This window comes from Methanobrevibacter thaueri, from assembly GCF_003111625.1.
Lineage (GTDB): Archaea > Methanobacteriota > Methanobacteria > Methanobacteriales > Methanobacteriaceae > Methanocatella > Methanocatella thaueri.
The window spans coordinates 57,672-228,585 of record NZ_MZGS01000016.1; the positions used below are offsets into that span (position 1 = coordinate 57,672).

The 170,914-nt window shown below is 36.3% G+C and carries 155 protein-coding genes, 1 tRNA gene and 2 pseudogenes; 43 read left to right on the forward strand and 115 right to left on the reverse strand.

What is annotated here, in order from left to right; translation table 11 throughout:
• Window positions 1-117 precede the first annotated feature (117 nt).
• The 3 genes from MBBTH_RS02275 to MBBTH_RS02285 form a co-directional block, all read right to left on the reverse strand.
• The gene (locus MBBTH_RS02275; protein WP_116591430.1) at window positions 118-3,408 is read right to left on the reverse strand and encodes an Ig-like domain-containing protein; all 3,291 of its coding nucleotides are present in this window, start codon (window positions 3,406-3,408) and stop codon (window positions 118-120) included.
• Window positions 3,409-3,701: 293 nt separating this feature from the next.
• Window positions 3,702-4,178, reverse strand: coding sequence for a hypothetical protein (locus MBBTH_RS02280; protein WP_116591431.1), 477 nt, complete (start codon window positions 4,176-4,178; stop codon window positions 3,702-3,704).
• A 5-nt stretch (window positions 4,179-4,183) separates the two neighbouring features.
• Complete coding sequence (locus MBBTH_RS02285) at window positions 4,184-4,780, reverse strand: zinc ribbon domain-containing protein (protein WP_116591432.1); 597 nt, start codon at window positions 4,778-4,780, stop codon at window positions 4,184-4,186.
• Window positions 4,781-4,887: 107 nt separating this feature from the next.
• Here MBBTH_RS02285 and MBBTH_RS02290 point away from each other — a divergent pair, with 107 nt between their 5' ends.
• On the forward strand, window positions 4,888-5,172 hold the full coding sequence (locus MBBTH_RS02290) for a MarR family transcriptional regulator (RefSeq protein ID WP_243409623.1): 285 nt from the start codon (window positions 4,888-4,890) through the stop codon (window positions 5,170-5,172).
• 12 nt (window positions 5,173-5,184) lie between these two features.
• Here the strand turns inward: MBBTH_RS02290 and MBBTH_RS02295 are convergent, their stop codons facing one another.
• The 15 genes from MBBTH_RS02295 to MBBTH_RS02355 form a co-directional block, all read right to left on the reverse strand.
• Window positions 5,185-5,787 (reverse strand): hypothetical protein, encoded by a 603-nt coding sequence (locus tag MBBTH_RS02295; RefSeq protein WP_133241929.1) that lies wholly within the window; start codon window positions 5,785-5,787, stop codon window positions 5,185-5,187.
• Between the two features lie 132 nt (window positions 5,788-5,919).
• On the reverse strand, window positions 5,920-6,546 hold the full coding sequence (locus MBBTH_RS02300) for a hypothetical protein (protein WP_116591434.1): 627 nt from the start codon (window positions 6,544-6,546) through the stop codon (window positions 5,920-5,922).
• A 55-nt stretch (window positions 6,547-6,601) separates the two neighbouring features.
• Window positions 6,602-6,817 (reverse strand): hypothetical protein, encoded by a 216-nt coding sequence (locus tag MBBTH_RS02305; RefSeq protein ID WP_116591435.1) that lies wholly within the window; start codon window positions 6,815-6,817, stop codon window positions 6,602-6,604.
• A 14-nt stretch (window positions 6,818-6,831) separates the two neighbouring features.
• Window positions 6,832-7,107 (reverse strand): hypothetical protein, encoded by a 276-nt coding sequence (locus tag MBBTH_RS02310; RefSeq protein WP_116591436.1) that lies wholly within the window; start codon window positions 7,105-7,107, stop codon window positions 6,832-6,834.
• A gap of 12 nt (window positions 7,108-7,119) precedes the next feature.
• Complete coding sequence (locus MBBTH_RS02315; protein WP_116591437.1) at window positions 7,120-7,323, reverse strand: hypothetical protein; 204 nt, start codon at window positions 7,321-7,323, stop codon at window positions 7,120-7,122.
• Window positions 7,320-7,568, reverse strand: a complete 249-nt coding sequence (locus MBBTH_RS02320) for a hypothetical protein (RefSeq protein WP_116591438.1) — start codon at window positions 7,566-7,568, stop codon at window positions 7,320-7,322. The genes MBBTH_RS02315 and MBBTH_RS02320 overlap by 4 nt, the downstream gene beginning before the upstream one ends.
• 62 nt (window positions 7,569-7,630) lie before the next feature.
• A complete protein-coding gene (locus tag MBBTH_RS02325) occupies window positions 7,631-8,065 on the reverse strand; it encodes a hypothetical protein (RefSeq protein WP_165814009.1) in 435 nt (144 codons plus the stop codon).
• A gap of 138 nt (window positions 8,066-8,203) precedes the next feature.
• On the reverse strand, window positions 8,204-8,404 hold the full coding sequence (locus tag MBBTH_RS02330) for a hypothetical protein (protein ID WP_116591440.1): 201 nt from the start codon (window positions 8,402-8,404) through the stop codon (window positions 8,204-8,206).
• 84 nt (window positions 8,405-8,488) lie between these two features.
• Complete coding sequence (locus MBBTH_RS02335) at window positions 8,489-9,304, reverse strand: zincin-like metallopeptidase domain-containing protein (protein WP_116591441.1); 816 nt, start codon at window positions 9,302-9,304, stop codon at window positions 8,489-8,491.
• Window positions 9,305-9,417: 113 nt separating this feature from the next.
• Complete coding sequence (locus MBBTH_RS11165) at window positions 9,418-9,552, reverse strand: hypothetical protein (RefSeq protein WP_279305931.1); 135 nt, start codon at window positions 9,550-9,552, stop codon at window positions 9,418-9,420.
• Window positions 9,549-10,103 (reverse strand): hypothetical protein, encoded by a 555-nt coding sequence (locus tag MBBTH_RS02340; RefSeq protein WP_116591442.1) that lies wholly within the window; start codon window positions 10,101-10,103, stop codon window positions 9,549-9,551. The genes MBBTH_RS11165 and MBBTH_RS02340 overlap by 4 nt, the downstream gene beginning before the upstream one ends.
• A 14-nt stretch (window positions 10,104-10,117) precedes the next feature.
• Window positions 10,118-10,492, reverse strand: a complete 375-nt coding sequence (locus tag MBBTH_RS02345; protein WP_116591443.1) for a hypothetical protein — start codon at window positions 10,490-10,492, stop codon at window positions 10,118-10,120.
• An 84-nt stretch (window positions 10,493-10,576) separates the two neighbouring features.
• Window positions 10,577-11,371, reverse strand: a complete 795-nt coding sequence (locus MBBTH_RS02350) for an HIRAN domain-containing protein (RefSeq protein WP_116591444.1) — start codon at window positions 11,369-11,371, stop codon at window positions 10,577-10,579.
• A 13-nt stretch (window positions 11,372-11,384) separates the two neighbouring features.
• The gene (locus MBBTH_RS11170; RefSeq protein ID WP_279305932.1) at window positions 11,385-11,513 is read right to left on the reverse strand and encodes a hypothetical protein; all 129 of its coding nucleotides are present in this window, start codon (window positions 11,511-11,513) and stop codon (window positions 11,385-11,387) included.
• A 33-nt stretch (window positions 11,514-11,546) separates the two neighbouring features.
• Window positions 11,547-11,951 carry a hypothetical protein gene (locus tag MBBTH_RS02355; RefSeq protein WP_116591445.1) on the reverse strand — a complete coding sequence of 135 codons (405 nt, stop codon included), beginning with the start codon at window positions 11,949-11,951 and terminating at the stop codon, window positions 11,547-11,549.
• Between the two features lie 234 nt (window positions 11,952-12,185).
• Between MBBTH_RS02355 and MBBTH_RS02360 the strand changes: the two genes are divergently transcribed.
• Window positions 12,186-12,407 carry a hypothetical protein gene (locus tag MBBTH_RS02360; RefSeq protein ID WP_116591446.1) on the forward strand — a complete coding sequence of 74 codons (222 nt, stop codon included), beginning with the start codon at window positions 12,186-12,188 and terminating at the stop codon, window positions 12,405-12,407.
• A 14-nt stretch (window positions 12,408-12,421) separates the two neighbouring features.
• Window positions 12,422-12,796 carry a hypothetical protein gene (locus tag MBBTH_RS02365; RefSeq protein ID WP_116591447.1) on the forward strand — a complete coding sequence of 125 codons (375 nt, stop codon included), beginning with the start codon at window positions 12,422-12,424 and terminating at the stop codon, window positions 12,794-12,796.
• A 63-nt stretch (window positions 12,797-12,859) separates the two neighbouring features.
• Here MBBTH_RS02365 and MBBTH_RS02370 read toward each other — a convergent pair whose 3' ends face one another.
• A complete protein-coding gene (locus MBBTH_RS02370; protein ID WP_133241931.1) occupies window positions 12,860-14,182 on the reverse strand; it encodes a hypothetical protein in 1,323 nt (440 codons plus the stop codon).
• 316 nt (window positions 14,183-14,498) lie between these two features.
• Between MBBTH_RS02370 and MBBTH_RS11175 the strand changes: the two genes are divergently transcribed.
• The 6 genes from MBBTH_RS11175 (at window position 14,499) to MBBTH_RS02400 (ending at window position 19,828) form a co-directional block, all read left to right on the forward strand.
• On the forward strand, window positions 14,499-14,627 hold the full coding sequence (locus MBBTH_RS11175) for a hypothetical protein (RefSeq protein WP_279305933.1): 129 nt from the start codon (window positions 14,499-14,501) through the stop codon (window positions 14,625-14,627).
• On the forward strand, window positions 14,611-15,036 hold the full coding sequence (locus tag MBBTH_RS02380; protein ID WP_116591450.1) for a hypothetical protein: 426 nt from the start codon (window positions 14,611-14,613) through the stop codon (window positions 15,034-15,036). The genes MBBTH_RS11175 and MBBTH_RS02380 overlap by 17 nt, the downstream gene beginning before the upstream one ends.
• A gap of 156 nt (window positions 15,037-15,192) precedes the next feature.
• Window positions 15,193-15,789 carry a hypothetical protein gene (locus MBBTH_RS02385; protein WP_116591451.1) on the forward strand — a complete coding sequence of 199 codons (597 nt, stop codon included), beginning with the start codon at window positions 15,193-15,195 and terminating at the stop codon, window positions 15,787-15,789.
• Window positions 15,782-16,114 carry a hypothetical protein gene (locus tag MBBTH_RS02390; protein ID WP_116591452.1) on the forward strand — a complete coding sequence of 111 codons (333 nt, stop codon included), beginning with the start codon at window positions 15,782-15,784 and terminating at the stop codon, window positions 16,112-16,114. The genes MBBTH_RS02385 and MBBTH_RS02390 overlap by 8 nt, the downstream gene beginning before the upstream one ends.
• A 3-nt stretch (window positions 16,115-16,117) precedes the next feature.
• Window positions 16,118-16,450 (forward strand): hypothetical protein, encoded by a 333-nt coding sequence (locus MBBTH_RS02395; RefSeq protein WP_116591453.1) that lies wholly within the window; start codon window positions 16,118-16,120, stop codon window positions 16,448-16,450.
• 126 nt (window positions 16,451-16,576) lie between these two features.
• Complete coding sequence (locus MBBTH_RS02400; RefSeq protein WP_116591454.1) at window positions 16,577-19,828, forward strand: hypothetical protein; 3,252 nt, start codon at window positions 16,577-16,579, stop codon at window positions 19,826-19,828.
• Window positions 19,829-20,909: 1,081 nt separating this feature from the next.
• On the opposite strand, the gene MBBTH_RS11180 is transcribed toward MBBTH_RS02400, so the two are convergent.
• From MBBTH_RS11180 to MBBTH_RS02475, 16 genes and pseudogenes are all read right to left on the reverse strand, one after another.
• Entirely contained in the window at window positions 20,910-21,032 is a 123-nt protein-coding gene (locus MBBTH_RS11180) for a hypothetical protein (protein WP_279305934.1), read from the reverse strand.
• Window positions 21,029-21,295 (reverse strand): annotated as a pseudogene (gene tfb, locus MBBTH_RS11065) (transcription initiation factor IIB); the annotation flags it as partial. The pseudogene tfb and the gene MBBTH_RS11180, both read right to left, overlap by 4 nt.
• Before the next feature lie 512 nt (window positions 21,296-21,807).
• Window positions 21,808-22,842, reverse strand: coding sequence for a zinc ribbon domain-containing protein (locus MBBTH_RS02410; protein WP_116591456.1), 1,035 nt, complete (start codon window positions 22,840-22,842; stop codon window positions 21,808-21,810).
• Window positions 22,843-23,005: 163 nt separating this feature from the next.
• Window positions 23,006-23,200, reverse strand: a complete 195-nt coding sequence (locus tag MBBTH_RS02415; protein ID WP_116591457.1) for a hypothetical protein — start codon at window positions 23,198-23,200, stop codon at window positions 23,006-23,008.
• Between the two features lie 6 nt (window positions 23,201-23,206).
• Window positions 23,207-23,932 carry an endonuclease/exonuclease/phosphatase family protein gene (locus MBBTH_RS02420; RefSeq protein WP_116591458.1) on the reverse strand — a complete coding sequence of 242 codons (726 nt, stop codon included), beginning with the start codon at window positions 23,930-23,932 and terminating at the stop codon, window positions 23,207-23,209.
• Window positions 23,933-23,934: 2 nt separating this feature from the next.
• Window positions 23,935-24,582 carry an SHOCT domain-containing protein gene (locus MBBTH_RS10975; RefSeq protein WP_207773308.1) on the reverse strand — a complete coding sequence of 216 codons (648 nt, stop codon included), beginning with the start codon at window positions 24,580-24,582 and terminating at the stop codon, window positions 23,935-23,937.
• A gap of 159 nt (window positions 24,583-24,741) precedes the next feature.
• Window positions 24,742-26,592: a tyrosine-type recombinase/integrase gene (locus MBBTH_RS02430; protein WP_116591459.1), complete on the reverse strand. Its 1,851-nt coding sequence runs from the start codon at window positions 26,590-26,592 to the stop codon at window positions 24,742-24,744.
• A gap of 68 nt (window positions 26,593-26,660) precedes the next feature.
• The gene (gene cfbC / locus MBBTH_RS02435; RefSeq protein WP_116591460.1) at window positions 26,661-27,449 is read right to left on the reverse strand and encodes a Ni-sirohydrochlorin a,c-diamide reductive cyclase ATP-dependent reductase subunit; all 789 of its coding nucleotides are present in this window, start codon (window positions 27,447-27,449) and stop codon (window positions 26,661-26,663) included.
• On the reverse strand, window positions 27,442-28,689 hold the full coding sequence (locus tag MBBTH_RS02440; protein ID WP_116591461.1) for a peptidase U32 family protein: 1,248 nt from the start codon (window positions 28,687-28,689) through the stop codon (window positions 27,442-27,444). The genes cfbC and MBBTH_RS02440 overlap by 8 nt, the downstream gene beginning before the upstream one ends.
• A gap of 6 nt (window positions 28,690-28,695) precedes the next feature.
• Window positions 28,696-30,117 (reverse strand): amidophosphoribosyltransferase, encoded by a 1,422-nt coding sequence (gene purF / locus MBBTH_RS02445; protein WP_207773310.1) that lies wholly within the window; start codon window positions 30,115-30,117, stop codon window positions 28,696-28,698.
• 65 nt (window positions 30,118-30,182) lie between these two features.
• On the reverse strand, window positions 30,183-31,076 hold the full coding sequence (locus MBBTH_RS02450; RefSeq protein ID WP_116591462.1) for a hypothetical protein: 894 nt from the start codon (window positions 31,074-31,076) through the stop codon (window positions 30,183-30,185).
• A gap of 9 nt (window positions 31,077-31,085) precedes the next feature.
• On the reverse strand, window positions 31,086-32,054 hold the full coding sequence (galE, locus tag MBBTH_RS02455) for a UDP-glucose 4-epimerase GalE (protein WP_116591463.1): 969 nt from the start codon (window positions 32,052-32,054) through the stop codon (window positions 31,086-31,088).
• A gap of 9 nt (window positions 32,055-32,063) precedes the next feature.
• A complete protein-coding gene (locus tag MBBTH_RS02460; protein ID WP_116591464.1) occupies window positions 32,064-33,242 on the reverse strand; it encodes an NAD(P)/FAD-dependent oxidoreductase in 1,179 nt (392 codons plus the stop codon).
• 5 nt (window positions 33,243-33,247) lie between these two features.
• Window positions 33,248-33,415 carry a 4Fe-4S binding protein gene (locus MBBTH_RS02465; protein WP_116591465.1) on the reverse strand — a complete coding sequence of 56 codons (168 nt, stop codon included), beginning with the start codon at window positions 33,413-33,415 and terminating at the stop codon, window positions 33,248-33,250.
• 122 nt (window positions 33,416-33,537) lie between these two features.
• Window positions 33,538-33,963, reverse strand: coding sequence for a universal stress protein (locus tag MBBTH_RS02470; protein WP_116591466.1), 426 nt, complete (start codon window positions 33,961-33,963; stop codon window positions 33,538-33,540).
• A 3-nt stretch (window positions 33,964-33,966) separates the two neighbouring features.
• On the reverse strand, window positions 33,967-35,673 hold the full coding sequence (locus MBBTH_RS02475) for an ATP-binding cassette domain-containing protein (protein ID WP_116591467.1): 1,707 nt from the start codon (window positions 35,671-35,673) through the stop codon (window positions 33,967-33,969).
• Between the two features lie 87 nt (window positions 35,674-35,760).
• On the opposite strand from MBBTH_RS02475, the gene MBBTH_RS02480 reads away from it, so the two are divergent.
• Entirely contained in the window at window positions 35,761-36,060 is a 300-nt protein-coding gene (locus MBBTH_RS02480) for a hypothetical protein (RefSeq protein ID WP_116591468.1), read from the forward strand.
• Here the strand turns inward: MBBTH_RS02480 and MBBTH_RS02485 are convergent.
• From MBBTH_RS02485 to MBBTH_RS02505, 6 genes and pseudogenes are all read right to left on the reverse strand, one after another.
• On the reverse strand, window positions 36,054-36,410 hold the full coding sequence (locus MBBTH_RS02485; RefSeq protein WP_243409625.1) for a hypothetical protein: 357 nt from the start codon (window positions 36,408-36,410) through the stop codon (window positions 36,054-36,056). The two genes, MBBTH_RS02480 and MBBTH_RS02485, sit on opposite strands and share 7 nt — an antisense overlap.
• 120 nt (window positions 36,411-36,530) lie before the next feature.
• Window positions 36,531-36,596, reverse strand: a pseudogene (locus MBBTH_RS11235) (zinc-ribbon domain-containing protein); the annotation flags it as partial.
• 100 nt (window positions 36,597-36,696) lie between these two features.
• Window positions 36,697-38,448 carry an excinuclease ABC subunit UvrC gene (gene uvrC / locus MBBTH_RS02490; RefSeq protein ID WP_116591470.1) on the reverse strand — a complete coding sequence of 584 codons (1,752 nt, stop codon included), beginning with the start codon at window positions 38,446-38,448 and terminating at the stop codon, window positions 36,697-36,699.
• 9 nt (window positions 38,449-38,457) lie between these two features.
• The gene (locus tag MBBTH_RS02495; protein WP_116591471.1) at window positions 38,458-45,672 is read right to left on the reverse strand and encodes a DUF3320 domain-containing protein; all 7,215 of its coding nucleotides are present in this window, start codon (window positions 45,670-45,672) and stop codon (window positions 38,458-38,460) included.
• Between the two features lie 159 nt (window positions 45,673-45,831).
• Window positions 45,832-46,653, reverse strand: a complete 822-nt coding sequence (locus tag MBBTH_RS02500) for a PfkB family carbohydrate kinase (RefSeq protein WP_116591472.1) — start codon at window positions 46,651-46,653, stop codon at window positions 45,832-45,834.
• Between the two features lie 18 nt (window positions 46,654-46,671).
• A complete protein-coding gene (locus MBBTH_RS02505; protein ID WP_116591473.1) occupies window positions 46,672-47,520 on the reverse strand; it encodes a cation diffusion facilitator family transporter in 849 nt (282 codons plus the stop codon).
• 111 nt (window positions 47,521-47,631) lie between these two features.
• On the opposite strand from MBBTH_RS02505, the gene MBBTH_RS02510 reads away from it, so the two are divergent.
• Window positions 47,632-47,811, forward strand: coding sequence for a hypothetical protein (locus tag MBBTH_RS02510; protein ID WP_116591474.1), 180 nt, complete (start codon window positions 47,632-47,634; stop codon window positions 47,809-47,811).
• Here MBBTH_RS02510 and MBBTH_RS02515 read toward each other — a convergent pair.
• The 18 genes from MBBTH_RS02515 to MBBTH_RS02600 form a co-directional block, all read right to left on the reverse strand.
• On the reverse strand, window positions 47,803-48,492 hold the full coding sequence (locus tag MBBTH_RS02515; RefSeq protein ID WP_116591475.1) for a HisA/HisF family protein: 690 nt from the start codon (window positions 48,490-48,492) through the stop codon (window positions 47,803-47,805). The two genes, MBBTH_RS02510 and MBBTH_RS02515, sit on opposite strands and share 9 nt — an antisense overlap.
• 576 nt (window positions 48,493-49,068) lie before the next feature.
• The gene (locus MBBTH_RS02520) at window positions 49,069-49,353 is read right to left on the reverse strand and encodes a DUF3194 domain-containing protein (protein WP_116591476.1); all 285 of its coding nucleotides are present in this window, start codon (window positions 49,351-49,353) and stop codon (window positions 49,069-49,071) included.
• 35 nt (window positions 49,354-49,388) lie between these two features.
• Entirely contained in the window at window positions 49,389-49,736 is a 348-nt protein-coding gene (locus MBBTH_RS02525; protein WP_116591477.1) for a prefoldin subunit beta, read from the reverse strand.
• A gap of 36 nt (window positions 49,737-49,772) precedes the next feature.
• A complete protein-coding gene (locus MBBTH_RS02530; protein ID WP_116591478.1) occupies window positions 49,773-50,039 on the reverse strand; it encodes a KEOPS complex subunit Pcc1 in 267 nt (88 codons plus the stop codon).
• Window positions 50,032-50,418 (reverse strand): ribonucleotide-diphosphate reductase subunit beta, encoded by a 387-nt coding sequence (locus MBBTH_RS02535; RefSeq protein ID WP_243409627.1) that lies wholly within the window; start codon window positions 50,416-50,418, stop codon window positions 50,032-50,034. The genes MBBTH_RS02530 and MBBTH_RS02535 overlap by 8 nt, the downstream gene beginning before the upstream one ends.
• 142 nt (window positions 50,419-50,560) lie before the next feature.
• Window positions 50,561-50,692, reverse strand: a complete 132-nt coding sequence (locus MBBTH_RS02540) for an Rpo12/RPC10 RNA polymerase subunit family protein (protein ID WP_116591480.1) — start codon at window positions 50,690-50,692, stop codon at window positions 50,561-50,563.
• A gap of 3 nt (window positions 50,693-50,695) precedes the next feature.
• Window positions 50,696-50,965, reverse strand: a complete 270-nt coding sequence (gene rpl37A / locus MBBTH_RS02545; RefSeq protein ID WP_116591481.1) for a 50S ribosomal protein L37Ae — start codon at window positions 50,963-50,965, stop codon at window positions 50,696-50,698.
• Between the two features lie 220 nt (window positions 50,966-51,185).
• A complete protein-coding gene (gene guaB / locus MBBTH_RS02550) occupies window positions 51,186-52,670 on the reverse strand; it encodes an IMP dehydrogenase (protein WP_116591482.1) in 1,485 nt (494 codons plus the stop codon).
• A gap of 13 nt (window positions 52,671-52,683) precedes the next feature.
• Complete coding sequence (locus MBBTH_RS02555) at window positions 52,684-53,397, reverse strand: (5-formylfuran-3-yl)methyl phosphate synthase (RefSeq protein WP_116591483.1); 714 nt, start codon at window positions 53,395-53,397, stop codon at window positions 52,684-52,686.
• 112 nt (window positions 53,398-53,509) lie between these two features.
• Complete coding sequence (locus tag MBBTH_RS02560; protein ID WP_116591484.1) at window positions 53,510-54,703, reverse strand: LUD domain-containing protein; 1,194 nt, start codon at window positions 54,701-54,703, stop codon at window positions 53,510-53,512.
• Window positions 54,690-55,361, reverse strand: a complete 672-nt coding sequence (locus tag MBBTH_RS02565) for a (Fe-S)-binding protein (protein WP_116591485.1) — start codon at window positions 55,359-55,361, stop codon at window positions 54,690-54,692. The genes MBBTH_RS02560 and MBBTH_RS02565 overlap by 14 nt, the downstream gene beginning before the upstream one ends.
• Window positions 55,361-55,711: a DUF2304 domain-containing protein gene (locus tag MBBTH_RS02570; RefSeq protein WP_116591486.1), complete on the reverse strand. Its 351-nt coding sequence runs from the start codon at window positions 55,709-55,711 to the stop codon at window positions 55,361-55,363. Before MBBTH_RS02570 ends, MBBTH_RS02565 begins: the two co-directional genes overlap by 1 nt.
• 8 nt (window positions 55,712-55,719) lie before the next feature.
• Window positions 55,720-56,424: a glycosyltransferase family 2 protein gene (locus MBBTH_RS02575; protein WP_116591487.1), complete on the reverse strand. Its 705-nt coding sequence runs from the start codon at window positions 56,422-56,424 to the stop codon at window positions 55,720-55,722.
• 10 nt (window positions 56,425-56,434) lie between these two features.
• Complete coding sequence (gene ribC / locus MBBTH_RS02580) at window positions 56,435-56,893, reverse strand: riboflavin synthase (RefSeq protein ID WP_116591488.1); 459 nt, start codon at window positions 56,891-56,893, stop codon at window positions 56,435-56,437.
• A gap of 135 nt (window positions 56,894-57,028) precedes the next feature.
• Window positions 57,029-57,862 carry an ATP-binding cassette domain-containing protein gene (locus MBBTH_RS02585; protein ID WP_116591576.1) on the reverse strand — a complete coding sequence of 278 codons (834 nt, stop codon included), beginning with the start codon at window positions 57,860-57,862 and terminating at the stop codon, window positions 57,029-57,031.
• Between the two features lies 1 nt (window position 57,863).
• Entirely contained in the window at window positions 57,864-58,559 is a 696-nt protein-coding gene (gene cbiQ, locus MBBTH_RS02590) for a cobalt ECF transporter T component CbiQ (RefSeq protein WP_116591489.1), read from the reverse strand.
• A 40-nt stretch (window positions 58,560-58,599) separates the two neighbouring features.
• Window positions 58,600-58,887, reverse strand: coding sequence for an energy-coupling factor ABC transporter substrate-binding protein (locus MBBTH_RS02595; RefSeq protein ID WP_116591490.1), 288 nt, complete (start codon window positions 58,885-58,887; stop codon window positions 58,600-58,602).
• Between the two features lie 9 nt (window positions 58,888-58,896).
• The gene (locus MBBTH_RS02600) at window positions 58,897-59,562 is read right to left on the reverse strand and encodes an energy-coupling factor ABC transporter permease (RefSeq protein WP_116591491.1); all 666 of its coding nucleotides are present in this window, start codon (window positions 59,560-59,562) and stop codon (window positions 58,897-58,899) included.
• A 198-nt stretch (window positions 59,563-59,760) separates the two neighbouring features.
• Here MBBTH_RS02600 and pyrF point away from each other — a divergent pair, with 198 nt between their 5' ends.
• Window positions 59,761-60,408 carry an orotidine-5'-phosphate decarboxylase gene (gene pyrF / locus MBBTH_RS02605; protein WP_116591492.1) on the forward strand — a complete coding sequence of 216 codons (648 nt, stop codon included), beginning with the start codon at window positions 59,761-59,763 and terminating at the stop codon, window positions 60,406-60,408.
• Window positions 60,409-60,493: 85 nt separating this feature from the next.
• Window positions 60,494-60,736, forward strand: coding sequence for a DUF5654 family protein (locus MBBTH_RS02610; RefSeq protein ID WP_243409629.1), 243 nt, complete (start codon window positions 60,494-60,496; stop codon window positions 60,734-60,736).
• 47 nt (window positions 60,737-60,783) lie between these two features.
• Here the strand turns inward: MBBTH_RS02610 and MBBTH_RS02615 are convergent, their stop codons facing one another.
• The 13 genes from MBBTH_RS02615 to MBBTH_RS02675 all read right to left on the reverse strand — a co-directional run bounded on the left by MBBTH_RS02615 (window position 60,784) and on the right by MBBTH_RS02675 (window position 72,916).
• Window positions 60,784-61,311 carry a hypothetical protein gene (locus tag MBBTH_RS02615; protein WP_116591493.1) on the reverse strand — a complete coding sequence of 176 codons (528 nt, stop codon included), beginning with the start codon at window positions 61,309-61,311 and terminating at the stop codon, window positions 60,784-60,786.
• Window positions 61,312-62,235, reverse strand: coding sequence for a deoxyhypusine synthase (locus MBBTH_RS02620; protein WP_116591494.1), 924 nt, complete (start codon window positions 62,233-62,235; stop codon window positions 61,312-61,314).
• Between the two features lie 15 nt (window positions 62,236-62,250).
• A complete protein-coding gene (locus tag MBBTH_RS02625; RefSeq protein WP_116591495.1) occupies window positions 62,251-63,153 on the reverse strand; it encodes a CBS domain-containing protein in 903 nt (300 codons plus the stop codon).
• A 113-nt stretch (window positions 63,154-63,266) separates the two neighbouring features.
• Window positions 63,267-64,256: an ATP phosphoribosyltransferase gene (hisG, locus tag MBBTH_RS02630; protein WP_116591496.1), complete on the reverse strand. Its 990-nt coding sequence runs from the start codon at window positions 64,254-64,256 to the stop codon at window positions 63,267-63,269.
• A gap of 65 nt (window positions 64,257-64,321) precedes the next feature.
• Window positions 64,322-66,370, reverse strand: coding sequence for a heavy metal translocating P-type ATPase (locus MBBTH_RS02635; protein ID WP_116591497.1), 2,049 nt, complete (start codon window positions 66,368-66,370; stop codon window positions 64,322-64,324).
• 294 nt (window positions 66,371-66,664) lie between these two features.
• Window positions 66,665-66,940: a hypothetical protein gene (locus tag MBBTH_RS02640; protein ID WP_116591498.1), complete on the reverse strand. Its 276-nt coding sequence runs from the start codon at window positions 66,938-66,940 to the stop codon at window positions 66,665-66,667.
• A gap of 9 nt (window positions 66,941-66,949) precedes the next feature.
• On the reverse strand, window positions 66,950-68,077 hold the full coding sequence (locus MBBTH_RS02645; RefSeq protein ID WP_116591499.1) for a TIGR04083 family peptide-modifying radical SAM enzyme: 1,128 nt from the start codon (window positions 68,075-68,077) through the stop codon (window positions 66,950-66,952).
• 2 nt (window positions 68,078-68,079) lie between these two features.
• Window positions 68,080-68,289, reverse strand: coding sequence for a TIGR04165 family Cys-rich peptide (locus MBBTH_RS02650; RefSeq protein ID WP_116591500.1), 210 nt, complete (start codon window positions 68,287-68,289; stop codon window positions 68,080-68,082).
• Between the two features lie 65 nt (window positions 68,290-68,354).
• Entirely contained in the window at window positions 68,355-69,578 is a 1,224-nt protein-coding gene (locus MBBTH_RS02655) for an aldo/keto reductase (RefSeq protein ID WP_116591501.1), read from the reverse strand.
• A gap of 54 nt (window positions 69,579-69,632) precedes the next feature.
• Entirely contained in the window at window positions 69,633-70,484 is an 852-nt protein-coding gene (gene galU / locus MBBTH_RS02660; RefSeq protein ID WP_116591502.1) for a UTP--glucose-1-phosphate uridylyltransferase GalU, read from the reverse strand.
• A gap of 86 nt (window positions 70,485-70,570) precedes the next feature.
• Window positions 70,571-72,298, reverse strand: coding sequence for a pectate lyase-like adhesive domain-containing protein (locus MBBTH_RS02665; RefSeq protein WP_133241933.1), 1,728 nt, complete (start codon window positions 72,296-72,298; stop codon window positions 70,571-70,573).
• A gap of 57 nt (window positions 72,299-72,355) precedes the next feature.
• Window positions 72,356-72,442: transfer RNA gene (locus MBBTH_RS02670), tRNA-Leu, on the reverse strand.
• A gap of 60 nt (window positions 72,443-72,502) precedes the next feature.
• Window positions 72,503-72,916, reverse strand: coding sequence for a DUF371 domain-containing protein (locus MBBTH_RS02675; RefSeq protein WP_116591504.1), 414 nt, complete (start codon window positions 72,914-72,916; stop codon window positions 72,503-72,505).
• Window positions 72,917-72,963: 47 nt separating this feature from the next.
• Between MBBTH_RS02675 and MBBTH_RS02680 the strand changes: the two genes are divergently transcribed.
• The gene (locus MBBTH_RS02680; RefSeq protein ID WP_116591505.1) at window positions 72,964-73,389 is read left to right on the forward strand and encodes a GIY-YIG nuclease family protein; all 426 of its coding nucleotides are present in this window, start codon (window positions 72,964-72,966) and stop codon (window positions 73,387-73,389) included.
• On the opposite strand, the gene MBBTH_RS02685 is transcribed toward MBBTH_RS02680, so the two are convergent.
• The 11 genes from MBBTH_RS02685 to MBBTH_RS02735 form a co-directional block, all read right to left on the reverse strand.
• Window positions 73,379-73,870 (reverse strand): hypothetical protein, encoded by a 492-nt coding sequence (locus tag MBBTH_RS02685; RefSeq protein ID WP_116591506.1) that lies wholly within the window; start codon window positions 73,868-73,870, stop codon window positions 73,379-73,381. The two genes, MBBTH_RS02680 and MBBTH_RS02685, sit on opposite strands and share 11 nt — an antisense overlap.
• A 9-nt stretch (window positions 73,871-73,879) precedes the next feature.
• Window positions 73,880-75,496: a helicase HerA-like domain-containing protein gene (locus MBBTH_RS02690; RefSeq protein ID WP_116591507.1), complete on the reverse strand. Its 1,617-nt coding sequence runs from the start codon at window positions 75,494-75,496 to the stop codon at window positions 73,880-73,882.
• 6 nt (window positions 75,497-75,502) lie between these two features.
• Window positions 75,503-78,091 (reverse strand): DUF5814 domain-containing protein, encoded by a 2,589-nt coding sequence (locus MBBTH_RS02695; RefSeq protein ID WP_116591508.1) that lies wholly within the window; start codon window positions 78,089-78,091, stop codon window positions 75,503-75,505.
• Between the two features lie 108 nt (window positions 78,092-78,199).
• A complete protein-coding gene (locus MBBTH_RS02700; RefSeq protein WP_116591578.1) occupies window positions 78,200-79,018 on the reverse strand; it encodes a DUF368 domain-containing protein in 819 nt (272 codons plus the stop codon).
• A gap of 140 nt (window positions 79,019-79,158) precedes the next feature.
• A complete protein-coding gene (locus MBBTH_RS02705; protein ID WP_116591509.1) occupies window positions 79,159-79,929 on the reverse strand; it encodes an MIP/aquaporin family protein in 771 nt (256 codons plus the stop codon).
• A 10-nt stretch (window positions 79,930-79,939) separates the two neighbouring features.
• On the reverse strand, window positions 79,940-81,439 hold the full coding sequence (locus MBBTH_RS02710) for a DUF2193 domain-containing protein (protein WP_116591510.1): 1,500 nt from the start codon (window positions 81,437-81,439) through the stop codon (window positions 79,940-79,942).
• Window positions 81,440-81,635: 196 nt separating this feature from the next.
• A complete protein-coding gene (locus MBBTH_RS02715) occupies window positions 81,636-81,974 on the reverse strand; it encodes a P-II family nitrogen regulator (protein WP_116591511.1) in 339 nt (112 codons plus the stop codon).
• A gap of 23 nt (window positions 81,975-81,997) precedes the next feature.
• On the reverse strand, window positions 81,998-84,883 hold the full coding sequence (gene uvrA, locus MBBTH_RS02720) for an excinuclease ABC subunit UvrA (RefSeq protein WP_394340194.1): 2,886 nt from the start codon (window positions 84,881-84,883) through the stop codon (window positions 81,998-82,000).
• A 137-nt stretch (window positions 84,884-85,020) separates the two neighbouring features.
• Complete coding sequence (gene uvrB / locus MBBTH_RS02725; protein WP_116591513.1) at window positions 85,021-86,985, reverse strand: excinuclease ABC subunit UvrB; 1,965 nt, start codon at window positions 86,983-86,985, stop codon at window positions 85,021-85,023.
• 5 nt (window positions 86,986-86,990) lie between these two features.
• Complete coding sequence (locus MBBTH_RS02730) at window positions 86,991-87,281, reverse strand: hypothetical protein (RefSeq protein ID WP_116591514.1); 291 nt, start codon at window positions 87,279-87,281, stop codon at window positions 86,991-86,993.
• A gap of 1 nt (window position 87,282) precedes the next feature.
• Window positions 87,283-88,200, reverse strand: a complete 918-nt coding sequence (locus tag MBBTH_RS02735; protein ID WP_116591515.1) for a ribose-phosphate diphosphokinase — start codon at window positions 88,198-88,200, stop codon at window positions 87,283-87,285.
• A gap of 90 nt (window positions 88,201-88,290) precedes the next feature.
• Between MBBTH_RS02735 and MBBTH_RS02740 the strand changes: the two genes are divergently transcribed.
• The gene (locus tag MBBTH_RS02740; RefSeq protein ID WP_116591516.1) at window positions 88,291-88,803 is read left to right on the forward strand and encodes a hypothetical protein; all 513 of its coding nucleotides are present in this window, start codon (window positions 88,291-88,293) and stop codon (window positions 88,801-88,803) included.
• A gap of 18 nt (window positions 88,804-88,821) precedes the next feature.
• Here the strand turns inward: MBBTH_RS02740 and MBBTH_RS02745 are convergent, their stop codons facing one another.
• Together MBBTH_RS02745 and MBBTH_RS02750 are read right to left on the reverse strand one after the other, a co-directional pair.
• Complete coding sequence (locus tag MBBTH_RS02745; protein ID WP_116591517.1) at window positions 88,822-89,190, reverse strand: zinc ribbon domain-containing protein; 369 nt, start codon at window positions 89,188-89,190, stop codon at window positions 88,822-88,824.
• Between the two features lie 30 nt (window positions 89,191-89,220).
• Window positions 89,221-89,718 (reverse strand): GNAT family N-acetyltransferase, encoded by a 498-nt coding sequence (locus MBBTH_RS02750; protein WP_116591518.1) that lies wholly within the window; start codon window positions 89,716-89,718, stop codon window positions 89,221-89,223.
• Between the two features lie 75 nt (window positions 89,719-89,793).
• Between MBBTH_RS02750 and MBBTH_RS02755 the strand changes: the two genes are divergently transcribed.
• Both MBBTH_RS02755 and MBBTH_RS02760 read left to right on the forward strand, forming a co-directional pair.
• Entirely contained in the window at window positions 89,794-90,705 is a 912-nt protein-coding gene (locus MBBTH_RS02755; protein WP_116591519.1) for an ADP-ribosylglycohydrolase family protein, read from the forward strand.
• Window positions 90,692-91,174 (forward strand): hypothetical protein, encoded by a 483-nt coding sequence (locus tag MBBTH_RS02760; protein WP_116591520.1) that lies wholly within the window; start codon window positions 90,692-90,694, stop codon window positions 91,172-91,174. The genes MBBTH_RS02755 and MBBTH_RS02760 overlap by 14 nt, the downstream gene beginning before the upstream one ends.
• Before the next feature lie 5 nt (window positions 91,175-91,179).
• On the opposite strand, the gene lonB is transcribed toward MBBTH_RS02760, so the two are convergent.
• Both lonB and MBBTH_RS02770 read right to left on the reverse strand, forming a co-directional pair.
• Window positions 91,180-93,060 (reverse strand): ATP-dependent protease LonB, encoded by a 1,881-nt coding sequence (lonB, locus tag MBBTH_RS02765; RefSeq protein ID WP_243409645.1) that lies wholly within the window; start codon window positions 93,058-93,060, stop codon window positions 91,180-91,182.
• Between the two features lie 316 nt (window positions 93,061-93,376).
• Window positions 93,377-94,453, reverse strand: coding sequence for a heparan-alpha-glucosaminide N-acetyltransferase domain-containing protein (locus MBBTH_RS02770; RefSeq protein ID WP_165814010.1), 1,077 nt, complete (start codon window positions 94,451-94,453; stop codon window positions 93,377-93,379).
• 401 nt (window positions 94,454-94,854) lie between these two features.
• Between MBBTH_RS02770 and cobQ the strand changes: the two genes are divergently transcribed.
• Window positions 94,855-96,384, forward strand: a complete 1,530-nt coding sequence (cobQ, locus tag MBBTH_RS02775) for a cobyric acid synthase CobQ (RefSeq protein ID WP_116591523.1) — start codon at window positions 94,855-94,857, stop codon at window positions 96,382-96,384.
• Window positions 96,385-96,389: 5 nt separating this feature from the next.
• Here cobQ and MBBTH_RS02780 read toward each other — a convergent pair whose 3' ends face one another.
• Complete coding sequence (locus MBBTH_RS02780) at window positions 96,390-97,430, reverse strand: aldo/keto reductase (protein ID WP_116591524.1); 1,041 nt, start codon at window positions 97,428-97,430, stop codon at window positions 96,390-96,392.
• Window positions 97,431-97,432: 2 nt separating this feature from the next.
• Entirely contained in the window at window positions 97,433-98,173 is a 741-nt protein-coding gene (locus tag MBBTH_RS02785; protein WP_243409632.1) for a class I SAM-dependent methyltransferase, read from the reverse strand.
• A 71-nt stretch (window positions 98,174-98,244) separates the two neighbouring features.
• Here MBBTH_RS02785 and MBBTH_RS02790 point away from each other — a divergent pair, with 71 nt between their 5' ends.
• Entirely contained in the window at window positions 98,245-98,487 is a 243-nt protein-coding gene (locus MBBTH_RS02790; protein WP_116591525.1) for a hypothetical protein, read from the forward strand.
• 165 nt (window positions 98,488-98,652) lie between these two features.
• On the opposite strand, the gene MBBTH_RS02795 is transcribed toward MBBTH_RS02790, so the two are convergent.
• The gene (locus tag MBBTH_RS02795) at window positions 98,653-100,272 is read right to left on the reverse strand and encodes an ABC1 kinase family protein (RefSeq protein ID WP_116591526.1); all 1,620 of its coding nucleotides are present in this window, start codon (window positions 100,270-100,272) and stop codon (window positions 98,653-98,655) included.
• 640 nt (window positions 100,273-100,912) lie between these two features.
• Between MBBTH_RS02795 and glnA the strand changes: the two genes are divergently transcribed.
• From glnA to MBBTH_RS02835, 8 genes are all read left to right on the forward strand, one after another.
• Window positions 100,913-102,250: a type I glutamate--ammonia ligase gene (gene glnA / locus MBBTH_RS02800; RefSeq protein WP_116591527.1), complete on the forward strand. Its 1,338-nt coding sequence runs from the start codon at window positions 100,913-100,915 to the stop codon at window positions 102,248-102,250.
• A gap of 360 nt (window positions 102,251-102,610) precedes the next feature.
• Entirely contained in the window at window positions 102,611-103,528 is a 918-nt protein-coding gene (locus MBBTH_RS02805; RefSeq protein WP_116591528.1) for a class II glutamine amidotransferase domain-containing protein, read from the forward strand.
• Window positions 103,529-103,542: 14 nt separating this feature from the next.
• On the forward strand, window positions 103,543-104,196 hold the full coding sequence (locus MBBTH_RS02810; RefSeq protein ID WP_116591529.1) for a GltB/FmdC/FwdC-like GXGXG domain-containing protein: 654 nt from the start codon (window positions 103,543-103,545) through the stop codon (window positions 104,194-104,196).
• A gap of 11 nt (window positions 104,197-104,207) precedes the next feature.
• Window positions 104,208-105,281: a Coenzyme F420 hydrogenase/dehydrogenase, beta subunit C-terminal domain gene (locus MBBTH_RS02815; protein ID WP_116591530.1), complete on the forward strand. Its 1,074-nt coding sequence runs from the start codon at window positions 104,208-104,210 to the stop codon at window positions 105,279-105,281.
• Window positions 105,282-106,763 carry a glutamate synthase-related protein gene (locus MBBTH_RS02820; protein ID WP_116591531.1) on the forward strand — a complete coding sequence of 494 codons (1,482 nt, stop codon included), beginning with the start codon at window positions 105,282-105,284 and terminating at the stop codon, window positions 106,761-106,763. It begins immediately after the preceding gene.
• 23 nt (window positions 106,764-106,786) lie between these two features.
• Window positions 106,787-109,432: a PEP/pyruvate-binding domain-containing protein gene (locus MBBTH_RS02825; protein WP_116591532.1), complete on the forward strand. Its 2,646-nt coding sequence runs from the start codon at window positions 106,787-106,789 to the stop codon at window positions 109,430-109,432.
• 584 nt (window positions 109,433-110,016) lie between these two features.
• Window positions 110,017-110,730, forward strand: a complete 714-nt coding sequence (locus MBBTH_RS02830; protein WP_116591533.1) for a DUF4013 domain-containing protein — start codon at window positions 110,017-110,019, stop codon at window positions 110,728-110,730.
• A 140-nt stretch (window positions 110,731-110,870) separates the two neighbouring features.
• On the forward strand, window positions 110,871-111,098 hold the full coding sequence (locus MBBTH_RS02835) for a DUF6677 family protein (RefSeq protein ID WP_116591534.1): 228 nt from the start codon (window positions 110,871-110,873) through the stop codon (window positions 111,096-111,098).
• Window positions 111,099-111,166: 68 nt separating this feature from the next.
• On the opposite strand, the gene MBBTH_RS02840 is transcribed toward MBBTH_RS02835, so the two are convergent.
• A complete protein-coding gene (locus MBBTH_RS02840) occupies window positions 111,167-112,210 on the reverse strand; it encodes an acyltransferase (RefSeq protein WP_116591535.1) in 1,044 nt (347 codons plus the stop codon).
• 209 nt (window positions 112,211-112,419) lie between these two features.
• Between MBBTH_RS02840 and MBBTH_RS02845 the strand changes: the two genes are divergently transcribed.
• The 6 genes from MBBTH_RS02845 (at window position 112,420) to MBBTH_RS02870 (ending at window position 119,275) form a co-directional block, all read left to right on the forward strand.
• On the forward strand, window positions 112,420-114,111 hold the full coding sequence (locus MBBTH_RS02845) for an ATP-grasp domain-containing protein (protein ID WP_165814011.1): 1,692 nt from the start codon (window positions 112,420-112,422) through the stop codon (window positions 114,109-114,111).
• Window positions 114,112-114,130: 19 nt separating this feature from the next.
• Window positions 114,131-115,858: an MATE family efflux transporter gene (locus MBBTH_RS02850; RefSeq protein WP_116591537.1), complete on the forward strand. Its 1,728-nt coding sequence runs from the start codon at window positions 114,131-114,133 to the stop codon at window positions 115,856-115,858.
• A gap of 95 nt (window positions 115,859-115,953) precedes the next feature.
• Window positions 115,954-116,442 carry a CDP-alcohol phosphatidyltransferase family protein gene (locus tag MBBTH_RS02855; protein ID WP_116591538.1) on the forward strand — a complete coding sequence of 163 codons (489 nt, stop codon included), beginning with the start codon at window positions 115,954-115,956 and terminating at the stop codon, window positions 116,440-116,442.
• Between the two features lie 30 nt (window positions 116,443-116,472).
• The gene (locus tag MBBTH_RS02860; RefSeq protein WP_116591539.1) at window positions 116,473-117,030 is read left to right on the forward strand and encodes a hypothetical protein; all 558 of its coding nucleotides are present in this window, start codon (window positions 116,473-116,475) and stop codon (window positions 117,028-117,030) included.
• Window positions 117,024-118,610: an FAD-binding protein gene (locus MBBTH_RS02865; protein WP_116591540.1), complete on the forward strand. Its 1,587-nt coding sequence runs from the start codon at window positions 117,024-117,026 to the stop codon at window positions 118,608-118,610. Before MBBTH_RS02860 ends, MBBTH_RS02865 begins: the two co-directional genes overlap by 7 nt.
• Entirely contained in the window at window positions 118,607-119,275 is a 669-nt protein-coding gene (locus tag MBBTH_RS02870) for a succinate dehydrogenase/fumarate reductase iron-sulfur subunit (RefSeq protein WP_116591541.1), read from the forward strand. Before MBBTH_RS02865 ends, MBBTH_RS02870 begins: the two co-directional genes overlap by 4 nt.
• A 31-nt stretch (window positions 119,276-119,306) precedes the next feature.
• Here MBBTH_RS02870 and MBBTH_RS02875 read toward each other — a convergent pair whose 3' ends face one another.
• Window positions 119,307-119,732, reverse strand: coding sequence for a hypothetical protein (locus MBBTH_RS02875; RefSeq protein ID WP_116591542.1), 426 nt, complete (start codon window positions 119,730-119,732; stop codon window positions 119,307-119,309).
• A 29-nt stretch (window positions 119,733-119,761) separates the two neighbouring features.
• Complete coding sequence (locus tag MBBTH_RS02880) at window positions 119,762-119,986, reverse strand: DUF6677 family protein (RefSeq protein WP_116591543.1); 225 nt, start codon at window positions 119,984-119,986, stop codon at window positions 119,762-119,764.
• 155 nt (window positions 119,987-120,141) lie between these two features.
• Between MBBTH_RS02880 and MBBTH_RS02885 the strand changes: the two genes are divergently transcribed.
• From MBBTH_RS02885 to MBBTH_RS02915, 7 genes are all read left to right on the forward strand, one after another.
• On the forward strand, window positions 120,142-120,363 hold the full coding sequence (locus MBBTH_RS02885; RefSeq protein WP_116591544.1) for a hypothetical protein: 222 nt from the start codon (window positions 120,142-120,144) through the stop codon (window positions 120,361-120,363).
• A 133-nt stretch (window positions 120,364-120,496) separates the two neighbouring features.
• Window positions 120,497-121,090, forward strand: coding sequence for a stage II sporulation protein M (locus MBBTH_RS02890; RefSeq protein WP_116591545.1), 594 nt, complete (start codon window positions 120,497-120,499; stop codon window positions 121,088-121,090).
• Window positions 121,091-121,412: 322 nt separating this feature from the next.
• A complete protein-coding gene (locus MBBTH_RS11220; RefSeq protein ID WP_116591546.1) occupies window positions 121,413-121,736 on the forward strand; it encodes a histone family protein in 324 nt (107 codons plus the stop codon).
• Window positions 121,737-122,209: 473 nt separating this feature from the next.
• Window positions 122,210-126,070 carry an SAP domain-containing protein gene (locus MBBTH_RS02900; protein ID WP_116591547.1) on the forward strand — a complete coding sequence of 1,287 codons (3,861 nt, stop codon included), beginning with the start codon at window positions 122,210-122,212 and terminating at the stop codon, window positions 126,068-126,070.
• A 127-nt stretch (window positions 126,071-126,197) separates the two neighbouring features.
• On the forward strand, window positions 126,198-128,189 hold the full coding sequence (locus MBBTH_RS02905) for a phage holin family protein (RefSeq protein WP_116591548.1): 1,992 nt from the start codon (window positions 126,198-126,200) through the stop codon (window positions 128,187-128,189).
• Between the two features lie 191 nt (window positions 128,190-128,380).
• Window positions 128,381-129,367 carry an alpha/beta hydrolase family protein gene (locus tag MBBTH_RS02910; protein ID WP_116591549.1) on the forward strand — a complete coding sequence of 329 codons (987 nt, stop codon included), beginning with the start codon at window positions 128,381-128,383 and terminating at the stop codon, window positions 129,365-129,367.
• Between the two features lie 518 nt (window positions 129,368-129,885).
• Window positions 129,886-131,073: an AAA family ATPase gene (locus MBBTH_RS02915; protein WP_116591550.1), complete on the forward strand. Its 1,188-nt coding sequence runs from the start codon at window positions 129,886-129,888 to the stop codon at window positions 131,071-131,073.
• Window positions 131,074-131,541: 468 nt separating this feature from the next.
• Here the strand turns inward: MBBTH_RS02915 and MBBTH_RS02920 are convergent, their stop codons facing one another.
• The 11 genes from MBBTH_RS02920 to MBBTH_RS10855 all read right to left on the reverse strand — a co-directional run bounded on the left by MBBTH_RS02920 (window position 131,542) and on the right by MBBTH_RS10855 (window position 156,730).
• On the reverse strand, window positions 131,542-131,733 hold the full coding sequence (locus MBBTH_RS02920; RefSeq protein WP_116591551.1) for a hypothetical protein: 192 nt from the start codon (window positions 131,731-131,733) through the stop codon (window positions 131,542-131,544).
• 50 nt (window positions 131,734-131,783) lie between these two features.
• Window positions 131,784-132,554 (reverse strand): hypothetical protein, encoded by a 771-nt coding sequence (locus MBBTH_RS02925; RefSeq protein WP_116591552.1) that lies wholly within the window; start codon window positions 132,552-132,554, stop codon window positions 131,784-131,786.
• Window positions 132,554-133,744, reverse strand: coding sequence for a hypothetical protein (locus MBBTH_RS10980; RefSeq protein WP_207773312.1), 1,191 nt, complete (start codon window positions 133,742-133,744; stop codon window positions 132,554-132,556). The genes MBBTH_RS02925 and MBBTH_RS10980 overlap by 1 nt, the downstream gene beginning before the upstream one ends.
• 109 nt (window positions 133,745-133,853) lie before the next feature.
• Window positions 133,854-138,956 (reverse strand): Ig-like domain repeat protein, encoded by a 5,103-nt coding sequence (locus tag MBBTH_RS02935; protein WP_165814012.1) that lies wholly within the window; start codon window positions 138,954-138,956, stop codon window positions 133,854-133,856.
• 107 nt (window positions 138,957-139,063) lie between these two features.
• A complete protein-coding gene (locus tag MBBTH_RS02940) occupies window positions 139,064-141,145 on the reverse strand; it encodes a right-handed parallel beta-helix repeat-containing protein (protein ID WP_116591554.1) in 2,082 nt (693 codons plus the stop codon).
• Between the two features lie 175 nt (window positions 141,146-141,320).
• On the reverse strand, window positions 141,321-142,367 hold the full coding sequence (locus tag MBBTH_RS02945) for a hypothetical protein (protein WP_116591555.1): 1,047 nt from the start codon (window positions 142,365-142,367) through the stop codon (window positions 141,321-141,323).
• A 253-nt stretch (window positions 142,368-142,620) separates the two neighbouring features.
• Entirely contained in the window at window positions 142,621-148,053 is a 5,433-nt protein-coding gene (locus MBBTH_RS02950; RefSeq protein WP_116591556.1) for an Ig-like domain repeat protein, read from the reverse strand.
• A 40-nt stretch (window positions 148,054-148,093) separates the two neighbouring features.
• Entirely contained in the window at window positions 148,094-151,099 is a 3,006-nt protein-coding gene (locus tag MBBTH_RS02955; protein WP_116591557.1) for an Ig-like domain-containing protein, read from the reverse strand.
• Between the two features lie 108 nt (window positions 151,100-151,207).
• Window positions 151,208-153,916, reverse strand: a complete 2,709-nt coding sequence (locus MBBTH_RS02960) for an Ig-like domain-containing protein (RefSeq protein WP_116591558.1) — start codon at window positions 153,914-153,916, stop codon at window positions 151,208-151,210.
• A gap of 18 nt (window positions 153,917-153,934) precedes the next feature.
• On the reverse strand, window positions 153,935-155,527 hold the full coding sequence (locus tag MBBTH_RS02965) for a hypothetical protein (RefSeq protein ID WP_116591559.1): 1,593 nt from the start codon (window positions 155,525-155,527) through the stop codon (window positions 153,935-153,937).
• 1,029 nt (window positions 155,528-156,556) lie between these two features.
• On the reverse strand, window positions 156,557-156,730 hold the full coding sequence (locus MBBTH_RS10855) for a hypothetical protein (RefSeq protein ID WP_165814013.1): 174 nt from the start codon (window positions 156,728-156,730) through the stop codon (window positions 156,557-156,559).
• Window positions 156,731-156,928: 198 nt separating this feature from the next.
• On the opposite strand from MBBTH_RS10855, the gene rhuM reads away from it, so the two are divergent.
• On the forward strand, window positions 156,929-157,960 hold the full coding sequence (rhuM, locus tag MBBTH_RS02970) for a RhuM family protein (RefSeq protein WP_116591560.1): 1,032 nt from the start codon (window positions 156,929-156,931) through the stop codon (window positions 157,958-157,960).
• A gap of 205 nt (window positions 157,961-158,165) precedes the next feature.
• On the forward strand, window positions 158,166-158,312 hold the full coding sequence (locus MBBTH_RS10860) for a hypothetical protein (protein ID WP_165814014.1): 147 nt from the start codon (window positions 158,166-158,168) through the stop codon (window positions 158,310-158,312).
• Between the two features lie 1,092 nt (window positions 158,313-159,404).
• Here the strand turns inward: MBBTH_RS10860 and MBBTH_RS02980 are convergent.
• A complete protein-coding gene (locus MBBTH_RS02980; RefSeq protein ID WP_116591562.1) occupies window positions 159,405-160,355 on the reverse strand; it encodes a CDK-activating kinase assembly factor MAT1 in 951 nt (316 codons plus the stop codon).
• A gap of 246 nt (window positions 160,356-160,601) precedes the next feature.
• Here MBBTH_RS02980 and MBBTH_RS02985 point away from each other — a divergent pair, with 246 nt between their 5' ends.
• Window positions 160,602-161,807, forward strand: a complete 1,206-nt coding sequence (locus tag MBBTH_RS02985) for a transposase (RefSeq protein WP_116591563.1) — start codon at window positions 160,602-160,604, stop codon at window positions 161,805-161,807.
• Between the two features lie 350 nt (window positions 161,808-162,157).
• On the opposite strand, the gene MBBTH_RS10865 is transcribed toward MBBTH_RS02985, so the two are convergent.
• The 10 genes from MBBTH_RS10865 to MBBTH_RS03030 all read right to left on the reverse strand — a co-directional run.
• Window positions 162,158-162,307: a hypothetical protein gene (locus MBBTH_RS10865; protein WP_165814015.1), complete on the reverse strand. Its 150-nt coding sequence runs from the start codon at window positions 162,305-162,307 to the stop codon at window positions 162,158-162,160.
• Between the two features lie 220 nt (window positions 162,308-162,527).
• Window positions 162,528-163,715 carry an AAA family ATPase gene (locus MBBTH_RS02990; protein WP_243409635.1) on the reverse strand — a complete coding sequence of 396 codons (1,188 nt, stop codon included), beginning with the start codon at window positions 163,713-163,715 and terminating at the stop codon, window positions 162,528-162,530.
• Window positions 163,716-163,909: 194 nt separating this feature from the next.
• Complete coding sequence (locus MBBTH_RS10870; protein ID WP_165814016.1) at window positions 163,910-164,068, reverse strand: hypothetical protein; 159 nt, start codon at window positions 164,066-164,068, stop codon at window positions 163,910-163,912.
• A 241-nt stretch (window positions 164,069-164,309) separates the two neighbouring features.
• On the reverse strand, window positions 164,310-165,209 hold the full coding sequence (locus MBBTH_RS02995; protein ID WP_116591564.1) for a tetratricopeptide repeat protein: 900 nt from the start codon (window positions 165,207-165,209) through the stop codon (window positions 164,310-164,312).
• A gap of 47 nt (window positions 165,210-165,256) precedes the next feature.
• Complete coding sequence (locus MBBTH_RS03000) at window positions 165,257-165,649, reverse strand: hypothetical protein (RefSeq protein WP_116591565.1); 393 nt, start codon at window positions 165,647-165,649, stop codon at window positions 165,257-165,259.
• A gap of 579 nt (window positions 165,650-166,228) precedes the next feature.
• On the reverse strand, window positions 166,229-166,987 hold the full coding sequence (locus MBBTH_RS03010) for a hypothetical protein (RefSeq protein WP_116591567.1): 759 nt from the start codon (window positions 166,985-166,987) through the stop codon (window positions 166,229-166,231).
• 209 nt (window positions 166,988-167,196) lie between these two features.
• On the reverse strand, window positions 167,197-167,826 hold the full coding sequence (locus MBBTH_RS03015) for a hypothetical protein (RefSeq protein ID WP_116591568.1): 630 nt from the start codon (window positions 167,824-167,826) through the stop codon (window positions 167,197-167,199).
• Window positions 167,827-167,853: 27 nt separating this feature from the next.
• On the reverse strand, window positions 167,854-169,053 hold the full coding sequence (locus MBBTH_RS03020; RefSeq protein ID WP_116591569.1) for a tetratricopeptide repeat protein: 1,200 nt from the start codon (window positions 169,051-169,053) through the stop codon (window positions 167,854-167,856).
• A 44-nt stretch (window positions 169,054-169,097) separates the two neighbouring features.
• Complete coding sequence (locus MBBTH_RS03025) at window positions 169,098-170,204, reverse strand: tetratricopeptide repeat protein (protein ID WP_116591570.1); 1,107 nt, start codon at window positions 170,202-170,204, stop codon at window positions 169,098-169,100.
• 18 nt (window positions 170,205-170,222) lie between these two features.
• Window positions 170,223-170,914, reverse strand: a 692-nt coding sequence (locus tag MBBTH_RS03030; protein WP_116591571.1) for a tetratricopeptide repeat protein, incomplete at its 5' end; no start/stop codon positions are given.

The following is a 170,914-nucleotide window of genomic DNA, read 5'->3' on the forward strand; positions in this document are numbered from 1 at the left end:
TTAAGAAAATGACATTGAAAGTTGTGAAGTATTATAAATATTAAGTGTTGAGTTGAGAATAATGATAGTTGTGTTGATAGTAAAAAAAATAAAAAAAGAAAGTAAGTGCCGAAGCAATTACTTTTTAACTTTCACAGTTACCTTTTTGGTCACTTTTCCGTACGTAGCAGTATATGTTACCTTTTTACCTTTTTTGAGTTTCTTAAGAACTGCTTTTTTAACAGTAATCTTAGCTACACCTTTGGCATTGGTTTTAGCCTTGTAAGTTTTCTTATTAAACTTGAATTTAATAATTTTTCCTTTAACTGCTTTACTATTAACTTTTAAAGTGGCCCGGATAACTAATTTCTTGGCAGATCTCTTAACAGTTACTTTTTTAAGTGTTAATGTTGTTTTAGCTACTGACTTAGATGGAGTTGTTTGTTTTTTAATAGTTACACTTCCAGTTTTTGTAAATGGAGAATATTTGCTATTACCAGAATAAGTTATAGAATACTTATAAACTCCATTAGCTAAATCTGGAATTTTGACATTAGCCACCCCTCCAACAACATTGAAATTATAATTCTTGCCACCAATATTTAAAGTTATAGTTCCTGTAGCATCACTTGGCAATTTTATACTTACTGAACTTCCCGGAGAACTAGGGAATGTTGGTATGTTTATGTCTTTTTCAGGAATGTCATAAGTGTATTTTCCATCAGGAGTTGTGACAAATATTTTATTTACTTTAATTTCATCAGTTAAAGTATTGATTGAAGTAATATCATAAATTCCAATGTTTAAATTTAATTTTAAACTTGCCATACCTTCCTCATCAGTAGTAACAACTTTCTCTTCATTATTGAATCTAAATAATATTGGGGTGTTAACTAATTTTTCGGCATTTTTGTCTAAAAACAAAGCTTTAAATTCATAATCAGTATTACAGATGATGGTGATATTTTCAGCTTGAATACTTGTAAAAATTAATAAATTATGATAAGCTTTCTCACTAACAACAGGATTAATAATAGTGATATTATAACTTCCAAGTCCTAAATGTTTTGGCAATATTGCAATTCCATTAGCATCTGTACGTGCAGAATAGTCATCACCATCAATATTGAAGATTACATATTTATAAGTTAATACATTGCCATACTCATCATAGAACTTAACCTTGAATTCATCACCACTACCATAAAGTATAGGCATTTCTGAAAACTCAATTGGATATACTTTATACACCATGAAAGATGTTGAATATTCTTTATTAGCATAATAAACATTATCAATATATTTGACTTTAACATCATGTTTACCTAACGAAGGTTTGGATATGGTATAACTATCTCCTTCATCAATGGTAGTTTCATAAACACCATCGACATAAATCTCAAATTCCCCAAATGAACCACTAACTAATGGAGTTAAAACAACATTTCTACCATACAGACAGTTATCTATGTTTAAATTAATATCCTGTGATTTAAGAATTACAATAACCGGTTCATTAATGATGTTGAAAGATTCATATTTAGAATCACCTTCATAATTAACAGATATATATTTCACACCACTTTTTAAATAAGTTGTAGTGAATGTAAAAAAACCATTAACCAATTTACCTTGGTAATTTCCACCATTGAAATTTACACTAATATTTCCAGTTGCATCCTCATTTAATACAAGAGTAATATTTGATGTTATTCCAGATTCAATTGTATAAAAATATCTGGTTGGATCAATTCTACTTACAAATACAGAATCAGTGAAGGTACTTGAATTATATATGTTATCTCCTAAATAAACTAAAGTAATATTACTATAAGGTCCACTAAGATTATTTAAAGTGTATGTGGAACCAACTGGCATTGTAGTTATATACTTACCATTAACATATACTTTTATTTGGCCAGTAGCTCCCTCAACCACATAAGGAGCTAAAACAAATTCATCACCCCAGTCAATACAATCTGGTTCAAAAGTAAGATTTGCAGGCAAACCAAATACTGAAAAATTGGAACTGAATGATTTTGTAGCATACATATTATCTCCAGAATATGTGGCATTTAGAACATAGTTTCCACGAGGTAAATTAGGGATTAATAAGTTAATAGATTCACCTTTACCAATGAGATTAATTTGAGAATTAAAGACTGATTCATTTAATTCATTATAGATATCTACATTAATTATACCATCATAACTTTCATGAAAATCAATTGTAACATTTAAAAGTTCGAATATTATAGTATTATTTACATTTACATTTAAATTAGAACTATATTTGTTAGGGATATATAAGAATCTATTATAATTAGTTTTTTCTCCATTAAATGTGAAATGGGCATCGGAATAACCATAATTGGAATTATAATAATTTGGATATTTACTTTTAAAGTAAATTGCATCCCCATATGTTGCAACATTATTGTTATGAAAATCAACATAATATAACATATTTATTGAATTAACATATATCGCACCACCATAAGTAGCAGCATTATTATAAAAATCAGCTCCTATGAATTTATATGCACTAGATATATAAATGCCTCCACCATATTTAGCATGATTACTATCAAAAATTAAATAATCATAAATAGATACATGATTTCCATTAACGTATGCCCCACCACCTGAAACAGAAGCAGTATTACTAATGAAAGTAGTATTTCTAAGTGTTCCATAATCTGAATCGTTAGGACAATTTAGATTTAGTCCCCCACCATAATCAGCGCGATTATTTGTAAAATTCGAATCATAAATAGATGCTGCATTTTGAGAATATACCGCACCTCCACGATATGCTACATTATTATCAAATCTTGAATTTGAAATAAAGAATACACTTTCAACAACTGAACAAATTGCGCCTCCAGATTTATTTGCAGCATTATTTAAAAAAGTACAATTTTCTATAGTGCCCCAAGTACCCGTCCAGTAAATGGCTCCCCCATTTTCTGAACTATAACCATTTTTAAAAATAATGTTCTTTAAAGTAACATCTTGTGAAGTAACTTTAAATATCCTACTTAATTGACTTCCATCAATACTATGGCCTTGACCATCAATAGTAAAACCTCTTGTTTTAATTGTAATACCATTTTTATAAGTCGAATCTTTAGCGGAATTATATTTATAATCTTTATCTAATACTAACTCCGTTCCTGTAATTTGTCCAGCCAAATCTGTAAAAGTTCCTGGTGTCGCACTTAATTCATCTTCTTCTGTTGCAGCAACATCATCTAATTGCTCTTCAACCGTAAAAATATTATTATTTTCATCATCTATTTCAATTAAATCTATATTTTGATTTTCATTTGCTCTCATAGTTTCATTTACATCAACTGCTACCACACTAGCAATGCTGAACAAACAAACCAGTAAACAAATGAATATAAAACTCTTTTTGTATCTCATAGTATTGCTCCCAATTTTTTATTAATTAGTATATATTTATGTTTAACTTGTATATTTAATAGTTTCCAAAAGAGTAAACATCAAAATACTGAAAGAAACACATTATAATTAGGATACTTGATGATAAAACTTATATAATTATGAATCAATACTGCAAGTAAAAAATAGTATCATATAAAAGTCCATATAATCAACATGTTACTGTACATGCACAAACTAAAAAAAAAGAAGAAATAAATGTAGACAAAATATCTACATTACTTTAAAATATTTTTACAAGTTTTAATTAATAACTACATCCTGTTTCTTAGCAATTTTGTATCCGTATCTATATGTCCAACTACTACACCATCTTGAGTTGTTGTATCAACTACAACATCTGCTTTAATATGATATGAATCAGTATTACGATTAATGTTGCCTATATTTGTATATTTAAAAAATAATTCATATTGATAATCCTTTAATAAAGAATTAGCTTGATCTAATACAATATTATCTGCATCACTATTATGATAAGCAAGATTTACCGTATCCCACTTATATGTTTGATCAGGATATTTAATTTCAACATTTTTTAAATATACATCATTAACGTGATCTATATCTGTGGTAGGGACCAAAACAATAGTAAATTTATCAAATTGTGGAAATTGTTCCAAACCAACTTCTTTAACATTCACATCATCTCCAAACCAACCAGCACTTACGCTTGCTACAGATAGTGAAGCAACAAGTGCAATAATTAATATTATAACTATTTTGCGCATGTTTATCATTCTCCTAAGTAGTTATTTATAATTCCTAAATGAATTTTATCTTTAAGATACGCATTACCAACGTACGCAATAACAACACCGATAACTATCAATATTAAAGCTTGATTACCTATAAAAGTATCAAACCAGAACGCAAACTGTCTACCCATAAACATGGATACAATACTTGATTCTAAAAGCCCAGTCAATAAACCAACAAATAAACCCATAATTATTGCTTCAGTTTTATCTTTCATGTGTGCTGACAATAATCCAACAGCAATAATAACCCCAATTATAAAGCTGAGCCAAGTTAAACCAGTATCAGTGTAGTATATAGATGTACTGATTGTTCCCCATGTTAAATTTAAGAATATGATTCCGATTATTAATGCAATGATTAATCCAACAACCCCAAACTTAAGAATATTTGCAAAGTTAAGATTGCTAAAATCAAATCCATTAGTTTTAGAATCATTTTTAGCTTTATCAACTTTAACAGTAGCAGTTTTATCATTACTTACCACATCATCAACTTTGGCACCACAAGATGCGCAAAATTTCGCAGAAACGTCCATTTCTGCACCGCATTGATCGCAAAACTTTTTTGACATTTTATTTTTTCACCTCTCTGATATTGTTCGTTCTTATTAAAATGATATTAAATCAATACTACATCGTTACTAATACACTATTTATTTATGCTGTAATATAAAGTTATATGAATACTGACAAGCATGACTTTATTCGAGCCCTTTCGTATGTGAAGCGAAGTAGTAACAGGCGAGATGTTGTAAATATTATTAATAAATCATTATTAATGCCTTCCGAGATTGCGAAGATAATGGATCTACGAGTAAATCAGATAAGTGCCATATTATCAGATTTAAAGAAAGAAAATATAGTAGTTTGCATAAATGAACATGAAAAAGTCGGGAGACTTTATGAACTCACACCATTGGGATTAGAAATCTATTACTACTTAAAAGAAATGGAGCAGGAATAAAACCTGCAATCCTTAATAATCATAGCCACATTTAGCACAACACTCCCTATACAATCGATTAAATTCCACTTCTCCCATTTCCTTTCTAGTATCGGCGTTCAACTTGACTTTATAATATTCAGCATAGCTAGTCATCTGCCAATCATTTTGGCGTAAAACAGGTTTTCCTGCAAGATAATCACCAAAAATTGTAGTTTTCACTATTTTATTGACTCTACGTTGATGTTCACCCTTAGGCATGCCCATCCAGTGCTCTACAACAAATATTCGTGTTTTTGAACTGCTAAGATAAGGTATCTCATTGTTCTTACGCTGTTTTAGATTTTTGTCATACATTTTAGAGTCATGACTACCTGTTTTGACCTTTTCATGCCTTGATTCTATCTGATTTGAAACAGTCTTACGCCAATTTTCTTTAAATTTACTTACATCACTAGGATTGTTAGCATACTTTTTAACATACTCGATAACCCTATGTGGCGGCTCAGAAAATGGAAGAATTCCTTTCTTATTGGGATAGATACCATGTCTTTTAGCTATACGTAAGATGTCTGTTGTATCAATACCATGATATGCTACTTTTTTGTCAAATTCTTCCTCTCCTTTAAAGCTCATACCGCCTTTTGCTACATGAGCACATTCAGCTATTCCTTTGGCTAATGCCATACCTATTAACAAACTTAAAACCATTTTAAATCACATCATTTTTATTTTAATTAATTTTGGTGATGGTAATGGTGCAATTACTTAATACATATCAATTCCACATTTCCTAGCGCAAGCTTTGTAAAGTTTTTCAGATTCAAAATGTCGAACACCATGTAACGCCCAAACATGTAATCTTCCAGATCTGTTATTTTCAATAACCGCTTTACCAGGCTTAGGTGCAATATCCTTCAAAACAGTCACTGAATATAACCTTTCGATTAATTCATCATGAGATATTGGAATGCCGATAACACGCTTTCTGAAAGTTATTAACTCGTCTGAAAGATTTAATGAATTAACAACTTCATGATATTCATTATTCCATATTTCTTTTTGTTTTGCAAGTTCCTGTTCTCTTACAGTATTATACACTTCACAAAATTTATCAAAATCAGAAATTTCTGTGAGCGGCTCCTGCATAATAAATTCATAAGCCCTGTCCATACCCTTTTCAGGTAAGACTTCTGTATCTTCACCACCTATGAGACTTGGATAAGATACACGTCTAATCCTGCAAATCAAGCATATTAAGTCAAAATCTCTTTCAACATCAAGTGGACCACGTTTCTTGAGTTCCTTCTCCAACATGAATGTCTTTGTGTCACTCGCAACAGCTTTTAAACCATAAGCAGACGCTAAACCTACTAATGCAAAACCTAATAACATATTTATCACTTTTCCTTTTATTATTAATCAAATAGGTGATGGTAAAATGGTTAATTCAGACCATAGTGAAATATGGCCTGTTATCAATAATGATTAAATCAAATACACCATTTGAGCATTGTTCGCGCTCCCATATCAAGCGGCTTGAAGCTTCTTGAGATGTAGTGTAGTAGTAATCAAAAATTTTCCAACTTTGATCTTCAAATTCTTCAATCATAAAGGATACTTCGTATCCAGTACGTGGATTTATTGTAATGCGGAATTTTTTCATTTAAATTACCTCCTTCATAATAAACGTTCTACCAAATCACGTTGGCACAGATAATAGAGTTCTGCAGCAGCACGATCTTGCAATTCATATTTGCAGTCATTCTCAAACTCTCTGAACTCTTCTAAATCGATAGAAAACGGGATTTGCAGTTCGCATGCGATTTCCATCATTTTAGAGAGGTATTCTCTGGAACTATCATCCCTATCAAATTCATCGAGCCAACGACCTACATGAACACCATAGGCGTTTTCAAGTTCAATTAACAATTTTAAAGCTTCTTTTCTTTGCATAATATCACCTCATTATTCAGTATAGTCCACAAACAAACCTGCGTCTTGTTCAGCTGGTTGTATGTAAAGACAAAAATTGTTTTGCCAAGCAAATTGCACAGCTTCTTCAAGAGTGCAATATTTGCATTTTCTGTCTTCTGGACGGCCTTCACCAGTCCACCATTCAAGTAGTCCACCGTCTTCGTACCAAGTAACGTCTGTTGTACTAAATCTCATCCTAATCTCTCCAAAATTTCATTCCTTCTTTCTAAAAACATCTCATTTGCTTTATTATGCCATTTAACGAATAAATCCATTTGTTCATCCACATATAACTCCTCAATATCTATATCTTCACAAATACCAAAGCCAAAATCACCATCCAGCTCAGCAAATTCATATAGATTTTCTTTTTCAGAGTAAGTCATTGCAGCGAGCAATGTAACAGCTACAAATTCATTTACTTGAGTTTCTGCGTCCATTTTTTTCACCTTTTAAAATAAATATAGATTTTTAAGACCCTCACAGGTCATTTCAACAACAATTATATTATCCAATTTTGCAGAGCACCAAGCTCAAATCTACGAGCTTCAATCATTCTCTGATGGACGGTTTCATCTGTTTTCTCAATTGGTGTTGGTCGGCTGAAGATATAATCAGTTATGCGATTTTTCTTTTGCTCGTACTCTTCAGTTGATTCGTAGTTCAACACGTTCTTTAATTTGGCGAACTCCCTCACTATTAAAAGCTTTTCCACATCTAAAAAATATCTCCAAGCCATATGATCATAAGGATAGTAATCTGCCTCAAAGATATGGCCTGCTCGAAGTTTGTATCCGTTCATCATACCATTCACTTTGCGCGGATTCAAAACAAGGATTACCATATGTTTTATCAAAGATACAACTTCAGTTATTGAAGCATCTTCAATATGGATTGATTCTATTACATCTGCTTGTTCATCCAGACAATACACCATGTGGTTTGTATTGTCAGATATAACCATGACACACATGGTGTCGTTTGGAAGTGGTATTCTTTCTAACCTCATAATATCACCTAAAAAATAATTACAGCAGTTTTTAAGGAGGATGCTTAGCCTCCATAGTTCAACAACTCATTCCCAAATCATGTCATCAAGTATTTGTGATTTAGGAAGTTCGGAAGGATTGAAAGCATACTGGCCAAATCTCATACATTTAACAGCAGGAATGAACCTTCTTGTTTCTGAAAATCCATGTCCTTTAATTAGGACAATGCTTTCATCTTCGATTAACATTTCACATTCAATACAATTGTTACAACAGTTTCTTTTCATGATAAAAACCTCCAAATATTTTAGTGGTGATATAGGTAAAGTAAAAATTAGAATAAGAAATAGTGAAGGTAATGTTAAACAACATCATCCTTCAAGTAAACCACATAGGTCAAGATCATCTATGATTTCCTGAGCAACTCGAATCAATTTAGAGCCCTTATTCTTGATGAGCTCGTGACTGTTGTTACCTGCCCAAGACCTGATGTATGCAGCAGACTCATCATTCTGAATACCAATGGCAGCCGAAATCATATAGGATATCGCTTCAGCTTCAAGTTCCTTTGTAGCACTTGTTAGTTCATTCCTGTCGGAATCAAAGTGCAATTTGTAATGGGCCATCTCATGGAACAGAACACAGATCTTCTGAGCGTCTGGAATGTACTGACTAACCCAGATTTTCTTTCCATCAGTATAACCACGAGTCAATTGTTTGTTGGATTCAATTACTGGAATGACACATCTAGCAACTACATCTGCAAAGGTAATGTCACCATCATACTTTACATAATTTGGTTCAAATTTTTCACCTTCAGTTTGGCTTAAATCAAAAACAGGGACTTTTTTGAACCACATTTTTCTTTCTAGAGTTCCGTCCTCTCGTTCTTTGTCGAAAAAGATAGGTGCTAAGATATATAAAGCTTTTTCATGACGGCGTACGTTTCTAGAAACTTTACCCCAACGTTTGTATGGTGCAAGCAATTCAGTGGTCTCACCAGTTCTTCTGTAAAGCTGTGCATCTGCCAATAAGATATTATTGATGCTGTAATTGTGGAATTCTCCATCAATCAGTTTTTGAGTATGTTTTCTCATGATTTCATCCATCTTGTCAGTGTCCAAAATTAATGAATCACAGAGTGCCATTTGTTCTTTTCTAAGTTCTTTAACAGTTATTTTTGCCATAATATCACCTAATTTAATTGTTTTTAAGCAGTTTTGAGACTTACTTAGGTCTTGTTCAACTATCAAATACACTTAACGCCGTTATATTAATGAGGTATAAAAAAACAATTACCTCATTGCAAATCTTCAACTATACAGTATCCTGCTTTCCAGCAAATGCCGTGAGCATAGGGACATTCTTCGCAATTTGATGTGTCTACATCATAGTCATCAAAATTTGGTAGCTCAAAGCGTCTATCAAAGCTCATTCTAATTCACCCCCTAGTTTTTCTTCGATTGCTCCTTCCATGATTGTCATTTCCTCATAGATGTCATCACCATTGTAGTAATATTCAGCATCAATTTGCTTGGCCAGTTTCTTCAGAGATTGCAAATAAATAATATCAAATTCTTTACTTGATCTTCTAAAACCCGCAGTCATTTTGTCATGATTTCTTTTCCAGTAACTGAATTTGTTAAAGACAGCAGTTTCAACAGTTCCAACACTCAACTGGACAATATGTTCCCACTCGTATCTATCATAGTTCACTTGTAGGGCAATGTCGGAATGGAACTCTTGAATCCTTACAGCAGGATATTCAAATCTTACAACTTGAAGGAAATCAATGTCTATAATTGAAAGGAAATCATCATATCCTTCATCGTTGCAGGGGCAGGTAAAGGCCAATTCAAGATACTGATTGTCAGCACTTTCAAGAGTTACACCAAAATGTGCCAAATGTTTTCTACTGCTGTTTTCAATGAAGCAACAAGCTTCTTTCCATAATTGATTTTGCAATTCTTTATTCATTTCTTGCATAATATCAACTCCAATTATTTTTTAACAGTTAAATTATCCTCTTCAAGATAATCCTGCATTCGTTCATCAACTAATTCTCTAATCTTTTCAAGTTCTGATTCAAAATAATCATTGACAAACTCACAAAGAAGTTCTTCATCATACACTTGACCAGCTCTTTGAGAAACAATATCAGCAACTATTTCATTTGCTACATAATTTCTCTTCAAAGTGTAATCGAGTTGGATTTCAACTTCGCGGTCATTTGTACCAAAGATTGTATCAAAACCTGATTCATCTGCACTTAAATGGAAAGTATCAATCACTGAAATCTCTCCATCAAAGTTGTTTTCATATAGATCTGCTGCTCCAAGAACAACAGAATTCTCATCGATTATTTTTACTATCATAGACTTTACCTCCAAAAAATCTTCGATTAAAAAAGGAGCAGTTTTAGGTCTTGCTCCAGGACCAAATTCAACAACAAGTTACAATTAGACAGATACAACAGCATACTCTCCATAGACAATCTTTTCAATCATTACAGTGCCATCAAAAGACCTACCTTTAAGGACTTTGCTGTCATAGTATGGAATGTCATTATCCAAACAGTACTGCTTCTTTTTATTTGATGGAAAAACACCAACCCTGTAGTCTCCAGATTTAAGATACAAAGCTGTACCTTTCGCACCCTCAAAAATAGGCTCCTCAGCAATTGATAAATCATAACCTAAGTGATCTTGACCATCAAAGTGGCTTAATCCTACCACAGAATAAAGAACTCTACCATTAGAAGTTGTAGATGGAGAAGAATCTTCCCCACCAACAGTTACAAACACTTTTAAACTATCCAGTTCATCTTGCAAATTTGAAACCAATACCTTAAGAGCATCAATCTCTGATTTTAAAGCTGCAACTTCACTAATTTCAGGAACTGATATTTCATCGGAGTTTAAATACTTAAACTTATTTTCATGAACTTCCAAGTACAGACAACTTGAATAAGCTCTCATAACTTCTGCATAGAATTCTTTATCAGTGAAATCAATTTCACCTTTGAGCTCAGAAGCACTGATGTTACCATTCCTCCTATTATTCGGGCTTAAAGTTCTTTCAGAGTTAGCTACATGGCCGACAATTTCATGATCTAAATTGTAGACAGCAACCGCATCTTTATCAAACTTGTTATCCATATCTGCTTTCAACACTACTTGTTCACCAGCTTTAACGTCACTTTGTGGATGATTAAAGCTTAATCCAACACATTTGACTTGATAGATTTTTTCCATTGAAATTACCTCCTTAAATACCTAATTCTTCAAAATCGATAGTTGAAACTTTCATTTCAACCTCGTTCAAAAACTCTTTGTGAGCAACATAAAATTCAACATCAAAAGACTCTAAACTTGAAATAAAGTTATTTCCTTCCATAATATCACCATTTAAAAATAGAAAGTGGAGTTTTTAGATTTTAGCCCCACAATTGCCACAATAATTGTGGCTTTCAGTTTTAACAAAGTATGCGCCGCATTCACAGGTGTAAGCACCTGTGATCCTGTAACCGAGAGTGTAGCTGCAATCGTAATAGCCATAATCAGTTCCGACGTAATCTTCGACATATAATATTTCGACGTTGACATTTTCAAGGACGTCTTCAATGTCTAAAATGTCGTCGATGAAGGTTTCAGCAATTTCGTCGAATGTTATTTCAGGATGAAGGTTCATTGCGGTGTCAATTTGTGGAAGAACTTCTTCCTTATACTCTTGGCTGTCGGTTAAGCCAAGCTCAATTAGAGCTTCGAAGAGCTCAGTTGCGTTCATCATACTAATTTCTTCATTTGGATTTACTTTTTTATGTTCAAAATACATTTATATCACCTATTTCGATTTAACGCTTGATATATAACGTAACAAACCTCACAAAAACTGAGAGATAAGCACGCAGCATATATACCAATCATCGCCTACAAACCAAGTGTTTCTAACGAAAGAGACCTCTAAAGAGTGTCCTACGAAAAAATAGAGAATATTATTCAAGTTTTACTGTCCTACGATGCTGGAAAAATTTAGTTCTTTATATAGTACAGAAAACTACGTAGTATTATGAAATTAAAAGAAAATAATGAAGATAAATCTTCAGTAAAAACAAGTAATACGCTTGATTACACAATCAAGCCAATGAGCGTAAAATTAACGCCAAAAGTAGAAGAAATGCTGAACTATATCGCCGACCAGACTCAGATGAGCAGATCCAACATAGTCCGATATAGCATCACAGAATTATACAGAAAACTAATAGCAGAAAAAGATAATGAAACTAAGTGAAGGAGGAAATAAAAATGGAATTAAGCAATTCATTAAACCAAAGAATTGATAACATGAGATCAGGTCAAAAGAAAGAATTATGGGAACAATTACGAGAAAGTGAAAGAGTATACACATATATTCCTCCAGTATATAAAATAAACGAACAATCAAGAGATTTTAAATCCTATATGAGTTTTAAATCCATAGAAGGTTTAGAGGGAATGTTACGATATTACAGACATGTACAAGGAATATATAATTATTATGATTTTATATTAACACCAATTTTCTTTGAGGACAATATTCATGTGAATGAAATAGATATCCTACACGTAAGCGATAAGTCCCGCAAACAAATTGATACTATGTGCAATAGGTTGTCAAAGAAGATAGAAAAGTCTCGGTAAGAATAATATGTTATGCTTAACAAAGTAAGAGGTTTATTTCGAGATTTTAAAAAAAAAGATTTACTAATAAAATTGATATGAAACATTTAAATCTGGAGTACCAGTTTCAAGCATAGTTACAAAACATATATCTAAAACAGCATCAGGAGTTATGAAACCTTGTGATCCATCAGATAATAAATAATCAATGTAATTTTTGATATTGGACTCCAATTTTAAAGAATCAAGAGAATAATATTCAATAATACCCCTATTAGAAAGAATAGAGATAATGTCCTCAACTTGTCTGCTTTCGGTTAACGGCATTATTTCTATGTTTTTATCCATACATGAGAGAATATCTTCCTTCAAATAACCTTTCATCATCAGGCAATCAAGATATCTTTCAGAATCCTTGAAATATCCCATAGAATTATCTTCATAAGCAAAATCTAACAGTTGACGCATATCAAATTCAGTAGTATTTGCACTATTCAATCTAGAACTGACATGAGAACTGACAATATTAGTTACATCAACATCTGTGTAATCTCTCTTAACATTATCTTTCATGCGCAGTTTTACACGTGCATCAAAGTCTTTCTCAAAAGATTTATCAATATCTTTTTCATCTGATGTACCATAATCAGTTTTACGCGCCCAACCTGGCACAATTGAATCGTAATTCTTGGCTATTACATGAGGAAGCACCCGACTATAATCCCATAATAAAGCATTCGGATTTGAGCGAAATTCTTTAAAATATGGTTCATCTTTAGGGATGCCTTTCCTGAATAGCTTTAATGTTTGAACCTTACGTTTGCTAAACTTTTGATGCTTATAAGTGTATGTTTTACCCCCATAATCAGGTAAGAAATCTATACACTGCTTTTCAAAGAAATTTTGTAGGTCTTTCGCACCGAAAGCATGTGACGCTGGCAATCTATGTGTAATATGGTTATATGATTCCATTTCTGTCAATTTTTTACTAATGTTAAAATTTTCAGATAAACTTGTTGTAGAGATTTTAAATAATTTGTCTGATGGCTCAATATATTCATCATCACATAATCTCTCTTTTAAATGTAGAAATGTATAAAATAAAGATTCTGGGCTGGAAAAATTAACCTGATATGTATCTTCGGTTACATCTTCCCATCTTGGAATTATATTATCAGGATTTCGACGTAACAACATGTCTAACATACCTCCACATTCATCTAAATTATCAATTGATGTAATGTTGCATGAAAGTAATAAATCATTGATGGTTAAATTTTCCACACGAGTTCTTGACATTCCCGATGATAAAATTAATGTCATACATGCTTTAGCTGCCATATTAGAGCACATTGTCAGCAATGAATAAATTTCTCTCAACTCTACGACTTGAATTTCTTCAATCATATTAAAAATTATGGCTCCCGATTATATTTAACATTTATGTCGGAAATCTCGGCAAAAATTTAAGAAAGTTCTATGACAAACAACAAAAATCTTAAAAATTTTAACGGTTAAAACGACAATTATTTACGAAAAAAAGAATTTATAATAAGTTATACAGCAAATAAAAAGATTTAAATACTCCAAGTATTATATAACTACTCATGAAGCTTACAAATAAGAAATAAGCTTCAAAATAATTGGAGAAATTTTTATGACCAACCCTAGCAATTATTCGAAAACGCCAATAACGGTGAAAAAGACGAAAGAGATGGATTATATGCTCAGGTATTTGGAAGACAAGCTTCTTCTAAATCCAACAGCAGTAATGCGATACTGCCTGGCCAGAGTATATGAGGAAGAACGCAAAAAAGACAAAGGAGGAAAAGAATATGGTAGAAAATCATAAAACAAAAAAAAGCCGAAATATCTTGAAAGAACTTGAAAATTCAATGGTTGGATTTATCGAAAACAACAGACACGTTAGAGTAATGGGAGGAAACATGGTATCTATATTTAATATACTATTAAAAAACATTATCCTCCCCAAATCAAAGAAAGGAACAAAACTAACAGAGTCTGAAATTAAAGAGATATATTTTAGATATATCTACTGTAAAACTGCATTGTTTACAATGTTGCAGATGAACGCCGAACTGCTGGAAGATGAAATGGAAAAGCTTGAAGAGGATATTAATAATCTAATTGATTTAAACGATATTAACATCACAAAAAAAGATGGTAAGAAATTTTGTGACACTCCTGCAGCGATCTCTTTAGATTTTGAAGCAGATTATAGTTATTTAGAGGGCAGGTGATATGAATGTTTAAGAAAAATAAAGAATGTCGTTTAAGAGACTTACTCAAGAACTCCCAATCTTACTATACACGACAATTTGTAAGAACTGGAGCGACAGACGAACGTATAAGAGTAGCAACATGGTTACAAGACTACAATATATGGAGGAATAATAATGGAAAGAATTGAGGGTAAATTATTAGATTTAGAAAGTAGGAGCAAATCTTTGGATTATACAAAATCAAAATATATGCTCATTGGAGATAATTTATTAGATAGTATCAGCAGACATGATGAAAATATGGATCCAGAACTTCAGGAATCCATGATGTTTGAAATAAATGAACTCATTAATCTAAAAGATGACCTAATATTGGATTTAATTGAATTTGCCAATCATGTTGCAAAATTAAATGTAGAATTAGAAAAAAATACTTCAGATGATCATTTGGATAATAAAAATTATTATGTTCTGCCATTACAGAACAGAACTCAACTTATAAATAAGTTAAATAGTGAGTACATTCTTTCAGCGAAAAGATACCTCTATTATAAGTGTTATTTAGATAATCCAAAGGAAATTCCTCTTCATGATGAAGCTATTAAAACAATTAAAAGCAATTATGAGCAATCTAAAAAATCATTAGTGAAAGAATTAAAATGTTACATCAGATACATTGAGTCCATTGATGCCGATTTAGCAGAATTTAACAAAGACAATGAGACTTCAAAACATATTAAGCCGAATAAAGGAGGTAGATACGATGGCTAGAGTAATGCTTAAACCTAAAAGTAAATATCAAAAATACTTCAATCCTAAACGAATAGGAGAAAATGTTCAAGGAAACATCATCAATCAGGTTGAAGATGAGTATGGTAACACCTGCTTAGTTTTAGATGTAGGAACTGATGAAAATGGAGATATAAAAACTACAACTCTCCCAGCACATCAATCACTAATGGACTACTATGACCAATTAGAAATGGGCGACTATATCTATGTCGAATTAGTAGACTTAGTTGAAAGAAAAGACAGGGAATATCCCATAAAGATATATGCTGTCGGAATAGAAGAAGATAAAAAGAAAGAGGTGTAAAATATGCAAGAAATCAATTTAGTAATGTTCCAATTTTCTGAGGATACTCCATTTCAGTTCTATTGGAACCCTATGATTATTGGAGAAACTATAACTGGCCACATATATATGATTAGCACTGATGAATATGGTGCAGAGATAATTATACTAAAAATTAAAGATCCTTACTATGATATAAAATATCTCGTTAGGATTCCGCCACATCCAAGCATTATGGAATGTTATTCTAACATTAACATTGGCGATTATCTGAAAATCCAGTATGTTAATAAGGTGCCTGGTGTTGATAGCTTTGATGAAAAAATTTTTAATATCAAGGTGAATTGTAATAAATAGAATATGAAAGTAGTTATAAGATAAGTGAGCTCCTTACAACTACTATAAGTTAATACCATATAATTATTAGTAGTTTCAAGTTAATATATTTATCTTATTTTCTTTATTTTTTTAAGAGAGGTTCAAATGAGCGATAATAATTTAAAAAGTATTACATTTGATGAACTTTTAAATAACATTAATCTTATTGTATTAAAAGATTCAGAATCCGTGAAAAAGAAAAAAGCAAAATCAGACGGTAAGGAACATTTTGGCAAAGAACCTTTAGCAAACTGGGAGTATTGCCCAGAGGATTACAAAGGATTTGAGGATACAAAATATGGAACTGCTTTTCAATGCTGTTATATTAAAAGTTTAAGCCTGTTTTTTATAGTCATTGACATCGATGTCCATAATCCTGACACTGATATTCCATTAAATAATATAGAGTCAGCAATCCCTGATAAATACAAAGACACATATATAGTGAACACCCCAAGTGGAGGTAGGCACTATTACTATTTATCAGAAAAACCACCAGAACTGAGCACAAACTCTATTAACATTGATTATAAGTCCATATTTAAAAGAGATGTTGAAAAACAACAGAATGGCACCTATATCAACAATGGAAATGGCGGTTATGTTGTAGCTTCCTTTAGATGGGACAAAGACGGCGATAAAAAAGAGCACTATGTACATAATTCTTCATCAAATGATGAAATTTTAATAGTCCATAACACTGATGATATTATTAGAAGCATTTATGAGTCATTATACCAAAGCGGAGATATAAATGACGATATTTATAATGCTTTTAATGGAATAAAAACTGAAAAGGTGCATAATATTGTTTTACATGAGATACAAGTATACTTGGACGATTTGGACAATATACCAAAGCTTAAAGGAATACAAAAAGATGGTGCTGCATATGAACAGAATGGTTTAAGGTATGATTCTAATGGAGTGATTCTTTTAAAAGAACATAATGGTCTTGAGCTCATCACACAAAAAGTTGCAGAAATAATCTCATCAACACATGGCAAACATAATGATGTACTTTTAGCACTTGAAGGCGGGCTAGATCATTATGGTTTTAACGAAGATCAAAGACGAAAAATTCTTTTTGATGCATTAATCCTTGCAGACGATTATAATTCAGGACATAGAGCTCAAATTGAAAGCAGCATAAATAAAGATAAAAATAATGTAAGAAAAAAAGGTTTTCAGCATTTGGAAAAGAATTATCCGCAATTAAAAGAGCAATTAAATGTTATTTATAACATCAAACATTTATTTTGGAGAATGCATGACTCTGTTGATTATAAACTTATGGAAATACCTTATCTGGAATTAGTTAACACATTATCCAAATATATTCAGGAACGAGAGGAGCAAAAGGAAAAAGAAATAGAAGAAAAAAAAGATATTCCTCTTATCCTGGATTCATATTTGAAAATGATGGGCGTAAATGTTCATGAAAGATATAAATTACTTAAAAAAATCAATGGAGTATTTTGCGGAAATATTCTAGTAAAGTTTATCCAAAATGAACTTGAATGTTCCAATAATCCTAAAAAAGAGCATGCTTTATTGACAAATAAAGGAATTAACTTAGGAAGTGCCAATAATATCATTAAACAACTAGACGGTGAAAAAAGACGCAAATTAACCAAACGGGCATACTCTTTAGAGATTCAATTATCTTTAATTGAATATGGTGGAAATTATCCTAAAATACAGCCATTAATCAATTTAGTTGAAAGGCCAGCAAGATTAGAGCCTTATAAACGCAGACAAATCGCAAATAGTTTTTTAAGACAGCACGACTATTTAAAAAAGACAAAAGATAATAGCTACATTTTTGATGATGTAGAAACCAATTCATATATTCAAGTTGACGCCAACAAGCTTGGAAATTACCTATCTCGCAAATATCCAATCCTACAATTAGGAATAGAAAGCTCCGAACTGGAAACAATCCTTACCACCTCAGCTGAATTCGACGAACTACACAACGAATATTACATGTTCAATAACGGCATTCTAAACCTGCACGAAAGGTCATTTACTGAAACCACAGATTTCTCCAATTATTTCACAACAAAAAAGATGGACTGTAATTATTTAAGCAATAAAATAACAATAGACCCAATCAGAAGCAACCCCGCATGTTTGGTTGATCGAGTATTGCGAGAAATATTTATTCCAAACTACAGACAAAACGGAAAAGATTTATTTACAGGATATTATACTGATTTTCTACAACGCTTAGGATCCGCTTTCAATACAAGAATTAAAGAAAAGAAATTTCCATGCTATTACGGTTCTGGAGACAACGGTAAAGACATTATTATTGAGATATTAAAAATGGCATTCAGCGACAGATGCTTACTTGTAACAATGGAAATTCTACAAGACGAAAAAGCCGATTTATCCGAGTATGACGTAGTAATTATTGATGAATTGGATAAAAAAACGTTCAAAGATGCCATTGCATTTATTAAAAGGATTACAGGCGGTGAAGAAGAAGGAACTGCAAAAAGAAAGCATTACTCACATGAAGTATTCCGACCCAAAAATCCATCAGCATTCTTTTTATTCACAAATACTATTCCAGAAGTGCCACTTAGTGACAAAGCTTTCTACAGACGTGAAGATGCACTTGAATTAAAGAATAGATTCGTGGATAATCCTAAAAAAGATAAACTTGGAGAATATCAAGCAGACAGCTCACTAAAAGACAAGATTAAAAATGAAAAAGAAGACAGTTTGGAATGGCTAATAAACGCAAGCTTACAAGCATACTACAACTGTTTTGACGATGATGGATTTTTTAAAGGATTTATGATGGCACAAACCGCCGAAGAAACAATGATGATTGTAAGCAATACAGACACACTGACCAAATTCTTAAGAGAAAACTACGTTGTAGACGAAGAAAAGGTAGACACTGTAAGCAATGCAGAGTTAAGAGACAACTATCAAAATTACTGCAACAGAAACAACATAAGCTGCGATACAACAAAATTAGCACAAAATATGGGTAATACCGTCAAAAAAATCTTTGGTGACGTCAAAAAGAAAGCTACAAATGCCACGAGATACTTCTTAAAACCAAAAGATGAAACAGATCTACTAACCACATACTACATAAACAGCACAAAGCAATGGTGGCAAGTACAAGACCAAATGCCCGAAGCGACATTCGAGACACACAATAATGTATACAATAGGCTTGTGGAACTTGAAAAATCAAGCACATACCCGACAAAAAAACAATTGCTGGAAGAATTCCCAGTATATGATATCGAAGAAATTTTAGAGAATTTAGAAAAAGCAAATTTGATATTTAAAGGCAAAAAGCTGGAAGTTGATGAAAATGTGGAGACCTGAATGGACACTATGGATACCCACTTTTCAAGGTGTCCATAATTTCAGCCATATTTTCATGATTTTTCAAAACATTCTAATTCTTCTTATTTTTAACTATAACCCCCTAAAACTGCTTATTTTGATAACATTATATTGACTAAATTTTATGCAATATGGAGACATGGAGACTATGGACACCTTTTCTAAAAAGTTACCAACGTAAAATGAAAAATCGATGAGAATAATGATATTGGCCGCAAGTTGCTGAGTATTGTTGGGAAAAAGTGTCCATAGTGTCCATCTGTCCATTTTCACACCATTACTTGAAAGGCAGATACGGTTTCGGCGGCCCAATATAATCCGATACTAAATGCTATATGATGATTAGTATATTGTTTTGTTCGCACCTTAAACACTTGAGAAAGTTATGCTCGATTGCATGCTTGTTTGCATGGTGTGGCGTGGAAACGGCGCTTTTGCTAAACGGCAGGATTGCCTGCGAAATCGCATGAATTGTTCTTTTTGAGGTGTGGAAAGTCCATCGGTACCGTTTTTTATTTTATTGTTTTTTATCTGGGCGGAGGTTTTTCATATTTTCTTGATGGATAGTTTTTATTTCAGAACTTCAGGAATAAAACGCTTAGAAATGCCTTTTTTATAGGTGTGTGTATATTGATATAATCATCTTCATTTCCTTTTTACAAGCTTGTAAACATGTGTCAAATATTATGTAACCTTATGCAACCATGCATTTTCCATGACCTCAAACCATCAAATTTTTAAGAGATTCGTGTCGCAGAAAAACTACATGTTTCATGCTTGTGGGACATCACCAAAGAAACGCACGTTATTGTCGGAAGTAGTATTCCGACTGTGAAAATGCAGATTTGTGAACTTGGCCGAAATAGTATTTTTTTGGCGAAAAATATGTTCTCGCAAAGAGATTAAAAAAATAACGTGATAGTTTGAACAAGATTAACTTTAATTGATACTGTGAATCTGTAAGAAAATGTAGAAATTAATAATAATCAGCTACTCCATATCTAGAATCCTCTTCCACAGTTTGTACAGTATTTTTCCATACATAACACCACTAATAATACTATTTTTCTTTATCTTTTTCAATAATCAAATAACATCCTCTGAAATATGCATTTTTCACTCTATAAACAACATATGTGCTTGATTTTCCTAAATATTCTTTTTCAAACATTGCACTTATCATAGTTGCACATTTATACTTGTTTCTAATAGTTCAGTTAATTCTTTGTAGCTGTTACGTATTGTAATTTCAGAAACCCCTGCAATTTCTGCAACATCCCTTTGTGTTTTTCTTTCACCGAGTAAAACAGATGCGATATATACTGCAGCTGCAGCTACACCAGCAGGATTTCTACCTGAAGTCAAACCGTTATTCGATGCTTCTTCAATAATTTTAACAGCTTTGAATTGTGCTTTCTCTGATAATCCCAATTCATGGGCAATTTTTCTGGACTTTACTTTATATCCCTCAATAGATCTTCTGTTGTCTATGATTGTTTGACCCATGACAATGCCATTCTCTATCGTTATATGGATTTCTTTTTCATATAGCGTTTCGAAACCCAGATGAACGTATTGGAGAACTTTTCCTTCAGGAACTTTCAGGACTCCGCTGAACCATGTCGCATGAACAGGTTCTTTTTTGGTCATCCTCATGCGTCCCTCTAGGTCTTTTAGGTAGAACTTACCATCCTTGATTTCCCAAGTGCCTATATAGTTTCTCCAACATGCTGTGGATCCGATAGGAGAAGGTATTGTTTGACTGCCTTTGCGAAGCTTCTTTTTGTATTCATCGTGAAGCTCCTTCTTGAATTCTTTGAATTCTTCGCGGGAAAGTACAGTGATGATGTTTGGATCATCTATGAGGGGAGGGCAGGATTGCATCAATCTCCTCTTGCCGTTGAGAATTAGTTTTTCGGGCGTTTGTGCTGTCATAATCTCCTCTTTTTTTCTTCTATTTATTCATTATAATTGGAGTCTGCTTTGCTTGCCATAATGGGCATTTCTACATTTCTCTTTTTTAATTCCCTTTTAATAGATTTAATATGTCGTACTGCATGTTCTTTTTCTAAAGTATCCTGATTTTCTACAGCAATATTTTTATTTTTAATATAATTATACAATAATGTTAGTAATTCCTCATTGGTTTTATCAGAGTAATCAATAAACTCATCTTCACCTATAATTATTGCTCCTCCTCTTGGATTATAAATACCCAATGGAATTTTACCTGATCCATTTATTAATCCACGAATAAAGTCTTCGTCGGATTCTGGTGGTTCTGGTTCACCACCTAGATTTCCAGTCGGCGGTTGAGGTGGTTCTGGTGGTTCTGGTGGTTCTGGTGGTTCTGGTTCACCACCTAGATTTCCAGTCGGCGGTTGAGGTGGTTCTGGTGGTTCTGGTGGTTCTGGTGGTTCTGGTTCACCACCTAGATTTCCAGTCGGCGGTTGAGGAGCTGGTTTGACAACTAATTTAGTTCCACATCGTGTACAAAATTTATTCGAAGTATTTGCAAATGTTTTTTCACATTCTGGACAGTAATTTACGATTTCAGGTAATTTAGTCCCACATTGACCACAGTAGTTGTCATCATCAGAATAATGTTTTTTCCCGCAGTTTCTACAAATTTTCATAAAATGTTCATCATATTGTATTTTTTCAGTGATTTTATTTATTATCTGCGAATATAAATCATTATCTATTACAGAAGGAGACAATTCTGCACTTAAAGTAAAATCTTCAGCAGCGGTCTTAAGAATCAATTTATAATATTTAATAATTCCTCCGTCATTATAACCATCCCAGTGGACGGTTTCAATACTTTTTTTTATGGTTACAATGTCCTTATAAAAGATAACTGTTTCACTGATAACATCCTCCAAAAGAATGTAAAGGTCATGTAAAGTTATTAATGTTGGTATTTGGTCACATCTCCATACAGAGTTTCTTATTTCATTTTCTTTACTAAAAACATTTCTTTCATAAGTCATATTTTCACCTTTTAATCATTTTTTCTTTCATCCACAAGCCGTAGCATATCACCAGTCTTATCCCCGTACTTTTTTAGTTCCATTCCATAATTAATGCATCTTGTTACATCGCCTTTTGTTTAGGTAGCTGCAGTAAACATTGTTTGGTCATTTAATCATTGTATTACCTTTTAATTTGCAATATCATCACATCATACTTCTTAATATAATCTAATAATTGATTTTCATCAATGTTTTCTTTTTCTATAATTGTTTTCATACCTCTAGTACTGATTGTTTCTATTGTTAGTTTTTTATTCCACATATCATAGGTGATTGCAGCTTGAATTTCTAAATCAATTTCTGGAGGCATAAACATTATTAATCACTCCAATTTGATTTCAAAAGTAAGAGGTATATGATCACTAAATTCTATCCATTTATTGGCATCCCCAATTTGAAAAGCAGTGACAACATCTTTACCCGTATAAACATAATCGATGTGATATGGTTTTTCTAAATCCCAAGATTGATGAAATGTTGGCTGTGTTTCTTCGCCTTGTTCTTCTCCAGTTAATTTATGATATGCGCTAAATAATCCTTTGTTATTTAGTTTTCTGTTTAAATTTGTTTGGTCTTTAGCATTGCCTTCGCTGTCTTTAGCTTTGTGTTGGTCGTTCCATATTGCATTGCTGTTGAAATCACCGCACATGACAAGGTTCTCATCAAATAGATTAATATTTGCATCAAAATAGTCATGAATCATTTCAACATATTTATTCAATCCTTTTTCTTTATCTTCATCCATTGCCCAAACGGCTAATAAATTAAAACTATCATTAACTCTTACAGCAATAAAGTTTTTAAACTTATCATTTAAGCCTTCAATCGATTCCAATTTAATATTATCTTTCGCAAATATTCCTAATCCTTTCCAATGAATGTCTCCTGTCCAAAAGTAGTTATCTCCAGCAAATTCAACATATTCTTCTACTTTAGCTCTTGCAGGATCTTCACATTCACATATAACATATATGTCTGCATCTTCTTCAATGATTGAAGTGTATTTTTCTCTAAATTTACTTGCACAGTTCCAAGAAACGATTTTCATATTTAATCACCATCAATTAATTTTTTCTTCATCGCTGCGAACTCCTCATCCGTCAGCAAGCCTTTCTCATATAAATTAGCTAAACGCTCCAGCTCATCCATCAAAGATTTGCTTTCCTGCTTTGTTTCCTGTGGTTTTGCTGTTGCGTGTTCAAGACCCCAACCTACTTCCTCGTATTGAGCACCACAAGCTCTTTGGTTGATAATGTCAATAACATGTTGAACAACAAATTTTCTATATCCAATTTTTTCAAACTTGAACAGAATAAATATTTCCTGATTTTCAAGTAAAGTAATCACCAAATCATCTTCTTTTACTCTTTCAGCACCAACAACATTATCATAAGGTATTCTTAAGTCTTTACCTTCAAGAGTGGCATTTTTAAATACTAATCCTTTTTCTACAATTTGAAATAATGTTCTTAACGTTCTAAATTCTTCTTTTTGTTTAACACCACTGGCGGCAGCTAAACCTATTAAACCAAAAGCTAAAGTTGCTACTCCTCTTGCGGCTCCACTATGAGTTCCGATCTTTAGTTGTTTATCTGGAAATGTTACTAAAGCAGAAATACCTTCAAAAATATTATATTCCATCAAAGCTTCTTCTTTAATTTCCTCATCCGATTTTTTAAAATTATCCAACAATCCCATAAAAATCAATTAGTATGTCTATTCAACAAAGATAATATAAGTTGTGGATTAAATGTGGTTTGATACATACCTGCTAATACATAACATCATTCTTGCTTACTTGCCTTCTCCATTTAGGCCGAAGGTGCTGTTATATGGAGGAGGTTTTGATTAAGTGGGCTAATCTACGGTCAGATATTCCATTAGCACATCTTGAACCATGTTATCTTTATCCTCATCAGTTAAATTATCAATATTGTCCTTATTCTTTTTGATAATATATAAAATGATATTGTTTAATGTTACTTCATCATCTTTAACCATATTCCAAAGGGTATCATTTGATTTTATTAACTCAAATAACTCAAATTGTAAAGTTAAATGTTTAGTTACAAATTCCACTTCATCTGGTGTTAATTCTTTTTTATCAAATAACTCAATTTCAGGATTTAAGGTATATTTTACTATAGATTTTTGGATTAATGAATTTAAATAAACATCATCATTTCTGAAGTTGGATTCATTTTCTATGGCAAATTCATATGCTAATTTACATAATATGCTACATTTTTTTCTTCCTATTGACACATCTTCTTCTTGATTTAGTATATTTTCTTTATAGTTATTATCAAAATATTCAAAGATAATTTTCTGAATATTACTTCTGTTCCTGTTAAATGATAGATTATCTACTTGTTCTTGTGTTTGATTAATTAATTTTGTAAGTTCTTCTATTTTTTTATCTTTTTCAGCATTCTGATTAGTTAAAGCTTCAATTTTTTTATCAGCTTCAGAAACTTTTTTATTCAATTCTTCTGTTTCTTTGTTTGTAACAATTTTTGTTTCTACATTATCTAATGACAGTGCATCATGAATATTATTAATATAAATTTCTTTTATTTCCTTTACTTTTTTCTTAACATAAGATTTATCATTAGGTAAACCATCTGAATGACCTTCTAACAAAGCACAAACTCTTATATCTCCACAATTTTTAGCTACAGTGCTAATAAAGTATTTTCTACAAGTGTGAGGGTGGAATCTAGGTATTTTTAATAGTTCATCAGTAAAATCTTCTTCACTGATTTTTCCATCTGCAATTTGTTGTTTAATTTGATTTTCTTTCCATAGATGAAATTTTTTATTTTTTTCACCCCATTGAGTTGCTACAGATGTAGGTTTCATAGGATTTACGTATTCTTCTCTTCTTGACCCAAACAAAGCCCATTTTTTACTAATTTTTAACTTTGAATCCTCATTCCTTTTTTTGTTTTTATTCGGAAGGTATTGATTTTTGATATGGCGCAAATATTGTAAAATTAAATTACTAGAATGAGTCGAATTGAATGTTATACACTTTACACCATGCCTTTCAGTTTTATGTGGTTCAAAAACCCATTGACCAATCATATCTTCAGGAGCATTATCAATAAAGTCCTCTACATCAACAAAATCATGATATTCCTCCGTTGCTTTCATAAAATCAGAAATGGACAAAGATAAAGCATCACCAATACGCATTCCTGTTGATGTTAGAAAATTTGCTAAAGAAATATGAACTAAAGACATATCTTGTAAAAGATAATTATAATCTTCTTTGGTCAATAAATACCAATCATCAGAATCATCTTCTAACTTTTTTATTTTAGGGATTAATACACCGAATTCTCGAAGAAAAGCAATTATCAAAGATCTTTGACCATTAATTGTAACATTTTTATTATTCCTTTGTCTACAATAATCAACAAATTGATTTAAATATTTATTTATCTTTGAATCTTTATTGTTTACATCAAATCTTATTTCCCTTATTCTCTCATTTCCATTTTCATCTGGAGGTAGTTTTTCTTTAGTTACAATATTTTGTTCATCAGTACAATCAGCAATAATTTCTCCAAGTGTTTTGTTAGTAGCTTCACAAAATTTAGTTAAAATATCAAAGTATTTTTCTGCAGTAGTTTCATTTCTTAAAGAATCAGAGATAAATAATTGATAATACTCATCATTTCTAACATCATATTCTTTATTCATGGAAGGTCCTCCTTTATCTAAAAATAATATTTATTTTAAAAGATATTTAAGATTTTCCTTCCTTCAAGTTAAGAATGGAAGAATTCCTCGAATTCCTCATCCTCCATAGGTTCCGGAGTTGATACGTTTTCATTATGCATAATGCTTGAAGCAAGGTCTCGGTATTCTTGCGCTTCTGCACTTTCAGGGTATTTTTCTACAACAGTCTTTGCATCTAATTCAGCATCTTGAATCAAATTACTTCTATGAATGGTGCCAATAACATGTGTTCCTATCTTTTCGGCAAAGTCGTTGACTATTTGCTCCTCATTATCCACATTCCTGCAGTTGCAGACAATACCGCTCAAGTTACCCTTAAGCTTCTTAACACCACGAACAATATTGTTTGCAGCATATAAAGCCATATATTCACCAGAAGTGACAATCAATACCTCATCAGCATATTTTTCACGCAAAGGCACTGAAAAACCGCCGCATACAACATCACCCAGCACGTCATATACTACAACATCCAAATCATCATCGAAAATGCCAAGCTGTTCAAGGTATTTCATGGCGACAATGACACCACGGCCGGCACATCCAACACCCGGCTCAGGTCCTCCGCTCTCTACGCATTGAATGTTCTTGAAACCTTGGAATACCAAATCTTCCTTTTCAGGGTTTCTATTGTCCCTTAATGTATTTACAACAGTTGGAATCCTCTTACCATATAATGTGCGTGTGGTGTCTGCCTTAGGATCGCATCCAATCACAAGACAGTTCAAATCGTCACTGCCCCATACGGCGGACAGGTTTGCCACAGTGGTACTCTTTCCAATTCCACCCTTTCCATAAATAGCTATTTTCTTAATCATCAATATTCCTCTCAACTAGTTTATAGACAAAATCATTTTCACGGACCTTTGTAGGCATTGCTATTGCAACGTTTGAGCCCTTTTCAACATAATCAACCGATTTTCCTTCAATCTGCATGGAATCGATTGTATGGGTGATTGAGCCTGTGGTTTGGCCCTGTATTATAATCTTATCGCCAATCCTCAAATCATCCCAAATCCTAAGTTCAGCAGCCTTGACCTTATTGTAATAGTTTACGACCTGGCCTATGTCCCTTTTGATGTATTTTGACTGGTTGTCCTCACTCCTCTCAAATGGAGTGTTGAAATAAAAGTTTGTGTCAAATCCACGGTTGAAGACGCTTGTCAGCTCTTCCATCCATTCCGGCTTTACATTATACTCATCGGGATTCTCGCTATAGCTGTCAATGGCCTCACGATAGATTCCTGTAACCATGGCACCATAATCGGCACTTCTGGCCCTTCCCTCAATCTTGAATGAGGCAACTCCACTTTTCATGAGCTCGGGAATGTGTTCAATCATGCACATGTCCTTTGGTGAGAAGAAGTTGGTTCTGTAGCTTGCGTCATCGCTTCCGGTGACTATGAATCTTTCATCCTCAACATCCGAAAAGTTAACTACGTTGTCCTCTCCCTCTTCATATGTCAATGTCCAGTTCTTGCGGCATGGCTGCAGGCAATCACCGCAATTGGCGCTTCTGCCGTACAATCCATAGCTTAAAAAGCAACGCCCTGAAATGGCCATGCAAATCGCTCCATGCACAAATATCTCAGTTTCGATTGGGGATTTGCTGGTGATTTCAGTGATTTCTGACAGGGACAGTTCCCTTGATAGTATTGCCCTTTTCGCCCCTAACTTCTTAAGGGTCTTAAGGGTGTAAGAATTAGTTACATTTTCCTGAACGCTGATATGGGCCTCAAGACCGTGGGAAACGGTATCCTCAATCAGTCCGATGTCTGATAAAATAAGTCCGTCGATTTCAGATGAGGCAATCATCTCCAGATTTGACTCCAGTTCACATGCAAGCTTTTCATTCAGGATAATGTTAGTGCCCAGATAGGTTTTAGCTCCATACTCCTTGGCTATTCTTGCCACTTCACCTAAATCATCCAAGGAAAAGTTTTTGGCATTGGCCCTCATGTTATAGTCTTCAAGGCCAAAGTAAACAGCATCCGCACCGTTCTCCAAAACGGCACGAAGTGAAATGAAATTTCCGGCTGGAGCTAACAGTTCAACCATAAGTATCTAAGGCTTGTAATAGGTTTCAGCTTCAAGACCTTCAGGAATCTCTGTAGGGTATTTCTCGTTTACGCAACCCAGACACAGGTTTTCCTCAGGCATTCCAATAGCCTTGACCAAAGCAGGCAATGTGATGTATCCTAAAGAGTCAACACCCAGCTGCTCTCTGATTTCCTCGGTTGAGTAATTGGCTGCAATCAGTTCCTTTTTGGTTGCCATTGCAACGCCGTAGTAACATGGTGAAATGACAGGAGGACAACCTACTAAAAAGTGGATTTCTGCCGGTTCTGCCTCTTTTACCAAATCAAGCAATTGCTTTGAAGTGGTTCCGCGAACAATACTGTCATCTATCAAAATAATCTTTTTGCCTTTGAGGACTTTCTTAATAGGATTTAACTTGAGCCTTACTGCAAGTTCCCTTTCTTCCTGGGTCGGCATGATGAATGTCCTTCCGACATACCTGTTCTTGATTAGACCTTCACCGTAAGGTATTCCGGAAGCCCTTGAGTATCCGATAGCGGCAGGAATTGAAGAGTCGGGAACTGGAATGACGACATCAGCGTCAATAGGGTAGAGCTCATGCAGCTGACGGCCAATGTTCATTCTGGTCTCATAAACGTTGACTCCGTCAATTGTACTGTCGGGTCTTGCGAAGTATACGTATTCGAACATACAATGTGAAAGTTTGCATTCGCCTGCACTTTCCAGCATATGGGATTTGATCTCATTGTCCTTAAAGTAAACGACTTCACCTGGTACAATGTCCCTAACGTATTCCGCATTGATTACGTCAAATGCAACGGTTTCGGATGCCAAAATAAATTCGTCATCTCTTTTAGCAACCGCAAGAGGTTTGATTCCCATAGGGTCCCTTACACCATAAAGGTCCCCATCGACAAGGATTGTCAATGCGTATGATCCCACAAGCTTATCGCATACTGCCTCGATAGCTGCCAGAACATCCTTATCGTTGTCATAATGCTCCTTTTTAAGCATGTAACAGATTACTTCTGAATCGGAATCGGACCTGAAATAGAATCCTTCATTGATAAGCTCCTCTTTTAACTCTCCGGAGTTAACGATATCTCCATTGTGAGCCATGGCAATGAATCCATCACCAAAATCAATTACGAAAGGTTGTGAGTTTTCTATTTTTGACTGGCCAGTGGTTGAATATCTTACATGACCAACCGCATTGTGTCCGGGCAAGCTTTGAATCTTCTCATTGCTGAAAACATCAGTGACTAAGCCCATTCCACAATGAAAACTTAAACCTGTATCTGTATTAAAAGTAGCTATTCCTGCTGATTCTTGACCTCTGTGCTGTAAAGCATACAAACTGTAATAAACTAATGATGCGACATCTTTGGATTGATCTTCTGAGTGAAATCCAATAATACCACACTTGTCTTCCATTTCTCCTTGCATGTGCAGACTCCCTATAAAATAGTATAATAATATCTTTGTTAAACTAGTATAAAATAATTAATGTTTTAGTCCCAGAAGTTTTCAAAAGTGTTCGGAATTTCATAATCGTCAATCACTTCAGGAGGTTTTGTTTCCTCATCATCGGACAGTTCCTTAGCCAATTCACTGGCATTCTCATCAACGAAGATTAATGCGGTTCTGACAATGTTAAGCCATTCAATAGCCTTTTGTCTGGATTCAGCCGCAATATATCCCTGTCCCACAATGATATTGTCGGGCCTGAACTTGTTTGTGGCGATTACAATCCTTTCCTCATCACTTAAATCCTGGTGAAAAATCTCCTGCCACAAATCGTTCAGATTGAAAATCTCCAGGATGTCCCTTGAGTAGATATCCTCATATCTCAATTTGAATGCGGAAAAATCTGATCTGATTGCATCAATGTCTTCACGCAGTTCCTTGTTTTCCTGAGTCAGGACGTCCTGTTCCTTGATGATCTGGTTGTAATCATCAAGCAGGCTGTTATAGTTATGAGTTACCTTCATCAATTTGTTTTCCAATGTATGGATATTGATTAAGTTTAAAGAATAAGACAATGTTGACTTGATTATTGAATTGAGAATCTCCTTTTCGGCCAACTTGAAGTCGATGGATTCGTCTTCAATAATTATGTTGTTGTAATCAAATAATCCAATATGGTTAAAATCAGTTTTTAATTCATTAAAAAGAATATTGAATGTTTCATCATGTCCATATCCACCTATTAGTAGAATATCGGCGCCGCTGGCCACCTTCTTAACTATATTGAGTTCCACTGTAGGTATGATTGATGAAACAATAATGTTATAGTCATTTTCAAGCTGAATATTGTTGACGGCCTTTGAGACAAGCTGCGCAATATCCAAACCGCCTACAATAATACGAACATCAATTTTTGAGTCGTGATTAACGTTTTCCATGAACATTACCTAAATTACATTCATTCTTTCATGCCATTTCCAGGCGGACTCTACAATCTGCTCCAGGTCATATTGTGGAACCCAACCCAGCTTTTCCCTGATTTTTGTTGAATCGGCAATCAATATTGCAGGGTCGCCTTCACGGCGGTCATCCATCTTGACTTCAAAATCACGACCTGTGACCTTTTTGCACATGTCAATCACTTCACGGACTGAATATCCTTCACCGTTTCCAAGGTTAAAGATATTTGACTCATTTTCCTTGCATAGATATTCATATGCCTTGACGTGTGCGTCCGCAAGGTCATTCACATGGATGTAGTCACGGATACAGGTACCGTCAGGAGTGTCGTAATCTGTTCCGAAAATGGATATGCTTTCCCTTTTTCCAATTGCCGCATCTAAAATTAAAGGAATCAAGTGAGTTTCAGGGTCATGCAATTCCCCAATCTCACCATCAAAATCACATCCTGCCGCATTGAAGTATCTTAAGGACACATAATTGAAATCACCCTTATCAGCTTCCCTCTGCAAAGCCTTTTCAGTGATGAACTTTGAATGTCCATAGGGATTGATAGGCTTCAAGTCCTGGTCTTCGGTAATCGGAACATGTTCAGGATTACCGTAAACTGCGGCAGTGGAGGATAAAATAAATTTATCTACTCCATATTCCCTCATGACTTGTAAAAGATTTAGTGTATTTTTATAATTGTTTTTAAAATATTTTTGAGGGAATTCCACTGATTCAGCTACTGATGAAAAGGCACCAAAGTGAATGACACCATCTATGTCATATTTTTCAAAAACTTCACTTACGTCCTTGCTTCCAAAGTCATAGTTTTCAAAGTTTCCCCATTTGACAAAGTTTTCATAGCCCTTGCATAGATTATCGACTACAACAGTGTCATAACCTGCATTATGCAGTGCCTTGTTGGTATGTGAACCGATATAACCTGCTCCACCAGTGATTAGAATCAATTTCAACACCTAAATAAATTTACCTAATTTGAGTAAAGCTTTTGGAGATACTTTAACTAATTTTTGAACGATTTCAGTGGTTGAAATCTTATCAAAACTTTCTCCTTGGAATGCATGTGCAATGCTGTCCAATTCATCATCAGATAATGTTAATAGGTATTCCTGTACTTTTTTGTATCTTTTGATTTCGTGATCGAGCTCGTCGTGAGCCATTTTGTCGTATTGTTTTAAGAATTTTTTGGAACAGTCTTCCTTGATTGCCTGTGCAGCGACTTGGCCTGCGCACATTCCACCGGTCATACCTGAGATGATTCCTCCACCGGTCAATGGGTTTACTTGGCCTGCCGCATCTCCGCAGACTAAAATGTTGTCATCGTAAAGTTTTTTGGTCATTCCGCCAACTGGGTCTCCACCAACGTTCATTTCAACAGCTTGAGCGTTTTTCAAGTAAGGGCAAGTTGCCACAAAGTCATCTAAGTATTCTTTAGCTGTCTTTTCAGCCTTGTGAGGTAAGATTGCAAGTCCAACGTTTGCAATGTCATCACCTTTAGGGAAAATCCACACATATCCTCCAGGTGCGCATGAACCTAGGTAGAATTCAATGACTCCAGGTCTTTCGAATTCGACATTACACATTTCGTATTGGATACCTGATTCCATTTCCTTAGGTTTTGCTGCAGGTCTTAATCCTGCCCATCTTGCCACATGTCCTTCAGGACCGTCAGCGGCGATTAGGATTTTACATTTGTAATCGATTTTTTCGCCCATGCATTCAGTGTAGACAATGTATCCGTCATCGATTTTGTCTATTCCGGTTACAAGAGTTTTGATTCTGATTTCAGCACCTGCTCTTGCAGCATCCATTGCCATATGCTTATCGAAGACTTTTCTCTCAAGAATGTAACCTGCTTCAGGTAATTTTACTTCATCCTTGGTTAACCATACGTCGGTTCCGTCAGGGGTTTGTATCCTTACACCTTGGATTTCCTGAGTTACCCAGCGAGGAGAAGGTTCGATTCCTAATTTTTCTAATCCTTGAATGGAAACTCCTTCCGCACATCTTTTAGGTGCACCAATTTCAGATTTTTTATCCATTAAAATAACTTTTGCTCCGCCTAATGCAGCGTGTTTAGCCGCACTGGATCCTGCAGGTCCTGAACCCACTACAATAACATCAGTTTCAATCATATTAATCAGTCCTCTTTTTCTAAAGCATCAATAGGACATGCTTTAATGCATGTATCACAGTCTTTACAATCCTCATCATTAAACACTAATGAGTACTCTCTTACTTGTATTAAATTTCTTGGGCAAACGCCCGCACATTCTCCACAGAATGAGCACCAATCTTTTACAATCATAAAAATATCTCCTTTAATATAAACAATTTATGTTATAAATACTTTGATGTTTATATTATTTAAAAGTTTACTTAAAAAAAGCCATATAACGAAATAAAAAAAGAAAAATGAGATTTAAGGAATTATTTTATTAGCAATACCGGCACATCAGAGGTTCTAAGTAGCCTTTCTGAAACTGAACCTATTTGAGTATCACTGACATTATTCTCATCAAATGAAACAAAACGGTTGTTGTTTGCCCCATGGGCATGGATGACAACCAAATCTGCACGGGTCTGGTCGATGATGAACTTCATGTCCCTCAAAGGATCTGCTGTGAGCAGGTGCTCCACAACTTCAACGCCAGCCTCATTTGCCTTGGATGTGATTTTGGCCAAAATGGCATCTCCGGAGTCCTCCTCATCATCATAGCTATTGAATGAGAATTCCTCCAGCACATGGACTGCAGCAATCTTGGAGCCAAACTTCTGAGCTATCTCAATGGCGACATCAGCCGCCTTGTATCCATAATCGGAACCGTCTACAGGAACTGTGATTACATCAAACATTGACTAATCCCCTTTCAAGTAATCAGCATGACAGAAGTCAATGAAATTGTCGACAATCTCGTCAATGTTTTCACTGTCATCGATTATCTTACCATCATCCATGAAGACTGCACGGTTGGACAATTCCTTGATGAAATCGGTGTTGTGGGAAATCATTACAATAGTAATTCCGTAGGTTTTTGCAATTGTTTTCAAGGCGTTGGTTACATCCCTCAGGGTAACAGGGTCCAAATCACCGAACGGCTCATCCAAAAGCAGATATTTAGGTCTGGAAATCAAAATCAAGGAAAGCATTACACGTACCTTTTGACCGCCAGACAATTCATAGGATTTCCTGTGCAGGATATCCATGTCCAGGTCCAGACTTTCAAAGATGTCCGCAACGGCTTCCTTGGTTGCTGTTTCCGGGAATTTAGGGAACAGGTCATCCAGAATGTCTGCGTCCAAACCAATTTGTTTTAAACGGTCCCTTGCCTCAACTTCAGGCAAGTCTGTGAGTAAATAAAATGAGTCTAATAATTCATCGCTTAGCCCTATCTTTCTGGCCCTTTCCTGTGCCTGCTTGACAATGTCATCATTCTTATAACCCAATCTTGTTGCCAATTGGCTCAGGACTGTAGCGTAATGGCTTAAGGCAAATTCCTGATGCATGAAACCTAGCTGTGACCTGATTTTCATACGGCCCATTCCAGGAATGTCGACATCTGCCCATTCATCATCCCCAATCTTGTAGAGCACCTCACCCTTGTCAGGATCCTCCAATCCGCCGAGCATCCTTAAAAGGACTGTCTTACCGGCTCCACTAGGTCCGATGATGCTTAGGATATTCTCCTTTTGAACTGTGAAGTTGACGTCTTCAATCTGAAGGACCTCTCCACCGGTCAGCAGGTAGAACCTCTTGTAGATGTCATTCACCTGAATTACGTCCTCATCGGTTGATATGTTGTCTATATCAACTATATCATCCATTCCGTCCATGAACTTGTCACAGATGTCATCTGCTGAGCCTTCATCAACGATTTCGCCGTCCTCAAGCAAGATTACCCTGTCAGCAAGGTACTTTTGGACATCAGGCAAGTGGGAAATGACAATCACGGTTATGTTAAGTTCCTTGTTGATCTTTTTAACCGCATCCAGAATTTCTTGTTTTGTTTTAGGGCATGCCATGGTTGCAGGTTCATCAAGAAGTAAAGCTTTAGGTTGCTTTGCAAGTTGCCTTGCCATAATAAGTCTTTGCTTTTCTCCACCACTTAAAACGGAGGCATAATGGTCTTTCTTGTGGGTGAGAGAAACCATTTCCAAAAGCTCATCGGCCTCTTCACCGAATTCACTTTCTGCAATTTCGAAATTGGTGTCACCCTCATCGAAGTATCTTCTTGCATACAATTTACGAAGCACATTTTCACGCACTGTATCCGGCCAGATACCGAATGACCTTTGAAGGTGTATCGCAGTCTCCTTTTTGAGTTCATTGTAATAGAATTGGGAGGATTCGGAAGTTACCTTTACATTTCCAACGCTAATTGAACCTTCATCAATGTGTTCAACACCTCTTATTGCCCTTAAGAGTGTAGTTTTTCCGGAACCACTTTTACCCATGATTCCAAGTATTTCACCTTCCTTAACTTCAAAACTGACATCCTTAAGTGCGGTGACTTTAGTTCCATCATCTAATTCATAAGCTTTACTTACATTTTCAACTTTTATCATTATTAATGCCCCTTTTAATACATAACAATTTTTATTCGTGAAACTATTTATATTTTAATTTTAATATTATAAAAATAAGTGATAACCATGGCTAGTGAAAACAAAATCCAGGAATATTTGAATATTTTAGAACAGGACAAAATAATGATTGAGACTCATTTCGCCAATATGGAAAAGATTTTAAGAAATGAACCAAAATTAGACCAGCAAAGAGCATTCGGACTACTGAATAACTACAACACACTAAGTATCCAATACGATCAGTTATGCAGTGACCTTATCAATTTCATCAAGATATTCAAGAGCAAAGATGAACAGGAAATCAGACTATACAAGACCGAAGAATTGGTCGAGCTATTGGAAGACAGACTAAGCCAAATTCAGTAATTATAATTAATCACCAAATGACCAGTCACGTTTGTAGATGATTTCTCTTCTACAACTTCACCATTTTTTACAAGCTGAACAGTTAATTCTCCGCTACCGTAATCCTGCTTTTGAACATCAATAGCTATCCTATCCCAGGCGGCACAATCTAGAACAAATGATTTGTTTCCGTAACCTGATTCTTTTACAAGGTAATTAGGATCCCCCATTTCAGCATACCAACTGCCTTCATAGATGATAACGGCTTTGTAGGGATAAGATGATGACTGAAGATTGCTTCCGTCATCGGTAATGACATTTAATGAATCTTGATAAGATGGCTGAGTATTATTATAAATAAATGAAAACAATAAAAAAGCTATAACAATAATCCCCAACACAATTACGATCTTTTTGCCTAGGCCCATATTCCAACTAGTTTCTCGGCGAGTATTTTTAATTCTATTTCCATCAGAGTCTGCAAGTAGATAGGCACAATTATCACAGTATACAGATGTAGGCGAATTTTCATACCCACACCTTGGACATCTAACCATAAATAATAATTCCTCTAAACTTATTATGAAAACTTTATAAAAATTCTTATATTTAAATGTAATTGAAAATTAGCCGTTTTTAGAAAAAAATACTAATTATTTAGTGGTAATAATCATAGACATTTTGAGCCGTTTTTAAATTCATGCCCTCGGTTTTGGCTAATTGCTCTACTGATGCTTTTTTGATGTTTTCCAAGGTTCCAAATTCTTTCAAAAGAGCTATTTTTCTTTTTTTACCGACGCCAACAATATCGTCGAGAGAAGAGGCTTGAATATCCTTACTGCGGAGTTTTCTATGATAGGTTATTGCAAATCTGTGTGATTCATCCCTCACTTGCTGAAGCAAATGCAGAGCTTTATTGTTTTTAGGAATTATAATCGGACGAGATGAATTTGGAATAAATATCTCCTCAAACTCCTTTGCAAGACCAATGATTGGAATATGAGTGAGATCCAATTTCTCCAAAACACCACATGCCATGCCCAGCTGTCCCTTACCTCCATCAATGACTATAAGGTCTGGTTCGGGATCCCTGTTGACCATTTTCAATCTGCGGGTCAAAAGTTCCTCCATCATGGCAAAATCGTTCGGTCCAGGGGTTTCCATACGGAAATGTTTATACATCTTTTTGTTGGGCTTTCCGTCCTTGAATGATACCTTCGAACCCACGGCAAACTTGCCTGAAATGTTACTGATATCGTATCCCTCAATCACACGAGGCATCTTTTCAAGCTTGAGGTATTTTTTGAGCTCTATCAATGCGTCTTCCATCTTTTTCTTCTGATGCTTGATGATTTCAGCATTCTTCTTGGCCATCTTGACAAGCCTTAGCTTAACACCCTTTTGAGGCACCTTGATTTTAACCTTGTTTCCTCTCAAATCGCTTAGCCAATCCTCAAGCAGCTCAACCTCATCAATCTCCTCATCCAAAAGAATCTGCTTCGGAATATGGCGATTGTAACCGTAATACTGCTGAATGAAAGCGAACATGATTTCGGACGGTGAGTCATACTGGGAAGCGCTCATCAGGAAGTCGTCACGCCCCACAATCTTTCCGTTCCGAATTGGCATTATGATGACCACAACCTCATTTTCACCGGGAGCAATTGCTATTACGTCCTGGTCCAAATCATCATCGACCAAGTCGACAAACTGCTTTTCCATTATCTCTTCAATTGATGCAATCTGGTCCCTTATGACGGCTGCCTTTTCAAATTCCTCATTTTCTGCAGCCTGCATCATCTCCTTTTTAAGGTTCCTGACGATTGTGGAGTACTTGCCCTGGAAGAACAAATCAATCTTGCTGATGATTTCAGAATATTCCTCCTTGCTGATTTTTCCATCACATGGAGCATAGCACAGGTCGATTTGGGAATTCAGGCATGGGCCGTTCATGTTGCGGCAGGTCCTTATCTTAAATAGGGACTTTAGAAACTTGACAGTCTGCTTGACCGAGCCCACATCTGTGAACGGTCCGAAATAGACTCCGTTTTTTGTCACGTTACGTGTAATGACAAGTCTCGGAAACTCCTCATCGGTGATTTTGACATATGGATATCTCTTATCATCCTTAAGTTGAACATTATATCTCGGGCGGTGTTTCTTTATCAATGTGGCCTCTAGAATCAACGCCTCCTTCTCGGAGTTGGTAACAATGTACTCCAGGCTGTCGAAATGGCTCATAAGTATTTGGGTTTTCGGCCTGTCGAGCTTTTCCCTAAAATAAGACTTTACCCTTTTAATGAGATTCTTTGCCTTTCCAATATAGATTATTGTGTCTGTCTCATCGCGCATGATGTATACGCCAGGCTTATTCGGCAAATTGTCAGGAGATTTAACTTTGGTTGACATGATACTAGATTATTTAAGTTCAACGAAATCATTCTCGATTTTAACTCTATTGTTAGCTATCATCAAGTCCAATACGCTGTTGATTCTTGAAGCGGTCTTTTTGGATGTTGACTTGAATCCAAAGTTGCGTGATGTTTCTTTTGGAATCTGTTTGGTGGTAATGTTTTGCTTATGAGTTAAAACCAATTCTATGCTTTTTGCTATTTCCTCATCGGAAATCAAATCAATATTAGGTTTATTTCTTCTTCTAATCAGAACATCATTGTTTGATGCGTCATATAAAAAGTCGCCAATCCTTATTATCTCACCATTGTTTTCGGCGTTGACAATGGCTGAGTTAACTGTCTTTTTGAGATTGGATCCTGCACGCTTTATATGACAGCTGTTCTTGATTCTGTTTATAACTTCATTAACGTGAATTGGCCCTTCAATATCAACAATCAGTTTAACTGAATCTGATACCTTGTTGATAGGCTGCTTGTATAAATCATCGGATGAATTCAATCCAATGTCATCTGATTCAACATAATCAACAATATTGTCCTCATAAGGCCTTTTTCCAGGCAGCTTGTGATCATCGAAGGATTTCAATGTATTGTTCCTTTGGAATCTTTCCTTTTCGATTTCCTTATAGTCCTCATCCGCTGACTGAATGATGTTCTCAAGCGCTTGGTCCCTCAACTCCTCTTTTTGGAATTGCTGATGGACAGGAATGATAACATCTTCATCACCGTTTATTTCATTGTTAAGAGCATCTCCATTCAGTTCCTTTTCAATTCTTTGCTCTTCTTTTTCAGCGAATGTCAACTCCTCTTCCCTTTGAATGATTAAATCGGAATCATCATCACTTGGCATGTTGAGATAGTCGGCAGGATTATATTCCTCTGTCCTGTCAACCACGGAAACGTAATCGATTTGTGTTGGGTTTTCAATTTCCTTAAGGGACTTGTTGATGTATCTCATGTCCTTTTTAATTCCCTGTATGGATTCCTTGACACTTCTTGGTCTTTCCTCCTCATAATAGAAATTGTTTTTTCTCAGCTTGCTTGTGACATCATTTGAACCCTGATAATATGTGACTCCATCGCCTGCTTCCTCTTGAGTGACTTGAGCCTCATTTTCATCAACTGGCTCTTCATTTTGAATTTCATCTTGAGGTTCCTCAATGTCTGGAACTTCCCTTTCCATTTGAATATCATTCTCTTGAGGCGCTTGACTGTCAGTTTCAGTCTTAATCTCTTCGCCGACAAAGATATCATCAAGATACTCCTTTTTCGCATTGTCGACAATGTGTAGAACATCATCATCAGAGCCCTTATCATTGTTCATATCAGGCAGCTCATCATTGAAGATATTCAATTCCTCATTTTCCTCATCAAAGTAAAATTCATCATCCTTATCTGAATCGGAGAAGTTATCATTAAAAATGTTTAGTTCCTCATCATCATCATCGACTATTTCAGCTTCAACCACATAATCATCACGAGGTGCTGGCTTGTGCAATGGCTCGTCATCCTCTTCAATGAACTCGCCTCTGACTGTCTTAACTTCTTCCGGCTTGAGTCTGGTTTCGCCCATCACAACATCTGAAATTCTTGATTTGACATGAAGGTTTCTTCTAGGTTTATGCCTGAGTTTTTCTCCAATTTCCTGTGAAGTGGTTTCGGACTCCTGATTATCAGTTGCTTCGTCCTCAACAGGTTCATCTTTTATTTCATCATCTTGGTAATCATTATCAAAGCCAAATTCGATTTTTTCCTCTTCAGGATAGACCCTTTCGTCATCATGGCTGTGGTCAACGTAAATGTAATTATCGTCTGGGCCCAAATCAACCTTATCTTCTGAAGCTTCACTGACAGGTTCCTCTTTAACAGGCTCATCAACAACCTCAGGCTCAACAAACTCCTCTTTAACAGGCTCACTAACAACCGCAGGCTCAACAAACTCCTCTTTAACAGGCTCATCAACAACCTCAGGCTCAACAAACTCCTCTTTAACAGGCTCATCAACAACCTCAGGCTCATCAACAACCTCAGGTTCAACAAACTCCTCTTTAACAGGTTTTTCAATTTTCTTGTCAAATTTAACCTTAGGAGTCTCTTTGACTTCCTCAGTCACTTCATCATCGCTATGATCAACAATGATATAATCGTCATCATCACCCAAGTCAACCTTCTCATCTTGACTTGAATCAACAATGTCTTCAGGCTCTTCTTTGACCTCTTCTGAGGACTCATCTGATTCTTGACTTTCCAAATCAGAATCGCCGTCTAAATCCTTTTTGAATTTAAGGGAACTGAAGAAAGATTCTTTTTCCCCATCTTTTTCCTCAACATTCTCCTCATCAACTATTGAATCATCAAGCAGTGAATGGCCAGGATTTAAAAATGATTTGACCTTATCCTTAAATGAAACGTGATGCTCTTCTTCAGGAATATCCTCTTCAGATGTTTCATCTTCAACATCAACACTAGGTGAAACATCTTCATCTAAATCATCCTCTTGAGATACCCCATCTTCAACATCAACACTTTGGGAAACATCCCCATCTAAATCATCCTCTTGAGATACCCCATCTTCAACATCAACACTTTGGGAAACATTATCATCAGAATAGTCCTTTTCATCTTCCCAAACTTCAGCATTGTCTTCAGGAGCCACTCCCTCATCAGATTCCCAGACCTCAGAATCAAAGTCCTTTTCATTAGATTCATCTTCTTTCACTTTAGGAGTTTCAGATATATTTAACTCATCAAAATCAGTGTTTTCGACTTCAACAAATTCTGATTTTGTTTCTTCAGCTTTAAAACCATCATCCTCATCATCAGCAACTTCAACAAACTCTGATCCGGATGATTGTGAAGGGTTATCATCATTAATAGCAGGTTCTACAGGAGTTTCCACCTCTTCTGCTGCAACTTCCTTGAAGAATTCCTCAGGGTCAAGTTCGCCCACATCAATAGGCCTTTCCAAAATGTCGTCTTCAGCCTTTTCAACTTCCACAAAGTCTTCAGGTCCGATATCTTCAGGAGGGATTTCTTCTGATTCTTCCTGTGCCTTTCTCTCGGCTTCTTCTTTTTCACGTGCTATGCGCAATTCTTCAGCTTTTTTCTCGGCTTCCCGTCTTCTCTGTTCAGCCAATTTTTTCTCTGCTTCAGATTTGCGTCTTTCCTCTTCACGTGCCTCCCTGATTGACTTTTCAACATTTTCCAGAAGTTTTTTACGTCCAAGATCTCTGTTTCTATACCAATCTGTGGACCATAAATGATATAATCTCCATCCAAGTCCTGTCAATACCTGTTCACGCAACCTGTCCCTGTCACGAGCTACCTTACTTGATGAGTACATTTTTCCGTCTGTTGTGATTCCTAAAATGTATTTTCCAGGATTCTCATCATCAACAATTGCAAGGTCCACTCTGAAACCTGCACAACCGATTTGCCTGTCAACTGTGTAGCCGTTCTCTTCCAAAAAGCTTGCAATTGCATCTTCAAATGGTTCTTTTGAGTATTCGCTTACGGTATTTGTACCTAATGTTAAGTTTTCAGCATATTCCAAAAATTCCTTAAGTGACTTTACACCATATGGAGGGTTCGCTGTCAGGTTCATGTCATATGCCTTGAAGTTTGAAAATACGACACATTTCTCTCTTGCACGTGTAATCAATACGTTTAGCCTTCTTTCCCCACCGTCCTGATTTAGAGGACCGAAGTTAAGGGACATCTTATGGTCCTGGTCATAACCGTAACCTATACTGATTAGGATAACGTCCCTTTCATCTCCCTGTATTGTCTCAAGGTTCTTAACGAAGAAACGCTCATCCCTGTTGTCTGAGAACAGAGGCTCGAATTCAGGGTGTTCCTTACGTTTCACCTCTAATTCCTCTAGAATTGCATTTTTCTGAGCGACGGAGAATGTTCCCACACCCAGACTTTTTGTGTCCCCATACTTTCTGAAATGATTGAAAATCTCCTCTACGACATCCTTTGCCTCAAGAGGGTTTTTGGATGAGGCTCCCCTCAAGTATTCTGTGTCCGGATTATAGCGGAATTTCAAACCGAGTTCAGGGTCTGAATGTGAAGGTGAAGGGTAAACCAATAGGTCATCATCATAAAATTCACGGTTTGACACTGTAATCAGTGACTCGTGACGTGAACGGTAGTGCCATTTAAGCATCTTAACCGGGAAGGACAGCTTACACAAGTGCAATATGCTTTCCATATCAAGAGAGGTCGCTTCTTCCTCATCGCTTTCCGCATCTGACATCTGGTCGAAAAATGATGTAGGAGGCAATTGCTGTGTGTCTCCCATTACGACTGCGGTTTTTCCTCTCATGAATGCTCCTAATGCATCCTCCGGCTTTACCTGACTTGCTTCGTCAAAGATAACCACGTCAAATTGCAATTCCTCATTTGTCGGGTCCAGGTATTGTGCAATGGACAATGGAGACATCATGAAACAAGGTTTAATCTGCTTAATCATTCCACCGGCCTTTTCCAATAGCTTTCTGACAGGCATGTGTCCGCTTTTACGTGTGAATTCCCCTGCCAGAATCTTTGCCTGTGGATTTTCAGTACCTCCAAATATCTTCGGAATGTTGCTGTTGAGCTTATGGTAAATCCTCTTTCTGTTCAATGTAAGAATTTTCTTGTCCAGATCCTTGAATTCACGGATTCTGTTCTCATGCAACTCTCCGACAAAGGTTGCCAATTCGTGGTTTTCTACAAATAAAATGTTTAATAATGAATCTGCAAAATTGCCCTCAACCAACGCCTCGATATCATATTTGTTGATGTTTCTTTTCTCGATTGAATCGACAAACATCTTTGCATTGGAGCTCTTAAGGGCGTTTTTGGTGTTAAGGTATTGTGACCATAAATGAAGGCTTGATAGTTGTCCTCTCCAATTATACAACTGTTCTCTCCATGCCTCAAACGGCACATCACCGGTTTCTCTTTTAAAGATTAGCTTGCTTCTAGGATTCAACTTGTCCTTAAGCCTTGACAGGACCCTTACAAATTCCTCACCTGAATCTATGTATTCCGCAAGGTCACGTTCCGGCTTGATGTCAAACATGTCCTTGCTCATCAGGTCTATGGTGTTCTGTGAGAATGTTCCCTCACGCACAAGGGCTGTGAACTCGTTCATCCAGCTTGCAATGGCCTTCAAGTCATTAGGGTTTGCATTCAAATGCCAGTATCCTCCGTAATACTTCCTGCCCAGCGCCTCATTGGCCTCAAGGTTCTTGCGGATTTTGATTACTGCCTTTGCCTGCTGGAGGTCCCTTATAATCTCATCGATGCTGTTAGGCACCGGCACTGCATAATACCTTTCAACCAGTTCAATGTGCTGCTTGTTGTTGAAGAAACGGAACTTCTTGGTTGAAAGTTGCTGCAATTCGTAAATAAGCATGTCAATGTTTGCCTGGAAGATGCTCTGATTGAACTTGGTTAGGGCTCCGGCGTATTTCTGATACTTCTGCAGCTCAATTATCAGTCTGAAAGCATCATCATTATTGTTGTTCCATGCGCCTGACTTGATTATGCTGCCGTCAATCAGTTCGGCATTCTGTGACTTGATTATTTCAAATGCTGAAAGTGAATTCTGGAACTCATTCAATGTGTCCGGCTTCTTGATTCCATAAATGTCATACACCCTTCCACGCTCAACAAGGAAATTGTCCAGTGCGTGCAGGGTATCATTGATGAGCATTTCTATTTCCCTTAAATCGGCAGGCAAAAGACTTTTCGGCGCGCATTTGCTCCAAGGGTTTTCCTTTGAGATGGTCTGATACAGCTCAGCCAGGTTTTCCAGGGAAATCTTCATGTCATCCAAATCTTTTAATGTAATGCTTTCCGGGTTTTCAAACCTGACCAATGGCATCAAGGTGCCTTTACGGGCAAAATGGTCATCTGCCCCTTCCTTCATTCCATACAATTGGAATGGGGATAGGTTGACTGCGAATGCAGGCATGTGAATGATTTGAGAGTAATCATCAAGCTGGCGACGTAGGGTTTCCAGTTTGCGGATGGTCTGATCTATGTTTAATGGCTCCTGAGCCCTTACATTTGTTGCCTTTTGCAGGTCCTTCAGGAACTTCTTACGCCTTGTCTTGTGTGAATGCAGTTCCAAAACGAATTTGCCAAGTCCCACTGCTGTAAGACGGTCCTTTACCACATCCAATGCAGCCATTTTCTCTGATACGAATAAAACTGATTTTCCTTCAGCCAAAAGCTCAGCTATAAGGTTAACAATTGTCTGTGACTTACCGGTTCCAGGAGGCCCTTCAACCACAAGGTTTCTTCCTGCCTTAACGTCCTGAATGGCCGCAATCTGTGATGAGTCGGCGTCCAAGACCTGATACATGTTCTGATATTCCAGCCTTGAGTCGATATCCTCTTCACGGAACGCTTCCTGGTCGTTTTTGGCCGGATTAAAAATCGCCTGAATCAATTCGTTTTTGGTCAAATCGACATTATCAGCCCATGCTTCCGGGTTTAAGTCATTGTACATGACAAATTTTGTAAAACTAAAGAATCCCAAAGCCACATTGTTGGTTACGTCCCATCCGTCCATACGGGAAACCGCCCTTTTCACGCTGGCGATGTAATGGTCAATCACTTCACCGTACCTCTTGAACTCAAAGTCAGGAAGCTCAATTCCAGCTTCCAGGAGCTTTGCCTTAAGTGAAATGTTTGTCTGGATGTCCTCTCCAGTCCATTCAAGATTGAATGACTCTCCAACCTTTCTTCTCTCAATGGCCACTGGAATCAGCACCAATGGCGCCTTGTTCTTTTGCCTTGGCTTTGACTTGTCCTTCCATTCCAGAAATCCGATGGCCAGATAGAGGATGTTATAACCTTGCTCCTGAAGCATTGTTTTGGCTTGGTTATTGATATAATATAATCTTTTCTGGAGCTCTTTTGGGGTCAAATCGGTTGCTAATTTCTTGTCTCCCTCTGAAAACTTTGAAAAGTCAAACGGAATATGGTCCCATACTGATGACTTATCTTCCTTCTTGTCCTTCTTGTTGGCCACAAAATACATCTTGTTTTCCTGCAGGACCAATGTCTGAAAAAGGTTTAAGGGAGATTGATTTACTATAGTGATAGTTTTAGCTCTTGATTTAAAGTTAAGAAGCTGATTTCTTAATGTTAAATCCAATAGCTCCTTACGTAAGTTTTTAAATTCTCTTTCGATTAGATTTGATGATTTGTTTAACATGATGACCCTTTGTAGTGTTTAAAAAAATTTAAAATGCATATATACATATAATTATATTACTTAATAAAGTTTTCTAAACTATGTAATTTTGTGTAAAATCAACTAAAAATAAGAAATACAAATTATTAAAAAGAATTGTTTTAAATTTGAAAAAATCAATTACCCATTAGGAGTATATGGGCCAAAATTTTCAATTTTTTCACTTGCAATCTTTGATGCGAAGTTACCGGCAATTTCAGATGATTTCAGCAATAACTTCTGTGTGATGTATGAGGCCATGAAGGTATCGCCGCAGCCTGTCGTATCCACAACATTCTCACACTTTACCGGATCGATTCTTATCTCCACATCCGAAATGATTCTGGAACCCATACTTCCATTTGTTATGACAATCTCATCTACATCATAGTCCACACCAATGATGTTTGCTTCCTCCTCATCAAGAAATATTGCATCGACACCTGATAAAATGGAGGCCAACTCTTCGAAGTTCTCTAATTTTATGGTGTAATTGTCATTTACATTAACATCCTGAAGCCTCAGAAATCCCTGGATTGAAATGAATATCGGAACGTTGAAACCCTTCAGGAAATCTATGGTTTCGGCGGGAAAATCATATCTGTTCAACGGATTGATTACAAAGGCATCAATCTCATCGGGAAGAATTTCCTCCAAGTCCTCCGGACAAATCGGAATGTCTGCAAAATTGCTCAACTGCTCCCGGACATCAGGATTGTCCTTTTGAGGATACCTGTTTATGAAGAAATGTGTGGTGTCCTTTTCGATTACCCTGACCTTATCCAAGTCGGGAAAACCATTAATCAGGGATTTGTCATCGCAGTTCACTATGGCCAGGTAATCATTGAAAAACTCCTCAAATACAAATGACTGATAGTAGGTGGCTCCGCCGACCTTATGGGATTTTTCCTCTCCAATAACAATCAGGTCCCTTGTAACAGGACCGATAACAACAAGTGTCATGATAATCCTCTATTCTAATCATTCCAGTTCTATAGTAATGTCCACAACATGATATTTCTTTGAAATGACATAAATCTCCTTCTTGATTTCACCGACATCCTTTCCGAAGTCCACATCCACCTTAAGAGTCATGACGGAATCTATGCCGTCAAGAGACCAGATATGGAAGTCATCTATCGCATTAACACCCTCGATGTCCTCAATGGATTGTCTGAACTCATCAACATCGAAGTAATCCGGTGTCTTTTGAAGCAGGACCTCGATTGACTTGTAGAGGTTTCTTCCAAGGTTGAATATCAGCCATAATGCAATTCCAATTGAAACGAAAGGATCAAGATACTGCGCACCCTCCCAAAACATCAATACAAGACTCAATATTAAGATGGCCACCCATTCAAATATGTCACCCAGCTGATGGAAGAAAATAGCCTTTTCGTTGTATGTCTCGCCCTTATGCAATCTGTAGACGGAAACGAACTTGAAGACTATTCCAACTATTGCCACAGCCAACATTCCCCCTGCATCCACACCTTCAGGTGCAAACAGCCTTGGAATGGCTTCTGACAAAATCACAAATGCCATTATTATGACAAAAATGGATATTATGACCGCTCCAAGAATTGAAAACCTCTGATATCCATAGGAGTACTTGTCTGTTGAGTCCCTTTGGGCAACGTGCTCCAGAAACCATGCCAGAGCTATGGAAATGGTGTCAGATGCGTCATGAATGAAATCCGCAAGTATCGCCATACTGTTTGTGGCAAGAGCGGCAGCTATGACCACTATGTTGAATGCCAGATTTATGAAAAACACAAAGGCCAGATTTTCGCCCGCCTTCTTGTGATGATGATGTGTATCTATTCTCATTGCTTTAATATTTCACATTCGAATAATAAAAAACTTATTATCCCTTTAATATATTAATTTTAAAGTTAATTTTATATAATTAAAAGAAGTAAATTATAGTAGTGATTAAAAATGGCAATAATGGGAACAACAATATTTTCACATATTTTACCTGTGATTTTCGGATTTTTTGCATTGATATTGGTAATTTCTGGATCTCTAGAAGATAACAATCCTAAATTAGGTTTAGGTATAGCATTGTTTGTTATAGCTTGTGTATTCCCATACTTAGTGTTAAGCGTCTTAATCTAGAAGTTTCACTTCGCCTGAATGCAGGCTGGTTCCTATCAATACTCTTTTTATGCCCAATGACTCCAACTCACCTAGAGAGTCCTTATTCAAACCACCAGCAATGATTAGCTTGTCCTTCAACTCTTCAAATTCGTTTAGAAGGTATTCATTGTAGCCCTTTCCTGTGCCGACACCTGTGATGTCGAGAAGGATGATGTCGTTCGGGTCAAGTTCAATCAGAACCTCCTTGAATTCGGACAGTGCCATGTCCATGTTCTTTGCGAGAAGCTCATTGTTTTTTGTATCCACACTAACAACAATTCTTTCTTTCGGATACTTTTCAAATATTTTGCGAAGCTCGTCAACACTTTCCAGTGTTTCTGTAGGCACTATAATCTTGTATGCATATTCCAGGAAGAATTCGAATGACTCAAGGTTTTTGACTCCACCGTCAAAGATCACCGGAATGATTGTATTAACCATCCTGACGTCATTGATGTTGTGTCCCTGGGATTCAATCAGGTCCAAATCGGCTATGTACATTTCATCCGCACCGTTCAGTTTCAACCCTTGGGCTATCTCAACCGGATTGGCAGATGGTGCAAAAACAGTGTTCAATGGTTTGTAGGTGTCCCTCATTCCTGATTTGCCGCTTACGGCCTGGTGCTGTTTTAAATCTATTACTGGAATTTTCTTAATCATAATAAATAGTTAGTGAAAAGTAGTATTAAAAACTTAAGGAGGGAGAAGAACTGTTCTGTTTTTCCAGCCCTTCCCGAGTATAAAAATAATGATCAATTCAATGGTAAATAACAAGCATGTTATGAACCTCTATTAATTAAGTTAACCTACATAGTATATAAATGTTACTATAATTTATAAAAATTAAAGTAAACTTGAATATATGATTTTTAATTTTTAATTCAATTTTTAAGAAAATATTCAATTATTAGAAAAATAACATTGACAAAAATATCAAATATTCAGAAAAACATAAAACATAAAATTTGAGGTAATCTTAAATTTACAAAAAATGATAAAACAACCTTGATAAAGTTAAATTGAAAAAAGTAAATAAGAGAGAAGTTTGAAGTAATTGAAAGAGGGAATTTGAAAGATAGTATTACGTGTTTGTCCTATTAATGCTAAGCTATTGAGATTACTTCAAACCTATATAATAGTTAGACTTACTAATATAAATACTTTTTTATAAAAAAGTATTACTTTAATTAATATAAAATACAATATAAGTATTACTTAAAATTTGAAAAAAAATAATTAAACTCTGAAATTCTCATCAATATAAGAATCAAAGCCTAAATAAGCCTCATCAATTGCTTGCATAATCTGATCTTGACTGATTTCAGACAGCTCATCAAAGCTAACTCCAACGTCAACGTCAACATCAAGCTGTTCGTTTTCATAGCTTAAAAGAATGTCCAAGTCCAAGTCTTCAATTTCCTTGCTTGGAAGGGCTTTTGAAACTTCATGTTCCAGGATTTCACCGAACTTATCGGAAATTTCGGCCAAATCATCTGAAGTTAATACCTTAAGTTTTGACATAAAAATCGAAAAAAAGAAAAATATAAGGTTTAAGCCTATTGGCCCATACCTTGCATAGCAGCTTGAATGGTAGCTTGCATTTCTTCAAGTTTTTTCATAACTCTGTCTTCTTGACGAGCCATGGTTTGTTTTCTTAACTGAAGGGTTTCTAATTTTTCTTCAGTGTCGGATAAAGCGTCAGCGTATTCTACTTTAATGAGTAAAGTACCTGCTTGTTTGAACACTTCAGTATTTTCATCGGTTTTTTTAAGTTCTTCTAATGCTTTTTCAGTTTCTTGAATTTGTACTTCAACATTTTGAATTTGCATGGTTACAGCTTGAGCTTGTTGTTGTAATTGTTGAAACTGATTTAATTGTTGTTGAATGTTTTCAGGAATCTCCATAATATCACCTATAAGTTTTGATTATTTATATAAACATTAAATTGTCAAGTTATTTATTTGTAATGCTAAGTTAATCCATTTGATTGCAGAGTTAACGGATGCACGAAAGGATGTTGAATCCTCAGCATCGATATTGATCATGATTTTGGAGTCATCGAGCTCGATGGTCATGGAAGACCTAAAGTCGGGAGCGGTTTCGAACTCCAGGATTATAGAATCATAAACGATTTTAGCCTGATCGGCATTTTCAAATTCAACGACTATATCACTTTTGACAGATTCAAGAGGGCTTTCTTCAATCATTTGAAACCTCTATAATCTTTTTAACATTGATTTGGAAGTTAAGCCTATCTCCAAATTTGTTAATGAAGTAAATTCTAGCAGGTGAATCGTCGCTTTTGGAAATTAAAATGTAATTATCTTCCGCCTTATCCACTAAATCGAAGTCGAATATCTCGCCCAATACGTTAAGCTCATCAACTTCAGAGACTATTTTCAATTGGGATGGAGCGATGTTCATCTTCTCATTTTCAATGGTTGCGCCAATGAGAAGGGTTAACAAAATCTCGCCTTTATTTGAATAGAATGAAATCCTGCTGGGATTTCCCTTGATTTCATTTACAATAGCTAAGTTGTACTCATCAACTTCCAAAGCCTTCAACAACAGCTCACGCATGTTCATTTTCCCTCTGTTTACAGAGGTGAAACCGGTTGCATGGGCTAAATTCTTACAAAATTTTCTAGTTTTTTGAGAAGGTTTCCTAGAAGTTGAAATTAACATTTAAATCAAAAATAGTAAAAAATTTAGTAAAAGAAGATAATAATTATCTTGCTTTTATGATTCTAGTTACTTCAGGGACTTTTTTAAATAAAATCCTATATCTACATTTAGGACATTTATTTTCCATGTAGCTTTTATGATCTACTTCTTCCCCGCAACTTGGACACCAGTACAAGGCCTATTCCTCCACTTTAATGTCTCTTATACTACGTGCTGCAGATTTTGCCATAGGGGTTTGTGGAATGTAAGCTCCACCGGTAAATACTGCACCACATTTTTTGCATTTCCAAATTCCAGCAGCTTCTCTTTTTACGTATGGTCTATCACATTTAGGACAAACATGATCTTTTTTCATGTTTTCTTCGATGTTTTTAACTACTCTTTTTGCTTTTCTTCCGTATCTTGCACCGAACCTTCCTGTAATACCCACTTTTTTAGTTCTTGCCATTTAAATTATCTCCTTAATAATAAAATTTAATATAAATTGATTATGTTAAATAATCATAAAATTATCTAATATTATAATATAAGATTAACTCATATTTAAAGCTTTGCTTAAAATTAGCATTTTAAGCAAAAAATAACATTTTGATGAGAAAAAAAGTTCCGCCTATAAATCGTATTGATAAAATCCTAATCCCATCAAAAAAATTTAATGTATTATCCAACTAGTCAAGAGTTGGATAATTAGGACTTTCGTTAGTGATCAACAAGTCATGAGGGTGGGATTCCTTGATTCCACTGCTTGTAATTCTAACGAAGTTTGCTTTCTCTTGCATTGCTTTGATGTCTTTAGCACCGCAATAGCCCATGGATGATTTTAAACCACCGACCAATTGGAATAAGATTTCGGCAACGGTACCCTTATACGGTACAGCACCTTCAATTCCTTCTGGAACGTACTTGGTGTGGTTCATCTTACTTTTTTGACCTTGGAAGTATCTGTCTGCTCCACCGTCATACTCACTGGTCATAGCACCCATAGATCCCATTCCACGGTATTTCTTATACTGTTTACCGTGCATGATGACAATATCACCAGGAGCCTCTAGGGATGCAGCAAGTAAGTTACCGAGCATTACGGCATCTGCACCTGCACCGATTGCTTTTGCAACGTCACCGGAGTATCTGATACCACCGTCGGCAATTACCGGAATGCCGGAATCGGCTGCAGCATCAGCAACATCGGAAATTGCGGTTAATTGCGGTACGCCAACACCTGCTACAATACGGGTGGTACACATTGAACCCGGACCGATACCCACTTTAAGTGCGTCAACACCCATGGATATTAAGTCTTCAGCTGCTTCAGCGGTAGCAATGTTACCTACACATAATTCCGCATCAATGTTGTCCTTAATGGTTTCAGTGAATTTGACAACGTTCATGTTGTGAGCGTGAGCGCAGTCGATTGAAATTATGTCCGCACCTGCTTGGTCAAGTGCCATAGCCCTATCCAAATCGAATGGACCGCATGCGGCTGCAACCAAAAAGTTGCCGTCCTTGTCTCTTGCGGCATTTGGATATTGTGATCTGTTTAGAATATCTTTAATAGTAATGATTCCGACTAATTTGCCATCGCGTACAACCGGAAGTCTTTCAACTTTATTATCATATGCAATATTCAATGCTTCTTCAGCGGAAACCCCCTCATCGACAGTTACCACATCAGAGGTCATTATATCCTTGATTTTTGTGGACATTTCAGATTTTAAAAATGGTCTGATATCCCTTTTTGAAATAATTCCGAGTATTTCATCGCCTTCAACAACAGGCAATCCGCTGATGAGCTCATCGCGCATTATGGCTTCTGCTTCAGCGACAGTGGAATCTTGAGAAATTGTTACAACATCACGAATTGTTAAGTCTTCAGCGTTTTTGACCTTTTTGACTTCTTCAACTTGCCTTTCAAGTGTGATGTTTCTGTGAATTACACCTACTCCCCCTTGTTGTGCCATGGCTATTGCAAGGTCTGCTTCTGTTACAGTGTCCATAGCAGCACTTAAGACAGGGATGTTTAATTTAATACCTTTTCCTAATTCAATTTTAGTATCAATGTCTTTTGGTTCTACATAACTTGCATTAGGAGTCAATAGAAAATCATCGAAAGTGTATGACATTCTTGCTTCTTGAACTTTTTTTGAAAATGACATAAATAACACCTAATTAAAATGAATCTAATAATTCTTTAAGCTCAGCTACTGCTGTATGGTGGATTTTACCAGTATTCCTGTCTCCACCTACACAAGCTGCTCCTCTAATACCGACCACATCACAACCGATATCATGTAAAGGTTTCAATTGGTCTTTTTTAACGGAACCTGCAAGTGCAGTCAACAAACCGTAACTGTGAGCTTCGTCAACGAATTCTTTCAATTTGTCTAAATCTAAATAATCGAATAATGTATGACCGTCTTTAACAGCAGTGTCAAGCATTGCAAGGTCGCATCCAGCATCCTTTGCCACTTTTGGTATTTCCATAGGATCGACCGCACCTACACGGTGAGCGTCAGCATAACCTGCTGCAACAATAATTGTATCTTCACTTACATCTTTTACAGTTTTTACAACGTTTTCCATGACTTCAACAGCTTCATCATGGTCTTTTGTTCCATATAATCCAACTTTAATGTAATCTGCTCCTGAAACATGTGCACCCATTGCTGCAAGTGAAACTGTACCTGGTTTGTATGGCACGTCACCTAAAGTAGCGCTGACAAGTTTGTCTTCAGGAGTTAGTTCTCTAATTTCTTTTATAACCCATGGGAAATTAGCTCCAAGGGAACCTTCCTTAGGATTTTTTACATCTACTATATCTGCTCCACCTTCAATTGATTCGAGAGCTTCTTCACGATTTATAGGACTTATTAATAGAAGCATATATTTCCTCCAATAAAATATAATTTTATAATATAATAATATTACTTCTTTATTATTTATAAGATTATTGTTTTTAAGAAAAATAAAATGAGAAATTTAAAAAAAAATAAAATTAATAAGGGGAATCATTTTTGGAAACGTTGTCCTTGATCTTGCCGTGGGCCCTCGGATAGAATCCAACATCAGTTGAGAGTTTCCTCATGTTCTCGAGTATTTCGTTGGTAGGGATGCTTAAGGGACAGTTGAGTGTGCACAATCCGCATAGCGTGCACATGTAAAGGCCTGAGTTGAAGCAGGTCTCGTCATCCTCGATGAACTTTGACATTGCAACCCCACGTCCTCCAAGGTAGTTGTTGAAGCCGAATTCGTTACCGACGGCATTGTAGACAGGACAGTGAACGATGCAGTTTCCACAGCCTATGCAGTACAGGCATTCCTCAATCGCCTCGCTTCTTCCATTGTCCAGAAGTATGACAACAACCCTTTCAGCACCATACATGTTCTTTATGAGTTTTTTCTCGATATCAGCTGTTTTTGACGGTCCGGATATCACATTCATATATGATGTGACATAGCTTCCTGTTGCAAATATGGTTTCCAGCTTAACAATAGAGATTGCGTCTTCCAATGTCGGCACTATTTTATCGATTCCGGCTACGATTATATGCAAATCCTTCAGTGAAACTATTGAAATATTGCCCTCATTGTGCACCATTACAAGGGATCCCTCTTCAGACGCTATTGCATTGGCTCCACTTATACCTACTCTTGCATTTTCAAGGCGTTTTAGCACATCAGCCCTTACCGCCCGCATGATTTCCTGAGCGTCAGGGTTGACATTGACGTCAAGTGACTCGTTGACAATGCCTGTGATGTCTTCAATATTTAAATGTGAAGCAGGACCTGTTGGATGAACCGGCTTGTTGTCAGTCTTTTTGAGCTGCAATATGCGGTCTCCCAAATCAGTTTCGACAACATCAATCTTTAAATGGTTTTTTAAATTAATCTCACCTAAGGTGTTGGATTTGGCCTTGGCTATGACCTCTGCATCATACTCATCAATCAATCCATCGATTATGTCCAACGCATCCTGTGATGTTTTGGCAAATTCAACCTCAATGCCATTGCGCTTAAACGAATCGATAACCTGATTGAACAGCTCATCCTTGTTTTCAAAGGAATATTTTTTGATTTCCTGAACCCTTTTGGTCAGTCTTTTGGTGGATTCGGAGTCCTTGATGCTGTTAGATCTGCTCTTGACAGTATCAAATGACTTTCTCATTGTTTCAAGTTCACTCTTCTTCATCCAAACCACCATATTTAACTAAAAATTCAGTCAGGTCAAGCACTTCAAGCTCATCATTGCTTAAGTTAAGCTTACAGAAGGGACATGCGGTTACAAGAGTCTTACATCCTGTATCCATAGCCTGGCCTATTCTTGTCTTCGCCATCTGTGTTGCTATTTCGGGATAGGCTGACTTCACACCGCCGCCAGCACCGCAGCACAGACTGTTCTCACGGTTGTTTTCCATTTCAACAATGTTGGCCAATGCCCCTATAACGTTTCTAGGCTCATCGAAAACCTCCATGTGGCGAGCCAAATGACAGGAATCATGATAGGTAACGTCCAGTTCACCTTTTTCAAGATTGAGCTTGCCGTCCCTAATCAGTTCATCAAGCAATTGGGATATGTGAATGACATCCAATCCTTCATAATCCTCTTTTAATGTCTTGTAGCATCCTGCACATGACGTGATGATTTTTTCACCATTTAAGATTTCTGTATTCTTTTCTATTTGTCTTTGGGCTTCATTAAAAAAGCCAGTCCTTAGTAGAACTGACCCACAACATTTCTCATCTTCCAAAATATGATAATCCACACCCGCAATGTCCAATAATTTTTCGGTTGCCTTCTGGATTGAAGTTTCCTTCTCTCTTGCGGTGCAGCCTCTAAAATAAAGCATTATTCATCCTCTTCATCATCAAGGGATATTTCATTGTTAATAGCCACTTCCTTGACTATCTTGTTGATTTCGTCCTGCAGCCTATCTACTCTATTGAACAACCCAAATATTATGTAAAACAGTACCACAAATACTGCTATGATAATAAAGTCCAAACCACGGGTTATACCGAAGAGTCTCGCAAATTGCTCACTGGCCCTTGGGAATATGGAGAACAAAATCACGAACAGCCACAATATTGTCCATAGGATAAGGGTAATCAGGGATTGTTTTTGCTTTAAATACCTATAAACAAACCATAATATGGCCAATATTGAGATTATTGGAAATAATATTGAATATAATAACATTTAATCACCTAAAACTGATGTTTAATCATTTGAATTAAAATTTTAAATGCCTCTTTTACATTTGTTCCTTTTGCCTGGGTTTCAGGAGTGTAGATAGTTTGAATCGGAACCTCAGCAAATGGAATGTTGTTATCGTTGACTTCACGTATGAATTCAGAGGAAATGAGATAACCCCTGGCATTGATATTGATCTTTTTTAAGGCATCCTTTGTAATTGCCCTGAAACCTGTCTGTGAATCGCTTACGTTAACCTTATAGAATATTCTTGTCAGAAGGTTCATGACCAAATTTGCAAAATTCCTGCTGAACGGCATGTCCTTAAGTGGTCTGACACCAATGACCGCCTGGGCCTCGCCTGTAACGAGAGGCCTTATCACATTATCCAAATCATCAGCGGAATGCTGGCCATCCGAATCCATGCTAACAACATATTTCGGGTTATACTTTAAAACAGCATCAAATCCTGTTTGTGTTGCAACGCCAACTCCACGATTGATTATCAATGAATAGACATGAATCTTATCTGGAAATTTCCTTTTGGATTCTAGGATAACATCCAAAGTATTGTCTGATGAGCCGTCATTTACCACAACCATGTTGTATCCCTTTTCGGCAATTGATTCTATGACAGGCTGTATTCTTGTCGCTTCATTATATGCTGGAAGAACCACATATGTCGCATTCTTATCTTCCAAGGTTAACTCGTATTCCATTTCACATCACTTATAATGGTCCTGCATCCTCTTTTCCTTCACGCATACCCATACCGGCTTCTTTTCTCATTGCCTTTCTGTGATACATCATCTTTATCAGGTTTTGGGCATGTTCACGTGCCCTGTTTTCCGCAAGTTTAGCAAGCTCAACAGGATCCTCTTCCTCATCCTCATGCACAAACACTTCCAATATGTGGGTGTTTGTCATGAGCTGTGCATTGATCAGTCCGGTTGATGCCTCATGAGCACACATCTTGTCCTTTTCCATTGGTCCTGGCATTCCAAGTGCCATTACAATATCACAGTTTTCCTCTTCAATGAGAATTTTGGCGGTTACAGGCAAATCTTTAACTCCAGGGACGGTTTCCCTGATTATCTTCAAGTCATAAGCGTTCTTTTTAAGCTCGTCTATGGCGGCTGCCGCCATGTCAAAACGTGCAAAAGTTGTATCGCAAATTCCAATTCTCATCTAAATTCACCTTATGAAAAAATATGTCTTTAATAATATAAATGTTTAGTTAAAAATAATAAAGTATTATGAATTAATACCGTGAGTAATACTTTGACTTCAAATTTTATGAAAAAAATATGTGTCAAAAAAAAATTAGTTTTTATTTAACAATTCTAAAAACTTATCCTTAGCTTCATCAATTGTTAGCGGATAATCCCCTTTCATGTCAAATCCTTCACTTTCAAGCTGTTGAAACAAGTCTGTGACAATAGGGACCTTTAGATTAGCCTGTTCCAATATTTCAGGTTTTGCAAAAATTTCCTTAGGAGTTCCTTCAGCAATCAATAAACCGTCAACTAAAACAAAAACCTTCTTAGCGTAATTTGGCACCAAATCAACTTCATGTGTTGAAATTACGATTGTAATTCCCTCATCATTAAGTTCATTCAACAAAATGGACAAATCAACTACCCCTTGAGGATCCAATCCTGCGGTAGGTTCATCCAATACCATGACTTCAGGTTTCATTGCAAGAATTCCTGCAATGGCAACTCTTTTCTTCTGACCTCCACTTAAATGATGCGGTGCGGTCTTTTCAAATCCTGACATTCCTACGCGTGACAAAGCCTCTTCAACCCTGTCCTGAACTTCCTCCATAGGCAAACCCAAATTGAGCGGTCCAAAAGCAACATCTTCCTCAACTGTTGGAGCGAAAATCTGATCATCCGGATTTTGGAAAACGATTCCCACCTTTTGCCTGAACTTGAGTAAGGACTTCTTATCATATTTCAATTCTTCACCATCAATGAACACCTGGCCTTCATCAGGCTGGTAGATACCGTTCAAATGAAGAAACAATGTGGATTTACCTGCGCCGTTTTTACCTAAAAGAGCAACCATATCGCCCTTTTCGACCTTTAAGCTAACTCCCTTAAGCGCCTGATAATCAGCATTATATGAATATTTGATATTTTTTACCTCTAACATTTTAATTCTCCTTTTTTCTTGGTTCATAAACTGGAAGTTCACCAGTGTAACCTCTTGAATCCAGTGCAAATTGCAATGTTTCACTTTTGTCAAGAGACCTTAAAAATATTGTACTTACAAGAGCGCCCAAAGACTTGAATGATGTCCAATATGAATGATAACCTAGTCTTGTATCCTGTGCCTTTTGCATGGTATCGATTTCATTCAAGAATATGAAAATTGCATTATACATCAGAAGAGCGATTTCAACCATGACTTTAGGAACTTTCAAAGTTCTTAAACAATTTAAAATCTTTGCAATAGGTGTTGTGAGGGCTAAAAAGCCTAAACATGGCAAACAGCCAAATACTCTCATAAATGTATAAACCGCATAATGGAAAGAGTCTGTAGTGACCACTATACCAAATATTCCGGTTTCATAAATGACTTCTCCTTTTCCAAAGAAGAACATCAAGAATAGACAGGTTATAACAAGAAATGCCATTGGAAGTGATAGGAATTTCAAATAGGATTTATAGTTGATTTTAGCAATGGCCAATATTACAATGGACATTACAATGAATATGAATATGTCAAAATATAGATTATCAAGTGCTAATGTTAAAATCAGTAAGAAAATTGTTAAAAACAATTTCAAATAAGGATTAGTTTCAGTTAATGCATTGTGATGCGCAATATAATCCATATCAAATTTCATAAAATCACTTAAAAAAAGAAAAAGTAATAAAGAAGATTAATTATTCTTCTTTACCTTGTCCTCTCCAGTAACCAAAGAAGTAACCAATAATGATTGCTCCGATAGCTGCTTGAAGAGCAAATAATAAACTTTCTATTTCACCACTAGGTGGTTCCCATATTGATGAAAACCAAGGTTCATAATGGGACGCTTCAATTTGTTCACTTGCTGCATCGTCAGATCCACCAAAGTATCCATCATCTTCGCCATGACCACTAAACATGATTAATGGTGCAATAAATATAATTATGCAAACAACTGCTAAAATTATTAATGTTGATGTTTTCATTTAATCACCTTATGCTTCATTAGGAGCTAAAGCGCCTAATTTATCTAATAATTTTGGTTTGTAAGCTTTTAATCTGTCCCAGATAATAACTGTTAAGATACCTTCACCAATTGCTAATGGCACTTGAGTAACTGCAAAGATTGTTAAGAAAGCAGTTAATGCTGCACCGAAAGTAGGAGCAGGGAATGCGAAAGCTAATTGGAATGAAGTAGCTACGTAAGTTAATAAGTCACCTAAGAATGCTGCAAAGAATATTGCAATTGTTGATGATATATTAGCTTTGGTTAATCCTTTGTATACAAGCCATGCAACTAATGGTCCAACAATACCCATAGAGAATATGTTTGCACCTAATGTAGTTAATCCACCGTGAGCAAGTAATAATGCTTGGAAAATAAGTACAATAGTAGCTAATACTGCAGTTACTGCAGGACCAAATAATGCTGCACCTAATCCGTTACCACAAGGGTGTGAACAGCTTCCAGTAACGGAAGGTAATTTCAAAGAAGATAAGACGAACATGAATGCTCCACTTACAGCAAGTAAAGCTTTGGATTCAGGAGTTTCGTCTACAATTTTTTTAATTTGATATAAACCAAATGCAACGACGATGATTGATATGACAAACCATATAATACACCAGTTCAATGGTAAATATCCTTCCATAATATGCATAAATTATTTCCTCCAAATTATATCAAAATGATTTGATAAATCTCTCAATAAAAATTTAAAATATATTTAAAAATTTATAAAGTTTTATTGATAATATTATTATATAACTTATTACATATAAATGTATAGGAAAAAGTAATACTTTTTAATTAGGCATACCTAAAAATTTATCAAATTATTTAGCTAAATAGGGATAAAATGAACATAAAAAACAATATTATCTTAGCACTTGACGTGATGAGTGAAAAGGAAGCAATTGAAATATGTGACTCCATAAAAGATTACATCGACACCATCAAAATAGGCTACCCTTTGGCACTTGCTGAAGGCCTTGAGATAATCAACAAGCTCAAGGACAAATTCGGATTTAAAGTGATATGTGACTTCAAGGTAGCCGATATCGATGCAACTAACGAGAAGATATGTGACGAAACATTCAAGGCAGGGGCAGATGCAATAATATGCCACGGATTTGTAGGATCAGACAGCGTCAAAGCATGCCTGGACATGGCAAACAAGCATGGAAAAGAATTATTCCTATTAACTGAAATGTCACATCCTGGAGCCAAAATGTTCCTGCAAAAGAATGCAGATGCAATAGCCGAAATGGGAGTTGACATGGGCATTACAAACTATGTCGCACCAGCCACAAGACTGGATCGCTTATCTGATATAAGAAAAATTGTTGGAAATGATGCATACATAATCTCCCCGGGAGTTGGAAAACAAGGCGGAGACGCTAAAAAAACCCTTGAATACTCAAATGCAATAATTGTGGGAAGAAGCATATACGAAGCGGACAATCCTAAAATTGCTTGCGAAAACATAATCAAATCAACAAAATAAGGTAAAATTATTTTAACTAATAAAAACAAATATATCATTGTTCTTAAGAACCTTAAATAAAAATAGTTAAATGGAGGTGAAAAATATGGCAAATGAAGTAACCAAAATGATTATGGAAACCATATTAGCATTAATCACCACAGCATTCGCATTCGTTGCTGGTGAAGCATGGAACAGTGCAATCCAAGCATTCATTGAATCATTCATCGGTGCTGGAGATGCTATTCCTAGTTTATTCATATACGCTATTATCGTAACCGTCATTGCAGTAATCGTAACTGTACTCATCGCTAGAGTAGCCGGTAAAATGGGCGTAGAAACAGAATAAACAAAAAACAATAAAGGAATTACTTAATTCCTTTTAATTTCTTTTTTTTAATTGACTTTTTCAAAAATCATTCCTGCAATTACATAGGATAATTCAAACAACAGGAAACAGACAAATATCCAAATGTTGAATACCCCACAGATTGCAAGAGCAAAAATTACAACTTTCATCACAAACCTATATTCAAAAAACAGATTTAAAAACTTATTATCAGTGATTTTGGATATCATTTCATGACCAATCTCATCAGACAAAGCAGCCAAAATACAAATTAGCAAAATCACCAGATTCAATTCTGGAATTCCTATTGCAATAGAAATGATTGCAAATACGATTAATGTGATTATATGATGAATTCCATCAACCTTCAGGGCCAGGAAATTGCCTATTAAAATTGCCAGGAAGATGTAAGCCGCTTCAGCATTATAAACTGTTGCAACAGCAGAGGTTATTGCACATAAAACTCCTACAACACTGGCAAGCTGTAAATTATTGTTAATATCCATCAGGTCATCGGAATACTTCATGAAAAATCCTGAAAATATGAATAATATCGCTAAAATAATGTAACTCAACTAATCACCACTTATCTTATCCAAAGCAGCTGCATAGATTAATGGGAAAATAACAGTTACGTCCCCAACGACACTTGCAAGACTGGATCCGCATTTAGCTTTTGCCCATGATTTGGCCTCTTCCAGAGGAGCGCCACCTAAACTGCCTGCCTCAGGCCTGTCCATGGTAATCTGAATGGCAGCATCCAATCCTCCCTTGATAACATTGGAAGCTAGAGTGTAATGTTTAGTCAGACCGCCTCCCAATAGCACTGCGCCAACCTTTTCAGATTCAAAGACAATGTCTGAGAGGTAATGCATATCCGCCACGGCGTCAACAACAAAATCATGATCCTGGCTAAAAATCCATAACTGAAGACCCATCATTGAATCAATTAGTCCAGGTGCGAATATTGGAATGTTGTTCCTTGCGGCTGTTGCCACGAATGAATTTTCATCATCCACCAAAAGGCCAATCTCATAAAGCAGTTCCTGAATGGAAACAACCTGCTTTTTGGATGAGATTTTTTCAAATATTTCGGTTATTTCACTTTCAAAGATTGTAAAATCATCAGACCCGACATTGATATCAGCAATTCTGCCTATTCCCTCTTCGTTTAGCTCTTCATCGTCTTTTCCTTCATGGCGATAATGAGCTCCGCCGAACGCCTCGACAAGGTCATGGGTAATGTTTGCACCACTGGAAATAATCAGGTCAACATGTCCCTCATTAATCATTTTGGTTACGATGTTTCTCATTCCGCCAGGTATCAACGGCCCTCCAAGACTCATGAAAACACTCATGTCCTCATCCTGAATCATCTCAGCCAGTATATTGCATGCTCTCGCTACTCTGCCCGCTCCTAAAACACCTGAATCGTCGAATTGATTTATCAAATCAATTATCTTCATACTGTTATCTACATCAATCTGATTTACTTTCATTAAATCACTTAAAAATTAATTGGTAATAATTGGGAATTCCTTTAGATTGGTAATGCTGTCAAGCAAATCTGTTCTTGTGACTATTCCAAGCAATGTTTGATTGTTGTCTGCAACTATCAGCCTTGAAATGGATTTCTTAAGCATTATATCGATTGCATTGGCAATTTTCAAATCCTCATTTACTATGACAACGTTTGTGGACATCAATTCACCAACTTTCTTATCCTCATTGTCATTAGCTATTGAATTTACAAGATCAGTCAGGGTGAATACTCCTATCACTTTTCCATCCTTTATTACAGGAGCCCCATCTATTTCATTATCGACCAGTTTCCTTGCTGCTTCCTTAACTGAACAGTCAACTTTAAATGACACAACATCACGGCTTGCAATGTCCCCAACAGTCTGTTTAGGAATGCTTCTAATGGTATGGGTGTCGACTAGCAGGATATTGTCCATGTCATCTCTACCTACAATTATTCCGGTCACTCCCAAATTGTTAACCGGAGTAGGACCTATCCTTATGGTATCTCCTAAATTCAAATCTTTAATGCTGCCCAATACCTTGATTGCAGCCTCACATTCACCAGGTTGTGGCACACTTGTAAACTCTATCTTTGCAACGGAAATGTCCTCTACCTTTTGGCCGTTCTTATAGATAGGCACAATTGAATCATTATCTGAAACATTGATGTTCAATGCGTGATACGCTTCAATTGTTGGTTTATATCCTCCCCTAGGCCCAGGCACTCCCTTAACCAAACCTAAGCTTCTTAAGGATTGCATCTGGTTACGTATTGTTCCAGGGTTCCTATTCATAACCTCAGCAATGTCCTCTCCCTTAATTGATTTGCCGTTAGAGGATTGATATAAATTAATCAATGTTTGTAAAATTTCCTTTTGAACAGATGTTAACATGTTATCCCCTTCGAATAATGTAATATTATTATCTTTGTCAAATATGATTTATAAAGATAATGATAAATAATGATAATTATAAAATTTTAAAAAAAAGAGAAAATGAAATGATTTTATTCAATGAGCTGTTTTAAATCATTTCTAATGATTGAAGTTGCGTCAAAGCCCTTGATTGCATCAACCATCTCAGGGAACTTTGCTTTAGGGATTAAAACGTTGATTTGTGAGAAATCAGACCCTGGAGTGATTGTAGGCTCGTCAGCACATAGCTTATTGTCAATCAGGTAATTGGAAACCTCTTCAATCTTGGTGTTTGCAATATTGAACTTGACGTCAAAGTATTTCTTGGCTGTGATTGCTCCCAACAGCTGCTCATAAATCATTTGAGCCTTGTCTAACTTTTCACCTGTACAGCTAACACCAGCATAAAGGCCCGCTGAAGAGTGAAGGATTGTTTCGATTTCCTTTAATCCTGCCTTTCTGAGGCTGCTTCCAGTTTGGGTATTGTCAACAATCAAATCCGCACCCTTTGCAATGTAAACCTCGGTTGCGCCGTCGGAGTTGATGACCTGAACCATCTCATTATCCCCATCGGTCAGACCTCTGACCTGGACAAAAGGAACTGCATCACCATAAATTTCCTGATAAGCTTCATTTTCCATGATGAATTTACGGGTTAGGTTAGGATACTCTGTGAAGCATAAGATTGGAGTTTTTCTATCCTTGTTTGCTCTGAATAAGTCTGATAAATTATTGTATGGAGAATCCTTAGGAACTGCAACTATCAAACGGGTCTTACCATAATCAAGATCACCAATTTTAACGGTGTTTGTTTCCCTCAATACAGATTCCTCTTTAATCCAATCCTCACCAACAATAGCGATGTCAATTATTCCCCTGTTCAATTCGACGGGAGTTGACTGTGGACGGGTTAAGAAAGCAATGATTTCCTCATCATTTAGGATTTCTATCTCATAGGATTCATCGCCAGGCTCATAGCCTTTAACCTCGTAACCGGCATCAACAAAGAGTTGGTAAGTGTTGCCTCTTTTTACGTTATTTAAACTTCCCTTTGGAAGTCCTAAAATTATTTTATCGTTCATATTACTACCTAAAATAAGATTATTCATTAAAATATATAATAGTTTTGATGAAAAAAAAGAAAAAATCAGTTGTGATATGGCTCACAACTTTGCCTATCCAATGCATGTTTGTGGACATGCATATGCTTTACCCCATTATCGGTTTGTATTTCATCAATGATTTTAACACCATCATGGGAATGTGAATGTTCTCCGTCATTGTGGAAATGATAATGTGAGTGTTCGACATTTTCGGAGTCAATCTTCTTGATTGAATCGTCAAAACGCCTGTCATACAGCAATGCCGCATTCAAAACGACAAGGCATGAGCCTGCATTGTGAACAATTGCTCCTGTAACAGGATTCAACAATCCTAAAACAGAACAGACAATGGCCACTGCATTGATAGTCATTGAAATGGCAATATTTGCCTTAATAGTAAATAATGTTGAATTTGAGAGTTTCTTGAGATATGGGATTTTGCCTATATCGTCACCCAAAAGCGCAATGTCAGCCGCCTCGATTGCAACGTCACTTCCAACGGATCCCATTGCAACACTTACATCAGCGGTCTTGAGTGCAGGCGCATCATTTACGCCGTCCCCTATCATACAAACTTTTTTGCCTTCGCTTTTAAGCTTTTCAATCCAGTCAAGCTTTTGTTGAGGAAGGAGGTTTCCATAAACCTTACCTATTCCCACCTGTGAAGCGAAGTAATTAGCAGTTTCTGTGTTATCTCCTGTGAGCAATATAGTCTCAGTTCCCAATTCATGCAAGTTTTCAATCATGCCTTTGGAATCTTCACGTATCACATCAGATAACCCAATCAATCCAACAACCTCGCCGTTTAATGCAACGAGTATTGAAGCTTTTCCTTCGTTTTTTAGCTGGTCTAAATAACTATCGACATTGACATCAATATCATTTTCGATTAAGAATTTGGAGTTTCCTGCATATATGGTACCATAAGAGTTATTGCATGTAACCCCTTTGCCGGGATACATTTCAAAATCTTTTGGCTCTTCAATGTCAATTTCAGCTTCTTTTGCATTATTAACAACAGCTTTAGCCAATGGATGTTCGCTTAACTTTTCACATGAGGCAGTGAGTTTAAGCAAATCCAAATCGGATAAATCCTCTTTCAAAGAGATAACATCAGAAACTTCTAGATTACCGTAAGTTAAAGTACCTGTCTTATCGAATACCAAAGTATTTAAAGCACCCAAGGTCTCCAGTGCCTCACCTGATTTAATCAATACACCATATTTTGTTGCCTGACCAATAGCAGCCATAATGGCTGTAGGAGTAGCAAGAATCAATGCACATGGACAGAACACAACCAAAACGGTTACTCCTCTTTCGATATTGCCTGTAACCAACCATGCCACGATAGCAATTATCAATGCAACAGGAACCAGCCATGTCGCCCATTTATCAGCGATTCTTTGAGTTGGAGCCTGCTTTTCATCAGCTGCCTTAACAAGATCAATCAGCTTTTGAAGTGATGAGTTCTCACCAAGACTTGTTGCCCTGATGTCAATTGCACCATACATGTTCATGGTTCCACAGAACACCTCATCTCCAACCCCCTTATCAATAGGAAGAGATTCACCAGTCATGATTGATTGGTCAAGTGATGAGGTACCGTTTATTATCTCACCGTCGACAGGTACGCTTTCACCAGGAAGTATCCTTAATGTATCACCAATCTTAATTTCATCGACAGGCACAACTTCCTCAACTCCATCAACAATTCTTCTTCCGGTTTGTGGAGTTAAATTGATGAGGTTTCTCAAACCTTTCTTAGCTCTTTCCACTGTCCAATCTTCTAAAAGAGCTCCTAACGCCATAATCCAAGCAACTTCACCTGCAGCAAATATCTCACCGATTAAAAGTGATGCAACCATAGCTATTGCAATCAATAATGCAGATGAAATCCATTTTTCACGTATCAATCTGGTCATCGCCAGGAGCAACATTGGAATACCACTGATTATTACTGTTCCCCAAGCGGGGTTCAAGTAAATCGGTGTGTCAATTCCAAAAATCATAAAAATAACTGCTATTAATAGGAATATTCCTGAAATAATGGTCATCTTTAGACCAAATAGGAAATCAGTTATTTCATCAATCACACAAAACACCTCTAAGTATTACTTTTTTTAAATTTATTTAAATACTCAGTATTACTCAAAAATTTTTTAAGGGCCTCTCCCAAAAATTTTAAAACCCATTAAAAAATTAATTCAGTAAGTACCAACAGCCAAAAAGTATTACTTTTTTTGAGTTCATTTAAATACTCAGTATTACTATTGATTATTTTAGACTACATAGTATATAAAATTATTACTTTTTTCGAGTTCATTTAAATACTCAGTATTACTTGAGAAAAAAATAGTGAAAATTATTTTACAAAAAATGTGAAAAAATCAGTCGGAAAGGATAGTCATGACCTTCCGGGCGTAAACCCTATCCTTTTCCTTTTCATCTTCAGGCAAGTCAGAAAATGGGATCATTAGCTTATCCCACTTATCCAGCCTATCTTTGACCCTTAAAACAACTTGCTGCTCCTCATCACTCAACTCAACATCTGATTTTTCAATGACTTTAAGCAATGAAGACAAATCATCAGATAACACATCCGCCCATTCGCACCATTGAACATGTTCCAATTCCGCCAATTTCTCCAATGTGTCATCATTCATAATAATCACTTATGGCTTCATTGCCAAATCCATTATGCTGAATGGATCTCCCTCTTTTCTAGGGGCAGGAGCACCCATTCCAAAAGCGGATTTGGCGAATTCCTTATTCATTCTCTTTGAAACTTCACCAAAAATCATCTTATATGCTGTGCATTGCGGATCTACAGCCTGTGGAGTCTGATATGCAACAATCGCATTGTAAGGACATCCACCCTCACAATATTTAACATATCTGCATTTCTTGCAGTTCTCATCCACATAATCCCTGAATTCCATAAGCTTTGCCCATGCATCGGATTGCTTCAAATCGTCAAAGCTTGGGTTTGTGGACACGTTGCCCAAAACATATTCAGGCATTCCGACAAAGCGGTAGCATGGATATATTGAGCCTTCCGAACCCACCGCCAAGGTGGTTCCAATGCAGTCCGCAAATGTGCATAGGGTTCCTCTTCTTCTAAGTGAGGACTTGCAGATATGGTCTAAATCCATAACAGTGAACTTATCCAAATCATATAGATACTTATCCAACCAATCGATGAGCAATTTACCGTGTTCCTCCTGGTCAAGCGCCCAAGGGTCTGCATTATCTCCTCTAAGTGACGGCAATGCAGCATGAATCTTAAGATTCATCTTTTCACTCTTAAAGAACTCATACAACTCATCTGAAAAATCCTTTGAATAATCGGTAACCGTTAAAACAAAATTAATAATCAGTCCCTTATCCTTGGCCAATCTGAACTTGGACATGGTCTTGTCAAAGTAGCCAACACCCCTCTGATAATCGTTTATTTCCTTTGGCCCATCAATGCTTGTACTTACAACCACATTGTATTCCAAAAACAGGTCTATCAACTCTTCGGTCAAAAGCCAGATGTTGCTTTGAAGTGAAAATCCTTCAAGATTGTCCAATGTGGACAGCTTCGCCAATGCTTCCTTATAGAAGTCATATCCTGCGAGCAGCGGCTCTCCACCATGGAATGTGAAATGAACCTTATCGTCCCTAAAGTCGCCTAGCCATTCAACAATCTGGTCGATTATTTCCAAATCCATCATTTCCCTTTTATTTTCAGAACCCCAACAGTATTTGCAGTTTGATGGACAGTTGAGTGTGGGGATAATCATTACATGAAATGTCATATTTAACCGTAAATTTTATTTAATTCGTTTAATAATTGTTTTTTCTCATCAGGATCCATATTTTCATTTACAAAGAATATGTAACCACAGTTTTCGCATTTTACAGTATCCATTTCTGCGTGGGACCTGTGATTGTCCAGCATTTTCCTGTGAGCTATCTTATCCTTTGAGCCACATTTCGGACATGGTGCTAATAATTCTTCAAGCTTCATTTTTTCACCTTGGTATTACTTTGGTTTTCAAAATATATAATCATATATATTCATTTTGATGACAATTAACGATTCAGGAACTTTACAATGTATTTATATGCCGGTATGCCAATGTTTTTTGCAATAGGCAATATATATTTAAGTCCTGGCAGTTCGAATTCCTTTTTGACCTTCTCAAGCTCGGAGATGATGTCAAGTTTTTGCGGACATTTCCTGAGGCATTTTCCACAGCCGTTGCACAATCCCGCATTGGCTGCACTGCCCATTATTCCTCCGACAAGCTGATAGTAATCAAGAAAAGACTGGTTTATGAAACCCTTATGGTCAAAGAGATACTTTTCATTGTATGTCTTGATGCATTCGGGAATGTTGACCCCCTGAGGGCAAGGCATGCAATATCCGCAGGTGGAACAGTTAATCCTTAATGAATTCTTCATTACTCTCTTGACGAGCTCCACGGTCTCCAGCTCCTCGAATGTCATGGACATTGGAGTTGTGGCATTGGCGATTGCAAGATTGTCATCAATCTGTTCCATTGAATTCATCCCTGAAAGGACACAGCTGACATTCCGGTTGTTTAGCACCCACTGCAGAGCCCATTGGGCAGTAGTCTTGTTGGGGTCCGCCTTTTTGAATATCTCTTCAGCTTCCTTAGGCATCTTCCCGGCAAGGATTCCTCCCTTCAACGGTTCCATCACAAAAACACCCATTCCTTTGGAGGCGGCGTATTCTATTCCCTCCACGCTGGCCTGAACATTCTCATCAAAGTAGTTGTACTGGACCATAACAACATCCCAGTCATAACCGTCGATTAGGATGTCGAATTCCTCCTTGACGCCATGATATGAAAAGCCGACATGCTTTATCTTGCCTTCTCTCTTGGCCTTGTTTAAAAAATCAATCAAGCCCCTTTTCAGCAATCTGTTGACGGTCTTCAGGTCCACTGAATGGATAAGATAATAATCAATGCAATCCCTTTGGAGGCGTTCCAGTTGCTCATCGAGGAAGTTTTCCATGTCCTCATACTTTCTGACATGAATGGAGGGAAGTTTGGTGCATATCTTTACCTTCTCCTTATATTCCCCCTGCAGAATCTCACCTAAAAACTTCTCGCTATCCCCATAAAGATAGGCTGTGTCAATGAAATTAACGCCATTATCGATTGCGTAATAGATTTGCTGTTTGGCTTTTTGTCTGTCTATCTTACCGTTTTTTAAAGGCAATCTCATTGCTCCAAAACCCAATGGAGAAACTTCATCGCCTGTCTTTTTGATTAATCTATTTTGCATAATATCAACAGCAAAAAAATAAAATAAGAAGTTGCAATGGCTTGCAACTTGAACTTAAGCTTCCCTAATCATTTCCTTCATGTATTTGATCAGGTCATCTTTTGATTCAGGGTCATCCATTGCAAATTCGATGGATGTCTTCAACCATTCGAACCTGTTACCTATGTCATAGGTTTTTCCCTCAAAAGTGACACCGTAAATGGCATCCAATTTTGACAGCGCATCGGTCAATTGGATTTCCCCTCCGACGCCAGGTTCGGTCTCATCAATCTTATCGAAAATGTCAGGTGTCAAGACATAACGACCCATTATGGCCAAATTGGAAGGTGCCTGATGAGCCAATGGCTTTTCCACCAATTTTTCAATGTTGTAAACGTTATTTTCAACTTCAGTACCCTTGATGATACCATATCTTTCCACCTTTTCCTTAGGCACAGCCTCAAGGGAAATCGCTGAAGCGCCATACTTGTCATGAACGTCAATCAGCTGCTTTGTGCATGGAACAGGACCCTTTGTGATTGAATCGCCCAAAAGCACTGCGAATGACTCGCCGCCAACATGCTTTTTGGCACAGTAAATAGCATCTCCAAGACCTCTCTGTTCCTTTTGCCTTACATAACAGATATCCGCCAAATCAGTGATTGCACGAACTTGCTTTAACCTGTCGTCCTTACCTGCACTTTGCAGGGTTTGCTCGAGTTCAAAGGATTTGTCGAAGTGGTCCTCAATGGATCTCTTATTCCTACCAGTTACAATCAGAATATCATCTATTCCTGAAGCAACTGCCTCTTCTATAACATATTGAATTGTTGGCTTGTCATAAACTGGCAACATTTCCTTAGGTTGCGCTTTAGTAGCAGGCAGGAATCTTGTACCGAAGCCTGCTGCAGGAATTACAGCTTTCATAAATTATCACCATAAACTTTTATTAATATACTTTTTAATTGAATTCTTATAAATAGATTAGTAATTTGAAAAAAAGGAAAATAGGGTTATTTTCTGACTGTAATCCTGTTTGAATTTGTTAATCCTTTGTAAGTTGTTTTAATCTTATATTTTCCCACTTTCAATTTTTTTGGGATTTTGAAAATAGCTATTCCCTTTTTGTTGGTTTTTAGTTTATATGTCTTGCCTTTGAATTTGACTTTAACCAATTGATTTTTATATGCCTTTCCCTTAGAGTTAAGGACTTTGATTTTGAATTTAGCTGATTTCTTAACTTTTTTAGATTTGTTTTTAGTTATCAAAGTTGTCTTGACGGTTATCTTATTCTTAACCTTCACATCTTCAAACTTGGTGATTACTGTGTATTTGCCGGGTTTCATGTTGATTTTTAAAGTGGCATATCCACTCTTGTCGGTTCTGACCTTGTATGTATTCTTGCCAATTGTGAAGTTGACGAATTTGCCGACAGCCGGTTTTCCATCGGCACCATAGACACGCACCTTGAATTGTTTGGATTGCTTATAATACTTGACAAGGTTTTTAGAAACTATTTTGGTTTTGGGAACTATTTTGACTTCCAGTTTCCCCTTGCTGAATGACAATTGGACAAAGCCGTCACGGTCCGCTGTCACGGTGACATTGCCTGGGATGTCCAATTCTGTGAACTCTGATAAGCTTCCATCATTTCCCAATAATAGGACATTGGATTTCACTACAATAATGTCCCCTTTCTTAACAAAGTCCTGATTATAAGAAGCATTCAAAACAATCCAGTTATGGAGATTGCTGATCTTATCTATTTTTGTATCAGGCAATATGTCTCCCCAGAAATTGTAGTCAGCAACAACATTTCCGGAATATGGATAAAGAGGACATCCCTCTGAACTTAGCAGGAATGAGTATTTAATAAGTCCGTTTTCACCAAACCACATTATGTCCCTTCCGAAAATACTTCCTGAATTGACGAATTTGGAGTAGAGTATTGTGCCGTTTTCACCAATCCAACAGATGGCGGCTCCTGCCCAGGCATCATTTTCATAGAATTCACTTTCCAGAACTTTACCTAATGAGCCTCTCCAACATATTGCTCCTCCGTAATTCGGATATCCCACACCGTTATTTTTAAATATGCACCTGAAAACGGTTCCGTTTGTAGCATTCCATACTATTGCTCCGCCTTCATTGACCTTGGCTCCCATCGGTCTGAGCCTATACGTATGGATTTCAATTCCATTCACATCAATCCAGACCTCTTCCTTGTCGAATGGGTCATCCTCTATTCCGCTGCCGTAATTATTTGTAAAATTGCAGTTTTCAACTGCTCCATTGGCCCCATTCCAGTAGATCGCACCACCTCCGGCACTATTTGAAAAATATCTTCCATAGGCATTTCCATTCACGAAATTGATATTCTTCAGTGTGACGTTATCTGCGGTGACATTAAACATTCTTGATGCCTTTTTTCCGTCCAGGGTATGGCCTGCCCCATCAATAGTGATTGATTTTGAAATCATGATTCCCTTATTTGAACCGTTTCTGTATTCATAGTCACAATCAAGGACCAATATTCCATTTTCAGGGGTTTCATTGATTTTTGCAGACAAATCATCGAAAGTGGAAACATTGCTTTGCACCACATCCTGCTCAGCAGGATATGTTGTGTTGGCGTCACTGGCAACATCTGATGCGTTGACTGTGGAGATGACTAAAAAGCCTAAAATCAATATTAAAATTCCCAAACAGATTTTAGATAAATTGCTTGATATCCGAAACATGTGTTAATATTAGTTAAGCAAATATTTTAAAAGTTTCTAAAAAAAGTTTTATATAAATGGTGCGGGGGACGGGACTTGAACCCGCGAAGGGACTGACCCACTAGGCCCTCAACCTAGCGCCTTTGACCGCTCGACCACCCCCGCATAATAACAAAAGTAGTTATAAAAAAATATATTTCTCAAGTTATATATAGTTAACTATTTTTAGCATAATTTTATAGTTACATCCATAACTTTTTCATTTTTTAAATCCTCAATCAGGTCACTGTCAAGATCCTTGGCTGCCTTGTCCGCATGAATCATCAGAGTGCGTGAGCATGTGTAGTCGCTGGTTCTGCACACAATGTCTGTCGGATGAGTCAGGGTCAGGTCCTCATGGCCAAAACCGTTGATTTCATCATGACCGTTCTCCGTATCAAGCATTACCTTAATTCTTGTGTTGGAATCGGCTATCTTGTCCTTAAACTCCTGTGGAAAGTTCAGCATTGACTTGTCTGCTGATGTTCCGACAATGCAATCTGCAGTCGGGCCGATTTCAACATCCTTTGTTATCTCAAATGTTGATTTGTGTAGGGAAGTCACATTCCTATGGCCCCTGCTTTTAAGTTTGAAAATCATAAATATAATTAGATTGAGAAAACTAATAAAATTTTTCATGTGAGAATATGAAGGGATGCTATTGCCTGGTAATATACATTAAGAAAAAATCCGAAATAGGAATTGGAAAAAAACTAGGAGTTCTTGAATTCAAAAAGGGAATCTATGTATATGTGGGTTCAGCAATGAATTCACTGGAAGCACGACTAAACAGACATTTAAGTGACAGCAAAAAACTACATTGGCATGTGGACTACCTTTTAAAAGAGGACAACTGTAAAATAATAGACATTATCTATAACATTGACAAGAAGGTGGAATGCGATATATCTCAACACCTTAAAACACATGCAGTTGGAATAAAAAATTTCGGATGTTCAGACTGCAACTGCGAAAGCCACCTTTATTTTTTCAAAAATAGAAGTGAAGCTATTGAACATGTGAAAAATGCATATGATTCAATAGCCATCGAATGCAATTTCCTTAAAATATGAAACCTTTCTTTTTCTTGTGCCTATATGAAATCTCAAATGAGTTGAGTGCAATCTCCTTCAGGACTTCAGCATCACTGTCGCTGATTCCGACAATGTCTTCCCATTTCCTTTCAAGATCGGATATTTCATCTAGAATTTTAATGCCTTCAGAAGTTAATGTGCAATCATATTCGAGCCCGTTGTTTGGTTGCTTATCAACCTCCACCAGACCCAATTTGGCAAGCTTCTCATATTTTTTCAAATACAGACCCAAATGAAGATTGAAAAGATCATCCTTTTTTGCCTTTTCAAATTGCTTTATTCTGATTTTTTTATGATGCGGCTTTTCATGCTTTTTGACCTGCTTTAGGAGCTTAATCTGACTTTCATGCAAAAATATGCTCAGGTTTTCCCTTACATAAGTCATTTTAGACTCTTCGATAACCCCTATCAAAGCTGAGGCAGGCATCTTAGCTATAGCATCTTTATGGGGATGTGCCATCCAGTCACCTCATTTCATATTTCCGAATATTCCCCTCATGATTCCTTTTGTAACCTCACGAGTAACTGTTGAGGCCGCTTGTGTAGCTGCCCTTTCAACAACCTTTTGAGTAGTGGTCTTTTTGGCCCTTCCACCTTTTGTTTGCTGTTGGCCTGCAAGGACAGTTCCTAAAATTCCACCGATAACATCAACAGCTCCAGGCTGTTGAGGTTGTTCCGGAGCAGCTTCAGATTCTACTGTTTCTACAGGTTCTGCAGGAGCAGGTGCCTGTTGGGCTTGAGCCTTTACCTCCTCAATTACTTCAGGTGCCACTTCACTTTCCATGTTCGGATTCTCATTAATCTTATTCAATAACAATTCATAAGCGGACTCAGCATCCAATGCCTGAGCGTATTTTCCTTTTAATGTGGAAATGTCAATCAGTTGCTGTCTCAATTCATCCTCAATGGCTCCAATGTGGCTTTGTGGAGGCACAATATCCACCTGTTCAACAACAGTAGGAACACCTTTCTCATCCAGTACGGACACAAGTGCCTGACCGATTCCCAAGTTGGAAATCACTTCGGCAGTATCGAAGTCAGGGTTTGCCCTGAATGTTTCTGCAGCCACCTTAACCGCCTTTTGGTCTTTTGGAGTGTATGCGTGAAGTGCGTGTTGAACACGATTACCCAATTGTGCCAATACATCATCAGGAATGTCTGCAGGAGATTGTGAGATGAAGTATACTCCAACTCCTTTTGACCTAATCAGCCTTACAATCTGTTCGATTTTTTTGGCGAATTCAGGAGACATGTCATCGAATAGCAAGTGGGCTTCATCAAAGAAGAATACGAATTTAGGCTTGTCCATGTCTCCCACTTCAGGCATTGTTTCAAATAATGTGGACAGCATCCAAAGCAGGAATGTTGAGTAGATTTCAGGTGATAGAGATAGCTTTTGAGCATCCAGAATGTTGATAATTCCCATACCATTGTCATCTAGCTGCATGAAGTCACCGAGTTCAAGCGCAGGTTCTCCGAAGAAATCGTTACCGCCTTGGTCTTCAAGTGTGATTAGGCTTCTGAGTATTGTGTTGGCTGACTTATCGGCAATGGCACCGTATTCACCTTCAAACTGTGCTTTGTTTTCAACGACATAATTAATCATTGATTTCAAGTCTTTAAGGTCGATTATTGGAAGGCAGTGCTCATCTGCCACTTTAAATACAATGTTCAATACTCCTGATTGAGCTTCTGACAAGTTTAATATTTTTGAAAGCAATACAGGACCCATTTCTGATAATGTTACTCTTATCGGAAGTCCTTTTTCACCGAAAAGATCCCAGAATTCAACAGGATATTCCTTGAACTTGAATCCCTTAGCGTCAAGACCGTATTTTTCCCTGTTTTTAGTGATGAAATCGTTTCCGGAACCTATTTTTGCAAGTCCGGAGATGTCCCCTTTCATGTCCGCTAAAAATACAGGAACCCCCAAATCAGAAAAGGATTCTGCAAGTACCTTTAAGGTAACGGTCTTACCAGTTCCTGTTGCTCCGGCTATTAAACCGTGACGGTTAGCCAGTTTCGGTAATAAAAACACGTCAGTATTTTCATTACAGCCTATTAATATTTTTTCTTCGGTATACATTGATGTTCACCCATTTTCTATTTTCTTAATTAAATAATTAGTTTTTTTAACTATATTATTCTTATTGTAAGCCTGAGCAATTCTCTTGATTGCATCCAGATTTTTCACAAAATTATCCAGCCATGAGAAAATGTCTCCAGGATAGATTTGAATCTGATATTTTCGAAACAGCTTGTTTGATATGTCCTGCGGATCCTTTCCCTTTAGCCTTTCATGGACAATTACCTCTGATATTCCCCTCTGCAGGCATTGGCAGAACGGCCTGTCCTGGCATCTGCACTGCATGAAGTCTGACTGTATCCTGATTAGCGCTTCCTGGAATTTCTTGTCCACCTTGTCTATTGCCTCACCACTTGATATGATATCCAATGTGGATTCCGCAAATAATCTTGTTGAAAACTTGATTTTTAAGGCATTGGATATCTGGTTGTGAATGACGCTTGAGAGATATGCATTTTCAAACATCTCCAAATCCATTGCCATTGCCAATATCAATACCTTCAGCTTGTCATACTTGTCCTTTTTCTTGTACATCGGAGAGTGTCCGACATAATGCTTCAGGTAATTTCTATCGTTTAATGTATTTTTGATGAATTCTGCATCGGCTATTGATAGGAATGAGACTGATGCTGCCCTTCCATATTTTGTAACTTCCAATCTGTTTGACATCCTGTTTATAAGCTCCAGGTTCTCCATCTCGTCAATGGCAATCTTGATGCTTATTGGAACATCGATATTCTCATAAAACCCGTTCAGCTCATCCATTGTCCTGATGGAAGTCGATGAGATGTCCGCCAGAATCTGCTCATATGCTGATTCCTCATCATATTCAATGTAGACGTCATCGCTGTTGCTCTCCAAAAGGTCCAGCGCCATTGCCTCTTCCGATTCGCCTGCAAAGTCATTTCCCACTTCAGGCAGAAGATAGACGATACCTCTATCGTGATATGAAGGCCTTCCGGCACGGCCAAGCATCTGTGCAAACTCATTCGGGTTGATCCACTTGTTTCCCATCACAAGTGAGTCGAATATTACCTGTGATGCGGGGAAATCCACACCTGCGGCAAGGGCAGCGGTCGTTACCACACATGAAATCTTTCCCTTGTCGAAGTCCTTTTCGATCTTTTCCTTCTTGTAGTATGACAGCCCCGCATGGTATGCCTGGGCATTGACATGCTTATTCATCAGGAAGTTGGCAATCTGATGGGTTTTTCGCCTTGAACTGGTAAATATGATAGTTTGTCCACGGTATCCCTTCTTGGATTTTGTGTTGAATTCCCTCTTTACGAGCTTCTGCATGATATGGCGCTTTTGGGCTTCATTTCTGACATACACTAGATGCCTTTCCAGAGGAACCGGCCTTTCGGAATACTCGACCAGCTTCATGTTGAACTCCTCTGCCAAAAATTCAGGGTTCTTTACAGTAGCTGAAAGCCCAATTACCTGAGTTTTGGGATACAGATGTTTGACACGTTTGATCAGACCGTTCAGGCGTGTTCCACGGTCCTCATCATCGATCATGTGAATCTCATCTATCAGAACGACACCCAAATTGGACAATGACTTGGAGTTGCCGTTTCTTAGAAGATAGTCAATCCCCTCATATGTTGCAACGACGATATCTGCCTTTGAGACATCGGAATCCGGAAGTTTAAGCTCCCCTTTTGCCTTTACACGGTTTCTTCCAACCTTGATTGCCACCTTCAATCCCAATTTTGAGTATTTCTTTTTGAAATCATGGTATTTCTGATTTGCCAAAGCCACCAACGGCGTTAGGAAAACGAATTTCCTGCCTTTTAAGGCCTGTGTGATACCTGCAAGCTCACCTACCAGTGTCTTTCCGGAACCGGTTGCACTTACAACAAGCAAATCCTCACCCTTCAAAAGACCTTCCTTAATGGCCAAATACTGAACGGGAAGCAAATTAGTGTTTCCGGAATCCAAAAGAATCTTTTTGAATTCCTTATCGATTTTCAATCGTTTCATGTCAATTGGGGGAATGATATGCTTGGACTTCTTGGTCTTGTCGAAGAGTGTCAGTTTCCTGTTCTTCAGCGGGTCAAAATGAGGGTCAAGAACGGACAATGTCTTTTCCAGACTGCCTGTCTTTTCCAATGTGGATTTTAGATTTCTGAAAATCTTTTTATCAAAGCCCTGAAGCTTGATTTCATGCTTTATTGTGTCAAATGCACAATCCTTACAGATCAGCTGATTGTGATATTTGTATGAGAAATCGGAGTTTACTATTGTGATGTTTCCCTCATAGGCACAATAGTCGCAGACTTGAGTGTGCCTGACCTTGATGTTGAGTGACTTCAGGAATCTTTCCACCTTCTCGTCCTTGGTTGCAAGGAAAACGGCCTGGCTTCTCAAAAGCTTTATCACCTCTCCCGGAGGCATCAATTTCTCATTTAAAGTGGAGTTGTCCTTGAAATTATAATCCGCCACAAATCTGGAAATGGATAATGTGTCGCCTTCATCACTGAACTTGATGTTTCCGACAAATTCGGGTTCCCTCTTATGATTCAGGGCATTTTTCGGAGAACCTATAGGATATAATCTCCACTGTTTTTTAATCTTTTTTAAAACTAGCATTGTATTTTAAATATATTCTTAATTGTTAATAAATCTTGAACCTCTCCGGCTTGTAGAAGCCGGAGAATTCTTGCACAATAAAGTTAAAAAAAAAGTAATTGAATTTGATTACTCCATGTAATCAAATCTGGTTTCCAATACAATAATCAATATGAATCCAATTACCGCAACGACAACACATGGCAACAGTGCAGACAGACCAGCGCCAACGGAACCTGCAATCTGTACGGCGGGAACCTTTAATGACCCGAGCATTACACCAATCAGAAATGCCATTGTGATTTCCTCATAATTCTTAAGCAGGTAATTGAGTATTTTTGAAAATCCGAGAATACCAATAACTGCACCAACGACAAAAACAATTAACTCCACAAAATGAAGCTCATGAAGTGCGGTCAACATGTATTGATACTGTCCAAGCAACAACAACAGGAATGATCCTGAAATACCCGGCAAAATCATTGCACAAATAGCTATCATTCCTGAAATGAAGAGCACTATCAGTGAATGGTCACCGGCTATCGGATTTAGGCTTACGAATATGTAAGTCAGGATTAATCCAACAATCGCTGCAATCACATGCTTGATGTTGATTTTCTCTATTTTCCTGAATAAAATGACCGCTGAAGCAATAATCAATCCTAAAAAGAATGAGAATGTCAATGCGGTGTGCACTTCCATACAGTATGTAACCACTTTTGCAAGGGTCAGGAATGCAACCCCAATACCCAAAATTAACGGGATGAAGAATTTGAAATCAATTTCATCAAGAAGACCATTCCAAAATCCTTTTAAATCCCCTTTAATTAACGGCTTTAGAAATCCGAATTTTATGTTACTTATTGCCTCAATCAAATGACCGTAAATTCCGGTAATCAGCGCAATTGTCCCACCTGAAACTCCCGGAACAATATCCGCCGAACCCATGAAAAGTCCACGAATGAATATTAAAAAAGCTTCCTTAATGTCAAAACTCAATTTATCACCTTATTAATGATAATTTGGTTAATCTATTTTAAATATGTTATTGAAAAAAAAAGAAAAAAAGTGAGAATAATTCCTTAGAATTATTCATCGTTGAAAAACGGTTGTGGGAGTTCGCAAACTCCACTGTCTTTTGCAAGATATGCATATGCGAATGCCGCACAGATTGCTCCTAAAATAGGTCCAACCAAGTATATTGGGAAGAATCCCCAGAGGTTGGCTCCTCCTAAAAGCATGTCCATCAGGTATGGTCCGAATGTACGTGCAGGGTTGATTGAAGCTCCGGTGAATGCACCTAAAACCACGATAACCGCTGCGACGGTCATACCGATTGATATGCCTGCAAAACCAGGTTCTGCTTTCTTGTCAACAGCAACACCCATGACTACCATCATGAGGAAGAATGTTCCAAGGAATTCCGCAAACATAGCCTGCATGTAACTTACGCCAAGTCCTGGTGCTGTTGCACCCAGTCCTCCAATAGTTACTGCTGGAGCGCCAAGGCATAAGAACAGACATAGGCTTCCTAAACATGCACCGATGACTTGTGCAACTATATAATAGATACTGTCAACCAATGCAATGTTTTTGGTTACTAAAAGCCCAATTGTTACAGCCGGATTCAGGTGTGCTCCTGATATCTTACCGAACACATAGATACATATCATTACAGTCAGACCGAATGCCAAAGCTATGGCAATCCAGTCGCCGAGTCCGCCTAAAGGCCCAATTCCTGTGGCACCTGCAGCCTCTGTAATCAGAAGTGTCACTACAGCTGAACCTGTACCGAAAAATACAAGGAAGAATGTTCCCAGAAGTTCTGCAAAGAATTTTTTCCTTATGTTACAAGTCATGTTAACTCACCTATACAGCTTCTCTCCATTGACAGTATTCGTGTTTGTTGTCCACAAGTGAAGCAGCAGCACAGTTTTTACATCCCCTTACAGGAGATCCAGGTGCTTCCTTGTTAAGTGCAATGATATTTGTCATCATGGTTGCTGTAATTGGTTCTGAAGTTAATAGACATGGGTAGTCTGCCAATCTCATGAGTGATGAGAATCTTACTGTAATAGCGCATGCAGGGTAAGTGTATCTTTGTGGATTCATTACGGTTTCACTAGCTAAAATAGGACTTAAGTCAACGTCAAATCCATTGATTTTAGGCACTAACTCTCCACCGGTACCTGCTCTGAATTTTCTGGCACCGCTAATTGCATTGAATCCTCTGTAAATCATGTCCATGAAGTCACAGTTATGTAACTCGGCAGCAGCACCTCTTGTTGGATATTGCTGTACAAAGTTGTGGAACCTTTTGGAGAACAAGTCAACTACCATAGGTGCATTGAATCCGTCTAATTCCAATATGAATTCAGTGGCACAAGCGGATGAACCTGTAGATAATTTGAGAACATCAAATGCGGTTTTATAATTATCTAAGTTTCCTCTTAATGTTGCATCAATTACTTCAGCAGTTGCTTGAACAATTGCCAAGGTCATGTCATCCTTACACATGTTGTAAGTGGATTGACCGATGTGGTGTCCTATATCTCCAACACAGTATGCAGGGACAGTTACAATGTTACCATAGTGCACTCCATCATCCATTGCTGCTTTAACGACTGGAGTCATTGCCTTTTTATATTTGTTCATGTAATCCCTTACATCAAAAGATGAATGGTCCGCATCATCCATTAATTTGCCTTGTCCTTCAATAGGTGTTTTGTAAATCATTTGAAGGGCGGCAATTTCCTTTTCAGTTGCTTCAGCTGCTGTTGCGCCCGCTTCAATTGCATTTGCAAATGCGTCACCAACACCATAGGAGGTATTCATACCCCATGACTTGGCTGAAAGGATAGCTTGCTTGTGAGCAACTGGAATGTCTGTTTTTTGCAATATTTGATTTACCACATTACTGGTACTTCCAGGCATCAATGCAAAGTCAACCACACAGGTTGGTCCATAAAATCCACCATATCTTCTAATGGACTCTTTAGAGATTAGTGCTTCGCTATCTGCAATAGCTTGGATGAACTTATCCAAACTGTCAGCGAACTCACCGTCTTCTTCACATAAAATCTCTAAAACAGGCGGGGTCTGGAAATGTTCAATGAATGGGTCATCTTCACATTTCAAGGTGTCTGTAATGGAAGATAAAATCTCAAAATGGTTTTTAACTGATTCTTTGTGTAAGTTAATTACTGATTCTGCTTGACCATCAATTGCTTTCATGCCAGCCACAGCATCAGCGTATGGTTTGGCATCAGTAATTTTAAAGTCATTATACCTATTTTCTGATATAACTGCAACGTCAGCCTTTTGAGCTGCCATTGACTCGTTAATCATCTTTTCATATAACTCTCTCATTTTTATCACCTAGGCAAAAAGAGTATAATGAGCATACTCTTCGATGATAATAGATTATTCACCATATTATTTAAATCTGTTTAAATAATTTTTAAAAACAAGAAAGTAGTTAATAGATGTTTAAATAATTAAAAAATTATTGAATGAAATTAAAAATTAAAAAGGAAGGGATATGAATTTGAAAAATATAATTAGGTTAAATTGCATCAGAACCCCTTTCGCCGGTTCTGATTCTTATTACCTCTTCCACATCGGAAACGAATATCTTGCCGTCCCCAACCTCTCCGGTTCTGGAATTTTCAACAATGACATCAACGAGCCTGTCCAAATCCTCCTCATTGACAATCAGTTCAAGTCTTGTTTTTGGAATCAGGTCTATGCAACGTTTGGAACCTCGATAGGATTGGCTAATGCCCAATTGCTTTCCCATGCCCTTAACGGTAGAGACATTCATTCCTTCACATCCTGCATCCAGAAGGGCCTCTTTAACATTTTCAAACATTTCCTCTCGAATAACCGCAACAATCCTTTTCATGATATCCTCCCACGTGTAGAAGGCTATTTTCCAATATCCTCAACTAATTCTTTTGCATAAGGAGTGATGTTCTCGTTAAGCATGCGCTCCAAGAACTCACCTGTATAGGTTCCCGCTTGAGCAATCTCCTCAGGTGTTCCGGTAGCGATAACCTCTCCACCGCCATCACCGCCTTCAGGACCAAGATCAATGATATGGTCCGCTGTCTTGATGACATCCAGGTTATGCTCAATGACAACAACTGAATTGCCTGCATCGGTTAACCTGTCAAGCACACCCAACAACCTTTTAATATCGGCGAAATGAAGACCTGTGGTCGGTTCATCAAGAATGTATAATGTCTTGCCTGTACTGGTTCTTGACAGCTCCTTGGCCAGCTTGATTCTTTGAGCTTCCCCACCGGACAGTGTTGTTGCAGGCTGACCGATTTTCATGTAGCCCAAACCGACATCATACAATGTCTGAAGCTTTTTGGTGATTTTAGGAATGTTTTCAAAGAACTCCAAAGCCTCTTCAACAGTCATTTCCAGGACTTCGTAGATATTCTTACCCTTATAACGGATGTCCAAGGTCTCCTCATTGTACCTTTTACCTCCGCAAACCTCACATGGAACATACACGTCCGCAAGGAAGTGCATTTCAATTTGAACGATACCGTCACCTGAACATGCCTCACATCTTCCGCCTTTCACGTTGAATGAGAATCTTCCAGGCTTGTAACCACGAGCCTTTGATTCAGGAGTGTTGGCGAACAATTCACGAATGTCTGTGAAGACTCCTGTGTATGTTGCAGGGTTGGATCTTGGTGTTCTTCCAATCGGCTTTTGGTCAATAGCAATGACCTTGTCAATGTTCTCCAAGCCTTCAATTTCCTTGTATTTGCCTGCGAACATGAATTTCTTGGATAACTTGCCGTGGGCTCCCTTGTAGAGTATCTCATTAATAAGACTGCTCTTACCTGAACCGCTGACACCTGTTACACATGTGAATTTGCCCAATGGGATTTCAACATCAATATTCTTAAGGTTATTCTGCTCTGCACCTATAATCTTAATGAACTTGCCGTTTCCAGGACGTCTCTCCTTTGGAATGTCAATCTTTTTAACCCTTGAGATATATTGGCCTGTCAGTGAGTCAGGGTTATTCATTATGTCCAATGGTGTTCCCTGTGCAACGATCTTACCCCCGTGCTCACCTGCTCCCGGGCCGATGTCGACAACGTGGTCCGCTGACAGGATAGTTTCCTCATCGTGCTCAACGACTACCAATGTATTTCCAAGGTCCTTAAGTCTTTTCAATGCTTCAATTAGCTTGATATTGTCTCTCTGGTGGAGTCCTATACTTGGTTCGTCGAGAATGTACAGTACACCGACAAGGCCTGAACCGATTTGGGTGGCCAATCTGATTCTTTGGGCTTCCCCACCGGACAATGTACCTGATGACCTTGACATTGAGAGATAATCAAGTCCCACTTCAACCAGGAAGCTTAAGCGTTCCTTGATTTCCTTCAGGACCTCTCTTGCAATGAAGTTTTCCCTTTCTGTCAATTCCAAATCCTGGAAGAACTGGTAGGAATCCTTAATCGCAAGGTCACAAACATCAATGATTGACTTTCCGCCGACAGTAACTGCCAGAATCTCCGGCCTTAAACGTTTACCGTCACAGACGTAACATTTCCTGTCGCTCATGAATTTTGAAAGGTATTTTCTTGAATAGCTTGATTTGGTCTCAAAGTACAGCCTTTGCATTCTTGGAACAACCCCTTCAAACTTACGGTTGACCATATATGACTTGTTCCTTCTCTTGAATGTGAACGGTATTTTCTCCTTGCAACCGAAGAGAATAATATCCTGGTTTTCCTTGCTCAATTCCTCGAATGGAGTGTCCATGCTGAATTTGAAGTGCTTTGACACGGCATCCAACATCTGGAAGTAATAGTTTTCCCTTTTGGCTGAACTTGCCCATGGCACGATGGCTCCCTCGTTCAGTGTCAATGACTTGTCGGGAACTACCAAATCAGGGTCGATTTCCATTTTTGAACCGATACCGTTACATTCAGGACATGCTCCCTGCGGTGCGTTGAATGAAAACATCCTCGGAGTCAGTTCCTCAAAGTTGATTCCACAGTCCACACATGCAAAGTGCTCTGAGTATTTTCTCTCATATTCCTCAGCGCCGTCATCAAATAGAACAGTGATCAGACCATCAGTGAACTCGGCTGCAGTTTCTAATGAGTCAACCAGCCTTCTTTTGAAATCAACGTCACGCCTTATCTTTAATCTGTCAACCACCACATCAATATTATGCCTGTAGGTTTTTGCAAGCTCGATGTCCTCATCAAGATTTCTTACTTCACCGTCTACGCGAACCCTTACGAATCCCTTGTTCCTAAGGTCTTCAAGGACATCCTTAAACTGGCCTTTCTTGTCACGGACTATCGGGGACAATATGTGTATCTTGACACCTTCCCCCTCCTCGATGATTGCATCACCAATTTGGCCGATAGTCTGCTGTGAGATTTCCTTTCCACAGTTCGGACAGTGAGGAATTCCTATTCTTGCAAACAATAATCTCAAATAATCATAAATTTCGGTTATGGTTCCAACAGTAGATCTTGGATTTTCCCTTGTTGTTTTCTGGTCGATTGAGATTGCCGGTGACAGACCTTCAATGGATTCCATTTCCGGCTTTTTCATTTGCCCCAGAAATTGCCTTGCATAAGCTGACAGTGATTCAACATATCTACGCTGTCCTTCAGCATAAATTGTATCAAAAGCCAATGAAGACTTTCCAGACCCACTGAGACCAGTAATTACAATGAATTCATCACGAGGGACGCTAACATCAATATCCTGTAAATTGTGCTCACGTGCACCCTTGATGACAATTTGCTTTTTATCTTCGCTCATAATAATCTCCTTAATAATATTAGATAATCCACTATATAAAATACTTTAGAGAGAGCATTTGGCAAGTAATTCAAAACTCTCTATCCCTAAAAAAATCAATGAAAATTTGGCATTTAATCCATTCCAAATAGATATGCCTATTTATCAAAAACCTTTAAGGCATATAATTTATTCCTTAAATCGGCAGCACGCTCAAAATCAAGCCTTGCAGCGGCATCCTTCATGTCCTTTTCAAGGTCCCTGATTAACAAACGAAGCTCATCCTTAGGCATCTTGCTGACATCCGCTCCAACAACCTTGTATTTCTCGTCCTCTTCTGCCAATTTCTCTTTCAATGTTCTTTGAGTTGATTTTGGTGTGATTCCATGAACTTCATTGTATTTCATCTGCAGCTTGCGCCTTTTGAGTGTTATGTCATATGCGTTCTTGACGGAATCTGTCATCTCATCCACATACATTATCACACGGCCGTTGACGTTCCTTGCGGCCCTACCAATGGTCTGTATCAATGATGTCTGATTTCTTAAGAACCCTTCCTTGTCCGCATCGAGAATTGCAACCAATGAAACCTCCGGCAGGTCAAGCCCTTCCCTCAGAAGGTTTACACCGACCAACACGTCAAACTTGCCTCTTCTCAGGTCATCGACAATGTCAATTCTCTCCAATGTGTCGATTTCGGAGTGCATGTACCTTACCTTGACGCCGATTCTTGCATAGTAGTCGGTCAGGTCCTCAGCCATCCTCTTTGTCAAAGTGGTGACCAATACCCTTTCGTCCTTTTCGGCAGTTTTCCTAACCTCTTTAAGCAAATCCTCAACCTGACCTGTAACCGGCCTTATCAATACTTCAGGATCAACGAGACCTGTTGGCCTGATGATTTGCTCAACCACATTGCTTGACTTTGCAAGCTCATACTGAGCAGGGGTTGCTGAAACATAAATCACCTGATTGACAGATGATTCGAACTCATCAAACCTCAACGGACGATTCTCCTTGGCGGAAGGCAATCTGAAACCGTATTCCACAAGTGTCTCCTTACGTGCACGGTCCCCATTGTACATTCCGCGAATCTGCGGCACTGTAACGTGGGACTCATCTATTATTGTAAGAAAATCATCAGGGAAATACTTTAAAAGTGAATAAGGCTTGTCTCCCCATTTACGCCCGGACAGGTGCATTGAGTAGTTTTCGACTCCAGGACAGTAGCCCATTTCACGAAGCATCTCAATGTCGAAACGGGTCCTCTGCTCAAGCCTTTGGGCTTCCAGAAGTTTTCCCATGGCGTTGAGTTCGGCCAATCTCTCTTCCAGTTCGTTGCTGATTTTTGATATTGCGGTGTCCATCTTGTCCTGGCCCACAACGAAGTGCTTTGCAGGGAAGATCATGTACCTTTGAAGAGCTTCCTTTTTCTTTCCTGTGACCTTGTCGATAATGCTTATGGCATCTATCTCATCGCCGAATAGCTCGATTCTTATAGGAGGGGTTCCATGAACGGGATTGATTTCAATTACATCCCCTCTGACACGGAATTGACCACGGGCAAACTCGATGTCATTGCGTTCATATTGCATGAACACAAGTCTTGAGAGGATTTCAGACCTGTCGTAAATGTCCCCAACAGCTATTCCAAAGGCGAATTCTCCATAGTCTTCAGGAGAACCTATACCATATATGCAGCTCACGCTGCTTACCACAATGACATCATCCCTTGAAAGCAATGACTGTGTGGCGGAGTGCCTCATTATGTCTATGTCGTCATTGATTGACGCTTCCTTATCGATGAATGTGTCAGTCCTCGGCACGTAGGCCTCAGGCTGATAATAATCGTAATAGCTGACAAAGTATTCCACCGCATTGTCAGGGAAGAACTCCTTGAATTCCTCATACAGCTGGGCGGCCAAGGTTTTATTGTGTGAAATGACAAGGGTTGGTTTTTGGACTTTTTCAATGACATTCGCCATTGTAAAAGTCTTTCCGGAACCGGTCACACCTAGAAGTGTCTGTTCCTTTAAACCATTCTTTATTCCTTCAGCTAAAGAGTTAATGGCTTTTGGTTGATCACCCAATGGTTTATAGGGTGATTTTAGCTTGAATTCCTTCATGGTATCTAGTTTAAGATTGTAACATTGAAACTAATGTGTGTATAGCTTGGTGAACAGCATGGGGTGACCTTCTGGTCCCTTACAACCAGTTCGCCATAACCCTTTAAGTCCTTTTCCAAGTCCCTTATTATGTTTGGAATGACTTCAGTGTTGTAAACCTTAAGGGAACCCAGAAATATGGTTTTTGCGGCCATGTTCATCACTGATACGCTTTCCACAACATCAGGTTCAGAGTATTTTTCTAGAATATTGTTTGATTTGTCTATAAGTTCCTTTTTGATGTTTTCCTTATCCATATTATTGCCTCAATGCATCTGCAATTGCCTTTGCAATAGATACACGTGAAGTGTCAGATGATAAACTGTTTGTTCCAATAATCTTGTTTGCACCGGCCTCATAGATTCTTGTAGCGCCGTTGTTGGTCAAGATTGGATGTACACAGCACACATCGACTGATGATGCTCCATACTGTTTTAGGATGTTTATCGCATTGACTATTGTTCCGCCTGTAGCTATAATGTCGTCAATGATTACCGCATGCATTCCTTTTACGGAATCCACATTTACGGTGTTTTCACTTTCACTATCGCATCTGACATCGACTATTTTTGTCTCTACCTTATCCGGCCCTAATCTGACTTTTGTAAGGTAAGTGCAGTCACAGCCGATTATTTCTGAAATTTCCTGTGCAAAGCCGTATGCTCCCTTATCAGGTGCGATGATCAATGGTTTTTCATTGGTTTTCTTGAAGAACTTCTTGTCCAGGTATTCTGCAATGGCAGGCATTGCTGATATGTTCCTTGCAGGAATATCAAAGAAATTCAATACGCATTCCTCATGAATGTTGAATGTGATGAACTCGTCGGCTCCTGCCGCCTGGATTAAGTTACAAACGATTTTAGCGGAAATTGTCTCGCCAGGGTTGAATCGTTTCTCCTGTCTTGCATAACCCATGTATGGAACGACAGCCTTAACCTTCTTTGCACCCAAATCCTTAAGATTTGAAATCATGAACAACAGTTCCATCAAATTTTCATCTTGAGGATACCCTGTTGACTGAATGACAGTAACTTCTTTGCCTTCAACATCTTTAGGAATCCTCAAATACCTTTCTCCATCTGGAAACTTCTTAGTTTCAACATAACATAATTCTTCTCCAAGTTCACGGGCAACATGAGCCGCTAAATCTTGTGAGGATGAACCGCCTATAATCACAATATCACCAAAATTTTTATGAGATTATATATGTTTTTGATTATTAAAAAGGTTAAGTATTAATATATAAAGTTTCATAAAAAACTAATTATGAATAAATTACATGCAATCCTATTAGCTATCGTTGCAATAGTGGTGATATTCCTAATTGCAACTATTGTTAGTCCGATTTTAATTGTTGCTGAGGATTCAACAGAGGATGCGAGTATTGATATGGCAGCAAAGTTTTCCCTAGGCGGCTTTGAATGGGTCTATCCCGGAAGCTCAATGAATGCTGAAGGCCAAACCCTGCACAATGTGCACATAAATCACCCTGAAGACCCGTATGGAGCAGCCCGTGATATCATTACCTATTCCTATGGATATACTCCTCACCTAATCGTTAGCGTGAACAATGATGCTGCTCAGGCCATTTTCGGATCCGGCATTGTTGATGACATTCGTGCAAATGACGGTTACTACGGATATGCCGGCAATGGTGGAGTTTCCGGTTCAATGTCCAGAGGGGACGCTGTGGATACAGCAATGGCTAACAACGGAGCAAACCTATTTGAAATTCCAATACAGATTTTAATGGGAAATGTAAGATTTATTCCAGTCTAATTTCCCATATTACTTTTTTTAATGTAACATCACGTAAAATGAGAGCGCCACACCAACCAATGAGATTAACAGCTGAATTATGCCGTGTTTTCTGATGGTCGGATGTCTTGACTGGACAAGATAGAAAGGCATGAAAAATCCGAAAAACGCGAAAGTAGCCATTTTGGTGTTCTTTGCCAAAACCCCTACAATGAAACCGCTCCATGAGAGAAAAATAGTGATTATATAAGATATGGCAATCGCTTTCTTGTTGATTTTGATGTCTTCAGGCTTTATGACCATGAAGTTTCTAGGCTGAACACCCTCAATCAACGGATTTCCGCATTTTGCGCAGAAATCATAATCGTCCTGATTAACAAATCCGCATTTTTCACATTGTCTTGTCATTATTTAAAATTAACATTTTCTTAATATAAATTATTTTTCCAATACCATGGCAATTTCCCTGAAAGGCTGGTTCAAATAGTCAATGTTTGACATTTCGGCGTGAAATTCAAATCCCAGTTTTTCCAATACCCTTCTGGAGGCCATATTTTCAATTTTAAAAGTGGCATAAATCCTTTCAATACCCAAATCATTGAAAGCCCTTTCTATCAATATTCGGGAAGCCTCGGTCGCATAGCCCCTTGATTGATATTCCTCAGCCACCCAATAGCCAAGCTCTGCCGAACCCTCACCCCACCAGTGATTGCCGTCGGGATGAATCAGAAGCTCGACACAGCCGATTGGAATGTCATCATTAACGATTGCATAGCATTCAGGCCTGCAGAATAGGGTTTTTATGATTGTTAGACTATTCTCCACACTTTCATGAGGTGGCCAGCCTGCAATCGGCCCAATATTGGGATTTTTAGCGAAATGATACAGGCATTTTGCATCCGATTCTCTCCAATGCCTCAATTCTATATCTGTCATTGGTTAAAATTTTGTTTTAGAATTTAATAAACCTAATCACACAATTTAATAACAATGAACGACATAAGTAATATCATGAAAGTTAAAGATGGAATTGTCGGTTTAATAGTTGGGGACGCTTTAGGCGTTCCTGTAGAGTTTAAATCAGGATATGATCTTAGCCAAAATCCTATCACAAAAATGGAAGGTTATGGAACTTATAACCAACCTGCAGGAACATGGTCTGACGATTCAGCCATGACCCTTGCCACAATGCACAGCATAGTCCAAAAGCAGGGCATCGATTATGAGGACATAATGGACAAATTTGTAGCCTGGTATAGTGAGGCAAAATACATGCAGGGCAACAGCACATTTGACTGTGGAGTTACCACATCAAGTGCAATATCCAGATATGTCGGTCAAAACACTCCTGCATTGGAATCAGGATGCAAAGGGGAAAGGGACAACGGTAACGGGTCTCTAATGAGAGTCCTGCCATTGGCTTACGTCAAGGACATTGACTATGAGACAATCGAAAACGTTTCAGGCCTGACCCATGCACATCCAAGGTCCAAAATCGCTTGCGTATTATATGTTGAGATGGCCAAATCAATGCTTGAAAATTCAGGATGGACAATGGAGGAACACATATTTTCAGCATGCGACAAGATCAAGGAATACTATAAGGATTCACCTGAACTTAAACACTTTGAAAGAATATTCAACAATGATTTGGAAATCGTAAGTGGAAAGGGATATGTAATCAGCACTTTTGAAGTTGTTGTCCGCTGTTTATTAATCACCGAAAATTATGCCGATGCAGTTCTTGAGGCAGTCAACATAGGCATAGATACCGACACCAATGCCGCAATTTGCGGAGGGTTGGCTGGAATCTATTACGGTTTTGACTCAATACCTGTAGATTGGGTGAATGAAATAGACAGAATTGATGAAGTGCTTTCATTATGTGAAAGATTCGAGGCATTTTGTGATGAATCTCAGTGAAACCATTAAAAATATCAGGGCTACATGCGATAATTATATAGACCCTGATTTGCTTTCTTTCATAATCGATGATGATGGCTACATGGGGACAAACAACATCCTTGAAATCAAGGGATACGGCATCACCCCCGACGACTCATATGAGGAAAGGCTTCTCAAGATTCATGAAAGCGAAAACGTATATCTGCCGTTGGGCATGATGACATTCATGCCTATAGTGAATGAATGCGACATCTTTTCCGTTGATGACTACTCCCTGCAATTGACAGAAGATGAATTCAAGCTCTACGGCGACGAAAAGGAAAGATTATTCGGAATTTTAATTAAAAAAGGCTCAAATGAATATTTGATTGGAAAATCAGATACATGCAGTTGCAGTGTTGACTCAAGCTTTGAGGAATTTGAAAAAACAGACTGCGAATTCTATAATATAATCGAAAAAATAGTAAAAGAAAAAATAATAGATTAATCCAACTAGTTTGTAGTTGGATTGTTAATACTTGTTTGTGGAACTTTTTCTGCAACTTTTGAACCGATATTTTTCATTTTTTCAATCAGTTTATCCTTGCTGGATCCGCTGATTAGAATGTTTTCCAAAACATCACTCAAAGTTTCGGTTGGAATGATTTCAATCATGTCTTCGTATTTCTTCTCAATCATCACATCTTTAAGGTTGGATTTTGGAATCAATACCTTTTTCATTCCAGCCTCTGCAGCCGCTTCGATTTTTGCGGTTGCTCCACCAATAGGCATTACATCACCACGTACGTTAAGTGAACCGGTCAATGCAACGGTCTGGTCAATTGGAATCTCTTCAATTGCAGATATTACAGCTGTTGCAATGCTCACACTTGCGGAGTCACCTTCCACACCGTCATAGGTCTGGATGAACTGAACGTGAATGTCATAGTTGGAAATGTCCTTGTTAGTGTATTTCTTGATTAATGCACTTACGTTTTGAACGGATTCCTGTGCGATTTCACCCAATTTACCGGTAGCGATTATTTGACCACCGCTTTTTGATTGTGTCGGTGCAGCTTCCGCTGCAATCGGTGAAACGATACCGCTTCTGTCACCTATAACTGCAAGACCATTTACAAGACCGATTCTGCCTCCTTCGGCAGATACCATACTGTAGTCTTTTCTTTGCATAATGGACCTGTCAGCTATTTGCTGTTCAAGGGTTCTTGCGAATCTTTTAGCCTCGACAACATGTTCTGCGGTTACGATTTCCGCTCCTTTTTCAATAGCCACATCTCCGGCGGACCTTACCAGTCCACCTAAATCCCTAAGCCTTAGGGTCAATGCATCCTGCTTTCCGGACCTTCTTTTTGCTTCCATGATGATTTCATCCAATGCATCCGGAGCAAAGTGAGGAATTCTTCCATCGTTTTTAACTTCCTGAGCTACGAATTGGACTAATTTTTCACGGTTTTCGGTTGTATCATCCATGTAATCCTTCATGAACACTTCATAACCATATCCTCTGATTCTGGACCTCATAGCAATGTGCATTCCTTCTAAAACTTGAAGGTTTCCTGATGCCACAAGCACAAAGTCACATGGTACAGCCTGGGATCTTACCATTGCACCACTTGAGTTCTCGCTTTGACCTGTGATTGCGTATTGCTTTTCCTGCATTGCAGACAATAATTCCTGTTGGGTTTTCATGCTCATTGTACCGATTTCGTCAATGTATAAAACCCCTTTATTTGCCTTGTGAATCATTCCCGCTTCAACACGTTCATGTGCAGGCGTGCCTAACCCACCGGATTGGTATGGGTCGTGACGTACATCCCCTAACAATGCTCCTGCGTGAGCCCCTGTAGCATCCATGAACGGTGCGAATCTGGACTCCTCATTATTTACCAATAATTTTGGAGACATGTTATTGGATTTCGGTTTTATTTGAATTGATATCAATAAGATTAACGCTGCCGCAATGATTGATTCGAGTAATCTTCCATACATGAATCCGATTACCAGTATTCCTCCGATTGCGAACATTGTAATTATGGTCTTTCTTTCTTCATGGCCTTTTGCTGAGCCTTTTGTTGCTCTAACTATTTTTTTACCTTCCCCTGCTGGGACAGATCTTACTAATGGGTGGTTGTTGTCTTCTATATTAGGGTATACTAATATATCTTGAAGAGTTTCATGTGGTAGAATTTGTGCCATACCTTTTGCAAGCATTGATTTTCCGACACCAGGATCACCAATTAACAAAACGTTCCTTCTCTGTTTTGCAGCTTTTTTAATTGTTTCAATTGATTCTTCGTGTCCAATCACTTGATCAATTAATAAAGGTGGGACTTCTATATCTTGTGAACTTTTGATATTATTATAATCTAACATAGGTTTGGTTTCTTCACTTTCACCGGTCTCTACGACTTCCGGCTCAAGGATTACTTCATTAGTAGAATCTTCGATTGATTCTTGTTCTTCAAATTTCATTAACAAACCTCACTTCTTATAAAATTCATCATTAAACAATTAAGTTTCCTATACTATATAAATATTTATTAAAGTCCGGACATATAAAAAGTTTTCTATTTTAGTAACTTTTATTTACTAAAAGATGTGCATCCTGAACAATCCAATTTGCTCCAGACCACATATTTCAGCCATTTGCATTAAAAAAAAAATAATAAAAAGAAATATGTTCAACGATTTAATGACTGCGCATTTTTGCAATCTTCCTATTTCCCATGGCCAACAAAGTGGACAGGATTAAAACAACTATTGAAACAATAGTAACGCTCAAATCATTGAAAACTATTCCTTTTACCAAATAAACAATCACAATAATAAATAGCGGAATAAGGAACCACTGGGCTATATAAATTTCATTAATATGCCTGCTTAAAGTAGCTGCAATATCCTTAACTTTCTGAGGCAACTTATCGCTAATGGTATAGAAGAATCCCATTGCCCCGTGAATATATATTAGACAAAAGAAAGCATCGATTGTGGTCATATAGTAATAATGAGCATCATCAACCAAGAAGGCTCCCGGTGCACTCATTGAGAAATAGAAATAGATCAACGGGATTATGAAGAATACCGGCCAATACTTAAAGAACTTGTCCTTATATGCTCTTATGAAATACTGTCCCCAAACATACCCAATCACAGGGAAAATAAACCAATTAAAGAACGGGAATGTTGTGAAATGAAGCTGAGTACCTACTAAATATCCAAACAGCAGATTATAAAGATTGCTGTCAAAAGACAACATTCTCACAAAACTTCCAATAACAGACAACACCAATGCGAACAAAATCATTTGCCTGTTGCTAATGTTAAATTTCTTGAAAATACCAAATACAATAAAGCTTAAAGCCGCAAATTCCAAAATATCCACTGTAAACATGACCAATCCCCCATATATTGGGAAAAGGGTCCAGTCATTCAATAGGTAGCCACATAAAAAATGAGCCATTACGAATTCTCCAAAATCCACAAGAATTCCTAAAAACAATAGGCTTATACCCCTTTTTATCATTATGTCACTTTGACTACGCCTTGAATATGCAATACCCACACCCATACAGAACATGAATAATGGGGCGCACATAGGTCCTCCAAGGAAATCGTTAATTGCATGATAATAAAGTGGGCTGTATGAAGCACTAAAAGTCTCCGCAAACAGGAGACAATGAACAAAAACCATGAATATGATGGAAAATCCTTTTGCTAAATCCAAATCAACTTGCCTTCCGACATTAATTTTTTCGGAACTAAACATTTTTTCTGAACAAAATTTTCCTATCATAATTAATCATTTGGTAATATACTATTTAAATATAATTACATGAAAAAAAAATGTCTAATCGATTATAATAATAAGTCATATCAAAAAAATAAAAATTATTAAAATTCAATTACATTAAAAAAATTAAAATTTAATAATTCTTATTGATAAAATAAAAGAATTATAATGAAAAATAGACAATAATATATATTATAAATTGATATATTAATTATTGTAAGGTAAATTTTCAATAATTTATTCTTGCTAATCGATTTTGAAGGTATGATTTCAAATCAGTTTTTATAAACCCCGGATATATTCAAATCATACCTCAAATGAGATTAATTTAATCTCATTTTTAAATTATTTATAGCATTAGCACAATAACTTTATACATGACACACTGTATCATGGTTCAAGGAACATCATCAAATGCCGGAAAAAGTATGCTAGTGGCTGCATTATGCAGAATTTACAAGACAAGGGGATATAAGGTAGCTCCATTCAAATCTCAGAACATGTCACTGAACTCATACACCACAAAGGAAAACGGTGAAATTGGAATAGCCCAAATGCTGCAGGCAGAAGCGGCGATGATTGAACCAAGCATACACATGAATCCAGTTTTGCTCAAACCAAAGGGAGATTTCACATCAAATGTAATCATCCAGGGAAAATCAATTGGAGACATGAACTTCTATGACTATCAGCACAAGTACCACGATACAGCATTCAACGCCATCAAAGAAAGCTTCAAGATACTGTCCGAAGAGTATGATGTCATTATCATTGAAGGGGCAGGATCTCCTGCCGAAATCAACATGCGTGACCAGGACATTGCAAACATGGAAATCGCACACCTTGCAGATGCGAATGTCATCCTAATAGCTGACATTGAAATGGGAGGGGTGTTTGCGGCAATAGCCGGAACATACGTATTGCTTGACGATTATGACCGTTCACGCCTGAAGGCAACAGTAATCAACAAGTTCAGGGGAAATCTCGATATCCTAAAACCTGGACTTGACAGAATTGAAGAGATTACCGGAGAACCAGTATTGGGAGTACTGCCTTATGACGAGACATTGAAGCTTCCGGAAGAGGATTCAGCATCACTGACCACACATGTCTTTGCAGAGGACAAGGACCTGACCATAGGAGTCATCAGATTGCCTAAAATAGCCAACTTCACAGACATCGACCCATTCGAATACGAAAGCGATGTTGCGCTTAAGATGATTGGCGTCAATGATGAGATAGGTGATGTCGATGCGATAATCATTCCGGGAACCCGTAACTCAACCGAAGACATGTTTGCATTGCGTGAAAGCGGTCTTGCAGAGAGAATCATTGAAAAATCAGCTGAAATTCCTATTGTCGGAATCTGCGGAGGACTGCAAATCCTCGGTAACGTGATTCATGATGAGGACAAGCGCGAATCCAAGCATGGTACAATTGAGGGATTGGGTCTTTTGGACATCGAATCCAGCTTTTCAAGGGAAGGCAAAATCGTGACACAATCTACAGCAACAGTTCCTGATGACTTGGACGGCATTGCAGGTGAAATCTTCAAAGACATCGTCGGAGAGGAAGTTACAGGTTATGAGATACACGAAGGAACCAGCGAGCTTCTAAACTCAACACCACTTCTGAATATCCTCAAGGGCCAGGGAAATAACGATGACGGCAAGATCGATGGTGCAAGCAATGGTAACGCATTTGCTACATACTTCCACGGAATTTTCCACAACTATAACTTCAGAAGGGAATTCCTAAACTATATCCGGGTTAAAAAGGGCCTTGATGCCAAATACGGTGAAGACCCATATGAAACCCAAAAGGATTACTCCCTAAACAGACTGGCTGAAATAGTCAAGGAGCATCTTGACATGGATGTCATCGACAAGCTCTTATTTGATGAATAATCAGTCTAAATCTTGTTTTTAGTGTGTTTCGCCCACACTTTTTCATTATCATTTGCTGAGGCCTTATTGTCGGCCATTACACCAACCAGGTCATGGGCAACATAGGGTTCCTCAAGATAGATGATGTCATCTGAGGACAGTTTCAATTCAACTGAGTTGACGGCACCTTCAACATGATGCATTTTAGTGGCTCCGACGATTGGGGATGTCACTTTTGTCAACAGCCATGCAAGGGACACTTCAGTCATTGAAACGCCGTAATTTTGTGCCAGTTCATCCACCCTTTTTATGATTTCCATATCCTGGGCCTCTGTTGACTGGTATTTCAGTTTTGCATAGAAATCTTCCTTCATCCTTTTGGAATCCTCACCCTGAAGTCTTGACAGCCTTCCTGATGCTAGGGCGCTGTATGGTGTTGTTGCAATATTGTCGGCAGCGCATAACGGAATCATCTCACGCTCCTCTTCCCTAAAAATCAGATTATAATGGCCTTGAATTGATACGAACTTTGCAAATCCCTCACTTTCGGCCATGGCATTAGCCTTTGCAAGCTGCCATGCAAAACAGTTGGATATGCCTATGTATTTTACCTTTCCTTCCTCAATTACCTCATTTAATCCTTCAAGAATGTCATATAATGGGGTGTTGTAGTCCCACATGTGATAGATATACAAATCGATGTAGTCCATGTCCAAATTCTCAAGGCTTTTGTTGACGAAGTTGTGGATATGCTCCTGTCCGGAGACATTGTTTGCGATTTCCTCCTCTGAACGTGGCAGGAACTTTGTCGCAACGACCACATCCTCCCTTGCGGCATTCTCACGGATTGCCTTTCCAACGTATTGCTCTGAGGTTCCGTTCTGATATCCTATGGCAGTATCGTAGAAGTTTATTCCATTCTCAAGTCCATTTTTAATTATCTCTATTGATTCCTTTTCAGGCAGTGTCCATGTATGCATTCCGTTCTGCGGATCTCCAAATCCCATACAGCCCATACATACACGACTTACATTCAAATTAGAGTTTCCAAGTTTTGTATATTTCATAATCAACACCATTTCATGACATAAAACACATAGCTATAATCATCGCTGTTTCTTCTGTAGGTTTCAATTTCCTTTTTAATCTGCTTTGAAAATGCCCCTGCTGACTTGTCGCTACTTAAGGAGTTCAAATTCCTTTCCAATTTCTTGTGATAGTCAATCCACTCCTCTTTAGGTACAACCACATAGTCAACGAATTCAAAACCCAATTTAGAAATTTGCGAAATCTTATTTTCAATGGTATCTATTTCAGAATAGATGTCTTTCCAGAACTTTCTGCTTTCGGAAGAAGGCCTTCCAATCCATGTGATGTCCGATACAACCATGTATCCGTTTGGCTTCAGCAATCTCCTCCACTGCGTTAAACCCTTTTTGAATCCGATAATGTCTATTGCCGCTTCACAAAACACGATGTCAAACTCCTCATTTGCAAAATCCGGGTCGTTCATGTCCATGGCATGACTGAAAACCCTGTCGGAAAGGTTGTTTTCAATGATCCTTTCATCCAATTTGTCCACATAATGTCTGAATAAGTCAAATCCCTCAACGGTTGAATTTTCAAAGTGATTTGCAAGCAGTATTGTTGATGTGCCAACTCCACAGGCAATATCTAAAATATTTAATTCAGATTGAGTGTCAAAATCAACTTTATCTAATGCCTTGAGAGTCGTTTCATCGCTGCCGGGAGATAACCTATCCAAATCCTTGTAGGCTAAATAGAAATATAATGGCACTTCCATATTCATTAGATTTAAACCGTATCATTTAAAAACTTTAATGAATATATTTATTATTATCAACACATGGAGATTGAAAAATGATAATTGATGTAAAAGCAACTAATAAAAATACTGGCGAAGTAATTTCATACAAATTAGAAGGTGAACAACATGCAGCTTTCACTTACGAAGGCACCCACATGCAAGAAGTGGCTGACAACAAAATCAGAGAAGTCAACAACATTTTAATTTTACGTGATTCACCTATCTACACCATGAGAGCAGGTGAAACTAAAACCGTTGAAAACATGACCTTCATTATTGAAGTTACAGCAGCTTAAGTCTGCTTTACTCTTTTTTTATTTTTTATATTTTTATCTAAAACATCACATCTGTTTTTTATTGATTAAACTCAGCAATGGAAAAAAACCGGTTTTGAAGCTGAACTCTGAAATAATTAAAAAAAAAATAGTGATTGAAGTTCATTTTGAACTTCATATCTGAAATTATCTGGAATATAAGTAATTAATTATGCCTATTACTCCCAAAATCAGTGTTATGATATAACCTACTACGGAAATCAACGGCATGTCAAACAGCATAGGTCCCCTTGTCACTGTCATGACCAATGAGGAGCTTATTAAAAGGGCAGCGATTATCACTACAAGCGAGAATTTGCTAACGATTCTATCGAGGCTGTCAAGCTCGAACCTTATGCTCATGTCACCGTTTTCAATCTTGTGAATGGAATTTGCAAGAAGAGGCAATAAGGACTTGAGCATGTTTTTATAGTATAATATGCTACCTTTCTTATCGCTGAGAAGGCTTTTGAGATCTGTTCTGTTTTTGACTTCTATTGTTGCAATCGGTTCGATGGATGCCATCATGTCGACATTTGGATCCAAATTGCTTGAAACGGATTCAATCATTGATAATGAACGGGCCATTGTAGCGAATTCATTAGGTAGAATTATTCCGTAATCTTGCATGAGTGAAAGCAATTTGTCAAATATGTCATTCAAACCACCTACATCATCATTAAGATACCTGAAGAATAGGTCACGAAGGTCACGTTTCAGGTCTGTAGTGTCCATGGTGTAATCCACAACGCCCATATAAATGAATTGGTTAATTACACCTTTGACGTCCTTGTCTCCAACAAGCATCAGCAGGTCGCAAAGTTCCTTTCTGAAGTCATCGTCAAGAATGCCGACTGTACCCAAATCGATGTAACATAAGACATTGTCGTCCAAAACAAACATGTTTCCCGCATGAGGGTCATCATGGAAAAATCCGTCAAGCAATAGCTGTTTCATGAAAGAGTCAAGCACACGTTTTGCTAGGAGCGGCTTGTCGAATTCATCACTGTCGCTTTCGATAACGTCCTGCATTTTTGTTCCTTCAACGAATTCCATTGTAAGGACCTTTGAGGTACAATATTCAGGATATGCAATTGGAATGTGGATTGTTTCGTCATCTGCAAAATTTCTCTCCAGTTGCTTCATATTGATCAATTCATTGATATAATCAATTTCGATGTGGATTGAATGGTCAAATGCGTCCATTATTCCAGGTAAATTGAATTTCCTGAGCTCATCGTTTTTGTGAAGTTTTCCCGCAAGGTTCTTCATGATGATTAAATCAGTGTCAATGGTATCTGCAATGCCAGCTTTTTGAATTTTAACTGCAACCTTTTCCCCTGTAGGCAATTTTGCCATATGCACTTGACCTATTGAAGCTGTTGCAAGGCTTTCCTCAGAAAATTCCGCGAACAAATCCTCAATGTTTCCATTAAGTTCACTTTCGATTGTGCTTTTGACTTCCTCATATGAGACAGGCGGATTGTCATCCTGCAGCTTTTCAAATTCTGTGGCTATCTTCTCCCCCACCATATCCGGTCTTGTGCTCAATAGCTGACCTAACTTAATGAAAGATGTTCCAAGCTCCTGAAACATTAGCCTTAAGTTTACAGGAAGCTCATCATCCAATAGGATGCTGTATTCCTCTTCCTCTTTGGAAGGAAAGATTTTGCTCTTTATGCTTCTATTGATGAACTTTCCAAATCCGTACTTGATTAACGCAGAATTTATCTCCTTTCCACGTTGTCTCTTTTTCTTATCTGCCATGTTTATCACGTTTAATAGTTTATTAAAAATAAATTAGTTATAAATAAACATATCAATATTCAACTTTTTAGGAGGATATTTCATTTTTGTTTATTACACCAATTTTTAATACCCATTTTTAATATAAATCATTATCTTTTTAGAATAATGTCTATTAATTATATTATAAAAAATTGCTATTTAAAAATTATGATTTATAATTCATTTTTTCATTTATTGTGCTTTAAACTTAACAGACAACAACATTTAATGAAAAAAAATAAAATTTGCAATATAAAATTAAACAATTAAAAAAATATTAAAAAAAATAAAAGAGATTATCGCAAAAAAAATATGAATAATAATTATATTCTTTAATTTTTGTTGATATTCACCACCATACCCAGACTGTGAAGGATTCTTGATGAGAAATAAATCAACACTGCAATAACTGAACGCATCTGTCTACACAACAAAAACTTCATTTTTAAGTTTAAATTTTTTGGCAAAACACAAACATTTATATATTATTTTATAAATATGTAGTATCGGAAGGAAACTTCCTTCCGACTATGATTTCATAAAATTCATTTAGTAAAAAATGGTTTTCCACCTTCCATTTTTCAAACTAAATGAGCAATATACAAAAAGATGTGAGAAAATGTCAGAAAAAGATAAAAAACTAGACCAAATCATAAAAACAATCGAAGCAAACGATATAAAATTTTTGAAATTAGAACTTGCAGATATACATGGATTGCCAAAAAGCATGGCCGTGCCACTTAAGAAGGCGGACGACGTTGAAGACATTGTAAACGACGGATTATTGTTTGACGGATCCTCAATTGCAGGATTAGCTTCAATCAATGACAGTGACCTTCTTGCAAAACCGGACATCGACACATTCTCAACAATTCCATGGAGGCCTGAAGTTAAAGGTACTAGTAGATTCATCTGTGATATTTTCACCACTGAAGGAAAACCATATGACGGTGACCCAAGGGGAGTGCTTAAAAAATCATTACAGTTAGCTGAAAAAAGAGGATACCAGTTCAATATGGGTCCTGAACCTGAATTCTTCATCATAACAAAAGACGAGAACGGAAACTACATCCCTGCGGATGAAGCTGAATACTTCGATGTCGAGCCTCTCGACCAAGGTACAGACATCAGAAGGGAAATCGTGTTAGGATTGGAGAAACTTGACTTCAATGTGGAAGTAAGCCACCACGAAGTGGCAGCAGGACAGCATGAGGTAGACTTTAAATATGCAGATGCTTTAAAAACAGCTGACGCTGTAATAACTTTCAAAGAAGCGGTCAAAGCATTAGTCAATAAATTAGGATTCAAAGCAACTTTCATGCCAAAACCTTTCCTAGGAATCAACGGAAGCGGTATGCACTGTAACCAAAGTCTCTTTAAAGATGGGAAAAACATTTTCTATGACCCGGATACCGAAACCCAAATATCCCAAGAAGCACTGTACTTCATCGGAGGGTTATTGAAACACGCTCCAGCTTTATCAGCAATACTATCCCCAACAGTTAACTCTTACAAACGTTTAGTGCCAGGTTACGAGGCACCATGTTACATAGCTTACGGATTCAAAAACAGATCAACACTCTTAAGAATCCCTGCATCCCGTGGATTAGGTACAAGAATCGAATGCAGATCAGCCGACCCATCATGTAACCCATATCTAGCATTTGCAGTGCTGCTCGAAGCAGGTTTGGATGGTATGGACAATAAGATTGACCCTGGTGAACCTACTGAGGATAACCTGTTCGCATATTCCGAAGAGGAAATTGCAGCAAAAGGAATCAACAATTTACCGACAAGCTTATGGGAAGCATACCATTCATTAGAAGAGGACGATGTAGTCAAAAATGCCCTTGGTGAAAAAGTATTCAATCAGTTCTACAACATCAAAAGGGCAGAATGGGACTCTTACAGGATACAGGTCTTCGATTATGAAAGGGATGAATACCTGAACGTGTAGAATCATTACTCTTATTGGCGGCCAAACTTGAAATCCCTTCTAAAATGGCTGCCAATCATTTTTAAATTTTTGGAGGTTTTAAAAATTAAAAGAAATGCAGAAGATCAATGAATACAAGTATATTAAAGTTAAATAGTTTTTGAAAATTTATACTTATTACTTAAAGGCATATGGTAATTTTAGGATATTATTCAAGGCATATGATAACTGAAATTTATGATTATTACTATTAAAGGCATATGGTAATTCTAAAAGATTATTAAAGGCATATGAAAATAAAACTAAATCTGATCCATTTACTGGAATTTATTTTAACTTGAGATACGTGTATTCACCGATTATTTTTTTGGAGGAAGACATATGTGTGGAATAGCAGGTGTAATATACAAAGATAAAAAATCCCACCCCGTGGGAAAAGCGCTGACATCAATGTTAGAGTCACTGCAACACAGGGGTCCGGATTCAGCAGGATATGCAATCTACGGCAGTTTGGATTATCCTGAAAACTATTATCAACTAAACATTGAAGTGCAAAGAAGAAAAGGTACCTTAGAGAACTTAAAATCACTCTTAACCCAATTCAGTCCAATTTTCGAAGAGCAACTAATCGAGTCTGTCGGCAGCTCAGACGTATACAAATGCAAAATAGCATTGGACGAGTATTCCCTCTTAAAACCTTGCATAAGGGAAATAGACGAACTGGAAAACGTTAGGGTCATCAACGGTTCACATTCATTTGAAATGATAAAGGATACCGGGAAAGTGAAGGAAATTGCGGAAAGGTTTGATGTACCAAGCAGGATGGGAACACATGGTATAGGACACACCCGTTTTGCAACAGAAAGCGGTGTGGACCGCTATCATGCACACCCTTATCAAAGCTACATCATACCTGACATTACCGTGGTGCACAATGGACAAATCACCAACTACTGGAAAATCAGAGACCCTCTCGAGAGAAAAGGACACACCTTCGAGTCATTCAACGATACCGAGTGCATCGTTCACTATATGGCAGACAAACTCAATCAGGGATATAAACTCGAAGAGGCATTGGATCAGGCCGTCATTGACCTTGACGGTCCGTTCTCAATATTGGTGGGAACACCAAACGGAATAGGCATTGCAAAGGACAAGCTCGGTCTCAGGCCGGGAGTGATGGCTGAAACCGATGAGATTTTCGCAATAGCTTCAGAGGAAATGGCATTGCATGATGTTATAGATTCCGACCAGATAGAACAGATCGCCCCAGGGGAAACAAGGGCTTACACCATTTAATAGGGGGTTTATCTATGAAAGAATATGTTATTGATGCAAAAAATATGGATGAAAAGGAATTGAACCGCACCATAAAGGAACAGGCGGTTTTACATGATAAACTCATTATCAACAACCCCGAATCCAAGCACAACATCTGTGCGGGCCTGACTGAAGATGTGGATATCCAAATCAACGGTTCTGCAGGATATTTTGTCGGAACAATGGTTAACGGACCAAGAATACACATCAACGGAAACGCAGGATGGTTCGCCGGAGACAACATGACAAAAGGAGAACTTGTCATTGAAGGAACTGCCGGCGACGGTGCAGGACAGGGAATCTACGGCGGAACTGTGATAGTAAAAGGAAGCACAGGCTCAAGAACTGGAGAAATCATGAAAGGCGGAACCGTGATAATCGGCGGAAACAGCGGATTCATGACAGGACTGCTCATGATGGGAGGCAAACTCATTATCCTGGGCGATGTGACCGATGATGTCGGCGAATCAATCATGAGAGGAACAATCTATGTTCTTGGAGATGTGAAAAGCCTTGGAAAGAACGCCGTTATGGAAAAGACCTCCCTTGAAGATCAAAAAGAGCTGAAGGAAATATTGAGCAAATACGATTTCGAACTAACTGATATAGACTATACCAACTTTAAAAAAATTGTTAATATACAATAGGAGCTAATAAAATGAGCGAACGTAGAATAGCCATGGTTGGAACACCATGCGAGATTATGGCAGCATCAAAACTGCAACATTATACAGATAGCCCTATTGATGTTAAACTGGGCTTATTTTGTATGGAAAACTTCTCATACAAATACTTTGTAAATCTCTTGAAGGAATATGACCTGAAAATGGATGATATCGAGAAATTCCAAATAGAGAAAGGATACGTATTCCTATTATTGAAAACCAAAGAAACAGTTAAAATTCCTTTATCCGTAGCTAAAAGGATTATCAGGAAAAACTGCAACATATGTGTTGAATTGACCTCAGAAACCTCCGACATTTCAATTGGTTCAATTGGATCTGAAGAGGGATGGTCAACATTGATAATCAGAACCGAAAAAGGTGAGGAAATAGTAAAAGGAGCGATAAAACAGAAATTTATCGAAGCCAAGGAACTTACAGAATCACAATTCAAATTACTGAATGGCATTGCACATGGAAAAATAAACAGGAATCTTGAAACAATCGAAAGAAGGGAATTTTTGGCAAGGCCTGTGCTATACCAGAGAAACAAGTCAGACGACTCAATCAACAAGGAGATTTCAGAGGCCAATTTCCTGGATTTAAAATCAAATGTTGTCGATATTGGAGCATGCGTGCTCTGTGGAGCTTGCGAGTACGTCTGTCCGGACAATCTGATAAAAATCGATGACACAAAACCTATAATGAAAGGAGAATGTCCTGAAGATTGCCATGCATGCTTTGCAGTCTGTCCTAGGACCTATTCACCTGAAGACTTACGAAATGACAATTCAAAAGCAATTGGTGACTTCATTAAAGTGTTAACCGTCAAATCACTGAAACATACTCAAGGTCAGGACGGTTCAATAGTCACAACATTGCTGGACTATCTATTGACCAATGATATTGTGACAGACGCACTTATTGTTGACAAGCAGGATCATCTGGCCTGGAAACCTTATGCAAAATTGACAAATGCAATTGACGAGGTTGTCAAATCCGGAGGGACAAAATATTCCGTCTGTCCTGTGTTCAAACCACTGAACGATGTGGAAGAGGAGGTGCATTAAATGTCATTCACTGTTGAGAGAAAAATAGAAATCTGTAAACAGAACAATAACAGGCCCGGCTGCTGCTGGTATCTGTGTGACAACCCTAAACAGTCCTCCTGTAAGAACTGTTACAGCTGCTATTCAAACTGCCCTCACGACGTATATGAGGTAATCAACGATGAGCCACTCCCAATCCATCAGGAAAACTGTGTAGGTTGTAAAATCTGTGAGGAAATGTGTCCTACACATGCAATATACGTCAGACCTCTTGCTGATGAGGGTAGGGGAATCTGGTCAAATTCAACAATGGTTGAAATCAAACGTAAAAGCCAGACCGGAGCATATAAGGTGCGAGGTTGCGGATTGACAAGAAGAATCCCTACATTTGATGACTTAAGCATATTGCCTGCACAGGTGTCAAGACCTCCAATAGACTCATACAGGGAATCATGCAAAACATCAGTTGTGCTTGGTGACAGGTTTGCGGAAAATCCGATTGAGATAGACACTCCTATCATGATTGGGGCAATGTCCTTTGGTGCATTGAGTAAGGAGGCAAAAATAGCTTTGGCCATAGGAAGCAGCAAAGTAGGCACCATAACCAATACCGGTGAAGGCGGAATGCTTCCTGAAGAAAGGCATTATGCCGACAAGTTAATCGCCCAATACGCATCTGGCCGTTTTGGAGTATCTGCCAGCTATTTAAACAATGCAGAAGCGGTCGAAATAAAAATAGGTCAGGGTGCTAAATCCGGTATGGGAGGGCATTTGCTTGCCCATAAGGTAACCGCTGAAGTGGCAAGGGTCCGTAACATTCCTGAAGGAACTTCTGCATTAAGTCCGGCAAGGCACATGGACATTGTAGGACCTGAGGATTTGGGTATGAAAATCAATCAACTGAGGGAAATCACCGACTGGAAGATACCGATTATTGTTAAATTCGCATCAGGTAGAGTTGAACAGGACGTCAAGATTGCCGCTAAGGCCGGTGCCGACATAATCGTGGTCGACGGTATGCAGGGAGGAACCGGTGCAGGACCTGAGGCCGTTACAGAGCATGCTGGAATTCCTACAATCGAGGCAATAGTGAAAGCTGACGACGCCCTGAAAGACATCAACCTAAGAAGTGAGGTCAGCCTTGTGGCCGCTGGAGGAATAAGATCCGGTGCGGATGTTGCAAAGGCAATAGCCTTAGGTGCAGATGCCGTATATATCGCCACATCAGCATTGATTTCCATTGGATGTAAAGTATGTCAAACCTGTTCTGAAGGCATCTGTCCAAAAGGAATCGCAACCCAGGAAAGAGTCCTCAGAAGAAGGCTCGACCCTATAAGAAAAGGCCAGCAAGTTGCAAACTACATAGAGGCAATGACTCAGGAAGTAACCGCATTAACACAGCAGGCGGGAAATACTGATGTGGAAAAACTTGAACGTCAAGATTTAGTTGCATTAACCATGGAGGCATCACAGCTAACCGGTGTGCCGATGGTAAGGAGTTAAAATAAATATTAGGAGACATTATTATGGCTGCATTCGAAAGAGCAAAATCCGGAATTCCAGGGCTTGACAAGGCTCTGGACAACATTCGTTTGGGGGACAATGTTGTATGGAACGTCACAAACCTGTATGAATTCTCTTATTTTGTCGAACCATATATAAAACAGGCCAAAGAGGACAACAGGAACCTGATATACATACGCTTTGCCAATCACCCTCCTTTGATAGACATGACAGAAGAGGATTTCAGATTGCTTGAGATTGAACAGGAAAATCCCGACACCGAGTTCGCGATGATAGAGCGTGACGGGATTAAGATATATCTTGTGAACCCGTACAACCAGTTTGAAACCTTCACCCTGGAAGTTCACAGGATTATAGAGAAGGAAGGATTTGACGCGTTCTATGTCTTTGACTGCCTAAGCGACCTTCAGGCTGTCTGGTCAACAGATTTGATGATGGGCAATTTCTTTAAGGTCACCTGTCCGTTTCTCTTTCAGCTGGACACCATAGCGTATTTCCCAATCATTCGCGGAAGACATTCATATGATGCAATAGCCAAGATTCGTGAAACAACACAGCTGTTCCTGAACGTTTACTCAAGTTCTCCAGAAGAGGTTTACGTCTCTCCATTGAAGGTGTGGAACAGGTATTCCCAAACAATGTTTTTGGGACATAAGTTCAACCCGATAACAGGCACCGTGAAAGTCCTTCAGGATGGCCAGGAGGTCAGCAAATACTACAAGACCATCAACGATTCCGACAAGCATCAGAGCGGACAAATTCTGGACAGCTGGGAAAGGTATATGCTTCAGGTCAGAATGAATTATAAAGAAGGCAAAAACGTCGATGACGAGTGCGACAAGATTTGTGAGCTTATGATGACAAAAGATGAAAGGATGCTTTCCAAGATTAAGGAATACTTCACTTTTGAAGATTATATCACAATCTATGATCGTCGTGTAGGAAGCGGACTGGTTGGTGGTAAGACATGCGGAATGTTGCTTGCAAGAAAGATTATTGAAAAGGAATGTCCCGACATTTACAATAACCTTTTTGAACCTGACGACTCATTCTATATCGGTTCCGATTTATTTTACACTTACATCGTTTCAAATGACCTATGGGACCTTAGAGTAAAGCAAAGAACTCCTGAAGGATATTACAAGTACGGCAAGGAGCTGGAGGAGGCACTTAAAACAGGTACCTTTTCGGATGAAATCAAAAAGGCATTCATTAACATCCTGGACTACTTCGGACAAAACCCAATCATTGTCAGGTCAAGTAGTTTTCTTGAGGACGGATATGGCAATGCGTTTGCAGGGAAATACGAATCAGTCTTCTGTGTGAACAGGGGAAGTCTCGAGGAACGTTTGGCCGCATTTGAGGAAGCCGTTAAGATAGTCTATTCAAGTACAATGAACATCTCAGCTTTGGAATACAGGAAACTGAACGGCTTGGATGACACCGATGAGCAGATGGCACTACTGGTTCAAAGGGTTTCAGGTTCCTATTATGGAGATTACCTCTTCCCGACCGCAGCGGGCGTGGGTTTCTCACACAGCCCATATTCACCGCTCCCCGATATGGACAACAGCAAGGGAATGTTAAGGCTTGTAATGGGCCTCGGTACAAAGGCCGTTGACAGGACCAAAAAGGATTATCCGAGAATCATCAACCTGGACAAGCCTGAAGTGACCCTGACAAAGAGTATAAAGGAAAAACACCGGTATTCCCAGCATTACCTTGACGTCATTGACCTTAAAAACATTAGTCTGCATGACGTTCCGGTCGATGAGGGGCTTGAGGTGATTCCTAGGTATGCGAAAAGGGTTCTTGTCGAGCATGACCGTGAAGCAGAAAGAATGTTTCGTGACCGTGGACAACGCCGTGAGATCGTGTTCGTGAACTGTGAAGGAATTGTTAAGAATCATGAATTCATTGAAACAATGAAAAATATCTTGAATACCTTGGAAACAGCATACGACTATCCTGTGGATATCGAATACACAGTCAATGTTGGAGAGGACAATTCGTTTAACATAAACCTCTTGCAATGCCGTCCTCTTCAGGTTTCAACAAATAACGAAGCCATTGAAATGCCTGAGGACAAAAACGTCTTCTTCCACATCAAAGAGTCCTCAATGGGAATGTCAAGAAAAATCAAGATAGACACAATCTGCTATGTTGACCCACACAAATACTATGAATATCCATATGCTAAAAAAAGCTCAATATCAAGGATAATCAGTGATGTGAACACCTACTGCAAGAACAATGACAAAACATCCATTCTAATTGTTCCGGGAAGGATAGGAACATCATCTCCTGAATTGGGAATTCCTGTCGTGTTTGCAGACATCAGCCATTTCTCCGCAATTCTTGAGGAAGCATATAGTGAAGTCGGATATATGCCCGAACTGTCCTTCGGAAGCCACATGTTCCAGGACCTTGTGGAAGCGGAAATATACTACGGGGCATTGTTTGAAAACGAGAAAAAGATAGAATTCAACAAGGACATGATTTTCGATTATCCGAATGCTCTGAAAGATATCAATCCTAACCTGGACGACGAGATATATAGAATGGTGCAGGTCATTGACTTTGATAAGGAAAAAGCGGAATTATATCATGACATGAATAAAGATGAAACAATGTGCATTTTCAAATAATTAGGCATTTAATTAGTTTAGGGCAGGCGGGTGGGACATATGCCTTTTTATTTGTAGAAATCTTTTAACACCAAAGATTTCGAAAAATGTATGACAAAATTGATGTGATCAATGACCCTATTCTAGCTCATTAAGAATAGGGTTGTTTTTCACATTCCTTTTTTTAAACATCCACTTTTTTAATTGCAAATAATTTTATCCAAACATTTTACTTATTGTTTAATTCAATAGAACCTTAATTATTTTACACATCATTAACATTACTACATAATCCGAAAGCATCTATTGCAAATACTTAAAGATCATATTAAATTCAATTACCTTCAACCTTTCCAGCTACATGAACTGCCATAAAAAGAGAATCCTCTTCAATTTCCTATTCAACATATGCAAATTATCATGTCTTATTCTAAGAGGGTTCCGAGGAATAATTAACCAATTGTTTTGAATTTGATGCCACTAATAATTCAATTGTCCAAAAATGAAAGCCACATTTTACTTAAAAACTTTAATATTTAAATATTAGTATTTATATAAAGTAACTTATCTTTAAAGATATAATTATTAAATTTAGAGGTGAAAAAATGGATATAGGAGAAATAATTTCAGACGCAATCGTCTATCCTTTTAATAACATTAAAGCTTTAATCATTTACATGATTATTGGAATTGTTTGTGGACTTTTAGGTGGAGCAAGCCTCATGGGTGTGCTTTTAGCAGCACAAGGAAATAACGTTCTTGCCGCTGGAGGATTAGGATTTATCGGAATATTAATCTTAATCATTGGTGGATTATTAATTTCCGGATACGGTTTAGACATTGTAAAATTCGGTATCGAAAGAAGGGACGACGCTCCTGGAATCGACATTGTAAGACAAGTTTTAAACGCAATTAAAGTATTTATTGTTGGCTTTGTTTACTACATTATCCCAGCAATTATTGGATGGTTATTATCTACATTATTAGGTAAAGGTATTTTAACCACTATCATTATTTTCATAATTACAGTCGTATTTGCATTTGCTGAATTCATGGCGATCTGTAGATTAGCTAAATATGACAGTTTAGGAGAAGCTTTAGCAATCGGCGAAGCTATTGGTGATGTATCAAAAGTAGGTATGTTAAAAGTTCTCGCTACCATTATTGCAGTGTTCATCATTGCATTAATCATTGCTATAGTTATAGGAGTTATTATGCAATATAATAATCTCATTGGTGGAGTATTATTTGGTGTATTTGGAGTCTACCTAGCATTCTTCTATAACAGAGCAGTTGGATTATTATACTCTCAAGTATAAATAATCCCATTTTTTCTTTTTTTATTTATTTTTTGTGAAAATTTTTTTACAATTGACAAACCTGATTAAATTTTTTTGACAATTTTTAAATAGCAAGTAGTTCATATATTAATTTAATCATATGTTGGAGGAAATTATTTATGGCAAACAAATATCTTGCAGCAATTCTATCTTTTTTAATTCCAGGATTAGGACAGGCCTATGTGGGAGATATTAAAAAGGGTATTGTTTATTTCATTATCGCTGTAGTTACCGTAGGAATCATAGGCATATTCTTTGTTGATTCTGTTTTGAATCATTTTTATTACATCATTAATGTCCTAATTGATATCTATGCAGCTTATGACGCTTATTTAATGGCCAAATAGATCCTTAAAACAATTAGGTTTTAATAATAATCTTTTTTTAAAAAATAAGAAATGAGATAAATGTATGATTATCTCATGTATAAAATAAATTTACCAAACCTTGGAATTCTATAAATAATTACTACAGCAATGTAACTGAATATTATTAATAAAATCCATAGGATTATAGCTTTAACAGGTTCTGTGAAAGGCAATTGAACGACAATTGGCAGTAACGGCAATCTGAATAGGTTATGCACTAAAAACACTGCAAATGAGTATTTAGCTAAAAATGACACAATCGGATATGCCCTAACCTTGCCCATTCTGGAACACAGCTCAAACAATGCGAATGATCCTGTTAAAACAAATGGGAATTCATACCATAACTGGAAGTTATATCCTTTTGTAAATGCATAATACTGGAAGAATAAACAAATCATGAATGAAATAAGGGCTATCAATCCCAATTTTATGCTATCATAATGTTTAAATTGGCCTTTTTTAACCAAATATCCGAGAATGATGTAAATACCGTAGACACCACCACTGAATCCGAGACAATATTGAACAGCCACGTTTGGAATGCCGTGCATATCAAACATCAAAGTGATGAATGGCAGCAGGAATGCCAAAAGCGAGAAAACGACTGTCGCCTGCCAGATAGTGTCAGAGTCGAATTTTTCAAGAGCCTCAGAAACAAAAGGCATTGAAAGGTACATTCCAATAATCATTGGCATATACCACATGTGACTGAAGAAGAGGGTTCCTGCCTCTCCAAAATTAACACTCACATATTTAACTGCGATAACTTGCAGACTGATTGCATAAATCACTGCCCACAATACAGTGACAATGATTAAACCCTTACAGTTCTTCTGCCAAAACTTCCGGACACGCTCATCATCATAGGACCTATCAAGCAACAGATAACCTGTAATCATTAAAAAGAATGGGACCCCAATACGGCCTATAAAGAGAGATGCGAAATTAAATACCCTTGAAAATACTGTATAATTCAATATCGCATCGGATGAAATAATATAGATTCCATCAGTTGCATGAATGTATAAAACAGTCAGGATTGCTATTGCCCGTACAAGATCAATCCACTCAACTCTATTTTTGCCCATTGATTATTTTCTCCGATAGTTTATGATTAAACTATATTTTTCATATATAATAATTTTTACTAATAAAAAAAGCATTATTTCTTGAACTTCAAAAACACGAATACTTTCTTGGTCTACCCTAAAAATTACTCTATAACAATAATTTAATTATGGTTGAAAAATTAAAATTACAATATAGTTTGATTCATAGTAGTTATTGGAGGACAAATATGAGAAACATTATAGTTGTGGAATGCATCTCAACTGGAAAGAACTTTATAGGGGACATAATTAACAGGGGGTATAACCCTGTTGTATTGGATTTGAAGAATTCTGACACAGAGGACGGAAGGAAATACGCAAAACACGTTGAGGAAGAGTATAAATTAATTCCTCATGAATTCGACATGATTTATGAAAAGGACACCTTTGAGGAAACCGTTGAAGAGGTTAAAAAGTTCAATCCTCTTCTGATTGTTCCTGGAAATGAACGGGGGGTTGTCTTGGCAACCAGACTGTCCAATGAATTAGGCCTTTTAGGCAATTCAGTTGAAAATCTCGATGCAATGACATTGAAAAATGAAATGCACAATAGATTAGCTGAAAGAGGACTTCGTTCAATAAGGGGAAAAGTTGTTCATTCCCTGGACGAGGCATTGGAATTTTATGACAGCGAAAACTTAAGCGAAGTTGTCTTAAAGCCAACATACAGCGCAGGTTCGGCGGGAGTGCGTATCTGCCTCAATCGGGAGGAAATGGCCAATTCCATTAAACAACTATTCGAGCATGTTAACTATTATGGCGATAAAATAGAGGAACTTCTGATTCAGGAACGTATAAACGGAATTGAATATATCGTCAATACCGTAAGCCATAAGGGCAAGCATAGGGTCACTTTAGTTTGGAAATACAACAAGATCAGAACATCAGAAGGGGCAATTGTTTATGATTCCTGTGAAACTGTGAATGAATTGGGCCTTGGTGAAGCGGAAATGATTGAATACGCTTATAAAGTTGCCGATGCATTGGAAATCCAATACGGTCCTGTTCATGGTGAATACATGCTTGATGAAAATGGTCCGGTTTTAATTGAAGTCAACTGCCGCCCATGTGGCGGAGGCATGCCATCAGAGTTTTTAGACAGAATTTCCGGCCAGCATGAAACAGACAGCATTCTGGATTCCTATTTGAAGCCGGAAGCCTTCCATGACAAATTATATGAAAAATATAAATTATACGCCCATGGTACATTAAAATTCTTCATCACACCAAAAAACATGATGGTCCGCTCATCGCCGATAGTCAACATTGACAAAAAGCTAAAGGCATTTTATAGCAGCAGCATGATTAATTCAACCTATCAGGACATGTTTTTCAAGAAAACCGAAGACCTGAACACCGCTGCGGGATATGTCTTTTTAGTTAATGAAGACAAGTCTGCCGTGGACCATGATTTAAACTTCTTAAGGTCTGTTGAAAGAAATGCATTTTCAATAATTCTGAGTGATGATGACGATTATCCTGAATTAAAAGATGATGATGAATATTTAAGTGACATACTGCCTATCATCAATGAAATTGAAAAACACGGAACAGGGCTTTTTGTAACCGACCAGCATGCAGACGGAATCGCCACGTTCCAAATCAGGCATGATGAAATCAATGATGTGAAAGGCAATTTTGATTTCATTATCATTAACTTAAACAGGAGTTTGATTGATAAAAACGAGGCCGAAAAGGTAAGGATAATTTTAGATGCCATTTTAAATGTTAAGAAGGGCGGTTTTATCTTTGTTCCGGAAAACACATATCAGCTAATGTCAAGTGGCCGAAAAGGTATTGAAGCTTTGATAAAAGTTCTAGACTACACAATAGAGCTTCCGCCATATACAGTCCGTGACATGATAATCGCCTCAAGATGAATGACAGACAGTGAGTGAAATGCCATACGAAAGAAGATATAACCTGTTAAACTCAAAGTTCAAGGAACTGTTCTTTCCGACATTGCTTGCTGCAATAGCCGGAAACTTTGCAATTCTAGCGGATGCATTCATAATAAGTATGCTTTTAGGCCCAATGAACCTATCGGTCATTCAGAGCATACAGCCATTGGCCCAATTTATCAATATGATCTACTGGCTGATTGGATTTGGGGGCACAATACTTGCAACCAGCTCGAAGGCAAACTTTGAAGATAAGAAGGCCAATTACATATTCACCCTTTCGATTGTTAGCATAATTGTGATATCCCTATTGATTATGGTGTTGGGACTATTGTTTCCGGATAGCTTACTTCAGGCGTTATGCAATTCCAATCAGTTAAAACCGTTGGTTTACGAGTATTTGAAATTCTATCTTTTGGCAATACCGTTCATCTGCTTTTTTGTCGTTCTGGCATACTTCATCAAAACAGACAATTTTGTTCAACTGCAATTTAGAGGATTTCTCATAGCCAATGTATTGAACGTGATATTAGATGTGCTCCTTATAAACTACTTCAACATGGGAATTGCCGGTGCCGCATTGGCCATGGCGTTTGGATATCTCATCGCATCAGTCTACATTTCCACATACTTCTTCAGCTCAAGACGCACATTAAAACTTATAAAGCTTGAATTTACCAAATCAATGCGATATCTGGTAGACATATGCAAAACAGGATTTTCTTCATCTTCAATAGCCCTTTACCAATCACTGAAACTGATTATAATTAATTTCATCATACTTGGAGTCTTGGCTAATGTGGGATTGGTTGCTTTCAATATGTGTTGCAATGCCCAACTATTGGTGAGCATATTCATTTTCGGTACCTCCCAATCACTCTTGCCTATCATAACCGTTTACTACCAGGAAAGTGACTATAACGGCGTGGAGTATGTTGCAAGAAGGTCCCTGAAGATTGCAATCGCCTTTGGAATATTTTTCACATTGCTATTTACACTATTCCCACAGACATTATTGTACCTATTCTCCGTAAGCGACCCGTCACATCTCCCTATTGTGATGAATGCAGTCAGGATTTTCTCATTGTCCATTCTGGCATATTCCATAAACTTCCTCTACATATTCTATCTTCAATCAATACAGGACAACAAATTGGCAAATGTCGTCACACTGCTGAACGGATTGATATTCCCTGTGGCATTCGTTTTCATATTTTCCATCATCTGGAATGAAAATGGAATCTGGTTCGGTTTTGTGGTCTCAGAAATAGCGACACTGGCATTCATTTACCTATACTCAAGATACGTCAACAAAAAGAGCAATGGGGAATGCACCGGATTATTCATGAAGAAGCATCACCCTGAAGATGAGAAGATACTTGAATATACTATAAAGGCAAATCAAAATGATGCGGTGAACCTTTCCAGAGAAGTTCAGGAATTCCTATCCGATGAGAACGGGTCAGTTTTCATTAGCCTGGCAATCGAGGAAATTCTCATCTATATCCTGGAGATAAACGACAAATTGGATTGGATTGATGTGATAATCAGGGACAACGATGAGTTTGCAGTCATTTCAATAAAGCATGCAGGAATCGGATATAATCCTGAGGAAAATCCGGATTTGGATTCCGACAACATCAATATGCTCCTTAGCATTTCAGACAACATTGAGCATTCCGAGATATTGGGTTTGAACAATACGGTGATTACGATTAAAAAGTAATGATGCGGCGTTTCTGCATCAGTTAAATTGAACTGCATTAAACGGTGAAATGAGAATATTGCATGATTTTTGAAAAAAAATATGATTCGATTTAAATGAACAAGCTTGTAATTAACTGCATAACATCATTAAGGATATTGCTTGGATTTTTGTTTCTATTATGTGTTCTGCTTGACTTAAACGTTGCTTATTTAGCCATAATATTCATATTGACTGCAATTACGGATGTGGGCGACGGATGGCTATCCAGAAAATACGGTCTTGCATCAGATGCCGGTGCAAGGTTTGACGTGATTTGCGATTTCATCTTCATAATGATTTCCACATTTGCACTTGTCCTAAGAGGCCTTATTCCCGCATGGTTCCTATTAATCATTATCCTGAAACTGGTCGAATTCTTTAAGACCAGTGACGAATCCCTTGTCTATGAAAAATTCGGCCATTTTGTTGCTTTGATGTTTTACGCATTCCCGATAGTCGCCGTCCTATTGAATGACCCTCTCATAGTTTTGATATTGGCCATTTTCATCACGATTTGTGCATTGATATCCTCATTGAGTAGAATTCATAGAAAATTTTATTAATTTTTCAGAATATACATATTCACTGATTATATGATATCCCTTAGAAAAATAAACACATTACTGATTATCGTCATTGCGGTGATGCTTTTAACCCATGCATTGCTATCCCTATTGTATTTGTACGGCGCCATAAGCTATTCCCCTGATTTTCAAATAACAGGAAGGCACCTGTTTTATCCTGTGGTTGCCCATATAATCATAAGCATGTACCTTTACTTCAAGGACAAGTCCAGAGGCGTGAACAGGTATCCTAAGTTGAACTCCGACACAAGGCAGCAGATGATTTCAGGAATCATGATAGTGATTTTCGCAAGCCTGCACATATTGGGATACTCATTCAATCCGCTGGGCGAGCCAAGCACTTTCAATATTAGCCTATATCATTTTATAGTGGACACCATGCTGTTTGTTTCAATAGCTCTGCATCTGAGGGTTTCAATTCCTAAATTCATGATATCCTTCGGATTTCTTGAGGAAAAGGATGCACATCTGAATTTTAAACGAAAGGTGAATTGGGCAGTTGCAATCATTTTGATTATTCTGATTCTCGGTGAGGTGGTGTATTACGTTGGAGGTGCACTATGGTAGAAATCATCGTTGTTGGAGCGGGCCTTGCAGGATTGGCCGCATCAATAAGGGCATGTGACAATGGAGCAAATGTTTCAATGATATCCCCTGATTATTCCGAACGCTCACAGTCTGTAATGGCTATGGGCGGAATAAATGCAGCATTGAATACAAAAGGGGAGGACGACTCGCCAAGCCAGCATTTCACAGATACCATGAATGGAGGATGTGAAATAAATAACGAAAAGGCCGTGAAAAGGCTGACGGATGACGCTCCTCAAATCATCAATTGGCTTGAAAGGATGGGAACAAGCTTTTCCCGTGACGCCAACGGAAATGTCGACATGAGAAACTTCGGAGGCCAAAAGAAAAAACGAACGGTCTATGCCGAATCCAAAACTGGCAAGCAGATTGTCTCAGCCCTAGTAAGCGCATGCCGCAAAAGAGAATCCAAAGGCAAAATCAAGCGTTTTGTAGGGTACAGATTCCTGTCATTGATTTTTACCGATGAGGACGAATGCTGCGGCGTTAACTGCATACATGAGGACACAGAGGAAATCAAATCATTCATTGGCGATGCCGTTATCATAGCTACCGGAGGATACAATTCAGTCTTTGGAAAGATACTCGGATCCACACAGAACGACGGATTCACCACCGCAAAACTCTTCACACAGGGAGTCAGGCTGGCGAACCTTGAAATGGTCCAGTATCACCCGACATCAGTCAACACCCCTCAAAAGAGAATGCTGATAACTGAAGCTGCACGTGGCGAAGGGGGAAGGCTGTTTGTAATGAAAGACGGCAAGCCATGGTATTTCATGAAGGACTTCTATCCGGAGCTTGCAGACCTGATGCCGAGGGATGTCGTTTCAAGAAGCATATTTAAAGTCTCAGACGGCGGCAAAAAGGACGTTTTCCTTGACCTGACCCCTTTGGATGAGCATACAGTCAAGGTCAAGCTGGATGAGGTGTATGAAATCTGTCAGAGCTATCTGAACATTAATCCTATGGAAACTCCTATTCCGATATTTCCTGCAGTCCATTACTTCATGGGAGGAATCCAGACCGATGAAAACCATAAGACAAACATAAAGGGACTATATGCAGCGGGAGAATGCTCATGCCAGTATCACGGCGCAAACAGGCTGGGCGGAAATTCCCTGTTGGGAGCTGTCCATGGAGGATGGATTTCCGCAGAGAATGCCGTTTTGGAAAAGCCAACAGGAAATGTCCTCAATAATATCAACGATGAGTTGGAATCATTCAAATCCCATAATCCAAAGGACAAGCCATTATCTGACACATTAAGCGAAATTTCACAAATCATGAATGAGGCAATGGGAATCTACAGGAATGAGGACGGCTTGAGGGCCGCACTGGACAGGCTGGAGAATCTGGATACAGAGGTAAATGCAAAATATTATGATTATCTTAAAGTCAAACTGCTTGTTGTGCTTTCAAAGGCCAGCATCTTATCGGCACTGGCCAGAAAGGAATCAAGGGGAGCCCATCAGAGGCTTGATTATCCCGAAAGCGACGACAACTATAAAAAATCAATCTGCGCAATGTATGAGGATGGGGAGATAGTGATCAAATGAAGGTAATGATTAAAATTGACGGAGAGCTTCAGACATTCGACTACGACGGCGACATAAACATATCCGTCATCACCCTGCTTGAAAGGTGGGGCCGTCCAATCGAATATTCCTGCAGCTGCCTTCAGGGAATCTGCGGTGCATGTGCAATGGTCATCAATTCAGAGCCTAAACTCGCATGCAAAACATTTCTAAATGAGGAAAAGACAGTCATTGAAAACAGCGAGATTACCATCGAGCCCCTTTCCAAGTTTCCGCTAATCAAAGACTTGAAAGTCGACAGGTCAATCCTTTTTGATGCGATGGAGGACTGCGAGCTATGGCTGGAAAGCGATTCAACATACCATCCGAAGGATTTGGATTTTGAATATGAAATGTCATTGTGCCTGATGTGCGGATGCTGCACAGAGGTTTGTCCAAATTACAAACTGGGAGATTTCGTAGGGGCCCCGGTTGCGGTTTCTGCATCCAAACTGGTCAATCAGGAAAGTGACAAGGATCACTTGAAAAGCCTGAAAAAGAACTATAAAAAAAGGTTTTTCTCACATTGCGTCAAGTCGACTTCCTGTGAGGACGTCTGTCCGATGGGAATACCAACCCAAAGGGCGATTTCAAAAATGAACAGGAAATCCGTATGGAGAATTTGGCAATTGTTGAATCGTGATTAAAAAAAATAGTTAAACAGCATTTGAAATGCTGTTAGGAAGCCTTATCAATCTTTATTGGCTTGAACTTGTTTACATCGTTGAACTCCTCGAGATATTTGAGACAGTCTTTGGTTTTGCTTTTGTCGTCATCATCAAATGAAGAGTCAATGATATACTGGTCACCATCTATTTTGATAATCTCCAAGGCGCCTGCTTTTTCCTTGAATGTGTCCACATATTCAGCATATGTGCCGTTAATGATTTTCACTTGACGGTCATCGCTATTCTCGAAATAGTCATCATGATCGATGAATGCACTGTAGCTGTGCATATCCATTTCAAAATCCCCCTTGGTAAATGTTACGGGATTCCTTTCAAAGCCGATAGGCGCATTATGGTCGGTTATGATATCCGCTGAGACAGCACCCATGAAAAATATCAGAAATATCAATGATACGAAGATGATTTTAAATTTCATGGTTTCACCTCATAATTGAAAAGTTTTAGTTATCCCTGAGCCAATTTGTAGGCCTCATAAGCCACGGCCAGGGAATAGACTGTATCCACCACAAGAGATATAATCAGATAGATTCCATCTGAAAAATAACCTATGGAATAGAATACTGCAGTAACTATAAGGAACATTATTCCTCTTGGTATGGCTCCCGCATAGATCTGCCCCAATCCCGGAAGCAGAAATGAAGCTATTGCCGCAATAATTGGATTTGCCATTTTTTTCCTCCTCAAAAATTTTTCAAATATATTTCTGTAAAAAATATTTTATATATTTATCACCCATATTTCAACGGAAAATGGAATGTTTTTTGCACAAAGTATAAATTTAGGTATAACTAAATATTATATAAAAACATATTGAGGTGATTAATTTGGTAGATAGCGATGCAGTAACCAATGGAATTTTTTCATTTTTCATTCCTGGATTAGGTCAGGCAATTGAAGGATATAAAGTCAGAGGAGTTATTCTGTTCATAATTGCTGTTGCAATATCCGCAACATTCATCTATTTCCACTTGAATCAAACAATGCATTATATTGTATCTATAGTCTACGGCCTTATTGCAGGATATGACGCATATAGATTATATTAATTTGAGTATTCAATACTCAAAACTTTTTTTTTGATCAAACATAACCTACAAAATGAAGAAAAATCACACAATTTTTTGAAATATCCAAAATCAAGGTAAAAAAATTTTTACTTGATGAAACATAATTAACAATATGAACTTAATTGACAAAGAATTTTTAAATAGAAATAAAAAATTGCTATTAATAGCATTCATAATTGTATTCGGATCATTAATCGTAGGGAGCATTGTGGGATATTTTGAAGCTGGAGACAGCTACGGCGAGATGAGTGAAATGATTGCATTTAGCCATGAACACAATATCAAAACAAATATGAGCATTAGCGAAAATGCCACAAGCGCTTCTGAATATTTTGTCCATAATTTCATGGTAGACATCATTACAATGATTGGAGGAATATTATTTTCAATATTCTCTGTTTGGAATGTATTGTCAAGCAGTTTCATTGCAGGCCATTATATAGGACAGGACTTTGTATTCGGCCTTGTTTCAACACTTCCACATGGAATTATTGAGTATATTGCCACAGTATTTGCCTTAACCATAGCGTTCATCATAACACGCAGAGAAATAAACATCATCAAAACCAGAAGCTTTGACGGTATAAAAACCGATTTGAAAGACATAGTGATTCTATTGGTATTGGACATAATATTTCTGGCAATTGCCGCTTTCATAGAGGCTCATGTTACTCCAGGGATAGTCTCATCAGTGTTTGGAATTTAACTTTATTGTGCAAGAATTCTCCGGCTTCTACAAGCCGGAGAGGTTCAAGATAAGGATTCCGCCCTGATGAAATGACTTTGCAATTAGATTAATGGAAAAAATTGAAAGAAATTTCAATCAACTAACTTTTTGACAGATCAATTTCTTACATATTAATCAGTTACAAATCATTTTGCAAATAAACATTACATGTATTTTCCTAAGTTTATCTGAATATCTTTTTACATCTTTTTTTATTATATGAATAGTTAATTAGGGCAAAGCTTAAATAGTAACATTCTTGATACAATAATATAAAGCTATCATAACGGAGGTGAAAAATATGGCAATTCCTAAGGCTCCTGTTAAAAGGATTATTCAAAATGCTGGTGCTGAAAGAGTAAGTTCTGATGCAGTAGACGCATTAGCTGAATACTTAGAAGAATACGCAGAAGAAGTATCTAAAGATGCAGTTACATATGCAAAATATGCAAAAAGAAAAACTGTAAAAGAAGAAGACGTTTCTTTAGCAGTTAACAGTTCAAAATCTTCTGAATCTCCTGAAGAGGGCAAACATAATATTGTAGATGTGATTAAAGGAGTATTTGATGCCGTTTCAGAAGGACAAGGCATTGAAGACGTCATTAAATCATTTATGAAAAAATAATGACAAGCCAATATGATGATTTTACACGAAATATTAAAACTATACTGATTTAATTTTAAATCATATAGTTTTTATTTCAAATTTTTTTTATTTTTTTATACTGGAATTGGAAAATATCAATGAAATGTTAAAGTTAATGTACATAAAAAGATATATTTATTAAACTGTACAATAATTTTTAAATTTTATAGATTTTAAAAATTTTTTATTAAATATTTTTTTCAATTCAATAATTTTATAAGGTATTACCTATAGATTTGGTCTTTTCTAATAAATTTTTTAATATAATTCCTCAAATTTAAAATCTAAAAATTTTTTCTGAATATTTTTGATAATTTTTAAATAATTTATCAAATTTATAGTAATTTGATTAAATTTTTTAGTAATAAATTAAATTATATTTAAAAAAAATGAAAATATATAAATATAATACATTATATAGTATATCTCATGTATACAATTAGAGGTGAATTATGACTAAAAAAGATAAAACTTCAAAAGTCGATGAAAAACAAACTAATAAAGCATTAACCGCTGAAGAAGTATCTGAAAAATACACCGTTCCAGAATTAAAATCCATTTTAAAAGAAAACGGTTTGAAAGTTTCAGGCAAAAAAGAGGACCTCGTTGAAAGAGTTTTACCTATCTTAAATGAAGATTCAAGTGAAACATCTACCGTCCAAGTTGATGACTTGACCTCTCAAGAAAATGATGACTTATTAAGTCCTGCACTAAGTATGTTTGGAATAGATTATGAGGAATTACCTGTTAAAGACAAAACCATTATGGGAGATAATACTACATTAAAGATTTACGGATTTACTCAAAATGGTTTAAGCATGTCCGATTTTACTATGTCAATGGTAGCTTCTCCAGACATTGATTTGAAAATGAATCTTCCTGAAGTTTCCTATAGTAACTTTGAAGACACCATCTTTACATTCAAAGATCTTGATTTATCTATTTTGATTAAAACAGATTCACAAAGCCTTGAGTTTTCAGCGATTATGGATAGTTTAGATATAATAACTGAATCTTATTATGTTAATTTAAAAGGCCTTAATTTGGGCTTCAAATCCTTACCTGATAACAGCATATGTTTAGATATTGATATAGACAGCTTCATATATCCTGATATTGATGGCACATATATTAACTTCGAGAATCTCAGTCTTAACATATCAATCGGATTGGATGGAGAAATTCTCGGCATAACAACAAATTTACCTAAATTAAATCTTTTAAACAAAAACTATAGGGTAGACCTATCTGATTTAAATCTAAATATCACACTGCCTGATTTAGAATTATCAAATCTTGACTTATCCATATTAATGTCAGATTTCCGTTACACAAACTTTGATGACGTTCATGTAAATATGGATAATGTAAATGTATCAATTGAACCTATAATATCAGATAAGGTAACCGTAATTACCCGTATGGATGCTTTGGATGCAGCGGGCCTAAATTCATTCGATGAATTGTTCCCAATGTTAGATATTAATGAAGTGAACTTTAAAACTCCTACCAATGATTTGGAATCCCCCGTTACCATAACATCCCTTATGCCACTTTTAGATATTTCCAAACTAGGTATGTCCACAATTGCCACTCTTTTAAGTTCAGGATTTGACCTTGACACTTACATGAGCAATCTGCCAGGCCAATTTACTGGCCCTTCATACGGAGGCGCTTTTGATGACCCTAATGCAGAGGCCTCAGGCTTTGACTTAGTCGGCATGTTTGAAAAATGTGATTATTCAGGTTTAGATGCAATTAAGTTTAATTTAACCGGATTGCTTGATTCTGCAGATATTGATTTATCTGACTTCGGCATTGATGCATCAGACTATGACTTCTCTAACATTAGCTTGTCCGAACTTATTGATGGATTAAAAGATTCTGAATTTGTCATGACCGCTATGGGCATACTCGGAAAATTATCCACCATTGACTTTGAAAATCTTGATTTCAATGGTTTAATAAGTGATTTTGATGCAGAAAGCTTTGACATATCCAGTCTATTAGAAAGCCTTAACATATCTAGCTCTGATCTTGCCACTCTTATAGATACATTCAGTAATTTTGGTGACGTATTTAAAAACCTCGATTTATCATGTTTAGGAGCAATCGAACTCAATTTAACAGGATTACTTGATTCACTAGGAATTGACTTATCTGACTTCGGCATTGACACATCAGGATATGACCTATCTGCAATCAGCCTCGCAGAACTCATAGGTCTCTTAAGCAATCTTGAAATTGACATGAACACTATCACAACCCTGTTAAAATTATTCGGTATTGAATTAGATGGCATTGATTTGGATGGATTAATAAGCAGCTTTGATGCAGAAAACTTTGATATATCCAGCTTATTAGAAAGCCTTAACTTATCCAGTTCCGATCTCGCCGATATCATAGAAATGTTCACCAATTCAGACATCGACTTTGCAGGCATGATGGAAAACCTCGATTTATCCTGTTTAGGCGCAATCGAACTCAACTTAACCGGATTAATTATTTCACTAGGAATTGACATATCTGAGCTTGGCATTGACCTATCAGACTATGACCTATCCGCAATCAGCCTCGCAGAACTCATAGGTCTCTTAAGCAATCTTGAAATTGACATGAACCTAATTACATCCCTGTTAAGATTATTAGGCATTGAATTGGACGACCTTGATTTCGATGGCTTAATAAACAGTTTTGATGAAGAAAACTTTGACATGTCCAGCTTATTAGGTAGCCTTAACTTAACTGACTCCGATATTGATGCTATGGTAGACATGTTCACCAAATCAGACATTGACTTTGAGGCTATATTTAAAAACTGCGATTATTCAACTTTAGACGGCATGGTGCTCGATTTAACCGGAGTAGCTGAATCACTAGAGATTGACGTTTCTGAATTTGACGTTGACTTATCTGCAATCACCATCGCAGAACTTGCAGGTATCTTAAGCGATCCTGATTTCGACATGACCGCTATTACATCCAAGTTTGACGCATCCACCTTAGGCAATCTTAAATTGGATGGCCTAGTAAGCAGCTTTGATGAAGAAAACTTTGACATTTCCGGTCTATTAGAAAGCCTTAACCTATCTGGTGTAGACATGTCCGCTATGGTAGACATGTTCAGCAACTCAGACATCGACTTTGCAGGCATATTTGAAAACATCGATTTATCCTGTTTAGGCGCAATCGAACTCAATTTAGGTGGATTAATCGTTTCACTAGGAATTGACATAACTGACCTCGGCATTGACCTGTCAGACTACGACTTAACCGCAATCAGCCTCGCAGAACTCATAGGTATCTTTAGCAATCTTGAAATTGACATGAACCTCATTGCAGCCGTATTAAAATTATTCGGCCTTGAATTGGACGACCTTGATTTCGATGGCTTAATAAGCAGCTTTGATGCAGAAAACTTTGACTTATCCAGCCTATTAGAAAGCATAGACCTTGGTGACCTGGACATTTCCGCTATTGTAGACATGTTCACCAACTCAGACATCGACTTTGCAGGCATATTTGAAAACATCGATTTATCCTGTTTAGGCGCAATCGAACTCAACTTAACCGGATTGATTGAATCAATAGACATGGACTTATCTGAATTAGGCATTGACCTGTCAGACTATGATTTATCTGCAATCAGCCTCGCAGAACTTATAGGTGTCTTTAGTAATCTTGACTTTGACATGAACACTATCTTTATAATGTTAAAGTTATTCGGCATTGAATTAGATGGTCTTGATTTGGATGGCCTAATAAACAGTTTTGACGAAGAAAACTTTGACCTAAACAGTCTATTAGGAAGCATAAACATAGGTGACCTGGACATTTCCGCTATGGTAGACATGTTCACCAACCCTGATATGGACTTTAAAGAGATGTTTGAAAACATCGATTTATCATCTTTAGGTGCAATCGAACTCAACTTAACCAGATTACTTGATTCAGCAGATATTGATTTAGCTGACTTCGGCATTGACACATCAGACTATGATCTATCTGCAATCAGCCTCGCAGAACTTATTGATGCATTAAGCACATCCGAATTTGTCATGACCGTCGATGCAATTATCTCAAAATTAATGGATATGGACTATGATAATCTTGATTTCGATGGCTTAATAAGTAGCTTTGATGCAGAAAACTTTGACATATCCGGCCTATTAGAAAGCCTTAACCTATCCAATTTCGATATTTCTGCTATCTTTGGTAATTTCGATATGAATGGTTTTGATATAGCAGAGATCTTGAACAGCACACTAAGCATGTTCCTTGAGAAAAGTATTCCAGAATCTTCAAATGCTTAGGATAGTGAATTAAACTATAGTCTAATGAATGTTTAGGCATTCAAGGAAAATCAAACAACTAAAAAAAATAATAGTGGAATAATTTTCACTATTATTCTATTATTTTTTAAAGAATAGGGGAAACAGTATGAGAGATGTTGATGAACTTAAAAAAACCCCTGGACTTTCATTGAAAAGATATCTGATTTTGTTCATTGCAAATTTAATCGGATTGTATTTAATTAGTTTTGGATTGGATTTTACCGTTACCAACTTAAACCGTGTTGTTGTATTCATATTTTTCATCAGTATTTTCAATGCAGTATTATGGCCACTTATAACAAGGATATATATGCCATTTATGGTTTGGACTTTTGGAATTGGTAGTCTGATTTTAAATGGAGGAATATTCGCTTTTTTCGGACCATATTTTGGTTTAAATATTAACGGATTGGGAATAATTCTCGCACCATTGACCATAGCCCTTATTACAATCATCCTCTCCACCATATTGGGACTCGATGACGATGGAGCATTTTACCAGGCAACGCTGAGAGAGGCTCAAAGGAAAAGAAAAGAGGACATTAAGGATTATCCTGGCGTGATAATCGTGGAGATTGATGGACTTGCCTATGACGTCTTATGTGAAGCTATCGACAGGGGAGTAATGCCGACCGTCAAGCAAATGTTAGACAGCAAAACCCATACCCTTAAGAAATGGGAAACAGATTTGTCTTCACAGACAGGAGCAAGCCAAGCTGGAATCCTACATGGGAACAATGAAAACATCACCGCTTTTAGATGGATTGAAAAAGAAAATGATAATCAGGTAATGCAGTGTTCAGGAGTTTCAAAAGTCAAAATCCTTGAAGAAAGAATATCAAATGGAAATGGATTGCTTGTTGAAAATGGAGCGAGCAGATCCAACCTATTTTCAGGAGATACAGACAATGTGATTTTCACCTTCAGCAAAATAACAGATTTGAGAAAACTGTATAACGGAGCATGGTATTCAATCTTTTCAAATCCAAGCGATTTCGCACGTATAGTGGTACTGCTTATTGAAGACATGATTCATGAAATATATTCCCAGTTGAAACACAGGCTATTAAACATCCAACCAAGGATTTCACGAGGAATCGCATATATTCCAACAAGAGCCGGAACCAATGTATTCATGAGGGAAATCAACACCAAAACACTGATTGGAGATATGATGATTGGAGAAATTGATGTTGCATATTCCACCTATTTGGGTTATGATGAGATTGCTCACCATTCAGGAGTTAGGGATGAGGATGTATGGTTTGCCCTTAAAGGAATGGATAAACAGATAAAACATTTAGTTGATGGAAACAAATACTCTCCAAGAGAATATCAATTCGTGATACAGTCAGACCATGGCCAAACCAATGGGGCTACATTCAAACAGAGATACGGCGAGTCATTCGAAGACTTTGTCAAATCACTGCTTCCTATGGACATTAACATGTATGCCAAAATGTCTTCAAACGAGGACCATTTTGCGGAAGTCTACATACCGTTTTCCGACAAGGTCAATTTCATTAAAAATAGAAACAAAGAAGAAGATGAAGAAAAACTGATGTCAGACTCCGAAGTTATAGTTCTCGGATCTGGAAATCTTGCATTGGTCTATCTAACCAAATGGAGCCACAGACTGACATATGAGGAAATCAATGAAATGTTTCCAGAGCTGATTGATGAAATCGTAAATAATGAATATGTAGGATTCATTTTAGTTCACTCCTCACAAAAAGGTGACATGGCAATTGGTAAAAATGGAACATATTACTTAGATAATGATGAAATAGAAGGGGAAGATCCTCTTGAAGGATTCGGAGACAACATTGCTCAACATTTAAAAAGAAGCAGCTCATTTAAATACACTCCAGATATTCTAGTCAACAGCTTTTATGATGCCGAAAAGGATGAGGTCTGTGCCTTTGAAGAGCTGGTCGGAAGCCACGGTGGAGCTGGAGGAAGTCAATCAGAACCGTTTATATTATATCCTTCAGACTGGAATGTTCCGGATGAGGAAATTGTAGGTGCGGAGAACATCTACAAGATTCTGAAATCAAATTTAAACAATATTAAAGAAAGCAGCAAAATTGATAAGTGATAATTGAAAATGATTTTTCTCACTGAAAATTAGGAAATACTATCCTTATCAATTTTCCAATTTTTTAATCATCATCATAATTTTGAAAAAAATATAATTGAAAAATTATTGAACAAACATATAAAATATATTCTTAATATGAATAATTACATAATTATTTAAATATTAATATCAAATATATTAATGAGAACATGATTATTGAGGATTCAAAGTTAGGATATAGAAAACATGTTTTGGACGAGTTTGAATTTGAAAACGGTCAGACTCTTCAAGATGTTGAGGTGGAATATACAACCCGAGGAACACCAAAATATGATGAAGAAGGCAATATTGTCAATGCAATTGTCTATTGCCATAGATTCAATGGAAATTGCTTATCAATTGAAGATTTGAATCAACTACTTGGCCCTAGAAGCATGTTAGCAGATTTTAACTTTTTTTACATATCAATCACTTCATTAGGATATCCTGAATCATGTTCACCTTCTAAAACTAATTTAAAATTTGATTTTCCAAAATACACAATTAGGGATTGCGTGAATTTTAAAAGAAAATTTCTATCTGACGTATTTAATATAAGCAAGGTCCTTGGCATTTTGGGTGTTGGAGTGGGAGGTTATGAAGCCTTTACCTGGGGATGTGAATATCCTGATGAAATGGAATTTTTAATTATAGGCAGCAGTTCTTTTAAAACGGATGGTTATCGCTACATTTTTTCCAAAGCCCTAAGCAATTTAATTGAGTCATCCGATGCATATCTGGATACTGTTTATAGTGAACATTTATCTAGAATGATGTTTTCAATCAATTCATTAATTTATACCCAATATTTTTCCAAAAGAGCATTTCAAAAGTTTACTCGAGAAGAACTTGAAATGCTTATGGATGCTTTTATTGAGGAAGGCTTCAATGAAGACATCTATGATTTCAAATTTAGAAATGACGCCACATTAAATTATGATATTGAGGATAAATTATCCAATATTAAAGCGAAAACATTGATTGTCAGCGCTTCTGAAGATATTTATTATTCTCCCGAATTTGACGTAGAACCTCTCAAAGGCAAGATTGAAAACCTAGAAATATTTATTTTTGATGCCCAGGAATTTGTTTACAAGTATGACAATTCACTATTTGTAGATCTGTTTAGAGAATTTTTAGAAGAATTTAAAAAATAGACTGATCTTGAACCTCTCCGACCTAAAAGAGGTCGGAGTATTCTTTCACTTATTTGATAAAAATCTAAAAGGAAATTAGTTATCCTCTATTGATTACATATTCTATATTATAAACCTACATATTATATGGCATTTATCCGAGAGCATTTGAAAATTAATCGCATCACCCCCCACATAAAAAAAAATATAGACACTAACCCACTAAAATGTGCAATTCATCCCCCGGCTTAAAGAAGCCGGAGAATTCTTGCACAATAAAGTTAAATGAAAATTAGAAATAAATTTCAAACCAATACAATTCAAAATATAAAGTAAGTGTTTTAAAAGTCATTACCCCCCCCAATCAAATTGTATCAAAAATATATTCACTTCATCCATTTGAAGTTGAAATTTATTCTTCATTTTTTTATAGTACTTCATTTATTTGAAGTAATATTTTTAACTATATCTAAATGAAGTACTTCAAATTGTTAAAGTATATATTTTATAAAATATATAATTAATATCAGGTGTTTAAAATGAGTATTGTACCTTTACATATTCCAATAAACGAAATTGATAAATATTTTTACAACAGAAAAGAAGACATTAAAAAAATTGAATACTACTTAAACTCTTTAGAATTGGGAATTTCTCAATCATTACTTATCAAAGGCGTAAGAGGAGTAGGAAAAACTTTTTTACTTCAAAAAATAAAACAGGACTCTAAAGAAAATTTCATAGTTTCTTATGTTGATGTTTCAAGAATTGTTGGAAAGGACGATACCCAGCTAAAAGCACAATCCGTTTTATTGGAACTCTTGGACGAAATGAACAATTCAATCTACGAAAAATTAAATGACAATAACAAAATAACTTTCCTTTTAAAAAATTTAATTGACAAATTAAAACTTAAAGACTACAGTTTTTCAAAAGGAACACATATCTCAGAAATACCAATACCTGCAACAGATGACAACTATAAAAAAATAAGCAAATTCGTAATGGAATATCCTCAAAAAGTTGTAGAAAGCATTGATAGTATCGATGGATTTATAATAATCCTTGATGAATTTCAAATGCTTAAAAAATTAAGAAAACCTGAAGATTTCTTCTGGATGCTAAGAAGTTACAGTCAATTTCAATCAAATGTAAGTTATGTAATGACCGGATCAATTTCCCAAACATCAGACATGATAGAAATGTTAAACGGTGCAACCGGTGCATTTGGAGGAAGAATGATACAAATAAATATTGACCCATTTACAAAACAAGAAACAGAATCCTATTTTGAAGAAAGATTTCCTGAAATAGAATTCACACAAGAAGGATTTGACCGCTTTTACGAATACACAAAAGGAATTCCAATGTACATTAACAGTTTTTACAATGCATTATCATCCCATGAAACATATGATGAAAACTCAATCGATTACATATTCCTCAATAATATGGATCAGATTCTTGTAATGTGGATTAGAATATGGGGTACATTAAACAATTACGAAAAAAATATAATCTGTACAATGTTAAATCAGGTACACATTACTTGGTCAGAGTTGGAAAAGAATTTGGACATGGCTCCAGCCACTTTAAATAAATACATTAAAACATTACAAGATAAAGGAATAATAAACTATTATGACGGAAAATATTCTCTTGAAGATTTAATGCTTGAAACCTGGTTAAATCATGAAAAAGAGCGTACAGGAGTTTATCCCTATTAAATAAGTGATTAAATAATTATTCATCATTAAAACATTAATTTAAAATTCATGTAAATTTAAAATAGTTTTTGTTGCATATCAATATAGCTAGGCTCGTTAACCTCTTTTATAACATCACCTTCATTAACATGACCAATCAGCAAGGGTGAATCCGGATTATGCAACTTTTGGTTCCTTTTGACCAGCTTCATGTTGCTGTTGGCGTAACGCACTTTAAATTATCTACTACTTTTAGTGAAATTTGTTCTATACTATACGAACAAAATGATTAAAAAGTAAATGAATTATCTACTACTTTTTAGCGAGATCTGTTGTAATGTAACTAACAAATATTTGTAATTAAATGCTCTCGCTACAATCCAATATAATGAAAAAAAATATAAAAGTAATAATAATTTTTTGTATTACATTTACAATCAAAAATAGTTTATCTTAAGAGTTATTACCTGAGATTTTTGTTTTGAAGTTTTATTCATCCATTTTGTCAAGTTCTTTTTGTAAGTCATGGATTTGCATTTCTTTGTACAACCTTTCAAACTTTCCTACTTCAATGAGATAAGCTGAAACTTCAAGAGCATCCCTATAGGTATAATTAGACTCTTTAATAATTTGCTTTTTGTCTTCATCCATGTATGATGAAGTATTATTAACATTAGCCATAGCTATTACAACCCATATATAATAATTAATATAATATTTTATTATTTCTTTTATATAAAATATACTTTTTCATCCTCACTGCAACCATCCCATTCCATGTAGAGCTTGTTGTCCTCCCACACAAATCTGACATCATTGACAATGGCCACGTCAGGAAGCTCACAATAAGTGACACCGTCATTGTCCTTGACATAATTGGCCTGCGCCATGATGTTTGACTCCGTCGGCACGATCATGTTGACGACATGAGTTATCTCATCCTGCTCGAAGGAACAGTCAGCAAGATCAATGCAGTTCTGAGATTCAGGATACATTTCGATTTCAGACATCTGCCGATAGACTCTGATGTATTCAACATCCTCATTTTCCGTTAAGTTAACGATTGATAACAGTCTTAGGTCATGACCTTCAACGGGATTGCACTCACCATCCTTGTCAATGTAGATTCTGGTGTTTGGAAGAATTTCCTTTGGCGCCGGCCTTTTCAGTTTCAGCCTGAAAACATCACCAAGAACAGCAACGGTGACAAGTATTAATCCGGATGTTTTTACCTGAACCTTGCCCAAAAGATATCCGAAAGCCAGTTCACCTTCCTTGGCTTTTCTGACTATCGTATGCTGCATTGTTGAGGATTCATCAAGCGTTACCATTTCACCGACTGCACATCTATTGGCTGAAATCCATGCCGTATGTTCATCATTGACATAGGTCCTTTCGCCTTCATCCAGAAGGCAGGCAACAACATCCATTTTCTCTGTGTGTTCAAGGCCTGTCGGATGTCCACGGCCATGAGCGACTGTTTCATCATAATCGATTATCATTAGAACACCCAATCCCAATCTCTGTTGATTATTTTATCCGGAATGTGAAGTCCCGTATCTTCCATGTTCTCGTCATTGGCATCCCACAGTAACGTGCCGCCTTTGTAGGCCTTTGGATATTCGTGACTTCCCTTGTATAATCGGATTCCAGTTTTTGATTTCTTTTCCGTTACTGTTATCTGCGGAATTGCATTAGCTCCAAGTATCGGTGATGGAAATATCAAAAGCCACTTCAGGTCAACGTAGTTGTATTCCTCGAATTCATCTGTCAAAAACCATTGGGGTGCAATTTCCACTTCATGGTAGCTATTGTCATAGATTTTGGTCGGATTGTTCCTGTCAAATCCTTCCAGATAATCTGAGTCACTGCTGAAACCTTTTGATATTCTTCCATGGAAATGGTATTGCTTATAATTGCCTTGACTATCCACATCAGAAGCATAGGCATCATTTGAATTAACCTGCACTAAAGTTTCCGTACCTTTAAACATCAGGTAGGATTTCTGGCCGTCCCAGTTGAGTGATGTGACTTTTCTGTCAATCTGATAAGTTGTGAGATTATAGTCCATCTGCATCATGCTTGTTCCGCCTGTTGATCCATGATATGTGGCATTGTCATTGGTGGTGATACAGCCGCCGATTCTTTTGAATCTCGCTACAGTGACACGATTGTTTGATAAACTGCTTCCTGAAGCTATTTTGGTAAATAGTGAGGTTGGAGAACTTCCATCGATGCTTGGAACGTATCTTGCCCTTAGGAATTTTCCGCCATCTGTTGAGTCATTGTTGATGCTTAATCCTGAGTAGCTCATGAAAAAGTCTGAGTATAAATCATGGTTTGCATCAAACATCAGCACCTCACCGCCTATTGTTAAAGTGCTTGAAAATACAGTTGACTTGTCATGGACTTCCAACAATAGCCTGGTTGATGCTGAGACTTTGGAAACGGGAATTCTTACAAGTATTGCTGCACTTTGAGATTCATAGCCGGGAAGGTAGAGTGCCTTGCATTCTGTTCTGTCCCATGTTTTGATCTTTAGGTTTTTCAGGTCATTTCTGAATAAAGCTGAATAGGAACTGTCATCCAGTGAATCCAAAAGGATATAATCATAGCTGGATGAATAGCTGCCGCTTCTTTGAGTGTAATTGTTAATTGTAACATTAATTTGTAATTCTTCCTGCAATGTCATATACAATAATTTATTATTTATTTTATATAAATAATATAATAAAAAAAGTAATAAAATTAAAAGGGGCAATGCAGGAATTGCAGAAAAAATAGTGAAAGGTCAAATAATATTATTTAACCCTTATAGTCTTTTTCACACTGTCTTTAAGATATGTAACCCTGTAAGTGTATTTCTTGCCTTTCTTGAGCTTTTTCAGGACATTCTTCTTGATTGTGAATGTTGCAACGCCCTTCTTGTTGGTTTTTGCTTTGTATTTTTTACCCTTGAACTTCAAGGTAATCTTCTTTCCTTTAAGGTACTTGCCGTTGACCTTCTTAAGAGTGACCCTGATTTTAAGTTTTTTGGCGGTCTTTTTGACCTTCATGTTTTTAGCTTTAACGATGCTTTTGACAGTGATCTTATTGGTTTTGGTAACTCCGCCATAGCTTGTGCTCACCTTATAGGTTCCAGGCTTGAGATTAACCCTGAATGAGGCATATCCTTTAGCGTCTGTAACTCCTGTGTAGGTCTTGCCGTTCACCTTGAAGGTGACCTTTTCTCCTGCACCGGTGATGTTTCCGTCAGCAGTGTATGCCCTCACCTTAAACAGCTTATTTTGTGTGTATGATTGTGTAAGGTCTTTATTTTCCATAATGCGGTCATAAACAAATATGGAGTTGATTGCATACTCGCCTGTAACCGGATTTATTGCCATTATAAGATAATAGCCCGGATTCAGGTTGATGTTCACCCTAGAAATACCGTTAGGCAATGTGGATGCAGTAAATGACTGATCACCGATAATGTATGTTACCAGAGCGTTTGAAAGCGCACGCCCCTTGGAGTCCAGGAATATCGCAAAGTACTGTGAAGATGTACCGAACTGCTTTACGACATCAATACCATTGACAGTTGACATTACAGTCACCGAAACGGTGGCGTTTGAAGAGATATACTTCTGTGAGCCGGCATATGAAACGGATATGGTATGGTTTCCGACATTATAATCGGCATCAACATAGACCTTACCCTCATCGTCTGTTGTGAGATTTATCCTGCCGTTTACTGTGATTACCTGATTTGCCAACGGATTAAGGTTGGAATCAGTCAATGTGACTTCCAATTTGGATGCATCACCATAGTACTTGGTCATGTTTTTGACCTTCAGGATTACGTCAAGATGTTCAGCGACCTTAAATTTGCCATCATACGTTGCAGGATTGTATGTAAAGTTACCTTCATACCTTGCCTGGAAATCATAGTCGCCGACTGCCATCCTTCCCACATACAGTGTTCCGGTACCGTTTCTGACATTGACAGTGTATGTCCTTGAGTTGATTGTGACTGTGACAGTGTCGGTCAAGCCCTCACCTGCAGCGGTTGTGAGCCTCACATTTACCGCAACCCTCTCGGAGGATATCACATCAGGTATCCTGACCACCAGCCTGGTTTTCACCTGTGAAATGTTGAAGTCATAGCTTGCACTTACCGGATTGTAATTGTTGTCCCCACGATACTCAGCCTTTATTGTATAAGAACCTGTACCTAAAGGTGAGATGTACCATAATGCAATGGCATCATCAATCTCCTTGTTTCTTGAAGTGTAATAGCCAGGCATGCTGAATGACACATAACCAGTTGCATTAGGACTCAGATAAGCGTAAATCAGAATGTTTTCGTCAAGAATAGGAGTGGTGACTATCCTCAATTCACAGTCAGCCTTGAAGACCCTGATGTATGTTGAACCGGCTGATGAGATATAGCGGGCGTCACCTCCATATGATGCGGTGACATTGTACGCTCCGGCATCAAGACCTGTGATGTTGATTTCACCGACACCGTTTTCAAGACTTAATGTCTTTGTGATCTTTCCGACAGTAACTGTGACATTTCCTGTTGCGTTTTCACTAACGGTTACTTTGACATGCAGTGCATTGCCATATATTATGTTGGAAGTTGATATTTTAACGTCAGTTCTCAAGTCCTTGATGTAGAATGTATCGTTCAGTGATTTCCCATTGTAGTTGCCGTCACCGCCGTAGATGATTTTAATCTCATGCCCCGCTCCTGAAATGTTTAAAACCTCAAGAACTGCAGTGCTGTTGATTACCTGTTTTGCCGTTTCATTTCCATCAAGAATGAATGTGACCTCACCTGTTGCATTAGGGGAGAGATGAACAGTGATGATTGCGTCCTCACCTGCAATCACATTGCTTATGTCAAAACTCAAAGCGGAGTCGGCCCTGCTGACGGTGAAGCTTGAGGATTTGGCAGCTGAGCTGAAATGCTCATTTGTATAGAATGCCCTTAAAGTGTAGCTTCCCGCATTCAATGAATCTGTAGTAAATATTGCCTCGCCGTCAGTGATATTTACAACAACAGACAATTTTCCGTCAATAGTGAAGTTGACACAACCTGTGACGTTCCTGTCAAAGACTGCCTTAAATGTAGTGTTTTCACCATAAACCACATCAGAAGCAGTCACATTGAAATCTATTCTTTTTACTGTGACATTGTTTGTTACTGTCTCATTCTTATATGATGCGCTTATGGAGTAGTTTCCAGGAGCCAGATTAAGATTGAAGAATGCATAACCGTTGTCGTTGGTTGTGACATTGTAATCATTTCCGTTGAAGCTTACTGTGACTGTCCTTAAAGGAAGCGGAACGCCATTTATTTCAATCAAACGGACTGAATAATTGAAATCATTGTGCTCGTATCCCTCAACATCTCCGCTCATCATTATGAACTCATCGGCAACACCAATGGTAGTGTTCCAGTCAGACTCTGCCCAGTATCCGTCTCCAGGATAGTAGACATATATGTAGTTGGTTCCCTTGTCAAATGCCACATGGAAGTTGGCCTCGCCGTTGTTAAGCGGCAGATGATATTTCTTGTAGTTGATGTAGACCTCAATTTCGCCTGTGCAGTTTCTTGCATTGGTCTTAACATTGATGTTACCTGTCAAGGTATTTTCATCATAATCCACCTTCACAGTAAGGCTTGAAGGGGTCTTGAGGACACTGAAGCTGCCTGTAGCGGTTGCAGGAGCGTACTTGTCGTCACCCCTATATGTCAGCTTAAGATTGTACTTTCCTGCCTGGAGGTTAGGTATTGTGATGTCTGTTGTTTTGTTTTCAAGGAATATCTCATAGTCGTTTCCGTTGATGTTCAATATCGCATAACCGGAAAAGCCGTCCGGGGAGATTGCAATTGAGATTGTCTGAGTCTGTCCCAATTTGATGTCCGGAGAGGTAATGTTGAATGCGGTCTCATACCTTTTGACCTTCAAAACCTCAGTGACGCTTCCCGCCTTGAAGTAAAGGTTTTCCATATAGTCCACAGTAACGTTGTACTCGCCCTCAGCGAAGTATCCCAAATCGATTGTGACCGGTCTTGAGGCGTAGAGATATATTATCTTGCGCTTGCCGTTGAATGAGATTGTTGCTGTCGAATCTGAGCCTTCAGGGGAGAGGGAAATTGTTGCCCTTCCCTGCTGGTCGAAGTAAACCTCAGGAATTGTCAGATTGATGGACACCATGCGCTTGCTTACTGTCACCTTTGAGGCATAGTATGACCTGAAGTAATTCTCAGAGCCGTTATACATCACCATGACGTCATAGGTTCCAGGAGTCAAGTCGTTTATATTGAAATTCCCGTGGCCGTTTACAAGAGTGATATTGTAGGTCCTCTCGCCTATGCTTATGAAGACAGGCGCATCATCGCCGACAACCTCAATCTCGAATTTCAAATCATCCATATATGTGATGTTTTTCTCAAATTCGACACTCATTATTGACTTCATCTTGCCCACATCGACATCAACGATTCTTGTGAAATCATAAAAAGTCACGTTGACCCTGTAAAGGCCCTTGGAGCTAGTGTCTGCATAGGTGTATGTGATGTCATCCCTGAAATCGAATGGTGTTTCATTTATCTTTAGTGCTGCACTTGGAATCAGTGCCGGATTGAAGCCTATGACTGATGCCCAATTGACTTTGATGTCAACGCTTTGATTTATTTCCAAAGGGGCATATTCAGGTGTGATGTTGAGAATCAGCCATGAGTGGATTTCATCCCTGATGTTGAATGATGATGTGGAATAGGGATCATCGTTTGAGCCCCACCAGTTGTTGTCTAAGTGAATGTCTCCGACGCTGTTTAGGTAGACATCCTTGTAGATTCCCTCAAAAGGCTTGTTGTCCAGAAACAGGTTATGTGTCAGGTTCAAATCACCGACACTGTATATTGTCGGTGAACCACGGCTCGGAACGGTATATAATCCTGTGTTGTTTCTGAAGATGTTGGAGTGACCGTTCAAGCGTCCGCTGTTATATACTGCACCGTAGACATACTGGAAGCTTGCCTTGGCGATTGTGTTGTTTTCAACGATTGAATTGATTAAGGTCAAGTCCCCTGCATTGTATATGGCAGAGCCTCTTGACTCACCTGCTGATTTTGAATTGGCTATTGTTGTGCCTGTGATTTCGGCGCTTCCATAGTTTGCAATGAATCCGCCGAATGAGAAATCGTCATTATCGGATTTTAGAAACTCAGAATCGGTGATAGACATTGTTCCGTTGTTGTAGATTGCACCACCATATGAGAAGAGCCCTGATGTGGAATGTGCGATGTTGGATATGAATCTGGAATCTGTAATGGTCAAATCGCCATTGTTTGATATTGCACCGCCGTAGGTATACTTGTTGTTGGTGCTGTAGGTTAACTGGTTATTTTCAAAGGCACAGTTATCAATCAACACCTGTGCGTTTCTTATTTCTACAGCTGAACCGTAGACAGGGTCGGGGTAGTTTATCGCATATGATTCTGGAGACTTGTAGGCGTTGATGAATCTGATGTTTTTGAATGTGACCTTGGCGTTTCCTGTGACTGTGAAGAGGTAATTTGTGTTTTCACCGTCAATTACTGTATCACTGGAACCTATGATATCAATTGACTTGTCTATTGTGATTCTGGTGTTTTTGGAGCCTGAATACACGCCGTCGCTCAAATGTATTTCGGTGCCGTTATCAGACATCTCAACCGCCTTTCCAATTGACTTTACCGGAACACCCTCAATGTTTGCATCGTCACCGTTTACTGTATCGACATCTATCACACTTGGATTGTCGGCAAGTAAAGTTTCGTTTTCGTTTGCGCTGACCGCTGAAAGCAAAATCAGACTTGCAAAAGCCAATATGATTATTACCAATATCTTATTGTTTAAGTTCACATTATTACCTCTAAAACAGAAATTCATCAATTATGTTTTAATATATGTAATTGGTAATTATATAAAAATATCGAAAAAAAGAAGTTTTTAATCCCAAAGGATTGGGATTAGTTTGAATTTGAATTTTTACGCCTATACCCGATTATCAAAAGAATCAATGTTGCGATAACATAGAATATTGAAGGTATAAACTCGTTTTTGTTAATGTCTTCGATTTCAAATGCCTTTTTGGCCACACTTGAAGATCCGCCGCTTGAAACGGCTTCACCGGCCAATGAATTCAGACCAGTATCTGACGGGGTTGCATCAGTGCTGTTGGACCTTGCATAGGAGCTTGCACCATTGACATTGTTGGTGTTCGCATTCGAGTCGCTTCCAGGAACGTTTGAGTTCTGGTTTCCGTTGAAAGACCTTTCACCGGTATTTTGAGAATTGCTCCTCTCCTGAGGATTGGTGCTTACCGGAAGCAGCTCCCCTTCGCTGTATGTTCCATGATGTTCACTTGAGCCCGGTATGAGCGGATTATAGGTGCGTCTCTCATTGCTTATCGGATTGATGGATCTTCCGTCAATCACATTGGAGACGTGACGATTATTAGTAGGGTTTGTGTAAGTGTACCTGCCGTTTTCCTCATTGACATTATTGTTGTAGATGTTTGCATAATAGTCAAACGCCCTTATGACCTGATTGTTCTGGAAGTTGACTCCATTGTGATTGGCAATGTTGCCGTATCCGAAACCGTCATAGCCGTTTTTTGCATTCTGGTTATATGAAACCAGGAGATTGTTTGAAACGGTTGAGTCATTAGAGCTCAACAGGTAAACGGACTTGAAACCGTCACTGAAAACGGTGTTGTTCTGGATTGAATACCTGTGCTCGCCGTCTGTTGACTGGCGATAGCTTACACCATATATGTTGTCGTCAGCGCCCACTGCACCTACACTGTGAACCTCTATAATATTGTTTTCAACGACTGAATTTGAATCCTGAGTCTCAACACCTGCAACCAGTGCCCATTCATGAGTTCCCGCAAGCCCTGTGACGTTTATGCGGTTGTATGTAATGGACAGTTCGGTTCCGCCGTAATAGTTCTGGGAATAAACCCCGATGTTCGGTCCGTTGGAGAATGAATACAGGCTGTTGCGTGTAATGTTGACTCCACTGATCGGACCTGAAATCTGAATCGGATAAGCGGTACCTGCAGACAATCTTCCGCCGGTGGTGATTATGCTTATGTCATTTCCCCGTACAGTCAGATTATTCAAATTATAGATATCGATACCGTATAAATAATTGTCAAGACCAGGATATGTGACAAAATCGCTCATCATTATATTGTTGTTTTCAATGAGGGAATTGTTACATTTGCTGATCAGCAAACCATCCAAAGTAGGGTGAGGGGAATCCTGACGGAAGTTCACCTCTGAAATGACAGTGTTGTTGATGAATTTTAGATAATTGCAGTTCTCAACACCAACGCTCAGGACAAAATCGGAATCGAGGGTTGTCCCGTGAGCGCCGTGGTTCACGTCCTTTAAAGGAAGTGATGTAACAATCGTGTTGTTCTCCATGACCGCATAATCATAGTTTATAACCTTGATTGCGCAGTTGTAGACGTTTCGATTGTTGTTGTGGCCTTCAAAGTTTATCCTTGAATTTGTGATTCTCAGGTTTCTTGAATGCTCGGCATTGCCGATACCGTAAAAGGCATATGCCTCACGGTTGAGCTCGGCAACATAATCGATGTCAAGATTGTCAAAAACCAGACCGTCACCGTCAAATATTATAGCCGCCCCATCATTATAGCTTAAATCAGAATCTAAATCAAACTTGAGATTGGCCAACGTTACATTATCTCCGGAAACGTCAAAGACAGTGTTTTTCAAAACAGCACCGTCACCCTTTATGGTGACATTGCTTGCCTTTATTGACAGTTTGGCCAGATTGTTGAAATCCCCTTCAAAGACAAAGATCTTGTCGTTGAATTCAGTTCCCAGGACGTTGTCCTTGAAATACTCGTCAATGTTGTACTCCTCGACGTAAATCGTATCATTGACAACCAGGTCCGGCTTGTCGGGAGCTGAAGGAATGGCTGGTGCTTCCAGAACGCTTGTATCATTATGCGTTTCCAAGATGTCACTGGCATTAGTATCGCTTGCATGAACAAAAGACAATGTAAACATTAACAAAATTAATCCGAAGATTAATTTATATCTGATTCCTATCACCTCCCAAATTAATAATTGAATAAGATTTAATTTCACATAAATCAATGAAAATTAAAAATCTATAAGATTAATTTTATATCTTTTAATATATATTACTTTTTGGAAAATCATATGGTTTATACAATCAAAAGGTTTTTTAAAGAGGCCTCGATACTATCCTAACCTTTCCATTGATCACCTTCCAGTCATATCTGTGGTAAAGGGATATGTTGTTCATTGCCCTAATGTATTCAAGCTTTAAAAACTCGGGATTGTCCTTGTAATAGCTTTCCCTGGTTTTGCTCTTTCCACGGCCGTGAAGCATGTCGACGCTGTCCATTGCCAAGAGATTGCCGTCAAGAGATCCCTGGCTCAAATATGTTGAGTTGAACTTCCTGAGCATGTGGGGACGGAGCCTTGCAAAGCCGCCGGCCTGACCGAATCCAAGATAGTCATTTAGAAGCTTGAACTTGTAGTTTACATGATTGAGATTATACTTCAAAAGGGGAGCGTCCAAATCAAAATCCTTCTCTTTGAGTTTGACTCTGGCAATCTCCTTGACGCATTCTGGGTTGAGGAAAGTGTAGTATGGCTTGTCGGTCTTTTGTCTTGTAAGGCTGCATGTGCAGACCGCATCATCCATCGCCGCAAGCCTCCTCAGGGCCTTCGGGAATGTGCCGGTTTTGTGGTATTCATAGGTTCCCCTGAAAAATAGGGAGTTTGTCATCGACTTGGCCTCTGCCCTTGATGAGCCTGATGAAATCATCACCAGAATCCAGAGCCTTAGTTGGTCGTCTGCAAACTCTAAAGCAAGCCTCAGCTCATCCTTGGTTGGAATGTCTTCAAAGGCTATGATGTCGTTTTTTGGAATGTTTTTTGTGTTCAGTGGCGGAATGAAGGGCAGGTAGACACGGTTGTAATGGTAGAAGGTCTTTATTTTTGAAACCGAATTGTTGATTGTGTTTGGCATGTGAGTCTTTGAGAGGAAATTCCGGTAAGAAACTATCCTGTCATAGATTTTTAGCCTGTTTTCTGGAATGCGGTTTTCCTGTTCCATGATTGCTTCTTTTAAAAGTTCGGACAGGCTCATGTCATGGAAGCTGCAGTATCCCTTAAAGACTGCACGGTATGACTTGACTGAACTTTCGCTGTGGCCAGCCTTTAGATGAAACTCGCTGATTAAATCCTCATCGTTTCTATACATATATAATACACCTCGCCAGCCAAATGAAAAATCCATATGAGAGATAGAGAGGCGAAAAATATCATTGGAAAAAAGAGTCGCTTTTGAATATATGTTTTAAATGAAATGTCGCTTCATTATTTTATGTTTAATTTTGAAGCATCTAATTTAATTGGTTGGGGAAATAATTATATTCAGTGATGATGTGAAAAGCAGGTTTCGATATTGTAGCATATATCGTGAAAAATAAAAAAGAGTAGGAATCATTAAATTCCTACTTGACCATTAAAGATTTCTTTATGCTGTCCTTTTGATAGGTTACAGTGTATGTGTATTTCTTGGCCTTCTTGAGTTTTTTAAGGATTGACTTGCTTAGCTTGAAAGTTGCAACTCCCTTCTTGTTTGTTTTCGCTTTCAAGGTCTTTTTGTTGATTTTAAGCTTTAGAGTCTTGCCTTTGAGGTACTTGTTGTTGACTTTTTTTAGGGTCACTTTTATTTTTGCAGTTTTAGCTGACTTTTTGACTTTCAGGTTTTTGGCTTGAAGGATGCTTTTAACTGTCACTGTGTTTTTGGTTGCTTTATTGTTGTATGTAGCCTTGATAGTGTACTTGCCCGGTTTTGCTGTGATTTTGAAAGTTGCAATACCGTTTTTATCTGTATTTATTTTATAGTTGGCACCGTTGAAGTTTATTATAATTGTTTTACCGGCCAATGGAGCATTGTTTTGTGTTAGCTTAACCTTATAGTAGGAATTGCTTGTGTATAAGACAGTTATGTCGCTTCCTTTAATGATTGTGTTAGGAACGACAGGTTCATCCGGAGTGACCGGAACACTTTTAGCCTTAACTGTGAAAGTTACAACCTTACTTGTTTTGTCGAATTTTAAATCACCTGGATAAGTCACATTGACAGTGTAAGTTCCGGCAGGCAAATCAGAAATTGCCTTAACGATAGTGCCGTTACCGGTTTCAAATGAATAAACAACACCATTTAATTTGAATGACACATTACCTGTTGTTTGATTGTTGATTTTAATGGTGATTATGACTTCCTCACCTTCACTAGCATTTGTGGCAGACACTTCCAAACCGGAATCATCTAAACTAAGATGACTTAAGGCAAACAGCTTGTTGTCTTCACTGGTAACATAGATGACTCCATCTTTATTGATGATTGGAGTTCCGGTGATTTTGGATTCCAAATCTGATTTCCATAAAACCTTGCCATTTGAATCGATGCAATAGAATAGATTGTCACAGCCAAATAATAGATTATTATTTCCATCGATTAAAATGCCTGAAGTGATTTTAGAATCAAATATCAAAGTTTCCTCACTGGTAAACAAATCATAACTATACAGACTGCCGTCACCATTAGTTGCATACAATAAATTCAATTCATTGTTGATGAGCAATTTATCACCAGCCCCTCCGGTGATTGGAATCTTACTGCCTGATTGTGACCCGTCAATGGTATATGCAATAATGGAATTGCCTAAAATGGTATAAACGATATTGCCGTCACCGATGACCGGACGAACATTTTTAAAGTTACCTGTTTTAATTGAATTTGACAAACCTGTTTTTGCATCAAAAATCATGAGATTGCCTTCACCTAAAACAACAAACATGTCACTATTTACTGTTGGAGCCGCAATAGGCTTGACATTACCCAAACTTATTTGAGTAGGATGACCACCATTTTCCCAAATCTTAAAAGGAGTGATGACCAGATTATAGCCCTGACCTTCAAACTGATACTCGCTAACGGTATAGATATTTGCATTGGCATCTATAACAGGCACGAATATACTGGATGCCTGATAGATATTTGAACTTCCATATTTCTCACCGGTTGTCTGGTTAACCAAATCCAAGTTATTCCTAATCAGGTATATTGTGTCTCCGGCTCTTGGTGAGATGATTACATCACGACCAATGGCCAAACCTGAAAAATTACCTATACGACCGTCAGAGTGATAAATCCATCTTAAACTGCCTTCACCATCATAAGAATAGATACCGTTAACCGTAGCCAAATAAAGATTGCCTTCACTGTCAACCACAATATTTGCAATGACAGTGCTGTTGATTTGATCTGTCCAAGCGACAAAACCAGTAGACGAACTGACATGATCAGTTTTTTGACTGTTTTGGGTATCAACACCATCATTCATCCACTGAGGAGACGGATACTCGAAAACGGTAAATGAAGTGGAATTTTCAACAGTGAAATAATTATTTCCCTCAAATACTGCAGTTATTGTGTAATTTCCAACTTCCAAATCAGGAATGGTGTAGGATACCTCACCGGACATCGGAATGGACAATACAACACCATCAATTGTGAAATTACCCTGTGTCCTTAAGGGAACCTTAATCATGATAACTGCATCATGGCCAATGTAGATGTCTTCAGAAGATATATCGAAAGTGAAATTATTCTTGAATATGGTCATGTTAGTGGTGATTGTCCTGTTGAAGTATGTATCATCTCCACTGTAGAATATTGTAACTTCCCTATTTATTCCTGCATCGGCACCATAAAGATAAATCCTTGAGTGGCCATTTATGACTTCAGATGAATTGGTAATGTCATCGATACTGGCTGTAACATAACCATTTGCACCGTCATTTACTCTTACATCAATAATTGCCGCTTCACCATAATTGCTGTCAGCAATTGAAGCTGTAATAGTCGGATTTATATTGTCCACTTCAAGGAAATAGGAACATTGGCTAGGAAGATTCCTATTATCGCCCATATAATATGCAGTAATCAGATAATCACCACGGCCAACGTTTTTAAAGATATACTTGGCTTCTACATTTTTCAATGTTAATATTTCCCCTACAATATCATTGATTGTCAGGTTGACATAACCTGTTGTTCCGCGTGATGTGGTGACTGTTATTTCTATATCCTCGCCAACATTAACGCTGCCGATACTGATTTGAGTTGCTGAATCATATTTTGCGACATTGACACTGGATTCGATTATTTGAGAGAGATATTTCCCATTGCCGTTATAGTTAACAGTGATATTGTAATCGCCAGCTTCCAAATATCTGAAAGTGAATGTGACACCATTTGTCAATGGTTTGGTAGTGGTTTCACTTCCGACAGTAACGGAAATGTCACCACCAATGTCTTTTGGTGCGCTAACCTTGATTATCAAATCATCATTATACCTAATATCGGAAAATTTAATAGATAAATTTGGAGAGGATTTTAAAAACCTGAACGGCAAATCAATCAAAACATTATTGTAACTTGCAGTCAAAACACTATCCTCCAAACCTAATTGAGTGTAAACGATTTTATCAGTATAATCGATTGTATTTTTATTTACCGAAGCATTTAAAGCATTAGTTAGTAAATTAAATTTGATTAAATCATTATATTTATTTACTTTGTTGTTTTCAAATAGATATATACCAAATTGCACAACACATGACTGACCAATTTCCAAAGCATTTTTACCAGTTGTAACATTTAAAATCAACCAATTATTAATATTTAAATCAGCAGGTTTAGAAATATTGTTTAAAGTATTTCCCCACCAGTTATAATCCAAATCAACACTATCCAAGTTATTATCAATTATTTGAGTGTTATTTAGCAAAATGGAATTTTTAATAGTTGTAAAACCGTTATTGTAGATTATCAAGTTATTGTTTGTGAAAATGGATTTAGTAATATTTACTTTATCAGCATCAATAAGCTTTGATGCAGCATTATTGTTAAAAATACATTTATCCACAATTAGATTGCCATTGACTTGTCTGATAAATGATTCACATATTATAGAATCTATTTTGATTTTTTTTAGAGTGAAATTTTCTGCATTAATCATGAATGATGTGGAATTAGTTAAAGTTGCATTTCCTTCACCTTTAATAAGCAAGTCATAATCAATTTGTAAATTTTCCTCGCTATAATTTCCATCCATAACTAGTATGCTCTGACAACCGTTTGCAAGTTCCAAAGCCCTTTTAATAGTATTTACAGGAGTATCTCTTGAAATACCATTATTGCTGTCATTACCATTGCTTTTTGAAACAAAGATATACTCCCGAGTACTAACTAGATATACGGAATTGGATTTCTGATTAGAGATGGTTGGAATTACATAAACCTCACAGGTATCCAACTCATCAAAATCAATGGTGAAAATCCTTGAATCAACGGTTTTAACATATTCATTATTAATATAAACCTCATAACTTGTCTTATCTAAAATATCAACATCATAATAACTTGGATTAGATAAAGTGCATGACACTTCTAATGTGGCCTGATCTTTACCATCATTGATTTTTGTTAATGTTAAAGATGAGAATGGAATAGAATTTCCATAAAAATAATTATTCTCTATGTTTGCAGTTGAACCTGAAACACGAACAATTAATGTATTTCCATTACGTGTATGATTAATGAATGAATTATTAGTTATAATAACAGTAGGAGAGCCATATTCTCCTGCTGCAATAGCACATATGGCAGTACCAATAGATGCTGAATTAGCAATGAAAATAGTATCATGAACTTCAAGAGACCCCTCATCCATAAAAGAAATAGCACCACCACGACCAGTACCGGTAGTGGACAAACTATCTAAACCCCAACAATTGTTAGCATTATTTTCAAATAAACATTTTTCAATATAAATATGAGGATTTGATTGATAAGCACAAGCACCTATAGCTCCACCACCATTATTAGTAGTACAATTGTTACCTATAAAAACAGTATTGTAGATTTGTAAGTAACTGTAAGTGTATAATGCTCCACCGTTCCATCCTGCAACATTATAAGTGAAATTAGAATCATAAATAGTAGTATTCCCACCATTATGAGTATGTATTGCTCCTGCCCACCAATAAGCACGATTTCGATAGAAAGTAGAATTATAAACTTCCAAAATACCGCAGTTATTTATACAACCTGGTTCTGTTGTTGCATAATTTCCTTCAAAATAACAATCTGTGACAATCATTTTAACCCTTTTAAGATTATCTGGATCATAAACACTAACACAACCATAACCTGTAGTACAATTAATAAAAGAACAATTTTCCAAAGTTGCAGTGCCTTGTCTGAGGTAAACTATTGATGCATGACCAAAATCAACATTTATATTCAAAAAATTACAATTCTTAATTATACTATTATATTTACCTCCCATCTGAATAAACAAACCATCAGGACTACTTAACGTATTAATCCATTTAAAAGTAATATTTTCTAAATAGACACTGGATTTATATCCATTTGGCACTACAATGGCCGTGTAACGAATTGTAGATGGGTTGGGAGATTTGTCTCCAATATATGATCCATTTCCTCCAATGATTCTCACATTATTATAAACTTTAATTTGATAATTAGAGTCACTTGTTTTTGTTGGGTAGAAATTAGTATTGTCCTTTAATTTTAAGGTATAGTCTTTATCTTTAAGTGAACAATAATATTGTAATTCATCCCAATTACTTACCTCAATTACATCTGATTCACTATCTTGAAGAACTTCATGCGAAGAATCTGTAATTATTTTCTCCTGACTTAAAACATCATTTGAAATTATTGGAGTATCATCTGATACAGTATTGTTTACATTATCAATATCTTCAGCTGATACAGTGCTAATTCCAACAATTAGCAGCAATAATCCAATAATAACTAATGATTTTATTCTGAAATTCATTATTTTCACATCCTTATAATAGAAAATTTAAAGTCATATTCTATTTTTTCACGGTTATTTTTTTGGTTGCGATATCTTTTAAGTAATTAACTTTATATGAGTATTTTTTACCTGTTTTTAGTTTTTTAATAATTTTTTTATTAATTTTAAAAGTAGCAACACCTTTTTTATTAGTTTTTGCAGTATATTTTTTGCCTTTGAATGTTAAGGTAATTTTTTTACCTTTTAGGTATTTGCCATTGACTTTTTTCAGTGATACTTTAATTTTAAGTGTTTTTGCTGATTTTTTAACTTTCAAGTTTTTAGAATTAATTATGCTGTTTACTTTAACTTTATTTGTTATTTTCACTCCCCGATATTCACAGGTTACTGTGTATTTATTGGATTTAGGTGATAAATCGATTTTAACGCTAGCATATCCATTATTGTCTGTTACTGCAGTTATCTGTTTACCATTTATTGTGAATGTAACCGTTTTTCCAATCACCGGATTGCCACTGGCAGTAACATAAACCCTATACTTAAAACCACTTGTATAAAGCATGTTAACATCATTTGCTTTCAATTCAGGTTTGGGAACTGAAAACATTACATCAGCACTGATAGGATTATATCTATCATTCCCAGAATAAGTTACTGTGGCTTTATAATTGTCTGGAATTAGATTGTTTATTTTTAAAGTAGCAAATCCGCCAATTAATCCTATTGTATGTTGTTTATTGTTGATTTTGACAGTTATGTTTCCTGTTGCATTGATTGGTAGGTTAATTGTGAAAAGTGGTGTAGTATGATTAGTTACACTTATTTTCATTTCATTTGACGAGATATTCCATTTTAAAACTGTTACATTAATAATTTTAGATGAAGAGTGATAGTTATTGTCTCCAGAGTAAGTTATGTTGATTTTGTTTACTCCAGAACGAGTACTTGAGAGATTAATTACATTTAATGTATCAGTTATATTAATCTGATAGTTTTCTTCATTGATTTTTATTAAAATTTTTCCAGTACTATTTTGAGACAGATTAATTTTGATTGTGAAATTCTCTTCAATTTTAACAGTACTTGAAGTGATATTAATATCCATTGAAGGTATGAGCTTAGCTACATCGACTGTTATTTTTCTGGTTTGGGCATCCCACCAATTATCACCAGAATACTTAATGTATACTGTATTTAATCCCCCGATAAGTAAATTGGATATGTCAACAATATTTGAAGCATTCACTTCATTTATTGTCTTATTTTTATCGTTGACAGAAATGGTAATATTTCCAGTGGCATTGTTTGGCAGAGTTATGTTAATGTTGATTTTTTCAAAAACACAAGGATTTGCTGGTGTTGTGATATTCATTTTAGGATTGATTCTGTTTACTGTTATTTTATCAAATTTGGTTTGATTGATGTATTTTTTATTACCTGAATAGAATATTTTAATGTCGTTGTTTCCACCAGTAAGTAAATCTAAAATATCAATATTTATATTTCCTCCAAAGCATTCTTGAGTTTTGTTTTTATCTCCAACAAAAACAGTAATATTTCCGGTTTCATCATTTTCTAATAAAATAGTGATTATGATATTTTTATCATCTACATTTGCATCTGCAGGAGTCTGAATAATTAATTCTTTATCAAGTTGAGATATCACCCATTCAACAGTATTCTGACCATATACATGAGTTATATTATCTATTAATTTTACATCGACTGAGTATACTCCTGCAAGTAATTCATCAGGAACTGTAAAATTAAATGAAGTATAATTATTTACTTGATATTCATAAGTTTTATTGTTTACAGAAATATATACTACACCTTGACTGGATTTTGGTAGAATTATAGTGATGTTTTGATTATCCCCATAAATAATATGCTCTGTAATAATTTGAATATCATTTTTAAAATCTAAAAAAATATCTTCAGAATCCAATGTAACTTCAATGTGATTATCCTTAGATTCACTTTTATAAATTACTTTGAATGCACCATTTACTAATGTAGTGTTTTTAGGTAAGTTACCAGTTTTAGATGAAAACTTAACAGTCAAAGGATACAATTTTTCAATTCCATAAGTAGTGCCGTCATCCCATGTTAATTTACCTTCTATTTCAAATGTATTATTTCCAAGGTAGTTTTCCCATGATGAAAATATTGCATGTTTATTTACTGACCATAATTGTTTTTTGAGATATACACCATTGTCATCAACAGGAGTATATGAAATATAATTTGAATAAACATTTTGACCCAGCCATACATTATTAAATGTAATATTACTATGAATACTGTAATGTTGAGAATTTCCTAAATATAATCCAGATGAAATTGTACAATAATTAAACTCCATTTCAATAATATCCCAAGAGAATATAAAACCTAAACTATTATAACTGCCTAAAAAATTACAATAGTTAAATTTTCTATTAAATAGAGTTGAAAACATGTATGGAGATTCTCTAAAATTTATAAATGAACAATTATTAAATATTCCTAGATTAGATCCTCCCATAAATACATAAAAATGTCTATCCATATTTGAAACACTGCAATTTGATCCATCAAAAATAATATTATTAAAAGTAAAATTAGCTAAAGATGATGCTAAACCAAAAGACGCATAACATCCTGGTGAATTTCTTAAATTTTTAATAATTACTTCTCCTATTCCATTAATAATTAAATTACTTGTGTTAAATTTTAAATCTGAGTTTAAATAATATATTCCATTACAGACATTTATTTCTACTTTTTCTTCTCCACTTAAATTATTGCATGCAAGTTCAAATGATTCAAATGGATTTTCTAGTGTCCCATTTCCACCATCACATGTTTTATTTTCCCCAACATAAATTACTCGAGAATCATTATCTCCAGATAACAATTCTTGATTTTCTGTGTTTTCGAACCCTACATCATCAGTAATTTCAGTCATACCAATTTGTGTTATCATGTCATTTAAGGTTTCATTGTCTGCTGCTGAAACAACAGCGACCGAAAGTATACTTGAAATCACTAAAACTAGAATGAATAATTTTTTAATATCCATGATTCTGATTTCCCTCCTTTTTTGATTTTGAGTGATTATAAAAATAATTATTATGATAAACGGAAAAAAAATAAAAGAAAAAATAGAGAAAAAATGTTTTAATTTCCTCTATTTTTTAATGGTTATTTTTACTTTTTTGGTTGCTGCTTTGTAGTTTGCATTGCCTTTGAATTTTATTGTTGCAGTGTATTTTCCTTTTTTGGTCAGTTTTTTGATTTTAAAGGTTGCTTTACCTTTAGCATTGGTTTTTGCCTTATAGGTTTTTTTACCAATTTTAATGGTAACTTGTACCTTTTTAACTGCTTTGCCCGCTTTGGTTTTTAAAGTTATTGTGTATTTTTTAACTTTAGTTTTAGTTTTGAAAGTTTTCTTTTTAGCGACTATTTTAGTTGCTTGTTTTACTTTTTTATTTGAAGCAGGTGTTTTTGCTGGTTCTTTAACTGTTACTGTCGAATTTTGTGAGAAACCAGCATAATTATCATCACCAGAATATGATATAACTACATCATGTTTACCTGCAGACAATTCAGGGATTGTTATAGTGGCACTACCATTAGTAAGGTTAACAACACTGATAATTTCATCATCAACTGTTAGGGTAATGTTACCTGTTGCATTTTCTGGTAATTTGATAGTGGTTGTGGTTGCTTTTCCAGCAGTTATCTCAGGAATAGTAATCTCAGTTTTAATATCCTCTTTTACAACAACTGTAGCAGTAGTACTAGAACCATTATATAATTCATCACCAGCATAGCTAATAGTTGCAACATAAGTATTTGGATCTAAAGTAGAAATATCAATACTTACTTTACCATCAGTACTGGTATTTAGATTTTCATTAATTTTACCAACAACAATGTTAATTGTTTTATTAGCTAAAGGATTACCATTATCATCAGTTAAAGTAACAACCAAATCTTTAGCAACTTTATAATCAGTAGTTACATTAGTTGCAGTGAGTTTAGTTGATTTAAGAGATGCATTAACATTCTCAATAATACTATTTGATTCATATTGTACATTGTCATTATAAGTGATGTTTATTACATTGTTTCCAGCTACAAAACCACCTATAGTTAATGTTGTTGTATTTCCACTTACAGGTGCAGTAAACTTTTTAGTATTTACATGAACTATTATTGTTCCGTTTGCATCATCAGGTAATGTAATTGTTAAAGTCTTTTCATCACCAACAAATACATCTCCAATTGAACTAACTTTAAAAGTATAATCTTTTAGACCATTAATAGTAATTTTAGTAATGTTAAATCCAAAATCATTTTCTTCTACAGAATAATAATATGAATCAACCATTTTTTCAGCATGATGACTTTTATCTTTTACAAAAGTTACAACAACATCATGAGTTCCTTTAGATAGTTTTTCTTCAATAGGGATTATTGTAACATTTTTGTCATCCAAATAATCAGAATAAGTTTTATCATTAACTGTTACATAAACTGTACCTTTAACATTATTAGGAAAAGATACGGTAATATTCTGATTGCCTCCATAATCAATAGTTGGAGAATCTGAGCTAAAATCAACATTACTGGTTAATTTGATTATTTGTTGATCTAACATGACTGTAATTTCATGATTAGGATTTTCAGAAGTGTAGTTAACTTTAAAAGTACCATTTTCTAAAATAACTGTTTTAGGAATTTCTCCATTATCTGCAGATAAATAAACAAGCATTGGACCTAATTTATCAATATTGTCATTAGTTTTATCATCCCACATTAATTTTCCAATGATTTCATATTTATTATCCCCTAAATAATTTTCAGAAATGTCTAAAATTGCATATCTATTAAATGTAACAAACTTATTACCAGAATAACCTCCACTAACAAAATAATGAGGAGAATTCCATTGATAGTCATAAAAAGCACTTGTTTCCATATAATTATCGCCCAACCAACAGCTATCAAATAGTACTTCTGGACGATATACAGTCATGAATCCCATCGAAGGTGATTCAAAACCGAAATCAGCAAATTTTGCTGAAAAAACACAATAATTAAATGTTAGATTCCAAAATGAGTTCATATCATCAATACAACGAACTATACTGGAGAATGTTCCATTTTTAGAACTTATAAACTTACAATTATTAAATTGATAATTTACTGAACTAAATGGAATTGTGCCCCCACCATCATATGGTAAGAGATTTGATTCATCATAATCTGCAAAAGTACAATTGTTTAGTATTATTTCTGCTGAACCCCCAAATTCGTTTAGAACAAAAGGTGTAAGTCCTATGAGATACATATCATTATAATTTAACCCGGATGCATTAAAAATAACATTAGTCATTGAAAATTTATTGGAAGAAGCAAATGCTTGCATCTTATCACGATACATATGTTTTATCACTACAGAATTACCCAATCCCACAATGTTTAAATCAGAAGTATTAAATTTTAATGTATCTCCCAAGAAATATGTTCCATCATAAATATTTACAGTTACTTTAGATTTTTCTCCACCATCATTTGCATTTTCACATGCTAAATCTAATGTTGCAAAAGGATCATCTTCAGTCCCCTTTCCATTAAAAGTGGAATTAATTCCAACATAAATAGTAACCTCTTCCGAAGAAGTAGTTTGGATATCTGAAGAGATTTCAAGAGATTCTTTATGATTTTCATTATCGTCAACACTTATTTCATCATTTAAAATAGTTTGGATACTATCTGAATCATCATCAAGAGCAAGATCGGTGGAATTTGAATCAAAAGCTGAAACAACACTAAATGAACTGAATATTAAAATAAAAATCAATAATAAGAGTAATTTTTTAAAATCCATATTTTCACCTTTATGAAATTAACTATTATTGCCTTTATTATTACCAGTTCCTGTCATGTATACTGCATTATTCCCATGGGACTGTTTTGCAGTTAAAACATTATAACTAACATTACTGTTAGTGACATTATTTAAATAAACTGCAAAAGGACTGTGAGGTGCTCTGACAGTATTATTGGTTATATTGAATTTATGGTCGCCACTTGTAGGTTGACAGTAACTTATTCCAAATATATAATAACCATTATAAGGTCCTGCAACATTTGTTACATCAATTGTGTTACCAGTTACAGTTGCATAACTATCTTGTAATTCCATACCCGATACTAAAGCCCAATTATTGAAACCTGCTCTACCAGTAACATTAATTTTATTATTTTTAACAGTAATGCTAGTTTGACCTTGACTGTTTTGAGAATAAATACCTAAATTAGGACCATTATTAATAGTTGTAATATTATTATTTGAAATCATCACTCCAGTATGTGGACCAGTCAATTGTATACCATAAGCTGCACCAGTACCATTTACAGTAAGGTTACCGCTTTTACTTTTCAAATCAATATTGTTATTATCAATTAATACATTATTACATCTGTAAATATCAACAGCATACAAGAAATTTGCTTCTTCCACACTAGAAACATTATCTCTTACATAAATTTTATTTCCAGTTACATTACTATTATCTGATTTAACAATGATTAATGCACTTAAAGTAGGATAATCACCAGTACGAAGATTAGCTGTTGCATTTAAATTGTTATTTGCAAAGTTGAAACTGTCACAACTTTCCACTGCAACTCCTGCAACCATATCAAAATCAATAGTTGGGAATTTTGTTTCATAATCAGTATAATTCACATCTTTTAAAGGCACAGAAACTATAATTGTATTTCCAACCATATTATTTTTTGATCCACCTTTAACTTTTACAGCATAGTTGTAGTTTGAAGGGTTTGCAAATGTATCTAAATAATAAATTGTATTGTTTGTGATTTCTGCATAATTTGCATTCAATAACGCCATTGCATAGAAATCCTTGTTTTCAGGTGCAGTAACATTAATTGTTACATCACTTACATTAATATGACTTGATGAAACTGTTAAAACTGAACCTGTTGTAACATTAGGATTAGTAATGAATGTTCCACCTTTAAATACAATATTTGAAGTTACAAAATCAAAACCAATATTATTAAATATAGCGTTTGTTGCATCGATTTCAATATTGCTGTTTATCTTGAAGTTTCCGAAAGTTTTATTACTAAAGTTTCCAACAAAGGTTAAATCATGATTTGTAAACATGTACCCTGTTGAAGTATCAAAACAAGCACTGTAATTTCCATCTGTAATGATTACGGAATTAGTACTTTGCCTTAAATTACCTTCATCGACGTAATTATCAGCTGAATCATCAATCACCTCATCAGCAACTTCTTCAACTGTATCATCGATTGCTACATCATCAACAACATCAGTAACTTCATCTATTGCAATGTCATCACTAACGTCATTGACACTGTCTATGTCAGTTGCACTTACTGCACTTACGCAGCAAACAAGCATAACCAACATACTTATAATCAATAATTTATTAACTTTTCCCATTTTAACAGCTCACTGTTTACCAATATCTTTTTACAAAAATTTTTTAAAAATTTGTAAAAATTATCGGTTTTTTACAAAAACGAGTCCCATTCATTCGCCAAATTCTGAGAGATTGTATTAATCTCTCAGATTTTGAAGCTTAATGTGAACCCTTTTGATTAATCCTTAAGCTAATTAATATAAACTTGAACTAACTTAAAGATTATGTTAGTACAGACAAGTTTAATATCCATACATATAATATTATATGTGTCTTATTAATATATACTTTCTCATTAATCAATTGTATTTGAATTTAGTAAATTTGTCCAATCGTGATTTTCAAGCGAATTTTCCTAAAACTGAAAATCAGCAATACTTAAAACGGATTTCAAAAAGAGACAAGTTAAAATAAAATGCATTCAGATATTCTAGAAAAGAATTATTGTCACCATCCAACTCAAATGCCTGAGTGAAAAATCAACTACACTGGTGTTGGTACCAGCTGCAAAAAATCACCATATGATCCGCCATTTGACACCACTCAAATAGTGCCATTTTAATCAACCGATCTAAAATCAAATAAAAAGCTTTGATTTACTAATTATTAAAGCATAGCTTCTGATTTACCAACATTCCAATTTTTAAAGCCCCATTTTAAAATCAGCCAAAAATCATCACAAAAAAATAAGCGCCATCAAATGTTTACAACCTATAAAATCAAAAACGGTAAAACCTAAAATGTTAAAAACAAAAAACAAAAAACGAACAATCGAGATATAACCAAAATACAAGTTCTCAAAACTGATTAAGGAATTTAAGAAAACAATCAACTATTAAATGAAGGCCATATCATCTGAGAGATTAATACAATCCCTCAGATGCAGCTTTTCTCAATCGAGTGATTGAATGAAGATTTTTTTCGGAAAAATTATAATGAAGTGGAAATATTATAACTTTATCCAACAATTTTGAAATTAAATAAGATCTGTAAAATAACACATATCTTACAATTCTACTTTTTTGCCCTTTTAGTATAAATAGCTACCCTTATTTTAAAAGTGGGGATTGCCATGAGAAAAATTGACTGACATTTTCAAACATTGATAAAACCAAAAGAGCTTTGTGCATGGCCACCAGCATCTGGAGGCACATCAAGTTTTCGTTTAAGAATTTCATACCCCCTGCGTCTTGATCAGGATACTTCTTGTCATAGAGCATCATGCCTTTTATAAACTGGAGAATAGCAATCCGGTGACACTTGAAATTCTTTAAGGAGTTTAGGTTTTAGTGGTTGATATTTAAGATACCGGCATTGATAATTATATATGCAAAAAATTACTTTTCAACTGCTCTCTCTAATCTTTTATATACATTATAAACCTACTTATTATTATATCAATTAGACGCAGGAGCTTGAATATGAATAATGAAATTGTAAAAACATTATTGTATACCAGTGAGGATGGAGCAGTAGCCATAAATGTAATTATTGATTCTGAAAATGACACAATGTGGACTACACAAAAAACCATGGCAGAATTGTTCGGTAAAAATATCAAAACCATAAGCAAACATTTAACTAATATTTTTGAGTCCGAAGAGTTGGTAAAATCAGAAGTTACCTTCAATCCGAACGATTCCACTAATAGTGGAATCGTTATTATAAATCCCGATGCGAAGACACAGCCAATATTATACAACCTTGATGCCATAATCTCAGTCGGCTATCGTGTAAACAGCAAACAGGCAACACACTTTCGCAGATGGGCGACAGGCGTGCTTAAGGAGTATATTGTAAAAGGTTTTGCACTGGATGACGAGTTATTAAAAAAAGGCACAAGATTCGGGAAAGATTACTTTGACCACTTGCTTTCAAGAATCCGTGAAATACGTGCTTCAGAGAGAAGATTCAATCAAAAAATCACTGATTTGTATGCGACAAGCGCCGATTACAATCTGGATGCCGATGAAACAAAAGACTTCTTTGCCACAGTGCAGAACATGCTCCTATTTGCCATAACCGGCCAGACCGCCGCTGAAATCATAAAATCCCGAAGCAATAAAAACAAGCTTAACATGGGCCTGACAACATGGGAAGATGCACCTCATGGAAAAATCCTGCAGGCAGATGTGGTAATATCAAAAAACTACTTAAACGAAATGGAACTGGATTCATTAAATACTCTGGTTGACGGTTTTTTAACATTGGCAGAAACAAGGGCAAATTCCCAAAAACCAACATTCATGAAAGACTGGAAAACATTGCTTTACGGATATCTTGAATTAAGCCAACTGCCACTACTTGAAGGAAAAGGTAAAGTTTCAGCTGTTGAAGCCAAAGTCCATGCGATTAATGAGTATAAGGAATTTAGAATAGATCAGGATAGAAATTATGAATCTGATTTTGATAACCTGATTAAGTCCATTAAACGACTGGAAGGTAAAAAATAATACATATCTGGAGAATACTCCTCCCCAGATACTTTTGAAATTCTTTAATGAGTTAGGTTTTAGTGGGCACGACTTATATGTAATTTCTGGAAAATTGAGAGATATTTATAAAATATGCTCTTTAAAGACATGATTATGCATAATTATTTAAATGAGCATCTAACAAAAATGAGATTATAGACTAAGCATTTTAAGAGGTGATTTCATGGCAAGACCAATCGCTAAAACTCCAATCTTTGAAGGTAAAGATGCAGTTGCTGTTTTAAAAGAAATGAAAGAAACACCCACAAAGGAAGATGAAGAGTTTTCAAAAGAAATCAGAAATCAGAGAATTGTTTTATTCTCAAGATAATATTTTTTTTCTAAACTCAATGAAAAAATCCTTTTAATCATGAACTGAATCTTGATTGTTTTTCCTGCCAATCTAAATGAAACGATTTTTTTATCAAAAATCCCGGCAATTGGGAAAAATCAGTCAATATGCCTGATTTTATCAATTGAGTATTTTTTTCTAATTTTTCAATGAAATATTTAAATGAATTATTCCTTTTGGTTGCCAAATCAAAATCAAATGATTTAGAAATTTCTTTCATTAAATCAATGCGAGAGTCAATACGACTATATATAAACATATCATTATATAATGAATTCACTGGAAAATCTTTTTTAAATGCTCATAGACAGCCCAGCTAAAAAATAACTGATTGCATGATGTGAAACTAAATTTTTCAAATGATTGTTAATTAAAATTTCTCAATGTCACTATTATGAATCCAATCACAGTACTTTTCAATAGCTACACTAACAATGACATCAATAATATGTATGTTACAACATACAAAATCCAACTATCCTAACATGAAAAAGGCCTATAAACTGTAATATATAAGCCCATCGAGTTGACTGTGGAAAATTAATTATGAACGGCAGAAGCCATCAATATGACTACTTTTGAAAAATATTTGATTCCCCACAATACCAAAGTAGAAACTAATCATAAGTAGGCATTAATGCAAAAAAACAATTTATAATATTCTATATCAAGTTATCTTCATTCTTTGAGTCCGCATGACCCCGTATAATCACAGGGACACTCGAATATAAGACAACAGCCATGATAAAACCATTTACAAAACATATTATTCATTCCTCTAATCTAATTTATTACATTAATACTTAATAATATTACTGATTTGTTCCTAATCAGCATTCATGAAAAATAAGCTGTCCATCTCTGAGGGACTGTTGCGACGAATGAAATGAGTCGCAATGGATATAGGAAGAAATAATTAATATTGTCAGATTTTAAGAACCGACCGTTTACCGGTCGGTTCGAGGGTTAAGTTTTGTTAATTTCAAGGGAAAGCAAAAACACTTCCCCTCAAATATAAACAACGAGCAAATAAATGAAAGTATAGCTCCAGTGCAAAAGACACCTTCACAGCTATATTTTGGTTCTGTTAAATCCCATATCCTTCAATATCCTATTGTATTCCTCACGGGTTGTAAATGAAGGAGCGTTTTCATCTCCGGCAGATCCGGTTTCACCAATATCGCTTGAGTTTTGAGGGTTGCGTCCGCCCGGAGTTGAAATGTCATTGGTGGCTTCAATTTTTATTCTTCTCTCGGCCAGCTTCTCCATAAGCTCCATGTCAACGTCCCCAGTGAGTAGCTTATCTATAATCTCCTTGTCCTGTGCGTTTTCATTATAGTTGAAATTATATTTTGCTTCGTACTCCTTTATTTTCCTTTCGTTTTCATGTTTTCTAAGTTCAGACAGCTCCTTTAGGATATCCTCCTTATTGTTTATGAATTCCTTGTTTTCCTCTATGGATTTTTTTATCTTGTCATACTTTTTGGATTCCTTTTTTAAGGTGGTTATCTCATCCTGCAGCTTTCCGATTTCCGCATCCTTTCCCTTGAGTTTTTCAAGCAAAAGATTGGTTGTCACATTTGCGTCCTGGTTTTCAACTTCAGGAGGCTCAGGATTTGCGGTTTCACCGGCCTCTCCAGTCTCACCAGTTATTTCAGAATTCAGCAAAGTCATTTTTCTTGGGTTTTTGGTTACGCCAACATCTATTAAGCTCATAGTATCAATTCCAAATGAATCTCCGTTATCTTTCAGTAAAACATCAACTTTAGGTGACAGGCCTTTGCCCTTCATGTCAAGCTCATCCGGAAGGTCAATGAACAGCTTTCCCTTATCCTCTTCAAACACGATATTGTTTCCAATGCCTATGTAGACCTTGTCGTGCTCTGAGGTTAAAGGGATTCCTCCACGGTAGTTTTCAGCAATCTGTCTTAAATCATCACTTGTCCATTTGACAGGTTTGTTGAGACGCCTGTCCAGATCCGAATAGTCATACAGTCCGACTTCAAAAAGTTCATGTTTCATGTTATCACATTTTATTATAATATTTATTATATAATTTATTACTTATTTTATATTAACTTTTATTATATTTTTTGTGTGATAGTAGAGGAAAATGAGTCTGTAAAATTTTATAGGCTTTTTTAAAATTTAATTTTTTACACTTGAAGTTTCACTTCGATGAAAATTCATTCTAATTTTTCTTTAATTTTAATATAAATTGTTAAAAAATAGTAAATTACTTAAATAAGTGAGGACAAATAATAATTTATGACCAAACAAATCGTATCTGCCCTCAATAGTAATATAGACTTTATACAACTTAAACTTTACGATTTTTCTGATGAAAAAATTGATCAAGAAAAAATCATTTCAGAAAGACTAAATAAAAGTCCTAAAATTGAAAATACAAATCAAAAGCTATTTTTAGATGAAAATAATACTTTTAAATATGATAATCCTATTTGTCCAGTTTGTGGAAGTCATAAAATAATTAAAAAAGGCACTATAACAAAAAACAAACAAAATATCAATGGAAAAACCACAGAATTTAAAGAACAGCAATATCAGTGCAAAAAATGTGGAAAAAAATTTGGAATATACAATAATCCATTAATTGGTGAACATAAACAATTTTTACAAGAAATAATAGATAAAATTCCAGGAATAATGAAAATAGGATACCAATCACTTCGTAAAATAAGTAAATACTTTGAAATATTTCTTGGAATTCGAATATCTCACCAAACAATCAAGAACTGGTCCAACAAAAATCATGAAGAAACAATCAATAATGAAGAATTTGAATATTCTGGCTACTATTTGTATGATGAGCAATTTTTAAGACTTAATGGAGTTAGACATTACAGATTAACTTTATTTGATGCAATACTTAATATTCCGGTCTCAGAAAGAATAGTTCGCCGCAGAATACCGAAAAATACTAAAAAATTTATCTTAGATTCAACGGTATATAAACCATTTATATGCTTAACAACTGATTTATTTCCTATGTATCGTAACATAGCTGATGAAATAGGTGTTAATCATCAATTATGCACATTTCATTTGTTTCAAACAATACATCACAAATTAAAAGTGTATTGCAGAAGAAACAAGATTAATGGAAAAGAAAGAGATTATATCTATGAAAACGCGCAGGAATTAAAAGATTGTTTTAGACAAAACTCAACAAAAGAAGCAATAGAAAAATTTAAACAATATTTACAAAATTATATGGCCATACCAGTAGTATTAAAAGATTTTATAAGAAAACACATCATAAATCACTTTCACAGATATGTACAGCACTTAGATGATGAAAATATTGAAAGAACATCCAATAAAGTCGAAAATTACTACAGACAAACCAATCCAGAAATAATTAAGAAATTATACAAGACTAAAAATGGAATTCTAACATTTTTAGACTACCAAATGGAAAATTGGACCGAAAAACATCTAAAAATAAAATAAGCCTATAAAATTTTACAGACTCAGGAAAATATTAAAAAAAATAAGTTGTTAAATTAATTTTAATCTCAAAAAATGTTTTAAAAATTATGAATCAGAAAAAATATCATGAATTTTTAGACATGATAAAAAAAAATAAAGTTGTAAAAATAGCATATGGAAAATTACAATCATTTTTATGAATTATTGAAGAACCCATATATCACCTAATTCGCCCCTCGTCGAGACAAGGATATACAGGTGAAACTTTCCCATGAAAATTTTTACCTTCAAATAAACTATGCCAGTAAGATATCTCGATCCGTTTTAATAAAAAATGAAAATAATCTATGTACAATTAAAAAAAAAAGAAGTTAATGAATATATTTAATCTTTTTAAATACTTCATCAGCTCTTTTTAATGATTCTACCTCTTTTGGTGTTGACGGAGAATTTAATTTTTCAATGAATCTTTTTGCATCGATACCATCTAATGTTGGTGTAGCATTAACTTTACTTGCCATGATTTACATCCTCCATATTTTAACTATTATATTAAATAGTATATTGCACTTTATTTTTAATGCTTAATAAGATTAGTGTTTTGTTATTTAAGCTAATGATTTAGTAAAAACATATGTTAAACTAACTTTAAAATCAGCAGTTCACTTTTTTCATCTTTAGAAAACCCCTCATATCTAATCAAATATAGATTGAAAAAATAAATAATGAAAATCAGTTAAGTTATAAAGGATAGAAACCATTGGTTTCATACTTGGTTTTCAACCATCTTTCAAGCATCTTGTCTGCAAGGACAAATTTCCTTTCACGATTGAATTCGATTATTCCCTGATTGGAAAGTGAATCTATGAATCTTGTTATGCTGGATTTCGCATAACCCAGCTCATTGTCCAAATCTGCCCTATTTGATCCTTCATGCTCCAGAAGATATATTATGAAATCCTTTTCTCCTTCGCTTAACCTCCCCCAAACATAAATCCACATCATAGCGACCTGGTCAATGTTGAACTTGAGAGTTTGTTTGATGATTTCCTCATCACATATTGTGTTGTTAGGCAGAACTGATGAGAGACTATTTATATACAGAGGGATTCCTCGTGTGCATGCGTAAAATCTTTCGAATCCCTCATTTGTGAATTTTAAGTTATTTGATTTTTCCTCGATGTATCTTCTTGTCTCGTCAGCTGTGAACGGCTCGATATTTATCTGTATCAATCTTCCTCCGAATGCTCCTTCCTGACCGTTGATCATGTTGATTATATCTGAAGTTTTTGAAACGGAACCTGTGAAGACATAACCTACATTGAACTGCTTTTGAACAAAGCTTCTGATTAGCCAAAAGAATGCATCAGGTTTTTTAACGTTTTTTAATAGTTGGAACTCATCGATTACTATTATATATCCTTTTATGTCTTTTGACTCATCAACGATTTTTTGGGGAAGCTCCATTACAAATTTGGAAAGCTTGTCATAATTGTCATGGATTACTGGAATCGGTATGTCCATTATATTCGCATCTCCCGGAAAATCATAATTTTTCAATTGCAGTCTTTTGACATGTCCGGTTATCTTATCAATCCATTTTTTGTATGATTTCTTGTCTTTAGACATTGTTTCGTTTATGGAATTCAAGATTTCCTTAAGCACCTTCTCCTCGGTGAGGTTTCCCTTTTGCCTTCCGACAATTTCGGATATGTCAATGAATGAGGTCAGTATGTCCTCGCTTTGGTCATTCAATACCTTTTTAAGAAGAAATGTCTTGCCCACACCACGATATCCTGTAATCAACAGTTGAGGGGGAATATCTAATCGGACCGTTGACAGCTGAGTATTTATCATGTTGATATCCTTCACCCTGTTGAAAAAGTATTTGTCTATATCCTTCGGCATTGAAACCGGCATTATCTTCATTTTTAAACAACCCCATATAATTTTTTTAATTGGACATGTTCCTTAATATCGAACATATTCTATTTTATAAAACATGATATTTAAAATTATTGAATAATAACTGTTCGATTGAATCGAACATGTTCTATTAAATCGAAAATTTTATTCATAACTATTTGATTAGACATGTTCCATCAAATCGGCAAATGACACATTTAATGCGTATTCATTGCAATGTCAGCTGAAAGAGCAATCTGTAATGTAACAACATCAACATCCTTATCTCCAAACTCGCATCCAAGCTTGTCAAGAAATTCCTCTCTTAAAAAATCATTAATATTCAATCCATAAGCTTTTGTTGAAGCGCATTCCATTTCATTACAACCTCTTTTTAGAAAAAAATCTTGATTATATAACTGCATCAAATTCTTTTCATCACATGCAGAGATAATAAATATTATAATTTTTAAAGTATTTAAAATTAATTATTTTTTAATTTGAAGTTAAAAATAAGGCAAAATCAATTTTAAACAATAAATACAACATTATATAGTGAAATCAATATTATTCTAAAAATAAAATAACAACTGCAAGTTATACTTGCCAATTAAAATCTTAATGCATTTGGCCTAAAACCTTATCCCTTTCAGCAATAATCCCATCTTTAGGAAACCGATCATATTCAGTCAAATACTCATCATACAGTCCTAACGCATCATCATTCTTTCCCATTGTCTGTAAAGCTTGGCCATAATAAATATAGTACATGCTTATTAAACCATAATTATCAATGCCTTCTAGTGAAATACTTTTAAATCCCTTTACTGATTCTTCAAATTCACCAATATTGGACAATAGCAGATTTTTTGTTAATTGAAGCATCAAATCATTAGGATTTTGGCCAAGAGCCAGATTGACATATCTCAATGCATTATGATAATCCTGTTTGTTTTTAGAGATGTTTGCCATCTGCAATAATGCGGCTCCGTCATTCGGTTGGATTTCAATACATTTATCCAAGTAGATTAAAGCATCATCATACATTTCCAAATCATTGTAATATAATCCCATATTAAGCAAAGCGTCTGAATCTTCACTGTCAATCTCCAAAACCTTATTGAAATAGCTCAAAGCCAAATCATACTTTTCCAAATAGAGGTAACATGATCCGATTTTATTCAATGAGAAAGTTTCATCCGGAATATGTTCTATTATCTGATTGAACGAATCGATTGCCAATTCATATTCCCCCATATGATAACAAGCCACCCCTTTTTTGAGATGAACATTCAAATTATTGGAATCTAATTTTAAGGCCTTATCAAAGCATCTGAACGACTCTTCCTTTTGAAATAGAAATGCATGGCACAAACCCTTCAACAACCAACCATCAATATTATTTCCATCAATGATTAGAAGCTTATCAAGATAACTGATTGCCTTTTCATTTTCAAACCTATCAGAATAATATTCTGCTTTTTTAAGTAAATTATCAGAAATACGCTTTTTAAACATTTGATTTAACCTCTTGATTCAATAAACAAAGCTCATGAGAAATGAAATCAAGTATCTTGCCCAAATTTGATAATAAATATTGCAAGTATAAATAATACAAGAAAAATCAATCCAAACCAATTAAAGTACCATAAAACCGATAATACACAAATAATCCCATATAAAATGCATAGATGATTATCATTTTCAATTCTATATGAAGATACATAAATAATAAAAGCCAACGATATGTCAATAATCGTTGTAACAATCAAAGGTATCAGCAAATCAATATCTAAATATACATTCAAACCAAATCTTGATATCATAAATATTATGAATAGAATCCATAAAATAAAATAAAAATAAGCGATGCATCTTGCCAATTGACGACCATTAACCTTTTTCACAAACATGGCTCTGACTCTCATTGTTAAATATGATAATTTATCATCACCCATACTATAAATACCTACTTAAATCGTTTTTTGGAAAAATAACATAGGAATATATTAAAAAGAATACAGCCCATGTTAAAAAGAACGATTTGAAATTCAATTCACGATTTAAAAGAACATAACAATTATTCGACAAATAATCATAAAACAGAAGTAAAATTCCATCCGAAATCAAAACCATGGCAATGAAGCTCTCAACTGAATGATAAGCAATGATAAAATAACCGAATACAATGAAGACACTTAAAAAAATAATATACAAATACAAAACATGAATATTGTCACATTTCATTTAAAATCACCCAAATAGATTATATTTATCCGAAATAATAAGAATGCATAACAATATTGTATCAATTATGATGATTTTATAAAAAAATCCATCCCACTTATCAATTCCACGGATTTTATATATGAAATAGACTATTAGACTGAAAACAAAATAGGATAGGATCATCAGCTTCAAAAAAGACATTTATAAACCTCATTTTACTTATTTTACATTTTTAGTTACCTTATTATAAATAAGTACCCCATCATTGCCATAATCATTACGCCAATTATAAATTCATGTTTATAATTCTAAATAAAGTTAATAATAAATAATACTACACTTATCAAGATAACAGCAAATAAGCAATATTTCAACAAACCATCAAAAGTCTTTATTTCAAACGGCAGCATTTTATTCATAATATCTGGAGATAAAATTAAACCACCGCATAATAATGAAACTACCAATGCAATAATATCATGATTAAATGAATTAGAGTAACCTAATACATCTTTTATAATCCACAATAACGAAATGCCTAATGGACCCCTTCCTAACATGAAACCAAGAAGAAGAAAAAATACCGGATGATAACCTATGACCTGTTCGCCAGACACTAAACGGCAATTATCATCACGAAAAACATTCAATCTTAAAAACATGAACACAAATGGAAAATACATTGCTAATCCAAAAGCAATGGCACTTTCCAATCCTTCAAAAGTAAATGCAAGCAATGCAATAAACCAGGACACAGCAAATGTTAATGGAAATAACATAACCACTACACTGGCATAAGACATCCCCGGAAACCTTCCAGAAATCAAATCATATTTCTCATCTAAAAAATCCCGTTCATATATCAATATTGAAAACATCACTCCAAAAATAGTTATCCCCAATAATGACAAAACAAAATCAATATGAAGGAAAAAATATAATAATAAACACAAAAATAAACCTAAAACTTCCGTGTAAAAAAATAAATAAATTGAATAAACTTTCAGCTCATCCTTATTTAAATTAATCCAACCTTTAGATCTAATGATATTTAAATTAGTAAACAAAAATACGCCTCCAATAATAATCAGCACCCATTTAATTATTCTTAATTTTAAGTTACCATGTTATAAATAGTGCCCCCATCATTGCCATAAGTATTATTCCAAGTATCAAAAATTTTATTAAACCGCCAATTCTTTTTAATTCAAAAGGTAATATTTTATTTGCAATATCCGGAGATAATATGAATGAAACAATCAGTATTGAACAGATACTAGATTAAATATGCATCAATATTATTTTCAACTATGCCCTCCATGACTTTCATCAATGAAAACCCTACAATATGGCAACTTATAAGACTTGCGAAAATATAATAGATGGCCGGATGATAGCCTATTACATGTTCGGTGATTATATTCCCATTTTCATCTTCAGTTAATAATTCACGACTGTTTTCGTTTTTATATACGTTAATTCTCAAAAACATGAAAAATGCAGGATACAAAGCTGCTAAACTAAATCCAATAGCAGAATATATTCCTCCCTGATATAAAGCTGTTGGATAAATGATGAAGGCAAAAGCAATACTTGCCGGAATGAAAAATAAGATTAATCCCTGATAGGATATGCCTTTATATTCCTCATAAAACAACCCATATTTTTCATCAAACCAATCACGATTATAAATGATGAGTGATCCTAATACTGCGGCTAAAGTAAATCCTGCAACAGCATAAATTACAAATGACACAGGCAGATTTACAATTAAAAATAAAACCAATGCCATGGAAAGCCCAATTAATTCTAAAAAAATGAAACCTGAAACCACATAAGATTTCATTTCATTTTTATCTAAAACAGACCAATCTTTACTAATATTTTTAATTAATTTTTCAAACAAAGTTAATCACCGTTATTGTATTTTTCATTAATTAGAATCTGCATTCATTCTTGAAATACGAACTTTTTTGTCTTTAATTAACTCTTCATCATTGGGAAAAATTTCAAAAGCTTTATCATATGCAAGCATTAATTCATCGAAACGATTTAATTTTTCTAAAGCTTTAAATTTACAAACCCATCCAAATGAATTATCGTTTTCAATTTCCAATACTTTATTAGCATATATTAACAGTTCTTCAAAATCATAATCCGTCACATACAAAAGTCTCATTTTGTACAAAATGGATTCAAAATCATCAGGACATAAACTTAAAGCATTATCATATGCAACCAGAGATTCTTCAAATTTACCAGATTCCTGTAATACAGTTGCATAAGTAGACCAAATCCGACAATTGTCCTGAGATATTTTCAAAGCCAATTTACAATTATACTCCGCTGAATCCAAGTCTCCTAATTCGAAATAGGATTTGGTTTTATTTATTATTGCTTCCCAATAACTTTCATTTAAATCAAAACATTTATCAAAACATATAATGGCCTTTTCATATTTCCTTAAAGAGTTATAAACAACTCCTTTATTATTCCAAGCAATAACTGAAGGTTCGATACTTAAAGATTTTTCATATGCATTTAATGAATCTTCAAATTTAGCCAAATCATGTAAAACATCCCCTTTCGTTCTCCATACATTTTCATTAGGTTCTAATAGTAAACATTTGTCTAAACATGAAATACTTTCATCATACATGCCAATTTCATAAAAAAAATAAGCCCCATTATATATCAAGAACGAATCCTTAGAATTATTAATCTCATTAATTAAAGCTGAAAAGTCATTCATTGCATCTAGTGCATGTAAAGATCTGCATTTATAAAGATACGCCCATTTATTGTCGTTTTGATAATTTAAGACTTCATCCGAACAGATTAAAGAGCCTTCATAATCTTTTTTTAAGAATAGTATGTTAGCCTTATGAATCAACAAATCACAATAATTAAACTTACTATTAATTATAAGATTATCAACGATTTTTAAAAGCCAATCCAATTTATTTATTTTTTCACATATTATGCTTAAATTCCATAAAACTAAAAATGGATGATATTCCTTTTTTAATAATGAACAGAATATTTTTAAAGACTTTTCATATTCACAATTATTTAATAATATTTTAGCGTTTTTAAAATCTTTTTTTTCTGTTCTTCTAGATAAAAATTTCATGAAAAATCCTCATAATCTTATTTAATATACTCCAAAAAGTAAAATTAATTGCTTTTATTTAATTCCTCTAATGCCAATCTTTTGTAATCCTCAACCCAATCCAATTCATTGTCAAAATTTAATATTTCATCAGCAAAAATAAAAACCTCTTCCCATTTACCCATATTAAACAATAATATTAATTTATTTTTCAATAAGTTTATATTTTTAGGACATAACTCTAATGCATGGTCATATGCATTTAATGACTCATCCAATCGATTTGCATGAAACAAGAATGTGGCATAATTGTCCCAGACAGGACAATTTGTTGAATCTAATTTCAATGCAAATTCACAGCATTTTAATGAAACATCAATATTTCCAAGATGAAAATATGAAGTTGCCTTATTAACAATGGCCGGAACACTATTTGAGTCAATGGACAAACATTTATCAAAACATTCCAATGCATCATGATATTTGCCCATCAAATTATAAATGGTTCCTTTATAATTCCATGCAATAAGATTGTTAGGGTCTAATTCCAAACAAGTATCCAATGTATTTAATGATTTGTCATACATCCCCATTTCCTTTAAGCATAAACCTTTATATATTAAAGCATTGCAATTTTTAGAATTCTTTTTTAAACTCAAATCAAAACAGAATAAAGACTCCTCCATTAATCCCAATTCTAAAAAAAACTCGCCGAGAGACAATGATAAATAATAATCAGGATCACATTCCTTTATTTTTAAAAACAATAAATTAAAATTCACATCAACATTCATATCTTTTAAAACTTTGAATTTATAGAAACATGCCCATAAATTATCAGAATCATTATTTAAAACTTCATCAAAGCATTCAATGGCATTGTCATAATCTTTCAAAAGATATAATGCATATCCCTTTTGTATTAATAATTCTTCACGATTATATTGTTTATCATTCATCAAGTCGTTGATTTTATCTAAAAGAACATTTAATGAATTCAATTCTTTATGAATGATAATCAAGTTAGACAACACATAAAATACATGAAAATTTTTTTCCAATAAAGTATTAAAAATATCTAAAGCTTCAGCATAGTTGCCCATTTCTAAAAAATTCTGTGCTTTATGATATTCCTTTTTATTTTTTAAACTAATATCTTTTAAAAAACTCATTTAAACACTCTGTTTCAACTATTTAATTAAAATCAATAACCTATCCTTTTCATCTTGAATTTCATCTTTAGGAAACCCATCATATTTAATCAAATACTCATCATACAGTCCTAACGCATCATCATTCTTTCCCATTGTCTGTAAAGCTTGGCCATAATAAATATAGTACATGCTTATTAAACCATAATTATCAATGCCTTCTAGTGAAATACTTTTAAATCCATTTATTGATTCTTCAAATTCACCAATATTGGACAATAGCAGATTTTTTGTTAATTGAAGCATCAAATCATTAGGATTTTGGCCAAGAGCCTGATTGACATATCTCAATGCATTATGATAATCCTGTTTGTTTTTATAGATGTTTGCCATCTGCAATAATGCGGCTCCGTCATTCGGTTGGATTTCAATACATTTATCCAAGTAGATTAAAGCATCATCATACATTTCCAAATCATTGTAATATAATCCCATATTAAGCAAAGCGTCAGAATCTTCACTGTCAATCTCCAAAACCTTATTGAAATAGCTCAAAGCCAAATCATACTTTTCCAAATAGAGGTAACATGATCCGATTTTATTCAATGAGAAAGTTTCATCCGGAATATGTTCTATTATCTGATTGAACGAATCGATTGCCAATTCATATTCCCCCATATGATAACAAGCCACCCCTTTTTTGAGATGAACATTCAAATTATTGGAATCTA

Excerpts from the sequence above, each read along its gene's own strand:
- MBBTH_RS02275 (WP_116591430.1), bottom strand. The coding sequence starts at position 3,408 with ATGAGATACAAAAAGAGTTTTATATTCATTTGTTTACTGGTTTGTTTG.
- MBBTH_RS02280 (WP_116591431.1), bottom strand. The coding sequence starts at position 4,178 with ATGCGCAAAATAGTTATAATATTAATTATTGCACTTGTTGCTTCACTA.
- MBBTH_RS02285 (WP_116591432.1), bottom strand. The coding sequence starts at position 4,780 with ATGTCAAAAAAGTTTTGCGATCAATGCGGTGCAGAAATGGACGTTTCT.
- MBBTH_RS02290 (WP_243409623.1), top strand. The coding sequence starts at position 4,888 with ATGAATACTGACAAGCATGACTTTATTCGAGCCCTTTCGTATGTGAAG.
- MBBTH_RS02295 (WP_133241929.1), bottom strand. The coding sequence starts at position 5,787 with ATGAGCTTTAAAGGAGAGGAAGAATTTGACAAAAAAGTAGCATATCAT.
- MBBTH_RS02300 (WP_116591434.1), bottom strand. The coding sequence starts at position 6,546 with ATGTTATTAGGTTTTGCATTAGTAGGTTTAGCGTCTGCTTATGGTTTA.
- MBBTH_RS02305 (WP_116591435.1), bottom strand. The coding sequence starts at position 6,817 with ATGAAAAAATTCCGCATTACAATAAATCCACGTACTGGATACGAAGTA.
- MBBTH_RS02310 (WP_116591436.1), bottom strand. The coding sequence starts at position 7,107 with ATGCAAAGAAAAGAAGCTTTAAAATTGTTAATTGAACTTGAAAACGCC.
- MBBTH_RS02315 (WP_116591437.1), bottom strand. The coding sequence starts at position 7,323 with ATGAGATTTAGTACAACAGACGTTACTTGGTACGAAGACGGTGGACTA.
- MBBTH_RS02320 (WP_116591438.1), bottom strand. The coding sequence starts at position 7,568 with ATGGACGCAGAAACTCAAGTAAATGAATTTGTAGCTGTTACATTGCTC.
- MBBTH_RS02325 (WP_165814009.1), bottom strand. The coding sequence starts at position 8,065 with ATGGTGTATTGTCTGGATGAACAAGCAGATGTAATAGAATCAATCCAT.
- MBBTH_RS02330 (WP_116591440.1), bottom strand. The coding sequence starts at position 8,404 with ATGAAAAGAAACTGTTGTAACAATTGTATTGAATGTGAAATGTTAATC.
- MBBTH_RS02335 (WP_116591441.1), bottom strand. The coding sequence starts at position 9,304 with ATGGCAAAAATAACTGTTAAAGAACTTAGAAAAGAACAAATGGCACTC.
- MBBTH_RS11165 (WP_279305931.1), bottom strand. The coding sequence starts at position 9,552 with ATGAGCTTTGATAGACGCTTTGAGCTACCAAATTTTGATGACTATGAT.
- MBBTH_RS02340 (WP_116591442.1), bottom strand. The coding sequence starts at position 10,103 with ATGCAAGAAATGAATAAAGAATTGCAAAATCAATTATGGAAAGAAGCT.
- MBBTH_RS02345 (WP_116591443.1), bottom strand. The coding sequence starts at position 10,492 with ATGATAGTAAAAATAATCGATGAGAATTCTGTTGTTCTTGGAGCAGCA.
- MBBTH_RS02350 (WP_116591444.1), bottom strand. The coding sequence starts at position 11,371 with ATGGAAAAAATCTATCAAGTCAAATGTGTTGGATTAAGCTTTAATCAT.
- MBBTH_RS11170 (WP_279305932.1), bottom strand. The coding sequence starts at position 11,513 with ATGGAAGGAAATAACTTTATTTCAAGTTTAGAGTCTTTTGATGTTGAA.
- MBBTH_RS02355 (WP_116591445.1), bottom strand. The coding sequence starts at position 11,951 with ATGTATTTTGAACATAAAAAAGTAAATCCAAATGAAGAAATTAGTATG.
- MBBTH_RS02360 (WP_116591446.1), top strand. The coding sequence starts at position 12,186 with ATGAAATTAAAAGAAAATAATGAAGATAAATCTTCAGTAAAAACAAGT.
- MBBTH_RS02365 (WP_116591447.1), top strand. The coding sequence starts at position 12,422 with ATGGAATTAAGCAATTCATTAAACCAAAGAATTGATAACATGAGATCA.
- MBBTH_RS02370 (WP_133241931.1), bottom strand. The coding sequence starts at position 14,182 with ATGATTGAAGAAATTCAAGTCGTAGAGTTGAGAGAAATTTATTCATTG.
- MBBTH_RS11175 (WP_279305933.1), top strand. The coding sequence starts at position 14,499 with ATGCTCAGGTATTTGGAAGACAAGCTTCTTCTAAATCCAACAGCAGTA.
- MBBTH_RS02380 (WP_116591450.1), top strand. The coding sequence starts at position 14,611 with ATGGTAGAAAATCATAAAACAAAAAAAAGCCGAAATATCTTGAAAGAA.
- MBBTH_RS02385 (WP_116591451.1), top strand. The coding sequence starts at position 15,193 with ATGGAAAGAATTGAGGGTAAATTATTAGATTTAGAAAGTAGGAGCAAA.
- MBBTH_RS02390 (WP_116591452.1), top strand. The coding sequence starts at position 15,782 with ATGGCTAGAGTAATGCTTAAACCTAAAAGTAAATATCAAAAATACTTC.
- MBBTH_RS02395 (WP_116591453.1), top strand. The coding sequence starts at position 16,118 with ATGCAAGAAATCAATTTAGTAATGTTCCAATTTTCTGAGGATACTCCA.
- MBBTH_RS02400 (WP_116591454.1), top strand. The coding sequence starts at position 16,577 with ATGAGCGATAATAATTTAAAAAGTATTACATTTGATGAACTTTTAAAT.
- MBBTH_RS11180 (WP_279305934.1), bottom strand. The coding sequence starts at position 21,032 with ATGATAAGTGCAATGTTTGAAAAAGAATATTTAGGAAAATCAAGCACA.
- MBBTH_RS02410 (WP_116591456.1), bottom strand. The coding sequence starts at position 22,842 with ATGACTTATGAAAGAAATGTTTTTAGTAAAGAAAATGAAATAAGAAAC.
- MBBTH_RS02415 (WP_116591457.1), bottom strand. The coding sequence starts at position 23,200 with ATGTTTATGCCTCCAGAAATTGATTTAGAAATTCAAGCTGCAATCACC.
- MBBTH_RS02420 (WP_116591458.1), bottom strand. The coding sequence starts at position 23,932 with ATGAAAATCGTTTCTTGGAACTGTGCAAGTAAATTTAGAGAAAAATAC.
- MBBTH_RS10975 (WP_207773308.1), bottom strand. The coding sequence starts at position 24,582 with ATGGGATTGTTGGATAATTTTAAAAAATCGGATGAGGAAATTAAAGAA.
- MBBTH_RS02430 (WP_116591459.1), bottom strand. The coding sequence starts at position 26,592 with ATGAATAAAGAATATGATGTTAGAAATGATGAGTATTATCAATTATTT.
- cfbC (WP_116591460.1), bottom strand. The coding sequence starts at position 27,449 with ATGATTAAGAAAATAGCTATTTATGGAAAGGGTGGAATTGGAAAGAGT.
- MBBTH_RS02440 (WP_116591461.1), bottom strand. The coding sequence starts at position 28,689 with ATGGTTGAACTGTTAGCTCCAGCCGGAAATTTCATTTCACTTCGTGCC.
- purF (WP_207773310.1), bottom strand. The coding sequence starts at position 30,117 with ATGCAAGGAGAAATGGAAGACAAGTGTGGTATTATTGGATTTCACTCA.
- MBBTH_RS02450 (WP_116591462.1), bottom strand. The coding sequence starts at position 31,076 with ATGGAAAACGTTAATCACGACTCAAAAATTGATGTTCGTATTATTGTA.
- MBBTH_RS02460 (WP_116591464.1), bottom strand. The coding sequence starts at position 33,242 with ATGATTGAAACTGATGTTATTGTAGTGGGTTCAGGACCTGCAGGATCC.
- MBBTH_RS02465 (WP_116591465.1), bottom strand. The coding sequence starts at position 33,415 with ATGATTGTAAAAGATTGGTGCTCATTCTGTGGAGAATGTGCGGGCGTT.
- MBBTH_RS02470 (WP_116591466.1), bottom strand. The coding sequence starts at position 33,963 with ATGTTTGATGTAATCACAGTTCCTGTAGACGGTTCCGATTATGGATAC.
- MBBTH_RS02475 (WP_116591467.1), bottom strand. The coding sequence starts at position 35,673 with ATGATAAAAGTTGAAAATGTAAGTAAAGCTTATGAATTAGATGATGGA.
- MBBTH_RS02480 (WP_116591468.1), top strand. The coding sequence starts at position 35,761 with ATGGCTAGTGAAAACAAAATCCAGGAATATTTGAATATTTTAGAACAG.
- uvrC (WP_116591470.1), bottom strand. The coding sequence starts at position 38,448 with ATGTCAACCAAAGTTAAATCTCCTGACAATTTGCCGAATAAGCCTGGC.
- MBBTH_RS02495 (WP_116591471.1), bottom strand. The coding sequence starts at position 45,672 with ATGTTAAACAAATCATCAAATCTAATCGAAAGAGAATTTAAAAACTTA.
- MBBTH_RS02500 (WP_116591472.1), bottom strand. The coding sequence starts at position 46,653 with ATGACACTTGTTGTTATCGGTCCTGTTACAAGGGACCTGATTGTTATT.
- MBBTH_RS02505 (WP_116591473.1), bottom strand. The coding sequence starts at position 47,520 with ATGAGAATAGATACACATCATCATCACAAGAAGGCGGGCGAAAATCTG.
- MBBTH_RS02510 (WP_116591474.1), top strand. The coding sequence starts at position 47,632 with ATGGCAATAATGGGAACAACAATATTTTCACATATTTTACCTGTGATT.
- MBBTH_RS02515 (WP_116591475.1), bottom strand. The coding sequence starts at position 48,492 with ATGATTAAGAAAATTCCAGTAATAGATTTAAAACAGCACCAGGCCGTA.
- MBBTH_RS02520 (WP_116591476.1), bottom strand. The coding sequence starts at position 49,353 with ATGTCAAAACTTAAGGTATTAACTTCAGATGATTTGGCCGAAATTTCC.
- MBBTH_RS02525 (WP_116591477.1), bottom strand. The coding sequence starts at position 49,736 with ATGGAGATTCCTGAAAACATTCAACAACAATTAAATCAGTTTCAACAA.
- MBBTH_RS02530 (WP_116591478.1), bottom strand. The coding sequence starts at position 50,039 with ATGATTGAAGAAAGCCCTCTTGAATCTGTCAAAAGTGATATAGTCGTT.
- MBBTH_RS02535 (WP_243409627.1), bottom strand. The coding sequence starts at position 50,418 with ATGAACATGCGTGAGCTGTTGTTGAAGGCTTTGGAAGTTGATGAGTAC.
- rpl37A (WP_116591481.1), bottom strand. The coding sequence starts at position 50,965 with ATGGCAAGAACTAAAAAAGTGGGTATTACAGGAAGGTTCGGTGCAAGA.
- guaB (WP_116591482.1), bottom strand. The coding sequence starts at position 52,670 with ATGTCATTTTCAAAAAAAGTTCAAGAAGCAAGAATGTCATACACTTTC.
- MBBTH_RS02555 (WP_116591483.1), bottom strand. The coding sequence starts at position 53,397 with ATGCTTCTATTAATAAGTCCTATAAATCGTGAAGAAGCTCTCGAATCA.
- MBBTH_RS02560 (WP_116591484.1), bottom strand. The coding sequence starts at position 54,703 with ATGAAGAAGAGTGAACTTGAAACAATGAGAAAGTCATTTGATACTGTC.
- MBBTH_RS02565 (WP_116591485.1), bottom strand. The coding sequence starts at position 55,361 with ATGCTTTATTTTAGAGGCTGCACCGCAAGAGAGAAGGAAACTTCAATC.
- MBBTH_RS02570 (WP_116591486.1), bottom strand. The coding sequence starts at position 55,711 with ATGTTATTATATTCAATATTATTTCCAATAATCTCAATATTGGCCATA.
- MBBTH_RS02575 (WP_116591487.1), bottom strand. The coding sequence starts at position 56,424 with ATGGAATACGAGTTAACCTTGGAAGATAAGAATGCGACATATGTGGTT.
- ribC (WP_116591488.1), bottom strand. The coding sequence starts at position 56,893 with ATGAGAATTGGAATTTGCGATACAACTTTTGCACGTTTTGACATGGCG.
- MBBTH_RS02585 (WP_116591576.1), bottom strand. The coding sequence starts at position 57,862 with ATGTTAGAGGTAAAAAATATCAAATATTCATATAATGCTGATTATCAG.
- cbiQ (WP_116591489.1), bottom strand. The coding sequence starts at position 58,559 with ATGAAATTTGATATGGATTATATTGCGCATCACAATGCATTAACTGAA.
- MBBTH_RS02595 (WP_116591490.1), bottom strand. The coding sequence starts at position 58,887 with ATGAAAACATCAACATTAATAATTTTAGCAGTTGTTTGCATAATTATA.
- MBBTH_RS02600 (WP_116591491.1), bottom strand. The coding sequence starts at position 59,562 with ATGCATATTATGGAAGGATATTTACCATTGAACTGGTGTATTATATGG.
- pyrF (WP_116591492.1), top strand. The coding sequence starts at position 59,761 with ATGAACATAAAAAACAATATTATCTTAGCACTTGACGTGATGAGTGAA.
- MBBTH_RS02610 (WP_243409629.1), top strand. The coding sequence starts at position 60,494 with ATGGCAAATGAAGTAACCAAAATGATTATGGAAACCATATTAGCATTA.
- MBBTH_RS02620 (WP_116591494.1), bottom strand. The coding sequence starts at position 62,235 with ATGAAAGTAAATCAGATTGATGTAGATAACAGTATGAAGATAATTGAT.
- MBBTH_RS02625 (WP_116591495.1), bottom strand. The coding sequence starts at position 63,153 with ATGTTAACATCTGTTCAAAAGGAAATTTTACAAACATTGATTAATTTA.
- hisG (WP_116591496.1), bottom strand. The coding sequence starts at position 64,256 with ATGAACGATAAAATAATTTTAGGACTTCCAAAGGGAAGTTTAAATAAC.
- MBBTH_RS02640 (WP_116591498.1), bottom strand. The coding sequence starts at position 66,940 with ATGAATGATGACACATTGGAGAAATTGGCGGAATTGGAACATGTTCAA.
- MBBTH_RS02645 (WP_116591499.1), bottom strand. The coding sequence starts at position 68,077 with ATGACATTTCATGTAATGATTATCCCCACACTCAACTGTCCATCAAAC.
- MBBTH_RS02650 (WP_116591500.1), bottom strand. The coding sequence starts at position 68,289 with ATGAAGCTTGAAGAATTATTAGCACCATGTCCGAAATGTGGCTCAAAG.
- MBBTH_RS02655 (WP_116591501.1), bottom strand. The coding sequence starts at position 69,578 with ATGCAAAATAGATTAATCAAAAAGACAGGCGATGAAGTTTCTCCATTG.
- galU (WP_116591502.1), bottom strand. The coding sequence starts at position 70,484 with ATGAAAGCTGTAATTCCTGCAGCAGGCTTCGGTACAAGATTCCTGCCT.
- MBBTH_RS02665 (WP_133241933.1), bottom strand. The coding sequence starts at position 72,298 with ATGTTTCGGATATCAAGCAATTTATCTAAAATCTGTTTGGGAATTTTA.
- MBBTH_RS02675 (WP_116591504.1), bottom strand. The coding sequence starts at position 72,916 with ATGATTTTCAAACTTAAAAGCAGGGGCCATAGGAATGTGACTTCCCTA.
- MBBTH_RS02680 (WP_116591505.1), top strand. The coding sequence starts at position 72,964 with ATGAAGGGATGCTATTGCCTGGTAATATACATTAAGAAAAAATCCGAA.
- MBBTH_RS02685 (WP_116591506.1), bottom strand. The coding sequence starts at position 73,870 with ATGGCACATCCCCATAAAGATGCTATAGCTAAGATGCCTGCCTCAGCT.
- MBBTH_RS02690 (WP_116591507.1), bottom strand. The coding sequence starts at position 75,496 with ATGTATACCGAAGAAAAAATATTAATAGGCTGTAATGAAAATACTGAC.
- MBBTH_RS02695 (WP_116591508.1), bottom strand. The coding sequence starts at position 78,091 with ATGCTAGTTTTAAAAAAGATTAAAAAACAGTGGAGATTATATCCTATA.
- MBBTH_RS02700 (WP_116591578.1), bottom strand. The coding sequence starts at position 79,018 with ATGGGTTCGGCGGATATTGTTCCGGGAGTTTCAGGTGGGACAATTGCG.
- MBBTH_RS02705 (WP_116591509.1), bottom strand. The coding sequence starts at position 79,929 with ATGACTTGTAACATAAGGAAAAAATTCTTTGCAGAACTTCTGGGAACA.
- MBBTH_RS02710 (WP_116591510.1), bottom strand. The coding sequence starts at position 81,439 with ATGAGAGAGTTATATGAAAAGATGATTAACGAGTCAATGGCAGCTCAA.
- MBBTH_RS02715 (WP_116591511.1), bottom strand. The coding sequence starts at position 81,974 with ATGAAAAGGATTGTTGCGGTTATTCGAGAGGAAATGTTTGAAAATGTT.
- uvrA (WP_394340194.1), bottom strand. The coding sequence starts at position 84,883 with ATGAGCGAAGATAAAAAGCAAATTGTCATCAAGGGTGCACGTGAGCAC.
- uvrB (WP_116591513.1), bottom strand. The coding sequence starts at position 86,985 with ATGAAGGAATTCAAGCTAAAATCACCCTATAAACCATTGGGTGATCAA.
- MBBTH_RS02730 (WP_116591514.1), bottom strand. The coding sequence starts at position 87,281 with ATGGATAAGGAAAACATCAAAAAGGAACTTATAGACAAATCAAACAAT.
- MBBTH_RS02740 (WP_116591516.1), top strand. The coding sequence starts at position 88,291 with ATGAATAAATTACATGCAATCCTATTAGCTATCGTTGCAATAGTGGTG.
- MBBTH_RS02745 (WP_116591517.1), bottom strand. The coding sequence starts at position 89,190 with ATGACAAGACAATGTGAAAAATGCGGATTTGTTAATCAGGACGATTAT.
- MBBTH_RS02750 (WP_116591518.1), bottom strand. The coding sequence starts at position 89,718 with ATGACAGATATAGAATTGAGGCATTGGAGAGAATCGGATGCAAAATGC.
- MBBTH_RS02755 (WP_116591519.1), top strand. The coding sequence starts at position 89,794 with ATGAAAGTTAAAGATGGAATTGTCGGTTTAATAGTTGGGGACGCTTTA.
- MBBTH_RS02760 (WP_116591520.1), top strand. The coding sequence starts at position 90,692 with ATGAATCTCAGTGAAACCATTAAAAATATCAGGGCTACATGCGATAAT.
- lonB (WP_243409645.1), bottom strand. The coding sequence starts at position 93,060 with ATGTTAGATTATAATAATATCAAAAGTTCACAAGATATAGAAGTCCCA.
- MBBTH_RS02770 (WP_165814010.1), bottom strand. The coding sequence starts at position 94,453 with ATGTTTAGTTCCGAAAAAATTAATGTCGGAAGGCAAGTTGATTTGGAT.
- cobQ (WP_116591523.1), top strand. The coding sequence starts at position 94,855 with ATGACACACTGTATCATGGTTCAAGGAACATCATCAAATGCCGGAAAA.
- MBBTH_RS02780 (WP_116591524.1), bottom strand. The coding sequence starts at position 97,430 with ATGAAATATACAAAACTTGGAAACTCTAATTTGAATGTAAGTCGTGTA.
- MBBTH_RS02785 (WP_243409632.1), bottom strand. The coding sequence starts at position 98,173 with ATGAATATGGAAGTGCCATTATATTTCTATTTAGCCTACAAGGATTTG.
- MBBTH_RS02790 (WP_116591525.1), top strand. The coding sequence starts at position 98,245 with ATGATAATTGATGTAAAAGCAACTAATAAAAATACTGGCGAAGTAATT.
- MBBTH_RS02795 (WP_116591526.1), bottom strand. The coding sequence starts at position 100,272 with ATGGCAGATAAGAAAAAGAGACAACGTGGAAAGGAGATAAATTCTGCG.
- glnA (WP_116591527.1), top strand. The coding sequence starts at position 100,913 with ATGTCAGAAAAAGATAAAAAACTAGACCAAATCATAAAAACAATCGAA.
- MBBTH_RS02805 (WP_116591528.1), top strand. The coding sequence starts at position 102,611 with ATGTGTGGAATAGCAGGTGTAATATACAAAGATAAAAAATCCCACCCC.
- MBBTH_RS02810 (WP_116591529.1), top strand. The coding sequence starts at position 103,543 with ATGAAAGAATATGTTATTGATGCAAAAAATATGGATGAAAAGGAATTG.
- MBBTH_RS02815 (WP_116591530.1), top strand. The coding sequence starts at position 104,208 with ATGAGCGAACGTAGAATAGCCATGGTTGGAACACCATGCGAGATTATG.
- MBBTH_RS02820 (WP_116591531.1), top strand. The coding sequence starts at position 105,282 with ATGTCATTCACTGTTGAGAGAAAAATAGAAATCTGTAAACAGAACAAT.
- MBBTH_RS02825 (WP_116591532.1), top strand. The coding sequence starts at position 106,787 with ATGGCTGCATTCGAAAGAGCAAAATCCGGAATTCCAGGGCTTGACAAG.
- MBBTH_RS02830 (WP_116591533.1), top strand. The coding sequence starts at position 110,017 with ATGGATATAGGAGAAATAATTTCAGACGCAATCGTCTATCCTTTTAAT.
- MBBTH_RS02835 (WP_116591534.1), top strand. The coding sequence starts at position 110,871 with ATGGCAAACAAATATCTTGCAGCAATTCTATCTTTTTTAATTCCAGGA.
- MBBTH_RS02840 (WP_116591535.1), bottom strand. The coding sequence starts at position 112,210 with ATGGGCAAAAATAGAGTTGAGTGGATTGATCTTGTACGGGCAATAGCA.
- MBBTH_RS02845 (WP_165814011.1), top strand. The coding sequence starts at position 112,420 with ATGAGAAACATTATAGTTGTGGAATGCATCTCAACTGGAAAGAACTTT.
- MBBTH_RS02850 (WP_116591537.1), top strand. The coding sequence starts at position 114,131 with ATGCCATACGAAAGAAGATATAACCTGTTAAACTCAAAGTTCAAGGAA.
- MBBTH_RS02855 (WP_116591538.1), top strand. The coding sequence starts at position 115,954 with ATGAACAAGCTTGTAATTAACTGCATAACATCATTAAGGATATTGCTT.
- MBBTH_RS02860 (WP_116591539.1), top strand. The coding sequence starts at position 116,473 with ATGATATCCCTTAGAAAAATAAACACATTACTGATTATCGTCATTGCG.
- MBBTH_RS02865 (WP_116591540.1), top strand. The coding sequence starts at position 117,024 with ATGGTAGAAATCATCGTTGTTGGAGCGGGCCTTGCAGGATTGGCCGCA.
- MBBTH_RS02870 (WP_116591541.1), top strand. The coding sequence starts at position 118,607 with ATGAAGGTAATGATTAAAATTGACGGAGAGCTTCAGACATTCGACTAC.
- MBBTH_RS02875 (WP_116591542.1), bottom strand. The coding sequence starts at position 119,732 with ATGAAATTTAAAATCATCTTCGTATCATTGATATTTCTGATATTTTTC.
- MBBTH_RS02880 (WP_116591543.1), bottom strand. The coding sequence starts at position 119,986 with ATGGCAAATCCAATTATTGCGGCAATAGCTTCATTTCTGCTTCCGGGA.
- MBBTH_RS02890 (WP_116591545.1), top strand. The coding sequence starts at position 120,497 with ATGAACTTAATTGACAAAGAATTTTTAAATAGAAATAAAAAATTGCTA.
- MBBTH_RS11220 (WP_116591546.1), top strand. The coding sequence starts at position 121,413 with ATGGCAATTCCTAAGGCTCCTGTTAAAAGGATTATTCAAAATGCTGGT.
- MBBTH_RS02900 (WP_116591547.1), top strand. The coding sequence starts at position 122,210 with ATGACTAAAAAAGATAAAACTTCAAAAGTCGATGAAAAACAAACTAAT.
- MBBTH_RS02905 (WP_116591548.1), top strand. The coding sequence starts at position 126,198 with ATGAGAGATGTTGATGAACTTAAAAAAACCCCTGGACTTTCATTGAAA.
- MBBTH_RS02910 (WP_116591549.1), top strand. The coding sequence starts at position 128,381 with ATGATTATTGAGGATTCAAAGTTAGGATATAGAAAACATGTTTTGGAC.
- MBBTH_RS02915 (WP_116591550.1), top strand. The coding sequence starts at position 129,886 with ATGAGTATTGTACCTTTACATATTCCAATAAACGAAATTGATAAATAT.
- MBBTH_RS02920 (WP_116591551.1), bottom strand. The coding sequence starts at position 131,733 with ATGGCTAATGTTAATAATACTTCATCATACATGGATGAAGACAAAAAG.
- MBBTH_RS02925 (WP_116591552.1), bottom strand. The coding sequence starts at position 132,554 with ATGATAATCGATTATGATGAAACAGTCGCTCATGGCCGTGGACATCCG.
- MBBTH_RS10980 (WP_207773312.1), bottom strand. The coding sequence starts at position 133,744 with ATGACATTGCAGGAAGAATTACAAATTAATGTTACAATTAACAATTAC.
- MBBTH_RS02945 (WP_116591555.1), bottom strand. The coding sequence starts at position 142,367 with ATGTATAGAAACGATGAGGATTTAATCAGCGAGTTTCATCTAAAGGCT.
- MBBTH_RS02950 (WP_116591556.1), bottom strand. The coding sequence starts at position 148,053 with ATGAATTTCAGAATAAAATCATTAGTTATTATTGGATTATTGCTGCTA.
- MBBTH_RS02955 (WP_116591557.1), bottom strand. The coding sequence starts at position 151,099 with ATGGATATTAAAAAATTATTCATTCTAGTTTTAGTGATTTCAAGTATA.
- MBBTH_RS02960 (WP_116591558.1), bottom strand. The coding sequence starts at position 153,916 with ATGGATTTTAAAAAATTACTCTTATTATTGATTTTTATTTTAATATTC.
- MBBTH_RS02965 (WP_116591559.1), bottom strand. The coding sequence starts at position 155,527 with ATGGGAAAAGTTAATAAATTATTGATTATAAGTATGTTGGTTATGCTT.
- MBBTH_RS10855 (WP_165814013.1), bottom strand. The coding sequence starts at position 156,730 with ATGATGCTCTATGACAAGAAGTATCCTGATCAAGACGCAGGGGGTATG.
- rhuM (WP_116591560.1), top strand. The coding sequence starts at position 156,929 with ATGAATAATGAAATTGTAAAAACATTATTGTATACCAGTGAGGATGGA.
- MBBTH_RS10860 (WP_165814014.1), top strand. The coding sequence starts at position 158,166 with ATGGCAAGACCAATCGCTAAAACTCCAATCTTTGAAGGTAAAGATGCA.
- MBBTH_RS02980 (WP_116591562.1), bottom strand. The coding sequence starts at position 160,355 with ATGAAACATGAACTTTTTGAAGTCGGACTGTATGACTATTCGGATCTG.
- MBBTH_RS02985 (WP_116591563.1), top strand. The coding sequence starts at position 160,602 with ATGACCAAACAAATCGTATCTGCCCTCAATAGTAATATAGACTTTATA.
- MBBTH_RS10865 (WP_165814015.1), bottom strand. The coding sequence starts at position 162,307 with ATGGCAAGTAAAGTTAATGCTACACCAACATTAGATGGTATCGATGCA.
- MBBTH_RS02990 (WP_243409635.1), bottom strand. The coding sequence starts at position 163,715 with ATGAAGATAATGCCGGTTTCAATGCCGAAGGATATAGACAAATACTTT.
- MBBTH_RS10870 (WP_165814016.1), bottom strand. The coding sequence starts at position 164,068 with ATGGAATGCGCTTCAACAAAAGCTTATGGATTGAATATTAATGATTTT.
- MBBTH_RS02995 (WP_116591564.1), bottom strand. The coding sequence starts at position 165,209 with ATGTTTAAAAAGCGTATTTCTGATAATTTACTTAAAAAAGCAGAATAT.
- MBBTH_RS03000 (WP_116591565.1), bottom strand. The coding sequence starts at position 165,649 with ATGGGTGATGATAAATTATCATATTTAACAATGAGAGTCAGAGCCATG.
- MBBTH_RS03020 (WP_116591569.1), bottom strand. The coding sequence starts at position 169,053 with ATGAAATTTTTATCTAGAAGAACAGAAAAAAAAGATTTTAAAAACGCT.
- MBBTH_RS03025 (WP_116591570.1), bottom strand. The coding sequence starts at position 170,204 with ATGAGTTTTTTAAAAGATATTAGTTTAAAAAATAAAAAGGAATATCAT.